Source organism: Bacillus cereus group sp. MG4 (genome assembly GCF_040460055.1).
GTDB lineage: Bacteria > Bacillota > Bacilli > Bacillales > Bacillaceae_G > Bacillus_A > Bacillus_A wiedmannii.
This window is the reverse complement of the sequence record NZ_JARVGZ010000001.1, coordinates 5,259,953-5,445,633: the sequence shown is the minus strand read 5'-3', so window position 1 is coordinate 5,445,633 and position 185,681 is coordinate 5,259,953. Positions and strand designations below refer to the sequence as shown.

Sequence of the window (185,681 nt, the reverse complement as noted above, 5' to 3'; positions counted from 1 at the left end):
AATCATACAAACAGTTTTTCGGCTCAATTGCAGCCTTTTCTCCAAGAAGTAAAAGACCAGATCCTTCAGTCTTCTGTTGTCCATTTTGATGAAACCAGTATGCGTGTAGAAAATAAAACACAATGGTTACATACTGCCAGTACACCGGAGGTGACATTGCAACATATTCATCAAAAACGCGGAAAAGAAGCAATGGATGCTGGAGAAATCTTGCCGTCTTTTTCTGGAATCGCGATGCATGATGGTTGGAAATCATATGATGCGTATACAGATTGTCGTCACGTATTATGTAATGCCCACCTCTTACGAGATTTACAAGGAATTATAGATAGTACCGGAGAAAAATGGGCACAACAGATGCAGGAGTTTTTAACGCAAGCCTTAACGCTAAAAAAACAATACAAAGGACTCCTGCCAAAAGCAGAGCAAGAGAATCTGTCGACTGCCTATCAAGCTATATTAAAAGAAAAACAAGTATTTTCTTCAGAACCAAAAAAGAAAGGAAAACAGACGCCTGCTCAAAATTTATGGAATCGCTTCGTCAAATATGCTGACAGAATTCTAGCATTTTTAGAACATCCAGACATTCCATTTGATAACAATCAAGCAGAACGGGATATTCGAATGACGAAAGTCAAACAGAAAGTGTCTGGAACGTTTCGAAGTAAGAAAGGCGCAGAATCTTTTTGTCAGATACGAAGCTTTATAAGCACCATGAAAAAACAAAAACAATCTGTCTTACAAGCGATAGGTCAGGTTATAGAAACCGGAACGGTTCCTTGGAATTGCACGATTTCATAAGAGAAATTCTCGATTCGATCTAGATTCTTTCTCTTATGGGCATATTTTTTTTCATGTTTTCGAATTGGAAACATGTATTTAGCATGCTTTTTTGTCTGAGGAAGCTGAGTAGTTACCTTTTTTGTTTAACTAAGCTGAGTAGTTACGTCGTTTTTATATTTCGAGGGAGATATTTGTAACTATTGAGTCTATTGTTCCGTTTTACAATCCTTCTACATAGCACTATATAGACTTAGCTGATTTATTTAATTTGGGATGATATAAAAAAACACCTGATAAAGTAATACAGATAACGTAAATACATGGTGCTGTATCAAAAAGATACTGTGCAATTAGATATCCTATTTTATCATTTACTGTTATTGTACTCATACGTGCCAAGTAAACCTCATGACTTATTAAAAAAAGAGCATTAAACATAGAAATACTCCAAATAAAAAAGAATGATTGTGAAAATAATTTATATAATGAATACCCAGTAAGTCCTATACCTGCTAATACAATAGGGAAAATATTGAATGTGTTTTCAGGAAGTAAGATCACTCGCTCGGATCCTACAGGTAATTGCAAAATCAGCCATCTATACAAAGCATATATCCCTCCAACAATATTCCCAATCTTTCCAAATTTTATAGCGTATTTGTTCCACTTCAACTTTTATCACCGTCTCTTTTAGTATTAATATGCATAATATTTGGTGTTATACCCCATATAATACACCTTGGTTTTAGTATTACATATACCAATTTAAGCTATACATGTAACTAGGTAATATTTATGTATATATAAATATCTTCTGTAATTCCTCGCTAATTGTATAATGTTTTAACGTATTAAACAAGCCTGGTATCAAAAATATAAGTATTAATAGAACGAATTAAATAAATGGTTTTATTGACCAAAAACAAATAGTTAATATTTATATAAATAAAAAAACCTCTTAAAATGATATAATCCCCTTATAGTAAACAGGAAAATGAAAGCACATTAACCTGTTTACTATAAGGGGATTATTTTATGGGGAAAATTAGAGTCTCTTACGATGTAGAATTTAAGAAAAAGGCTATAGATTTATACTTAAAAGAAGGCATGAGCCATAAAACCATTGCGAAATAATTAGGTATTCATCACTCGGTTGTAAGTCGTTGGGTGAAACACTTTGAAACTGAAGGAATCAAAGGACTAGAAGAAAAACGCGGTAAAGCGAAAGGAACAGGTTTAGGTAGACCAAGGGTTAGACCCGAAGATCCTGAAGCTAAGATTCGACAATTAGAAGTGGAAAATGAAATGTTAAAATAGCGATTAACCCTAAGAACCTGTTTAGAACCTATGGTATAATCTGTACAAAAAAGGATATTTATCTATGATACATAATTATACAAGTAACGTTTCACGTGAACAGTTTGAACTCATTCGAGAAGATTTGGAACACGCACGAAAAAGGACGCGTCCACGCACAGTTGATTTATATGAGGTATTCTGCGGTGTTCTGTACGTGCTTACCAACAGGCTGCCAATGGCGCAATCTACCAAGTGACTTCCCAAACTGGCAAACGGTGTATTTCTACTATCAGATTTGGCGAAAAACAAACGAGAATGGTATAAGTCTTCTCGAAAAAGTGCATAAAAAAATTGGTTGAAACCTATCGTGAGCAAGATGGACGTAAGAATCAGACAAGATTCTGCATCGTAGATGCACAAAGCGTGAAAAACACATGGATAGCTGGTGAAAAGGGTTATGATGCTGGAAAGAAAGTGTTAGGAATCAAACGTCATATCGCTGTAGATACGAACGGTCTCATTCATACGATTGATGTAACAACTGCGAACATAACAGACCGAGAGGGTGCCATCCAAATGTGTGAAAGGCACAAGAAAACATTGAAAAAAGTGATGTTACGTCAATAAAATAGGCACAGAAAGTTTAAATTATGCAGCCTCTGATTCGTACATACATTCGTAACTACTCAGCCACCTTTTGGTGTCTTTTTTTATTTTACTTGTTTCATATGCCTCCCATTTGTAAATACTGAGTATATCAAACAGGGAGGTGAATAGGATGATCCATCGAAAAATCATTTTAGATGCATATAAAAAAGGACCTGAAGCTGTTATTTCTTTATTTGAAGAAACATTTTCTAAGTTAGAAAAACGTATACAAGAACTAGAAAATGCTTCAGAAAATGCTTCAAAAAAAACTCCAAAAATAGTCATAATCCACCTTCTACAGATGGTTTGGGTAAGCCCGTTACAAAAAGTTTGCGCAAACCGTCTCATCGTCAAACCGGTGGCCAGTTGGGCCACAAAGGACATACGCTTTATTTGACAACGACTCCGGACCATACGATTACCTATTCTCCTACACATTGTACTTGTTGTAACACTTCCTTACACCAAGAACCTGTAAAAGGATACCGCATTCGCCAAGTGTATGATTTACCACCTATCCAGATAGAAGTGACAGAACATAAAGTGTCACAAAAAGAATGCCCACATTGCCATTCTATCCAAGAATCACAATTTCCTTCTACTGTCTCTCGTCCTGTTCAATATGGTCCAAATATAAAAAGACTGATTCCCTATTTAACGCATTATCAGTGTCTTTCTTTGAAACGAACGAAAGAATTCTTTCAAGATTATTTTGGGCATTCGATTAGTGAAGGAACGTTAGTCAATCATACAAACAGTTTTTCGGCTCAATTGCAGCCCTTTCTTCAAGAAGTAAAAGACAAGATCCTTCAGTCTTCTGTTGTCCATTTTGATGAAACCGGTATGCGAGTAAAAAATAAAACACAATGGTTACATACCGCTAGTACACCGGAGGTGACCTTGCAACATATTCATCAAAAACGCGGAAAAGAAGCAATGGATGCAGGCGGAATTTTACCGTCTTTTTCTGGAATTGCGATGCATGATGGTTGGAAATCGTATGATGCGTATACAGATTGTCGACATGTATTATGCAATGCCCATCTCTTACGAGATTTGCAAGGAATTATAGATAGTACGGGGCAAAAATGGGCTCAACAGATGCAGAAATTTCTCACGCAAGCTTTAACGCTGAAAAAACAATACAAAGGAAGTCTGCCAAAAGCAAAGCAACAGAATCTGTTTACTGTCTATCAAGCCATATTGAAAGAACAACCAGTCTTTTCTGCAAAATTAAAAAAGAAAGGAAAGCAGACGCCTGCTCAAAATTTATGGAATCGCTTCGTCAAATATGCTGATAGAATTCTAGCATTCTTGGAACATCCAGACATTCCATTTGACAATAATCAAGCGGAACGGGATATTCGAATGACGAAAGTCAAACAGAAAGTGTCTGGGACTTTTCGAAGTAAGAAAGGCGCAGAATCTTTTTGTCAGATACGAAGCTTTATAACTACCATGAAAAAACAAAAACAATCTGTCTTACGAGCAATAGGCCAGGTTATAGAAACCGGAACGGTTCCTTGGAATCGCACAACTTCATAAGAGAAATTCTCTATTTGATCTAGATTCTTTCTCTTATTGGAGTATTTTCTTTTCATGTTTTCGAATCGGAAACATGTATTTGGCCTGTTTTTTTATTTGAAGAAGCTGAGTAGTTACCATTTTTCAAAGCCCAAATGCGGTTATTTCATCTAATCAAATGAACGTTCTTGTTGATGTGAATTTTCCAAGAGTCATTCAATACGATTTAAAATCTGGAAATGGAGCAGGAAAGACTTTTTACGGACAGACTGAGGCATTAGATACAATCCTTATTAATGACGTAGCAGTAAAACCGAAAGTAAAAGCAAAAGTTTTATCAGATAAAGTTGTATATGAAATGACGGTAATAGACACTAATAACAATATTTCTGCGGTTATTACTGCTGAGATGGTTGTTAAAGAGAATACATTAGCATTCAATATTACAAAGATCGTCGACAACAAAATCGTAAAAACTATTGAAATTCCAAATCATCATTTAATTTCTGTAAATAACAGTCAAAAAGATGCAGTGCTAGATGGTGTACAGATGTCAACAAATACACATATCAATGGTGACAGACAAGTAAAGGTTGATGAAAATTTAATTACGAAAGATGAAGAGCAAAAAGGATATATGTATGCTTTTCTTTCTACTGATGAATTAAGTGCAAGTATATGGTCTAATACGGAGAATAGTTTAGTAAAAAAATTAGCTCCAGATTCTTATGCTGCAAAGACTGACGCTCAAAGAATTACGGCTAGCGCTACGACTAATAGTGCTGAAAAAAAAACAATTGGTCTAAGTAGTACATTCTGGACGTATCAAAAGTCAGAAGAACATCGTAAAGAAGATGGCACTCTAGAGCTAAAGGACGGGACAGTTAATAAGGTAGATGAAATGCCGTCTGTGAAGGTTGTCATTACTGCTGACGCTAATGATGATAAAAAAATAAACTGGCAAGACGGAGCAATTGCTTATAGGAAAATTATGAACGAACCTCTAGGAGCAGAAAAAGTTCCAGACCTAGTTGGTTACCGTGTGAACATGAACTTTGGCAGTCAAGCCCAAAACCCTTTCTTAATGGCTTTAGACGGAGTGAAAAAATTTCACCTAAATACTGATGGACTAGGGCAATCTATTCTACTAAAAGGTTATGGTAGTGAAGGGCATGATTCTGGTCATTTAAACTATGCTGACATTGGAACCCGAATTGGCGGTGCAAAGGACATGAAAACATTGCTAACGAGGGGTAAAGAATATGGGGCAACTTTTGGTGTTCATGTGAATGCAAGTGAAACGTATCCAGAGTCAAAATATTTCCAAGAAGATCGTTTATTAAAAAATCCAGATGGAACTTATAAGTATGGTTGGAACTGGATCGATCAAGGAATAAACATTAATGCTGATTATGATTTAAGAAATGGCAGAGCACAACGATTCAAAGATTTATATGATGCTCTTGGTGGCAAGAAGAATGAATTAGATTTTATTTATGTAGACGTTTGGGGTAATGGACAGTCAGGTGATAATAGTACATGGCCGAGCCGTCAATTAAGTAAAGAAATAAATAGTTTAGGTTGGCGCTTAGGCAGTGAGTGGGGATATGCGAACGAGTACGATTCCACATTCCAACACTGGGCAGCCGATTTGACTTACGGCGGGTATACCTTAAAAGGTATTAATAGTACCATCACTCGTTTCATTAAAAACCATCAAAAAGATGCATGGATTGGTAACTATCCTAAGTATGGAGGCGACGCAGATGCTCCATTATTAGGTGGATACAGTATGAAAGACTTTGAAGGTTGGCAAGGTAGAAGTGACTACAAAGCGTATATTGATAACTTATTTGCGGTGAATGTTCCAAGCAAATTCATTCAACATTATAAAGTAACACAGTGGGAAAATGGAAAAGCAGTTGAAATGATAGATGATAAACAACAAACTTACAACTGGGTACCAGGTATGAAGACAGTATTAAAGGACGAATCTAGTGAAAATACACTTACAATTGAAAGAAAATCAAATGATTTTGCAAATGATAAAGATGGCTATCGAACGAGAACTATGACATTAAATGGCAAGCAAATATTTGAAGGTAAACCTGGTGACGAAAAGTATTTATTCCCATGGTCTTGGGATCAAAATGGTAAAAAATTATCAGCAGATAATGAAAAATTATATCACTGGAACACAAACGGTGGAAAAACAACGTGGACTGTCCCTACTGGTTGGCAAGGTACCGTTAAAGTGTATGAGTTAACAGAATTAGGTAAAGAGAAAATGAAAAATGTTAAAATTGAAAATGGAAAAATCACATTAGATGCAAAAAAATCTACTGCATATGTAATTTATAAAGGGCCAAAATCCAATAAAGATGTTAAATGGAGTGAAGGAATGCATCTTATAGATACTGGATTTAACAGCAATTCCCTAAAAGATTGGAAAATCAAAGGAGACTCAAAAGCAGTTAAGATTACGAAGAGTGAAGGTAATAATAATATGCTAACAATCTCCAATAATAAAAAGAAAGTAAATGTTACTCAAAAATTAACAGACCTAAAACCTAATACAAAGTATGCTGCATATGTTGGTATAGACAACCGAAGTGAAGCACAAGCAAGCATCACAATTACTTCTAACGACAAACAGTATACGAATAGTACTGGTAAATCTATCGCTAAAAACTATGTAAGAGCATACGCACATAATACACTAGGCTCTGAGCAAGCAAAAGCTGATGGTCAAATGACTTCAACTGTGGATGGAACAAGTTACTTCCAAAACATGTATGTATTTTTTGAAACTGGTAAAAAAACATCCGATGTAACAATTGATTTATCTAGAGATGCTGGAAATGGTGCAAGTTACTTTGATGATATTCGCATCGTGGAAAGTAATGCCGAAAACCAAGTAAGCAATAATAAATTCGTACAAGACTTTGAAAATGTTGTACAAGGCATCTATCCGTTTGTAATTGGTAATATTGAAGGCGTAGAAGATAATAGAACACACCTGTCTGAATTACATGCACCATATACACAAAGAGGTTGGAACCAAAAAATAGTAAATGATGTTATCGCAGGTAAATGGTCACTTAAAACAAATGGATTAACGGAAGGTGATGCTCTTGTGTACCAAACTATCCCTCAAAACTTCACATTTAAACCAGGAGTAACGTATAAAATTACTTTTGATTATGAAGCAGGTAGTGATGGAACGTATGCAGTAGTGACAGGTAATGCTCCATTTGAAGAAAAAGGAGTATTAACTAAGGAGGAATTAAAATCAACCGCAAGCAGTGATAAGAATACAAAAGCTGGCACATATTCCTTTACTTTAACAGGAGATGAATCGGGGCAAAGCTGGTTTGGGATTTATTCCACTAATAAAGCAGCTAATACTAACGGTGTGAAAGGCTCACAAGCTAACTTTAACGGTTATAAAGATATTATGCTTGATAATCTAGTTATTGAAGTAGTGTCAAATAAATAGAATCAGTTGTTATAATTTGAAAGAGGTTGTCTCAAAAGGTCATTACAAATGATCTTTTGGAGACACCTTATTTTTTATAATCTATAAAGTGAAACTTTAATCAGTGGGGGTTTTGTTCCTCCCCCACTGATTATTAGTTGAGCCAATCGGGCTTTTACGGGCAGTTGATCCCCCACCTAACTTCTTTGCTTTCGCTGCATTTTGAGGTGGGGGTCTTACTGCCTGTTAAATGCGGGATAAACATAAGAGTATCGTTCCTTTCTTTCCATCATTTAGTTGTGATGACATACTTAAATCAAAAAGAGGTTAACCCATATAGCTACTCAGCTACTTTTAGGTCACCCTCTTTTCATTCGCAATATTACTCGAACGATAAAACTACTTTTATCTTAATAGAGATTTTTACCTCTCTGTCTCTCCCCCTGAAGTCACCTTTTCAATACGTAAATTATCTAAAATAAACGTACCTGCTCCGGTATCCCCGTTTAAATTCGTTCCATCACTGAAAATCCCAACATAAGTTTGACCGTTCTCAGAACCTGTCACAGTAAACTCTGCTGTTTTTGTATCAGTAGATGCAGTAAGAGTGTTATTCACACTCAATCCCTTTGCACTCGCAATGTCTCGAACATCAATTTCTTGATCCCCTGAAATAAAGCGGAATGCATTTGCTGTCGTTTGATAGTCAAATGATACTTTATAAGTTACGCCAGGTTCGAAACGATAATTTTGAGGAATAGTACGGTACAGCAAACCTTTGTTTCCAGTGTTCACTTTAACAGACCAATTTCCACCTAATACATCATCGACTAATTTTTTGCCAGCCCATCCTTTTTGCGTATATGGAGCATGCAATTCAGACAAATGAATTCTGTTGTCTTCTACCCCTTCTGTGTTACCAATAACGAATGGGTAAATTCCTTGTACCACCGTTTCAAAATCTTGTTTAAATTCCGTCGGTGAGACATTATTTTTTAAGGACTTTTGAACGATCCGAATATCATCAAATTTTGTGTTTCCTTTTCCAGAATCACGGCTGAGAGTTAATTTAGCTTTATTTGTTACAGCTGTAAAGCTCACTTGCATGCTTTGCATTTTGCTATTGTATCCATCATTTGAGGCATGTGAATCTGCCTTAACATAGTTCTTTTGCAGGCTTCGAAGTGTGTAATTGTTAACGTCTTCTTTCCCACCTGTTACTGTAATTCCGGCCTTTACATCACTATTATTTTCAACATATACCTCTGCTACATAATCTTTACCTGGTTCCAAACCAGTAAGAACACGGGAAACAGTTGTATCTTTCGATGGACTATCAATATTCAAGTAGTAATCTCCACTACTTACATTACGGTTGCTTCCAGTTTGATTTGTTCTGACGGCGCTTACAGCTTTGTTATCCCCCTCAATAGTTGTATATGCACTTACTTTTCCTGTATTGAATCCCGCGTCATATATATGAGCACCCTTGCTCCAATCATAATCAAGAATTTCCAAACCTTTATCTCTTTTTGGTACAACAACATAAGGAGTTGCGGCACTAGCTGTCAAAGTTACCTTATTATTTACGACCTTGACTTCTTTCATATCTGCTCTACCGCGATCTGTCAGTTTGTATACATAAACAGTAGAAGCATCTTTATATTCATCTGGAAGTGTCCAAGTAGTTGTACCACCTTCCAAATTCCAGTGATATAGTTTTTCAGAATTAGAAGTTGGTTTTTTAAAGTCTTGTTTCACCCAAGGAATTAAATACGTGTGTCCATCAAGTACAACGTTTCCATTTAGTGTAATAACACGCTCCCTAGAATTGTCTTTTCTAGTTACATCGACAACATCCCCATTACTTGGGTCTTTCAATTTTATTTCCTTTTCTAAGTTTGTCTTGCTTTTATCCCCTTCTACAGCTGTCCAATTCGTTACATAATATTTTTGTAAGAATTTAGTAGGTAGATTTGTATCAAATGTCATGCGAATAAAATTATCAAAATTCTTATCAGATTGCCACCCTTCGAAACCAGCTAATTCAAATCCACCAAGCAATGGATGATCAGCAGTTCCTCCTACTTCAGGCCAATTCAACACCCAAGAATCTCTTTGGTGATTGCTAATAAAGCGTAGTACTTCTGAGTTGATACCTTTGCTTTCCGGTCCACCGTAGTTTTTATCGGTAGCCCAGTGTTGCCACGTTGAATAATTGGCCATAGAACCACCAAATTCCGTTGTTAATCTCCAGCCTCTATCTTTAAATTGTTCTGCTATTCTATTTGATTCCCATTGATTTTGATACCATACATCCAAGTAAATAAAGTCAAGATCTGAAACAGCAGCTTTCAATTCATCTAGTCTTTTCGCACGCGCACCTGAATACAAATCTTTTAATTTATTAATTGTATAAGATTGATCTAACCATCCCCATCCTAAAGAATTTGGACGGTCAATAAAATCATTGTTGAAAGCTTTCGCTTCAGGATAAACTTCTTGCGCATTGATATGGACACCAAATTGAGTATTATACTTACGCCCCTCTTTAATAAGCGTATCCAAATCTTTCACGCCCCCCATACGCTCACCTACATTACCATAATCCGGATGACCACTGTCATGTCCTTCGTTTGCATATCCTTTTAATAAAACAGCCTGCCCCAATTCATCTGTAGCAAGAGCAACCTTTTTAATATTATCTGCTGTTTTTAAGAATGGTTGTTGTGCTTGTGATCCGAAATTCATTGCAATACGCATTCCAACATTATTGTTTACATCTTGATATCCTTTAATGTCTTGCATAATATCACGGTATGCAATCGCCGCATCTTGCCAATCTGTCTTATTATCAGTATTCAAATCTTTAGCGATAGCTATTTTAATAGTTGGTTTATTTTTTTGTGGTTCTGACATAAAATCTCTTTGGTAATAGAGTGCACTAGAACTTATCCCCATTGCCTTAGAACCATTTTTATTTACATATCGATTTGCAACTAAGTTTTTATAGCCATCTACTTCTGAGCTGGACCATACACCCGCACTCAATTCGTCAGTTGACAAAAATGCAGTATAATTTTTAGTAGATGTACCTATTTCTCCCATGGAAGAATCTACGCTTACATCCACATCTCCTGATTTCCTAACATCAGTACTTATATTCGTTAATTTAGCTTTTGCACCTTTTTGCTCCGAATTTACTGAGATAACGTTCATATCAGCAAACTCAACTGTTTCAATTTTTGCACTACCATTATTTTTAATTTCATCGAAACTATAAATAACTTTATTATCATTTACTTTCAAAGATACTTTAAATATAGCATCAAGATTTTTCATTTCATCCACAACTTTTAATGTATATAGCACTTCACTATCGCTTAACTTTTCAAAGCTTACTTTAGGGTAGTATAGTGCACCATTTACTTTCAATCCGTAAACAGGTGATTCTTGTCCATTCATTACTTTATCGCCAACTTTGTATTTCACAACCCGCGGGAATACTTGGTCAATAGTGACATCCATATACTTTGACTTTAATGTATCTTCTACTGGTGGAGTATCTGGAGGTTTTGGCGCACTATATTCCTTGATTTTGATATTAGAAATCGTAATATCGGCAGCTCCTCGGCTTTTTTCAAACCCAAGTCCCCCCGCTTGATCTACATCACCTGTTAAAGTCCAAGAATCTACCTTTTTACCATCAATGTATAACGTTGCAACATCGTCCATGAATACTAAACGTAAATGGTATGTTTGTTTTGCTTTTAACGGTACATTTGAAGTCATCGACGTCCAATTGTTTATAGGTCCAAATGTTTCACCAAAATACTGGTCGTTCGTATCCCCTGTTCCCACATAAGTGTATGCAGATGCATTTTGAACACGATAGATTAATCCGAAGCGATTCATCTTATCAGTATTAGTAGTAACATCCGCTTCAAAAACGCCATTTTTAATCGCTTTCATTTGGTTATATACAATTCGATTCTTTTGGGTAGATGTAACACCAAAAGTTGCTGAACCATCTTCATTATAAGTGACTTTTCCATCGCCTGAGACAATTTTAAAGTCGCCTTCTTCTAGTTTATTATCCGTAATGTCGACAAGTTTTTCATCTCCTGGATCCGTGCCTCCATCTCCAGGTGCAGCTCCTAATTCAATGAGAACTTGACTTTTTTTATCTCCAAAAGCACCGAGTTTAACTGCTTCCTTACCTGTAAGGAGGTTATTTACATCATTAGGTAAAGTAACCGATCCAAATAAATCTTTTCCATCTAATGCAATATTCAAAGTGGTTGCGTTATAATCGATTTTTATAGAATGTGAGGTCCCAGCCTCTGGAAGTGAAACATTCGGTCTCGTTTTTAACCAATCACCTTTTCCTTGATATTTATATTCATAGAACCATCCAAGTGAGTCGTAGCCTACAAAAACGAAGTTATTATTATCAATATAGTGAGGATAGAAACCAAATCTAGTATCTTCTCCACTGGTTTCTGGAGTAAAGGTATACGCCATCGTTCCCGATTCTTTAGCGATTTTATTTTGTTCTTGAAAAATTGCAGCTTTAGCCCCATTATCATTTCCGGCACCTGCTCCAAGCCTTACATAGGACTTCCCATTTTGTTCTATTAATGCATTGATTTCGTTTCCTCCAGATGAAATTGTAACCCATGGATTAGACACATTTGCTCCTACATGTAATGGCACAATCATACTAACTAAAAATGTCGGCACAATTAGCACAAGTGCAAGAAGGGTATTAAAAGCTCTCTTGAAATGCTTACTCTCCAATTCTTCTCCCCCTTTGAAATTTAAATTTTAGTTAAAAACAATACCTGCACATTCATTTTTAAAATATACCAAAACCTGAAAGGTACCGCTTTCACTTATGTTTAGAATAGTTTTTTTTTAGTGTCCACTCAATAAAGATATTGTTTCTTTTTTTAGATATATTGTCTTTTTAAAACGCTTATAAAATAAGGGTATTGTTACCTTTTTAAGTATGTTTTTTATTGAGTCTTACTACATTCAATCGATTGGATTTTATAGGATAATTAATATTCTTCGGTTTATTTATACGTAAAGTTTGTTCCCCCTCCCCTTAGTCATGATGACTGCTCCCTTAACTGTTCTGAGCTTTCCCCCTAAAATTTGTGACCAAACTGGACGCAACTAAAAAATGAGCAGACGAATGTCTACTCATTTTTCTTCATTCCTTTTAAAAATGGAAGAAAAGATATTGTACTAACTTTGAAGCTCAGCTGTTACTTTTACTTTAGCAAACCATGAATTAGCTGTCTCTTTCAATACGAGATTCAGTTCCTCAGTATTCCTTCTACCAATATCTTTTAACCAATCACGACCTGCTTGTTCACCGCCTATAGCAAACGGTATAACACCGTCTTTCCAAGTTGCCCGACCACATAACACTCCGTTAAAGGTAGAACCGGAGTCTTTTGCAAATTTTAATGTTTCTTGAAATAATTTTGCGCTTACTCCTGCACTCAGGAAGATAAACGGCAGCTCGGTTGCTTCACTTTGTTCTTTGAAATAGGAAGCTGCTTTTTCTTTACTGTAAACACATTCTCCTTCTGTATATCCTTCCACATAGTTCATATCTACTGGAACTTCTACTTTTAATACATCTACTTTATATTGTGGTTTTGAGAACTCCTTCATGGCCTCAATCACTTTATACGGTTTTATTTTTGCATATGCTTTATTTTTTACATCATCACTGTCAGCATCATAAGTAACAATCTCTAAGAAAAATGGTATGTCTTCAGCTGCACACTCAGATCCGATACGTTCCATATAGACATGTTTATAGTTATTAATTTTTTCATCTTCATTGACATCATAGTAGAGTAAGAATTTAATAGCGTCGGCACCCGCTTCCCTTAATCGTTTCACTGACCATTCTGGTAATAAATCCGGCAACCGTCCTACTTCTGACGCATCGTATCCAGTTTTTTCATACGCTACGATTAAGCCCGATTCTTTATCACGGACCTTAGCCGCTGGTAGACCATATTCCGGGTCCAAAAGAATCGCTGTTGCAAATGGTGTTAATTCCTCAGAAACTAATTCTTTGAAACGGATAATCCCTTCATCTCCAACATGACTTGCACCGCCAGACGCAATCATTTTTTTCAATGAACCGCGTTGATCAATAGCCAATGCCCCAATTATGCCATTTTCAGCAGATAAACGTTTTAGAGCTTCCAATTTATTTTTGGTTAGTTCTAGCATCAACATTCTCCTCTATCAATCTATTTTTTCAACTTTAACGAGATCAAAGTATTGTTTAAACTTATTCACATTAATATAACCAGTTCCAACTTCCATCGTATTTAACATTCCTGTAGTCATCGCCGTTTTAAGAACAGTCTCCACTGTTTGATGTTGATGTAGTGCCACAGCTAACCCTGCAACTGTTGCATCACCTGACCCTACAGGATTGACCACTTCTACTTTCGGAATCGTAACTCTGTAATAGTCCTCACCGTGCTTAACAAATGCACCTTCACTACCCATTGACACGATAATCCACTCAATTCCAGTAAATAGTTCATGGTTTAATGCTTGCTTCAGATCTATGATTCCCGCTTCCATGTTAATGCCCAACAGCTGAGATAATTCCGCTGTATTTGGTTTAATGGCAAATGGTTTTTCTTTATGCACCATCGCTTGTTTTAAAGGTTCCCCTGACGAATCCATAATTACTGGAATTCTATTTTTATGACAGATTTCTAGCATTTGATAATAAAAGTTAGTTGGTAACCCTTTCGGCAAACTACCCGAAATTGTCACAAGTGAAGCTGTTGTAAGTAGATATTCGAATTTTTTTAGAAAATCAATTCCCTCTTCTTTAGATAATGTCGGCCCAGATTCTAAAATCTCTGTTTGCATCCCTTCATGAAGAATAGCAATACAATTTCTTGATTCTTTTTTGATTTTTAAAAAGTCATTTGGAATATTGACTTTATTCAATTCTTGAATAATGTATTCACCAATCGTACCACCAAGCACACCTGTCGCTAGAACAACTTCATCCATTTGAGCAATTACTCGTGCAACATTCAAACCTTTTCCACCAGCAGTTTTATGAACCGTTTCCACACGGTTAACTACATCTAACTTTAATTCATGCATCGGATAGGAAATATCGACCGATGGATTCATGGTGACAGATAAAATCATTGGTACTCCCTCTTTCAGAAAATTGTTTAAGCTTGAAAACGGCATACACCATCAAGATAGGTAGCAGTTACATCCATCGCTGGCGTCATCACAATAAAGTCAGCAGCATATCCCTCAGCAATCTTCCCGCATTCGCCATCGAGCTGAATACTTTTTGCTGGTGCAGTACTCGCCATGTAAATTGCTTCCTCGGGCGAGGCAATTCCCCACTGGACGACATTTTTGACAGCATCTTTTAATTGCAAAATGCTCCCGGCTAAACTTCCGCTTTCCAAACGAGCCATCCCATCTTTTACTTTCACCGTAAACTCTCCTAGTTGATAAATTCCTTCAGGCATACCTCCAGCCATCATACAATCAGACACCATTACAACCCTTTCTCTGCCGCGGACATTCATTAAAATATTTGAGGCAATAGGATGAACATGATGTCCATCACATATGATTTCGGCATAAACATCTTTTAGATTCATGGCCGCACCGACCATCCCCGGCTCACGATGGTGTAGTGGGCTCATTCCATTGAAAGTATGAATAAAAATGGAAGCTCCTTTTTCAACCGCTTGCTTTGCTTCTTCATAAGTTGCGTCACTATGGGCCAACGCCACGGCAATCCCTTCTCCTACAGCATATTCAATAAATTCCGCTGCCCCTTTCCTTTCAGGTGCAATCGCGATTTTTTTAATAGCATTATTTGATAATTCCTGCCAAACTTTCAACATATGAACTGATGGGTCACAAAAATATTTCGTGTTTTGTGCTCCTTTATGCTTTTCAGTAAAAAACGGTCCTTCTAAAAAGATTCCTTTAATTTTTGCACCTTGCACTTTTGTGTAATTGGCACCAATCATTTCAACGACGTTATTTAACGATTCTATTGAGGAAGTTAAAGTTGTCGGTAAAAAGGATGTAACGCCGCAAGAAAGGAGTCCTACCGAAATTTGGTCCAGTCCTCCAAAACTATTGTCCATAATGTCGTGATTTCTAAATCCATGAATATGTGTGTCTACTAGGCCAGGAGCGATCCAATATCCTCTATACTCAATAATGTCTGTCGTTTCCTCTGGTTTGTTTTCTGAAAAAATACCAAATTTTCCGTCTTTTATTTCTAAAAATCCAGGCCCTGTGATCATCTCCTCAAGAAAAAACTTATCTGCAAAAATAAAAATAGACATGTATGTTTCTCCTATCCTAGTTACTGATATTCGTAGATGGTAACACCTTTAACGACACGGTTCACTGTTCCTGTCGGTGAAGGTGTATCCGGTGTATTGCCTACTTTCACGGAAGCTAACAGTGAGACTGTTTGCCCAATCATGACAAAAGGTAATGTTAAGTATGCATCTGGTACAGACTGAGACTCGCTGCCGAATACAAATCTGTTCCCGGTATAATTAGTTTTTCCATCAACCTCGATGGCACAAATATAACTGGCAATGTCGTCTTGCTGCATTTCTTTTAACATATCTAAATCATATTGACGTGTATACGGATGGTTAGAAACGAACACGAAAACTAATGATTTTTCGTTTACAAATGATTTTGGACCGTGTCGGAATCCGAGTGGTGAATCAAATGCGGTAACAATTTTTCCAGCTGTCAGTTCTAATATTTTTAATTGTGATTCTTTCGCTAAGCCTTCTAAACTACCAGAACCTAAGTAAATAATTCGGTCAAAATCAAAATCTACTATCTCTTTGATGACGTCTTCTCTTTGAATGACACTTTCACCCATTTGATGAATTTTTTTCACTATCTTTGATTTTTCTTCAGTTGATATAGAATCAAAAACAAGTAATGCTGTTAACGCCATGCAAGTATAACTTCCAGTCATCGCAAATCCTTGGTCGTTTGATTTTTCAGACATCAATAGCAATAAATTATTTTCATTCCCTACTGCCCGTTTGGCTAATTTACCGTCTTTCGCACAAGTAATCGTTATTTGATACAAATCCGTTACTATTTGCTCAGCTAATTGTACGGCAGCAACACTTTCCGGACTGTTCCCGCTTCTAGCAAATGAAACGAGTAAGGTTGGATAATCCTTTTTGAAGAATTGATAAGGATTTGAAACTAACGTGGTTGTCGGAATACTTAGTACCTCCCACTGTTGTTCATCGACTTTTTCTATTAAATAAGGGGTGACTGTATCACCGACATAGGCAGACGTTCCAGCGCCCGTAAAAATAACTCGAACCCGATTGTGTTTCGTTACTATTTTTTGTAAAAACCCTTCAATCCCCTCGCTTTTCTCCATATACAAAGCAAAGGTTTCAGCCCATAAATCAGGCTGCCGCTTTATTTCCGCTGTTGTTATCGATGCACCTAACGAAACTAAGTTTTCTTGACTTAATGTAAACATATTCGTCCACTCCTCTACCTATTTACGATCATTCTCTTCATAAAAGAAAATCGGTGCCACCTCATTACATACCTTCAAACACTCGTAATCCTGCACCAGTAACTCCATTATTTTGTGCCAATGTACTAATGCTCATCTGCTCCAAAAGATGTTGTTGCTCAGGAAGCTGATACATTTTCAGCTTCGTTTTAATCAACTCCAGTAGAAATGGATTTTTCACAATGACACTACCGCCAAAAACTATTTTGTGCGGATCTAATAAGGAGGAAATCGTATAAAGTCCTTGAGTTAAGTAGTCGGTTACTTCGTTGATGATGAACTGATATTCCGGTACCTCGTTTATATAACCAGCAAAAACATCCTTTGTTGAAATTGTATCTACCTGTAAGTCCCTTTCGGCTATTCTTTGGATCCCTGGCCCAGCAGCGATTTTTTCTAATCGTTCATTGATCCCCTTTGAGAGGACAGGGATCAAGCCTAGTTCTCCAGCAAATCCTGCTCCCCTAAAAAATGAGCCGTTATGAATGATAGAACAAGATATTCCCGTACTTATAGTCACGTAGACAAAGGTTTCATTCCTTTTTACATGCGCTGCTTTCCATTCAGCATAAGCCGCCATATAGACATCATTGTCAATTGTGATTCGTTGGATACCAAATTGTTCCTGCAAACGAACTGAAATAGGAAACTGTCTCCAAGGTAAATTATTTTGAAAAACGGCAATTCCCTTCTCGTAATCCACTTTTCCCGGTACCCCAACGCCAATACCCTCGATATCAGCGATGGAAATCGATGATTTTCTGAGAACTTGTTCCACAGCTTCTACAACTCTACCAAACATTTTTTCCCGATCTGAAGGATCACTTTTTATTTCCGAACGTTCAAGCAGTTCGCCTGTATCCGAAATGACTCCAGCTGCAATCTTCGTTCCCCCAATATCAATGCCGACTGCTTTTTTCATTTGTCCGCACCCCTAGGTTTGTATTTGAAGTATTGAGTAATGTTTATAATTGTTATCGTTAAACATATATGTGCGATTCCTTGATCAATCCACGTGCCCAGGTTGATTTATACGTATTTCCGATTGTAGTCATAAAGTAGCCCTAAGAGACCAGCTAATCCAATCAACATCATACCTAGTTCGAATTTGCCAGCTGTCTTTTGGTAGATGATAATCAAAGACAGACATACGATAAACACAACAATTTTAATAATGAATAAAGCGCTAGCCTTCATTTGAAACATCCTCCCATCTGATTTCACTAGGTGCCAATGTCACTTCTTTTCTGTTTCCTTGTCCATCATATACAACTGTCTTTTGTTCGATCATCGAGTTGTTAACAATCACCATTTTTTGAATAGATGGATATGCATGAACTTCACAATAAATGTTGCTCGCATGATACTTTTGAAATTCTCCTTCTTTATGGGCGGCATAGTATAACGCGCGCATCAGCAGACGTGTATTTTCTTCGCTGTATGGCAGCCCTGCTATATAGACAGCTCTGCCTTCTCCAAACGGATGACTAGAAAGGTGAACCTCACCATTCGAATATTCAATTATTTCGGTTTTCTCTGATAACGCATAAATGTTTTTCATTCCTTCACCAAAATCAAATTGGGTACTGTCAGCAGAAATAAAATGATTTTCAACAGGATTAATAAAATATTTATCTGTGGATAAGCTAAATCCTAGTTCTTTGTCAACACCTAAGACGTTCGCCAATTGAAAATAATGTCCTTCATGCTGATAGGCTGTCGGTTCGCCAATACCTATGAAGCCTCCGCCATTATACATCCAGGCCCTGATTGTAGTGACTAACTTTTCATTAATCCAATTAGCCCCTCCTGAAAAAGCTGTGCCTACATCGCCAGCATTAATGATAACGTCAATATCCGCTGGTATCCCATCGTTAATAACATCATCAAAACTAATGAACGAAACTTCCACGGCAGCCCCACTCAAGGATTCTAAAACACCTAAATAAGAATAAATTTGTTTATACCATAGAGCATGAGCAACCATATGTGTTTGCCAAGTTCTCAACTTGCCCCAAGAGTTCAAAATTGCAACTTTAAGACTGCTATATGGTTGAACGCCTTTGATCGTGTCATGAATTTCACGAAACTCCTCCGTAACTTTTTCAATATAAGAGATAAATTCTGGGAATTGATAAGCTAGACTTAAATAACCGCCATAGCCGATACGATCAACAGGGTTCCGTAGTAAAGCTCTTCGCGCCGTTAACCAGTTTTCATTCGCTTCAATCGTCGGGTTATTACCTTCGTAAAAAGTATCTGGGAAGAAATAAGGTAAGAATCGCCCTTCCGTGTAACGAACATGTGGTATATCTGCAATCATACGTAACGTGGCTCCACCACCCACACTGCCTACAACTGCGTCCAATCCGATATTTTCAAAGTATTTCCCATATGGTTCTGTACCGATCCAGTTATCACCAAGGAACATCATTGCTTCTTTTCCACTTTCATGGACAATATCCACAAGTTTCTTTGCTTCTTCAGCAACGAACTTATGAACAAAATCTATATAATCTAAAAAAGCAGGAGTTGGTATTCGAAATGCAGTATTATAATAGCCTTGATCAACAATGTCCTCTGGCCTTAAGCGATAGCCCTTTTCTTTTTGAAAAGCATCCAAAGCAGCAACTGAAACACTAGCACCATAACCGAACCAATCGACAAATTTCTCTTTGCCAAGATTATTAAACACAAGGGTAAAATGATAGAAAAACGTTGTAAACCTAACCACATCTGTATCTGGATTTTCTGTCAGCCATTGTTTTAAATAGGTTTTCATAAATTCATTGGAATGTGGCTGCCTGACATCAAAAGGAATATCATGCGGCTTATCTCCCCAATTATTAGTAATATGATTGTACATTTGGGTTGGATCCCAAATCGCATAGACTAGGAATGAAACCGTATATTCATGCCAAGGAATCGCCTTCGTAATCAAAACACGATTTTGCTCTTCATTTACTTCCCAATCATTAACGTCAACAACTTCTCCGGTTGTCCGGTCAATAACCTCCCAGTATTTTTTAGGGTTGTGAACGTAATCCGGCTTTAACTGTTCCTCAAAGTAGCCTTTCATAAAATCAATTTCAAGGGTGTCAGTAAGCGCAGTATTGAATAAGCTCATTAAATAAAGTTGCTGGCATTCATCCATGTGCTTCTCTGCGAACTCATTGTGAGCTCGAGCAACAAAATAAGTCGTATAAATTTTTGCATCCAATTGTTTAATATCATCATCTAGTTTCGTTCCATCACTATCGCGAATCGCATCCGCACCCCATCGTTCCATCAATTCTTTTGTTTCCTTAAGAAAATTTTCTTCACTCGGTAAAGTAACACGGCCTTTTTTCTTTTTCATGTAAATCCTCCTTTAATCCTTTAAACCACCAAGGGACATTCCTTGTGTTAATTTTTTTTGAACAATGATGTATAAAATCAAAGTTGGCAGCATGACAAGAACCATTCCTGCATACATTTGACCATAGTTGGCAGCAGATTTTTGAGCTGCCATCAAGTTCATTAACCCAACAGGTAACGTTTTATTCGGTCCTGGGATTAACGTTAAGGCAATAATGTATTCGTTCCAAAAGGCAAGAAAATTAAATAAAATGACGGTAATAATACTTGGACGAGCTATCGGAATCATGACTGAAATCATTGTTTTGAAATATCCGGCACCATCGACCAACGCCGCTTCCTCATACGTGGATGGAAGTGATTGAAAAAAACTAGTCAGCAAGTAAATGGTAAATGGTAACGCCGTCGCCGCATATACCACAGCTAAAATAAATAAATTGTCTAGTAGAAATCCATCACCCAGTTGGCCTCGTAAAAAGGTATCTCCGTCCAATAACATCAAGAAAATTGGAACAACGATGTAGTTCACATTGATGAATAATCCAGCTTTAAAAAAAGTATTTATTAATTTACTTCCTCTAAAGGTATATCTTGCCAACACATAGGCTGCTGGTAAGGCTACAATTAATAAAATAAGCAGAGCCAACGCAGTTACCATGACTGAATTCAACATGTAGGTACCCATGTTTGCTTTTTGGAAAGCATCGATAAAGTTTTGAAAATAGAAACTTTTCGGCATGGTCCAAGGACTTCCGTAAAATTCTGAATTTTGCTTCACTGAAGCTAAGAAAACCCATGCAACAGGAATAATAATAGAAATTGCTAACGTAATCAGTGCAACATATATAAAACAGCGATATATTGCTTCTGTAGTCATTCCTTTTTGGGGCTTCATTGTTTTTGGGGCTTGATAAGCTGTTTCTACAATCATTTCTTTTTTGGTTTCCACCGTTTTTGGATCTCGATAAGCTGTTTCTGTATTCATTCTTTTTTGTGTTTCCATCGTTTTTGGCCCTCCTTAATACTCCAACACTTCCCTTTTAGTGACACCGCTGATAATTGCAGATAATGCGAATGAGAATAGGAAAATGACCACCCCAATAGCCATACCGTAACCGTAAGAAGAATTAGTGTAAGCCTGCTTATACATGTAGCTTAAAAACACCTCCGTCGATCCATCAGGTCCGCCGCCAGTCAGCGCTTGAACGAGTAGAAAACTTAAATTAATCGTACTAATAACGAAGAAAGTTAACGTCGTCCGAATGTTATTCCAAATTAACGGTAAAGTAATACTGAAAAATTGTCTGATTCGTCCAGCACCTTCCAAAGCAGATGCTTCATAAAAACTTTCCGGAATACTTGCCATTGCCGCCATATACATAACCATATAGTAACCAATCGCTTGCCAAATGAGTGCCCCGCCAATGCTGTAGATAGCAATTTTTTGATTGCCGAGCCACATCTTTTGAAGGTTTTCAAGGTTAAATAAAGCAAGTATATTATTTAACAATCCTGTAGTCGGATCATAAACTGCAGAAAATATTCCCGCGATAACTACAACGGATAAGATATTTGGGAGATAAAAAATAATTTGAAAGAAACTTTTACCTTTTATTTTTTCTCTCGTTAACAAAGTAGCAAACAAGATCGCCATCACCATCGTGATAAGTGTAACAATAACAATTAATACGATACTGTTCTGGAGAGATCGAAAGAAATTCATATCATTCCATAAAATCTTGAAGTTTTCTAATCCAACAAATACTTTATTATTAGAAAATCCTCCCCACTTATATAAGGACATCCTGAATACCTCAATCGTAGGAACAATCATAAAAATGGCTAACAGGATTAGTGCGGGTGCAGTACAAACAAAAATAAAAATTCTTTTTTCTGTTGTCTTATTCATGCCATCACCTCAGTTAATAAGTACAATGGTGAGACTAGCGACTCACCATTGTACTTAGTGAAAACGAATTTATTTTAATGCAGACCGTAATTGGTCGCTCACTTTTTCAACAGAGCTTTGCCAATCTTTCACCTTTTTATCACCAGAAATAACACTGTCAATCGTTCTAAATAATGTATCCGGCATACTTACACCTTCAACGGCTTTCGTTGCAGCAAATCCACCTATTCCCACTTTCACTCCATTATCATAGATACTATAGAATGATTTATTTTCACCTGTCAGTTTATTAGAAAGGCCTTTGATAGGCTGAATCGCACTCGATTCAGCAAAAATTTCAGCTGCCTTATCCGAATAAACAAACGTCATGAACTCTTTAGCAAGTTGTTTATTTTTAGCTGCCGAAGGAATCCACATTTGTTCAAAGAAAGTAAATGCATAACGGTCGCTATTAGCATCAATTGTTGGTAAAGCCATCATGCCCCATTCAAACCCTTTAGATCGAGGAGCTTCTTTCATTTCACCAACTACCCATGTACCATTTGGCATAAACAAAGCTTTGTTATCGAGAACCAATTGTTGATTTTTCTTGTAGTCTTTATCATTTGCATTCGCAACAGTAGTTGCTTCTGTGTATTTTCCTAATTTTCCGATAATTCCAAAAGATTTTGTTGCTTCAGAAGTTTCCCAAACACCATCTGCATATTTCATAGCTTTATTAAATAACTCAGGTCCACCCACCCCTAGTAGTAAAGAGTAGAAGAATGTATCAAAGTAGCCTGTTGTAGGATAAGTAAATAATGAAATTCCTTCTGCTTTCGCTTTATCTCCCAAGGCCCACATCTCGTCCCAAGTCTTCGGCACTTCCCAACCTTTTTCCTTAAATAAACTAGCATTATAAAATAATCCAGTTGGACTATAGAACATCGGTGCCATATAAATTTTACCGTCATTATAAGGATTAGTCGCAGGTGTACCCGTAAGCCCTGGTACTAACTTATCTTTCACTTTAACATCTTCACCATAAACATTTTTATCAAAAACATCGGTAATGTCTTCTAATGCTTTATCTTTAATTAAAGTTTCTGTTAGTGCCTGTTTTCTCCCGGTTGCCAACAACACAACATCTGGATATTTTCCTGCTTTCATATTTGAGCCTATGACATCCTCAAGATTTTTGTCCACCGTCAATTTAACATTAACTTTTGGATTAGCAGCTTCATATGCGTCAATGACTTTGCTCCACATCTCTTTACCATAAGCCGATTCAAGTGTTGCCACATGAAGGGTTTGTTTTTCACTGGAGCCTTTACCTTCCTTAGAGTTATCAACTTTTGTAGTATTACCTTGGCAAGCTATTAAACTAAAAGATAACAAAGCTGTCATTCCAGACAACAATAACTTTTTTTTCATCTTTATTTACCCCCATCCCCTAATCTTCCTTTCATAATTAAAGAATACAAAATAGATAACGCTTTCACAATAAACATCTTGTTCTGTTTTTTAGATATCTTGCTTTTTACTGAATATCCCACTAAAATCTTTATAACATAGATAAAAAGTCTACGAAGGAGGGATTCATTTGTCCAATGAAGTATATGAGATTCCACAAATTCAACGAAACCATCTTCCAGTAAAACTTCTTTATATAACAAAATCAAAATACGATAAAGATTGGCATAGTACCATTCATGCGCATCACTTTACAGAGCTATTGTATATTACCAAGGGCAAAGGAACTTTTATCTTTTACAAAGAAGAAATCCCTGTCCAAGAGCACAATTTGATTATCATCAATCCAAATATCGAGCACACAGAAAAATCTGATACGAATTACCCACTCGAATACATCGCACTTGGTATTCAAGGTTTGTCCTTTTCATCCATAGAAAATCCTAGTCAAGTCACTATTCACAACTATAAACAGGATCAAAAGAGCTTCCTCTTCTACCTTCAGCAATTAATTGAGGAAGTGGAAAATCATCAAGAAGATTACGATTTAATTATACAAAATATTCTGGAAATTTTACTACTTAAAATGATGAGAAAAAAATCTTTTAATGTAGAAAAAACATCTACTCAAAAAATCAATAAAGATATTGAATTTATAAAAAACTATATTAAGCAGCATTTTCACGAAAATATAAGTCTGGATACATTAGCAAGAATCAGTCATATTAATAAATATTATTTATCTCATTCCTTCAGGAAATTCGTTGGTGTTTCGCCTATTGAATACTTAATTCAAACTCGTATTAGAGAAAGCAAAATATTATTAGAAACTACCAACTATTCAATTTCTAATATTTCAACCATTACTGGTTTTTAGTTGAAGGAAACAAAGTCGGGATTCGAAAAATCCGATTACATCAAAGGGAGCATCAATTGCTTTCATCCATCTTAACGCCCATTCATACTGATGCATTTTATAAAACAGAAAAAGAAAAATCATGGTATGAAGCATTATACAAAAATAATAATATTTCTATACTATCAGTTCGTTTTTTACACTTTTTCACAACACAACCCATAATAGAGAGAGAAGAATTTCAAGATGCTTTACAGTCCATGTTTTCTTTTACTACTACAATGATATGGGAAACTTCGCAAGCCGGTGTCCTCATATTAGAAGAAAATGTACCTGAGTCTATATTGCGAGCAGCCCTTGATACACTAGAAACAGATTTTTTTATATCCCTATCCTTCTTTATTGGCAGACGCTATACGCAAACAACTGAATTTGCTTATCTGTATGAATGGGAGCGAAAATTATTTTCTGTTCTTTCTCCCTATTTATCCAAAAAAATTACACACATTGAACAACTGCTCCCTTATCAATTAATGATCTCATTATCAAAAGAAGAAAGAAAAAAGTACACGAATCAATTATTGGCACACATTTCGAATGACAAAGAACTTATAGATAGCGTTAAAGTATTCTTCCAATGTAACTTAAATGTATCTCTTGCAGCGAAACAATTATATTTACATCGTAATACTTTGCAGTATCGAATTGATAAATTCATTGAAAAAACAGGAATTAATATAAAAACTTTTGAAGGTGCAGTAGCAGTTTATATGTCGTTTCTTTCTCTAGATATCTCGTGAAGCTCTCATGAAAGACGATAAAATATTCATTTTCTCATACCATCATTGTTTTATGACTTGGAAACTCTTTTTACATATTTTTCTACAAAAAAGTAATACTTTCATCTATAGATTAAAGTACATCCTACAGGTGCTTTCTCGTTTCTTAAATCTGTAAACTTGTATAAAACCCTCTCATTCTTTTGTGCACAATGACGATTTACTTACGGTTATAAAAATCTTATAATTCAATCAATTACAAAAGGGAGTGAATATTTATGACCGAACTAGTATTAGATCATATTTTTAAAGTTTATGATAATAAAACCACTGCTGTTTCTGACTTTAATTTACATATTGAAGATAAAGAGTTTATCGTATTTGTCGGTCCTTCTGGATGCGGGAAATCAACAACGCTACGTATGATTGCAGGTCTAGAAGACATTTCTGATGGTTCGTTTTATATTGATGGAGAGCGTATGAATGATGTCGCTCCAAAAGATCGCAACATTGCGATGGTATTTCAAAATTATGCACTATACCCGCATATGACTGTTTATGATAATATCGCGTTTGGCTTAAAACTACGCAAACTTCCAAAAGATGAAATTAATCGCCGAGTAACGGAGGCAGCGAAAATCTTAGGGCTTGAAGATTACTTACAACGAAAACCAAAGGCATTATCAGGTGGGCAACGCCAACGGGTTGCGCTAGGAAGAGCTATCGTCCGTGACGCAAAAGTATTTTTAATGGACGAGCCTCTATCGAATTTAGACGCAAAATTACGCGTCAGTATGCGTTCAGAAATCTCCAAATTGCATCGTCGTTTAAATACGACCACTATATATGTAACACATGATCAAACAGAAGCCATGACAATGGCTTCACGCCTTGTTGTTATGAAAGATGGGCTCATCCAGCAAGTTGGTACTCCAAAAGAAGTATATGATACTCCTGAAAACATATTTGTTGGTGGATTCATTGGTTCTCCAGCTATGAATTTCTTTACCGGGACATTACAAGAGAACTATTTCTATATAGAAAATATTCGCTTCAAAGTACCAGATGGCCAACTAAAAACATTAAAGCAAAAAGGATATAATGGACAAAAAATCATACTCGGCATTCGTCCTGAAGACATTCATGATGAACCAATCGTTCTTCAATCTTCACCTGAATCCACAGTCGAAATTACAGTAGAAGTTGCTGAATTATTAGGTGCTGAAACGATGATTCATGGAAAACTTTCGAATCAAAACTTTGTTGCGCGAATTAATGCTCGTTCCGAGATTAAAGCTAACGATACACTTCCATTAGCTTTTAGTTTAGCTAAAGCACACTTTTTCGATATCGCCACCGAACAACGTATTCGTAATATTTAATGGATGCATAGCCTCTATTTCAGAAAAAATAGATATAGTTGTGTCAACCATTTCGTGAAAAAGAATTAAATACTAGATTCCCCTGTATATGCGACAGAACCATACGAAAAAACATCTCATATGAATATGAGATGTTTTTTCGTATTTGCTATTCTTTTAATAAATCTATTAATCCATTCCCTTCAGATGTACGTTCATACCCTAAAGGTACAGTTCTTTTAATAAGTTGTGCATATATTTCTGGCTCTGATAACTTTCTACCATATTCTCTCTCACACTGCTTAATGAGCAATGCCAGCGCTCCAGCGACATGCGGTGTCGCCATAGAAGTTCCACTTAATACCGCATATTTCCCCTCAGGATAAGTAGATAAAATTTCATCACCTGGCGCCACTAAATCAATTTCTTGATTCGAATTACTAAAACATGCGATTTTCCGTTCTAAATTGACAGCACCGACTTCAATTACTTCTGAGTACGCACCTGGGAAGTCCAGTTCCTCCGTGTTATCATTACAATCTCCATTATTCCCAGCAGCACATACGACGAGAACATCTTGCCTTACCGCATTTTGAATTGCTTCATGTAATTCTGGAACGTCTTGCGGGCCACCAAGTGACATTGAAATGACTCTAACTCTTTCTTCATTAGGTCCTCTCCAATTTACAGCATAATGAATCGCCTCAATAATTTGCTCATAACTTCCAGAACCATCTCCCGCTAAAACCTTTAATACTAACATTTTAGCAAGTGGTGCGACTCCTAAAACACCGACACCATTTTCATTCGCTGCAATTGTCCCCGCTACATGAGTACCGTGTCCGTTATTATCAAGATAAATATTTGGATCCCCTTCGTAGTCTTTCGTGAAATTTCTTCCACCGATAATACGATCCTTTAAATCAATATGATTCACATCACAACCTGTATCTAATACGGCAACAACAATATCTTTTCCTTTCGCACTCTTCTCCCATACTTGTGGAGCATGAATGAGTTGTACACCTGGCGGGATTTCATTTACTTGTTCAACCACCTTATCTACTGTAAAAGGAATCAATTGTATACCTTTTTGTTTATTCGCTGTACTACTATTCATCGTAATCCCTCCTGAAAATATATTATTTTCATTTCAGACCACTTTTGAAAACGTTTAAATGTAACATTCGTTTTATTCGTTTCGTTTTCCTTCCTTAAAAATATTTCTCAATAAAGCTTACTAATTTTATACTACTCTTTTATTAATCTCGTAATTTTTAGGGACCAAACATCCGATTGGTACAACCAATAACAAAAATAAAAGGACCAATTTAATGGTCCTTTTATAGTTTTTAAAGGATGATATGAAATTTTAAAAATAAAATAAATTAAGACTAAGCCTCACTCTTATTTAAAAACTTCTCTATTTCTTTTATTAAATGTTTCGCTCCATCTATACTAACAGTAATGTTTCCATTTGCTAATGATATGTTTTGATCTGAAACATCACCTGTTATTTGACAAGCATTGTAAGGTTGATATTTTTGTAAAATGACTTTATCTGCTTCTACGAAAATTTCAAGTGGTGATTTGATTTGGATTCCTAATACTTCTCTTAACTCTTTAGGAATAACAATTCGTCCTAATTCGTCTACTTTTCGAATAATTCCTGTTGCTTTCATAATACTCCCCCCTTACTTTCTATTATTTTTTCCACCTCGCTCTTTCCATTTTATCACTTTTTGGTAATACTTGTCTCTTTTTAGAAAATTTTGTACTCGAGTTAAAAAAACACATTTATCGAATACGTAATCTCTCTTTCAATTGTTTTAAATAACGAGATCTTATCAGTAAAAAGTAACCAACTTGAATTCCTACGAAAATACTTAATACAATCGCATTTTCTTTAAATAGTGAGTACTCAAACATCTGTCCCAGAGCAGTTAGCGCTACTGCTCCATGTAATGTTGCAACACCTATTGGAACAAAGAATAAAAGTGCCAATCGGATTGTAACTACTTTCGATAACTCTCCACTCGTTAAGCCTACTTTTCGAATCATTTCAAACAAACGAGTATCACCCTCCAAATCAGAAAACAAACGGAAGTAAAGGAAACTTCCTGCACATACGAAAAATACTATACCAATAAAGAAACCTACAAATAGAATTGGTCCTGCGATTTGTAAACTTTGGTTTTGTTCATACTCTTCTGCACTAAACGTTGCATATTCTTCATAAGGCTTCATTTGATACGTGAGCTCTTTACCAGCCTCTATTTCATGTTTCGTTCCTTCTGTTTTGTACACATAATCTTTTTCCTCTTTAAACCCTTCTTGTAATGCATCATATTGATTTTTAGAGATTACATAAACGTTACCTCTTAGTATTTTACTTAATGAAGAAGTATTAATTTTTTTCACTTTTAAAGATTCATTTAAATGTGGTAAAGTAATTTCTTTTCTTTCTTTCATCGGTGGGCCTGGTATATCGACTGATAAAAATAAAGCTTCTTTTTTGGATACCGCATTAAAGGGTTCTCCTGTTAACTTCGCGTATTCCTTATAGTCGGATTCCTTTATAAAGGTGGCGCTTTTTAACGACTGCTCCTCCGTTTTCTTCGTCGAAATATTAGTTTTTGAAGCTGCTATACTATGTTTCTTTAATCCTTCGTCAATCATCTTCAAATGCTGTGATTCATTACTATTTCCTTGCTTAGAATGATAGTGAAACGCAATTGGTCTCTCCATAATCGCCTTTGTCATTGATGTAAAGCCAACTAATGTACCTATTGCTGAAAATGCTACAGTTGAAATGATGGTTACAATAAAAAACATTCTTGCATTATCTCTCATACGGTAAGCTAAATCTGACAACGTAATAATATTTGTCTGTGTCCAATAGAAACGTTTACTTTTTTTACATAGTCTAATAATAAAGACACTCAACTGCTTGTACAGCAAATACGTACCAATAATGACTACCGTTGTAACAGGAATCATCATGACAAATACCATTGCGCCGTGTGACAGAAGCGCTCCTGCATATCCCGCACAAAGCAATATGACTGCTAATATAGAAGAAATAATGGATGCTTTCGGTTCTGGCTTCGCTTCTGCTGATCCTCTAAACAATTTCATAATTTTATTTTTTCGAATCATTCCTGCACTAAACAATGAAATAATCATAAATAATACGAAAAACATAATACTCGTTACAACAATGGCTTTCATTGGAATGTAGTAGGGTAAGGAAATATCTAACTTTAATATCATGGGCGCTACAAATATTAATATTCCGGAAAATACCATTCCAGAAAGTATCCCAAAAATAATTGCCCCTATTCCAATCATAATATTTTCAAAAAAGATAAGACGCTTTAATTGATATTTTGTCATACCTAACATCATTAAAATTCCTAATTCACGCTTTCTCGTTTTTAAAAACATTCCCATCGAATATAAAATAAAGAAAAATGTAAATAAGTAAATAATAGACTGTGCAAAAGACATACTTACGAACACGTATCGTCCCAATTCTCCAACACTTAATGCCGGATGAAACGCAAAAAACGAATATACAAAAAAGGCCATAATGGCAAATGCACTACTTAAAAAATATGCTGAATATGTTCGTCTATTTCTCGTTACATTCCGATAAGCAAGTTCTCTAATGTTCATATTCCTTCTCCGCCCTTCTACTAACTATGTTCTTATATTAGTAAAGTCCGGAAATACCTTCCATCGATTCAAATGACAAAAACCTTACATTATTGAAAGGTTTCAAAAAAATTGCTTAAACGAAACAGTTTCATTATAATGACTACATTCATATTCATACACGCATCCTATTGTATATTCGTTAGTTTTGCGAAATAATAAAGGATAGAAGTATGTACCAATATACATATAAACTTAATTACCGCTTTAATATGAATAGGAGGAAACATAATGACATTACAAGAACAGATTATGAAAGCATTACATGTTCAGCCTGTAATTGATCCGAAAGCAGAAATCCGTAAACGTGTAGATTTCTTAAAAGATTATGTAAAAAAAACAGGTGCAAAAGGATTTGTACTTGGCATTAGTGGCGGACAAGACTCTACATTAGCTGGACGTTTAGCTCAGCTTGCAGTGGAGGAAATTCGTAATGAAGGTGGTAACGCAACATTTATCGCCGTGCGCCTTCCTTATAAAGTGCAAAAAGATGAAGATGATGCGCAATTAGCATTACAATTTATTCAAGCTGATCAATCTGTTGCATTTGATATCGCTTCAACAGTTGATGCTTTCTCAAATCAATACGAAAACTTATTGGGTGAATCATTAACAGATTTCAATAAAGGTAACGTGAAAGCGCGTATCCGTATGGTTACGCAGTATGCAATCGGCGGCCAACATGGATTACTTGTGATTGGAACTGATCACGCTGCAGAAGCTGTTACAGGATTCTTTACAAAATTCGGAGATGGTGGTGCAGACCTATTACCATTAACGGGTTTAACGAAACGTCAAGGACGTGCTCTTTTACAAGAATTAGGTGCGGATGAGCGACTTTACTTAAAAATGCCAACTGCTGATTTATTAGATGAAAAACCAGGTCAAGCTGATGAAACGGAGTTAGGTATTTCGTATGATCAACTAGATGATTATTTAGAAGGTAAAGCAGTTCCAACTGACGTTGCAGAAAAAATTGAAAAACGTTACACAGTGAGCGAACATAAAAGACAAGTTCCAGCATCAATGTTTGATGATTGGTGGAAATAACTAAAACATAAAAAAGAAGCTAATCTCATTAGCTTCTTTTTTATGTTAACGATACACCCCTACTCTTTTCTCTAGTAAGTCCTGTAAACAATCCTCATGTTGTTGATTAAACAATGGTGGCATTTTGTTTAGCGGGAAAAACTTCAATTCCAACGTTTCATCACCGTCTACTTTTTGCTCTCCACCGGCAATTGAGCATGAAAAGAATATTAAAATTGACTAGGCATTATCTCCATTTGGATATGCTTGAAAATATTTTGTATACACCCCGATAAGCTCATTTATTTCCATGTCATAACCTGTTTCTTCTTTTATTTCTCGAATCGCAGTCTCTGCGGCAGATTCTCCAATTTCCATTGCACCGCCAGGAAATCCCCAAGCGTTAAAATCACCTCTTTTTTGCAGTAATACTTCTCCATGTTCATTCAACACACAACCACCCGCAAAGTTTATGAGAACACAGTCGTGACCTACTTTTTCACGTAATTCTTTTATATAATTAGCCATCCTCTTCTTCTTTTCATACATCTTCTATCGCTATTTTTTATCTTTTTCAAGCAATTCAATCATTCGGTCTAACTTCTCGTTCATATGCATCACTTGTTGTTTTTTTGCAACACTGTTTTGAAATACTCTTCTAATAAACAAAGTAAATGATAGGAAAAACAAAACGATAAGTCCAATTACTAAACAAGTATATATCAATGTAAATATGTTATTTTCGAACAAATTCATTCAGATTCCACATCCTTCCTTTTTAATTTTATCACACAATTCTGTTTTTTAAAGTGATACATAATAAAAAGAGCACCCTTTACAGATGCTCTTCTTCATTAATTAATACGTAAATGTAATTGTCGCTAATGAATAATCTGCCATTGCACTATACGGTGCTACTTGATAAGATACACGTTTTGCACCTTTTGGCCAATTTATTTCATTTAACACTTTCTTTATATCCTGCATTGTTCCATCCATGGATTGCTTATATCGTACTTCTACCTTCTCTGGCTTAGAAGCGAATTGTTGCTGTAATTTTTTCTTAAATTCACTGTAATTGTCTGCCCCGTATTGTGCAGACAAATATTTTAAATTTGTTTCTTTTAACATTTGTTCATATGCAGCAGTCTTTGAACTACCCGCTTTTATTTTGTTTGTTAATTCATTAAAGTAACTTGTAGATGCCGCTGGATATTTACTACGATCCCATTCATGATCTTTACTTAATTGCTCGTCAGACATATTAAAATACGAATATGTTACACGTCCAGCTTTATCTGGTACTGGATCATCGAATGTCGTATCAAGGTGATACCATTTGTTTTCAATGTTTACTAAATTCCATGCGTGAGCTTGTCCATTTCCTGTACCTGTTACAATATGGTTTTCGATCCCCGCTTCTTTTAGCAATTCATATGTTAATAACGTATATCCTTGGCAAACGGCAGAACGATTCGCTAATGCTTCATATGCTGTATACGCTTCATAAGACGTATCATAAGATACATGCTTTACAACGTAATCATGAATAGCTTTTACTTTTTCATGCTCATCCATTCCAGGTTTTATAATTGAACTGATAATTGCTTTTGCCTGAGATTTTACATATTGTGTTTGCTCTTTTGATTCACGGTATTTCACTTGCAGTGTAAACGTATAGTTTCCTGGTAGCCCTTTAATAGAATATTTAGTAGAGGCTACATTATATTTTACATACTCATCTGCATCTACAATTTTATTAAACTCACCATACAATTGATCCATAACATTTCTGGCATTTCTATCTTTCGTTTTATAAGTGATTGTCATATTTTCTTCTCGATTATCAACCTGTTTTTTTAATTCTTTTCTGAAATCATTTAATAGCTTTGCATCTGTTTGTGTTGTCGCTACAGTCGGATTCGTAGCTGCATAAGATACCGTTGACGCGTGTAAGCCTCCCATTACTATAGTTGAACAAAGCAGGGTAGCTGTCACATACTTACTTGTCTTTCCCATCTCGTCACTCCTTACATTCTATAACTATACGAAAAAAGTATCGTATAGTTTCAGAGTATACAATACTTTTTCGTATAGGTCATATGAGATTATGCATATTTAACATTGTAAAAAGGTTGTTCTTTTTACAAGAACAACCTTCTTCATTAACAAGTTTGTAATACACAACATGTATTTTCAAAACGTCGATTTTCCAAGTCTTCATTTCCAATACAGAAATAAAGCATTCCTAAATCTCCCCACATCATATTACAATTTTTAGTATCTGAATCAATTTGGAATAAAAGCGTCATTTGCTGCGGGTCTATCCCCATATATTCTCCTGTCTCATATAATACTTCCTCTTGTACAGAGAATGGCTCTCCAAACATTTGATGGCTATCGTAGTTGTCTGGAATTAACTCTTCAAGCAATTGTAAGAATCGATCTGAATCAGCCTCATCTTCAATGAAGAGCTCTGGCAATTTATATGTCAATTCAAAAGTAGTTGCACACTGGTTATAATTCGTTTGCAATTCATCTGCTCTTCTTAATTGCTCTACAGGAACATCATAATAAAGCACACGCCCCGCTTCAGTTGGCTTCACATCTTCTTCAAAATAATTTTCAACGCTAAAGAAATATAACATTCCTGTCTTAGGGAGATTGTGAGCTATACCAACATTTTGTAAATCATTTAAATTAAATTGAGCGAGAAACTGTAACGGATTTCCTTTATGCGTTGGGTATTCAAATGTAGCTGGCAAATCAGGAGCTCCTCCCATTTTCGAACTACCTACCGCAACTGTTGCCTCCTGCTTTGGCACAACTTTCACACAAGGAAATACAGTATTAATAAGTTCCTCTTTTAAATGTGTCAGCCCATATTTATCAATTAATACTTCAATTTGTTTATTCATAAATTCTCCTTATATTTACATACTTATTTGTATCATTGTACAAAAATTATACTCCATTCTTTGTAAAAACAACAAGCCTCCAAAAAAACGGGCTCTTCCTACATACGCGAACAAGTTTAAAAAAGCATAGTATACATTGTTCCTACAAACACGATAGTTCATTATTTCTTCCAGTACATTTTTCCCTCGTTCATTTTTATTTTTAATATAAGGAGGAATTCCACATGGGTTACGGATATAGTTGCGGCGGTTACGGTGGTAGTTGCGGTGGATGTGGTTATGGAGGTTTCGCTTTATTAATCGTTTTATTTATCCTTCTAATCATCATCGGAGCTAGCTGTTGGGGCGGCTTTGTAGGCTGCTAGTTAATTTAAAAACTATTGTAAAAAAGCACGTACAATACGTGCTTTTTTGCCATTTTCAAATTTTTTATGTGAAAGGAAGTATGATTGATGAAGATTGATGGTGTTTTTGAAGGGGGCGGTGTACGCGGAATTGCGCATGTAGGGGCAATTTGCGCGTTAGCTGAAAACGGCTATGAATGGGAACGTGTAGCTGGAACATCAGCTGGTTCCATTATCGCTGCGCTCCTAGCAGCAGGATACTCTTGCTCAGAGTTAAAAACGATTATAACTGATATCGATTATAATAAATTTACGAAAAGAACCTTTATTGACAGAATCCCGTTTATCGGAAAAGGATTAAGCGCATGGACTACTCTTGGTATTTACTCTAATATTTTCATAGAAGAATGGATTGAGGAATTACTTCGAAAAAAAGGAGTTCACTTATTTACAGATTTACCTGATTTAAATAAGCTTAAAATTATCGCTTCTGATATAAGTAATGGCAAAATGGTTATCTTTCCCGATGACTTACCGAACTACGGATTTTTAAATTATCGCTTCTCTATTGCTAAAGCTGTAAGAATGAGTAGTACAATCCCCTTCTTTTTTGAACCCGTAAAATGGAGAACCCCCAAATGGAAGCAACCTTGTTATATGGTTGATGGAGGGATTTTAAGCAATTACCCAATTTGGATTTTCGACTCACCTACCTCTCCTCGCTGGCCGACTTTTGGATTTCATTTCGTAAAAGATGAGATTCAAGCTGATCCCGCTCACTATAACGAGCCTATCTCCATGTTCAAAGGACTATTTAAAACAATGATGCAAGCCCATGATTTACGTCATTTAGATAAGGAATCAAAAGCAAGAACGATTATAATTCCAACAGGAGCCATTACTAGTACAAACTTTGACTTAACAAAGGAAGAAAAAGAGTGGCTTTACAATTCTGGTTATAACGCCGCAAATAAGTTTTTACAATCGTGGAATTTCAGACAATATATTGATGCATATAGAAACGGAAATCAGGACCGAAAAACAAATCGGTATTTCCGTCAACTTGACTCATAATACTATTATTTTTCATACGAGAACACGTAACGCTTTCAAAAAAATAAGCCTAGTAATATCATATATTACTAGGCTTATTTACTTCTTGTATCATTATGATACGTAGCTTAAGGATAAGTTAACCCTTCAGCTTCCTCCGCAGTAATAACTGTATATCGATTTCCTGTTCGTAATCCTAACAATTCTGCTTTTTCAATTGCATCCTGCTTCGTATCCGCATAAGCAGCTAAATATTTATCTCCATTGATAATTTGGCAAATTACATATTGTTTCATTATTTTCTCCTCTTACTTTTTCATTAGTTGTGCAAGCTTTTTTATACCTATTTCAATTTCTTCTAACGTTGCGTATGAATATGATAGACGCAAAAATTGGTTTGCACTTCTATCATATAAAGTACCTGGATTTAATAAAATCTTTTCTTTCAAAGCTTTGTCAAATAAGTTACGGTTCGAAACGGGTACATTCATATGTAACCAAATATAAAAACCACCTGTCGGTTCATACCATGTTGCTATATCACGACAATATTTCTCTAACATTTGTAACATAAAATCTCTGCGTTTTTTCAACTTAGTTCTTACAACCTGTAAATGTTCATCATACAATCCATTTGTAAACCATTCCGCTGCAATTTGTTGGGATATAGAACTTGAACCATAATCTGTTTGCATTTTTATGTCTGCCAATCTTTGAATGACAGGCTCAGATCCAACAATCCATCCAATTCTTAATCCTGGACTAATAACTTTAGACATACTCCCGATATGTAGTACAATTCCGTTTTTATCATATGCTTTTAATGGCTTTGAAACAGGCTCATCAAACCATAAGTCTTGATATACCGCGTCCTCTATAATAGGTAATCCAATTTCGTTACATATTTCCATCACTTCTATTCGCTTCTTCGTATTCATACTAAAGTTCGTCGGATTATGAAAAGATGGAATTGTATATAAAATAGATGCATTAAATTGCATCTTATATTTTGTAATATATGATGCATGTATACCATTCTCATCCATTGGTATTCCAATTAAACGCATTCCTGCAGATTGAAAAACATTAAGCGAATATAAATAAGATGGTTTTTCTAATAAGATGGATGCCCCTTTTGGAAGAAGCCCCATAGAAATAAGTTGCAACGCTTGAATTGCTCCTGAAACAATTAATATAGAATCAGGAGTTACATATACACCATGTCCTTTTAAGTAGTCCGCAATCTTTTCCCTTAAAGAGAGACTTCCTTTCGGCTCTTCATAGCCAAGTGTCACCTTTGATGCTAAAAGCTTATTCATAATCTCTTTCATCTTTTTTTCAGGTAAAAGACTTGGCGCGAGCTCACCTGTTCCTAAACGAATTACATGCGGATAAAATTCAGCTTGATTAATCTCTTGAATAGCAGGCAGATTCGGGTAATGAAGTCCTGTTTCTACATAAGACTGCCAATTAGGTGGGGGTGCGTACGTTGAAGTATTCTCATTATTATTTACAACAATTGTTCCTTTCCTGCCATTTCCTTCAATGTATCCCTTTGCCACTAGCTCATCGAAAGCCATTACAATTGTACTCCGGTTCACACCAAATGTATGTGCCAAATCTCTTTGTGAAGGTAATTTCGTTCCAACAGTCCATTCTCCATTAACGATTCTTTCTTTTATATACGTTTCTATTTGTTTATACAGAGGAGTCGCTAGAGACATATTCGGTTTCCAAACGGATCTTTCCATCATATCACCTTATATTCTTTTTGGTTGGTAACCTCTCCAACCATATGGATGGATACAAATTTTCATTTCTTCTATACAATATACACTATCATAATGAATTAAAATAGGAGGTAATATGATGAGTGAAGCAATTATTCATGGTATCATTCTTGCATTTGGTCTTATCATTCCATTAGGCGTCCAAAATGTTTTCGTCTTTAATCAAGGTGCGAGCCAACCAAACATTTGGAGGGCAGCCCCTGTAGTATTAACTGCCTCTATATGTGATACGTTACTCATATTGATTGCGGTGCAAGGTGTCTCCCTTGTACTCCTTACTTTTTCTTGGCTAACTAACACGTTATATATAATTGGATTTTTCTTTCTCCTATATATGGGCTTTGTTATTTGGAGAAGTAACCCTTCCAACGATATTAAACAAGAAAACATCATGCCATTAAAAAAGCAAATCCTTTTTGCTGCATCGGTTTCGTTATTAAATCCACATGCAATTTTAGATACAATCGGTGTAATCGGAACAAATTCTATTCAATACATAGGAAGTGAAAAATGGGCTTTCACACTTGCAACTATTATCGTTTCTTGGATTTGGTTTATAAGCTTAGCTTTAGCGGGGAAATTTCTAAAAAGAATAGACTCAACTGGAAAGACAATCGTATTATTAAATAAGTTTTCGGGCCTCATCATATGGGGTGTTGCGCTTTATATGTTAAAACAAGTTATGTATTCTTAATGAACGAAAGAGAATTGCATGTTATCTAAAACATCATGCAATTCTCTTACAAATTATGAAGTAGGTTCCGATTTCTCTTTTACGTTCTTTGCATCTTTTGCTGGTTTAATCCAAATCATTGCTATAACGGCACCAATACCAGCGAAAATACTTGTTACATAAAACACTTCATGGTCAGCACCTTTCATGAAAAAAGAATATAGAGGTGGGCCAGCTGCTACACCGATAAATCGCATGGAACTATAAAAAGATGTAACCGTTCCCCTTTGCTCCTTTTCAATTCCTTGTGTAATTAGGGAGTCTAAACATGGGAGTGCCATACCAATTCCTATCCCCATGATAACGAGACAAAGAAGTAGTAAATAAATCCCTTTTATAAATAAAGGAATGATGACTGATGCAGCTGCCATTAAAAAACCAATATAAATACACTTCTTCATAACATTTTGATTATCTCCAATTTTTTTACCGGCCATATATGAACTAAGTGACAGTACAAGTAGCGGGATAGCAAGTACACACCCTTTCCATACACCATGAATGTCATACTTTGATTCCAGTATCGTCGACAAATAAAAGAGAATTCCGAATAAAATAAGCATAATAATTGCACCTAATGCAAAAATGGCAATTAACCATCTTCCCTTTTCTCGAAACGTAGAGATAATCGATTTTATAAACTCTTTAAGTGGTGGTACTTCTCCTTCTTGTTTCTTTGCCTTTACTAGAACAAGTAACAAAACAATTGATACTACGCATAAAACTGGAATCGCCCAAAATGGTAAGAACCATACAATGGCAGCAAGAGCAGATCCTAAAATAGGGCTCAGCACTTTTCCAAATGTATTGGATGTTTCAATGATTCCTAAACCTGTACTAACTTGTTTTTCATCTTTATATAAATCACCAACACAAGGTATAACAACTGGCATTGCACCAGCTGCACCAATACCTTGAATCGCTCTACCAATCAGTATCCAAGTGTAGGGATTATCAACTTTCCATGATACCCAACCTGTTACCGCTCCGCCTATAGCCGCAATCAGCAAACTCGGAACCATTATCATCTTTCGTCCCCATCTATCTGATAAATAACCAGCAATCGGTATAAGTAAAATGGCTACAATAGAGTAAATTGTAATAATCATGGATACTTGAAACGATGAAATATGTAATTTCTTTTCGATAGTCGGTAGGATTGGAATAAGCATTGAATTCCCTAATGTCATAACAAGTGGAACTGATGCAAGCGCAATTAAACAACAGTTTTCTTTTTTTAACATGTTGGCTTCGGAACCCTTTCATCGTATATTTCTGACCATATAATAGCCCTGCTGGAACGTAATTTTTCATTCCACCAGGGCTATTACATCTTTACTACTTCCCATTCACAACAAAAGAAATTGGGGAAAATATAGTATTATTCCTATTCTTTGAATCCAGTTCGCAATATATTCATACCAATTAATTGAAAAAAAAAGAAAGGAAGAATCCTTCCTTTCTCCTATAACCTTCTACAATTAGCGAGTATATCCGCCACCAAGTTGTTGTTCTGCCATCGCTACTAGACGTTTTGTAATTTCACCGCCTACAGAACCGTTTGCACGTGAAGAAGTATCAGCGCCAAGTTGTACACCAAATTCTTGTGCAATTTCATATTTCATTTGATCTAAAGCTGCTTGTGCTCCATGTGATGCTAATTGATTAGAGTTACGATTTCTAGCCATTACCAATCACCTCCTTATTTATATATAAATTGTGTTAAATTTTAATTTAAATACATGGTAATTTTTGGTTATTTATATTTTAAAAAAAGAGTCTCTACAATGAGAGACTCTTACATCATTTTATATTAAGAAGTTACTACTTCTAAATTTCTATTTGTTAATACTTTCATTTCTTCTTTTAATATATCTTTCGCATTATGTCCAAACCATTCGAGTGAAGCAAAATGGTCAGTATTTCTCACTTCCTGAATAATATCATCATAATTTACCACACCTTCAAATAATGGAACCATACCAATTCGACTTCCCGCTGCTGCATATACATTATTTGGTTCAAACACATGCAAATAATCTGCTGACGATATATTCTTAAAATGGTAATGTTGTATCCACGGCTTTAGTCGATGGAAGCTGTCTATTGGATCTGCACCAGACTCCCATATATGAAGAAAATCAAGGTTTATTTTCAAATTCGGATGATCTACTTCTCCTAATAATTCCAAAGTAGAAGGCAGCGTATCCGTTAACGTATTTGGATGTGTTTCTAAAAGTACATACATATTATGCTGAGCAAATACTTCACAAATCATGCGAATACGATTCACATACTCTTTTCTCTCCTTTTCCGAGAAATCTTCGCTACCTTTTTGTCCAGCAAACGTACGAATTTTGTTTGTTTTAAACCAATTAGCTAATATTGTAAGTTGTTCACATTTCTCTATCGTTTTTTCAAAATCTGCCGATAATGATATGTCTAAGTAATCACTTATCATCGTAACTTCCAAGCTTTTATCCTTTAAACAATTCAATTCTCGTTCTGTCGTTTCATACTCTTGCATATACAAATTTTGTGCATGCGTCCCCCACAATTCAATTCCTTCAAAACCGTTTTCATATGCAAATTGAACAATATCAGTAAATGAAATTAATTGATGACGAAAGGAAATAGTACATAATGAATATTTCATAGGTTTGAACTCCCTTATCTTAAATTCAGTTAGGTTTTTAAAACGCTAAGACAGACTCGTTTGTTTTCATTTCTTTCCATGATAAAAACTGTCTCTCTAATTCAGCCTTAATTTGCAGTTCAATTGCATTCATTTCATCCAACTTTTCAACAATTGATAATAACATGCCTTTATTATTCGTCATCGCCATTTTAATTGCTCGATACTGTACATTTGTAAATCCTTGTACAATATCCTCTACCCGATCACACCAATAATCAAACTCTTGCTCCGAATATTGCAACGTTTCACGGAAGTATGCAAAGGCATGTTCATAACTATATTTACGAATTGCAAGTACTGGTATTTGCTTCGCTGCCGCTACAAGACCCGAAAGCGAATAACCTTCTTCTTCATTTGCCATTTTTATAATTAAATTTTTCAATTCCATAGTCAGTTCATTGTCATTTCTTTTGAAAGTTTCTATGAAATAACTCGCTACCATTTCTTCTGTTGGCTCCTGAATTTCTTCTACATCAATGAAATACCCTCCACCAAATGGGTTATCTTGAACAGAGTGAAGCACTTTTTCTCTTTCCATATTCCCTTCCCAGCGAAAATCAGGATCTAGCATGAACCATTCTTCTTCTTTCTCTGTCTTCGATATCATTAAATAATGCGGAAACGGTTTTTGATGAAATTTATTTTCCCTCTCTGGCAATAGAGACATATCAACCATTACAATGACATAGCGATTTTCTGGCTTGTTTTCTACTAATTGTAAAAACGTTTCTACATTGCTATCTTTACCTTTTGCATGATCATACCATTCGTTCACTTTCATACCGTACAATTTTTCATACCATAATAAATAATTATCATGGTTAATATTTTCGGAGTGATACGAAATAATGCCGCCTTCTGTTATATCAAAATCTCCGTCCCATAATCCAAAATAAAATGGACGGAAATCTATATCGCTACGCCTTTTTATAATTTCACAAAAACAACTCACTAAACAGTGAACTTTAATTGAAGTCATATTCTCATCCACTTTCCTAAAGGTTAATTATTCACATTTACTTCTTATACCGGCTGTAACTCCTCCATAAAATCAAGCAAAGATCCTACAGTAAGAAACGCTTTTGGGTCTACCTCATCCTCCGGAACGCATAACTTTACATCCATTTCTATGTATACAATGAGCTGTAACATCATTACCGAATCTATATATAAATCTTGATTTAAGCGCATCGTTTCTTCTAAATGCGTAACGTTTTTGAGTTCCATTTTCCCTGTCATAATTTTCAAAACTTCATTTTTTAATGTTTCACGTTTCATGCTGTAACCTCTCCCATCTCTAGTAACTTTCTACTTACTTTTCCAGTTTTATTTTTCGGAATTTCAGTTACACTTTCAATCTCATGCGGAACTTTATAAGATGGTAAATGCTGCATACACCATTCTCTTATTCGCACTGGATCAACATGAGAGATTACTTTCGCTTTAACAACTTCGCCCATGACAGGATGTTTCCCTCGATATACAATGGCCTCTTGAACACCTTCTAATCGAAGTATTGTTTCTTCTACCTCTATCGGAAAGACTTTCAATCCTGAAACGTTAATCACATCGTCCATGCGTCCCATAAAATGAAGGCCACGCTCAGATTTATATCCCAAATCTTTTGTGAAAATTTTCTTATCATTCATTTTCACTACGATTTCTTCAGGCATATTTTCATCTGAACCTATGCTTATACTCGCATGAGGTAGCGGATTTCCTAAATCTAAATGGCTTTTCATATCATGACATATACTAATACAACCCGCTTCAGAACAACCGTATTGCTGCATCATATATGTTGTCGTTTCTTTTAGTTTATAAAACAATGCTTCTGGCAAAGGCGCTCCGGATGTCATAATTTTATGAAACTGAAACGTTCCTTGTGGGAAACTCCCCATAATATGTAACATAAGTGGTACTGCATATATGATATGTTTTTCTGTATTGCGAACTATATTTAATGCGAATTTAGGATTTTTATTCGTAATGATGATAGGTTTGCTTCCCCGCGTAATTGCGGATAACGTACCACATATTAATCCGTATGAATGTGAAACAGGAGCCATAACGACCGGCACTTCATCTACTTCACAGTTTAAAGCTTCATTATAAGCAGTAATTTCTGTGTCCACTTCCGTCCATGCTCTACGAATCAGTTTCGGTTCTCCTGTTGTACCAGAACTATATTGCAATAAAGAGGGCTCTTCTAGTAAAGCTTTCACTACTTCTAATTTCGTAAAATCGCCATATTCTCCATATAAAATCCCGATACAATTTGCACGCTTTGCCATTTCAATAGCCGTTTCTTTTGGCGTATCTTCATGTATAAGCAATACTGAGGATTTCTTTTCTTTTAAGAAAAACACAAGCGTAATAATATCGAATGGATCTTTCAGACAAAGAGCAAATCTATTTCCTTCTGCTTCTTGAAATTGTTCCATTTCCTCATAAACTTGTAATCTCAAATCAAAATCACTTTTGCTATACTCTTGTTTATTAACGATTAGCATAATTTCCCCCTGTAACAACTGATTTTTGTTTGATAAGTTGCCTTGCTCTATACAATGGATTTGGAACTTCATGAACAAGCGATTCCACATCCATATATAATCGACGCTTCGTTAATTGCTCAGCATAGAATGTAGGAGTATATAGCTGAATACTTTCAAATCTATCTTTCAAGTGTGGATATTTTCTAAAATGATTTTCAATTTCTTCGACCACTATTATCCAAAAACTTTCTTCTTTACAATCATATTCATCCGCAAATACGAAAGCTAATTCTCCTACATTAAATAAGAACAGTGCATCTAGTACCATCTCTTGTAAACATTCAATACGATCCATTTCAAAGAAATCATTCATTTTTCCATTCGCATACGTTTTATGCATTTTAGTAAAGTCTGGACATTTATTCATTTCTTTTAAGAATGGACGATAAAACTCAAGTCCTTCATGGAAATCCTTTAATGCAATACGGACAGGTAGCCCTTCTTTATGAACTAAAATCATATTTTGTCCGTGTGATTCTAATGCGATTCCATGCTCTACAACAAGATGTACAACTGGTATGATCGCTTTTTGAATCAGTAATCGTAGCCAATTTTCTATCCCATATTTGTTTAACCATGCATCAATAACTGGTATCCCGTCTTTCTCTTTTGCATATAAGCCGTTAAAGGGAACCGCATCCTCTTGCTCATCTAAATGGTTATGAACACTTTCACGCCAAATGCACCCTAATGAACCATATGTGGCTTTCTTATTCGTATCATACGTTACACTCGAAAATTCCTTTAACAAAATAATGCGCGATTCATCCCTTAAATAAGAATCCTGACTTACGACATCACTTAACCAATTCGATATAGCTGGTGCACTCACAACTGAATATGGTTTCAGCGTACGGAGTGTTGAAGTGTTAAGTATGTTCAGCGATAACTTTACATATGGTCTCTTTGGATTCGTAACATTTCTTAACGTCCTCATCGATTGTTGCGCGCAATAATCATCCGCTGATTTTCCTAAATAAATTATATTTTTATCCTGTATATGATCAGCGTAATTTGGAATGATGAAATTCTCCCACTGCCAAGGATGAACAGGTATAAACACGTACTGTTTTGGATTACATCCCGCACTGTGAATTCGTTCCATATACGTTTCTAATGTATGCGCGCCTATCTCACCTTTTAAAATATTGTCATAGATCATTTCATTTTCATAACCTACAGTCACATACTTCTTATGAGCTGCAATCCATATAATTTTTATTGGTCTCATAAATTCATATCCATATTGAAAATTGTCACGATATTGAAACCCAATGCGTGCTTTATAGCTAGGATGATATGGATGACCGTCTATTAAATGGCTTTCAAAGTCATCGTACGATTTTTGGGTATATTTCACCTTATTATGTCTTTCATATTGTGCAATCGTGTCTTTAAATATCGTTTGTTCTAATTCGTGAATAAAAGAATCTAATTTCGTTTGTTCTACGTTAACAACCCGAAAAACTTCTTCTAAAAATTGTGAAACTGATTGTATTTCTTGTTTTTCCTCTTGAACTCTTACTATTAATGAATCTATAGAGATGCGTCCAAATGTCATTCGTTCTCTTCCGTAACATTCGTACGTGACAATTCTGTTGTCCTCATCAAGTCCTTGTATAAGAAAAAGAATTTGTTCTTCGTTTTCTATGCGAATTGGCGTAATAATCCCTTCATAAATTAACGACTCTACTAATTGACGTAACACTCTTCTTCGTACTGAAATGTAATCTTTTGATTCAAGCGCTTTCAATATTCTCGTATGATATATGTCCACTCTCATAACTCCTCCACCTTATGAAAAATACCATTATTTGTATTACGTGAAATTTTAACGTTATTTATGAACGGACAGCCACTTCTCTAACGAGAGGATTCTGTACCTGTACGTAAATTGCTTGTTCTAAAGGATTACTTAACTCATCGACATCGAAAAATCTCGTTAATAAATTTGCTTTACATGCCAACTTATCCTCTTCCAACAATTCTCTTAAAAAGGTCGAAGGTTCACGGTTATAAGGAAGGAACGATTCAAGTACAGATCTTAATTCCGAGAGAAGAATTTCCTCCTTAATTAATCCAGCTGTACCAAATCCATTAATGAGTCCAAACATATGATTAAAAATTAAGTAATAACGAAATCTCTCATCTACAATATAGTCGTCATATAAATTTCCAGTACGTTCTCCAATACCAGCTAACTCATTATTAAGCATCTCTTTCATTGAGTTACAGAAATAAAAACCTTGATTATCACGGAAATAATATTTGACCGGGTAACCGTCCTTTAGCTGAACAACGCTATTTTGCTGATGCGCTTCTAATGCAACACCATAATGTAAGTACATCCATACCATCGGCTTTAAAGAAATATTCATATATCGTCTAAACCACTCTAAACTTACTTCTTCACAGCTTTTACCTTCTAAATCTGCTAGTCGATGAATAATATTCGATAAACGAGTACGTTCCCCAGGTATAGCATCTTGAACTAATCCAGCAATTAAAGTAGCGTCATTTGCATGTTCACTGTAAAAAGGATTCTCTCGTATAATTACTTCAAATCCAGATTCTTTTGCCCCGTAATTTAATGTAATAAATGCTGGATCACAAATAAAATCAAAACCTGGAAACTTGTCTAACACTTCACCAATTGCTGTATTTAGCATTTCCTTTCCTTCAAGACCACTCTCTAGTTCTTTCAATTTATTAATGCGCATTGAATTTGTTACTTTTACTGGAAATGAAAACTTAAGCATATATTTTGATTTAGGATGATATAACGTTCTGAGTGATGATGTTGCCATATAATACTTACCTGCTGGACCGATATATTCAAGTACTCCTTGATCTATCCAATCCTGTACGTAAGGTTGGTGTAATAGCCATTCTGCCTGAAGCGGATGAATTGGAAGTAATGAATATTCATCTTCATTACAATACTTCGATATAAATTCTTTACAAACCATCTCATCATTACGTAACTCTTCTTTTAGAATTATTGTTGTAGAATCTAATAGTAATGATTTTTCATTTACTATACTTTTATGTGCCCTAAAATAATGAAGCTGACATTCTCCTTTTAATTCTGGAGAATACATGGCACTTTTCCACTCCAAAATACCTTGTCTACTCTTTGGAGTTGGATGAGTTAAATGTCCAAATAATAAAGATTGCTCCGCTTCTATAAAGGATGTATGGAAACCGTATAATGCAGATGTATCTTCTATTCTCTCCTTTGTAAATTCTTCAATATTTTGACAACTACAAATAACTCGAAGCATAAGTTCAGCAGGATTCGTCCCTTCTCCGTAGTTGATAGACATCTCTTTTATTAAGAACGTAATCACTGTAACGTAATCAGCTTTAATAACAGAATTACTTTCTCCAATTTGATAGTAAAACTGTTCTCCAAATAAATGGCGATCTGTTGCTGAATTATATATAACTTCTCCATACAAAGTAACGTTCTGTGCCGATAGCCGACAACATAAATATGTGGGGACTGTATCTCTATTCAACGTATTACTGAAGATGCTTTCTATTCTTTCATCCTCTGTAATCCATTCTCCACTCCCTGTTTCTCTTAAATAACAGTTTAAAAAACTTTGTAATGTTGCATGTTCTGCGATTTGTTTCGCATGCTGCATGTTGGTCCTCCTCTTTATATTAAAGCAATCGAGATTTTATATAATTAACAACAATTGAATATCGTTATCAACTATGATTCTAATTGATAATGATATTCAATTCAATAGTATATTTCAGAATTTTTTTATGAAATACAATTTTTATTTTTTTCTTTTTTTTCTTTAATCTAGTTAAAAATACACTAAAAAAAATTCTTATTTTCAAACTAATTAGCTACTATTTTTTATAAATCCATCAAAAAGTGAAGAAAGGTATACCTGATTTGGTATATTTTTCTTCGCTTTTTGTTTACATAATATTATTATTTATACAAAGATATATAACTGTTTGTATAACAAATTCAAATCTCTCCAACAATAGGCTGTCTCTTCTACCTGTACTCGCTCTAAAAATTTCGTATCAATTTTTTCTGGATTAAATTTTTCATAAAAATTTTTAGAAGGATTATTCGTAACAACCCATACTAAAAGTGATTGCATATCATTGTTTATACATTCCGATAATAAAGCTTGAAATAACTTTTGTCCTATTTTCATTCCTTGATATTCTTCTAAAAGGTAGATTGCATATAATTCCCCATCACAATTATATGCACCACTTCTTTCCACTCCCCCGTCAATGAATCCGATTATTGTTTCATCTGACGTCTCTGCTACAAATCTATATTGGTATGTATCTTCTTGTTGAAAAATGTTTTCCCATTGTTTTTCTCGTTGCTCATATGTTATATTTTCTAAAAATTCGTCAGCAAATATCCCTTTATATGTTGTTTTCCAGCTATCAACATGCACCTTTGCTATACCTCGTATATCATCTTTTATCGCTCTTCTAATATGTATTTCCATCATTTCTCCCCCCTTGTTATTCATCATTATATCAATTTTTTTCCTTAAAAATCCAAATAAAAAAAGAGTGAATGCACTTCACTCTTTTTTATCACAATTATCTACTTTCCACTTCAACTGAAACAACACGATCAATCTCTTTCAGGGAACTATATAACTCTGTTGTATATAAATCTTCTGGAGCTAAAATAACCATTTCCAATTGCTGAAATGCTCCACCATCTATATCTTTAATTTTTACGCGTTTCACATGCATACCTAAATTTTTAATTTGCTTAAATATACCATCTAACTCATGATGCTCTTTTACAGTAATTTTTATAGATAAATCTTTTTGTCTTAATGAATACGGGCCTGCAATTTTCACAAGTTGTGGAAGTACGTTAATTGCTAAAATAATTAAAATCATTGCAACCGTCGCTTGTAAATAAAAGCCTGCCCCAATTGCTATACCTAAAGCTGAAGCAGCCCACACCATAGAAGCTGTCGTTAATCCAGAAATAACATCATTACTTCTTCGTAAAATAACACCTGCCCCAAGAAAACCAATCCCACTCACAATTTGAGCAGCTAGACGCATTGGATCCATATTTGTATGCCCTGGAACAGAATATACATGTACGGCTTCAATTGAAACCATCGTAATTAAACAACTTGCTACAGAAATAACCATACTTGTTTTCACACCAAGCGGTTTATTCTTTAGCTGCCTATCTATCCCGATGAATAATCCTAAAAAGAGTGCTAAACCTAATTTGAGTAAAAATTCATATGACATATTTCCATTCTCCTTACTTTACAATGTTTCCCTTGGAATAATTCACTATAACTCTTTTATGATATCAATTCCAGTCTTTTCTATTCATTTAACGTAAAAAGCCGAAAAAACATTTGTAACGATGTTTCTCCGGCTTTTTATTATGCTTAAGATTCTTCTTTATTTCTGATCTTTAATCTTAATCTCTGCATCTTTGTAGAATGCTAATTTACTGTCATTATACTCATTTGTAAAATTGTTAAATTGCTCTTTTGATTTTTGTGCTTCCACAGTTAATTCGTTAACAGCCTTAACTTTTTCACCAATCTCTTTTAATTTCGTTTCTTTTACTTTTAATTTTTCATACAGTTCTTTTTCAGTCGCTAACGCCTTCGTATAATTTTCATTCATCTTTTGGAATGCATCATAACGGTTTTTATACGACTCTTCTACTGCTTTCGCTTGTTTTTGTAACTTCTTATCTTCAAGCTTCTCTATATTTCCTTGAACAGATTTTGTTTCTTGCTGAGCTTTTTCTAGCATTTCTTTCTCATTTTTCAATACTTTTTCACGGTCATCTACATTTGCAGTAGCTTGCTCTATTTTCTTCATAACAGCGTCATTATGATCTTTACCTTCTTGTAAAATTTGAGAATATAGCTCTTGACCTTCATTCTCTAATTTCTCTAATTTCTTCGCTTCATCAACTAATGATTTTTCTTGTGTCGCTGCTGTTTCAAAAGCTGTGTATAGATTTTCTTCTGGTTTTTCACCGAAACAACCTGTTAATAGTCCTACTGATAGTGCTCCAACTACTGCTACTTTTCCATACTTCAACGTTCATTCCTCCATTACATACGGTTATCATGCCAGAAATTCACTGAGAAGTGACTCTCTTCATGATAAGCTTCAAACTCATAACCCTTTTCTTTTAACCCTTTTAAAATTGCTGGCACAGCAGCAACTGATTGTGGGTGAATGTCATGCATTAAAATGACTTCCTGTGGTTTTGTTGCATTTGTTATTACATTTTGAGCAATTTGTGCTGCCGCTGCATCAACTTGCATTTTGTTATATTTCCAATCTAATGAATCAATTGTCCAATCCCATACTTTAAAACCGCCCTCTACCACTTTATTTCGAAGACCTTCATTTAATCCAGGCATCGAACCGTATGGTGGACGTGTTAATTTAGGTGATTTTCCAATAATATTTGCGATTAAGCTTTGATCTTCTTTCATTTCATTTACATACTCGCCATTTTTATATAACTTTGCAAAATTATGTGTCATACTATGCATACCTACATAATGACCCTCTGCATTTTCACGTTTCACTAAATCCGGAAATTCTTTTACATTCGCTCCAATTAAAAAGAACGTCGCCTTCGCATCATGCTGTTTTAACATATTTAACAATTCAGCCGTATATTTCCCTGGGCCATCATCAAATGTAAGATAAGCAACTTTTCTTTCTTTTCCATTAAAACGACTTGGTGCCGTTTTATTCATTTCTACTTTCGGTTGTTCACTTGCAAGCTGTACTACATTTTCTTGTTTTGCAACAGCCTTTGCTGGTGAAGTAATGGATTGAAACATGAAATACCCAATAGCTACTGCTGCAATCGCTATTAAAACGACTACTACTCGTTTAATTTTAAAAGCTTTTTCCATTCTATCGAATTCCTCTCCCTATTAATCTTATATATAAATCACCCAATATAATTATACATCTATTTATTTTATTACACTATATAAACAGACTTTTTATGTATTATAATGGGAGTTTTATTAAAATGGTTGTTCCTATTCCTTCTTTACTTATAATACTAAGTGTACCTCCATGAAGCTCCACCATTTTTTTAACGATAGCTAAACCGAGACCAGCACCTGTAGCATGGTTATTAATCTGGTAAAATGACTGTTCTATATATGGTAAATGCTCTTTAGCAATTCCAATCCCTTCGTCTTTCACCTTGATCACTGCTTGTCCTTCATTGTTAGTCGCTTCAATGTGTATTGTACCTTTATCATGTGAATATTTAATAGCATTTTGAACAATATTCAAGAAAATTTGCTTTAGCCTATTTCGATCTCCCATCAATTCAATTCCTTCTATCGTATTAATAAATTGAATTTCTTTCTCTTCAGCGTTAGGAGTTAATTGCCAAATCGTCTCCTCTAGTATATCGTATATTTGCACCTTTTGTTTATATAAATTGAAATGATTTGATTGTAATCTTGAAAAATCTAGCAATTCTTCTACTAAATGAATCAATCGGTCTGTCTCACCTGATATAATTCCCATACCTTGCTTTATCTCTTCTTCTGTTAAATGATCTACCGTTTTTAACGTCTCACTCCAACCTTTAATTCCAGTTAAAGGCGTTCGTATTTCATGAGAAATAGAAGCAATGAATTCATTTTTCATCTGTTCCGCTTTTTCTATTTTATTAGACATATGATTTAAACTATGTGCCAACTCACCTAATTCCCCTGGATAATCCTCTTTAATTTTCTTCTTTAATGTACCTTCTGCAATTTGTGAAGAAGCATGAATAATAGATTCGATAGGTTTAACAAACGAATTCGCTAATCGTCTACTGATTAAGAATACGATACCAGAAATGACAATTCCAACTGAAATAGTAAACATAATAATTTCAATAATCTTTGCATTTACATTCGTTAAAACAGTTGTATATTTCAAAGCACCGATCGTTTGTCCTTGATGAATAAGTGGACTAATCACTTCCAATTGTTTCACATTGTCCTTCGTAGCAGTCACTTGATGATACATTTCTCCTTCTAGTAACGAATATGGAATAACTACTTTACCTTCTACCTTTTGTCCACTTGACGATTGTATAATCGTACCATGCCGATCAATTAATTGTAATTCGGTTCCTTCTAACTGAAAGCTCTCAATTATATCCCCGCTGTATTCTTGCAATCGAATAAAGTATAGTGAATTGTATTCAGAGAAAAATCGCGTACTTGTCTTCGCATGAGATTCTATATATTGCACAATACCATTATAATAATATCGATAAATTGAGACTGAAAATACGACTTCAAATAATACAAGCATAAGTATAATGACCGTCATAAAATATAAAGTCACTTTTCTTTTCATCTTATACTTTCCTTCCACACATATCCTTTTCCCCACACAGTAAGAATAAATTCAGGTTCTGATGGATTACATTCTATTTTTTGGCGTAACCGCCTCATATTTACATCTACTACTTTCGTCTCACCTACATAATTCGTTCCCCAAATCATATTTAAAATTTCATCACGTGAAACCGGCTTTGAAGCCTGATTCATCAAATACTGTAATATCATATACTCTGTAGGGGTTAAATCGACTAATTGTCCACCTTTATATAGTCTTTCCTCTATTACATTTAACGAAAATGGGCCAGATATGATGATATTCGCTTTTTCATCATGTACTTCTATTCTCCTTAGTAACGATTGTATACGTGCAGTTAATTCCACTGGACTAAACGGCTTTGCGATATAATCATCTGCACCAATTCCTAGTCCTTGTACTTTATCTTCATTTTGTACGCGTGCGGTTAACATAATAATACCTATTTTTTTATTTTCTTCCCGGATGGATTTACAAACTTGAAAACCATCAATTCCTGGTAACATTACATCAAGTAATGCTACATCAACAGTATGTTCACATAAAATCTGTAACGCCTCTTCTCCCGTACTAGCTTCTAACACATAAAATCCAGCACGTTTCAAATTCAAGACGATAAAACTACGAATAGGCATTTCATCTTCTAAAACTAAAATTGTTGGCATAATTTCCACCTCCCTACTCTTGTTGATAATCGGCTAGCGGTTTTACATATGCTTTCACTTTTTCAAAATGTGGTTGTTTCGGTACAGCATATACGTGAGAAGCTGTTTTAACTGCTGCTTCGTATCCTTTTATTTTGAACCATTCTTTCCGCTTAAATATATGGACTTCAAGCCATAATTCTTTTGTACTTGTCTCCAAAAACTTTTGAGAATTTGATTCCTTTTGCTCATCTGTTATCGTAATTTTTCCAATTAACTCTTCAGGAATTTTCACATAATATCCTTTTTCTATATCGATATATCTTTCTTCAATTGGTTTAATTCCAGATTCACTCCACTGTATGTAACGTTCGAAAAGCGGACTATCACCATGTGATTTATCTTCCCAACCTTGTGGACGCACTGTACGAACAAATTCAATAATGCCGTCTTCATTAACATCTTTACTTTCTACAACATATTCATTGAACAAATCTTCTTTCCCATCTATAGGTAATACCTCATAATGACCCTTATCAAATTTTGCTACATAAGTTACACCTGAATGAGCCCCAATTCCCGCATCAATTACAAGCGCCTTTATTGATTTAGAAATACGGCCCATTTGTATTCTTTGAATACTATTTATAAATGGATCGAATGACGCTTCAGATAACGTCTTAAATTGTTCAATGAACTCAACTGTCAACTTTTCATCTTTTTCATACGTAACAAGACTTAAATCTTTCAATCCATTTTTATTTAGATCGTCTATGAATAACTTCGTATAACTTCGATTATATATTTCCTTCATATCTTCATTTTCTTCCGAAAAAACATACATAACATGTTCTAACGATTCACGATTTACAGAAATTCCGATTAATAACTCTCGCTTCCCGTTCCCTGTAAAATCACCGACTTCAACGATATCTACATCTCCACCATCAAATCTGTGCGTGGACTTTACTTTCCATCCATTTCCGACTTCTTCATATACAGCTAAATATACGCTATGATCTTCATTCGGCAATTTATAAAATAAGATGGCTTCTTTCTTATTATCTTGTTTAAAATCCATTGACCAAATCATCTGTTTATCTTTATTAGACATTGGAGTAAGCAATCGATAATTTACAGGCAAATCTTTATCTATTTGCTCTTTTAGTTCATTAATCCATTTTTCATTGGTAGGAGCTTCCATTAAACTTATTGGAGCTTCAGACATTTTACATCCAGTCAACATAAAAATGATTCCCATAATGCCTATCCATTTCTGCATATAATATCTTTCCTTATTACAGATTTTCATTATTTCTCTTTACTTTTTGCTTCTCCAATATTCTCATACATATGAGTATAATTTTTCTACAATAAAAAATCGTTACAGAAAAGTTACAAATGTATCCCCATAAAAAAAGATTGGCAAAGGCCAATCTTTTTTTATTATTCATTTCGAACTGATTTTGGTGTTACACCTAAATGATTATTTAATTTTTGCGAAATATCTTTCACATTTTTTTCGTTTGGAATGTAATAATAAATACCACCGATACGTTTATCCGTACCTTCAATTTGCATTTTTTCCATTTCCAAATTAGATCCTGCCATATTTTTCGTAATAGCAAGCATATCATCGAAAGTTAAGTTCGTTTTCATATTTTTATCAACCGCATCAAGTAAAGAACCCATTTTGCTAATTGATTGGACAGACATCGCTTTTTTTGCAATTGCTTCTATTACAAGTTGTTGTCTTTGACCACGCATAGCATCACTGTCAATTTTACGCGTTCTTGCAAGTGCAAGTGCTTGTTCTCCATTTAAATGTTGATAACCTTTTTCTAAATGGATCATACCAGCTTGGTCTTTACTATCTTGTTCTGTGAAAGTAACTGGTACATCAATATCAATACCACCAAGTGAATCGACAATTTGTACGAATGATTCAAAGTTAAACTTCACATAATAATCAACAGGAACATTTAAAAATCTTTCCACCGTATCTCGTGTACTTTCCACACCACCAAATACGTGTGCATGTGTAATTTTATCTAATTTCTTCCTAGATGGAATATATACACGTGAATCACGCGGAATACTTACTAATTTAACTGATTTATCATCTTTATTAATTGTTGCTAATAAAAGTGCATCTGTTCGAACAGCTTCTCCGTATTGACTTTTTCTCATTTCACTACCATCTACACCCATAATTAAAATTGAAATGTTATCCTTTAAAGGTTCAACTTCTTTATCACGCTTCGATGACTTATCAATTTGTGCATATGCATCACTTACCACTGCTTTTGCTTTATTATATATTAACGATCCATATCCTACTCCTCCAAAAATAAGTAGGAAAAATGGAATTAAAATGAACCATTTTATTGACTTTCTTTTAGAACGTTTTTTATTACTTCTCGTATTTTGTTCTAATTCAGAGCTCATCTTCATTCGCCTCTCTTTCTCTTTCCCTAGTATAATGTATGTCTAGTATTCTTCATATTGAATTTCCTTTCAAATACCTTACATTTTTGTAAGGTTACATGATGAATCCAATATGTATTCCATTTCACATTATACTCTCGTGCTTATTTTTGGCAAGTCACTATTTATATAAAAATATAATAAAATCTATATATTGTAATTAAATTAGTTTGGTTTATACATAGTTTGCTTTCCATTATTAATAATGAAAGCTGATTTTGCTTTTATTTTCGTCTTTTCTATTTCCATATCTTCATTTGAGAAATTTACAATAATTTTAATATTTTTTCCATACGAAGCAGATTGTACTAACTTATCCTCTGACAAATATGCAAAGTTCGTCATTTCTTCTCGTACTGCCTTTTCATGAACTTCATTCCAAACTTTCAGATGCTTCGTAATTTCTTGTTTATGCTTATTCCACTCTACTTCATCTAAATGGTACAATGGAGGAACGTTATACAATAACTCATATAACATACGGTTTCCTACCTCATCTTTTACCTTCAAACTTCCCCATTCCCAGTGGTGCGTTGTAATTACTGAATCATTGTATACTAATTTATATAACGGTACTGAATATACAGGATTTAAATACACTTGTTTATATTCTTCTTTTAACGGTACTTGTTTTGCATATTTTTCTGGAACATTTTGATTCGGTGACCAATATCCGCCCACATAATACGGACTTGTTTTATTTTTCCTCATATCTTCATCGTCCCATTTAATAACCGGCGTTTCAATACCATGAGCAAATGCAATCGTGCTACTTGCAAAGTCATTTCCGCCTTCTGAGCCAACTACCATACCTTTTTCTTGCGCAATATAATCCATTCGTTGCAATCTTGCTTTTAAATCTTGTTCTTGTGTCGTTATATGTTTGGCTGAATAGTCATCATAAATTTCACCTGTTGCATCACAATCAATAAACCATGAATTATATTTAGGTCCATTTTTTAATATCTCGTTCATTCGCTCTTTTACACTAGGAAGAGATAAAGTTGGATTTAACTTTCGCCCTTTACCTAAAAATCCTTGCACTTTTTCTCCATTTTTCTTCGTCACAGTTGCCTCTTCATATAACGATGGATCCTGAAAAGAAGCTGTATTCCAATTTTTATCAGCTTTTTCGTGAATAGAATGATAAGAATCATACGGACCAACTAAATATCCTATTTTCTTAGCTTCTGTCACGAAATCAGGCTGCATATACCCTTGTTCCCAGTTCGGTAACCCAATCCACGCTTTGTCTATTCCTGATTCTTTCATTTCCTTTATAATATCCGTTCCATCTGCGTTACCCCATTTACTTACTTCTTCAATCGCATCACCGAGCGCCGACTTTAATACATGCTTATTTAAGTTATATAACTCCATCTTCGATAAGTGATCTACCCCTTTGTTTAATAACTCACTAGCGTTCTGATCAACCTTTTGAAAAATATCATCTTTATACAATTCCTTCATTGATAATACTTCATTTACATAACGCAAAATAACATTTTTTTGGTACTTATCAATGAAATCTTGTTTACTTACTTGCTCAAACACACTCAGTTCTCCAGGCTCCGAACTATTCTTTTGAATAAGCCCTTTTATATGACTAAATACAGGACTATTTATTTGCTCTCTTATTTTAGGCCAATTTACGTTACTGTCAGACAAACCATTTTGATTCCAAAAATAAAAATGAGCAGCACCATAAAGTTTTTCAATCTCTTTATTTTTTCTAGCCTTTTCTTGTAATGTTTTAAATTCACCTTTTCGAGCAATATTACCCTTATACAGTTTAGCAATACTGACTGCATCATTATTTGTCACATATAATTGAAATCCATATGTTTTATTTTTATTTATACTCGGGAATTCATGTATAAAATCAAATCCTATTTTCGGATCCGAATGAAATTTCAATTCATTATTAAACATATTGTTCGCAATATATACAATGGAATATTTTGAACCATTTAACGCAAAAAACTTCATAGAAAATGATTCAGCAAATGAATATGCATCATCCTTTAAAAACTTCTTCCAATTTTCATCATTACTCGGAATTTGTTTTCCTTCCCATAACGGAAGTGTATAATTTTCAGCTTGTACTTTCGGCCACGTAAAGCTTTCTGCACCAGTCGATTCGACTTCAATATTTAAGTGATCTTTTTTCTTTTCTAGATTCACTTTTACTTTTTGATCTGGATATTCCCAAGATGTGCGATCCTTGTCTTTTTTTACATTCGACACCTTCATTTTCGGTAACGGCTGTGACGCCTGTTCCTTTACACCATCATGTTCTACAGTTAACATGAAAGTCTCTGGATTTACATCGTAAGTAAACTCTTTATACGTCGCTTTCTTTACTTTAGACTCTTGTACAGCCTTGTTACCTTTTACATCACACCCGACTAAAGTCGAAAATGACATCGTTGTAAGAAGACATATTGCTATCATTTTTTTCATCTTCTGCACCTCCACCACTGAATATACAGGGGCTTTGTTACAGGAATGTGGCAAAAAGAATCCGACTTTGAAATAGAATCACGTTCTGTTTGAGTAAAGTTGCAACAATACATGAAATTATGCTGAAACAGAATTCTATTTTTATCGACGTTTTGATAAAGAATATCGACTTAGCTGCAAAATATGAAATTAATATCCTACCTATTAATAAAAAGCCGTCCCAAAAACCTTTGGGAACAGCTCTCTTAAAAGTATAATATTAAGTTCATTTTCACCAATTATAACTTCAAATAACTCCAGATTTCTTCACCTAAAAAAGTAACTGTATATAATATAACCTAAAACTAGCACTAAAATTACTAGCGCTGTACCCTTCCAATTCATACCACCCGTCATATCAACTGGACTACCTGATTCAGCTCTGTTGAATCCATCATGTAAAGAACCGGTAGGATTATTTTTCAATTCACTTTGCCTTATACGTTCTCTGTTTTCTTCTGGTGACTCTTTTTTCATACGATCACCTCTAAATTAATACATACTTTACTAAATTATACATTATTACTTTTCTTTTATATGCCAATTGAAAAGATATTTACAACAAAAAAAGCTAGCAATGCTAGCTTTTTTATAGCCCTATATGTTCTTCTTTATTTACAATAATTCCTCTATGATCGATTTCTAGCTCACACACTTTCATAGACGTAAATACTCTCGCTAATTGGTCAGCAATTTCTTGACGCTTCTCATACGGAGTTAAAATAAAAATGGATGGTCCCGCACCACTAAGCGCTGTGCCGTATGCTCCAAACTCTTTCGCACATTTACGAATTGAGGGTAATAGCGGTACGAGTTCTAAACGATACGGCTCGTGAAAATGATCTCTTTCCATCATTTCACCTACAACTTCCCACTTCTTTTGACAAAACGCAGCTACTAATACGTTGCTGATTGCACTAGCCTTAACTGCTTCATGAAATGGAAACACATCTGGTAATACAGATCGGCTTTCCTCTGTATTTAACTCTTCATTTGGAATAAGAGAAATTACACCTAATTCCTTACTTTCAATTCTTACAACCGAAACATTCTTTCTATCAAGTGCTCCGATTACAGTTCCACCTAATATAGAAGCCGCAACATTATCTGGATGCCCTTCAAAATTTGTTGCAATTTGAACTTTTTGATCAGTCGTTAAGTTCAAATTGCCAAGTTGATTCGCAAGCTCTATCCCTGCTACAATTGCTGATGCACTACTTCCTAGTCCTCTTGTTAGTGGAATATTACTAGTAACTTCTATTATGTGAGGTGATAAAGAAGGACATACTTTACATGCCGTGCTAACGATTAAATTTTTATCATCTGTCGGAATTGATTCTTCAAAGGAATGGATTACTTGCCATTTATCAGCTTTTTCTTTTACCACCACATCTAAATATAATGACAAAGCTATTCCTACTGAATCAAATCCAGGTCCAACATTCGCTGTACTAGCAGGAACATGAATACTTAATGGTATCACGACATAATCACCCCTTTAATATGTTCTTTAATTTGTTCTATATTATTTGAAACACTTGCAATGTCTAATGTATTAGAAGAAATTGCGATATCAGGATCTTTCAAGCCGTTTCCAGTTAAAACTGCAACAACTGTCTCTCCTTTTTTGATTTTTCCAGATTGAACATGTTTAATTACACCTGCTAATGAAGCATTTGATCCCGGCTCAGCGAAAACCCCTTCCGTTTTTGCTAATAATCTATACGCATGTAAAATTTCTTCATCTGATACCATATCTATTTCACCGTGTGACTGTTCAGCAGCCTCTACTGCATATGACCAACTTGCGGGGTTACCGATACGAATCGCTGTTGCAATTGTTTCAGGTTCTTCAATGACATGTCCTTTTACAATTGCTGCTGCTCCTTCTGCTTCAAATCCGTGAATTCTTGGCTTCTTATAGCCTTTTTCTTTCTCATATTCACAGAAACCTTTCCAGTACGCTGTAATATTTCCGGCATTCCCAACAGGAATCGCTAAAACATCTGGTGCACTTTGCAACTGGTCACAAATTTCAAATGCTGCTGTCTTTTGCCCTTCAATTCGATAAGGATTCACTGAATTTACTAATGTAATCGGCTCTTCCGCAGCAATATTTCTTACAGCCTTAAGTGCATCATCAAAATTTCCTTCTATTGAAATGATTTCAGCTCCATAGGCGACTGCTTGCGCTAATTTTCCATGTGCAATCTTTCCTTCAGGGATTACGATTATACATTTCATTCCAAGGCGTGCCGCGTATGCTGCGGCCGATGCCGAAGTATTACCTGTTGATGCACAAATAATTGCCTCCGAACCTTCTTCTTTCGCCTTCGCAACAGCCATTACCATACCACGATCTTTAAAAGAACCTGTCGGATTCGCTCCTTCATACTTACCGTATAACTGAATTCCTAATTGTTTTGATATATTTAATAACGGAATAAGCGGTGTATTTCCTTCCATTAAGCTCACATCAGGTGTATTTTCATTCACCGGTAAATAAGAAGCATACTGTTTTAATAATCCTTTATACATATTGTTTTTCCTCCTCAATAATGTAATAACTGTTTATTTCACTTGCGACATTTTCTATCGCTCCTAGTACTCGTTCAAATTGATACTTTGAAGTTTGATGTGTCACAACAACGACTTCTGCAAGTTCACGATTTAAAGGTAATTGAATAACTTCTTTTAAACTTACAGAATAATTAACGAAACATTCTGTTATTTTTTGTAACATCCCAGGTTCATCTCGTAATGAAATACGTAAGAAATATTTCGAAACGACTTCTTCATCTCCTTGTAATTCATACGGTTCTGGTTCTTTTAACGCACTTTTATTTTTCGGAACTTGATTCATACTTTTAACGATTGAAATAATATCACTTACTACAGCAGAACCAGTCGGTAACTTCCCAGCTCCAGGGCCGTAAAACATTACTTCTCCTACCGCTTGACCGTGAACATATACTGCATTAAATTCATTATTTACATTCGATAATGGATGATGGCTTGGTAAAAGTGTCGGTTCTACACTTAAATGAATGGCTGACCCTTGTTTCTCTGCTTTACCAATTAATTTCATAGTAAATCCTAACTTTTCAGCCATTTGTAAATCTTCTTTTTCGACCTTTCGAATCCCTCTTACTTGCACATCATCTAAAGAAACATTCATCGAAAAACCTAAGTTTGCAAGAATGGCTACCTTTCTCGCCGCATCTAACCCATCTACATCCGCTGTTGGATCCGATTCTGCGAAACCTAATTTTTGTGCTTCCTGTAAAGCCTCTTCATACGACCATCCCTTTTGACTCATCTTTGTTAACATATAATTTGTTGTGCCATTTACAATTCCCATTATTTTTTCAATTTGATCTGAAGCTAATCCGTCTGTTAATCCCCTTAACACCGGAATACCGCCCGCTACACTTGCTTCATAACATAGATCACAATCATTTTCGTTCGCCAGGTGGAGAAGTTCCGCACCGTATACAGCCATTAAATCTTTATTTGCTGTTACGACATGTTTTTTATTTCGTAAAGCCTTAACAATATGTTGCTTTGCTTCTTCAATTCCGCCCATTACCTCTACTACAATATCAATATTTGGATCATTTAGAACTTCATCGACATGACTTGTTACTACGATTCCATCAATGCAAACATCACGTTCTTTTTCTAAGTCACGTACAACGACTGTCTTTACCTTCACTTCATACCCTGTATCAAGTGCAATTTTTTTATAATGTTCTTTCAAAATATGGACAACACCACTTCCGACCGTACCTAATCCTAACACCCCAACATTAATAACGTTATTCATCTTCTAATCTCCTCCTACAATTTTATTATTTATCTCTATCAATCACCTTGCTCTGCTTTTTAATCATGCAGGTGGTGGTTGTTTCCGTACGTACAAATCGTTTCATTTTACTGCACCTCCTTTCAAAGTAAAAAAACACACTCATCCCTAGGAAAGGGACGAATGTGTTTTCGTGGTTCCACCCTTGTTCCAATCCAGACTTATTTCCTTCTAGATTGCTCAAGCTCAGATAACGGCTGATTCCGTCAATAATTACTAGATTACTCGTTCACTATTGAAGTTCAAAGGTGGTAAAACCATTTCTCGTGTTAGGAAGCTCACACCCTTGGCTTCCCTCTCTGTAAACCGTAAAAATGATTTCATGTCCTTATCGTTACTTTTTCGTTCATATATATTTGTTAACTCATTATACTCGCATAAAAAACAAAATCAATATATTTTTTAATTATTTTAAATTTTCAATTTCATAATCCATAAAAAAACACACTCATCCCTAGGAAAGGGACGAATGTGTTTTCGTGGTTCCACCCTTGTTCCAATCCAGACTTATTTCCTCCTAGATTGCTCAAGCTCAGATAACGGCTGATTCCGTCAATAATTACTAGATTGCTCGTTCACTATTGAAGTTCAAAGGTGGTAAAATCATTTCTCGTGTTAGGAAGCTCACACCCTTGGCTTCCCTCTCTGTAAACCGTAAAAATGATTCCGTGTCCTTATCGTTACTTTTTCGTTCATGTCTATTTGTTAATTTATTATAGTTATGAAGTTTTTAAAAAGCAAGCCTATTTTTACTAACTATTATCAAAATTACTTTTTATTATATTTCACAATAACATTTTACAACCACCGCTTGATTTACCTATTTTGTAATTTTCCCAGTTTGTAAATCAACGGTTTATATATAAATACTCCATTCTAAAACAAGTAGAAATCCGCCTTAAAAAATATATTAATAAAGCTTTTTTAATACAATCTTTTCGTATAACTTTCTTCTAAAGAACGTGCAACATCTTCTTCTGAACCATTCACTTTCGCATGCTCCAGCAACATTTTTGCTGCTGAAGGTAACTCTTTTTTATTTAGCCATGACTCTGAATCCCACATTTTTGAACGAATAAAAGCTTTCGCGCAATGAATATAGCATTCCTCTATTTCAACAACAATTCCAAGTAACGGATTCCGTCCATTTGCCTGCATTTCTTGCAAAATTCCTTCATCGTTTGTTATATACGCTCGACCATTTATTCTGAGTGTCTCCCCAAGACCTGGAATAAAAAAGATTAATCCTACACGTGGATTGGAAATAATATTCAAAATGGAGTCTATACGACGATTGCCTGGTCTTTCTGGAATGATGATTTTATTATTATTTAATACGTATACAAATCCAGGTGCATCTCCTCTCGGCGAAGCATCACACTCTCCCAATTTATTTGCAGTAGATAATACTAGAAAAGGAGATTTAGACAGAAAGTCTACGCAATGGTGGTCTAATGATGAAATAACTTTTTTTAAAGCTCGTTCACTTGGTTGCCCTAATAATTCTCGCAATTCCTTCTCTGTTGAAATTATCGATTTGATTTCCTTACCCTCTATTCCCACTAATAACGACCCCTTTTTTCTTTATTTTCCCAAAATTCAATACAAATATTGTATAATATAATTTGCAGAAAGGGGAATTTAAATGACAGAGTGGTTAACAATATTTGATACTGAAAGAAACATACTTGGGAAAAAATTACGTGATGAAGTGCATCGTGACGGTGATTGGCACGAAACATTTCATTGTTGGTTTGTAGAAAAAGATGATGAAGATATGTTTTTATATTTCCAATTACGCTCTAAAAATAAGAAAGAAGCTCCACTTATATGGGATATTACTTCAGCTGGACATCTTATGCATGATGAAGAAGTAGAAATTGGCGGTCTTCGTGAAATTGAAGAAGAATTAGGACTTTCCTTTCAAACTACTGATTTAGCATACAAAGGAATCTTTACAATAGATTATGAAATTTCAAATCTTACGGATCGCGAGTTTTGCCATATGTATTTTCACAATGTCATCCAGTCACTTCCATTCGCACCAGGTGAAGAAGTAGACGACGTGATGAAAATACATGCAACTTCTTTTCTACAACTTTTAAAAAGAGAAATTTCATCTTTAACGATTATTTCTGTTTTGAACAATAAACCAATTACAATAACGTTTGAAGATATTTATCCATATGATCTTGCATACTATGAGTTTGTTATAGAGAAAGGAAAAGAATTATTAAAAAATAATAGTTTGTAAATAAAATAGGACTCCCATTTTAAAGTACTTGGGAGTCCTATTCTTTATAGTGGATGATTGACAATACCCGACTGATTTAAATTCCAGTTTATTTATTTTCTTTCTTTTGATGTCTGGAACATACTTGGCAGCGTTACAAAGCGTGCCCCTTTCGTTTTCAACTGCGGAATAATTTTGTCTAGCGCCTCTACAGATCCTTGCAAATGCCCGCCTGGAGTCGAATGCTGAAGTATAACACTGCCAGGAAATGAATTCCCTAACACATTATTTGTAATCGTATCAGTGCTTACTCCTTTCCAATCAACCGTATCAACACTCCATTGTACAATCATAAAATTTTGCTCTGTCGCCCACTTCAATTGATTTTCAAGTATTTCACCGTACGGCGGACGAATAAACTTTGGTGCATAACCAGCTAAACGATTTAATATTTCTTCTGTTTTTATTATTTGATTACGGTACTCCGCCTCATTTACTTTCGCTAAGTTCGGATGGCTATACGTATGATTACCAATTACATGCCCTTCATTCGCAATACGCTTTACTACATTCGGAAACTTTTCTGCATTTTCACCAAGCAAGAAGAAGGTCGCCTTCACATTATGTTGTTTTAACTTATCTAAAATTTTCGGCGTAAATTCTAAATCTGGTCCATCATCAAATGTAAGAGCTACTTCCGCTTTATTGTACGGTCCTGAAAATGCATACGCATATTTTTCGACCCACGAAAATGGTGTCCACGATCCACGCTCGTATGCTTTCATTTGTACTGTATAGTTTTGAGGGATATATGCGTATGGCAATGAGCTTATATAGTCTCCATAATAAAATGAGTTATATGGCATATATGCGTACGAATCATCTCGTTCTAGTCCCCATTCATATGGGGCAAACATTTCTGGTGAATAAAAATAATACATGATAAAAACCTCCCTAAAATTTCATATGTGATTCCTCTTCACTTTGTTAGAGAAATTATTATTCATTAACAAAAATAAGACTGTCCATAATTAGGACAGTCTTACTGCTTTATATTATTAATAAATCGATGTACTATCTTTCGTCAAAGCTTTCACATGTTTTAAATAGCGTGTCACTCTGTCATCATCACCTTGCGGGTATTGATATCCATATGTGTTAGCAATTTCGTTCGCAACTTCTCTAAATAAATCGCCCATCACAAAGAATGACTCCCATATGTTTTCATATTCAGCATTCGAATAGGTCCGTTTAAAATGTTCCCACATATCTTTTTCAATATATTGCTCGAAATGCTTTCCAAACTTACCTGTATTAACTGTTAAGTCTGTATTCATACCAATATGCCATTCTAACATTACGATAAACATATCTCGTACCGGACCATCAAGCATGCCTTTCGCATAAGAAAGCTCTTCCCTCCATAGTCCTTTTGCAACATTCGTACTACACCACCAAAATTCATTGCAACAATCTAAAAACTCTTTTTCTGTAGGCTTTTTTATTAAGTAGTCCCTATCGCTTGCTGGTGGAAATTCAACAATACAATCATCTTTATCCAGAAGCAGTTGACTTAAACTATCTTGTCCAACGAACTTATTTAGCAAATCAAACGGAACGAGCGTTAAATCAATTCGATTTCCATCCATAAACTGCATTAAATACGGAAATTTCCCGTCCTTATCTGCTGGAACTAATGACATTTCTTCCGGCATTTGTACAATCATTATTTCTCCAAATCTATGAATCCAATTATGATTAGACGTAAAAGATTGTATATCATTTACAACAAACATAATATCATAGTCTTGAAAACAATCTCTTTTCACATGTGGATTTACACGTGACCCATTCATGATGACAGCTCGAATTCTTTCATCCTCTTTTGCTGTATTAATAATTAAGTCTAACATTTCTTTTTCAGTTCTCATCTATTCCTAACCTCCAATTATTAATATAAACTTATCTTTTCAAGTATGTTGGAGGTCCACGAGCTAGCTGTGTTGCACACGATACATGTTATAATTTTTGAAACATCTTTTTCATTGTCTCTCGTCCTATTTTTTTATATCTATTCTTCTAAATCGTTCACATACAAGCAATATATCATCAGAAAAATCATGACCCACTTCATTCAATTTACTTCTGAAATATCTTTCATGAATCTCCTTCCAATTTTTATAGCTTTCATCCCCTTCAGCAATTGCAAACTCTTCTGTAATTTCATTCATAGGTACAATTGTTACTTCAATCGTTTTTACAATTGCTACCGGATTTTCATCGTGATCCAAAACAACAGAGTAGTCCTCTGTAGTTGGTAACGGTATATTCTTTAATTCATAGAAGAGATATGCAGAACAAGTTGCCGTTTTCGTTCCGTCAACTACTTGCTTAGCAAGACGATTTGGGGTATCACCAAATTTCCATGCACTCACCGATTTTGGTATCTCAGCATCTTTCCAATACTCCGCCCAGTATTGTTGCGCTGCTTCATTCATTATCTCTCACTCCCCTAAACTCTACTATAAGTGTAATAGACTTTCGATCCGTATCACTCTTTTACAACTGCCATTACAAACCCATCGTAGCCTTTACTTCCTACAGTTTGAAGCGCAGTAGCACTTACACGTGGCTCTGCAGCTATTAATTCATAGAAGCGACGTATCCCTTGTACACGAGGATCGTTACTCGTATTGTCAATAACTTCTCCTTCCCGTACTACGTTATCACCAATAATTACAGTACCAGGGCGTGATAGTTTCAGTGCCCATTCAAAATAGGTAGGGTTATTTTGTTTATCAGCGTCTATAAAAATAAAATCAAATGGTTCATACTTCTCATCTTCTATTTGCTGTAAAGAATCTAAAGCTAATCCTACTCGTATTTCAATTTTATCAGTCAATTTAGCACGTTCAATATTGCTACGTGCAATTTCTGCGTGTTTTTCACTCGATTCCAATGTAACAACTCGTCCTTCAGATGGCAATGCTCTTGCAAGCCATATCGTGCTATATCCGCCTAGAGTACCAATTTCTAAAATGTTCCGAGCTCCTTGAATTTGTACTAATAGTTGCAAAAACTTCCCTTGCGATGGTGATACATCATGTGCTGGTAAATTAGCTGCAGCATTTGCTTGAAGAACTTCTTCTAATGTAGAATCTTTCGGTATTAATACATCACTCACATATCGATCAACAGCCGTCCATTTCTCAATCGTACTCATGTAAATACCATCCCTTTCAATACTTTTCTACCATTCACATTTGATTATACCGAAAATTCTGTCTCGTGAACAAAAATAAAAAAGGACATCTATTCCATTACAGAATAGATGTCCTTTTACATATAAATTTAATTCCTATGGATTAGTAGACCAAAGTCCAGCTGATTTAATAAATGTACGTTTATTTAATTTCAGCTGCGCTACGATAAACTCTGCAATATCTTCTGCTTGCATTACTTTATCTGGGTTTCCATCAGTTAATCCTAAATCTACAGCCATATCAGTTGCTACTGTACTTGGCGTTAAAGCTGTTACACGAATGTTATGCTTACGAACTTCCATCGCTAACGATTCTGTTAAACCAAGAACACCAAATTTAGAAGCACTATATGCACTCGTTACAGGTGCACCTTTTTGTCCTGCTGTAGATGAAATGTTAATAATATCGCCAGATTGTTGTTCAATCATGCTTGGTAAAGCGGCACGAGTTGCATAGTATACACCCATTAAGTTTACTTGAATGATTTTTTCCCAATCAGCAACGTCTAATTCTAAAAACTTACCAAATTTAGAAATACCAGCGTTATTAATTAAAATATCGATAGAGCCTAAACCATTTTTTAACGTTTCAATTGCAGTCGTTACCTCTTCATATGAAGATACATCAGCAGTCGCAATAACAGCTTTTACGCCTTCTGCTTCTACTTCTTTCGCTACAGCTTTTAAGTTTTCTTCTGAACGAGCTAAAAGACCGACATTTACGCCCTCTTTCGCTAATGCGATTGCTACAGCGCGACCAATTCCTCTACCTGCTCCTGTAATTAAAGCATTTTTGCCTTGTAATAATTCTGCCAAGTATAACACTCCTTAATCATCTCAGTTATGTATTATATTAAAATTGTATCTATGTTTATGTAAAAAGGCAATGATGCACTTTCATGTGCGTAGGTTACTTATAGGTAACTATGGAAGTTTTTTATTTATAAGTCTCATATTTTTATCATTATTCATGTAAAATAAAAACAAATCCAGCGTAGGAGAGTGTATGTGTATGAAAAGAAAAAAATGGTTTTTGTCACTAACCGCAATCGGGCTATGTATCATACTTTTTGCGATGTACTTTATATTTGGCAATCCACTAAATTATAAAGTAATAGAAAAAGATACTAGCGATTATCTCCATACTATAAAAAACTATAAGCAAGAAGACATACAAAGCATAACTGGAAAATATACTCCCATTTATAATATCGGCTATTATGCAACAGTAGTATATAAAGACGAACCTTATTTTACATACTCTTATACATACGATAATAATAAAAAAATAATACAAGACGACGGCATTTTAGGAAGACATACTGAGTCATTTGAACATCTTAATTTAAATTGGTCGTTGTTTGACCAGTTAGTAGATGGTATTCATACAAACTTGCAAGGAAGAGGTTTAAGAGAAAAGAAAGATTATTCTATACGCAGCGTTCAATTCATTGATGTAGATGATGATAAAAACTGTGCAGAAGCATACGTTGACTTTAAGAAAGATAAAAAATCAGATTATTCATACCGTATGAACAATGAAGGAAAAGCTTATCAATATAGTTGCAATAACGGTACATGTATTTTTAAAGAGAAATAGTGTTAGAAGATATCCCCCTAACACTATCTCTCTTTATACTTAGGAATACACACAATAAATTCCGTACCACTCCCTTCCTCACTCTCAACTTTTATTTCTCCTTGATGAAGATCGAGTACTTTTTTCACAATCGCTAAACCTAAGCCACTTCCTCCATAAGCACGATTTCGTGAAGAGTCCGCTTTATAAAAACGTTCAAAAATATGTTGTTTCTGTTCTTCAGATATCCCAATTCCCGAATCACGAATACGCACTTCCACTAATGTCTCGTATTCTTTTAACTGGATTGTAATCGTGCCACCACTTGGAGTAAATTTAATACTATTATGAATTAAATTAATCCACACTTGACTCATACTTTCTTGATCGGCAGTTATATGCACTTTTTCTAAATCAAGGTCTAATTCAATTTCTTTTTCATCCCAAAGCGGTTCACTATTTAACACAATTTGCTTCAATTGTTGATCTAATCGATAGTTCACTTTTTCAGGTGTATACTCTTCTGATTCTAAAAGAGTTAGCTTCAGTAAATTTTGACTTAGTTTAGATAATCTCGTCGTTTCCGTTTCAATAATGGTAAGGTAATGCTTTCTTTTTTCCTCTGAAAGATTATCATCTTGTAGCGCTCTAGCAAATCCTTTTATAGAAGTTAATGGTGACTGTATTTCATGAGAAACATTCGATACAAATTCCTGGCGCATTTTTTCCATCGCATTCAGTTCATCTGTCATATCATTTATACTTTTTACGAGCACACCAATTTCTCCATCATATTTCTCTTCATTTCGTATTTTTACGGAAAAGTCTCCTTTTGCAATTTTTTGTATCGGTTCAATAATAGTCCAGATCATTGCCTCTCGTTTTGGTCTCATTAATATCCCAATCAATGTCCAAATAAGAACAATAAATACAAAACCGACCATATCGCTAATTAGAAAGGCCACAAACGACGATACGTTTACTTCAAAAGCATTCAATATACTAGTTGCTACATAAAATGCGATAGACCAAATTATAGTGAGAAAAGTAAAGAGCGCTATTATCGCTCCCGTTACTTTCAATATCTTCAACTTGCTCATTCGTTCTCTTTTTCTCATTTACTTACCTCTAAGCGATACCCTAAACCTCTTATCGTTTTAATACTGAACTTCGACTTCTCTACTTGGAACTTCTCACGTAGCCGATTAATATGAACATCTAGTGTACGTTCATTCCCTTCAAAATCATATCCCCATACATCTTCAATTAATTGCTCTCTCGAACAAGTTCTTCCTGCTTTAGAACCTAAAGTAAAGAGCAATTCGAATTCTTTTAGAGGTAACGTAACTGTTTGTTCTCCAGCTGTAACTTCAAATGTTTTACGATTTAACAGTACATTTCCAACTTGAATCGATTGCGATACTGTAATTTGGTAACGTTTCAGTAATGCCTTTACTCTCACTACCAGTTCTATCGGATCAAATGGTTTTACAAGATAATCATCTGTGCCAAGGTGAAATCCTTTTACTTTTTGAGACGTTTCTCCTTTAGCGGTTAGCATCAAAATCGGGATATCATAGTATTTTCTTAATTCAAAACATACATCAAATCCATCCATATTTGGCATCATGATATCAAGAATAACCATATCGACTTTCACTTCGTCTATTTTCTGAAGTGCATCTAGTCCATCAATTGCTTCATATGTTTGAAAGCCTTCCCGCTCTAAAAACACAGAAACAAGTTCTCTAATATGCGGGTCGTCGTCTACTATTAAAATTTTAGGTATCAAAGGAACCATTTCCTTTCTAAATAAAACTTTTAAAAATGAATAATCAGCGGAGTATAAGCCCCACTGATTATTCATTTTATAATGCCCCCTCTTTAATTTTCAATTGTTGTGTTGCAAATTCACGATACATGTCATGTGTGCGTAACAATTCATCATGTGTACCACTTCCTGTAAGGTTCCCTTTTTCTATAAAGATAATTTTATCTGCATCTACAACAGTAGAAAGTCTATGTGCAATAACTAACGTTGTTCTACCTTTCATTAAGTTATTTAATGCCCTTTGAACGACAGACTCGGATTTACTATCTAGACTGGAAGTTGCTTCATCTAACATAAGAATTTGTGGGTTTCGAAGTAACGCTCTAGCAATCGCAATTCGCTGTCTTTGTCCTCCAGAAAGCTTTACACCACGCTCTCCAACTTCTGTTGCATATCCGTTTGGCAAATCTTGAATAAATGCATCAACATATGCCATCGCTGCTACTTTTTCAACTTCTTCATCTGTCACTTCACCCTCAACACCGTAGCAAATATTATCACGAATCGTTCCATCAATTAACGGACTATCTTGTGATACGTAACCGATTTGACGTCGCCATGACTGTAATGAATAATTCTTAATTGAGTCTTTTCCTAATTTAATAACACCGCTAGTTGGCTCATAAAAACGTTCTAATAATGAGAATAACGTCGTTTTCCCGCTACCACTTGGTCCTACAATCGCTGTTACTTTTCCTGATTCAATTGTGAAATCAATATTCTTTAAAACTTGCTCTTCTTCGTTATACTCGAAATGTACATTTTCAAGAACGATTGGCTGCTTAGCATTTGTGACTTTCACACCAGTTTCATGATCTTCTACTTCATATTCTAAAATTGTATTAATTCTTTCCGTTGCACCAATTGCCTTTTGGAATTGTGTAAAGAACATAGATAATTGACTCATCGGCATTATAATTTGAACTAAATATAAAATAAATGCTACTAGTTCTCCTGTTGTTAATGCACCGCTAGAAACTCGCATTCCACCATATCCTACGATAATAACAAGTAATGCCATTAAAACAAACGACATAACTGGTGAAATTAACGCTTGCACTTTTCCCTCTTTCAAACCAAATCGTAATAGCTTTTCAATACCTTTATTTCCAGTTTCATATTCCTTTTTTTCTGTGTTCGAAGATTTCACTAAACGAATTTCTGATAACACTTGTGTTAATACACTAGTAAAAGATGCTGTTTCATCTTGAAGTGCTTTTGAAATCTTATACATTTTTCGTCCAAGTGGAACTAAAATGAGTACTGATAACGGAATAACCGTTAAAAGTAAAAGTGTCATTTTCCAATCTAAAACAAATAATACAATTAATGATCCAACAATTGAAATACCGCCTGTTAATAAATTTGACAAATGCTCAGAAATTAACGTTTTCACAACTCCTGTATCATTTGTCATACGGCTAATTGTATCGCCTGTTCTATTTTGATCATAATAAGTTACCGGTAAAATAAGCACCTTTTTCCACAAACGTTCTCTCAGTCCAGCTACAATCTTCTGTCCTATATAATTTAGTAAATATATAGACAATCCCGCGGCTATAGTTTGCATAATAAAGAATGCAATTAGCCCAACAATTTGTCCTGTACTAATTGACGAAAGTGAAAAATTATCTACTAAGCCCTTCGTTAACATCGGTATAAATAAACTTGCTCCAGTAGAAAGTAAACTCATTAATAACGCAAAAGCAAGAATCCCCTTTGGAGGATTTGTATCTTGAATAAGGCGTAAAAACTGCCTCCAGCTCCCTTTTTTCTCCATCTCATTTCTAACTTCCATTTTTGTTCATCTCCTCGTGTTCACCCAAACTGTTCTTTCTAAAAGTAGAATACAATACAAATGTAAACTGAATGTAAACACCCTTTTTCTGTTTTTACAAAATATACATACAAACGCATCTTTACAACATATATAAACATCTGATATTATTACCTGGTACTTAATATTATTCTATGTGAATTATAGATAACTAATTTACAATACTGTATAAATCTCCCGTTATTGAAAGGAGTATCCTTTTTGCAAACAAATATACATTCCGAAAAGGAAACAATCATTTTTATTCATGGATTAGTCGGCAATCGTCGTGCCTTTAAAAAAGAGCATAAGCGATTTTCCGCCTCTTACAACATTATTACTTATGACTTATTAGGTCACGGCGACGATAAAGGAGAAGCTATCGAATTTTCATTACAGCGCCTCGTAGATCAACTATTGAAATTATATGAAAAAGAAGGTATTACAAAAGCTCATATTTGCGCTCTAAGTTATGGCTGTTATATCTCTACAATTTTTGCACAAATGCACCCAGAAAAAGTATTAAGCATTTGTCATATTGGTGGACATTATAATAATCCATCCCTTTTATATAACGTATTTCAAAAATTTTGGGAGAAGCGCGGAGACGAATACTCTAAATGGCTCTCTCAATATGCAAATACCATTTTTCCAAGTGGCATACTAAAGGCAAATCCGTTCGCAGTCATTTCAAGAAATATTTATTACCGTTTCGGATTGCAATTACATTCATCAATTATTTCCCAATCATTACGGCATCGTTTAGAATTCGATTTAAAATCTAAATTAAAATCACTTCCCCACCCTATATTATGGGTAATGGGTGAACATGATCATCTCTATAAATCTTGTCTTTTTGATTTAAAGTCCATTCTTCCTAACGTTTTATATAAAGAAATACCGTTAGCAGGACATGCAGCAAACTTATTTCGTCCCAACTACTTTCATGACCTATACGCTCGATTTTTAACTGGGAAGTTACAGTAAAAACTACTACATTCCCAATTTACTCAACTATAAAAAGGCTTCCCAAGTTTCCCTGGAAAGCCTTTTCTCTATACGAAAAGTATATAAACTACTTTTTCTTAGTATGCTTTTGTGTAACCTAACATGTGCTTGCTCCAGTAAGAGTTACTTACAGAACTAATACGTACACCAGTTGCATCAGTTTCTGCACTAATGAACTGACCGTTTCCTAAGTAAACGCCCATGTGAGAAGGACCTGATTTATAAGTATTTTGGAAGTATACTAAATCACCTGGTTGTGGATTGCTAGTTTTTGTTTTAGAGCTCCAGTATCCTGCAACTGTTTGACGAGCGCCTTTATGGCCAGTTTGATTTAATACGTAGTGAATGAATCCACTGCAGTCAAAACCAGCAGGTGTTGTACCAGCAGTTCTGTATGGTGAACCATTTAAAGATCTAGCGAATCCAGCGATTGAAGATGTATCTCCACCTGTTGTTGGTTTTTGTACGTCTTTACCTGGTTGTTGAACGTTATTTGTAACGTTATTGTTATTGTTATTTGTAACGTTGTTTACTCCGCCTTTTACAAACTTAACGAAGTCTGCACTTACGTAACCTGTACGGCCGTTATGGTTAATTTTGTACCAACCATTTTCAGCGCCAGTAACGTTTAATACTTTACCTTGTGTTACGCCACCGATTACAGCATTGTATGTAGCTGGGCCTGTACGTACTTTTAAAGCACCAGTGTTAACAACATAAGAACCACCAGTTTGAACTGTAGTAGTATTGTTGTTTGTAGTTGGTTGTTTTGTTTCGTTAGATACAGCAGAACCACCTTTTGTTACGAAGTCTTTGCTTACGTATCCAGTTCCACCATTGAAGTTGATTTTAAACCAATCTTGTACTTCTCCAACAACTTGTACTGTTTTACCTTTATTTACAGAGCCTAATACTGTATGAGATGTACTTGGGCCTGTACGTACGTTTAGTGAAGAAACGTTTACTGTGTAAGTACCAGTTCCTTGTTGAACAGTAGTTCCTGTTTTACCACCAGTCGTTACGAAGTCACCACTTACATAACCAGTTTGACCGTTTACAGTTACTTTGAACCAACCGTTTTCTTGTCCAATTACTTGTAGTACTTGACCTGATTTCACTTTAGAAATAACGTTATGTCCTGTACCAGCACCTGAACGTACATTTAATACATCAGCTGTTACCGTGTATTTTAATTCAGAAGTTGTTTCTACCTTTTTTGTTTCAGTTACAGTCGTTTGAGTTTGAGTTTGTCCATTAATTTCTTTTAACGCCTCATTTGAAACTTGTGCTTGAGCAGAATCCATACCTGGAACTGCAACACCTACTACTGAAGCTGCTGCTAAACCTGCAATTACTTTTTTCATAAGTTGTCTTTACTTCCTTTCCCTACTATCCTCTTTAAAAAACTTATAAACTTAATACTTTACAATATTATTAAAGTAAAATATTCATTAAGTTCCATTTTTTAACAAGAGTTTTATTTTTCACACAGAGTTCATTTTAAATGAATGAAGTGAATTCCGTGTGAACTTCATGTGAACTTTACCATTAAACTTATTATTTTTGCAATGCTTTTTTCAATTCTCTTATGTATTTCATTGAAAATTCGACATTTCATTCATTATCTTAATATACATTGTCTATCCACTTTGAAAAACCCTATTCATCTAATCCAATGCAAAGAATGTATTTCCTAGTAAAGCTCCTCCCATGAAGCATACTCTTATCATGACAAAAAATACTTTTTTTATCAATAGTATAATATTTTTAGAAAACTATTTTTGATACTATCTATCACTTATAAAAGATTTGACGATTTGTAAGATTTAACTTCAAAAATTCTGTTCTAATTTGGCGAAAACACACACACCACTACCTACTTTTCACTAACTATGGAATTTATAGGATATTTATATTATCATATATATAGTGGTATTTTAACCAATACAAATTTTATTTACCCTACACTGAAACCTATCGAACTTTTACAGGGCGGTACATTGAATTTTAAGATGGAAGTCTTATTGCCTGCAAATATTGGGATTAAAGAAGGAGGTATATTTATGAAAAACATAATAGATGATCCTATAAATAAAAATATAGAATTATACTATGCTTTTTTTCAATTCGTTTCAATTATTACCTTACAAAAAATATCAACTATTGAAACACGTAAAAACGAATTAAAAGATCAGATGAAAAATTCCTATCAAAAAAACCCTTATTACTTATAAAAGGTGAACAGGTTGTATCCCTGTTCACCTTTTATCTCGCATTATTTATAAATTTTCACACGATTTTCTAAAGGTTGGTATTCTTTTTCACCTGCAGTTACCACCGGTTTACCAAACGGCATTTGCGCAGTAAGTTTCCAGCTTTCTGGAACTTCCCATTCTTTTCTCACTTCTTCATCAATTAATGGATTGTAATGCTGCAATGTAGCACCAAATCCTTCAATTTCTAAAGCTGTCCAAATTGCAAATTGTAACATTCCTGAGGATTGCTGTGACCACGTTGGGAAATTCTCTTTGTATAATGCAAAGTTTTCTTGCAGTTCTTCCACTACTTGACTGTCTTCAAAGTATAAAACCGTTCCATAACCACTTTTAAATGCATTCATTTTTTCTTCAGTAGATGCAAAGTTATTTTCAGGTACAATTTTTCGTAACGTTTCTTTCGTAATATCCCATAACTTATCATGTTGTTCTCCTAGCAAGACGACAACGCGGGCACTCTGAGAGTTAAAAGCTGAAGGTGTATGTTTTACAGCATGATAAATCACTTCTTGAATTTTTTCATCAGAAACTACTTGCTCTTTACTAATCGCATAAATAGATCTTCTGTCTTCAATTGCTGTGTAAAAATCTTTTGCCATCATAATTCCCTCCAATTTTCATTTGAGGCTTTTTCATATGTATACATCATGTTCCGCCTCTTAAAACTTATCATTAATAAGCTTCTAACTTTATACTATCAACAAACAATAATAAACTCAAATAATAACACTCACATTTTTTACCTTTTTACTTCCTAATACTAACAATAAAAAGGCAATTTATTGTTACCGATAATAAGTAACAACAAATTGCCTTGCTTATATGATGATCCAACTCAGTATTTCACTTAATTAACTAAGCCAAATGCATAAGACATTAGCTTGTTCGTCTCTGCAAAACGATTCGTTTTACCTTTCGTTCCCATTACAACAGTAATAATACGAGTATCACCTTGTTTTGCTGTACCCGTAAAACAATACCCCGCGCTATCTGTAAATCCTGTTTTTAATCCGTCTATTCCTTCTATATATATAGCTTTATTATTTTTGTTTAACATATCATTTGTACTTACAACATTAATATTATTAAATGCTAACTGACTTTGACGTAAGTGAGTCACTTCTAATATTTCTGGATAGTCTTTTATTAGATGATACGCCAAGTTTGCTACATCAGCAGCCGTCATCTTCGTCTCACTTCCATCAGGTTCTTGTAGTCCTGATGCATTTGCGAATTTAGCATAATTCGACATTTTTAACTCCTTCGCTTTTGCATTCATAAGCTGAACGAAATCTTTCTCCGTCTTAGCCATATGTTCTGCTAAAGCCACAGCCGAATTATTTGCCGATTCAATCATTAATGCATGGTACAAATCTTTAACAGTCAATGTGTCATTCACTTGGACTGGGATTCTCGCACCCTCTGTTTGTGCCGCTTTCGCACTCATTTTCACCGGATCTTCCCAGCGAACTTTTCCATTATGTACATTTTCTAATAGAAGATACGCTGTCATCATCTTAGACATGCTTGCTGGCGCAAAAGCTTCTTTTTCATTATGTTGATAAATAACATCTCCATTACTCGCATCAATAATCATAGCTGCTTTTGCATCAATTTCCGGTGGTATGTACTTTGGTGGCACTACTTTTTCAGCTAATCCTGTTTTAGATAGTTCTGCCACCTGTAAAGGTTGTCCCTCTATATTTGTTGCACTCTTTTGAGTTCCTTGGAATAAGAACCAACATATCCCTAAAATAATGAATACTAGGATCGTCAGCCTTCCCCATTTTAACCGCTTCATTTCAAAACTCCTTTAGCAAACCTTTTATACACTCACGTTTAACCATAACAATAATTACTTTATATCGTCAAGGTAAAAAGCATATTTATTCATCTAATACATTTATGTTACAATTAAAATACCGAAATATAAGAATATTCAATGTTACATTGTCGTAATTTAACTACTTAATAGAAAGGATTCTTACGATGCTACTTCCAAAATCATTAAAATACGGAGACACAATCGGCATTTATTCGCCCTCTTCACCAGCAACCTACACTTCTCCAAAAAGATTTGAACGAGCGAAATCTTACTTACAACAGAAAGGATTTCACATATTAGAAGGTTCACTAACAGGTCGATATGATTATTATCGTTCTGGCAGTATACAAGAGCGTGCTGAGGAACTGAATGCTTTAATAAGAAACCCTAATGTACCTTGTATTATGTCAACAATTGGCGGTATGAATTCCAATTCCTTATTACCTTATATTGATTATGATGCTTTTCAAAATAACCCTAAAATAATGATTGGCTATTCAGATGCAACAGCTTTATTGCTAGGGATTTATGCCAAAACAGGAATCCCTACATTTTACGGTCCGGCACTCGTCCCCTCCTTTGGAGAATTTGAGCCGTTTGTAGATTATACATACAAATATTTTTTAGAAACATTACTACATGATCAGATGCTTCCTTACAACATAAAACAACCTTTATTTTGGTCAGATGAATTTATGAATTGGGAAGAGAAGACGATAGAAAAAGAACTTAGACCAAACAATTGGATTTCTGTAACAAATGGACAAGCTACTGGACGTATTATTGGAGGGAACTTAAATACAATAGAAGGAATTTGGGGTAGTCCTTATATGCCATGTATTCAAAATGGGGATATTTTATTTATTGAGGATAGTTCAAAAGATGCAGCTACTATTGAAAGAAGCTTTTCATTACTTAAAGTTAACGGCGTATTTGATAAAGTTTCAGGCATTATTCTTGGAAAACATGAGCAGTTTGATGATTGTGGTACAAATCGCAAACCTTATGAAATATTATTAGAAGTACTGCAAAATCAAAGAATTCCTTTATTAGCTGACTTTGATTGTTGTCATACCCATCCGATGATCACTATGCCGATAGGTGCTCAAGTGAACATGGATGCAACTAATAAAACAATACATATTTTAGAACAATGGAAGATATAAAAAAACACTTATATTATAGGAAGAAAATATTATAAACTTTTCCATTAGAAAACATAAAAAAGCTCCGTTCATCACAAAACGGAGCTTTTTATTATTGTCCTAAATTTTGAACCTTCTCTTTCAAATCACGAACTTGATCAATCGTCTGCATAAGCTCAGAGTTTTTAAATTGCTCTACATCCACTTTTCCTTCTTCTATCTTCGTCATTGCCGTATCAATTAATGTATTTAACTTTTCGTTATATCCGACGATTTGCTGATGAAGATCCTTTGCTACATCAGGTGGTGTTAATTCATTGAAAGCGGGTATATCTTGTTTAATTTCACTAAGCTTCGTTTCTAACTCTTTTCGAGCTTCGCTATCATTAACAGCCTTTTCAGCTAATGCTGGTGCATCATTTGCAAATGCACTTATTTCATTTACATAGTCTGTCGCTTTTTGAGCATAATCTATGGAGTTCTTTCCTTCCTCTACTAGTGAACATCCCATTAAACCAATTGAAACTATAAACACTAATAAAATTGATTTGATTTTCATTTTAGACTCCCTTCGCCTTTATAATTGTCTGCAATTTTCTCTATGCATAACTTCTAGCTAAATTACTTATAACCTTTTTCAAATAGCTATTTACCCTCTTACATGCCCTATTATCGTTACAACATCTATTTCTATATGTACGCTAATAATATCTTCAATTATATCCATATATCCTTGTCCTATAGCTGTTCCATAGTGTAATGTAAGCCCCTTCTTTTCATACACTGACTTTGGCACCGAAAAAATAAACCTCCTCAAGTTACTTTCATCAGCTGGTTCCATAATTAAAACAATCCCATCCTCATCAAACATATACGCTCGCCCTCCAACTTTACATTCACTATGGCTCAGTATTGCCTTTGTCAGCTAAATTTAAAACATAATAAGTTAAGATACAACTTTGCTGTATCATAAAAATAAAAAACATTAATTCTTTTTTGTTAAGAATTAATGCTTTTTAAAAAATCATTTTCTGACTCTAGCATCTTTTTTTGACGAGGTTTTATTTTTCTTACGGGAACTCCAGCATAAATATACCAATCATCTAAACTCTCTTTTACCATACTCATCGCACCAACTGCTGTGCCTTCTCCTACAGTTACATTTGGAAAAATAATAGAATCCGCACCAATAATCGCATGTTTTTTTAAAATAACTTTTCCTGTTTTCACATTCCTATATTGATTCGGGACAGTTGGCCCCATTAATGTATTTCCACTGAAATCATCTAGTACTGCATATACGATTGTTTTAGCTGAGATATTTGCAAAGTCATACATTTCAATCCCAACTTCCCCTCCATATAACGCTGTATACGCTGATATATGCGAATAACTTCCAATTGTGATTTTACCACTTAAAATACAAAAATCATCAATTCTTACATTATTACCGACTGATATAACACCTGGATTATATATACTTGCTTTTTTACTAATCAATACATTTTTCCCAACAGATAAAAATCCAATTTTCTTTAGCTCTTCTTGACTATAAAAACTATTCATCTGCCGACACCACCTTCTGTCCTAAACAGATTACAATTTGTTCTACTATTTCTTTCGTCATTCCTTCCCATAAAGGTAAACTTACTATTCGTTTGGCTATTTTATTCGTTTCTATTAAATCTGTAGACTTATAATTTCTAAAAAAAACTTGTTGGTGGCATGATGGTGAAAAGTATAATCTAGCTTCTATTTTCTGTTTTTTCAGTTCTTCTATTACTTGTATGTTGTGAACTTCTTCCGGACAAAGAATAGGCATAAATTGTTGAATAACTGCTTCTGTCTTTTGGAGTTTCCATCCTTTTTTCATTAATCCATTACTTTGTAACAATTGTTTATACCATTCAGAAATACGGGTGCGTTCTTTTAATTTTTGATTCCATTTTTTCATAGTCGCAATCCCAACAGCTGCCGCATATTCAGACATTTTACAATTAAACCCCATCATCGTACATTCACAATTTTTATCAAATCCGAAATTACCCATTCTTTTAATACGTTGTATATCTTCTTCCTTTTTACTATATATGAGCCCTCCTTCACCAATTCCGAACGGCTTTGTTGCATGAAAGCTATATACGATCATACCACTAAAATCCTGACCGTAATGCATACTTCCATTCATTAACCCAAATCCCGGTGCCGCATCTACGACAACCGGAATACCCTTTTTCTCTAATTCTTCATATTTTTCTAAGTCCATCCATGATCCAAAAGTTGCGTACGGGACAACAATCGCAACCTCTTCTTTTAATTCTTCAATCTTATCCCAAAGTACTGTTTTATCCATATACCAATCATCTATTGAAATATCAATAAAATAAGGTTCCAATCCACACCAAATAGCCGCTAATGGAGTCGCAGGGAATGTAAAACTAGGCATGAGGGCATATTTTCCTTTTCTTCTTTTCTTAAGTTGAATAGCAGCCATTAACCCTAACGTTGCGTTTGCCACTGTTGTAACAGCGCCCCTGTTCTGAAAAAATTCCGACATAATTGTTTCTTCAAAACGTTGATTTATAGGTCCATAATTCGTATATATGTGAGATGTATCAATTTCCTTCAATTCGTCCAAATACTCAATTACAGGTACAGTTGAAGCACGCAAAAAAGGAATATTCTCCATATCTATCTATTCCTTCCTATCATTTTCGGACAATATAAAGCGTATCTGTTTCAGATAATCCAAATTTCCTAGCACTTTTCATTCCTTTTCTTTCAGCTATGTTATATAATTCCACCTTAAATCCTGCATTCATTAATCGTTGAATGAATCCCGATTGATTATAAATTCTCACATGATCTTCTTGACCAAAAGCTAATTTTCTCAATTGTGGTGTTACAATTAATTTATTTTCTATAATAGAATCTACATTCATTACGATTGGTACTTGAATAATTCCCCATCCATTTGGCTTTAATACTCTATATAACTCTCGCATTGCTTTGTCATCGTCAAGAACGTGTTCTAATACATGGCTACATAAAATTACATCAAAAGTATTACTATCATATGTAATGCTTGTAACGTCAATTTCCTTCATTAATGGATCCTTTGGTTCTATATCCCCACATACATACGTAATATTTTTATACTCGTTAAACCAATCTCTTAACTTCTCTTCAGGTGCAATATGAAGCATAGTGTATTCTCTACTTAACAAGTCCGTTTCCATTTCAATGTACGCACGATACAACCTTTCACGATCCATTGAACTACAAACTGGGCATATCCCTGTATCTTTATTCCACATCTCAAATTTATATTTCGGAAAATCATAATGTGCTGGCCAAGGTGAAAATTTTTCAAATTGCTGATTGCAATATTGACAATAACAACATTCTTTCTCAAACATATGAGCGACTAGCTTGTTTAACCCTTTTTTTATCTTTTCATTATAAATTTGATCTAGTTCCCCATTTCTTACCGCATCCTTAACTATAAATCCCGCATTTTCTAAACAATAAGATAAACTCTCTTTATAATCACTCTCAGAACTTAAAAATCCACTATTATATGCATCTATAATTAATTCAATCCACTCTTCAATTGTCATTAAAATAAAATGTATTTGTTTTTGATTTTGTCCACTATGTTGTCTAAAATAACTAAGAGGTTCTTGTATATAAACTACTTTTCCTTTCCTCATCATATCTAGCCAAGTTGCAATGTCATTAATAGAAGAATAAGCCTTTCCTTTAAAATACCCAAACTTCCCTTCAAACAAATCTCGATTAAACAGAACAGTTGTCGGTTCACCAACTATATTTTTTAAATTTTTTAATATGTAATTCCCTAATTCTTTTCCTTCAAAAAGTGTAGTTTCTTTCGCAATTTTCATATTCAATGTTGAGGGTGGTAATATCTCTCCATTCTCATCAATCAGTTCACGATATGACGTCACAAATGAAATATTTTCTAACGCCAAAAAGTATTTCATCATTCTCTCGATCTTTTCATGATGAAATAAGTCATCATCTAATAAAAAGTTTATATAATCCCCGTTCGCAAGTTCTATACACTTATTAAAGTTTTCAGCAACTAACGGAGTTTCATTTTTAGCATATGTAATACACTCATATTCACGTAAATACGGTTGAATCATAGCATTAACTTCATTATTTGTACTGTCGTCAGAAATAATAATTTCAATATTTTCATATGTTTGATTCAGTGCGCTATTGAGCGCTAATTCCAAGTAATAAGGTCTATTGTACGCGGGAATAAGTATACTTACTTTTGGTAAAGGAGAATTATTATTTATATGTTGTTTTTTCGTAACTACTCAGCTTCCTCACGGAGGCTTTTTTCATTTACTAGTCTGATATGTACTTTTTGTGTGAATACTAGATATATCATACAAGGAGGTGGTATTTATGTTGAAAAAACAAGAAATTCTAGCTGTCTATCAAAAGGGACCTCAAGCTATTTGCGATTTTGTTCATCAATTAGAAAGTCAAATACAGAATTTAAAAGAGCGTATAGAAGAATTAGAAAATCGTTCAAAAAAAAACTCTACAAATAGTCATAAACCACCCTCTACAGATGGTTTTCGTAAGCCTATTACAAAAAGTTTGCGAAAATCATCCCAGCGTCAAACCGGTGGCCAGTTGGGCCACAAAGGACATACTCTTGGTTTGACAGCGACTCCAGACCATACAATTACATATTCTCCTACCTATTGTACTTGTTGCTATACTTCTTTAGACCATGAGCCTGTAAAAGGATACCGCATTCGCCAAGTGTATGATTTACCACCTATCCAGATAGAAGTGACGGAACATAAAGTGGAACAAAAAGAATGCCCACATTGCCATTCTATTCAAGAATCCCAGTTTCCTTCTACTGTCTCTCGTCCTGTTCAATATGGTCCAAATATAAAAAGACTAATCCCCTATTTAACGCATTATCAGTGTCTTTCTTTAAAAAGAACAAAAGAATTCTTTCAAGATTGTTTTGGACATTCTATCAGTGAAGGAACGTTAGTCAATCATACAAACAGTTTTTCGGCTCAATTGCAGCCTTTTCTCCAAGAAGTAAAAGACCAGATCCTTCAGTCTTCTGTTGTCCATTTTGATGAAACCGGTATGCGTGTAGAAAATAAAACACAATGGTTACATACTGCCAGTACACCGGAGGTGACATTGCAACATATTCATCAAAAACGCGGAAAAGAAGCAATGGATGCTGGAGAAATCTTGCCGTCTTTTTCTGGAATCGCGATGCATGATGGTTGGAAATCATATGATGCGTATACAGATTGTCGTCACGTATTATGTAATGCCCACCTCTTACGAGATTTACAAGGAATTATAGATAGTACCGGAGAAAAATGGGCACAACAGATGCAGGAGTTTTTAACGCAAGCCTTAACGCTAAAAAAACAATACAAAGGACTCCTGCCAAAAGCAGAGCAAGAGAATCTGTCGACTGCCTATCAAGCTATATTAAAAGAAAAACAAGTATTTTCTTCAGAACCAAAAAAGAAAGGAAAACAGACGCCTGCTCAAAATTTATGGAATCGCTTCGTCAAATATGCTGACAGAATTCTAGCATTTTTAGAACATCCAGACATTCCATTTGATAACAATCAAGCAGAACGGGATATTCGAATGACGAAAGTCAAACAGAAAGTGTCTGGAACGTTTCGAAGTAAGAAAGGCGCAGAATCTTTTTGTCAGATACGAAGCTTTATAAGCACCATGAAAAAACAAAAACAATCTGTCTTACAAGCGATAGGTCAGGTTATAGAAACCGGAACGGTTCCTTGGAATTGCACGATTTCATAAGAGAAATTCTCGATTCGATCTAGATTCTTTCTCTTATGGGCATATTTTTTTTCATGTTTTCGAATTGGAAACATGTATTTAGCATGCTTTTTTGTCTGAGGAAGCTGAGTAGTTACGTTTTTTCTTTTCTATTTTTATTTTCTTTCTCCTAATTTTTTGATAATAGTCTAATGTATACAATATCGATGATGGAACTATCCTTCTTGCATAATCAAGAAAATTAGTTATCGCTTTGTCTAACTCTTTTTCGTTGGATAAGAAACCATATTTTTTTCCTGCTATAATACTATGTGAAAAATCTTCTAACCCATCCATCATTTTATTAGATTCATTTAACTGTTGATCTGGATGTAATCGAAAGTAACTAAGTGTCTCTGCTATATATACTGCTTTTCCTTTACTTAATAAAGATAACCATGAAGCTATATCTACGTTACATAGATACCGCCTCTTATCAAAAATCCCATACGGTTCTTGTAAATCATTTTTACGAAATAAAACTGTTGTCGGTTCTCCAATATAATTTTTTTGATCCACAATTACCCTATTTGCTAATTCTGTTCCCTCTATAATCGTATCCTCTTCAAATAAACGGACAGTTGAATAAATATGTCGTAGTTCTTTCCCTTTATCATCAATTACTTGGCGATGAGATGTTACAAGCTTAATTTCATTATCTAGATCATTCAAAAAATACTTCATCATTTTTTCAATTTTATTCACGTGAAATATATCATCATCCATTAAAAAGTTTACATACTCACCGTTCGTTTCATTAAATAACATTAGCGCATTTTCAAATTGTCCGAGAGTTGACCTGTTTTTTATATAAATAATATTTGAATGATTACATAAGTATTTTTGTAACACCTTTTCTGTTTCGTCATTCGTACTATCATCTCCAACTATAATTTCTATATTAGGATACGTTTGTTCTAACACACTACATAATGCCTTTTCAAAGTAGCGAGGTCGATTATACGTAGGAATTAACACACTTACCAACGGAAGTTGATCTACCACCTCTACAGTTCTTTCAATACGAGTTCTCATTTTACTCTCTCACCTCTTCGCATATTATTTGTATACGCGATGCAAAAATCACATTACTTTAACTGTATGGAGCCTATATACTTTTATGCAAATATGAATCGAAATATCATACTTTTCGTTCCTGAATAAACATATTTAATAACGCGGACATTTTATTTGCACCTTTTTTATTCATATGATCACTATCATAAAAATCTTCATCATAAAATAATGGTGAATCAAATAGATCTATGATTTGAAAAGAATATTGTGCTTGAAAATCATTTATAACTTTATAAAAATCTTCTTTTAATTTCTTACTACTACAATTGAAATAATGTGAAGTAACAGGGAAGACAACAATTAGTGGCTTTATATCATTTTTTAACAGTAATTCTAAATATGTTTTAAAAATCGTTTTATTTTCAACTAAAGTATGAGGATACGACAATTTAGCATGTGAAGCTGCTCTCATTTTCCCATGTTCTTCAAAAGGAATATGAAGGGGAGTGGTATTCCATTCAGTATTTATCCAAGGTAGTATCAATGATTCATCTTTTAGTTCGTCTAATAAAATATATTCAAAATGCAAATTAAAAATAGAAAAAAGTGGTTTCGGACTATCTAGATGTGAGAATCCATCAGTGGGTAGAGGAGAATGAACTACAGTATGATGACCGTCTTGAAACAATGGATAATATACTTTGTGAATTCTATATGCTTCAGATGATAACGACATGTCAAAGTAAAAAGAGAAATAGGCTATTCCTATCAAACAATATTGAAATGAATGATCGTTTGATAGAAGTTGTGACGCTATTAAATAATCATAGTATAGATCTTGCGATGGAAGTGTTAATTTTATTGACTTTTTTGAGAGGAGCTCCGCACTTATGCCACAATGCGGATAAGACAAACCGGTAGCAAACAATTCATATGTGGGATCACTCTTTACTTTTTTCATAGACATGTATAAAAACATAAGATCCGGATTTATTTGATATATAGAAATTAATTTATTCCTCCATTCATACATGTATTTTGTTAAATTAATAATTTTTTTACTTTGCACGCCCTTGTTTATCAATTCATTTGTAAGTTTTTCTGCGTCCACTCTCCAAATGACTATATATTGAAAAGAATTTTCTATACGAACAATAGTTGAAACGTCTACAACATGAACTATTGTTTTACATTTATTTTTGTCTAATGCATTTTGAATCCTTGCTCCTGATACTTCATCACTTAAAACAATAATTTTATACTGCTCCTTCATGTATATCCCCCTCCATTATATGTATAATATGAAATTCATTTTTCATTCATAATGATCATATACATCTGCAATCCAACATTAAAAAAGAATAGAATATTCATTTCAAAACAAAAATAGCTCCACCATTTGGCGTAGCTATTTTTACAATTATTACTTATTCAAACTATATTCCTTTATCTAACTCATAAAGCTTTCGATACTTCTCGTTTTCTTTCAGAAGTTGTTCATGACTGCCTTGCATCACAATTTGACCACGATCAAGGAATATAACTTCATCTACATGTTCAATTCCTACAAGGTGGTGTGTAATCCAAATAACAGTCTTTTCTTCTGTTGCAGAAAACATTGTTTCTATTAAAGATAGTTCTGTCTTTGGATCTAAGCCGATCGTAGGTTCATCAAGTACAATAATTGGAGCCTCTTGCATTAGCGTTCTAGCAAAAGCAACCCGTTGTCTTTCTCCACCAGAAAACCTTTTCCCCATTTCATGCATTTTTGTTTGCAATCCATCTGGAAGAGAAGCTATATGCGAAGCTAATTGTGCTTTCTCTAAAGCTGTCCATATCTCTTCATCCGTAGCCTCTGGTTTACCGATTCGCACATTATTTCCAATTGTCGTATCGAATAAATGCGGTTTTTGATTCAATACAGAAATATATTTTGATAAAAGATTCATATGAGCATGTTCACTATGCAATAAAACTTCACCACGCAACGGGCTTAACGCACCTGCTAACAATTTTAACAAAGTAGATTTTCCTGTTCCACTTCTTCCTAAAATGGCGATTTTCTTTCCTGCCTTTATTTGCAGTGATACTTCTTTCAATACAAATTCATTACTATCTGGGTAACTATACGATACATTATTTAATTCAATGTCTATATGTTTTGATGCAACATAATCTTTATCCTCATGTAATTCCTTTTCATCCTGTAAAACATCATGAGCTTCTACTTTATTTAGACGATGAGCAGATTCTACATATGATGGAATTCGATCGATAGCATCTGAAAGAGGAATAAGCGCGTTTGTGACTGATAACGTCATTAAGACGAAAGCCGCAATAACGGTAGGTGCAATCTGTTCACTTGCCGCTTCATTTCCAGTCCATATGATCATTGAAATAACTACAATCCCCACTACTAATTGAATAATACTGTCCCGAATATGATTCCAGCGCTTCATTCTTTTTTCCGTTTTTAACAACTGAGCATTTTGCTCTACATACTTATCAATGAATTCATCTTTTCTACCACTTGCTTGCCAATCAGATAACCCAAAAACAGCGTCTGTTAGTTGTTGATACAAACGGCTTCTTCCTTGCTTTAAAGTAACATGATGCTGCTTCATTAAAAGTAATGATACAAACGGAAGAAGAAAAACGATAATAGCCAACATACATGCTGCAATAAGTGCAAATACTACGTCAAATGCACCGATAACAAGTACGAATATGCTATATACAACTAATGCTAATAGACTAGGAAATATTGTACGTAAATATAGGTTTTGCAAATGCTCTATATCTTCGGATAATATACCTAACATATCGCCCGTTTGAAATCGTGAGCGGAAAAATAACGCCTGCGGTTCTACTATTCTATATAGTTTCGTTCTCATCTTTTCTAATATGCGTAGTACGACATCGTGTCCAACTAAACGCTCTAAATAATGAAATACCGCTTGTCCTATACTAAACGCACGTGTTGCAACGATAGGAACATATACAGCCATTACATTTTCTGGTCTAAGAGCAGATTTAGAGATTAAATAACCTGAAATGAAAAGTAACATCGCACCTGAACTAACTCCAAGAAGACCAAGGAAAATAGTTAAAGTCATTCTACCTTTATTTTGCTGTATATAAGGTTTAATCCAGTTACTCATCTCTATCCCCTCTCTTTCCTTTGAAAATGTAATGCCTCATTCTTTAAAAGTTCTTCATACGTGCCGCTTTCTATCATTTCCCCTTTATTTAAAATAAGAATATGATCCATCTGTTTCATCCAGTGAAGACGATGTGTTGCAAGAAATACTAGCTTACCTTCAAACAGACGTAACATCGCTTGCTTTATTTCAAATTCAGTTTCAATATCAAGATGTGCTGTAGGCTCGTCTAATAAAATAATTGGCTTTTTGCTTAAAAGTGCACGCGCCATAGCGACACGTTGTTCTTGCCCGCCACTAAACATACGTCCACCTTCTCCAATTCTTTCATACATCCCGTTCGGAAGCGATGTAACGAGTGAACGAAGACCAACTTCATTAATAACTCTTTCCACTTCTGCATCAGTTGTATTTGTTTCATAGAAACAAATGTTATCTTTTAATGAAAGCGGGAAAATATAAGGTTGCTGCGGAATATAAGCAATATTCTTTTGCCAATCTTCTCGAGTAGACCCGTCAATTTTCACACCATTTATTATCAGCTTTCCACCCGAAGGAGTTAAAAATCCTGCTAATACGTCAATTAACGTCGATTTCCCTGCCCCACTTTCACCAATTACACCTATAGCGCCGGTGCCTTTCCAAGTAAAATCAATTCCCTCTAATATAGCTTTTTCAGATTCATTATTCTTTACTTTTACATCTTGTAATTTCAAGTTACTAGAGGCATTCCATATTAAACCTACATTAGATTCTTTCGTTCCTATTTCTTTTTGTTGCTGTAAAATCTCTTCTATTTGCTCCATTGCAAGTTGTCCATCTAACGTAGCATGATAATTCGCTCCAACTTGTTTAATCGGCAGAAAATATTCTGGAGCTAAAATTAAAATCGTAAGGGCTGGCAATAGTACAATTGTCCCATCTATTAAACGTATCCCTAATCCGACTGCCACAAATGCGATTGATAAGCTCGTAAAGAAATCTAATGCAAAAGAAGAAAGAAAAGCAACTCGCAAAGTACGCATCGTTGCTTTTCTATATCTTTTACTTACTTTTTCAATCTTTCCTTCGTGCTGTTTACTTTTACCTAAATACTTTAATGTTTCTAATCCTTTTAACGTATCTACAAAATGATTAGAAAGTACACGATACGACTCATACTGACTATCCGCCATCTTTTGCGCTGCTAATCCTAGTAGGATCATAAATATAATTACGATAGGAATCGTTACAACTAAAATGATTCCAGACTCAATATCTAGCGTGAAAACATATAGTACAATTAGTCCCGGTACGATACTACTTCTAATCATTTTAGGAATTGTTAATTCAATATATGTTTTAAATTTCTCAATACCTTCAATCGATAAGGTAACCAGATGACCTGTTCCAGCAGTTTGAACATATCGTGGACCTAATGTGAAATACGCCTCTATTAATTGTTTTCGCAGTAGCGATCCTGTTTTTTCAGCGAAACGTTCCACTAATATTTGCGAAATTCGAACTAGCATATGACGTACTGCAAACGTGATTCCAAAATAAACCGTTTCATTTAACACAGATTGCACTGTTTCTCCTTGAAATAAAAACGTAATAGCCCGTGCTAAAAACACTGTTTGCCCAATAATACTTATAGCTTCTAAAATGCTAATGATTGTTAACACTACATATAAAACTCGGCTACCAGGATACGATGGAAGTCCTCTTTTTCTTTTCATTAGTACTCCAAATCTTTATCTGACTTAACAGGTTGTCTAAACACATAGAAACTCCATATTTGACTTCCCAAAACAAATGGCAATATAGCAATTGAAAAATACGTCATCAGTTTTAGTGCATAATCTCCCGATGCTGCATTATAAATTGTTAGATCGTATATTGACCCTAACGAGCTAATTAAGACACGTGGGAACATGCCGATAAACACACTCGCACTTAGTAAAATGATTGTTAAACTCGTCATAAAGAAAGCCCAACCATCTCTTCTTCTTTTATTTAATAATGTTGACGTACATAATGCTACAAAAGCTCCAATCGGAACCATAATCCACTCTGTACCATGGGCAGTGAAAATATCTGTTTTCCATAATCCTAATCCGGCAAAAATAAGGAGTGCTATAATTGAGAATGGCGCAATTTTCATTGCAGCAATACGTGCACGTTCTCTTAACTTACCAGTTGTACGAATAGTAAGGAATTGCAACCCGTGAACAATACATAACAGAAGGAACATAGCTCCTCCAAGTAATGCAAATGGATGAAGTAACGGTAAGAATCCACCTACAGCATTTTTAGTTTCATCAATTGGAATACCTACCATAAAGTTAGCAATTGCAACTCCCCAAAGAACAGGCGGTAGTAAACTTCCTAAAAACATACCCCAATCCCAAAAACCTTTCCATTTATGATTGTCTATTTTCGCACGGAATTTAAAGGAAACCCCTCTTATAATTAAAGCAAGAAGCATAAATACAAACGGAATGTAAAACCCGCTAAATAAAGTTGCATACCAGTGTGGGAATGCCGCGAACATAGCTCCACCAGCACAAACAAGCCATACTTCATTCGCGTGCCAAAATGGACCAATTGTATTTAAATATATTCTTTTCTCTAAATCGTTTTCCCCTAAAAACCTTGAAACTATACCTACACCGAAATCGAAACCTTCAAGTACAAAGAAGCCTACGAATAAAATTGCAATAATGATAAACCACAACTCATTAAGAGATAACATACTCTTCCTCCTTATCAAATGGATCATGGCTTTGAGAATCCTGTTTCGTTTTCTTATTTTCATGTCCTTTAATGACACGAACGAATAAGTAAACAGTAATTCCTCCTATAATTAAATATAGTGATGTGAATGAAACTAAAGAGAATAATACTTCTCCGAACGTAACATTTGGAGATACAGCATCTTCCGTTTTCATAACACCGAAAACTACCCAAGGCTGACGTCCCATTTCAGTCATAATCCATCCTACTGTATTACCGATAAACGGTAGTGCAATTGCATACACCATTAATTTTAAATACCAAGTTTTTTCAACTAAACGATCTTTTCTTGATAAGAACCATCCGTATGCTCCTAGAAGAAGCATAAATGTTCCACTCATTACCATCGCTCTAAAACTCCAGAACATAGTGTGTACTGGCGGTATATAATCTCCAGGCCCATATTTTTCTTCATATTGTTTTTGAATTTGATTCATTCCTTCTACTTGACCACTAAATTTATCAAATGATAATAGACTTAGCATATAAGGGATTTGAATTTCAAACGAATTTTCTTGCTTCTCTGCATCAATTTTCGCAAATACTGTAAATGGCGCTGGATCCTCACTCGTATTCCATAACGCTTCAGCTGCTGCCATTTTCATTGGATGTGTCTTAATTAATTGTTGTGCTTGCGCATGACCGAAGAATAATACTAACGCCGTTGTAAGTGTTCCAACAACGACAGAAATGCGGAACGATTTTTTAAACACTTCAGTTTCTTGAGCTTTCGTTATTTTCCATGCACTCACACCTGCAATAAAGAATGCACCAGTTGCAATCGCAGCTGTAATTGTATGCGGGAATTGTACCCATAATTGTGGGTTTTGAATAATCGCTAAGAAATCATTCATCTGTGCACGTCCATCTGCTGCCATTTCATATCCTACTGGCGATTGCATAAATGCACTTGCAGTTAAAATCCAAAATGCTGATAACATTGTTCCAATTGAAAGGAGCCAAATACATAACAAGTGAATTCGCTTCGGTAATTTGTCCTCACCGAATACCCATAAACCTAGGAATGTAGACTCTATGAAAAATGCTAATAAGCCTTCAATTGCAAGTGATGGACCAAACACATCACCTACGAAACGTGAATAGGTTGACCAGTTCATGCCAAACTGGAATTCTTGTAAAATACCAGTTACTACACCTACCGCAAAGTTAACTAGGAATATTTGTGTCCAAAACTTCGTCATCTTCTTATAAATTTCTTGTCCCTTTACCACGTATAACGTTTGCATTAATGCAATGATAAAAGCTAAACCAATAGACAGCGGAACAAAAAAGTAATGGAAAATCGTTGTTGATGCGAATTGTATTCGTGCCAATTCGAGCGTTTCCATACTACAATCACTTCCTTCATAATTTTTTATATCGTAATTTCAATTGAGTTGTATGAATAAAACAACTCAATTCTTAGAAATATAGAAAGATAAATTTGTTTATGTACTTTTAAAAAATATAAATTTTCAGTTTTCAAGATAATTACAAAAAAACTTTCTCATAAAATTTACCTTTTCACTATTTCAGTAGTGTTTTATCCGTTAATCGAATTGTATAATATACCTGCATAGTAAATTCAGCTGATTTTTGACGTATTATTGACATCATTTTGTCTGAAATATGTCTTTTGTCATTTTTTTGAATTAGATTTTTCTCATTACTAAAATGTTTTTTTTAATATAAGACTTACTTTCATATCAATAAAATAATCATTTTTCTCTTCACACACTTGACTTTCATGCGAAAAAATGTCCTCTAAACCAACGGGGAAATCAGTTAGTTTTTTGTCAAGAGAAAAATATATTTCTAAAATTCAAACACAAAATAATGTTATTCAAAAATAGAAAATACCTGCCCTCTTTCTAGACTAAAAATTCATTTTTTTGTCATTTTTTCAAACAAAATTAATACATAAAAAAATACCGAGAATCGATTAGACTCTCGGTATTTTTTAAATTATTTTGCTGTATGTTTTCTAACAGCCGGTAAAATTTCAGTAGCAATTAATTCGATGTTTTTCTCAATTTTATTAAGTGGTACGCCACCAAAATCAATTTGTGCCATAAAACGTTGTTACCCAAATAATTCATATTGGTAAAGCATTTTTTCAATAATTTGTTGCGGGCTACCAACCATTAATGCGTCACGGTAATCTACTGCATTTGTAAATTGTTGCTTTGGATACCCACCACCACGCAGTGTAAGCATACCAGCATTAATATGAGGATAGTATTCACTAAACGCATCTTGTGAATTTTTTGCTGTATAAAATAAACTCGTTGTTGCAACTGGTAAATTTGCTGGATTAAATCCACTTTGCGCCGCAGCCTCACGGTAAGCATCTACTGATCCTTTAAAGTTAATAGCTGGACCACCTAGTGTTGTTATCATCATTGGCACACCCGCACGTCCTGCTTTAATCGCACTAGCTGGCGGGCCACCAACTGCACGCCAAATTGGTAAGTTATTATTTTTCGCTCTCGGAATAACCGATGCATGTGTAAGCGGCGCTCTGAACTGTCCGTTCCATGTTACATGTTCCTCTTTATTAATTTTTAATAAAAGATCCATCTTCTCTTCAAATAATTCTTCATAATCATTCACGTCATAACCGAGTAAACTATATCCCCCAATACGAGAACCACGACCAGCCACGATTTCTGCACGTCCATTAGAAATCAAGTCAATTGTAGCAAAGTCCTCATATACTCGTACCGGATCAGATGTACTTACTATCGTTGCTGAACTTGCAATTTTTATATTTTTCGTAGCTTGTGCAATAGCTCCTAAAATAACTGTATGAGCTTGCGTTGTAAAATGCGTTTGATGACTTTCACCGACAGCAAATACATCAAGTCCAGATTCATCCGCTAACTTTGCTGTTTCAATTAATTCATGAATTCTTTGTTCTGCACTAATTTTCTCTCCGTTATGTGGATTTAAAACATGATCCCCAATTGAATATAATCCAAACTCTATTCCTTTACTTGTATCCATACGGTATTTTTCCATAGTTGCTCTCTCCTTTAATTCAGTCGTATTCATTTTCTTCAATTACTTTTCACTTGATCAGTCAATTGATAGTAAAAAAAAATTACTCTCGCGGCAATTCTTTTTTTTCACTATGCTTATGAACTTTCGTCATTAGCTCGTATAATATTTTCTGCTCTTCTTCATTTAATACATCATCAAAAAACGATGATTGAAATGCAAGTTGCTCTGGCAATGCTCTCTCTAAAGTTGCTTCTCCTTGCTCTGTAAGACTAATTGTTTTCGTTTTCCAATCTTGTTTTCGTACTATATATCCTTCTTTTTCAAGACGAGTTAACATTCGAGAAATACCGCCTTGTGTAACAGTTACCTTTTCAGCTAACTCCATTTGTGTGAGTGGTTGATACGTACGTATTTGTAAAAGCACATCAAATTGAGCTGTCGTTAAATCAAAACGTTTTAAAAACTCATTTGACATCTGATTACTTTGGTTCGTAAATCGTATTAAACGTAACCATATTAACGATCCTATCGTATTATCACGCATGTTTGATCACTTCCTATCGTGAATCTTACTATCACTTTACCACTCAAGTGATAGTAATGCAAGAAATAATTACATTTTTTATATAACTCAACTTACTTGTACTTAACTAAAGACATCAATCGTGTAGTATTAGGTCTACTTGCCATTCTCTACATCTCCATAAAAAAAGGATTAAGCTCCAACGCCAATCCTTATCATGCATTTATTTTTTGTTTTCAAAACAGTATATTTGAAATTCACACCATCTAATCTATTATTTTCTTTTATCGTACCGTAAATTCATTTGAGCATACCTTCTTCATGTAAAACCTGTATAAGTTTACATAAAAGGCCCTTGTTTACACCAATCGGACTTTTACGGGATAAATCATTTAAGCTCTACTTTTACTTCCTCTTTAGACATAACATCAGGTCTATAAATTAATTCAAGATTAGAATCACCTTTTTTCGCTTCAAATGTTATAGCTCCTGTTAACTTACCGTTTGGATCTACATCTTTAATTTTAAAAATATTTTTATTACTAGTTGAAAATGTATGGTCCACAATACTTCCATCGCCTCTTTCAAGGTAAAAATCTAATGGGTTAATTCTAACTTTTTGATTACCAATATTCTCTACTGTAACATGAACAATAACAAACTCATTCCCTTTTTCCAGCTTATCATATTCTGCCACTTGTGCTATTTGTACTTTATGGACTGTTAATTTTTGATTTCTAATTTCAGTAGTTTTTTCAACATTATATTCTCTTGTATCTTCATTCTTCGTATTTTCTTTTTTGGCACTACTTTGCTCTTCCTAATGTACCAAAAGATGAATATGGACATCCATTTACATATGTTGGATTTGTTACAGGATATTATTTTCAAGCTTATGGTGCCGATCGTATTTACTTATTCTTTAATAAAGAATTAAGAAAAGCAGTAATTTGTTTTGAATATACATAAGATAATTAAGAAAAGTCCATTTTGAACATTATTACTTGACTCAAAATGGATTTTTTATAAATAATTTATTTATATTTCAATTCCTCATCTACTGTGAAATGTGTAAAACCTCATATATTGTAATATCCTCCATCTCTTCAATTTCAGGCTTTACTTCATAAAATTCAAACTGACTATATCCCCACTTATCTGGGTTATACACTATTACATTCCCTTTACAATTTTCTGTATTCTGGACATTCTTATTAAAAATATTAAATTGAGTCCCAATCAATGAATTCTTTTGAGAGATACTTCCCACATATTCAACAACATACTTACATTTCTTAAAATCATCCTTTAGATTAACAACTAATGGAGCACCTATATTTATTTGTTGCCACCCAAAAGATTGTAAAATATTATCGTAATATCCTTCAAAGATAAATTTGTTCATTCCTTCATGGCCATTCCAAATATATAAAGGTGCATAACAATTATAGAAATTCCCTTCTTTACCTGCCTCAGTAATTAAATATGCTTTGAAATTCAATGCTTGAAAACCATCCGTTTTATGCCCATTATTCTTTACCCTTTTTTTAATAATCTCCATGTCATAATCCTTTGGCAAAATGACCTTATATTGCATTCCAATCATGTTTATCACTCACTTTCTATCTTATATACACAATGATAAACCGATGATTGACTAACGTAAAATAGGTATAAATTATGTTTGATATCATTTATAATGATACCGTATAAGGAGCTGTGATAAATGGAAATAAATGATCTTATTATATTCAAAACTGTAGCTAGCGAAGGCTCTATTAGTAAAGCTGCTAAAGAGTTAGGATATGTTCAGCCAAACGTAACTGAGCGAATCAAAAAATTAGAACAAGAATTAGAAGCTCCTTTACTACATAGAGATAACAAAGGCGTTTCCTTATTACCTTCTGGTGATATTTTATTAGACTACACGAATCAAATATTAACTCTAGTAGAAGAAGCAAAAGATAAAATTAAAACGAATGGTTCTTCTTATATAATCGCGACGTCACAATCTATTTTGACTAATTATGTAAGTAAGCGTATTAAAGAAAATTTAAGGGATTATCAAATATACGTAGAAAATAGCAGTCATTTGCAAAAATTACTGCATCAACAAAAAGTTGATATGGTTATCACTTATGAAGAGGATCCCGACGCAGCTTTTAAAAAAGTATTTACTGCTTCAATTTCTGTAGGCTTATTAAAAGCGAAAGAAACGCCTACCATTGACTATTCAAAGGAACTCTTCTTCGTTAGTAATGACAAAAGGTGCCCTTTTAGAAATAAGACAATACAATTTTTGAAAGAAAATAATTTATCTCAGCGTCAACTTCAACAATTAGATTCTTATTCGCTTATGGAAGAGTTTATTCATGATGGAAAAGGAATAGCCCTTTTGCCGATTAGAAATGATACATTGGTATCAATTGAAAATGTTCCAATTGATAAATTAGCTGTTCATTTTTTTACAAATCAAAACTCTTTAAAACAAATCCCTGATGAACTATTTGATTAATATAATAGCTATAAACTAATTACATACACCAATAAAAATCCCTCCTTTACGAATTTAAAAGAGGGATTTTCATATTCTATACAATTGATTTTTCACACATTTTGCTCCACTTCTGCACTTTTCTCCTTCTTACTCTGTTTCACATTCTTCAGTCTCTTAATCGTGCCAACTAATCCTTTCGGAAAAACTAGCAAGACGATAATGTACAATAAACCAAGAATAATTGTCCATCTTTCAAAAATCGGATACGCTGTGGCTAGTTCTGATAAATAATATTTCAGTGATTCAATAATTCCAGCTCCAGCAATTGCTCCAATTAACGTTCCAACGCCTCCAATCATTGTCATCAATAATGCATTTAATGTCATTTCAATTGAAAATACAGCTGTATTAACAAAGCGTAGTGTGATAACAAATAAACCACCGCTAATTGTAGCAACTACTCCTGCAACAATACTAGCAATAATTTTATAATGAAGAACTTTATATCCTAAGGCTTCAACACGTTGCTCATTTTGTGAAATTGCCTTTAATACTTTTCCAATAGAAGATTTTGTGAAAAGACGTAACAGAATAAAAATGACAATTAAACATATAAGTGTTACATAATAAAAGTTAAAACGATCACGGAATAAGTCTGGTACACCAAATGTAAAACCATCCCCTCCGTGAGTAAGCCCGCGCCACTTTTCAGCAAGTACGAAAAACAACTGTGAAATAGCAAGTGTTAACATTGCATAAAAATGACTTTTCAGCCGTAACGAAAGCAAACCGATTATATAACTAACAATTGCTGAAATGATAATTGCAGCTACTATCCCTATTAAAAAATTCGTTATGGATACTCCTTGCCGATCAAATAAAAGTGCTACCCCATACGCTCCTATACCAAAGAACATACAATGGCCGAACGATACAATTCCTGTATACCCAAGCAATATATCAAAACTCATTGCAAAAATAGCAAAGATGAAGATTTGAGTGAACAAAATTAACAAGCTCCGTGAATCATTTACGAATGGAAATACACTTAAACAAATGAGCATACATACTCCGAAGTATACTTTAATTCGATTTGATGTGCTGTTCACCATTTCACCCCTTCTCACTAACAAGTCCATTTGGCTTCACTATTAAGAAAAATAGTAACATTAACATATTGATTGCAAGTGATAAATCCGGTATAAAATACGCTGTAAAAGCACCCGCTAATCCGACAATTAAAGATGCGATTGCTGAACCTTGTACGCTTCCTAACCCTCCAATAATTACTACTATGAAAGCTAAAATCGCATACTGCATACCCATCTCGGCGAAAATCACGCCTGAATACGGTGCTAATAAGAAGCCTCCCAACGCTGCCATCCCTGCTCCTAATAAAAAGACGAAAGAAAATATCGCTTTTACGTTAATACCGAGCGCTTGAACCATCTCTTTATCCATTACACCTGCGCGTATCATAAGACCTATCTTTGTTTTTTTGAGCAATAATAGTAAGGCAATGTAAATGATGATCCCAATTAATATAACGAATAGACGATATTTAATTAATATAACGCCATCAAATGTAAAACTTCCTTGTAACCATAACGGTAATTTTGCACCGATTGGATTTGGTCCCCAAAATACTTTAATACATTCACTCAGTACAAGCATTCCTCCAAGCGTCACAAGAAGCTGGCGAACATGATTTCCATATACCGGTCTAATGAGAAATCTTTCTAAAATAAATCCAAGAAACATTCCCATAGCAATTGCTCCAATTAACGCTAATACATAACTACCTGTCATATTAAATATCCAAACACCTGTAAACGCTCCCCAGGCAAATAAACCACCATGTGCGAAGTTTAGAACGCTCATTAAACCGAAAATAAGCGAAAGACCTGATGCTAATAAAAAAATGAGCATCCCTGTTGAAATCCCATTTACAAATAAATTGATTAACACATCCATCCTTCTCACCCCGGATTCATGTTAAGAGATTCCTAAATATTTGTGACACATTTCCTTATCCTCTTTTAATTCATGCATAAAACCGTTATGAACAATTCTTCCGTTATCCATAATATAAAAATAATTCCCAATTTGACTAGCCATCATAAAGTTTTGTTCAACGAGTAAAACTGTTGTTTTCTCCTTCATTTTCAAAATGGCTATCATTAATTTTTCTATCATAATAGGGGACAAGCCTTTACTCGGCTCATCAATAAGTAATAAACCATCACTATTAATAAATGCTCTTGAAATTGCTAGCATTTGCTTTTGTCCTCCGCTTAAGAGTCCGCTTTTTTTATGCCAAAACTGCTTTAAATCTGGAAATAGTTCAAGCATCCACTCGATTTTCTCTTTCGCTTCTTCTCCCTTCCCCCTAGCCAGAGCGAATGTTTCTTCTACCGTCAGGTCGTGAAAAATACCTTGATTTTCTGGTACATACCCTATTCCTTTCCTTGAAATTAAGTGTGTAGATAATCCATTTACTTGTGTACTATCATAATAAATTTCACCATGTGCGATATGGTGAAATCCCATAACCGAACGTAATGTCGTAGTCTTCCCTGCCCCATTTCTTCCAAACAGTACAGTAATCGTTCCTTTCTCAACAGCAAGAGATACCCCTTGTAAAATATGAAACTGATCTAAATACGTCTCTATATTATTTACTTGTAATAGTGCCACTATATAATCCCCCTAAATAAGCACTTTGTACACGCTCATCTTTCATAATCTCTTCGGGCAAACCTTCAGCCAATAGCTCTCCATGGAATAAAACGATAAGATGGTCTGACAAACCTAGTACCATATCCATTTTGTGTTCAATAAGTACAATCGTACTCTCTGGATGTTTTTTAATATTTTCAATTACTTGTAAAATAGCCGGTACCTCCTCAACTGATATACCTGCCGTCGGCTCATCAAGTAGTAACACATCCGTTTTTAAAGCTAATAACATTGCAAGCTCTAACTTTCGTTTTTCTCCATGCGCTAAATCTTTCGCTAATACATGTTCTTTCTCCTGAAGTAATACTGTTTTTAAGAAACGTCTCGCCTCTCCAACTTGTTGCTTAAATTTTGCTGAACTTGGAAAAAAACTATAGTAATCTTGCACGAATGATTGAACACTTAAACGAACATTTTCAAGTACCGTTAACTCTGGGAATATATTTGTAAGTTGAAAAGAACGACCAATCCCTAATCGAGTTCGATCTGAAATTGATAATTTTGTAATCTCTTGTCCCTTAAAATATACTTCACCCTTTGTTGGAGAAATTTGTCCACTAAGTAAATTAAATAACGTTGTCTTTCCTGCACCGTTTGGTCCAATAATGGAAATAAGCTTTCCTTTTTGTACTGTTAAATTCACATCCTTAATAACATGATGTTCACCAAAAGATACGCTAAGATTTTTCGTTTCAAGCAAATGTGTCACGAAATCCCTCCCTTTAAAGCTTTAAGTATGAAAGAAATACGTATAAAGAGGGTATCCCCTCTTTATACAAAAACAACAGAAAATTCAGTCTATTTATTTTGAACTGGTGGTTCTGTCTCTTTCATCGTTAATTCTCGCTCTAGTACTGGCACTGGATAGTCAACACCATCTTGCTTTTTCAATGTGATAGAATAAAGTGTCTGCATCGCTTGGTGATCCTTTTCTCTAAACTTCATCTTTCCTTTCGGTGTATCAAATTCCATTCCTTCCATTTTCTTAATTAATGTATCTACATCTGTATCACCTTTTGTTTTCTTTAACGCTTCTACAATTGAAATTGCCGCTGACATTCCTCCTGCTGTAAATAAATCTGGTACCGCACCATTAAATCGTTTTTTATGTTCTTCCACTAACCAATCATTCACCTTATTTTTGGGGAGTGTATGATAATAAACAGAAAAACCTTGCATTCCTACTAATGCATCCATCGTTTTTAATGCCGGTATATCTGGTGCACCTGTAGAAATTTTAATACCTTGCGCTTCCACATTCATATCCTTCAACTGTTTCCAAGGTGAATTTGCACCTGCCCAAACGATAAATAAATAATCCGGTTTTGAGCTAATGATATTTTGAATATTAGCAGTAAAGTCAGTCGAATTTGTATCAGCATATTGCTCGTTTACAATATTCGCACCTAATTTCTTTGCTCCAACTTTAAATGCTGCAATCCCTTCACGGCCAAATGCATTATCCGGGGCAAACGTCGCAATCTTTACATCTTTTTTTGCAATTGCCGCTGCTCCTGCAATCGCATCTTGCGAAGAACTTCTTCCTGTTCTAAAAATATATTTATTCCAGTTCTTTCCGGTAATACTATCAGCAACTGCCGGTTCAACAACCATTATTTTTTCATATTCTTCTGCTAGTGGTAATACCGCTAATGTATCACTTGAACTAGACGATCCGACTAAAAAATCGACTTTCTCTTCTTCTAATAACTTCGTAGCTTTTTTAACCGCCACCTCTGCTTTCGTTTCCGTATCTTCTACAACAAACTTAATCTTCTTCCCTTCCACTTTCCCAGTTCCACCCGTTGCATAGTCTAACCCTAATTCAAATCCGTTCACTGTTTGTTTTCCATACGATTCTAATGGCCCTGTTAATGAAGCAAGAACCCCTACCTTAATCGTCTTTTCATCCTCTGTACTTGTTTTCTTTCCTGAACAAGCTGCCGTTATTAATAACGAACCTAAAACACAACCAGTAGCCACCATTCTTAGCCATTTACGTTTTTTCATCGACATTGTGATCCTCCCCATACTTTACTTTCTGATAGAGTCAAACACGCCAAAGTCCCCTGTCCGTAATCATGACTAACTATAAGATAGGTAATGGAAAACTCTTGTGGTATCCTCTACATTCGGCACAAATCTATAATCACCTTCCTATTTAATGGAAACGGACATACAATCAATATATATTCTGTTTCCCAGTTGAAAATACTGTTTCGTTACAGTATTAATCACGAAAAAAGCTACAATAATTAACTTAAGTTCTTAAGTCAATTATTGCAGCCTATCTAAAAAACACTTAATTATTTTCTACTTTCTCTAACCCTTCAGCCAATTGTTTCTTATCTAGCCCTTCTCCTATTACTACCAAGTTCGTCGGGAAACCGAAATCTTGTTCCAGTAAAGTTGGTACCCCAAATGAATATTGGAATAGGTGCGGGTATTTATCTCCATGGAATTTCACAAATCCTTTTACACGATAAATACTATCTGGTAAATTCGAAAGCCATTCGTATAATTTATCTTGATCAATCGATTTCGTAAATTGATATGTCATCGTTTGTATATGTAAATGCTGTTTTACATGTAGTGTCTCATGTTCCCCATCATTCGTAAATTCAGCTTCTTCTATGTCTTCTAAAGATATATTACAATATTTTGTTTCAAACAATTTCGCATGATTATTTATTGCTTTCACTTCTTCAATTACTTTGTTCTTATCCGCATCTGTTAGTAAATCTAATTTATTAATTAAAATGTGGCTACCAAACTTCAGTTGCTCATGCAATAATTGCTGAACGTTTGCACTTAATACACTTGGATTTAACCACCTTACTGCATCTAAAACGACGACAATTGATTTCACTTCTAAGAAAGGTGCTAAAATTGGTGATACACACGCATCTAATACTTCAATTGGATGTGCAACACCTGTCGTTTCTATATAAATGACATCTGGTCTTTCTTGCTGATATAACGAGTGTAATTGTATTTCAAGCTCTTCTTTTAGCGTACAACAAATACATCCTTTCAGAAGTTCCCTTAAAACATTCTCTTTTCCAATAATATCTGTATCTACCGAGTATTCACCAATTTCATTCATTAATACTGCAACTTTTCTATTCTTCTTTTTTTCCGCTAACAATAAATTTTGTAATAATGTTGATTTTCCACTTCCTAAAAAGCCACCTAATATATGAATTTCTACTTTTTTCATTTAATCGACCATCCATTTCTTTATTTCAAACGTATTCAAAGCGTAATAATTACGATTTATATTAATCATTTTATTAAAAGAATAGTGATTTGTAAATACATCTTCACTGTTCGTTTACTTCATAAGCAACTCGAATTCCAGACTCTATTGCTCCTTGCATCCATCCATGTGTTAATGTCGTATGCTCTCCTGCAAAGTGTACTTTGCCAGCTGGCGGCGTAATATACGGAAATAACTCTAACTCTTGACCTGGTTCGAAAGCCGTAAATGCGCCGCAAGAATACGGATTTTGGCTCCAGCTAAAAGATGTTCCAGTAACAAACTCACTATAGACGATGTCACCGTATATTTCCGCTAAATTTTTTAATGCGTAACGTATACGATCTCTTTGCGGGAGACTATCCCACGTTAACGCCTCATCTGCCCATGTATAACTCGCTAAAACGATAGCCGCCCCTGGTGTATGAATGCCATAACTCGGATAATATGTAAATCGTATAGGTAAATCTGTAATAGATTTACCGCCACGCTGCCCCACTCTTTCCCAAAATCTACTTTTAAACTCTATCGCAATTTTAGTCGAAGCTATATAGTTTAATTCACGAATTGCCCGTCTTTTAAAATAAGAGAATAAATGATATGGCTGAACTTCTACAAATCGTAACGATGAAAATGGAATTGTGATAATAGCAATGTCGCCTGTTACCATAAATGGATGTAACGTTTGTTCATTTGTTACTTGCATCATCACTTTATTATCTTCCTGTATAATTTTTTCTACTTTATACGACATAAAAATATTATCTTTTAACTCCGGTAAAAATGAATTTGGTAATGTATCCATTCCGCCCGTTATCTCATAATATTTTGTCGTTGAAGTAAAAAAGATCATTTCACGTAATACTTCAATTAAAGACATTCCCATATATGCTTCCATATCTAGAAGTACCCCAATCATATCTATTGCTCCATCTGAATAATACTCGCTTAAAAATGATCCGAGCGAATATGTTTTATACTTTTTTTCAACGATGATCCAGTTTTTATTAGAATCTTTTTTTATAAAATTAAGTATTGGTTCTAATACTACTAACATTAACTCTTCTGCTGTTTTTCCTTTTTCGTTCTCTACAATGGGATATCCAAGTATACTTGGATTTTTTTCAAACACGCTCAATCTCGTTTTAATATTATTCGTATAAATAATATCTGAAGCGGTTTTATTTACAAAAAGATTTAACGGCAATTTAAATTTACGAATGTAAGCTAAAGTTAACCCGTGTGTTTCAGGAATTCTCATTGGTCCTGCATTAAAATATAAACCAGAACTAAATGGTTCACGAATTGTATATATCCTTCCGCCTATTCGGTTATTCGCTTCTAAAATTGTTATGTTATGCCCTGCTTCTTTCAATAACGATGCTGCAACTAATCCTGAAATTCCTGCGCCAGCGATAATAATTTGCTTTGGATTCTTCGTTTTTACGAGCCCCACATTAATAATATGGAGCATTCTTTCCATCGTTAATGGCTGCATCATGCCCTTTTCCCCTTCGATAAAGGATTTTATTGCATTATATTCGGTTCACTCACTTCCTATGTTTCGTGCAAAGAATTGCACGGATACATTTTCAATTACTTGAATATCTTTTATAAAATGTAATAAACTAGATATGACTCTATAGAAGTAAGACGTATTATCTTACATAATAAAATTAATGAAATTGCGAGGAATTTTGAAATGAAAAAAGGGATTAACCGTGTTGTATTAGTAGGGACAGGAGCAGTTGGATGTAGTTATGCTTACTGTATGATTAACCAAGCTGTAGCTGAAGAATTTGTTTTAGTTGATGTAAACGAGGCAAAAGCTGAAGGAGAAGCGATGGATTTAAGTCATGCTGTTCCATTTGCTCCAGCTCCAACTAGAGTATGGAAAGGCAGCTATGAAGATTGTAAAGATGCTGATCTTGTAGTCATTACAGCTGGATTACCACAAAAACCAGGCGAAACACGTTTAGATTTAGTTGAGAAAAACGCGAAAATCTTTAAACAAATCGTTCGTAGTATTATGGATAGCGGATTTGATGGTATTTTCTTAATCGCAACAAACCCTGTAGATATTTTAACTTACGTAACTTGGAAAGAATCTGGTTTACCGAAAGAACGCGTAATTGGTTCTGGTACAACACTTGATTCTGCTCGTTTCCGCTATATGTTAGGTGAGTACTTCAATATTGGTTCACACAACATTCATGCTTATATTATCGGTGAACACGGCGATACAGAACTTCCTGTTTGGAGTCACGTATCAATTGGTATTCAAAAACTACAAACGCTTCTTGAAAAAGACAACACATACACGCAAGAAGATTTAGACAAAATTTTCATAAACGTTCGTGATGCAGCTTACCATATTATTGAGCGAAAAGGTGCGACTTACTATGGTATCGGTATGTCACTTCTACGTGTTACTAAAGCGATTTTAAACGATGAAAATAGTGTATTAACTGTTTCGGCATATTTAGAAGGTCAATACGGTCAAAAAGATGTTTATATCGGTGTACCTGCTGTTTTAAATCGCGGCGGTGTTCGTGAAATTTTAGAAGTAGAATTAAGTGAAGACGAAGAATTAAAATTCGATCACTCTGTTCAAGTGTTGAAAGAAACAATGGCTCCAGTTCTTTAATATGTATAGTAAAAAGCAATCCAATTTATTTTGGATTGCTTTTTTTGGTTGTTCGCTCATTGAAACATCTGTTATTTTCTATTTTTTAATTGATTTCTCATTATTTACATCAAGTACATCTAATAAAAAGATAAAGATTGGTATCCCGATAATAAGCCCCCATATTCCAAGGAAATGTTCTGAAAAGATGAGAATCATAAATGTATAAAAGATTGGTAAATTCGTTTTCGCAGACATGAATTTCGGGTTTAAAAAATAACTTTCAAGAGCATGGATTACTGTAATAAACACAAGTATGTATACAACGTACATTACTCCGCCTACGTTATAAGCAATAATACAAAGTGGAAACAAAGAAATGATTACACCGGCAACAGGAATTAAACCGAGTAGAAAGACCATGACAGCCAATACAAGAAGCTGTGGAAACCCTAAAATCACAAGTGCAATTACAGTGAGTACACAATTGACAACTGCAATTAAAAACTGTGCTTCAATTACTTTACCGAAAGATCTTGCAAACCTTTCACCAAAATATGCAATCTCCTCATAAAAAACCTTTAGACTACTATCTTTAAATTTCGAAGTAAATGATATTATGCGTTCTTTTTCTAACAAGAAAAATAAACTTAAAATAAGAGAGAGTAGTATTTGCAAACTGACTTTTCCTATATTTGCAATTGATTGATATATGACATCTACACCTTGTTCTATATATTTTGATACTTCCATCCCATTAATAGTTGAAAGTGCATATTTAATGATCTCATTATCAGGTGGATTTTGAAAAAACAACCTAAACTGATAAATCAATTGGGAAATTTGTATCGTTAGCACAGGTAAATATTTATATAATGTTGTGCCGATAAACGTAACTAATATTATATACAAACATGCGATAACAATTTTCCGATTCACTTTCAATTTCTTTGAAATAAAACGTTGAAACCGATCCATTAAAAATGTCAGTATGAACGTAATTAATATTAAATTGATCATACTTTTTAATCCATATAATACAAGCGCTACTATTATTAAAACGAGAAACCGTTGGAACCCTCTACTTCGAAAGAAATTTTTCACTTCATTCATTAAGATTTAACCTCCCCCTTCAATGGATGGAAATTGAATATATTACATTTTATGAACTTCTATAGACAATCTTTCTTACTAATTGAGAAGAATCCTTTTTTTCTTTTTATATTGTTAGATTCTTTTCATATTAGCCTACCAACATATTTCAGTGGAGCTCTATTTTTCGTTTACCCTTTTACAGTTTTGGTGATCTTCTATTTTTAGACTGCTGCTCATACGCATATCCCATATTGAACAGTTCCTTTTCACCAAATTGCTTCCCGACAAACACTGCACCTACTGGCTCTCCATTGTTATCATATCCTGCTGGCACCGCTAATTCTGGATAGCCAGCTACAGCTGATAGAAGAACTTCTTCGTTGTTAATCATAACTAAAGCATCCAAACCTTTTTCTACTAAATATCTATCTAGCTCTTTTCTTGCATTTTCTTGACTCGATCGCACTATTTTTTCAAACTCATCTTTCGTTATAGCAGATTTTTCAGATCCCTCGATTAATGTTTGTCCGTATTTTATTCGTCTATTACTATCCTTTTTATTAAACGCTATAATCTCTTCTAGCGATTTTACCGGTACATTTTTTTGCTGTGCAAGATAATCGTTAACATTATGTTTGAACTCATATTCTAATGTTTGTAGATTGTCTACTCCCCCATCGTTTAACTGAATATCATCAGTCAATATCGCACCTGCATCTTGAAGGTCTTTTCTAATCTTTTCTGCTACTTTTTTTCTATTCTCATCTTGTCGATCTATTGAAAAAAGAACTCCTACTTTTTCCCCTTTCAATCCGTCTATTGATAAGTCCTCCGTATAATCAATTCTTTCTTTATCTTTCATTTTTTCTGTCATAGCATCTTTTTCATCATAACTTACCATTACATTAAATAATGTTGCCGCATCCCTCACCGTTCTTGCCATCGGCCCTGCTATATCAAGTGTTTCAGCTAACGGAATAATGCCAGATCTACTCACCATACCTAGTGATGGACGTAATCCAACTACTGATTGCTGCGTCGCGGGTGCTACAATTGACCCAGTCGTCTCCGTCCCGATTGCAAGTGGTGCAAAATCTGCCGCAACTACTGTAGCAGATCCAGAACTTGATCCCGATGTATCAAACGTAATCGGACCGTATGGATTCAAATTTTGTCCTTTTTTCCCGCTATATCCGCTAGGCATTGTAAAGGATAAATAATTTGCCCACTCAGACATATTCGCTTTCCCTAAAACAAAAGCACCTTCTTCTTTCAACTTCTTCACGATCGTCGCATCTTCATCTGCAATCCAATCTTTTAACACATAAGTGCCCGCGCTTGTCGGCATCACATTTTTCGTTTGTACATTATCTTTTACGATAACCGGCATGCCGTATAAGTTCGATTTCTTATTTAAATCCCTCTCTTTGTCTAGCTTTCGCGCTTCTTCCATTGCATTTGGATTTATCTCTGTAACAGCATTTAATGTTATTCCATTTTGATCATGTTCTTGTATTCTAAAAAGATATATACTCGTTAATTCTTCATATGATAATTTCCCATCATCAATCATTTTTTGAAACTCATCTACAGTCGCATTTACGACTTCTTTTTCTTTTATCTTTACGTTTTCTATGTTAATTCCTTTCAACTGGTTATGTATCGGTTTTAACACTCTATCTTTATCGTATACGATACGCTCAGGTTCCTTTAGAAAATAGTTTTTATATACGTAATATCCTCCGGCACATGTTAATAGGACGATCCCCCCAGCAATTGACAGCGTTATCTTTATCCACTTTTTCATGCTGTTTCCTCCGCTCTAAAAGTTGCTCAATTGTATTGAAAAAGAGAGTTATCCTTATAACCCTCTCTTATTAAAATGCTAAATGAAAAAATGAAAAATTTCAATTTAATTCATTCTTTTTTTCATTTGCTTCGCTAATAATTCCTTCACTTGATTATACGTTAACCCTGAATCCTTATTTAAACGTTTTACCTCCTCAACATCAGTACCTACCACTGTATATTTTTTCTCATCATTCATTTTGCCACTTCCCTTTCTACTGCATTATTTCTAATATTTTTCCCCTAAACTCTTATAAATTAATACAAATAAGGAAACTGTACGAAATTCAATAGCCAAAAAGGATTCAGTTACATAGGAGGAAAAGATAAAAAAATGTCGAATTTATATACTGGTTGTATTTAAGGACTTGGAGGTTACATTTTGAAAACATATGAGTTTAAACATAACATTCCAACATTAGAAGAGTACAAATACTTATGTGATTCTGTTGGTTGGTCTAATTATATGAATTTTGAAGTGGCGGAAACTTCACTGAAGCATTCTATTCACTGCATCACAGTCAAAGATAATGAACAAATTATCGGCATGGGGAGAATTGTCGGTGATGGATCTATCTATTTCTATATTCAAGATATAGTAGTTCATCCAGAGTATCAGAAACATGGTATCGGGAAAGAAATCATGCATCGTTTAGTTGCATACTTACATGAGAATGCCCCTGATAAGGCGTTTGTCGGTTTGTTTGCATCACAAGATAAAGAATCATTCTATGAAAAATTTGATTTTAAGGATTACTCACCAAACATGACGGGGATGTTTACTGTCATTTCAAAATAATAAACATAATAGATTTTTAATTGTAAGGAAAGACTTCGATTCATATGAAGGAAATCGTTCTTGCAGTAAGAGTTTAACATTGCATACGAAAGGAGAGTACATATATGGCTAATATGTACTCTCCTTTTATTTAACTTTTTACATATTAAATTTCACTACATCTTCAGTAGGTAAGAAAGTTCTTTCTCCTGGTTGTTCATTTGGCTCACCAAATGGCATTTGTCCTACTAAGGTCCACTCTGCTGGAATGTTCCAAGTTTCTTTCACTTCAGCATCTACGATTGGATTGTAGTGTTGTAATGATGCACCAATTCCTTCAGCCGATAATAACATCCATACAGTATGTTGTAACATTGCATTTCCTTGATGAGACCAAAATGGGAACTGATCTTTATATAATGGTGCATTTTCTTGCATTTTTTCTACTGTTGCTTGATCTTCAAAGAATAACACAGTCCCAACACCTGTATGGAAACCTTTTAATCTTTCTACAGTCGCTTCAAAGTTTTCTGCTGGTACTCGGGCTCTTAGTGTTTCTTTAACAATATCCCAAAACTTTTCATGTTCTCCATCCATTAATACAACCATACGACCACTTTGCATATTGAAAGATGTTGGTGCGTGTAAAGCTGTTTTTAAAACTTCTTCAATTCTTTCTTTCGTAATTGCATCGTTTTTTGTTACTTTACGAATAGAACGACGGTTCACGATTGCTTCTTTTAAATTTGTTGTAGTTGCTGACATTTTAATTCCTCCAAATATTTGTTTTATAATTTATTTTGTTATTTCATAACAAGCGAATTAGCAATATCCATCTGTATTACATTGCATACCTTCAAATGAATTTGTTTTATCCTTTTCAATTTCTTTATCGATGACTCTTTGTAGCGTTTCTTTACTAGCAAGCCCTTGAATGACTTCATCTCCAATCATGACAGTTGGAACAGCCATAATATTTGCTTCATCATATGCATGCTGAATTGCTTCTTGATGCTTTTCTTTATATTTACGAGTTACTAAAGCATCTTTAAATTCAGCTTCAGGAAGACCTACTTCTACCGCTAATTTTGTTAAAACATCAATATCTTCAATGTTTTGCTCTTCTTGGAAAAATGCTGTGAATACGCGGTGATGATACTCATTTCCTAGTCCACGTTCTTTCGCAAATTGACATCCTTCGAAAGCTAAATGTGTATATGGATGCGGTGAAACACGCGGCAAACGCATATCGATTCCTAACTTCTTCGCAGTTGGAAGAATAAAAGCATCCCATGAGCCTAATTTTTCTGGCTCATTCCATGGATCTATTTTTGAATATGGACTTGGACGTAATTCAAATGGCATCCATTCAATTTCTACATCTTTCTCTTTCGCTACTTCATCTAATGGACCTTTTGCTAAAAAACAAAATGGACATATAAAATCTGAGTATACTTTCATTTTTACAGTCATACTTTTACACCTTACCTTTATAATTGTAATCAAATTAGTTACATTAATAATAAAAAAATATAAATATGATTTAAGCATTCATTTTTTCTTGCAAAGTTTCAAACAAATGCCCCATCGTAATATTTCTCAAAATTTCTTCCATCGCGGATTGCGCTTGTATTAATATTACTTCTAACACTGCTTGAATATTTGCTCCAATTGGACAATCTGGATTTGGTTGCTCGTGCATATGAAATAGTTTGTCTTCTTCGACTACATTTACTGCATGGTATACATCTAACAATGTGATTTCATGTAAATCCTTTAATAATCCCGCACCACCTGGACCGCGATTTACATATACAAAACCAGCTTGTTTCAAGTACGACATCATTTTACGAATGACTACTGGATTTGTGTTTACACTTTCAGCTATATAGTCTGAAGTACAAAGTGAAGATGGATTGTTTTTCAAAATAGATAAAATATGAACAGCTATAGAAAAGCGGCTACTAATTTTCATTGTGATCACCACCTCAATGTAATCATTATAGTTACAACGAAAAGATAAGTCAATCCTTTTCATAGATTTTTTATAAGCAAATTAAAAAGTGTCCCATTATGATATATGAGACACCTCTTTTTATTCTGTAAATAGCGCTTGAAATTCTTCAATAAATAGCTGCACAGCGATTGAGGAATCCTTTAATGAAGGAACAGCTAAAGCAATTTCTCTCCATACTTGTGGTTCCAATTCTCTCGTTTGCACATTCTGTGGTAAATTCGTTAAAGATAATTGAGCTAATATTGCAATACCTAACCCTTCTTGAATCATATTTAAAGCTGTAGTAACGGTCGATATTACATACTCAGCCCGAAGTGGTACGTTTGCTTGTTTAAACATATCAATAATGGGTGGTTCGTATCCACCCTTACATAATATGATCGGTTCATTCTCTAAATCACTTATTGCAATAGAGTCCTTCTTACAAAGAGGATGATCATCTCTTAAGATAGCAACCATTTTCCCCTTCGTTAATGGGACAATCTCCATCTCTTTATTAGGCAAAATAACAATTCCTATATCAACAACCCTCGATACTAACCAATCTTCAACTTCTTTAATCGTTCCTTCACAAAGAACGACTTCTAAGTTCGGATACTTCTCCTTAAAAAGATTTATCATTTTGGGTAAGAAATGTGCAGAAGCACTCGGAAAACTCCCAATTCGAATCGTCCCAACTTCGTGTCCTTTCTCCATCGCAACTTCTTGTTCAATCTTCTCTACACCGTTCAAAATCTCTCTAATATGCACAAGAATTCTGTTTCCTACATCCGTAACGATTAGCCCTTTTCGTTTATCACGTATAAGAATCGTAACTCCTAACTCTGACTCAATACTTGAAATGGCATGACTTACAGCTGGTTGCGTCATATTTAACACCCGAGCAGCCTTCGTAAAACTACCTAACTCAACAGTTTTTATTAATACTTGCAGTTGTGTAATGGTCATAACTAATCACTTATACTCCTTATAAAAAAGATTCATTTTATTTATTACAGTCGATATCATATCATAGTGAAATGAATAACAACAAGGAGGTCTTACCGTGACACAGCTTTCTCGAACTAAGACGGCCATAATCCTTACCTTTCTCGTTTTCATGTGGGGAATCAATTGGCCTTTATCTAAGTTTGCCCTGCATTATACACCACCCGTTTTATTTGCAGGCGTTCGAACTTTAATTGGAGGATTCATTTTACTCCTTTTCGCATTACCGAAATACAAAGAGTTACACTTAAAAGAAACTTGGCATTTATACGTTATTTCTTCTTTACTTAACATCATTATATTTTACGGATTACAAACTGTAGGCCTTCAATATATGCCCGCTGGGTTATTTTCAGCCATTGTATTTCTACAACCTGTTTTACTCGGCATTTTCTCATGGATTTGGCTTGAAGAATCTATGTACGGCTTAAAAATTTTTGGGCTTGTTCTTGGATTTATTGGCGTAGGTGTCATTAGCTCTAGTAGTTTAACTGGACATATTTCTATTTTTGGAATCCTTCTCGCGATAGGATGCGCTATTGGCTGGGCACTTGGCACAGTATTTATTAAGAAGACTGGGCACCGCGTTAATTCCATTTGGATGGTAACACTTCAGCTTATTATTGGCGGGCTTTGCTTAATTGGATTTGGTTCAGAGTTTGAAAGCTGGTCTAGTATCGCTTGGAGTATACCATTTGTTAGTGTACTACTCTTTATTTCATTCTTTGTTATTGCAATGGGATGGCTTGCATACTTTACTCTTGTTGGAGCTGGTGAAGCAAGTAAAGTTGGGGCTTATACATTTCTTATTCCATTAATCGCTATTATTGTAAGTTCAATTTTCTTACATGAGGCCATTACTATTAGCTTATTCATCGGACTATTATTTATTGTGGTGAGTATTTGTTTCGTAAATATAAAGCCGAAAACACTTGCTGTAAGGCAGCAGGTTGAAGTGAAATAAAAATGAAAAAGAGCCTGCTGTTTGTAGGCTCTTTTTCACCCTTTTATCAGTACAGTTCAGTTACGGAGAGTTGTATTAAAAGGAATTTTTTTCTTTTTTATTGCATGATTATACTTAAGTAATAAGAATATTACCTCTACTATATATGGATGGACTAACAATTCTAATCATAAGGGGGCATTATATGGTTTTACAGTATAAAGAATTTGGAGATTCAAGCTCACCACTTATGGTTTTTATTCATAGGGGTGGAGTTAGTGGTTGGATGTGGGACAAACAAATTAAACATTTTACTAACTATCACTGCCTCGTCCCTGATTTACTTGAGCAAGGAAAAAATAAAAGTAAAGATCCTTTCTCAATAAACTTTAGTGCTGAAAAAATCATAGACCTAATTGAAGAAAAAAGTCAGGGTAAAACTGTTATAGTAATTGGGTTTTCATTAGGCGCTCAAGTATTAATCTCCATGCTCAGCATGAAGCCAAACTTAATTCAATATGCCATGATAAATAGTGCCTTAGTCAAATCCATTCCTTTTGCTAACACATTTATAAAATCTATTGGGCTAACCTATCCTCTTATAAAGAGTAGGACGTTTTCGAAAATACAAGCCAAATCAATGTACATAGATAAAGAATACTTTGATCACTATTATCATGACAGTTGTCAAATAAGTAAAAATACCTTCATAAGAATACTAGAAGAAAACATGTCGTTTACAATACCAAAAAACTTTGAGAATACTAATAGTAATATATTGGTAACTGTTGGAGAAAACGAAAAAAGAATCATGAAAGACTCGTTGACTGAAATCCTTAAAAGTAATCCCCATTGCACAGGTGTTATTATTTCTAAAATCGGTCATGGAATTTCTTTAGCGAATCCTAAGTTATTTAATACTTTAATTGAAAACTGGCTAGGACATGATATCCTGCCGGAAGACTTAATAATCGTCAATTGATTTCCATACATCAATAAATTTCATTATAGAGTGGCTATAATAGTACCACTATCTTCATTCTTTCTAATCCATAGACCTAATAAAAAAGGTCTCATTATTTTCAATGAGACCTTTCAATCTTACTTACCTTTTACGACGTACTACAAAAACACACGCACCTACCGACGATACAATCGCCAAAATAGATAAAACAATCGCTATCAATTGCATATTACTAGTACCTTCATTCTTCTCTACATTAGACACTTCACCATGTTCTCCTGTTAATGACGTACCTTTTGCAATTGTAGTAAGTGAATGTGGTTTTTCAGCTTTTTCATCGCCTGTCCATTCAACAATTTCTCCGTCTTTATATTGTTGATATGCATCCCAAGCTATTTTTTGTTCTTTATCCGGATTTTTAGCGACGAAAGTAAATCGCTGAAACTGACCGGATAAAATCCCTTCTCCTGTTGCTTCCCATATTACAGTTTTCACTTTTCCATCATTATCTTTTTGCTCTTCCACTTTCCATCCTGGCACTGGTTCATATTGTTGAAACTCTACTCCAGACGGTATTTTCAGTGTAACTTTTGTCGTTGCTATATTCTTTTCAACTGGTACTTTTATTGTATAAGTCTCCCAAGAGCCAATGTCAGAAGTTGCTGGCTTCACAGTTACGTGCGCACTAACAGGTACCGAAAAAATCCCCATTGCAATTATTGTTGCGATCATTGTTGTACCTAATTTTTTTATACGTTTCATTTTCTATTAACTCCTTTTTCTCTGTAACTTCTCTTTATCCCGCTATTCGCCGGACAGCCAGGTTGGTGAGGGCTGATAATCAGCGTGGGATTCCCCCGCTGATTAAAGTTTCACTTTATCTGCCACCTACTATAAATTTATAATCCGTATCAAAACTATCAAGAGATTTTGTTAATCCGTGCACTTGTATATTCCAGTTTCCTGTCATGTTAATATACATACCTTCCGCTTCATATTCTCCTGGTGAAACGGCCGAAACTTTAAATGAACCTTTTCCCATATTCATATCTAATGATTGAGTAGTTAAAATAATTTGCTCCATATCAGTAACAGGTTGTCCGTTTTCATCCTTTAAAGTAATATGAAATGTATTTTGTCCTACTTTATTAGGACTTACATGTAAAGTAAGTTCATACCCATTATCTAGTTGCTTACTCTCTGTAAAAGGTCCAGTAGGAGGCATCTGTGGTGTTTGTACGTTTGTCATAAAAGCTACGATGACAAAAATGATAATTCCGATGATAAACTCTACTTTCACCGTAGCGCCTAATCCCTTCTGCGCTCTCATTTTCCCTTTCACATAATGTACAATTCCCAATATCCCCATGAAAATGAATAAAAGTATCTTTGCTAATAAAGCTAATCCATACTTCGTATCAAATAACGAGTGGATTGTTGGAATAAAAAATGTACTGTTAAAAAGGCCTGTTATTAAAATCACGATGACAGCACCTGTTGCCCACGGTGAAAAACGCTTAATCATATCCCAATACATACTCCATTTGTTATCCTCTTTACGTAAAAGAAGGATAATGGATGATAGACCGCCAATCCATAATGAAGCTGCAAATAAATGCAGAAAATCCATAACGACAGCAATGTCTTTAAACTTTAAACCATATGCATGACTACTAAAGGCTTTCATAACAAGTATCCCGATAAACAATACTATTGGAATACTCCATACTTTAAACGACGATAGCTTCCCACACTTCATCGCAAAATACGTAACAATTATAAGTGAACTAATAAGAACCATTTGAGTAATCCATACATATCCAAAAACAGAAAGCTGTAATGTTTCTTTTAATAATAAAGGATCGAATGCTTCTAGCCATGAAACATCAGCATTTATTTTCGCTTGCAATGGTAGATTGAATAGTAAACTAATGAATATCCCAATTAATGAGATCCATATTATTTTTTTACTCCTTGATCGAACCGAGGTTGCATTCCCTTTATACATAATCAGATTAAAGAATAGTACTCCTATAAATAATGAGAAACTTGTATATAGAATTCCACGTTCCATAATCATATCTATTTGCGGAACATACCCCATCTCTTCTACCTGTATATCGTCTGCTCCCGCTTCTACTGACCCAATTCGGAACGGAATAACTCCTTGAATTGGATGTCCATCAGCTGAAATCACTTTCCACTGAATAGAGTAGAGTCCGTTTTTCAGATTTTCTTTTAACCCTGCTTCTAATAGTTTTTTGTTTTTTTTATCAATATGAGCATCTTTCAAATCGACCCTTTTACCTGATGTATCCCTCACGTACAATGTATTAAAACTTGAAACTTGTATATCCTCATCGAATTCGATTTTCACAACAGCTGGTGCTTTCTTCAACGTTTCATTTTCAGCAGGGTTTGATTTCACAACATACGCATGAGCAGATGTACTTTTCGGTATCAATATGATAAGCACACACGCAAGTAATAGCCATGCCCCTAACCTTCTCATTACTTTCACAATCATTTCACTTCTTTCTTCCTCATCGCTATATTTTCATTACTTTAACTTCCCAAGTTAGATTATCGGGCGAAATATTAACCTGATTAAATATAATCTTCTATACAGTATAACTATTTATTTCTCTCTCACCTCTAAACTTCCAATATAATAGTAACTACCTTCATAGATACTACTTACATTTTTAAAGTCGATTGTTATTATATCATAAAATATATTTACGTAAGTTCCTGAAGAAGAAAAGTTATCGTGAATCATTTGTGAAGAAAGTGTGAAATACATAAATAAAAAGGTATTACGTTATTACGTAACACCTTTTTAAAAATATCTTTCTTCTATTTCTCTTCCGGATAATCACAATACTCTATGATTGTTCCCTCTGTATCCGCTGGGTTAAGATAGATTAATCTTCTGCCGTGTTTATTAATTCGAAGTGTATGCTCTAACGTTCGAATACCTTGTTCTTTTAACTCTTCTAAAGCTACATCTAAATCATCTACACGATATGCAACGTGATGTACACCTTTACCTTTTTGTTTTATAAATCGGGCAATTGGTGATGTCGTATTATTCGTAGGTGCAAGTAATTCAATTCTATCTCCGTCCACTTCAAGAATGGCTACTTCACTTTCCACACCCGGTGCTTCACTTACGTAACGATCTATTAACGTTCCTAACAATACCTTTTCATAAAAACGTATTGTACTATCTATATCTCGAACTGCAATGCCAATATGATCAATTGTTTTTTTCATTTTATTTCCCCTACTACTTTATTTTCTTTCATTATTAATAGTAACAAAAAAAGCTATAGAAACAAGTTCTATAGCTTTTTTATTTAACCTATTTTCTTATTCGTATTTGCTGCTGGTTGAATTTGATTTTTTGGTTTTAAAACGCTAATGCCATATCCGATAAATCCACCGATAATCGCTGGGAAGATCCAGCCTAATCCTACTTCCTGCATCGGAAGGAATTTAGTGAACACTTGGCTTACACCTTCAATGTTAACTCCAGCTGCACTTAATCCGTCGAATAAGCTGATGATAAATGTTACGATTAAGCTCACTTGATAAACTTCAGCTCTTCCTTTGAATAATGAATGGAAGAATGTTAAGAAAATCAATACGATTGCTAGTGGATAAATTGCTGTTAATACTGGAACAGAAACTGCGATTAATTGTGTTAATCCTACGTTTGCAACAATTGCACTAAATACACATAGCGTAATTGCAATTGCTTTGTAAGGAACATTTGGAAATAACTTATGGAAGAATGAAGAACATGCTGATACAAGTCCTACACTAGTTGTTAAACACGCTACTGTAATCATTAATCCTAATAATACTCCGCCATATGATCCAAAATAGTAGTTAGAAACTTTTGCTAATACTTCTCCGCCGTTCTCTAAATGTCCAAGCTTTGCAACACTTGAAGCACCCATATAAGAAAGAGCCGTATAGATAATTGCTAAAATAGATGCTGCAATGATTGTCGCCTTTGCACAAACGACCATAATTTGCGTTTTTGTTTTCGCACCTTTTTCTTTAATTGCATTAATGATGATGATTCCGAATACGAATGATGCAAGCGTGTCCATCGTTAAGTATCCTTCTTGGAATCCTTTAAAGAATGCGTGTGATGTATAAGCTTCAACTGGTGCTTGCATTTCTCCAATCGGGTGAATAAAAGCAACGATTACTAAAATACCGATGAATGTTAATTTAATTGGCGTTAAGATTTTTCCAACAATATCGACAATTTTCGCGGGATTTAGCGAAAAAAAACAAGTGATGCTAAAGAATACAATTGTGAAAAGAATTAAAGGTGTAGAACCTAATCCCTCTGGCATAAACGGCTTAAGACCAATTTCATAAGATACATTTCCTGTTCTCGGTATTGCAAATAACGGACCGATCGCTAAGTATAAAACTGTTGTAAACACAATCCCGAACACTGGGTGAGCACGACTTGCTAATGACTGTAAATCATCTTTACCTGAAAAACCAAATGCTAGTACACCTAGTAATGGTAATCCAACACCAGTTACTAAAAATCCAGCGTTAGCAATCCATACATTTTCTCCTGCCGATTGACCAAGCATTGCTGGGAAAATTAAATTTCCTGCTCCAAAAAATAATGCAAATAACATTAATCCAATAACTACTATGAACGAAAACGGTACTTTATTCGTCATAATATAACCCCCATTCAAATTTCCTTATCTCATTTTCCAATTTTAACTAATTGAATTTTCTGAATATTTAATTCAAGTATCAACTATTCTTGAACTCATTATAGTTTGATATATAATATTTTGCAATACTATTTTCAAACTTTTCATTTATTTTATAAATATACATTTTTTAACATAGAAATAGACTAAAAAACCAACATGGTCATCCATGTTGGTTTTTTATATTTACTATCAATTAAAATTTCGCTGCTACTTTTTTAACGTTCTCTAAACCTTCTTCAACAATTTGCTGTGAGCGATCTGGATATTGATTGTGCCCTTCAATTACAACAGTCTCTGGATTTGTAATTCCCCAGAATCCAAGTACAGTTGTTACGTAATTCACTGCCATTTCCATAGGAGCCATTTGTTCTGAAGAGTAATCTGAACCACGTGCATCTAACACAACTACTTTCTTACCACCAACTAAACCTTCTGGTCCATTAGCTGTATATTTAAACGTTTTTCCAGCTTGAGATAAGTATGAAATATATGTGATTAATGGTGCTGGTACAGTAAAGTTCCATAATGGGAACGCAAATACAACTTTATCAGCTTCTAAAAACTGAGTTAAATATTGATCTACTGTAGCAACCGCCTTCTCTTCTTCAGCTGTTAACTCCATACCTTGGCTACGTTTGTACCCACCTGAAATAGCAATGTTTCCGTAATAAGGAAGATCTAATGCAAATAAATCTAACTCTGTAATTTCTGTATTCGGATTTGCTTCTTTATAAGTACTTACAAATGTCTCATACATTTTTGAACTAACTGCTTGCTCCGCTGGACGATCGTTTGCTTTTACAAATAATACTTTTGACATTTTTTTATTCCCCTCTACTTTTGTATTTTCTTCTTTTTTACCAAATAACGAGCTAAATAATCCCATTTTCTTCACCTAAACTTTCTTATCATATTCATTATTCATCATCATAAAAATTCTTATTCTAATAAAAAGTTCCAATTGATACCTTAAGTAAAGCCAATTAAAACTTTTTGTTATTTAATTACCTTATGTAAGTAATTGTGGTATAGCAACTTACTTTAGTCAAGTAATTTTTAATAGAAAATAAAATCTCAATTTAAAAATATTAACTAAAATACAATTGAACACCAAATACATCTGTATTACTTGTATAATAAAATTAGAGAGGAAAATTCATAATATAGAAAGGATTTACTCATGAGCACTATAGAAAAGATTCAAACTTTTATTATTCTTTTTGCTGTTACATGCGGCATCACACTTGGACAATTTAATGTCATACATATGTATTCAGAAAAATTTATTGTCCCCTTCTTATTTTTCATGCTATATGGATTATTCCTCAGCATCCCATTAAAAGAAATAAAAAACGGATTTCGCAATTTAAAATTTGCTGGAACTAGCCTTACCATTAATTTTTTATGGACACCTATACTCGCTTGGGGGTTAGGAGCACTATTTCTTTCCGACCATCCTGCACTTTGGGTTGGATTTATTATGTTAATGGTTACTCCATGCACAGATTGGTACTTAATTTTTACTGAAATAGCGAAAGGTAATGTAGCACTTTCTACTGCGATTTTACCGGTAAATTTAATTTTACAAGTACTACTCCTTCCCATTTATTTATTTTTATTCGCTGGTGTTATGAAGACTGTAGCGGTTTCTGTTTTAGTAGAAAGTATTATTATCGTGATCGTCTTACCATTTTTACTTGCACACGCTACAAAATTCATTATGAATAAAATAAAAAAAGCTGAAACACTCGAGAATAAACTCATTCCGTTTTTCAGCTCTGCCCAAATTGTATTTTTAAGTTTAGCAATCGTAGCGATGTTTGCATCACAAGGCAAATATTTACTACAAAATATAAATGTGGTTTTATTATTACTCATTCCGGTTCTATTGTTCTTCATTATTAATTTTGTACTAGGACAATTTATCGGACGCATGATGCGTTTATCTTATAAAGATACAGTAAGTTTAAACTTAACAACATTAGCAAGAAACTCACCCGTTGCACTTGCTATTGCTGTAACTGCTTTTCCAGACGAGCCTCTTATCGCACTTGCACTTGTTATTGGACCGTTGATTGAACTGCCAGTACTTGCTTGTGTTTCACAAGTGTTGTTATTTATTAAGAAAAAACAACAATATACATAATAAAAAACGTCCTGCTATAGGACGTTTTTTATTATTGAAAAATCTCATACAACACTTATTTCTTATTTATCATTACAAATGAAATAACCGAAACTAAAAACGTAATAATACCAATTATAATAAATAAAATAGAAGCTGAAATTGACTCTAAGAAATATCCTGTTATTGCAATTCCAACTGGAGTAGATACTAATAATAACGAACTTAAAAAACCGAAAAATCTTCCTTGCACTTTATTTGGAATTAACTTTCTATACAACACTCCAAAATATACATTACTTACCCCAAATGCAATTCCTGACAGAAAATAATAAACTGAAAATAATACCGGATTTAACGTCGTACCCATTGCAGCATTAAAAATCCCCATAATAGCAGTACATATAAAAGCAGTTGTAATCGTTTTATATGTACGGATCTTTTTAGTAATTAATGCCCCAATTAAAATTCCTATCGGTGATGCCGCAAAAACTATGCTATACCACTGCATAGAAAGATCCATTTCTCTAACAACGATTACTTGCAGTGATAGCATACACGCCGCTCCAAGCAAATTAATGATTGCAGCGCTCATAAGCAACATTTTCAATGATTGATTACTTTTTAAAAGTGAGAACCCCTCTTTAAAGTCTTCATAAAAAGGCTTTTTCTTTTCTACTTTTAATTCACGTGGAAATTTAATTTTCATTAAAATTAAAAATGATATAAAAAATGTAATTGCATCTAACATAAATACTCCATGAAAATTAAAAATACTAATTAAAAAGCTAGCCATTAAAGGAATGGCTACCGATATGATTTGTATTGAGATTTGTCTCAGCATAATCGCCTGTTGAACATGCTTTTCTTCCACATATGTTACTAATGCTGCATTTGAAGTTGGAGTAAATAAAGCACTCCCAATTGAACGTATAATAAGTAACAGTAGTAACGGAATGTACAACATTTTATTATAAAATGCTATTACCGCAACACAAATCATAACGATACATCTCATAACATCTGCAATTATCATAAGCTTCCTTCTCGACATTCGATCTGCTAACGTCCCTATTACAGGTGCAAACAAAATCGCCGCCATGGCAATTGCAACGTTTATCCCAGAAACAAGTAATGGAGAGTTCGTCAATTTCATTACCCATAACGGTAAAACGAGCGTAACCATAGAATTACCTATTAAAGAAATGCAACTTGCTAAGAAAAAATACGAAAAAATTTTATTGCTCCAAATACTATTACTAGCGCTATCCTCTTTTAAACCCCCAACTTGATTATTCACTATGCCCTCCGGTTTCTCCTTCTATATTTTCTTTGATTCTTTCTCTTCTGTATCACTACCTTTCTAATTCTCTATTTAAATGACAAAAAAACCTTCTTCAAAATAAGAAGAAGGTTTACTTATACCTATTTTCTTATCTATTAGGACTTTTAGATCCTACAGGATTTAGCACCTTTATATCACATAAGGTTGCTGAGGCTTCGAAGGGCCAGTCCCTCCACCTCTCTTAATAAGAAGTTTTTATACAATCATCTAAATTTATTATATATTACGCCAAAATATTTTCAACATATTTTTCCATATCTAAAATAAAAATAAGCTGATATTATACGTTACGGAAGATTGACTTTTCGTTACATTAACAGTTCCTTACTAATTAAAAATTAAAGGAAACGTAAACATAACGAAAGCTGCCCAAAGTCCGTAGATTGGCAAATACTTCGTAACAGCATCTTGGATAGCCGTCGGTCCTGATTTGTTTTGCAAGAAACGCATATAGGAAAACATAATCCAAATGAGATTTGCCCAAATCAATATATTTACGCCTAAAACAGCAAGTCTATTAGGTGTAATCCCGTAAGAAGAAAGTCTGAATACGATGGCTGACAAAGCCACAGTGTCAATAATAAGCGCAAGAACAATTAAGGTAAAATTTATATAATCTGAAATGCTCTTTTTCTCGTCCGAGTCACTCTCAACGATAGAAAATATGGTAACAGCCAATACACCAAGAAGTATTCCATTGAAGGCCATTAGGAAATTGCGATCCAAGAATGGATTTTTCCCGACCCAAATTACAGTTATAAGATAGATAAACAATGTAATCAGGACGAGAGGACTAAAAATTTTAGATATGTATGGTGTAATATTTTTAGCAAGTTTAAGATTCAATGATACTAAGTATGCAGCCACTACAGCGAGAGCGGCAGCTCCAAATAAAACAACATTACTAAAATAGAATTCTCCTATATCCAAGTCAACAAAGCTAAATAACTTCATAGTGAATACTGCTAGTATCATTCCGCTCACAGCCATACTCGCGTAGAGAAGACAATATTCTAAATTAAATTTAATATAAGCTAATCTTGTACTGCCTTTTGAATATTCATTTCCCGTAAACGCAAGTCCCAATAAGACCCATAACAATATAGGAAGATGTAAATACGCAAGGATACTGCTGTCTTTATAATTTAATGGCAACATATTAAGATACAATCCGGCAATTAGGAACAACGCTGCAAGGAAATACATAATACTTTTTTTCGGAGTATTGTTGTAAATAAAATAAGCAGCAATAAAGGGAATTACACCAAAAGCCAAGTTAATTGGAGCAATTGCTTCCTGCTCAACAAAGTGGAAAATGATTCTAGTGCTTAGCCCAGCTAGAATAGCTAACATACCCATGAATAAGAACCCTTTTTGAAACAACGATACTTTTTCTTTATTTGCCGTCTCCTTGAAATGTAACCTTTCATACCAAGCAGCTAGCACCTGAGAATCAGGTTTTTCATCCCATGCTTGTGAGAATGACTTTTTAAAAGCTTTCGGGTCTTTTCTATACATTCTCTCCAACTCATGAGGGTTATCCATATTTTCAATAATCAAATTGTTAATGTCCATATTTATACCTCCTCTAATTTAAAAAATAACGTTGTTACCTTCTCAATAAAAAGCATCACGCTTATTTATTCTGTTTTTGATTTTAATATAAATTTTATCGTTTTACAATAAATTTTTATTATTTAATAAAATATTTTTATTGCATTTTTTCACAAACATCAATATAAACTACTTTTAGTTGTTCTCTTAATTGCTTATTTTCCCTTTATATAAAAGAGGTAATACAGATAATATAAACGTCGTATTTAATGCAATCTATTCAAATATTTTTTATTGTAAGCACACAAAATTCTGTAATTGTAAAATAAAAAAAGCATGACATAAAATTGTCATGCTTCCTCTTTTCTATCCATCTTGTTTCAAACCTAACCTATTACAGAACCTTTTATTTCTTAAAACCAATTAATTCTCAAATACAAAATTAATCTTATTATCTTTCCACTCTAACATCGCATCAAACGTTTTCTCGCCTTTTTTAAAGCCTTTAATTAAATCGGTCTTTTCACCTTTTAAGAGCTTTGTCATATTCTTTTGCGAAATTGTTTTGCTTAGTATCTTCTTTGAGATGGTAAAATCACATTGTGTCGTGTTGTAGTTAGAACAACCGTAAAACGTTGACTTATCAATGACATCGCCATCACATTTTTTACAACTACCAACTTTTTTCCCTGTTGTAAATTTCGATCCTTTTCGCTCAATCGATTCAACATGTAATCCAGTGAAATCCCATTTCTCCGACATTTCCACTGCATCTTCAATAATTTTAGCTGATAGCTTTTTCGTTTGTTCCATAAATGTAGCTGGTGATGCTGTACCTTCCCCAATTTCCGCAAGGCGCTGCTCCCATTTCGCTGTCATTTCTGGTGAAGCCAGTATTTTATCACCGATTGCGGTAATTAATACTTTCCCTTTATCGGTTGCGTACACTTGGTTTTTCTTCACATCTATATATTTACGGTCTTTCAGCATCGTAATAATTCCAGCACGAGTTGCCTCCGTACCTAAACCTTCTGTTTTCTTTAATACTTTCTCTAGCTCTTCATTCTCTAAATACTTACCGGCCGTTTTCATTAACGTAATAAGTTGTCCTTCTGTATAACGCTTTGGCGGCTGTGTTTTTCCTTCTTTCACTTTCACCTTTACAACTTTGCCTTCTTCACCTTCAGCTACAATTGGAAGAATTGTTTCGTCATCTTTATCGTCTTGGAAAATAACTTTACGCCAACCTTCTTGAATTTGCTGCTTTCCTTTTGAAATGAATTCAGCACGTTCGTCTACAAGAGTTGTAATCGTTGTGTAGTCAAAGATTGCTACTTCATAATGCGCTGCAATCAGTCTTCTTACGATCATATCGTAAATTTTCTTTTCATCACCTGATAGTTTGCTTGGATTTGTAACTTGCTCTGTCGGTATAATTGCGTAGTGATCTGTCACTTTCTTTTCATTCACATAACGCTTATTATTCATAATCGATTCAACTGGAGCTGGTAATAAACCTTTATATTCATCAAACTGACTTAACTTCTGTAAAATATCAGGGAACGTCGCTGCCTCTCCTTGTGTAACATAGTTAGAATCCGAACGCGGATAAGAAACTATCCCTTTTTGATATAGTGCTTGTGTTATATCAAGCGTCTTTTTCGGTGAAAATTTAAAAGCTTTATTAGCTGTCGCTTGCAGTGCTGATAAATTAAATAAAAACGGTGGCTGAAACTCTTTACGCTCCGTTTTCATTTCTTTTACTACAGCCGGTTTCCCTTGGCAAAATGCTGCAATTTTATTTGCCATATCAGGGTCTTTTAAGCGGGATTCACTATCTTTCTCCCATTTCCCCTCATACTTCTTTCCTTCTATATTAAAGGTTGCGAACACTTCCCAAAACGGCTCCGACTTAAAGTTTTCTATTTCTTTTTCACGCTTTACAATTAATGCGAGTGTCGGTGTTTGTACACGTCCAGCTGAAAATACATCGTTCATTCCTTTTTTCTTTAGCAAAATACTAAAGACACGCGATGCATTCATACCAACGACCCAGTCCGCACATGACCTTGTATACGCCTCATAGTACGTATTGATAGTATCTGATTCATCAAGCAAGTTTTTAAATCCTTGATATATAGCTTGCTTCGTTAAAGATGAAATCCAAAGACGTTTCATCGGCTTTTGTACGTTACAAAGATTAATAATGTTTCGTACAATCAATTCCCCTTCACGCCCGGCATCGCCCGCGTGAATAATTTCTGTTACCTGTGGATTATGTAACAGCTGTTTCACAACGTTAAATTGCTTATACTTTGACTTTGTTACTTCAAATTGAAAACGCTCTGGAATCATAGGTAACGTCTTAAGTGACCATTTTTTCCACTCCGCGTGATAATGCTCTGGATTACATAACTGCGTCAAATGACCAATTGCCCATGTACAGTACGCTCCATTTGGAAATAACTCATTCGCTTCTACTTCTAAATACCCATCTTTCCGGCGATATTTAAATTGTGAAACAAGAGCCAAACCTTGATCTGGTTTCTCGGCAATAATTAATTTCATTTTATAACTCCCTATCTGTATTCCAGTGTTACTTTCATTGTATATCTGTTTAGAGGCGATGATAAAAGAACAATCTTATTTATCATTCGCGGGTTACTTCCCATAATGGGATAACTATAATATTATACGCTTATTCTTTATGGCTTCACAATAGAAACTCATTATATAACAATTTCTTTCACATGCTCATAAATAAAAAAGACGCTCAAAAAATCAAGCGCCTCCTTGCTTACATTTATTAAATTGTGCAGATAATTTGCAGATATAAATAAGCATAAGTATTCTCCATTTGAACATATGATGAAATAAACGATAGGACAGGGAGGTATCATGATGCTTGCTTATACGTTAACTGCCTTAACACTTTGTTGTATCTCGATTATTATTACATCATATATTTCTAAACGTAACGGTACCCTGATGGAGTATATGGTATTTATTATGTCTTTTAGTATGAGTACGGGTTTAAGTATCGGTTTTTATTTAGGGATTCTTTTTAAAGGAGAGTTACTATATTCTACTTTACTTGCTATTTTAATTAGTGGCTTTATTGGTTTTATAGTCGGCCTACGTTTCCACCTGTATACTGCTTTAGAAGGAATGTTCTCTGGGTTAATGGCAAGTATGATGGGGGCAATGATTACAGAAATGCTAAATGCGCAACAAGCTCATAGCATATTGTTCATTAGCCTTTTACTTACTATAACGATTACTATGTCATGTATAATTCAAATTTTATCAGAAAGGTTTTCTACCATTATCCACCGACGCTTTTTATTATTGCTTTCAATTAGTGTTGTCATCATTGTTTCGGTATTCATAACATTCCCCGATTATACTCCTTCAACTCCGCTCGAGCATGAGCAACATATACATTAACACTAACGACTATAATTCATAAAGCTTTTCTAACACATGGCTGCTTTTAAATAAAAAGTAACTAAAATGCTCTTCACAAGAAAACGTAGGATTGTGTATAATGAGAACTGATGTTCCTTGCGAAAATTCACTAAACCTGAATTACACTTATATATCAAAAAGAAGAGGATTGATATGCTATGAAAATTGATAGACCCAAAATTTCACCAGAGTTATCTTCAAAGAATTTTCAAGATATTTTTTATGAAGAAGATCCAACATTAGAAATGTGTGAAATTATCGATTCCACTTTCGAAAATGAATCGGTGGATAGAGTGCGATTATATGATGCGGTGATAAAAAATTGTAAGTTCACTAATACAGACTTTAGCAATATTGATATTACAGATGTTTGTTTTGAAAACTGCGATTTATCAAATGTTAATTTAAGCAATTCTTCTGTTCACAGAGTCGAATTTAAAAACAGTAAATTAATCGGGGTTAATTTTACAGAATCTAGCTTAGGAAATGTTACATTTGAGAATTCCATTTTGAACTTAGCTGCATTTGGAAATTCTAAACTAGAAAAAATCATCTTCAATGAAACTTCATTAAATAATGCAGATTTTTTTGACTGTAAACTAAAAAAAGTTGAATTCCAATTTTGCAGCCTTGACGAAGCTAATTTTGATCAGACATCACTGAAGGGGATAGATATTAGTTCTTCTAATTTTGATACACTGACAGTTTCAGTGAACGATTTAAGGGGATGTAAAGTATCTACATATCAAGCTGTTCAGTTTGCAACTTTATTGGGGTTAATAATTAAAGATTAGTATTTCAAAGGTAAACAGAACCCTATCCCGAATCATGGACTTTTTTAAGTGTCCACGATTCGAGATAAAGTTCAAATCAATTAGTGATGACTTTTTTATTATTTAACTACAGCTGGATTTCCTTTTACATGTTCATTATTTTCACTCATAAACGCTTCAATCTCTTCAACTTCTCTAATGATGTCTTTTGACAAGTTTTCATGTCCGTCTTTCGTTACAAGAATATCATCTTCAATACGAATACCAATTGATTCTTCTGCAATATAAAGACCAGGTTCAATTGTTATAACCATACCTTCTTCTAACACTCTCTCTTTATATGTTCCTACATCATGCGTATCTAAACCAAGGAAATGGCTAACACCGTGATAATAGTAGTTTGATAACTCTTCATCTTCTTGAATTAAACCAATTGCTTTACACTCTTCTGCTAGTACCTTTTTTGTATGCGCATTTAATGCAGCAAACTTTACTCCTGGCTTAATGAGTTCCGTTGTTTCTTTCAACGCTTTTAATACGATATTATACATTTGTTTTTGGCGACTAGAGAATGTTCCATTTGCCGGGAATGTATAACTAATATCAGCGTTATAGTAGTCTTTTTGAGCACCTAAATCTAACAGTATTAAATCACCATTTTGAATTTGTGCATCATTATCTTCATAATGAAGAACTGTAGCATTTTTTCCACTTGCCAAAATTGTATTGAACGCATGATGCTTAATGCCAGATGATTTCAGTGTGAAATCAAATTGAGCTTCTAATTCATACTCCATCATGTCTGCTTTTGCATGCTTAAGTACGTTGTAAATACCCTCTTTCGTTACAGCAATCGCTTCTTTAATAATTTCAACTTCTTCTTCTGTTTTAAACAATCGTAATTCACAAATATTCGGATATACATTACCAATTAAAACGTGTGGATACTGTTCTCTTACATGTTTAGCAAATGCTAGCGTTTTTGTCTCTGTACCTTTCCACTCACGACGCTCTAAATCTAAATATAGATGCTTCACATTTTCTGTAAAAAGTATATTTGACATTGTCTTTTCGAAGCTTTCTAAATATACAACTTTCTTTATACCTGAAATGCTCTCTGCTTCTTCGTTAGATACTGTTTTACCGACCCATCTTTCCATTACTGGATCTGATTTTTCAATGAAAAGAGTCTCTTCTACACTATCCCCAAACTTTTTTAACATGAAAATAACATTTGGCTCATCGATTCCCGTTAAGTAGTAAAAATTTCGATTCGGCACAAATTTATAATGTGCATCGGCTGACATATGAGGTGCTTGTCCAGCAAATAAAATAGTAACAGATTCCTCCGGTAATGTTTTTACTAATCGTTCTCTATTTTGAGCAAAAAATGTTGACTTCATAATAATCCCCCTTGCGTTCTATGTATGATTAAAAAACTAATTATCCAATACAATTCATTCTATTATTGTTACAATTTTTCGTCAATTTTTAACCTTTTTAGATTGTGTTGACATACTTAAAATTACACGCTACAATAACTATACATTAGTAAGTAACTAATGTAATCAATTCTAACTAGAGGTGAAAACAAGTGAAAAACATTTTATTCCGTATTAACGAATTATCAAAAAAAGAAAAATCATCTGGATTAACAGTTGATGAAAAACAAGAACAACAAACGTTGCGTCAAAACTATACAAAAACATTTCGTGGAAGCTTAGATTCCATTTTATTGAACACAAAAATTGTCGATCAACATGGTCTTAACGTTACACCAGCCGCATTACAAGATGCTCAAATACGTTTAAAATTAAGCAAATGAAATCAAAGCTAAAAAAACAATTGTATAAAACATAAAAAGAGCCGGAATTCCTATTTAGAAATTCCAGCTCTTTTTATTGTCTTTTCTAATTTAGTAAACGAGCGATACATCGCAATTCTCCACGATACAATCATCGCAAATGCGAGTAAGAAAAACATTCCGCTTAACTCTGCTAAATCAATTGATTGACTTAAATATGATTTTAACGCTACTCGTACAGCCAATAACCCGACTAAAATAAATATGAATGCTTTTGACGGTTTCATATATACATGTTCGCTTCTTATTTCAAACTTAGTTGTTTTAATAAGAAGTAGAGAGAAAATAAGTCCTAGGCTAATTGCCTCTACTATTTCTAACGATGTTAATCGAAACTCTGGTAAGAAGTACATCATTGCGCCAGTACTCATAAAAATTGGCGGTAATATAATTTTCTTTTTCGTTACCGGTTTTTTCGCTGCTTTAAAGCGAAGAAACATGACCCCAACAGCCATACAAACTGCTACAATACTTGATAAAAGTGCTATCATACTCTCCCCCACTCCTATCTATTTAAAAGACTTTTTGAGCAAAATCATAAACCAAACGAGCCCGATACTTATAATAACATGACCTAATCCAGCCATATGGCTTAAACCATTAAAGTCAGTTCCATTTACTTGTAGAAGCCCTCTCCATAGCATTGTAGCGCCAGTAAAAATTACTCCTACATTATAAACAACAAACCACGCATGAAAACTCTTTGTTTCATGGACATGAAATACTTTAAATAGAGCCAAAGCGATTAAAAAGAAGACGAAGCCGAGCACTAATACGTGTGTATGCAATAATTGCAACATTGTGGATCCTTTAATTCCTTGTGCTTTCGAATACTCTCTTGCAAATACTCCTGATAATAAACCTATAATTAAGTAAATAAATGCTGCATTATATAATTTCTTCATTCTATTCCTCCTGCTGTAAACTTTCCATATTCGCTGCAATCATTTTACGGAAAGTTTATGAACGGAATATGAACAAAATATTACATCCAACTTTTGAAAATAAAAAAGCCATTCCACAATTAATATTTGCGGAATGACTTTTCAACTTATTTTAAATCTTCTATTGAGAAAGCACCTGGAAGTAATTGCTCAACAGTCACTTCTTTTTCATCACCTTTTACATTCGTTAGTAAAACTGGCATTTTCGGTTCACAGAATTCAGCAATTACTTGTCTACAAGCACCACATGGTGAAATCGGTCCGTCCGTTTCGCCTGTAATAACTAAGTAACTAAAGTCGCGCTCTCCTTCTGATACTGCTTTAAAGATCGCTGTTCTTTCTGCACAGTTACATAAACCGTAAGAAGCATTTTCTATATTACAACCAGTATATATTTTACCTTCTTTCGTAACTAATGCTGCGCCAACAGGAAATTTCGAATACGGAATATATGCTTTTGCTAACATCTTATTTGCTTCTTCGATATATTTTTTCTTATCCATATTATTTCCCCCTTAAAGTATGTGTAATTATGATTAGTCAGTAATAACTGTATGAACTAATTTAGGAGCTACTGCTGTTTCAGCGATAGAAATATTTTCGTAAATTTTTGCTTTTACATCTTCTACATTTTCACGATTTGCATAGATTGTTACGAATGGCTCGCCTTCTTTTACTGCATCGCCAACTTTTTTACGTAACATTAATCCTACTGCTAAATCGATTTCATCTTCTTTTGTCGCACGGCCAGCACCAAGTAGCATAGCTGCGATACCAATTTCATCTGCAACAATGTTAGAAATAACACCTGAAGTTTTTGCAGGTACATCAATTACATACTTCGCCTGTGGCATTTTTTCTGGATTGTCCACAATTGAGCTATCTCCGCCTTGATTGCTTAAGAACTCTTTAAACTTCTCAGTTGCTTTTCCGTTTTTCATAACTTCAATTAGCATTTCACGAGCTTCTTCTAACGTATTTGCTTTTTTCGCAAGTACGACCATTTGACTTCCTAATACAAGTACTAATTCCGTTAAATCTTCTGGGCCTTCACCTTTTAACGTATCAATCGCTTCTTTCACTTCTAGAGCGTTACCAATTGCAAATCCAAGAGGTTGTGACATGTCTGAAATAACAGCCATAGTTTGACGTCCTACATTATTTCCGATACGCACCATTGCATGAGCTAATTCTTTTGCATCTTCTTCTGTTTTCATAAATGCGCCAGCACCTGTTTTTACATCAAGTACGATTGCGTCAGCACCAGCTGCAATTTTTTTACTCATAATTGAACTTGCGATTAAAGGAATTGAGTTAACCGTTCCTGTTACATCGCGTAATGCATAAATCTTTTTATCTGCAGGTGTTAAGTTTCCTGTTTGTCCAATAACAGCTACTTTGTCACGGTTTACAATATCAATGAACTGCTCTTTCGTAATTTCAACGTGGAATCCTTCTACCGCTTCTAATTTATCAATTGTTCCGCCTGTATGTCCTAAACCACGACCAGACATTTTTGCTACCGGTACATCTAAAGCAGCTACTAACGGTCCTAATACTAATGTTGTCGTATCACCAACACCGCCAGTTGAATGTTTGTCTACTTTAATTCCTTCAATTGCTGATAAGTCGATCGTTTCTCCAGACTCAACCATCGCCATCGTTAAATCTGCACGTTCACGATCTGTCATATCTTTAAAGAAGATTGCCATTGCAAGTGCACTCACTTGATAATCAGGAATACTTCCGTCTGTATATCCATTAATAAAGAATTTGATTTCTTCAGTCGTTAATTCTTTGCCGTCACGTTTTTTTGCAATAATATCTACCATTCTCATTACAATCACCATTCCTTTTTATATGATATGAATCTATTAAAATAATAAGCCAACGATCGTTGCTGATAAGAAACTTACTAATGTTGCACCGAAAAGTAATTTCAAACCAAATCTTGCGACTACATTCCCTTGCTTTTCATTTAAGCTCTTAACTGCCCCTGCAATAATTCCAATTGAAGAGAAGTTTGCAAATGAAACTAAGAATACAGATATAATCGCTGTCGTTCTATCTGAGAAATTAAAGTTTCCTTGTGCTAAATCTGTCATAGCGACAAATTCATTTGATACTAATTTTGTTGCCATAATATTTCCGGCATTAACTGCTTCATGCCAAGGTACACCCATAATAAATGCAAATGGTGCAAATACATAACCAAGAATTTCTTGGAATGAAATACCGATTACACCTTTAAATACTGCATTAATGAATGCGATTAAAGCAACGAAACCGACTAACATAGCTGCTACTGTAATTGCAACTTTAAATCCATCTATAATGTATTCCCCTAATACTTCAAAGAAAGTCTTTTTCTCTTCTTCTTGTACTTCTAACATATCTTCTTCTTCAGTAACTTCATAAGGGTTAATGATAGAAGCGATAATAAAACCACCGAATAAGTTAAGCACTAAAGCGGTTACAACATATTGTGGTTTTAATAACACCATATACGATCCAACGATAGACATTGAAACGGTAGACATTGCAGATGCACATAATGTATACATTCTTTTCTCTGGCAATAATCCTAGTTGTTTCTTAACTGAAATAAACACTTCAGATTGTCCTAAAATCGCAGAAGCAACAGCGTTATATGATTCTAGTTTCCCCATTCCATTTACTTTACTTAATGCTAGACCGATAGATTTCACAATAATAGGTAATACTTTAATGTGTTGCAAAATACCTATTAAAGCTGAGATAAATACGATTGGCATTAATACACTTAAAAAGAACGAAAACTCTTTTTGATTTACTAATCCACCAAATACGAAATTCACACCGTCAGCTGCATATTTTAATAGCTCTCCAAAACCATCTGCTATTCCGCTAATTAATATATTCCCTACACTTGTATTTAATAATAAAAACCCCAAAATGAATTGTAATATAACCATCGTTATGATTGGGCGATATTTGACTTTCTTTCTATCATTACTAGCAAGCCAAGCGATACCTAAAATCAATACGAGGCCAAAAATACCGATTAAATATTTCATAAGCCGTCTCCTCCCATTCGTATCCGCTTACATTCTTTTCAATTGTTAAAGCAATAGATACACTTTACTTTGTGTATCTATTGCTCTTAACTTCATTAATGATTAGTAGTTATCTGTAGCACCTTTTGCATCATTTAATACGATTGCAACACTAGCACTTGCTCCAACGCGAGAAGCTCCAGCAGCTACCATTTTGTCTGCATCTTCACGTGTACGAACGCCACCAGATGCTTTTACACCAACGTTTGGTCCAACTGTTTTGCGCATTAATGCGATGTCTTCAGCAGTTGCTCCGCCAGTTGAGAATCCAGTTGAAGTTTTTACGAAGTCAGCACCAGCTTTTACTGATAATTCACAAGCGCGTACTTTCTCTTCATCTGTTAATAGGCAAGTTTCAATGATTACTTTTACAAGCGCTTTTCCTTTTGCTGCTTGTACTACTTCATAAATATCTTTTTCAACGAACTCGTTGTCGCCATCTTTTAAAGCGCCTACGTTGATTACCATATCAACTTCAGTTGCACCTTTTGCGATAGCATCTTTTGTTTCAAATGCTTTTGTTTCAGTAGTGCTTGCTCCTAATGGAAAACCGATTACAGTACAAACATCTACATCATGTCCAGCTAACTCATCAGCAGCTAGCTTTACCCATGTAGGATTAATACAAACAGAAGCGAATTTATATTCCTTTGCTTCTTCGATTACTTTCATAACATCTTCTTTTGTAGTATTAGCTTTTAAAATTGTATGGTCAATTAACTTTGCAATGTTCATTATCTTCACTCCTCATATCTTTTAACAACTTCATTCTAACTCTTAGTTGAACAAATGTAAATACACTTTTGAAATTTTGTTCATTCTTTTCAAAAAGGAATTTTCTTGTAGTAAATAAAGCGCATTCTAACTAAGAAACAATTCATATTTAAAATCAAAACTTTTATATTAACAATGGTAGTATGTATCTCAATATCCATAATTATTTTTAAAAAGGCAATTTGTATTCAAAAAACACTCCCATAATTCATACATAACAAAATAAAAGGCTTTCTCAAAATTAGCATCTTGAGAAAGCCTTTTATTTCTAACCTTTTTGATAATGTAACAATTCTTTTGCTGTATGCTGATCGATAATTAATACATTTGCATACCCGCCACGTAACGCACCATCAATTGCTTTTATTTTTCTATTACCACCAGCAACTAAAATAGAACGTTTCTTTAATTTCAGTTCTTCTAACTCAATTCCAATTGTACGCTGATTAATCTCTTCGCTACTAATCTTTCCGTCTCCATCAAAGAAACGTGAACAAATGTCACCGACCGATTGTTTTTTGAGCAAATTCGTTTCATCCTTATCGAAATAACCTAATCGGAATAATAGTGCTTCGTCTCTCACTGTTCCTACAGTGAAAATTGCAACATTCGCTTGTTTCCCCATTTCGATAATGTGATGAATATGTCGATCCTGCTCTACTAATTCTTTTGTCACTGCATTATCAAATATAACTGGAAGGGGTAGATTTCTTGGTGTCGTTTGAAAAGCATCTGCAAATAAAGCAATCGTTTCATTCGCATATGTATTTACACTCGAATGACTAATACCACCTTTTAACTGAACAACTTCTACACCTTTTACATGTTGTGGTACAATTTTTCTAGCGATTTCATACATCGTCATTCCCCAGCTTACACCAACGATATCACCAGTTTTAACCGTCTTTTCCATATACTCAGCTGCATATTTACTAATATACTCTGTAATCGTTGCATATTCTGGCACTGGAGAAAATACGACATGTGCCTCTAACAAGTTGTACTTTTCTTTCAGTAAATTTCCAACGTTATCTAAATCAGCAAATGGATCGGCTATGCTAATTTGAACAAATCCTTTTTCTTTCGCGTACTTTAATAGTCTAGAGATAGTCGGCCTTGAAATATTTAATTTGTTAGCAATTTCTTGTTGACTATAATCTGATTGATAATATAATCTTGCAACTTCAACGCTTAATTGTTGTTTATCTTTATCCATAGTAACTCGTTACATATCCTTTCCTGTATTTCCTTTTCGTTACAAGCATTATACAGCTTTATGCAAAAAAATTCGACTACCGAATTTTATCTAACTGAACTTCTACTACACTTATTATATATAATGAAAACTTATTGTGTAGATTTACAAACTCAATATAGATACGCTTGAAACATGTAAATCAAGTAATATTTAATTCATACTTTTTCTGCAGTAACGATAACAAATCCGTTCAAAATGTACGAATCAAGTTATTTAACATAGAAAAGTTGTATATGAGGCCTAGGATATTAAAGACTGTTTTTTCTCATACCTATGGAATTTCCGTCCGTTTTTCTGTAAGAGATTGAACTGATGAAGCAATAATTTTATTATCTAAAATACAAAAGCTCTACAGAACAAAGAATATAGATTATGTATCCATGGAGATGCAATCCCAATCTTCATTTTTATAATTGATTAACCAAAACAAGCCCCTTCGTCTTTCAATAACAATACTTTCCTGCATACCTGCAGTTGCTTCTCTCTCATTAATTCTATCATGTACACAAGCCCAATGAAGCCGATAAATGAGGTCGGCCTCATCCAAAATCTCTTCTGCACTTCGCAATCTTGTTTGTTGATAAAATTCATTAAAAGAACTACAACCAGAAACAAGTTTAATTGCATAATGACAGTCACAGATTTCTTTCGGAAATTTCAGTGTATTCACGAGACCAATTGACCAAAGTAAAACCCATTGGGCTTCATACTGCCATGCAATCTGTATCGCTTCTTTCACATCAGGTTGCTCTGAATTTAGGAAATTTCTTTCCTGCCTCGTTAATGATTCAATCACATCAAATTTGTTCAGCAGCCCCATGACAAACTCTTTGGAATTTTTCAAATCTCCTTCTTGGGCAACATCACAAGCATATTGTATGACAATCAACAAAGCTACCGCTCTCTTCGTAATCTCTTCTCGATTTCTTAACTGAATACTTGTCAAAGGAGGCAATTGAGGCAATCCTTCGATATATGGAATCCCTTTATCTTGCAAGTAGCTTATCGATTTCTGTTTTCTTTTCTCCCCATCGGTAGAAGTATTATTCTGTCCCATTATTTTGTTCGTACATGCTTGAGGAGTAAATTCTGAAGGACCAGAGGATCCATCCGGAAATACAATTACTTTTCCATCATTCCCGATGAGAGTTCGATCAGGGATAAAACCAATACCGTTTACCTGATTAAGTAATTTAAGAAACAACTCCACGTATTCATCACTATAATCCTTCTTCGTCTCTATAGCAATTATGGTATTAATTACAGAAATTTGTGCCAAAACCATCCTCTTAAGATGTTCTTCTTGAAATTCAATTTGATCGTACATGTGCATCATTCCAGGAATATTATTGGAAAAATAATCAGGAGTTGATTCTTCAGAATCCACCCGAATAATAATTTTATTTTTGCCAAATAGTCTTTTCGATTGAATGGTATATTCATTTTTATTTCGTTCAACCTTGAATCCATTTTGGAAAACTTGAGTAATGAAACCTTCTACATCACTTGTATCATTCCTTGATGCAAATATCGTAAAAAACCTCAATTTTCTCCCTCCTCTAATTCTTATATTCTTCTTAGCTAGTGAACTACTCACCACTTAACGTCCTTACGGGCTGTTTGAAGTGGGAGCTTCTTGGGAAGTAGATACTTTTATTAGCTATCTATATTTACCAAGCTATAAGGGTAGTACCTACCCCTAAAGAGAATACAAATTACGTGGCTAATTTTAGTAAGTTTATACTTGCGTTTACATCTCTATCATGATGGCTATTGCATTCAGGGCAAGTCCACTCTCTAAGGCTTAGATTCTTGACTTCCTTATTTTTATAACCACAGCAAGAACACAATGGAAACGGAAGAAAGTTATTTTTCCGTATATTGGTTTACAACGGCTTAATAATCGTTTTTATAACAAATCAACAGATTTCTTATCCGAAAGGACTTTCGATAAATACTGATTAGGTGTTTAGAAAGTTTCTTCAAAGTCAGGGTGTCTAGGCTTGGGTATTCCTATTACTTGTTCTCCACTGCTAATATGATGAATAAAGCGAAACTGTAATGAGTGGGGGATTCTTCATTCCCCACTCATTATTAGTTGAAACATTCAGGCTTTTACGGACAGTTCCTCTCCTACCTATCTTCCTTGCGCTTCTCTAAATCTTGAGGTGGGAATTTTATTGCCCGTTAATACGGGATAAATTAAATTCCTATTCAATCACATCTTTATAAATGTAGCATTTCAGCCTTTACAACTTGAATATATTCCTGCAGCTTGCAAAACGCTTCCGTCAATTTCCCTGTTTCTTCTTTATGAAGAAAGCGGGCCTTGTTTCGTTCTTCCTCTATGACAAGTATTTGCGCGGCTGCATAAGAAAGACCATACTTTTCACATTTTCGTTTTATATCTTGAAAAAAAGAAGGAGGTACCGTCCCTGCTCCTGAGACAAGCATCTCATCTAGAGCTTGTTCCAATTCATCGATTATGCGCACTAACTCTATCATACAATGTTTCCCCTTCATTAAGTGTAATATTTATAATTTCTCCTACTTCTGTATATAAAATAACAGGTGTAACTACGAGCTTTGTTCCTTCCTGATAAGGATGAACTAGCATTCTCTTTACATGTAATGAGTCCAAATATATTTTTACAAGTCGAATCGTCCGCTCATTGTCTCGTTGTTTCATCATTTGCATTTGTAATACTTTCCCCTTTTTATCAATAAGAGGTATAATCCATTTTTGCTCTTGCTTCTGAAACTCCCATTCTTCCATCTCAGCAAATTCGATACAAAAGACTCCTTGTTTACTTGCCTCTAACCTGTTCGCTTTTACTTTTTTTAGTAGTTCTTCCCATGAGGTTATAAAGAGCGATTGCCACTCTGTTACATTTGTTTTTCCGTCTACTTCCCCTACTGTCTGTGAGCTAGATGACAATTGAAAATCGGTGTTAAGCTTTGCATGTTTCAATCCTAGAGATGAACGAGACAGTTCGTATCCCTTCCCTGCAATCCCCCATGGAACTTGCTTTTCATGGAGGTCCTCAGAAGTTGTGTTGCTCCCTTCATAAAACATGGGACGTGACTGTGTGTATGTGATCCAATTTTCCTGTTCTCGATTATAGAAATAATATGTCACACCAACATAACCGGACTTCGTTTGCCAGCCGGATGCGCCAAAGGCATGCAAAGTAAGCGGTGGAACTTCATAATATTCCGAACGAAACGGACTCTCTTGCAGACGGTGACGTTCTAACAACACAATGTATTCATAAATCGCGGACAGCGTTTGCCGATAGGATGCCATTTGAAAAGATGCATGTTTCATTCGGTATAGCCTAATATCAGTCCCTAGCTTACGAAATAAATTTTCTAACTTTGCTAGTTTCAAAGAACGCGCTTTTACAGAAAGTTGTTCTATTTCATAGATTGTTTTTTCTGTAAGACGTGTTAATCCAAAGTGAACAATTTGCTCAATCATCTCTTTGAAAATAGATAGCTTATCCGACTCAATAATAAGAAACTGTACCTGTTTCGTTTCATGCGAAATTCCTCTCTCTTTTTGATACCAATATATTGCTTCCGCCTTATGCCGGCATATTCCCTCTGCTTTACATGTACAAATCGCATCAGCTACCGATTCAGCTGTCAGAAAGCGAACCGTTATATCCTCTTCTGGAAAGGAGGCGATTAAAGCACCCTCTTCTTCCAAAACAAACTTTTGCTGAAATGTTTCGCGGAACATCATTTCAGCCCACATTTTTTCGGAGACAATATTGCGAACGTCCACATTCAAAAGGGCAGAGAAATCAACTTTTATGTTCTCCTCACCTTCGTACATCTTCTTTGCTTCTAATAAAGCCATAATGACATGCTTACAAATCGAGCGTGCTTCACAAGTGCAGGAGTAACTGCGTATATCTCCCGTAAACGTTACAGTAGTTTCATCATCAAGATGTATTTGCGCTGCACCCTCTTCTACGTTCATTTTGATATTTGTTGCAGCAGCCAAATCCTTTATTGCTCTCTTATATGTTCCTTTGTTGGACATGGCAATTAAATATGTTTCATCAATAGAGGAAAGAACATTTAAGAAATGATTGTTGCGATCCACTGTGCCAACCTCCCTGGTGTTAACGCGGCTACATGAGCACCGAGCTCCGCCATTTTTTTAGCTGCCTGTTTATCATAAAAAGGCTGTGCAGTCGGATCAAGAGAAGTAAGCACAATCAGTTTTGCTCCTGATTCTACAATCTTCATCGCTTCTCGATACATTTCAGCGTAACTGCCACCTTCATATAAATCCGTTACAAGCACGACAATTGTTTTATGAGGCATCTCGATTTTATTCGTTGCGTAGCGCAGCGCCTGAGCAATATATGTTCCTCCACCAAGCTGTACACTCATAAGCGTTTCCACCGGATCATCAATACGATCCGTTAAATCAACAACAGCTGTATCAAAGATGAACAAATCTGTCTTAATCGTCGGTAAGCTTGCGAAAATACCCGCCATAACTGCGCTATGGATAACAGAATCAATCATACTTCCACTCTCGTCTACTGCGAGGATTACACGCCATGTGCTAACATGTTTAGTAGCAGCGTAAAAGTACGGTTTTTCAATATGAATGGCGTTTGTTTCCTTGTCAAAATGCTTTAAGTTCTTTCGAATCGTTTTCTTAAAATCAAAGTTACGCATCGTGCGCACGCGGCTAGAACGATTTCGATCCGGTCTACCGCTTAATGCGTGCTTCACTTCTTGCTCTAAATTACGACGCAACTCCTCAGTGACTTTCGCTACAATACGTTTAGCTGTGTCTAATACATCCGGTTTTACATAATCTTTAAATTGTAAAATGCATTTTAATAAATTCATATTCGGTTCCATTTTTTCAAGCGTTTGCTTATCCTGTAATAGAGCTGTTAATTCATATTTCTCTAACGCATGATTTTCCATAATTTCAATGGTTTCTTTCGGAAATAACTCCCGCACTTTCGAAACCCAAGTTGGCACTGTTAGCTGAGAGGGATCTAAGGATCCACCGCGCTCTTCTCCGCGTTCTCTCTCGTACAAAAAGTCCAGCATCTCGTCCATTTCTCTGTATACAGGTTCTTCTTCCTGAAATGTAATTTGATCATCCGCATGTTTCCCAAGAACAAGACGCCAGCGATTTAAAGAAATGTTATTCTCCATCTTCTAGCCCCCGTCTCATTAAAATCCCCTTCACTTTCCGATCTAACTGCATTACATACATCAGCATCTCTTCGGAAATTGGTTCTTCTTTTATCGCTTCTTCTGTAGCGCCATATAACTTGGAAATCTGTCTAGCAATCGTATCCACTTCAAGCGGCGTGAATTGACTGAATAAGAGGCGTAAATGTGGCAACACTTGTAGAAATATCTCTTCATCAAGTTCTTCTAGAACATGAGACATTCCGTTAAGCAACGATTCGTTATATAAAAAGATATCTTTGGCGCCAGCAAACAAACCATTCAAAAATATCGGAGCTTGCTTTTGCATATCACCGCTTCCATAAAAATACCCTTCTGCCACTTGCATTACCTCATCGATTTCCCGCTTTCCTAAAGTAGTTAACAGCCCAAATACTGCTCCCTCTACTTGACTTTCTCTTTTTTCCTTTTGCAAATAAAGCTCCAATGCGTCAATAAATTGCTGATCTGTAGGCTTCATTGTATACAAATCGATAAGCTTTTCTGCAATAATTGCTGGTTCGCCCCCATCTAAAACAGAAAATAACGAAAGTGCTTTATTCCTAGCGTAATCCGCTTGCTGATTTGCTTTTTCTATTTGTGATAAATAATAAGCACAATTTGCCATAGAAGCAAAATCTCCATCCTTTTGCACAGCTTCATCTATAAATTGGGTGTACATGGAAAAGTCGGAAAACAAACCACTTAAATAGGCTTCTAGCAATAAAAGGGCCACCTCTCCAGCCCGTCCCTTTGCCTTGTGTAGCTTTGCTCTTAGCATTTCCTGCGCCGCTTCTTTCACCGTTCCGCCATACACAGATATATCTATCAGAGCACTTTCTACTTGTGCTGAAAAACGATATTTCCAAGTTTCACGCATAAGATTAATATTCTGTTTTCTAGCTAAGTTTGGACCGCGTAGCTTCTCGCAAAATGGAACTCCTAAAAAAGCGAGGCAATGAAAAAATTGACTTAAGCGCAAGTGCCTTTCTTTCTTGTATATGTCAAGAATCGTCTCCTGCGGTACAGTTGAACGGGCCGGTAGACGAAACGACCGAACGGAAGCACGAAAATCATGCACGAGCGGCGGCACATCTGCTTCTTTTGACAATTCCCCACGCTTTGTCCCTTGCAAACTCTTCTGAAGCAATGCTAAAGGCTTATTGGCCGAGAATATCTCACCTTTCACAAATGTACTGCGCACTGCGTCCATTAATTCATACAATCCGGGTTGCATCTTTCCACGAAGCAGTGCAAGTTCACGTATCATTCGTGCAGCCTCAATCTCATCTGCCATTGATATTCCTTCTACCTTTAGCTGTCTAGCAATTCGTATCATAAATTGCTCAGCTACCGATTCATCGCTGTTCTCCCAAATATGTTGGTAAAAAGCAGGTGCAGGCATTCCGCTCTCATAGCCACGCATCTGATCACTTTCCAAAAAGGAATACGGCATAAGATAGTTTTTAGCATACAATTTAGGTAACGGGCTTTTCGGCAACCTTTTCTTTTTTCCTTCCAATTCAAGAAGCCCTTTCACATGAAAGCCTCCAGTAATAACGAGCACCTTGTCATACACTTTACGCGCTTTTTCAATTTCTTTTGCCATATGTATTTCCCTGGCTTCACAACCGTCTTCTGTCAACATCCCCTGCGTATAGTCCGCGCGTGTATAATAACAATAATGAAATAACTGACGGACAAACTCCTCGCTCGTCATATGAAAGCCTTGCAACTCAAAGTATTTCTCCCAAAACTCATGGAAATTTCGGCACCCGGTTTTTTCCGAAAGCATACGGACATATTGGCTATGCCAGAAATATTGCTCATCATGTTTCCCATTCTCTTCCTCATTTTTTGTTAAAAACACATATTCTTTATAAGGAAGATCAATAAATGAAACAGGAATGTTCTGTGCAGCGCCTTTTCGTAGCGCGACAAGTTCTGGCGAATAGTCGAGAAAGGGATAGTACGCGCGGTACTTTCCACTTTCTCCTCTTTCAAGCACATTCGTTTTATCATCATAACTGCAATATATAGAAATCGGAGCTTTACTATCTGCACTCACAATATGCGGAATAAGTGGGTTACAGTCTATCGGGCCTTCTATAAGAATTGCATCTGGTTTATAGCATTTAACAATCTTTTGTATATGAAAAGAGCACGCGGGACTATGATGGCGAATTGGCACGTATACGACGTTCCGATCTAAATTGTAAGCTCTTTGAAACAATGCATTTACTTCAGCTGATTGCGAGCTTCGAAAAACGACTTCCATACCTCTCCTCCTATTTGGCCTCGCGCCTTAACAATGCTTGTAAAATAACTGCGTAACTTTTCTAAATCATCCTTGTTTTCTTTCGCAATCGTCCCTGACAAATATCGAACAAGCGCATCCATTTTCACTTCTCCACTTCCATAATAGTACGCATCCATTGCACTTTGATAATATACAGATACCGCTTCTGCAGTACTCATAACAGAAGATGGCTGATCAATTCGTTTTCCTTCAGCAGTTACCCCTTCCCGAAGTTCATGAAAAACAGTCGCTAACAGCTGAACAACCGTTTGATCCACTTTTGGTTTGATGCCTGATGCCCTTAATAACCGCGTTACTTGTGACTCTATTATTTTTGCTTCAAGCTTTACATCTTGAATTGGATGTACCGTTTCAAAATTAAAACGACGTTTCAATGCACTACTCATCTCATTCACACCGCGATCGCGTGTGTTAGCCGTCGCAATAATATTGAAGCCAGGCTTTGCTGTAAGAATTCCTTGTTCTCCAAATTCCGGAATATTGAGCACCTTATCGCTCAGAACGCTGATCAATGAATCTTGCACTTCCTGTGGGCAACGCGTTAACTCTTCAAATCTAGTTAATATCCCTTTTTCCATCCCAACGAAGAGAGGCCCTGGCACAAGCGCCTCCCTTACAGGTCCTTTCGCAAGAAGAAGTGCATAGTTCCACGAATACTTAATTGTATCTTCCATCGTAGCAGCGGTTCCTTGCACAGTGTTACGGCTATTTCTGCATATTGCGGCAGTAAGTAGCTCACTCAGCATCGTCTTTGCAGTCCCAGGCTCCCCAATTAACATAAGTCCGCGATTCCCTGCTAATGTAACAATCGCTCGTTCCACAAGTGCATCATTCCCATAAAACTTACGGCTAATTTCCACTTCTTTTCCTTCCAAAAGAAGCGGTTCTTCTTGTCCGATAATAAACGTACGAACAGCACGCGGTGACAATCGCCAGTTAGGTGGTTTTGGAAACGAATCATTCGCTTCTAACGCATTCAATTCTATTTCATACAATTCTTCCATTAATGGTTTAATAGACTGCATATGTCATTTCCTTTCTTATCGCTTACTGCGCCAGTTTTCATCATGGCCAAGGTTCGATTCTGTCGTCCGTTTTATATCATATAAAATTTCGCTAAAAAATCGTTTAGGTACTTGATTTGGCACAATGCGTCTCGCATCATCAACTTCGTCATAGGAGTATGAACCGCGGCTCACTGTGCCTGCTTTATAAAATTGAATTTCAAATAAGCATACATCGTCCTCTTCTTCATATCCAACAGGTGCACCTTCAAATGCAAGCTCCGCCCCTAATCCTGTGCGAGCGTCTTCTTTATAGAAAGAATAATACACACCAGCGTCTTCAACTGATCCGCGATTCCAACCGTACTTCGTTAACTTACCAAACAGCGACCGACCATTGATTTGAATGCCCCCAAACCTTTCCACAGTTACTTTCTCATCTTCCGCCGCCAGAAATACTTCGCGAACAATTTGCGGGAATGGTTGGATAACCTCATAATCTTCTAATTGTTCCTTCCATAATTCCCTTTCCTCTTTGGAAAATTCTAGCGGATGGATTAGACCGATAACAGTGTCTGGCGCAAGTTCATGCTCTTCTTCGTCAACCGTATTGAATGTGCCGTCTTCCATATAACGAAAAGTCGCAAGCAACTTTCCTTCCTTATACTCGCCCCAAATAAGTGAGATAGCAAATTGCTGCATAATTGGATTTTCCACAAACAAAGACTTCCATGTATGTTGCGACCAATAACGATTAAGAGAAAGTGCCATTTCAAGACGTTGCGTTTGCATACTAATGATACTTCGAAGCTGTTTCTTTATAGATGATAACTCCACCTTAGCCTCTTCTGCTTTTTCCACATGATCTTTTGCATTTGGTTTCGGAAGCGACTTTATTCGTTTTCCTTCTTCTGTTTTTAACTCGATTTTCAGGTTGGGCGTTAAATAGGCAGTAAACATCCTACTTCCGTAATCAATTGTCTTTTCACCGCGTTTATTAAAACCAAGGTCCGGAACAAGCTGATCCTCTAGTTCTTCTTCTGTTATACCACGTGTTTTAGCAGCGAGACTCAACGCTTCTTTCGCAGCATTACGCACCTGTTTATGTTTATATTTGAATGCTATAGTATTAATCGTCATAAGTGCAAGATGCGACGAAGACAACGCCAACGCCTGAACAGCTGCTGCAGCGATAGCTCCGCGCATGCCAACAGCCCACTCATCAATCTGCTTTTTGAGCAGTAGCGCCATTTCATCATCACTATGAACGCTATACATCGAAAGAATACCGCGCTTTTTCGCCTCCGCTCCTTGAGAAATCCACAGCTGATAGATTGCTTGTATATTTCCTTTCAAATCTTGTTCATTTAAAGCTGCACCTATCACTTCCACCGCTTCCTTTTTCTCAATTACAGACTCCGATACATACTGCTGAAAATAAGCAAGCGGAAGCGTTGCATCCGCAATTACATCGGAATCACGAAGACGAATTTGTGGTTCAAATCCGAGCCACTGCACGAGTGCGTTTCTTTTTTGTGGTGTTAAAATACGTGTACAAAAAGCTTCGATACTTCCTGATACTCCTTCTAGGTCTCCATCGCCAAGCAGCGGAGCAAACTTCTCCATCAAGGAAGCATTTTTCTTTTCTTGCAAAGCTTCTTGCACAAGTTGTGTATATTTTTCAGATTTATAGTTTAAAAGTGTTTGCATTACATTTTCGCGTACGACTTTCTTTCTACTATTCAATTCCTTCGCTACATCATCTGCAGCTTCCACATCTTTTGTAAGAAACTCGACTGCGGCAGTACGTACTTTTTTAGAGGAATCTCCAAGACTTTGAATAAGAAGAGCACGCGTTTTAACCCCATCATACTTTGCTAGCTCATCCAAAATGAAAATCCGTTCATCTACAGGATACTCAGTAAATACTCCTGTCACATATGCCTGTTCTTTTACAAATAAACGAACGAGTGCTTCTTTTGCCTTACTTTCCTCCTCACTGTGCCGAGCAGCTTGTTTAACTGAATAATAAACAAGTTTCTCCTTCGATAAACCGTAGGATAGAAGATCTTCCAACATTCGTTCAAGCGAACCTTCCTTATGAGAATACTGTTGCAGAAGTTCATATAATTTATAATTATAGTCATTTCCAAATTGAAGTTTGAGTGCTGCTTCCCTCTTTACCGCTTCCTCTATATCCCAAAGGAGTGCAATTGCTAAAACAGACATTCCTCGGTAATTATTTTGCTGCTTTGAACTCTCAAGCACTTGCTTCATATCTTCAAATGATAATTTGCCAACTAAATAGTCACGATATGTATCGCGTATGTCAGATGATTCGGACTCAAGGGCAATCGTTAAAAATTCTTCACGTAATCTGTTTCGATTAAATTCGTATCCTTTTTCCGCCAAAAGCATCACCACGAAAAGATAATGACTTTGACTTAAATATTGCAGCGTACACTGAACAAATTCTGGCTGTTCTTCCACCATACGAAGCAATAATTGATATTCATATACTTTGTCGGAGTTAAAGACGCCTAAATGACGCCATGTAAGACGATATGCAAAAAACCTTTCCTCTGAAACACCGAATTGTTCGCACAAGTTTAGACTGGTTTCATACGCTTGTTTATCAAAACCCCTTGTTCTTACATGATTTCCAAACTGATCAAGAACATGACACACATGATCCGTTGCATAATCCATAAAATTTTTAACAGAACGTTTCGCTAACAAGTCAATATATCGTCTTGCCACATTTGAATGCTGATAAACACGAAATAATAGGTGCCAGGTTACATCAGGTAAAGATGAACCAACAGAAACTTCACTATCAGATTCACCTTGAACGTATCTTTTCGCCAATTCTATCTTCTCTTGTGCCCCATCCAGTTTCAATATAAACTCCGCATGCTCTTGCAGCTCTTCCTCCAATAAAGAACTGTACGTAAGAAATCTCTCATAATCTGCATCTAGCATATGCAGAAGCAAAACCATCTTTGGTCGACCTGTTATAACTTGCAACTTCTCTTCTATGTACTTTGGATTCTCCCTTATTAATTCCCTAAGAAAAACATCCGCTTCATTTACAGAACGGGAAAGATTTGTTAAATACTTACACGCCAATTCTACAAGACTATCAAATGCAAGACCGCTTTTTTCAAAATAAACTTTTATATCTAGAAAACTCATATGTGAAAAGCGTACGAGAAGAACGTTCAACAGTTGATCTTCAAGCAAGTAATAAAATAACCGAAAAAAACATGCGTCTTGCTTATACGTTTCCCTAAAATCACTCATAAACTGCCAAGCAAAATCACTACGTTTATTGTCACGAATCGTCGTTTGTTCTATATGCTTTAAAATTTCTTCATCTCTCGTCTGCAAGTAACGTAACGCTAATTCTTCTTGTTCCCCTGTTATATTAAGATGTTGAAACAACTGATATGTACTGACTGCCATCTTCTCTGCCTCCCTAGTTCTTTTATAAATTCATCGTTATATCATTTATATATGATAATAACCATTCTCTCGTATGTCTGAAATTTCAGATACAGAAATACGGAATATATTTACATTATTAGTATATCATATCAACCTAAATAAGAACGTACGTTTCTTTTAAAAACTTCATATTTATTTAAAACAATCATTGAAAATTTGGTTTAGAGATAAACAAAATAAGTACTGAATGTTTTTATGATATGTATTAGACTTAAGATTTTGGCAAAAAATTCGAGCACTGCATTCAAACGTAAGTTAATGAATAAAAAAGACGCCAATTATAGCGTCTTGAACTGTACCCCGGGGATATGCAACGCTATCTTAAATAGATTTTCTGGTTATAATACAGGCCCATAAAGGAGCTGTTTTATCCCACTTTTATTTTTATTTGTAATTCCATGCTATTTCTACTACTTCTTCGGGAGTCAATTCTTCATCATTCCAAAAAATCAAATCACTTGGAGCAGGGTGAGGTACACCAGAGTTATTAAATTGATGAACATAGTTACTGTGTTCATCCTCAGGTAAATCAAGATCATAAATTTTTTTTACAAGCTCAAGCAGTTCTGTTTTCATCAATTTACATATCAAATTTTTCATCCTTTCATTTAATTTATAACCCTTTGTTCCCGAAATGGTATGCGGGATCTAAAACATTTTGATGTATTTTAGGAGATACAATCATTAGATTATAGACATCTCCACCTTTATCAATATACAGTTTATGATGCAATATATATTTATTATGGTTACCATAATGTTCCGTTCTTGGTGAGTAAGGAGCCTTACCGTTTTTCATAAGCTTTTTTATATCCATAGGACTAAATTCTCCAGCATAACTTGAATCAGCAAGTGTTTTCCAAAATCCCTCTCTAAAATCATCAAATGATTTAAATTCTTTTCCGACTAATTTGTCTCTAACTTCTTGCGGAATAATACCAATATCACCATCATTATACATTAACTTCTGTGATGTATAACCTTCTAATGAATTAAGCTAATTCTCCTGTTTCGGAGGTTTGGGTAAAAATATCCTCCTTGAACATAGGCATTTTTTTATTCATGAAGTAATATTACCGCAAAGCTACATTGATAAAACACACGGCAAATTTATTTATCAAATTACAAATCCACCTCTCACAAAAAACAGGATAAAAAAATAAACAGCAGAACTAGTCCACTGTTTACTTCGCCACGCCTTCATGTAATTTTTCTGTATAATCTTTTACATCTTTCCAGCTATCTTTCGCTGTATGTAAATCTTCTTTTATAAACGTAAATTCTTCAGGGCTGATTCCTTTTACGTTTTGCAGTAAATTATTATATTTTGCCCCTACTGTATACCATTGATTTGATATATTTTGCAGTGCTGTAATTGCTGCATCAATTGTTTCAGTCATATTTGTTGTTTTATTTTTTACATCTGTCAATATTGCCACTTCTGCTTGTGCGCCAGAAATTCTATCTTTTAAATTGGAGATTTCTCTTTCTGCATTTGCGATATCTTTTTTCGCAATCGCAATCATCGGTCCGCCAGCAAGACATGTTATTAGTGCTACGCAAAGTACGCCACCAGCAATGACCATATCATTACTCTTTTTGATTGAATCGTTATATGTATTTATTTGTTGCTCTAGAGCTGGAATGCCAGCATTCGTACTTGCTAAAATTGCTGTTAATTGATTTGTATCCTCTTTAAAACTATTTGTGTCTTTCGCCATTCTATCGCGAAAAGCTTTCAAATCCCCTAACAATACATCTACCTCATTTTGATTTTTTACAATATCCGCATACAACTTTTCTAAATCCGCTTTTAATTTTCCACTATCCTTTTGTTCAATCGCTACTAGCATGCTATTATAATACGCTTGAAAAGTATTATTGTAATTAATAATATTTTGATCTGTTTTCATAATTTGAGGCTTCATATAATTTAACCAATACGCTGCGTTAATTTTTGCATCTCTTTGGTGCTGAATCATATTTCCTTTAAACTCACTATTAATGGAACTTATTTTACTCAAATCAGTCTCTTGCTGATTTTGAATTAATTTTGCATATGAATCCATTGCAAATATGCTCGATGTCGTTTGCGCCATAACATCTTGGAATCCAGCTGGCCCTAGCGAATAATTTTCCGCACTTTCTTGCAATGTTTTTACGTTTTGTTCTGCTGCAAAAGGATGTAAAGGAAATGCGTTACTCGTTGCCACTCCAGCAATCATTAACGTTAAAAGACATTTTTTATAAAATCGTTTCTGCATACTTTTCACCTATTTTCTTTATAAGGGTATAAAAAGCTCCTGCTCACAACTGAACAGGAGCTTCAAATCATTCATCAATACTTAACGCTCTAACGGTTCGTATCCAATTATGCTTTTTTCGTATCTACTACTTTAATATCTTCAGCATAAATCTTTTCTGCATAGTCTTTAATGTTTTTCCAGCTATCTTTCGCAATGTTTAAATCTTCTTTAATGAAAACAAGGTCGTTTGGACTAATTGAATCTACATTTTGAAGTAAAGAATTGTATTTTGATCCCATTGTGTACCATTGATTTGAAATGTTTTGTAACGCTGTAATTGCAGTATCAATTGTATTTGTTAAATACTCCGTTTGTGTTTTAATGTTCGTTAACCCAGCTACTTCTAATTGAGCAGTTGTAACTTGTCCTGTTATTTTTTGAATTTCAGCTTGTGCATTATCAAGCTCTTTCTTCGCTAATACGATTCCAGCTGTACCACCGCCTACAGCTGCTGCACCACCGATAATTGCAATTGGGCCTAGTGCTGTCGCAACAGATGAGCCGATAATTATTGCATTATATTTACTAATTGCTTCATTGTACGTTGTAATTTGATTTTGCAGAAGCGGAATTCCAGCATCTTGACTAGCTAATATAGATGTAATTTGATTTGCATCACCCTTGAAGTTTTGCGTATCGGACGTCATTTTGTTTCGGAATTTCTTCAAGTCTTCTACTAACTGATCTACTTGCGCTTTATTTTCATTAATACTACTTGATAATCTAGTTAAACCTTTCGTAAGAGTCGCTTTATCTTTTGCATCTACCGCAGCAACTAACGTATCATAATAGTTTTGGAATTTCGTATTGTAATTAATAATATTTTGATTCGTTGAAATAAGCTGTGGTTTTAATACATCTAACCATTGCTTCGCATTTCCTCTAGCTGTATCCTGGTGCTGAATTACTTTCCCTTTTAAAGCCGCATCAACAGACGATACATTACCAAAGTTAACATTACCTTGTTTAATAATTGTTAAAGCGTACAGATCCATTACTAAAGCGTTTGAACCTGTTCTTTCCATTGCATCTTTTAGGCCTTCTGGTCCTAATGAGTATTCTTCATAGTCATTATAAGCTTTTGCTACCGCATGAATTGGAGCTTGTTTCACTGTACTTTCAGCTGCATACGTATGAGCTGGCATAATGTTTCCTGCTGCAAATACTGCCATAAGTGCTGATAGAGCCATTACTTTATAAGGTTTTTTTGTCATTTTTCTTCTCTCCCTATATCGCTAATTATTTTTCTGCTTAATGTACTTCAACGTTTGTAACGTAATCTTCAAATTGATTCGTTTGTTTATTCATTTCATCACTTACTTTTTTAATTTGATTGAAATGTTTTTGCAGTAAACTACTATCTGTATATGCGCCTTCTTCAACATTCTTTTGAATTTGGATCATATTATTGTTTAGAACTTTCCAATCCGTTAATAACGTTTCTAAAGTTGTAATTTGACGATCGATTAGTTCTGTAAAGCTACTTACTTGATCTTCAACGAATGTAATTTGTGTCGCCTCTGCTTCAGTTTGTGATAACTTTTGAATAAGTGGTAATAACTCTTTTTGCTTTTGCTGAATGCGAAGAGCTGCTTCCCTCGTTTGACTATCAGCAGCATTTACAATTTCATTACTTAAAGTACCGATAGAAACAAAATCAATTGTTTTCGTTTGCGCAGTTTGATTTGTAATTGTAAATACTTGTTTACCGATATTAATAGAACCTTTAATAATTTCTTGAGGTCTATTCAAAATAGTCGTTAATTCCGCTTGAATTTCCCCTTGAATTCTTTTAATATCTTCTCTTAATTTCACAATATCTCCACTTGATCCTTGTAGTGTTTTTATTGCTTCATCAGCTTTAATTGATAAGTTGCTACTATCTTTGTCTAATACCGTTTTAAATCGATTTAACTCTAATAAATCTTGCTCCATACTCTCTTGGATGCTTTGTACTTGCAATTGTAATTTTCCATATGCATTTGTAAAATCTGCTTTTGCTTGTTCATCTTCATTTACGTTTCCTGCTAGTTCATAGAGCTTACTATAATAACTATTAAATCTAGTACTATATCTCATCATCTCTTGATTTAAGTCGATTAGCTTCGGATTATATTCATCGATCCACTCTCGTACATTTGCCTTTGCAAACTTTTGATGATTCGTCAAACTACTCATCGCATTCACCTTAATGTCTGGCTGTTGTAAAATAACTAATCCGTATGCTTGTATAAGTGGTGACTGTGACCCTAACATTCTAATTGAATTGGATAATGTATTTGGAGCAATTACATTTTGTGCATATACTGTTTTCACTTCTGTTTTCCCCTCTTTAGCGTAAGCGCTTACAGGAACAAAACAACTCGTAGATACTGCTGTAACCAATAACCCTGTAATTAAAGTCTTTTTCACTTTAACTCCTCCTATGTATTAGCAACTATTACTATCGCATTTTATTATTCTGTTTTCTTGCATATAGTTTGAGATGGTTAAAATAGAGAACGTTCTCATCGTGACTCACGTATGAACCATCTCTCCCAACTTTTATTGCTACAGTACTTACTTATTGTTATAAAACATTTCATAACTTTTCATATGTGGTTAGTATGAATAAGGTTGTATAATTTTTCTATCTCAACACCATTCCCACATTTGTACAGTGAATATATTACACGGAAATACTATTCATTTTAAAATAATTTTCGTACAGAATTATGAAATTTCGTTTTGTTTTCATGTAAGTTTTGTACTGTAAGGTCATTTAAACACAGCTATTTATCTATCGTAAAGAAGTATTTTCATTCCCTTTATTTTCAAGCTTTCCTGTCCTTATTTCAAAATATAATCCGCTTCACTTTTTCAATTGAAATATCCATATATCACAACAAAAACCTCTACTTATTCATAGACGAAAAAATTATATCAATATAACTTCCAGACCCATATGCAATTATGCATAGTGTATACACAAAAAGGATAGCTTCACTTTCGTAAAGCTATCCTTAAAAAATCTTCTTACTTTTTCAAATGATATGGAACTGTCGTAATAACAACATTTCTTTTATAGAGTAAATACGCACGAATGAGTAAACTAGACTGATTATGAAGAATGTTATGCCAACCTTTTTTCGGAATGAACTGTGGTATAACTACAGTAACTCGGTAATTTGACTCACTCGCTTTATATTGTACTGTATCAATAAACTTTGTTAGTGGCTGAATAATACTTCTATAATGAGAATGTAAGGTAACAAGCCTTACTTCAGGTTGCCACTTCTTCCATTTCTCTTCAAATTTCTTTTCCTCTTCTCTGTCAAAAGCAACATATACAGCAATAACTTGATCTGCCGAAAGAGCCTTCGCATAGTTCAATGAATTTTCTACTACATGCGTCATACCAGCTACAGGAACAACAATTACATTTCCCTCAATTGGAACAAGTGGCTCACAAGTTTTTAAACTTAATTGATCACCCACTGCATCGTAATGCGTCTTAATTCTATGGAACAAGAAGATGATGGCAGGTAAGAAAATAAGGATTGACCAAACTTGTGCGAACTTAGTTAAAAAGAACATACTCATTACAATAAAACTAATGACTGCACCAATTAAATTGACCGTTAATCTCAAAGCCCATCCTTCAGGTTTTTCACGAAGCCATTTTAATACCATCCCCGTTTGAGAGAGTGTAAACGGAATAAATACACCTACTGCATATAACGGAATTAAATGTTCTGTTTGCCCTTGGAAAGCTACAATTAAAATAATCGAAGCAATTCCAAGTATAATAATACCGTTTGAGTAACCTAGGCGGTCTCCTCTAATCGTAAACATTCTCGGTATAAATTTGTCTTTTGCAAGGTTAACTGCTAATAGCGGGAATGCAGAATACCCTGTGTTAGCAGCAAGGATTAATATTAAAGCTGTTGTACCTTGTATGAAATAGTACATGAAATTACGTCCAAATGTTTGTTCAGCAATTTGAGAAACAACTGTTACTTCTTTACTTGGAGTAATTCCGTAATAATAAGCTAAGAAAACAATCCCTGAAAATAACACTGCAAGTAATGCTCCCATTGCAAGCAATGTTTTCGCTGCATTGTTAGGTGCAGGATCCTTAAAGTTTGGAATTGCGTTAGAGATCGCCTCTACACCTGTTAAAGCCGAACTACCCGATGCAAATGCTCGTAACAGTAAAAACAAACTAATTCCTGCAACTGGCGTTCCAATTGGCGTGTGTAAAGTCGGTGAAACGTGTCCCGTTAAAATATTATATATCCCTACACCAATTAATATAAATAGTGCTAAAACGAATAAATAAACAGGATATGCTAAAACGGAAGCTGATTCCGTTACCCCTCTTAAATTTAAAATAGTAATAAATATAACAAATATAATCGCAATGATTACATTATGTGCATGTAAACTAGGAAAAGCAGATGTTAGCGCATCTGTACCTGCAGACACACTTACCGCAACCGTTAAAATATAATCGACTAATAAAGATCCTCCAGCAATTAAGCCTGGATTCATCCCTAAATTTTCTTTTGATACAACATATGCGCCCCCGCCATGCGGATAAGCAAAAATAATTTGGCGATAAGATAAAATAAGGGCTGTCAATAATACTAATACCCCAACAGCGATCGGAATAGAATACCAATAAGCTATTGCTCCAAGACCTGCTAATGCGATTAATATTTGCTCTGGTCCGTATGCGACCGATGACAATGCGTCAGAAGATAAAATGGCTAGCGCCTTCGTTTTATTAAGCTTTTGTTCTCCAAGCTCAGTTGATTTTAACGGTCTTCCAATTAAAAATCTTTTAATAGATGAAACCACTGCTGTCCACTCTCCAATAATTTTGTACGAACTTTTCTGCTAGTTACAGCGGATAAACTATTTCTTCAGAAAACAAAAAATGTCTACAAGCCATAACGAAATAGACTTGTAGACATTATATTTTTTGTCGCACAAGCTCCACCTTCCTTCTCAATATAACGCTTACGAGGTTAGCTGTCGGATTCGGGCCTATGAGTAGCCCTACCTTTTTCAAGGATTCACCCCATTGGATTAAGTATTAATCCATAAGAACGGGTCCCCCGCACCATGCGGTTTCAGCGATTTAGAAAATTGAAACTGTGGATTATAATACTCCTTTATTTTCAAAATGTAAACAAAAATTTTGAAAAAGAAAAAATTTAAAATGATTGCGCATAATCCGCCAGTAAATATACATAATGAATACTAAAAAATCGATAAAGGAGACCCATATGTCTAAAGAAAAGAAGCCTATTTTTTCCGATTCCTATTTAGATGCGTTAGCAAATGAAATTAATCAATTATACGGTAAACGTGAACAGGAAATAAATTTGACAGATAGAACGAAAAGAAATAAATAATTTGTCATAAAAAAGAAAGCAATATACTTATATATTGCTTTCTTTTTTATTTTTTCATACATCCAATTCTATTGCTGACCTGTTAAAGGTCATTTCTTCATACACTTTCAAATTTTGATATACTGCCCCTAATAATGGTGCTTCTATAGAAAATTGTTCTGCTAAATCTAGTAAGTATCCTTGTAAGTGCTCGCCTTCAATGGACGAACCTTTTTCCATATCACGTTGCATCGATGACTTCATATCATACGAAATTTTATCAATTGTTTTCATGTGTTCCTGAGCAATATCATCCTTAACTGGTGCTTCTATAGATCTCATGATTTGCACACATTCTTCAAATAAGTTTTGGATAAAATCGCGTCCACCTTCACTTTCGCGAATCGGTCCTATCGGTGCACGCATTAATGTTGTCACACCTGACATTACAGTAATAAATAAATATTTATGCCACATATCTTGCGTAATATTTTCACTTAAAACAAAACTAGATTTCGTACCTGCAAATGCTTTAGCAATATGCTGTATTCTCTCTGAATCTTGAAACTTCATTTCTCCAAACAGAAGTCTGTTGGCAGCGCTAGTTTGTACAATTTCTCCTTGATCGTTTAACGTCGTCTCGATAAAGCATAGACCGCCAATCACTTTCTCTTCACCAAATTCTTTTTGTAATAGTGATACAGGAGCAATACCATTTAACAATGGAATGATGACAGTATTTTCACCTACAAACGGCTTCAAATCTTGAATTGCCTCGTTTAAGTGATACGCTTTTGTTGAAAATAAAATGACATCAAATGGAGAAGTTCGATCTTCTTTCGTTATTAATTTCGGTTGGAAGGAAAAATCCCCATTGACACTACGAATAACAAGTCCCCTTTCCTCTAATTGCTGTTTTCTTTTACTACGAACAAGAAACGTAACATCTTCTCCCTTTTCTACTAATCGCCCTCCAAAAAAGCCTCCGACGCCACCAGCTCCTAATACTAAAATACGCATACAACATCCCCCTTTTCAAAATACAATTTTATAACTTTTCGTATACATAACATTATACCTGTCCCCCCACTAAATAAGCTGAATTTTCATTCTTAATAGAGTGTTAAACAGTGGTTATTTTCATATAAATTTGGGTATGTTGTTTTTATAGCATATATGGAAAGGAAACAATGTAAATGGAGGCAATACAAACAATCGAGGAAAAAGATGTAGCAACAGCTATATTTCAATTTATATTCCCGTTTTCTTTTAAAACTGGATATGAACAAAATATGTTCCCTTTCTTACAGAAAAATGATTTCCGCCCTTTTCGACTCGATCATCTTGAAAATGAAAATACATACTACGGAAAGTTTCAAGTTTCACATCAAAATATGGAAGCATACTATCTTTCATTTACAAATAAAATTCTATTTCCTCACTCAGAGCATCAAAAAGGATTACAACGCTATTCTAAAGACCTTAACTTAACTGGACATTTAACAACAAATCTTATTTCCGTTCCCTTCAAGATTCATTCTATTGATGTAACACTTTGCCCTTATGAGCTTGGCTTCTTAACAATTCGGACAGAAGTAGAAACCGCTCCAAACATGACATTATCAGAAGCAATCGAATTCGCCGCCCGCTTCCGTGTACTTGAAACTAAAAATGATACAAACGAGACTATTTGTATTGAATGTAACGGAAAACAATACTCACAAGTGGAAAAACTTATATTCGGTGATTTATTTCACGGTGTAACAGACTTCTTTGAGAAAAAGAGATTGCGGAGCTCTTACTTTCAAACCTTTCCTTTCTTTGAAGACCAAAGAATGTATGTACAAACGTTATTATCTATAAAAGAAGATATGGACCTGAATGAAGTGGATGTTTATCGTACTTCCAGCCTTTCCGGATTAACAGACGATGGTAAGCCCTATATTAGCGCAAATAATGTTCCTTATATTCAAGATTATTTAATAAAACATTCTTATCAAAGATGGGCTCCTAATCGCTACTTTGTTATGGAAGAACATATTTTTACATGTATAACAAATGAAGGTGAGCAAGCAATCGCTAAACTCGCTGGTCAAATGTACGGGGAGTTTTATTACGCTTTATTATTAAACTTATTTCATAAAGTTGTTTTATTAAAGATGGCCAACGCTTATGCCGAGTTAAATATTGAACAAGATACAAATGAAATAGAGAAATTAATTTATTCAATCAATTCATTTACAGCAAATTACTTTTCTTTAGAGTTAGTATCCCAATCACAGAGTGAAGATATTTTCTTCCGCTTAAGAAAACTATTTAATATTCAAGTACTATACTCGAATGCAAAACAAAATCTTGACAGTTTGTTTAAATATCAAGAAAATGTCGCCTCTAAAAAAGATAGTCTTTTATTATTAATTTTAACGCTCTACTCTGTAGTAGGCCAAATGTTAGGGTTTACTATGATCGATCTTTTAAGAAACACCGATTCAAACAAAATCTCGTCGCCACTTGAATTTTTCGCACTTTTAATAGCAATCAGCGGCATCGTCATTTCACTTATTTTAGGCGCGCAAAGTTTATATCAATGGAGTCTACAACATAAACGAAGAAAATCATGGGTAAAACAAACTGTACTTTCTGCTGTGAAAGAGAAAGATGATACTAAATAAAAAACAGATGGTAGCATGATGCTACCATCTGTTTTCAAATATATAAATTCCGCTTATTTCCCTGCTTCGATTTTCTCTAATGTAGCAGCTACTTGTTCTTCAGTTAATTCATTTTGTATTACATAGCGATTACGTGGGCTTACACGACATTCATGAGAACATGCACGTAAATATTTCGCTTCATTTTCTTCAGAACATAAAATCTTCTTATTACATTCTGGATTTGAACAGTTTACATAGCGCTCACAAGGTTCACCTGTAAAGTGGTCTTTACCAACGATAACATGTTCTTTTTGGTTTACTGGTACAGCGATACGCTCATCGAACACGTAACATTGTCCATCCCAAAGCTCACCTTGTACTTCTGGGTCTTTTCCGTACGTTACAATACCGCCGTGAAGCTGACTTACATCCTCATAACCTTCACGAACTAACCAACCAGAAAACTTCTCACAACGAATTCCGCCTGTGCAATATGTTAAAATCTTTTTACCTTCAAGTGTTTCTTTGTTTTCTCTAATCCAATCTGGTAATTCACGGAATGATTCAATATCAGGTTTAATCGCACCTTTAAAGTGTCCTAAATCAAACTCATAATCATTTCGTGCATCAATGATAACTGTATCTTCTTGTTTCATTGCCTCATAGAATTCTGTTGGCTCTAAATATTTACCAGTTATTTCTTTCGGATTAATGTCGTCTTCTAGACGAAGTGTAACTAACTCTGGACGAGGGCGTACGTGCATTTTCTTAAATGCATGTTCATCTGCCTCATCAATTTTAAAAACGATTCCAGCAAAACGTGGATCATTGTTCATTGCTTCCATGTATTTCTCTGTTTGCTCAACAGTTCCAGAACAAGTTCCATTAATTCCTTCTGTCGCTACAAGAATTCTTCCTTTTAACTCAAGTGATTTACAAAATTCTAAATGCTCTGCCGCGAATTCTTCTGGGTTTTCAATTGTTGTGTACATGTAATATAGTAATACTCTATATGGTTTTGTAGTTGCCAATGTATTTCTACCACCTATCTAATTTTTAAAATCATGTATAAGTTAACGTTCATATCAAAACATATATAATAAGAAAATGAATCCCATTTTCTTTTCTTTATACTATTTTCTATCAGTTAACAAAAATAAAAAACAAGATTACACACCAAAACACTATGGTTATGTTGCAATCCCAATATATTATATATCATACAAATGCAATTCCATCAATTAATATGCTATATTATCGGCTTTATGTTCACATAAATTTCAAAAATAGCCCTTTAATTCATTATGTTTCCCCACGTCATCACACCATAAACTCCCAATTTTTTATAACACCACACCATCCATTGCATTAAGGCATATAATTTGCACTAAGGAAACATTTATGTTCAAATATAAATATCATCCAATACATTTAAATGTATTGAAATAAACAATAAGAATACTTACAATAATTTCATCAAGTTAACATTTCAAAGGGGAAAACTACTATGAATAAAGATATAACAAAAGATGAACAAGTCCCTTCACAAAGTACAACTGTTCAATCAGCACACTTAGCTTTAAGTGGAGAAACGAAAGGTTGGAAAAGACTATTACCGTTTTTAGGACCCGCTTTTATCGCGTCAGTTGCTTATATTGACCCTGGTAACTTTGCTACAAATATCGCAGCTGGTTCACAATATGGATATTTACTATTATGGGTTATATTCGCTTCTAACTTAATGGCAGTATTAATTCAAACTTTATCAGCTAAATTAGGAATAGCTACGGGAAATAATTTACCTGAAATAGCTCGCGAACACTTTCCAAAGCCTGTGTCTATTGGTTTATGGATTCAAGGTGAACTCGTTATTATGGCTACAGATTTAGCTGAATTTATCGGGGCAGCACTCGGATTGTATTTATTATTTGGAATTCCGATGTTACCAGCTGCTTTAATTACAGCAGTCGGATCATTTATTATTCTCGAGTTTCAACGCAGAGGATTTCGCCCACTAGAAGCTATTATTACAGGGATGATTTTTATCGTAGTAATAGCATTTGGGATTCAAGTTTTTTATGCAAAACCAGAATTAAGTCCTCTTCTTTCAGGACTATTTATTCCAAAATTCCAAGGTGTCGACAGTATATTACTTGCAGCAGGTATATTAGGTGCAACAGTTATGCCACATGCAATCTATTTACATTCTGCATTAACACAACGCCGCGTAGTCGGAACAACTGATGAACAAAAGAAAAAGATTTTCCGTTTCGAGTTTATCGATATTATTATTGCAATGGTTATCGCTGGAGCAATTAATGCGAGTATGTTAATTGTTGCTGCTGCACTATTCTTTAAAAATGGCTTACATGTCGAAGACCTTGATGTTGCTTTTAACCAGTTCAGTACTTTAGTCGGTCCTGTATCAGCTGCGTTATTTGGGATTGGGCTCTTATCAGCAGGACTATCTAGCTCTTCTGTCGGTACAATGTCAGGGGACATTATTATGCAAGGTTTCATTCGAATGCATATTCCGTTATACTTACGCCGCTTTATTACAATGATTCCACCATTAGTTATTATCGCTTTAGGTGTAAATCCAACTTACGCTTTAGTCATGAGCCAAGTCGTCTTATCATTCGGTATTGCTTTTGCATTAGTACCACTTATCATGTTTACAAGCAGTAAAAAAATTATGGGTGCACTCGTTAACCACCGCATAACAACCTTTATCGCTTGGATTATCGCTGCACTTGTTATCATTTTAAATATTTTCTTACTGTATCAAACATTTGTAGGGTAATGAGAAAAGGTATTCCAATAAAACTGGAATACCTTTTTTCATTACCACTTATGTATGTACCTCTTTCTGGCATTATCGTACCTTTTTCAGTTCGAAAGTAAAGTGGTAATCCTTCCGAAAGAAATATGCTCACCTTGGATGGATCCTGCCTTTGATGATGAATATGTAAATGCGGCTCACTTGAACTTCCTGAGTTACCAACTTGAGCAAGTACCTCTCCTTCATTTACATGTTGGCCTTCCCTCACTTTAATTGATCCTTTTTTTAAATGGGCAAGAATCAAAAATGTCCCTGATTCATCTAGTCGCAAATAAATATGATTCCCCGCCATTGACTCAAAATTATCCGATCCTGGAACTACATCTTTTTCATCGTTATTGATTGATACAACTGTTCCAGAAGCTGGTGCCATTACTTTCGCTCCATATATTCCATAATCCTCTAACTTACTACTTTTCACTTCAGCAGGCGGAATAAGAATATCATATGCCCATCGTTCATTTGGTTTTATAACATGATAGTTCGTTTCTAATCGATCACCACCCCAGCCCACTAGTGCTCTTTCATTTAAGGGAAAACGAACGACTATTTTAGGGCTCATAGACTGTACATCTGCTGGATAAGCAACTCTCCCTATGTTAGCAAACCACCCTAAAGGCCAAGCTCCGATTATAGAGAAAAGAACGATGGAGAGTAGTATTCTATCTATTTGCTTTCTGAAAATGCCTTCCCACACAAATAGTAATACTGCCCCTATCAAAATAACGATTGATACTAAACTAAAAGCTTGTATACTCCACCAAACAATAACTGATATAACACCATTAGCTAAATAAACTACACTCCAACTTGCAATTAGCAAAGCAATTAAAATTACTAATACATATTTCTTCCACATGTTGTATCCCCACTCTCCTATCCTTGTACTACATAATAAGAAGTGAAAATTACGACATACAAAAGAAATACTTACGACTTTCTTACATTTCTTTATAATGCGGTAAAACGATAGTAAAAACAGTTTCTTTCTCGTTACTGCACACAGTGATATCCCCTTTATGAAGCTCTGCTATACTTCTCGCAATTGCAAGTCCCATTCCTTTTCCACCCGTATGAGAGCTACGTGATTTTTCACCGCGATAAAACTTCTCAAAAACGTAAGGAAGGTTCTCATCCGGAATACATTGTCCAAAATTTTTAATTTCTATTTCAGCATTCATGTCTCTTTTAGAAACTTGAATTAAAATATCCTTTCCGTCTTTCCCGTACATAATACTATTACTAATTACATTTTCGAATAGCCTCACCATAAGCGCTACATCTATTTCCACATGTAACTCCTTATCACCATTAATACAAAAGCTCATATCGGCATCATCTAGTTGTGGTACAAAATCAATCATGATTTGTTCAATGAACGCTTTCATATTTACTACACTTTTATGTAATTCAATCTCCCTATAATTTATTTGACAATATTCTAATAAATCATCTACTTGATTTTTTAATTCATAACTTTTTCGCTTTAATATACTTACATACTGTTCACATTCTTCTCTATTTGAATGAAGCTGATTTCCTAACAGGTCCGCGTAACCGATTAGAGATGTTACAGGTGTTCGTAAGTCATGAGAAATATTACTAATCATTTCATTTTTCATTTCCTGCGATTTTTTTTCATTTTCAATAGACTCTTTTAGACTTTTCGCCATTCTATTAACATTCGTTGCTAATTCACCAATCTCGTCATTTTTTGAAATAGGTATATGTATTTCCAAATTACCATTACTTATTTCTTTCACGTTCTTATTTATTTCAGATAACCTTTTCATCATTGTCTTTGTCATGAATGCAAAGTATATTGTAGTAAAAATTAAAAAAGCTATTAAATATAAAAATGAATATTTTTCCTCTAATGCAGTAACATGACTATATATATTTCCAATTAATATTTGAAACATTATTATACTTACCGTTGCTAGTAAGATGCTACATACGAATGCGATAAAAAACTTAGCTCTAATGCCTTGTAATGATTTAATCTTCAATTTTATATCCGACTCCCCAAACATTTTGAATAAACTTCGGCTCTTTTGGACTCTCTTCAATTTTATTTCTTAATCTTGCAATATGAACCATTACTGTATTATTACTTTCATAGGCTCTTTCTTTCCAAACGCTCTCATATATTTCTTCAATAGTGAACACACGATTCTTTGCAGCGGCCATTAAGTACAAAATATCATATTCAGTTTTCGTAAGATTAATCGTTTCCCCATATAACACTACTGTTCTAGACACTTCATCTATTTCTAAACCTCTAATATTTATTTTCTTTTCTATTACTTGGACAGCATTTTGATTGAAATATGTATACCTTCTTAATTGAGCTTTCACTCTTGCTATAAATTCAATTGTACTAAACGGCTTCACAATATAATCATCTGCCCCGGTACTAAATCCAATTACTTTATCTACATCTGATGATTTCGCGCTTAAGAACATAATTGGTAAACTATGTTTCTCTCTAATCCTTCTACACAATTCTATTCCATCCATTTGTGGCATCATAATATCCAAAATAGCAAGTTGAATACTGTTATTATTTATTATTTCTAAAGCCTCTTCCCCATTATGAGCACTAAAAACTTTAAAACCTTCTTGCATTAAATTTGCGTTAACAAATCGAACAATATCTTGATCATCATCTACCATTAAAATTGAGTTTTTCACCATATACAACCCTCTTTTTGAAATATATTCCACAATCAATTTTATCACAAATCAAAACCATACTTCTCTCTTGAATAATCTTTATTTTCAGATTAAATTATATAATAACAACACATTCTAGTTTCAGAAGAAATGGAGTGAAAGCATGTTTCCTATATTAAAAACCGCCCGACTCATTTTACGAGAACTTACTGAAGAAGATGCACCGAGTATACTACAATGCTTTTCTAATACTAAGGTACTGCGCTATTATGGCCAAAAACCATTACAAGATGTTGATCAAGTAAAACAAATCATTCATAACTTTAAGCTCAGTTACAATGCAAGAAGCGGTATAAAATGGGGAATCGAATTAAAAGACAAGAAAGAACTCATTGGAACAATCGGGTTTCATGATTGGTCTTCTGAGCATAAACGAGCCAATATAAGTTATGCCTTTCTTCCTGAACACTGGGGAAATGGGTATGCTACTGAAGCTGTTTCTGAGGTTATATCATACGGTTTCCATACCATTCATTTAAAGCGTATCGGGGCAATTGTATTTCTTGAAAATGAGGCTTCCAATAAAGTGCTATTAAAATTAGGTTTTGAAAAAGAAGGAATTCTAAAAAATTATATGTATCAAGATGATATTCCATATGACACGAATTTTTATGCTTTATTAAAATGAGTTTAATAGAAATTATACGTAAAAACTCGTTTCAGCATAATGAATCAAGATAGTGGATTTTTAACGAAAGATGGGAAACCGAGCGTTTTTCATTTCTTAGATCATCATACGACTGATGCGAAGTACAATAAATTATATAATCTAAAAAGGGGCATGGGCATATTCCTACTCATGTCCCTTTTTTTACGTTCTTTTTCTGTTTTCGCAATACTTTTGGAATGTATAAACAGAAAGGTTTGCTTTCCATGTAATCTCCCATCATTGCATATGCTCTAGAACGAGGTCCCCACAAACATATCGAAACCCACAAACTAAACTTTTTAAAAGTTTTCAATATCATTACTTCTTTTCTAAAACCATAAAGAACGTACTATCCGGTAGCACAACCGCATTCCCAGACTCATCTGTAAACTCGATTTTCTCGCTAAGATGTTGTGTATATCCATCCTGTAAATAATTCATAGCTTGAACGATGTTTACTTTATCTCCAAAGATACCCTTTACGAAATCCTTATAGTCGTTTGGCGTAAAGATTCCAAACTGCTCTTGCACCTCGTGAACGAAGGAATCCTCGCCCCATGTATACGTATATAAGAACTCCATCGCATCATTAACAGGCATTTTGACTGTATTGTCTGCAAGTACCTCATACTGGATTATACGCCCCTTAAATTCATGAACATACTGCTCTAAGAACTTCATTCCGCCTGCATCTTTAAAACGAATCAACCGCATTAACCTTTTATCTTCGGTCATGATGCCATCACGAATGATAATACGGCCTCCTGGCTTTAACACCTCGTAAGCACTCTGTAGCCCCTTTTTAATTACTTCATGATTGAATTTCTTACCTTCATACTCGATATAAGAGAACAGTTCATGAAGGATAGAAGAATATACAATCGTATCAACCGATTCTTTATCAAACGAGCTACCTAAGTTGATTGCATCCCCTTTAATGACGTCCCAAGAACGACCTTCGTCCTGTTTCTTCTTTTTTAACGTATCAATCACATTTTCGGAAATATCGATACCGTAGATTCGTTTATCCTCAGTCTCTTCTTCAATCATGTCTAGCATGACACCACCACCGGCTCCGACATCTACAATCGTATCTCCCTTTATATAATCAAGAATAATTCGTTTATCGTCAGCCGAACTATTCATATGCTCCAGATACACTTCTTCGTTATGGAATCTATCATATGCATCCTTTCGTAACCCGAAGAAATCAAAGAGCAGTACATTTGCCCGAGCATGCATCATGTCTATCTTTTCTGCCTCTACACAGAAGGTAATTAACGCCTCACCTACAGCAGAAAACTGAAACGACACATACGCAGTTTTCATATCTTCATCAACTTTAACCTCAAAAGAAACATGCGTTGTATTCGGCTTCTCATTCTCACGGTACTCCCGTAGGTACTTCTCAATAACCCGCTTACGATATACGTTGTCCTTTTTCTCGCCTTTGAAATCATAGTGCAACTGCTGCATCAATTTCTCGAAATGTATATGCTGAACTTTTCTAGTGCCTATCTCATTCTTTAACATAACAAAAACTGTCCAAATATCCTCGAAGCTAAGAGCGTGCATAGACGGTTCTACATACCACAAATCCTTATCAGATAAGAATGTTTGAACGTCTCTCTTCTCGCTCCCCATAATTATATCTTTTTCAAATGCTGACTCCTTATGTTTTGGCGTGAGTCTATGCATACGAGAAGTAAATGGCTCCATATAACCATCAAACAGACCATCAATTGTAATCTTCACATCGTTCTTCACTTCATTCCACAAAGCTTTTGATACGCCCTCAATAATGCATTGGTTAAGATAGTATAGAATCTCCTTTAACCTAACGTCTCCGTATTCTTCTTTATATGTGTTAATTAAATCAACATGAGAGTCCAAACGAGCCTCCCCGCGTATATACTGCCCGATTAATCCATGTGTTCTAATTAAATCTTGAATAAACAAATACTCAGTAGAGTTTAAGTTTGTCTCTACACGTTCAATAAACTGAATATCACTAAAGATATAAGCAGAACCCTCGTTATGTACCAATAGATTAATCCCTTTTTTCTTCCATTGCTCCCGCTGTTTTAAAGATCCTACCTTTGCAAGCTCACTATACGTTAGTACCTTTTCAATAATACGATATGCTTCTTCATCTAAAGACAGTCCATCTAACACTTGCAGCGTACGGTGTACATAGTACAACACTGCATCTGTTTTTAATGCACCAAGTACTTGTACATTCTCATAGTTTTGATGTATCTCCTCTGCCTCAATTAGATGCTTTAACCACATAGGGATTGCAACAGAAATCCCTTCAATGTATGTATTTAGAACTTCAATGCTTTTCAACGTGTTTCCCCCTATATATAATCAATATCTGTAGTAAGGTCTAGGACACCTTCTCCAATAAGAGCATCACCCTATGTTCCTCCCCCTAAATACTATTACTTGCTTTTTACCACCTACATCTCTTTCGAATAAAAATGCATAAAACCCAGTCTTTTTATCATGTAAAAGAGAGGTATAAATTCCGTTACTAACATGCCAAAGTTATAACATTTTCTTTTGTTCATCTCTTATTTTAACTTCATGAGGGATTTCGGAAGATCACCTCTTAAATTGATAAACATATGTTGTGACAGAATCAACTGAAAACGGAAACGGCAAGCGGGTGCATTCCCCTTGCCGTTTTTTCATAGCTTAGTATGTATTTGAATTTCTTTTGCTTTCTCTTTTTCACCCTTCACGCGTACAATTAAATCATATGATCCGGATTTTGGAGCTTCAAAAGAAAGCAAACCTTCTTTTTGAGAAGTGATTTCTTCTTCATAAATAACCTTATCATCTTTTGTAACTTGCAATAAAATCGTACCTTCTTCAACGGCTGCTTCATAAGGGATTTCCACATTTCCTTTTTCAGCTTTTAGCGTTTGTACATCGTAATACCCTTGCAGGGAACCAATTTTCAAAGTCGTTTCGCCATTTTTTTGAACCTTTGTAACTTGTGTTGCTGTATTGCACGCGCTTAACAATACAACAAGAGTGAGGATCATAAATAAACGTAGTGATTTCATAGAAATTCTCCTTTTTTATGTATATGAATTAAAATTCTAACTCTAAATTTTGTAACATCTTATTTCCCACCCCTTAAAATAGCTGTTTTTATAATAAAATAAGTAATAGAAAATAATAAACAAGTACCCATTGTACCAAAAACTGCAACTGAGATGTTACCTGCTAATGTTTCATTTGGATCTAATGCATTAGGTAAAATTGTACCAAAAATTGCAATGCAGGCTAATACAACCATAAAATATTTAAATCTTTTTACTTTCTTATTCATACTAATTATCCCCTTTATTCCTTAACATTAACTTCTAAACCACATCCCCATAAACCTACACCAGGACCTAATTAATGGTACATGGAATTTGACTCTGCTTTTTCTAGCTTCAAAAGATCCCCTGAGATTCCCAAATTAATATCCCCCAAGTATTATACATACCAATTCATTCATATAGAAAAAGCCCCGTTCAAATCAAACACTTAAGCCCCCTATTTTTTATAATACTCAAATAATTATAAACAAACATCTCTATCAATTCATCTCAATACCTCAATTACCTTTTAAGTATATCAATGACAAAATATATAATCTAATAATATTTTTTATATAATTAAAAACAAACATAGTTACAACAAGAGATTGTTTGTATGCTGATTTGTACTGTATTCCCTTATTCCATGCACTCTTAAAAAAACCTTACTTTTTAAAAAAGTAAGGTTTTTTGTATTTATTCATTAGCGATATAAGCATTCTTATAAGTATAAACACCACCAAATTGATGCTTTTCAATTCCCTTTACGTAATCCTTTTGTACATATGCTGAACCAATATGATACAGCGGTGCTACAGCTGCATCTTCTAATAATACCTGCTCAGCTTCTAGCAATGCTCCCCATCGTTTCTCTGGTTCTAGTACAAAATCAGTTTTCGCTTTCTTTATTAATTCATCGAAACGAGAATTAGAGTAATTCATTTTATTATTCTGATTATCCGTCGTAAATAGCTCTAAGTAACTAATTGGGTCTTTATAGTCAGGTCCCCAATTTGCCATAGTTATATCGTAATCACCTGTTTGTTCTAACTGTAATTTTTGCTTAAATGGCTGTTGTTTAATTTGTATCGTTAATCCATGCAAATTCTTTTCTAAATCACCTTTTATATATTCTGCCATACGTTTTGCATTATCTTGTTCAAACGTTAAAAACTCGAAGTTTATTTGCTCTACTCCAAGCTCTTTTTTCGCTTCTTCCCAAATCTTTTTCGCATTTTGCAAATCATATGAAGAAAGATCTCCGTTTTCTTTTCTAAAATCTTTGCCAGTCTCTTCATTTATATGACCAACTGGTACAAGTCCGCTTGCAGGTTTTGCCCCGTTATTAATAAAGTGAGCAACGAAATCTTCTTTATTTAACGCTAATGAAATAGATTGACGCACTTTCTTATTTGCTAACGCATTATTTTTTTCATTAAAACGTAGCATAGCAATTCCAGGATCGCTCGACATATGTAATTCCTTATTCCCTTTATACTTGTCTACAAATTGAGAATTAATAGGCACTCGATCCAAATTACCAGCTTCGTATAAATTAACAGCCGTCATTGTATCCTTTACAATTTGAAAGTTTATCTCGTCTAATTTCACTTTCTTTTCATCCCAATATGTAGCATTCTTCTTTAATTGAAACTCTTGTTCATGCTTCCATTTTTCTAATACAAATGGGCCATTATATATGAGATTACTAGATTCCAATGCATAATTCTTTCCTTGTTCTTTCAAAAATGATTCATGCTGTGGTAAGTATATAGGTAGTGCTAACAACTGTAAAAAATAAGGAATTGGCTGTTCTAGTTCAACCTCTAACTTATAATCATTTATAACCGTAACCCCAAGTTCATCAAGAGGCATCGTTCCCTTATTGATCTCTTTCGCATTTTTCACATAAAAGAGCATGGACGCATATTGAGACGCTGTTTCAGGGGTAATTGCACGTTTCCATGCAAACATAAAATCATTTGCTGTTACATTGTCACCATTTGACCATTTTGCATCTTTACGCAAATCAAATGTATATTTTTTACCATCTTCACTTCTTTTAAACGATTTTGCTACCGCTGGAATAGGCTGATCTTGATCATCTAATACATACAACCCTTCAAATATGTTTTGCATAATGTGTGCTGATGTACCATCCATCGTTTTCGCAGTATCAAGAGAAGGAATTTCTTCTGATACCGTTACATTTAATACTTGTTTTTTTGCCTCTGTGTCACTTTTATTCGCTTTATTATTACAAGCTGTTAATAATAAAGATGTAACAAGTGCCATTACCATTAAATGGCTCTTTTTTCGCTTCATGAGTTGTTCTCCTTAAAAATATAATATTGTAAAACGTTATATATTATAGCAGAAATACTACCAGAAAGATGCGACATTCTTTTGAATATTTATTCGTTCAAGCGAAAAGCTAACATTTTAAAAAGGATAGCTAAAGATTGAATGTATACTCTGCACTATTCGCTCAATTGTTTATAAAAAATCTCCTATTGTATACCTCCCTTTTCGCTTTAACTTTTCTTCTGTTTCATATAAATTCCCATAATTAACTTAATAGGTGTATAGGGTACAGTTTGGTTGGGATATCTTCGTATCTCCATTCAGCAATGCCGCTTTGTTTTTTGGAATCCAGGTCAAGTTATACACTTAAGGATTTTGTAAGAATCAAGTAAGAAAAACGAGAACTTTGTTTCGTATAGTCAAAATATAAATTGAAGGAAGAAAGAGAGGTTAGGAGTTGCTAGAGCGATTACGACGAAACCAGAACTGTTGGTTTTACATGAACATATCAATGGTTTAGACGTTTTTACAACAGAACCTGAATTATCATACCTGTTTTTTACCATCACATTTTGGAGGTTAAAACATGAATAAAAAAAAGAAAATACAAAAATCAGTACTTTCCTTTACCCTACTCTTTTCTTTAGGTATTTCATCTTTTCCGCTTACAACAACAGCTATTCACGCAGATACACGTGAGAAACAACCTGTAGAAAAGAAACGAGTCTCTTTAACGGAGCGTACATCATTATTTCTTGAATATCTCCAGCAAGGCAAGTATGCAGAAGCACTTCAGTTAACGTCTGCTGCTTTTCAATCCAAGTTTACAGCAAACACATTACAAAACTGGTGGAAACAAAGTGGTTGGAGTGGGATAAAAAGCATGGGAACCCCCGTGATAAAAGAACGAAACTTAGTCCATCAGACGGTGGAAATTCCAGGAACTACCCAAGGAACTACCATACCGTTACTCCTTAAATTCACACCTGGCGGGAAAGTAGATGAAGTTGTGGTAAGGACGCCCTCGGAATCTTATATTATCCCGCATCCTAGCTATGATCAACCTGCTTCCTATCAAGAACGTGAAATCGTCATTGGAAGTTCTACCTATCCGTTACCAGCCACATTAACGGTTCCGAAACATAAGCCTGGTGAAAAGGTGCCCGTAGTGGTTCTTGTTCATGGTGCTGGCATCCATGATCGCGATAGTACATATCTGGGGACAAAAATCTTACGAGACCTTGCGGTGGGCCTTTCGTCCAACGGAATTGCAGTGTTGCGCTATGAAAAACGCACCTTAGAACACGCGTTAAAGATGAGTGCAGAACCTGTTACGTTAGACCGTGATACTACAGATGATGCCATATATGCAGCAAAATCAGCAGCGCAGCAGGAAGGCATTGATTCAAATAATATTTTCATTCTTGGACATAGCCTAGGAGCTGGCACAATGCCACGTATACTGAGCAAAGCGCCTTCCTCACTTGTCCGAGGAAGTATCTTACTCGCACCACCTGCACGCTCATTGACTGACATTGCCATTGATCAGAATCAATACCTTGGAGCGCCAATGGAAGTAATCGATGAACTAAAAAGACAGATCGCTTTTATCCAGGATCCTGCTTTCAATCCTGACAATCCTCCAGCTGACTACAATTTTGGATCGCCTCATTTTATGTATGATGTTTCTAGGTGGCGTCCAGTTGAAGTGGCAAAATCACGAAAGGAGCCTTTACTGATTCTACAAGGGGCACGCGACTATCAAGTAACAGTAAAAAATGAATATACAAAATGGCAGGAAGGACTTTCAAACCGCAAGAATGTTCAGTTCAAAAAATACCCGAAATTGAATCATTTCTTCACGGAGGGTGATGGGGAATTAAGTCTTCCTAGTGAATACGAAATCCCTGCTAATGTTCCCGAGTACGTCATCCAGGACATTATTACATGGGTCAATGAGACAAAAAAATAAGAAAACATCAAAACCCTTCATGCAATCATTATTGCTTGAAGGGTTTTTTGAAACTAGTGATTTTATCTAAACCATTCTCTTCTGTTTTATTAATCAACACTGATAAAAAAAGTTCAGACACAAAAATAAGCTGTGGAGAAGATTTTCTCCACAGCCCAAAAATACCTATCTTTGTAAACCTCGTTTAAAACGACTTGCTTCAAATATAATACGCTCTTCATCTAATGTTTTACATTCGCCATTCCAAACGACACGTTTTCCGTTAATAATTACATCGCTTATATCTTTTCCACTAGCAGCATATACAAGGTGTGATAACACTTCATCTGCTGGTTGTAAATGCGGCTTATTAGATGGATCAATTGTAATAAAATCAGCACACTTTCCAATCTCAAGTGATCCTGTTTGTTTCATCCCGATTACTTCGGCAGCTCCTTTAGTCGCAAGTGTAAGAGCTGTTTCAACTGGTAACGCAGTTGCATCTTGATGAATACCTTTTTGTAATAATGTTGCTATACGCATTTCTTCAAACATATCTAAATTGTTGTTAGATGCCACACTATCTGTTGCAATTCCTACTTTCATTCCTGCTTCTAACATCGCTTTTACATTCGCTATACCAGATCCTAGTTTTAAATTACTATTCGGATTATGTGCTACTCGAACATCATGTTCTGCTAAAAATGCACGCTCATTTTCATTTAATACTACACCGTGTGCAATAACTGTTGGGCGTTTAAACAACCCACAGCTTGCCGCATATTCTACTGGACGTTTTCCGTACTGTGCTTCAATATCACGTACTTCACGCTCTGTTTCCGAAAGGTGAATATGAACCATCGTTTGGTTTTCTACTGCAATACGTGCACACTCTTCTAACAGTTCAGTAGAACATGTATATGGACTATGCGGTGCAACCATCGTAGTTAACATACCACTTTCGCTATAGTAACGCTTCACATATTTCTCAGCTTCTTCGATTGCTTTCTTTTCATCCTCTTTCGTTCCGAAGCTAAATAAAGTTCTTGAAACAGCAGCTCGCATCCCGCTCCTTGATACCGTTTCCATAATTGCATCTTGATCTACTCCAATTGGATTAAACATATCAGAGAATGATGTTGTACCACTTTTCACCATCTCAAGTAATCCTAATTCCGTACTAGCGACCGCAAGTTCTGGAGTAAACTGACTTTCAAGTGGCCAAATTCTCGTCTCCAGCCATGGTTGTAATAACATATCATCGCCAATACCTCTTAAGAGACTCATTACAACGTGTGTATGTGTATTTACAAGCCCTGGTAAAACCCACTTTCCTTTCATGTCAATTACTTCATCTACTTCAGAATCATTAGCGAACTCTCCGCTCTTTACATCTATAATTTGATCATTTTCTACAATGATATATCCATTTTCAATCACTTCGTTTTGTTCATTCATCGTTACGATTGTAGCGTTTACATAAGTTGTTTTCAAAAGTATTTCCCCTTTCAACTCTATGAAGTTCCCTTTAATAAGTTACCACCATTATAGTAACTTATTAAAGATTAAGAGTCAAAAGATAATTTAAATTCTTTCATTTTTCAGCTTCTCCTACTATTAATTGTTTTACACATCATATTGCAAAAGAGGTAATAAACGATCCTTTAAAACCGTTGATGGTGTCTCTCCTATTAACTTTGCTCCCATCTTCATATAATATCCTTTTGCATTCGGATCACTATCAATCGTAAAGCTTTTTAGACCTAATTCATTTGCTTTTTCTATTACATACTCCCAAAGTATTTTCCCGTAGCCTTTCCCTTTGTAAAGAGGATGAATGTATAGGAAATCGAGAGCTTTATCATTTCGTAAAAATGAGAAAAATCCAATCTTCGTATTATCGTTCTCTAAAACATATACAAAATTATTTTTTATGTACTCTTCTGTAATTGTTAAATCTTCCTTACAAGCAAGTATGAATTCTTCACTATAGTTCCACGTTGCTTTTGAATATAGTGCGAGTTCACTTAATTCATTTGCTTCACTTAATAACGCTTCTCTTATCTTCATGATTCTTTCTCCTCACCTTCGATATGTAGACTATTAAAATGATTCGAAAAGTAATTAAAAAAACCTTTTATTTTCATAAATTAGAAATTACTTTTATAAATCTTTATTATAATCAGTACGTTTTGTAACAATTTATATAAAGATAAAGAACGCCATCCCTGAAAGGTGGCGTTCTCTTTTTTTAAATTTAATCTTGAAACTCAATCATCCTTTTTACTATTTCTTGCAATACACATCTATACCGTTTCTACTACCGTTTCAAGCATTGTTCCCTTTTTAGCATAATTCGTATGCCAAGAAAAAGCTTTCTCTAAAATATGAGGAGTTTGTCCACCTCTTGTTTTCGCTTCCTCATAATAAGATCGTAGTTGATCACGATACATTGGATGTGCACAATTCTCAATAATGAGTTCCACTCTTTCACTTGGCGCAAGTCCTCTTAAGTCAGCATACCCTTGTTCAGTAACGATAACATCTACATCGTGTTCCGTATGGTCTACATGGGAAACGAAAGGAACGATACTTGAAATGTTACCACCTTTCGCAATCGATTTAGTAACAAAGATAGCTAAGCGGGCGTTTCTTGCAAAATCACCAGAACCACCAATACCGTTCATCATTTTTGTACCTAAAACGTGAGTAGAGTTAACATTTCCGTATATATCTAATTCTAGTGCAGTATTAATTGAGATTAACCCAAGGCGACGAATAATTTCAGGATGATTAGAAATCTCTTGTGGGCGCATCATTAATTTGTCACGATATTTTTCAAAGTTGGAAAAGACTTGTTGCATTTTCTCTTCAGAAAGCGTAATTGAGCAGCAAGAAGCAAAATTAACTTTCCCAGCATCCATTAGATCAAAGACCGCATCTTGTAAAACTTCAGAATACACTTCTAAATCTTCAAACTCAGAATCTAGCATGCCGTGCAATACTGCATTAGCAACTGAACCAATTCCCGATTGTAACGGCGCTAAACGATTTGTTAATCGGCCTACTTTTACTTCTTTTCGAAGGAACTCTATTAAATGCTGTGCCATAATAACAGTTTCTTCATCCGGAGGAACAATTGTCGATGGTGAGTCTAGTTGGTTCGTAAACACAATCCCTTTCACTTTTTCAACATCAATCGGAATGCCGATCGTTCCAATTCGATCATCCGTTTTCACAATCGGAATTGGAAGCCTTTCTCCTTGTTTACCTGGTTCATATAAATCATGTAGCCCTTCTAGCTGCGCGGATTGAGCCATATTCATTTCAATAATGATGGACTTAGCATTTAAAGAAAACGCTAAAGAATTTCCTATTGAAGTCGTTGGAATAATCATGCCATCCTCAGTAATCGCAACCGCTTCCAAAATGGCAAAATCTATATCCATAACATCAGCGCGAAGTAACTCTGCTGTATGAGACAAGTGCTGATCCACAAATAAAAAGTCTCCATTATTAATCCCTTTTCGCATAGTCGCATCAGCTTGGAAAGGCAATCTTTTCCTTAAAATTCCTGCTTCTGCAAATAATTTATCTACATCAGAACCTAAAGAGGCACCAGTATAAACATTTACTTTAAAAGATTTATCATTCTTAACTCGGTTTACAAGCGCAAATGGGACTGCTTTCACATCACCTGCACGTGTAAACCCACTTAAGCCTAAAGTCATTCCACTTTCAATCCATGAAGCTGCTTTTTCAGGTGTAACTACGCGATTTTTCAGACGTTGATCCCTAATTCTATCTAAATTATTCTCCATATGTAATCCCTCTCCCTGTGAATATTCATAATTATTTTACACTTTAACAGTATCCGAATAGGGATTTCAGTATACAATGCCGAAAATTCAGATAAAACAGCGAATCTAGGTTCTAAAGCAGAATAATTTAGAATCCTAGAAGCTTACGAAAATAACTGGCGTATGATTGACTAACTGGTACCCTCTCTCCGTTATCCATCGAAAGTACAAAAGTAGAATGCGTATCAGGATATATCGCTTTAATATGATTTGTATTTACAATAAAGGAACGATGGCATCTAATAAATGAATCTTTCGGAAGTAAGTATTCGAATTCTTGCAGAGAGTATTTATGTGTTCCTGTTAACTCTTCTGAATTCACATACGTCTTTTTATCTTTCGCCTCTAAATACATCACCTTTGAAAAAGGAACCGGAATCCAGCCGTCCGTTGTTTTTAAAGTAACGACTGACTTTCCATCCGTTAAAGCGGGATAAATAGCTGTCACGCAACCTTCAAGCTTTCCATTATTGGAGAATGGCACGGCCATACCATGATAAGGAATACCAAAAACATCTCGATTAATAAACTCAGAGGTTTTTTGGTTCGTCACCATTGCTTTATGAGCAATCGTCCCTTCCTTTATAGGATCACCGGCGCTAATCTTTAAATCAATTCGTTTACTTGGCCGATAGTATATATATTCTTTCGTATTCGATACAGCAATTGAAATTTCATCTGAAAATAATTCCCCAACAACATCTAATAGTAAACCTAATGTTTTATCTTCCATTCTATTAACACCTCATTCACTATTATACTACTATTACGAATAGGTATCTGTTGCTTAATAAAAAGTTTGATTTTAAGTTACTTTTAAAATTAGTTTTATTCACTATTACTTCGTTACTACAAAAAACCTCACTTCAGAAAAGTGAGGCTTCCTCTCATACAATATTTCTTTACTTTTTTAACGACTTTAGTAACTTTTTAACAAAATAAATTGAATGATGCGAAGCAGATACACAATTATCTTCAAACACTTCAATACCAGACGCTTCTTCTGTATCTGTTATTGATCTCACTGCTAAAAACGGAATCGTATTTGCATAACAGACGTGAGCTATACTTGCAGTTTCCATATCTACACAAAGTGGATTGTATTTAGCGATTATTTCTGTACGACCACTTTCACTTATAAATGCCTCTCCAGTAACAATTTTTCCAAAGTAAATATTTTGAACGAATTGATTTTTCTCGACCACTTTTTGGCTTAATTCAAGAAGTGAACGATCCGTTTTAAAATAGACACTTTCCATCCACGGATGATATTCAGTTAATATTCCTTCATCAACATCGTGATATGCTATTTCTGTTGAAATTACTGTATCCCCAATTTTCAATACTTTGTCGATTGCTCCCGCAACACCTGTTACAATAATATGCGTTACATGAAACTTATCTACTAATATTTGAGCTGCAATAGCTGCATTAACTTTACATACACCACAATACAATGCAACAACTTCCACATTTTCATATGTCCCACTATGAAACGTTAACATCGCAAGGTTCGTTATTTCCTTATTAGTCATCTCTTCAATAAATGGCATAATTTCATCTTCGGATGGGCCAATAATTCCAAATCTCATATATTCATCTCCTTGAAACTGTTTCTATATTTTTTTGAAGCAAATTTTTAAAAATTCTTTGTCTTTATCTCTAACAAATTTATAAATACAAGCCCAAACTACAAACGGTTTGGGCTTAGCTTTTTCATCTATTATGCGCATTTAACCACGAAATCAAATCTTTAAATACTTCATCTCTATTCACTTCATGGAACATTTCATGTCTTCCATTTTCATATAAACGTAGTGTCACATCTTTCACACCACATTTTTTATAGTTTTCGTATACTTCTTTTACACCTTTCCCCATATCTCCAACAGGATCACGGTCTCCAGAGAATATATGTATCGGAAGGTTTTTTGGCGTTTTCTTGTATTCTTCTAGTTTATTTACTTCTAATACACCAGAAAATAGTTCTCGATAAAAACTCGTCGTACAAATGAATCCACATAACGGATCTGCAATATACTTATCAACTTGATTCGTATCTGAAGATAACCAATCAAAACTTGTACGATTTGGCTTGAAGTTCGAATTAAAATTTCCGAAAGATAAAAAGTTTAACATCGGACTTTTCGTCTTTGCCCCGCGTAATTTCATTTCAATTGTTGCTACTTTATGCCCAACAACTCCTAAAAACCCTGGATTGCCACCAGTTCCTGAAATAAGAAATCCATCATATAACTCGCCTCTAAGCTGCACAGCTCGTCTTGATAGGAAAGATCCCATACTATGACCTAGTAAAAACAATGGACATGATTGCTCTTCTTTTATCATTTCCGAGACAAAGATGACATCAGACACAACATGACTCCATCCTATATCCGGTTCAAAATGACCATAATCTTCTTCTCTTTTCACTGTTTTCCCATGACCTTTATGATCATGCGCATAAACACCATACCCTGCTTCTAATAACGCAGCAATAAAGTCTGTATAAACACCTGCATGTTCTGTCATACCATGTGCAATTTGAATAATCCCTCGCGGATCTCTTTCTGGTAGCCACTTACGTAAATAAATTTCCGATCCATCCAATGCCGTAACGAAACTTTCCTGTACGTTCATTTCGTCAGCCCCCAACTCTATTATGTATATCAAAAAATGAATATCCATTCATTATACTTATTATGTATTATATGCAATTGCCTTCATTATGACAAATGACCCACTTTTCCAATTAGCTCTTAAACTAATATATTGACGAACAGAAAATAAAATTATATAGTTACTTACATAAAGTAATTATTATATTTTTGGGAGGTTTCTATTATGATGCCATCATTATTTTTAGCACACGGATCACCGATGCTTGCTATTCAAGATACAGACTATACAAGGTTTTTAAAAACACTTGGCGAAACATACAAACCGAAAGCAATTGTTATTTTCACCGCTCACTGGGAAAGCGAAGTATTAACGATTTCTTCATCAGATAACGAATATGAAACAATTTATGATTTTGGAGGTTTTCCTCCTGAGTTATACGAAATCAAATATCGTGCGAAAGGCTCTTCTAACATTGCATCTATGTTAGAAAAAAAATTTAAAAACAAAGGTATTCCAGTCCATCATAATATGACGAGAGGTTTAGATCATGGCTCATGGACACTCTTGCACCGTATGTATCCAGAAGCAACTATTCCTGTCGTCCAAATATCAGTCAATCCATTCCTTCCTGCAAAAGAACAATTTGAAATTGGTGAAGCACTAAAAGGACTTGGACAAGAAGATATTTTAGTAATCGGTAGCGGTGTTACCGTTCATAACTTACGAGCTTTAAAATGGAATCAGACTACACCCGAACAATGGGCAATTGAATTTGATGATTGGATTATTAAACATATGCAGACTACTGATAAAGATGCATTATTTAATTGGGAGAACAATGCCCCTCATGCACAATTAGCAGTACCAAGAGCAGAGCATTTCGTTCCTTTATTTATCGCTATGGGAAGTGGCGATAATAACGGTGAAGTCATTCACCGTAGTTACGAGCTTGGTACATTAAGTTATCTATGTTTCCAATTTTAAAGAAAAGGATGAAGCAATCGTTGCTTCATCCTTTTTCTTTTTCATTCACTTAGTTAACTAACTTCCAAATGTCGTTTCTCTGATACCTCTTCGTTCTTATTGTGAAAATAAACCCAAATGCACGCAATAAATAATAATGATGAAGTAGAAAAGAAAACATATTGGAAGCCCGCATGTGCTGCAATTTGTCCACCAAGTACTGGTCCAATCATATTTCCTAAAAACTGAAACGATTGATTATACCCAAATATTCTTCCCGTTACATGGGTTGGTGTATGTTGTTTTAGTAGAGTTTGTACGGAAGGTAATAGTCCTGCTTGTGCGATACCTAATAAAAAGCGAAGAATTAATAGTTGCCAAGCTGAGGTTACAAATGCTTGCGGAATAAAAATAATTCCTGCAGCAAACAACGCCACAACTAACGTTTTTTGAGGACCAATTTGATCTGATAATCTACCTAGCTTAGGAGCTGCCATAATAATAGCTAAACCCGTCGCAGACATGACTGCGCCTGCAATCATTTCAATATGAGCTGTTCCTGGACCTTCTAAATTCTTTACATACAATGTAATAATAGGTTGAATTGACATATTCGCAAGTTGAATAATAAATGTTGTTACAAATAAACTAATAATTAAATGCTTTGCTGGAACCATCGTCCATACTTTTTTCGGTTGTACTTTTTTTGCTTGAGCGAAGTGATTCTCTTCATGTAGGAAGAAAAAAACGATGAGAAAAGAAAGGAATAAAAAAGCTCCTGTAACAAGAAAAACATGGCGCATTCCAATTAACTCAGACAAATATCCTCCAAGTAACGGGCCAAGTAAAGAACCGCTCACGCCCCCAGTTGAAATTGTGGAAATTGCCCAACCTGAATGCTCTTTCGGCGTTTCTGCTGCAATAAATGTCATCGCTGTTGAAAGGAAACCAGATACTGCTCCCATCAAAAATCTTAGTGCGACTAGTTGATACACATCCGTTACAAACCCCATAAGCGTCATAATAATCGCCATACCAAGGCTCGCACGAATTAGCATCAATTTCCGTCCATGTATATCACCAAGCTTTCCCCATATTGGTGATACGATCGCACCCATTAAAAATGTTACACCAAATGCAAGTCCCGACCACTGTGCAATACTAGAAGTGCCAGTCACACCTAATTCCTCAATATAAAAAGATAAAAAAGGAATTACTAAACTCATACCGGCTGCAGTGGTAAAACAACCTAGCCAACAAATCATTAAATTTCGTTTCCAGCTGGCCATTTTCACACCTTCTTTCTTTAAATACCCATTCTACACCCTTTCTTGTAAAAAGTTTAGTAATTTGCTTTATTTGTAAAATTCACTACAAAACCCGCTATTTTCCAGTAAAAAGCACTATATCTCTACATTATTTTCATAATAAAACCAACTCTCATATATGGAGTTGGTTACTTATCCATTATTGGTATTAAACGAGCATTACAATTTCTTTCATAAAACTCAATCGGACCTGCTTGTCCAATAATCGCGTATTCATATCCATCCTGCTTCATACTATATAAACAACGATGTAACAATTGCCTCCCTATACCTTTCACACGATTTTGTTTCGCTGTGCCCATTGGACCAAACAATCCTTTCTTTCCTCTCACTACATCATAACAAGCGAAACCTACTATTACTTCTTCTTGTTCTGCTATATAAATGGGTAAATTTTCTTTATATGTACGAAATCCATATTCTAGTGAACGTAACCAACGTTCACCAAATTCCTCATTAACAAAGCTTGCTAATTTTTCAAAATCAGAAGGGTTAGCTCTTCTAACATGACAAGTTAAATTATTATGAATTGGAATAAAGCTTTTTAAATCAACAGCTAAATCTCTTGGTTCAGCTGTAATACGTAATATATCTTCTTGCATTTGTTTATGTATATATTCATCAACATCTGTATCTACACGAAATAATGCATATATAATATGTCCTTCGTTGATTAATACTTGTTGAAATCTTTCCATACGTTTCTTCGCTATTTGTAGAATTTCTATCGTCTTATAAGAGAATTTATATTGCCCTATTTTTATATACTCTTGATCATTTAAATCGAATTGTTTTCTTAACGATAATTTTTCTAAAAAATCCGTTCCTACTTTACGAAACAAATACATATATAACTCGCCGCAAACCCCTGTACCTTCTTTACACATACCTATAAACAGATGGACCGGGTGAATTATGTTACATTCACTCTCTTCCGCTGCAATCTCCAATATTTTATGAACACGTTTTGTAAATTGAAATTCCTCCATATGTATCTCCATCCCCTACTACTTTACTATTAAACCGTAACCATAAATAAGTGAAACTATTATTTCGACTACCAATATACCTGGCAGTAAATTTGCCACCTTAATTTTAATAACACTAAGTAAGTTCAATCCAATAGCGGCTATCATAATACCACCTGTTGCTGTCATTTCCACTATAAATTGATTCATTAATTCTTTCGGGACCAAACTATTAATTTGTGTTGCAAAAACTGCGATACCTCCTTCGTATAAAATAACTGGAATCGCCGAAAATACTACGCCAATTCCTAAAGTTGTCGTTAATATAATAGAAATAAATCCATCGATAATCGCCTTTGTAAATAAAATATCATGATTTCCGCGAATCCCGCTGTCGAGTGCACCAAGTATGCCCATCGCACCAATTGCAAAAATTAAAGTAGCTGTTACAAACCCTTCTGATATGCTCCCTTTTCCTTTCGATCCAACTTTATTTTCTAGCCAATCTCCTAACAGCTTTAACTTTTCCTCTAGTTGTAGCCATTCCCCGATGACGGTACCAATAACTAAACTTAAAATGACAACAAGAAAGTTTTCACTTTTCAATGCCATTTGAAGTCCAAGCACAGTAACCGCTAAACCGATTGCATGCATAATTGTTCCCTTCATACTTGCTGGAATTCTACTAAATAATTTGCCAAGTAAAGTACCAAATATAATACAAATCCCATTTACAACTGCTCCTAATATAACCATCTCTCGTTCTTCACCCTTCGAATTCTTTATTTCTATATTTTGGTTTATACATTGATTTACAGGTTATCTATATGTTAACTTAATATTGAGAATATTAACAAATGTTTTTCGCTACATAAACCGCAATTTTTTGTAGCAATACATAAAGTGAAACTTTAATCAACGGAAATTTTGCTGCCCACAAATAGCGGGATAAACTCAAAAGGGACGGTATTTATGAAAACTTTACTAAAACGATTTTTGTTAATAGCCTTTTGCATTACACCAATTGTTGTATTAATTAACCACTCTTTTACTTCAAAAGCGAAAGACAAATCCGATTTCCAAAACAAATCTAGCAAAACTGCTTCAACAAGCGACAAGAAAATAGAAGACCCGGAAATTACACTCACCTTCTCTGGTGATACGATGTTCGATTGGCAATTACGTCCGGTAATCGAAAAAAACGGGGCTGACTACCCATTCCAACATGTAAAAGAAGAAATAACAAAAGCTGATATTTCTTTCGTTAATTTAGAGTCAGCATTTACAACGAAAGAAAAGAAAGCACCTGGACAACTGTTTTGGATTAAAAGTGATCCATCGACGCTTCAAGCTATAAAAAACACCGGATATGACATCGTAAATATTGGGAATAATCATACACTTGATTATGGTCAAGAGGGATTATTAAATACAATCTCTCACGTAGAAAAATTAAAGTTCCCTTACATTGGCGCCGGAAAAAATGCAAAAGATGCATATACGGCACGAGAAATGACTGTAAAAGGAAAAAAATTCAAATTTCTTTCCTTCGTCCGATTTATGCCTGATTTTACTTGGGTAGCTGACGACAATAAACCTGGCGTTGCGAATGGATATGATTTAAATCTTGTAACAAAAACAATTAAAGAGCAAAAGAAAGATGCAGACTATTTAATTGTCTATATGCATTGGGGTGTTGAAAAATCAAATCGTCCGGTAGATTATCAAAAACAATATGTAAATAAAATGGTTACAGCAGGAGCCGACGCGATTGTCGGAAGTCATCCACATTGGTTACAAGGGTTTGAATATTATAATAACGTTCCTATCGCTTACTCATTAGGAAACTTTTTATTCCCAAGTTATGTGAATGGAAAAAGCGCTGAAACTGGCGTATTAACTTTAACGTTTAAAGGAAAGGATGTCCAAATGTCATTCAATCCTTATATCATCCGCAACAACCAAATTTCCCCTGTAAATGAGGAGGAAAAGAGAAAAGCTCTACAATATTTACAAACGATTTCAACTGATGTAGAAATTGATGAGGCAGGGAAAATAAAAAATAAACGCAACTAGACAGCGCAAGATAAATTTCTCTGTAACATACATTAGAGGATAGGTGATGAATATGCTAAAAGACTTATTAGAAAATATAAACCTCTTAGAAAACATCTATAAAATGTCTATAGCAATCCTACTTTTATGTTCCTTTTATTCTGTGAAACTATTTAAAAAAATAAAGCGAGAGCGAAATCTTACTCCCTTTGAATTTACAATGTATGTAATTATTCGCATTGCGATATTTTTTTGGTTAGCTAGCTTTATTCTTCTTGAATTTAATGAGTATCTAGTTTAACTTTAAAAAAGATAGAACAAGCATTATATTTCCCCGCTTGTATCTATCTTTTTTTATTTGGATGCTAACTCTTTCCTTCTATTAAATAAGTAAATCAAACAAAACAGGATTTTTATTAAGCTCCATAAATTGAATATTATTTTCTTTAAAACGAATAATTAATTGCTCATAATCTTCTTTATGTTTTAATTCTACGCCGACTAACGCTGGACCATTTTCTTTATTATGTTTCTTAATGTATTCAAAGCGCGTAATATCATCTTCTGGACCTAATCCTTTATCAAGAAATTCTCTTAGTGCACCTGAACGCTGCGGGAATTCAATGATAAAATAATGCTTTAATCCTTCGTAAATGAGAGAACGTTCTTTCATTTCTTGCATTCTATCAATATCATTATTTCCACCACTTAATGTACACACAACTGTTTTTCCTTTTATTTCATCTCTGTATAAATCAAGCGCTGCAATAGATAGTGCACCAGCCGGCTCAGCTACAATTGCATTTTTCTTATACAGTTCTAAAATCGTCGTACAAACCTTTCCCTCTGGTACTAAAACAATGTCATCAATTACATCTTTACAAGTTTTAAATGTTAACTTTCCTACCTTTTTAACAGCTGCTCCATCAACAAAACTATCTATTTTCTCCAATGCGACATTTTCATTTTGAAGAAAAGCCTCTTTCATAGATGCAGCTCCCATTGGCTCTACACCAATGATCTTTGTAGCAGGACTAACACCTTTTACATATGTACCAACACCTGATGCTAATCCACC

155 protein-coding genes, 14 pseudogenes, 2 riboswitches and 2 other annotated features (1 of these 173 cut by a window edge) are annotated in these 185,681 nt (G+C 34.8%); of the genes and pseudogenes, 36 read left to right on the top strand and 133 right to left on the bottom strand.

All coding sequences use genetic code 11. The features are described from left to right. The coding region (gene tnpC / locus QCI41_RS28620; RefSeq protein ID WP_353839242.1) for an IS66 family transposase at positions 1 to 801 on the top strand (801 nt) is incomplete at its 5' end. 222 nt (positions 802 to 1,023) lie between these two features. On the opposite strand, the gene QCI41_RS28615 is transcribed toward tnpC (QCI41_RS28620), so the two are convergent. Further along, complete coding sequence (locus QCI41_RS28615; protein ID WP_353836037.1) at positions 1,024 to 1,455, bottom strand: hypothetical protein; 432 nt, start codon at positions 1,453 to 1,455, stop codon at positions 1,024 to 1,026. 363 nt (positions 1,456 to 1,818) lie between these two features. Between QCI41_RS28615 and QCI41_RS28610 the strand changes: the two are divergent. The 4 pseudogenes from QCI41_RS28610 to QCI41_RS28590 all read left to right on the top strand — a co-directional run. Continuing rightward, a pseudogene (locus tag QCI41_RS28610) lies at positions 1,819 to 2,100 on the top strand (transposase). 64 nt (positions 2,101 to 2,164) lie between these two features. Next, positions 2,165 to 2,694, top strand: a pseudogene (locus QCI41_RS28605) (IS5 family transposase); the annotation flags it as partial. 166 nt (positions 2,695 to 2,860) lie between these two features. Then, positions 2,861 to 4,275 (top strand): annotated as a pseudogene (gene tnpC / locus QCI41_RS28595) (IS66 family transposase). Positions 4,276 to 4,393: 118 nt separating this feature from the next. Beyond that, positions 4,394 to 7,753: pseudogene (locus QCI41_RS28590) on the top strand (endo-alpha-N-acetylgalactosaminidase family protein); the annotation flags it as partial. A gap of 402 nt (positions 7,754 to 8,155) precedes the next feature. Here QCI41_RS28590 and QCI41_RS28585 read toward each other — a convergent pair. From QCI41_RS28585 to QCI41_RS28535, 11 genes are all read right to left on the bottom strand, one after another. Continuing rightward, complete coding sequence (locus QCI41_RS28585; protein WP_353836040.1) at positions 8,156 to 12,532, bottom strand: endo-alpha-N-acetylgalactosaminidase family protein; 4,377 nt, start codon at positions 12,530 to 12,532, stop codon at positions 8,156 to 8,158. 453 nt (positions 12,533 to 12,985) lie between these two features. Then, positions 12,986 to 13,993 (bottom strand): tagatose-bisphosphate aldolase, encoded by a 1,008-nt coding sequence (gene lacD, locus QCI41_RS28580; protein ID WP_000891849.1) that lies wholly within the window; start codon positions 13,991 to 13,993, stop codon positions 12,986 to 12,988. Positions 13,994 to 14,008: 15 nt separating this feature from the next. Continuing rightward, entirely contained in the window at positions 14,009 to 14,944 is a 936-nt protein-coding gene (lacC, locus tag QCI41_RS28575) for a tagatose-6-phosphate kinase (RefSeq protein ID WP_353836041.1), read from the bottom strand. Between the two features lie 26 nt (positions 14,945 to 14,970). Further along, positions 14,971 to 16,119: an N-acetylglucosamine-6-phosphate deacetylase gene (gene nagA, locus QCI41_RS28570; RefSeq protein ID WP_353836042.1), complete on the bottom strand. Its 1,149-nt coding sequence runs from the start codon at positions 16,117 to 16,119 to the stop codon at positions 14,971 to 14,973. Positions 16,120 to 16,139: 20 nt separating this feature from the next. Next, complete coding sequence (locus tag QCI41_RS28565) at positions 16,140 to 17,306, bottom strand: SIS domain-containing protein (RefSeq protein WP_353836043.1); 1,167 nt, start codon at positions 17,304 to 17,306, stop codon at positions 16,140 to 16,142. A gap of 64 nt (positions 17,307 to 17,370) precedes the next feature. Beyond that, on the bottom strand, positions 17,371 to 18,267 hold the full coding sequence (locus QCI41_RS28560) for an ROK family protein (protein ID WP_046954980.1): 897 nt from the start codon (positions 18,265 to 18,267) through the stop codon (positions 17,371 to 17,373). A 107-nt stretch (positions 18,268 to 18,374) separates the two neighbouring features. Continuing rightward, positions 18,375 to 18,542, bottom strand: a complete 168-nt coding sequence (locus QCI41_RS28555) for a DUF6903 family protein (RefSeq protein ID WP_016129204.1) — start codon at positions 18,540 to 18,542, stop codon at positions 18,375 to 18,377. After that, on the bottom strand, positions 18,532 to 20,703 hold the full coding sequence (gnpA, locus tag QCI41_RS28550; protein WP_353836044.1) for a 1,3-beta-galactosyl-N-acetylhexosamine phosphorylase: 2,172 nt from the start codon (positions 20,701 to 20,703) through the stop codon (positions 18,532 to 18,534). The genes QCI41_RS28555 and gnpA overlap by 11 nt, the downstream gene beginning before the upstream one ends. A gap of 12 nt (positions 20,704 to 20,715) precedes the next feature. Continuing rightward, on the bottom strand, positions 20,716 to 21,705 hold the full coding sequence (locus QCI41_RS28545; protein WP_353836045.1) for a carbohydrate ABC transporter permease: 990 nt from the start codon (positions 21,703 to 21,705) through the stop codon (positions 20,716 to 20,718). Between the two features lie 15 nt (positions 21,706 to 21,720). After that, a complete protein-coding gene (locus tag QCI41_RS28540) occupies positions 21,721 to 22,611 on the bottom strand; it encodes a carbohydrate ABC transporter permease (RefSeq protein ID WP_353836046.1) in 891 nt (296 codons plus the stop codon). 69 nt (positions 22,612 to 22,680) lie between these two features. After that, positions 22,681 to 24,024 (bottom strand): carbohydrate ABC transporter substrate-binding protein, encoded by a 1,344-nt coding sequence (locus tag QCI41_RS28535; protein ID WP_353836047.1) that lies wholly within the window; start codon positions 24,022 to 24,024, stop codon positions 22,681 to 22,683. 169 nt (positions 24,025 to 24,193) lie between these two features. Here QCI41_RS28535 and QCI41_RS28530 point away from each other — a divergent pair, with 169 nt between their 5' ends. From QCI41_RS28530 to QCI41_RS28520, 3 genes and pseudogenes are all read left to right on the top strand, one after another. After that, complete coding sequence (locus tag QCI41_RS28530; RefSeq protein WP_353836048.1) at positions 24,194 to 24,940, top strand: AraC family ligand binding domain-containing protein; 747 nt, start codon at positions 24,194 to 24,196, stop codon at positions 24,938 to 24,940. Then, a pseudogene (locus tag QCI41_RS28525) lies at positions 24,931 to 25,719 on the top strand (PucR family transcriptional regulator); the annotation flags it as partial. The gene QCI41_RS28530 and the pseudogene QCI41_RS28525, both read left to right, overlap by 10 nt. A 257-nt stretch (positions 25,720 to 25,976) precedes the next feature. Next, complete coding sequence (locus QCI41_RS28520) at positions 25,977 to 27,080, top strand: ABC transporter ATP-binding protein (RefSeq protein ID WP_000138024.1); 1,104 nt, start codon at positions 25,977 to 25,979, stop codon at positions 27,078 to 27,080. Between the two features lie 148 nt (positions 27,081 to 27,228). Here QCI41_RS28520 and QCI41_RS28515 read toward each other — a convergent pair whose 3' ends face one another. The 3 genes from QCI41_RS28515 to QCI41_RS28505 form a co-directional block, all read right to left on the bottom strand. Continuing rightward, the gene (locus QCI41_RS28515; RefSeq protein WP_353836049.1) at positions 27,229 to 28,179 is read right to left on the bottom strand and encodes a serine protease; all 951 of its coding nucleotides are present in this window, start codon (positions 28,177 to 28,179) and stop codon (positions 27,229 to 27,231) included. A 274-nt stretch (positions 28,180 to 28,453) separates the two neighbouring features. Continuing rightward, on the bottom strand, positions 28,454 to 28,741 hold the full coding sequence (locus tag QCI41_RS28510) for an AbrB/MazE/SpoVT family DNA-binding domain-containing protein (protein WP_000648282.1): 288 nt from the start codon (positions 28,739 to 28,741) through the stop codon (positions 28,454 to 28,456). A 115-nt stretch (positions 28,742 to 28,856) separates the two neighbouring features. Further along, positions 28,857 to 30,737: an FtsX-like permease family protein gene (locus QCI41_RS28505; protein ID WP_353836050.1), complete on the bottom strand. Its 1,881-nt coding sequence runs from the start codon at positions 30,735 to 30,737 to the stop codon at positions 28,857 to 28,859. Between the two features lie 270 nt (positions 30,738 to 31,007). Here QCI41_RS28505 and nadE point away from each other — a divergent pair, with 270 nt between their 5' ends. After that, entirely contained in the window at positions 31,008 to 31,826 is an 819-nt protein-coding gene (gene nadE, locus QCI41_RS28500; protein ID WP_046959191.1) for an ammonia-dependent NAD(+) synthetase, read from the top strand. A 45-nt stretch (positions 31,827 to 31,871) separates the two neighbouring features. On the opposite strand, the pseudogene QCI41_RS28495 reads toward nadE, so the two are convergent. From QCI41_RS28495 to QCI41_RS28480, 4 genes and pseudogenes are all read right to left on the bottom strand, one after another. Continuing rightward, positions 31,872 to 32,333 (bottom strand): annotated as a pseudogene (locus QCI41_RS28495) (NUDIX hydrolase). Positions 32,334 to 32,363: 30 nt separating this feature from the next. Continuing rightward, positions 32,364 to 32,561, bottom strand: a complete 198-nt coding sequence (locus QCI41_RS28490) for a DUF4083 domain-containing protein (protein ID WP_060490064.1) — start codon at positions 32,559 to 32,561, stop codon at positions 32,364 to 32,366. A gap of 102 nt (positions 32,562 to 32,663) precedes the next feature. Further along, positions 32,664 to 33,824: a transglutaminase domain-containing protein gene (locus tag QCI41_RS28485; protein ID WP_046954988.1), complete on the bottom strand. Its 1,161-nt coding sequence runs from the start codon at positions 33,822 to 33,824 to the stop codon at positions 32,664 to 32,666. A 146-nt stretch (positions 33,825 to 33,970) separates the two neighbouring features. Next, positions 33,971 to 34,723 carry a YwqG family protein gene (locus tag QCI41_RS28480; protein ID WP_353836051.1) on the bottom strand — a complete coding sequence of 251 codons (753 nt, stop codon included), beginning with the start codon at positions 34,721 to 34,723 and terminating at the stop codon, positions 33,971 to 33,973. 224 nt (positions 34,724 to 34,947) lie between these two features. Here QCI41_RS28480 and QCI41_RS28475 point away from each other — a divergent pair, with 224 nt between their 5' ends. Together QCI41_RS28475 and QCI41_RS28470 are read left to right on the top strand one after the other, a co-directional pair. Next, positions 34,948 to 35,088, top strand: coding sequence for a YjcZ family sporulation protein (locus tag QCI41_RS28475; protein WP_000540423.1), 141 nt, complete (start codon positions 34,948 to 34,950; stop codon positions 35,086 to 35,088). Between the two features lie 87 nt (positions 35,089 to 35,175). Further along, positions 35,176 to 36,141, top strand: coding sequence for a patatin-like phospholipase family protein (locus QCI41_RS28470; RefSeq protein WP_353836052.1), 966 nt, complete (start codon positions 35,176 to 35,178; stop codon positions 36,139 to 36,141). A 107-nt stretch (positions 36,142 to 36,248) separates the two neighbouring features. On the opposite strand, the gene QCI41_RS28465 is transcribed toward QCI41_RS28470, so the two are convergent. Beyond that, entirely contained in the window at positions 36,249 to 36,416 is a 168-nt protein-coding gene (locus QCI41_RS28465) for a DUF3933 family protein (protein ID WP_046954990.1), read from the bottom strand. Between the two features lie 12 nt (positions 36,417 to 36,428). Then, positions 36,429 to 37,874 carry a MocR-like pyridoxine biosynthesis transcription factor PdxR gene (gene pdxR / locus QCI41_RS28460; RefSeq protein ID WP_353836053.1) on the bottom strand — a complete coding sequence of 482 codons (1,446 nt, stop codon included), beginning with the start codon at positions 37,872 to 37,874 and terminating at the stop codon, positions 36,429 to 36,431. A 115-nt stretch (positions 37,875 to 37,989) separates the two neighbouring features. On the opposite strand from pdxR, the gene QCI41_RS28455 reads away from it, so the two are divergent. Further along, positions 37,990 to 38,604: a LysE/ArgO family amino acid transporter gene (locus tag QCI41_RS28455; protein WP_353836054.1), complete on the top strand. Its 615-nt coding sequence runs from the start codon at positions 37,990 to 37,992 to the stop codon at positions 38,602 to 38,604. 53 nt (positions 38,605 to 38,657) lie between these two features. On the opposite strand, the gene bcbE is transcribed toward QCI41_RS28455, so the two are convergent. The 22 genes from bcbE to QCI41_RS28345 all read right to left on the bottom strand — a co-directional run bounded on the left by bcbE (position 38,658) and on the right by QCI41_RS28345 (position 63,366). Next, entirely contained in the window at positions 38,658 to 39,887 is a 1,230-nt protein-coding gene (gene bcbE / locus QCI41_RS28450) for a bacillibactin exporter BcbE (protein WP_000913349.1), read from the bottom strand. 237 nt (positions 39,888 to 40,124) lie between these two features. Further along, positions 40,125 to 40,331, bottom strand: coding sequence for an alpha/beta-type small acid-soluble spore protein (locus QCI41_RS28445; RefSeq protein ID WP_000113545.1), 207 nt, complete (start codon positions 40,329 to 40,331; stop codon positions 40,125 to 40,127). Positions 40,332 to 40,456: 125 nt separating this feature from the next. Then, the gene (locus tag QCI41_RS28440; protein ID WP_353836055.1) at positions 40,457 to 41,299 is read right to left on the bottom strand and encodes a sugar phosphate isomerase/epimerase family protein; all 843 of its coding nucleotides are present in this window, start codon (positions 41,297 to 41,299) and stop codon (positions 40,457 to 40,459) included. Between the two features lie 37 nt (positions 41,300 to 41,336). Then, positions 41,337 to 42,320: a petrobactin biosynthesis protein AsbE gene (gene asbE / locus QCI41_RS28435; RefSeq protein ID WP_353836056.1), complete on the bottom strand. Its 984-nt coding sequence runs from the start codon at positions 42,318 to 42,320 to the stop codon at positions 41,337 to 41,339. Positions 42,321 to 42,364: 44 nt separating this feature from the next. Further along, a complete protein-coding gene (gene asbD / locus QCI41_RS28430) occupies positions 42,365 to 42,619 on the bottom strand; it encodes a petrobactin biosynthesis protein AsbD (protein ID WP_060490056.1) in 255 nt (84 codons plus the stop codon). Continuing rightward, positions 42,616 to 43,854 (bottom strand): 3,4-dihydroxybenzoic acid-AMP ligase AsbC, encoded by a 1,239-nt coding sequence (asbC, locus tag QCI41_RS28425; RefSeq protein ID WP_088093107.1) that lies wholly within the window; start codon positions 43,852 to 43,854, stop codon positions 42,616 to 42,618. The genes asbD and asbC overlap by 4 nt, the downstream gene beginning before the upstream one ends. Then, a complete protein-coding gene (locus QCI41_RS28420) occupies positions 43,841 to 45,679 on the bottom strand; it encodes an IucA/IucC family protein (protein ID WP_353836057.1) in 1,839 nt (612 codons plus the stop codon). The genes asbC and QCI41_RS28420 overlap by 14 nt, the downstream gene beginning before the upstream one ends. A 58-nt stretch (positions 45,680 to 45,737) precedes the next feature. Then, on the bottom strand, positions 45,738 to 47,546 hold the full coding sequence (locus QCI41_RS28415) for an IucA/IucC family protein (protein WP_353836058.1): 1,809 nt from the start codon (positions 47,544 to 47,546) through the stop codon (positions 45,738 to 45,740). Positions 47,547 to 47,852: 306 nt separating this feature from the next. Next, a complete protein-coding gene (locus tag QCI41_RS28410; RefSeq protein WP_353836059.1) occupies positions 47,853 to 48,392 on the bottom strand; it encodes a GNAT family N-acetyltransferase in 540 nt (179 codons plus the stop codon). A gap of 97 nt (positions 48,393 to 48,489) precedes the next feature. Then, the gene (locus tag QCI41_RS28405) at positions 48,490 to 49,170 is read right to left on the bottom strand and encodes an MgtC/SapB family protein (RefSeq protein ID WP_000119501.1); all 681 of its coding nucleotides are present in this window, start codon (positions 49,168 to 49,170) and stop codon (positions 48,490 to 48,492) included. A 159-nt stretch (positions 49,171 to 49,329) separates the two neighbouring features. Further along, a complete protein-coding gene (locus QCI41_RS28400) occupies positions 49,330 to 49,986 on the bottom strand; it encodes a YkyA family protein (RefSeq protein ID WP_353836060.1) in 657 nt (218 codons plus the stop codon). A 14-nt stretch (positions 49,987 to 50,000) separates the two neighbouring features. Beyond that, entirely contained in the window at positions 50,001 to 50,822 is an 822-nt protein-coding gene (locus QCI41_RS28395) for a peptidoglycan-N-acetylglucosamine deacetylase (protein WP_046954997.1), read from the bottom strand. Positions 50,823 to 50,922: 100 nt separating this feature from the next. Beyond that, a complete protein-coding gene (locus tag QCI41_RS28390; protein WP_046959175.1) occupies positions 50,923 to 52,284 on the bottom strand; it encodes a sensor histidine kinase in 1,362 nt (453 codons plus the stop codon). After that, a complete protein-coding gene (locus tag QCI41_RS28385; RefSeq protein ID WP_353836061.1) occupies positions 52,281 to 52,970 on the bottom strand; it encodes a response regulator transcription factor in 690 nt (229 codons plus the stop codon). The genes QCI41_RS28390 and QCI41_RS28385 overlap by 4 nt, the downstream gene beginning before the upstream one ends. Before the next feature lie 13 nt (positions 52,971 to 52,983). Continuing rightward, on the bottom strand, positions 52,984 to 54,231 hold the full coding sequence (locus tag QCI41_RS28380) for a hypothetical protein (protein ID WP_353836062.1): 1,248 nt from the start codon (positions 54,229 to 54,231) through the stop codon (positions 52,984 to 52,986). A 164-nt stretch (positions 54,232 to 54,395) separates the two neighbouring features. Further along, on the bottom strand, positions 54,396 to 55,397 hold the full coding sequence (locus tag QCI41_RS28375) for an LCP family protein (RefSeq protein ID WP_283885367.1): 1,002 nt from the start codon (positions 55,395 to 55,397) through the stop codon (positions 54,396 to 54,398). A 204-nt stretch (positions 55,398 to 55,601) separates the two neighbouring features. Then, positions 55,602 to 57,899 carry a glycoside hydrolase gene (locus QCI41_RS28370; protein WP_353836063.1) on the bottom strand — a complete coding sequence of 766 codons (2,298 nt, stop codon included), beginning with the start codon at positions 57,897 to 57,899 and terminating at the stop codon, positions 55,602 to 55,604. A 306-nt stretch (positions 57,900 to 58,205) separates the two neighbouring features. Continuing rightward, positions 58,206 to 58,415 (bottom strand): DUF6366 family protein, encoded by a 210-nt coding sequence (locus tag QCI41_RS28365; protein WP_353836064.1) that lies wholly within the window; start codon positions 58,413 to 58,415, stop codon positions 58,206 to 58,208. A gap of 112 nt (positions 58,416 to 58,527) precedes the next feature. Next, positions 58,528 to 59,421 (bottom strand): homoserine kinase, encoded by an 894-nt coding sequence (thrB, locus tag QCI41_RS28360; RefSeq protein WP_353836065.1) that lies wholly within the window; start codon positions 59,419 to 59,421, stop codon positions 58,528 to 58,530. Continuing rightward, positions 59,418 to 60,476, bottom strand: a complete 1,059-nt coding sequence (gene thrC / locus QCI41_RS28355; protein WP_000276442.1) for a threonine synthase — start codon at positions 60,474 to 60,476, stop codon at positions 59,418 to 59,420. The genes thrB and thrC overlap by 4 nt, the downstream gene beginning before the upstream one ends. Continuing rightward, the gene (locus QCI41_RS28350; RefSeq protein ID WP_001066909.1) at positions 60,469 to 61,764 is read right to left on the bottom strand and encodes a homoserine dehydrogenase; all 1,296 of its coding nucleotides are present in this window, start codon (positions 61,762 to 61,764) and stop codon (positions 60,469 to 60,471) included. Before QCI41_RS28350 ends, thrC begins: the two co-directional genes overlap by 8 nt. Positions 61,765 to 61,915: 151 nt before the next feature. After that, positions 61,916 to 62,147: a binding site (T-box leader), on the bottom strand. 114 nt (positions 62,148 to 62,261) lie between these two features. Continuing rightward, positions 62,262 to 62,493 (bottom strand) — a binding site (T-box leader). A 234-nt stretch (positions 62,494 to 62,727) separates the two neighbouring features. After that, complete coding sequence (locus tag QCI41_RS28345; RefSeq protein ID WP_353836066.1) at positions 62,728 to 63,366, bottom strand: pyridoxamine 5'-phosphate oxidase family protein; 639 nt, start codon at positions 63,364 to 63,366, stop codon at positions 62,728 to 62,730. Positions 63,367 to 63,448: 82 nt separating this feature from the next. Between QCI41_RS28345 and QCI41_RS28340 the strand changes: the two genes are divergently transcribed. Further along, positions 63,449 to 64,057: an NUDIX hydrolase gene (locus QCI41_RS28340; RefSeq protein WP_353836067.1), complete on the top strand. Its 609-nt coding sequence runs from the start codon at positions 63,449 to 63,451 to the stop codon at positions 64,055 to 64,057. Positions 64,058 to 64,149: 92 nt separating this feature from the next. On the opposite strand, the gene QCI41_RS28335 is transcribed toward QCI41_RS28340, so the two are convergent. From QCI41_RS28335 to QCI41_RS28315, 5 genes are all read right to left on the bottom strand, one after another. Beyond that, complete coding sequence (locus QCI41_RS28335) at positions 64,150 to 64,977, bottom strand: peptidoglycan-N-acetylglucosamine deacetylase (protein WP_353836068.1); 828 nt, start codon at positions 64,975 to 64,977, stop codon at positions 64,150 to 64,152. Positions 64,978 to 65,094: 117 nt separating this feature from the next. Next, positions 65,095 to 65,967: an aminoglycoside 6-adenylyltransferase gene (locus QCI41_RS28330; protein ID WP_353836069.1), complete on the bottom strand. Its 873-nt coding sequence runs from the start codon at positions 65,965 to 65,967 to the stop codon at positions 65,095 to 65,097. A gap of 126 nt (positions 65,968 to 66,093) precedes the next feature. Further along, a complete protein-coding gene (locus QCI41_RS28325) occupies positions 66,094 to 66,534 on the bottom strand; it encodes an ASCH domain-containing protein (RefSeq protein ID WP_353836070.1) in 441 nt (146 codons plus the stop codon). Between the two features lie 53 nt (positions 66,535 to 66,587). After that, complete coding sequence (locus QCI41_RS28320; RefSeq protein WP_353836071.1) at positions 66,588 to 67,259, bottom strand: O-methyltransferase; 672 nt, start codon at positions 67,257 to 67,259, stop codon at positions 66,588 to 66,590. 135 nt (positions 67,260 to 67,394) lie between these two features. Continuing rightward, the gene (locus QCI41_RS28315) at positions 67,395 to 68,114 is read right to left on the bottom strand and encodes a 3-ketoacyl-ACP reductase (RefSeq protein ID WP_000818985.1); all 720 of its coding nucleotides are present in this window, start codon (positions 68,112 to 68,114) and stop codon (positions 67,395 to 67,397) included. Positions 68,115 to 68,304: 190 nt separating this feature from the next. On the opposite strand from QCI41_RS28315, the gene QCI41_RS28310 reads away from it, so the two are divergent. Continuing rightward, a complete protein-coding gene (locus QCI41_RS28310; RefSeq protein WP_353836072.1) occupies positions 68,305 to 68,898 on the top strand; it encodes a DUF3139 domain-containing protein in 594 nt (197 codons plus the stop codon). Between the two features lie 23 nt (positions 68,899 to 68,921). On the opposite strand, the gene hitS is transcribed toward QCI41_RS28310, so the two are convergent. The 3 genes from hitS to QCI41_RS28295 all read right to left on the bottom strand — a co-directional run bounded on the left by hitS (position 68,922) and on the right by QCI41_RS28295 (position 72,506). Beyond that, entirely contained in the window at positions 68,922 to 69,995 is a 1,074-nt protein-coding gene (gene hitS, locus QCI41_RS28305; RefSeq protein WP_353836073.1) for an envelope stress sensor histidine kinase HitS, read from the bottom strand. After that, positions 69,992 to 70,669: an envelope stress response regulator transcription factor HitR gene (gene hitR / locus QCI41_RS28300; RefSeq protein WP_046959907.1), complete on the bottom strand. Its 678-nt coding sequence runs from the start codon at positions 70,667 to 70,669 to the stop codon at positions 69,992 to 69,994. The genes hitS and hitR overlap by 4 nt, the downstream gene beginning before the upstream one ends. Positions 70,670 to 70,745: 76 nt before the next feature. Next, positions 70,746 to 72,506, bottom strand: a complete 1,761-nt coding sequence (locus tag QCI41_RS28295; RefSeq protein ID WP_353836074.1) for an ABC transporter ATP-binding protein — start codon at positions 72,504 to 72,506, stop codon at positions 70,746 to 70,748. A 240-nt stretch (positions 72,507 to 72,746) separates the two neighbouring features. Here QCI41_RS28295 and QCI41_RS28290 point away from each other — a divergent pair, with 240 nt between their 5' ends. Continuing rightward, the gene (locus tag QCI41_RS28290) at positions 72,747 to 73,511 is read left to right on the top strand and encodes an alpha/beta fold hydrolase (RefSeq protein ID WP_088082593.1); all 765 of its coding nucleotides are present in this window, start codon (positions 72,747 to 72,749) and stop codon (positions 73,509 to 73,511) included. 98 nt (positions 73,512 to 73,609) lie between these two features. Here QCI41_RS28290 and entFM read toward each other — a convergent pair whose 3' ends face one another. Continuing rightward, positions 73,610 to 74,896, bottom strand: coding sequence for an enterotoxin EntFM (gene entFM, locus QCI41_RS28285; protein ID WP_088082594.1), 1,287 nt, complete (start codon positions 74,894 to 74,896; stop codon positions 73,610 to 73,612). A gap of 699 nt (positions 74,897 to 75,595) precedes the next feature. On the opposite strand from entFM, the gene QCI41_RS28280 reads away from it, so the two are divergent. Next, positions 75,596 to 75,766 carry a hypothetical protein gene (locus QCI41_RS28280; RefSeq protein ID WP_000789341.1) on the top strand — a complete coding sequence of 57 codons (171 nt, stop codon included), beginning with the start codon at positions 75,596 to 75,598 and terminating at the stop codon, positions 75,764 to 75,766. A 41-nt stretch (positions 75,767 to 75,807) separates the two neighbouring features. Here the strand turns inward: QCI41_RS28280 and QCI41_RS28275 are convergent, their stop codons facing one another. Next, positions 75,808 to 76,410 (bottom strand): nitroreductase family protein, encoded by a 603-nt coding sequence (locus tag QCI41_RS28275; protein ID WP_176546474.1) that lies wholly within the window; start codon positions 76,408 to 76,410, stop codon positions 75,808 to 75,810. A gap of 245 nt (positions 76,411 to 76,655) precedes the next feature. Beyond that, positions 76,656 to 77,609 (bottom strand): D-alanyl-D-alanine carboxypeptidase family protein, encoded by a 954-nt coding sequence (locus QCI41_RS28270; protein WP_353836075.1) that lies wholly within the window; start codon positions 77,607 to 77,609, stop codon positions 76,656 to 76,658. 188 nt (positions 77,610 to 77,797) lie between these two features. Between QCI41_RS28270 and QCI41_RS28265 the strand changes: the two genes are divergently transcribed. Beyond that, positions 77,798 to 78,799: a S66 family peptidase gene (locus QCI41_RS28265; RefSeq protein ID WP_353836076.1), complete on the top strand. Its 1,002-nt coding sequence runs from the start codon at positions 77,798 to 77,800 to the stop codon at positions 78,797 to 78,799. A gap of 91 nt (positions 78,800 to 78,890) precedes the next feature. Here QCI41_RS28265 and QCI41_RS28260 read toward each other — a convergent pair whose 3' ends face one another. The 5 genes and pseudogenes from QCI41_RS28260 to QCI41_RS28240 form a co-directional block, all read right to left on the bottom strand. Continuing rightward, positions 78,891 to 79,337, bottom strand: a complete 447-nt coding sequence (locus tag QCI41_RS28260; RefSeq protein ID WP_097916079.1) for a DUF6376 family protein — start codon at positions 79,335 to 79,337, stop codon at positions 78,891 to 78,893. Positions 79,338 to 79,427: 90 nt separating this feature from the next. Next, complete coding sequence (locus tag QCI41_RS28255; protein ID WP_060490036.1) at positions 79,428 to 79,649, bottom strand: hypothetical protein; 222 nt, start codon at positions 79,647 to 79,649, stop codon at positions 79,428 to 79,430. 128 nt (positions 79,650 to 79,777) lie between these two features. Next, complete coding sequence (locus QCI41_RS28250; protein ID WP_060490035.1) at positions 79,778 to 80,344, bottom strand: acyltransferase; 567 nt, start codon at positions 80,342 to 80,344, stop codon at positions 79,778 to 79,780. After that, positions 80,337 to 81,467, bottom strand: coding sequence for a DegT/DnrJ/EryC1/StrS aminotransferase family protein (locus QCI41_RS28245; RefSeq protein ID WP_353836077.1), 1,131 nt, complete (start codon positions 81,465 to 81,467; stop codon positions 80,337 to 80,339). Before QCI41_RS28245 ends, QCI41_RS28250 begins: the two co-directional genes overlap by 8 nt. Before the next feature lie 19 nt (positions 81,468 to 81,486). Beyond that, positions 81,487 to 83,118 (bottom strand): annotated as a pseudogene (locus QCI41_RS28240) (glycosyltransferase); the annotation flags it as partial. Between the two features lie 100 nt (positions 83,119 to 83,218). On the opposite strand from QCI41_RS28240, the gene tnpC (QCI41_RS28235) reads away from it, so the two are divergent. After that, a complete protein-coding gene (tnpC, locus tag QCI41_RS28235; RefSeq protein WP_353836078.1) occupies positions 83,219 to 84,631 on the top strand; it encodes an IS66 family transposase in 1,413 nt (470 codons plus the stop codon). A 96-nt stretch (positions 84,632 to 84,727) separates the two neighbouring features. Here the strand turns inward: tnpC (QCI41_RS28235) and QCI41_RS28230 are convergent. The 9 genes and pseudogenes from QCI41_RS28230 to QCI41_RS28190 form a co-directional block, all read right to left on the bottom strand. Next, positions 84,728 to 85,684, bottom strand: a pseudogene (locus QCI41_RS28230) (glycosyltransferase family 2 protein); the annotation flags it as partial. Positions 85,685 to 85,790: 106 nt separating this feature from the next. Continuing rightward, on the bottom strand, positions 85,791 to 86,939 hold the full coding sequence (locus tag QCI41_RS28225) for a hypothetical protein (protein ID WP_353836079.1): 1,149 nt from the start codon (positions 86,937 to 86,939) through the stop codon (positions 85,791 to 85,793). Between the two features lie 163 nt (positions 86,940 to 87,102). Further along, the gene (cydC, locus tag QCI41_RS28220) at positions 87,103 to 88,827 is read right to left on the bottom strand and encodes a thiol reductant ABC exporter subunit CydC (RefSeq protein WP_353836080.1); all 1,725 of its coding nucleotides are present in this window, start codon (positions 88,825 to 88,827) and stop codon (positions 87,103 to 87,105) included. Between the two features lie 2 nt (positions 88,828 to 88,829). Then, positions 88,830 to 90,545: a thiol reductant ABC exporter subunit CydD gene (cydD, locus tag QCI41_RS28215; RefSeq protein WP_353836081.1), complete on the bottom strand. Its 1,716-nt coding sequence runs from the start codon at positions 90,543 to 90,545 to the stop codon at positions 88,830 to 88,832. Further along, positions 90,545 to 91,561 carry a cytochrome d ubiquinol oxidase subunit II gene (gene cydB, locus QCI41_RS28210; RefSeq protein WP_353836082.1) on the bottom strand — a complete coding sequence of 339 codons (1,017 nt, stop codon included), beginning with the start codon at positions 91,559 to 91,561 and terminating at the stop codon, positions 90,545 to 90,547. Before cydB ends, cydD begins: the two co-directional genes overlap by 1 nt. Continuing rightward, positions 91,548 to 92,951: a cytochrome ubiquinol oxidase subunit I gene (cydA, locus tag QCI41_RS28205; protein WP_060490028.1), complete on the bottom strand. Its 1,404-nt coding sequence runs from the start codon at positions 92,949 to 92,951 to the stop codon at positions 91,548 to 91,550. The genes cydB and cydA overlap by 14 nt, the downstream gene beginning before the upstream one ends. Before the next feature lie 616 nt (positions 92,952 to 93,567). Next, positions 93,568 to 94,623, bottom strand: a pseudogene (locus QCI41_RS28200) (LLM class flavin-dependent oxidoreductase). A gap of 82 nt (positions 94,624 to 94,705) precedes the next feature. Further along, positions 94,706 to 95,149, bottom strand: a complete 444-nt coding sequence (locus QCI41_RS28195) for a MarR family winged helix-turn-helix transcriptional regulator (RefSeq protein ID WP_353836083.1) — start codon at positions 95,147 to 95,149, stop codon at positions 94,706 to 94,708. A 367-nt stretch (positions 95,150 to 95,516) separates the two neighbouring features. Further along, a pseudogene (locus QCI41_RS28190) lies at positions 95,517 to 95,948 on the bottom strand (DUF4352 domain-containing protein); the annotation flags it as partial. Between the two features lie 5 nt (positions 95,949 to 95,953). Between QCI41_RS28190 and QCI41_RS28185 the strand changes: the two are divergent. Further along, positions 95,954 to 96,097 (top strand): annotated as a pseudogene (locus tag QCI41_RS28185) (siderophore biosynthesis protein); the annotation flags it as partial. Positions 96,098 to 96,185: 88 nt separating this feature from the next. On the opposite strand, the gene QCI41_RS28180 reads toward QCI41_RS28185, so the two are convergent. Beyond that, positions 96,186 to 96,734 (bottom strand): DUF4865 family protein, encoded by a 549-nt coding sequence (locus QCI41_RS28180; RefSeq protein WP_353836084.1) that lies wholly within the window; start codon positions 96,732 to 96,734, stop codon positions 96,186 to 96,188. A gap of 120 nt (positions 96,735 to 96,854) precedes the next feature. Between QCI41_RS28180 and QCI41_RS28175 the strand changes: the two genes are divergently transcribed. Continuing rightward, positions 96,855 to 97,643: a LysR family transcriptional regulator gene (locus QCI41_RS28175; protein WP_353836085.1), complete on the top strand. Its 789-nt coding sequence runs from the start codon at positions 96,855 to 96,857 to the stop codon at positions 97,641 to 97,643. Positions 97,644 to 97,735: 92 nt separating this feature from the next. Here the strand turns inward: QCI41_RS28175 and QCI41_RS28170 are convergent, their stop codons facing one another. The 7 genes from QCI41_RS28170 to QCI41_RS28140 form a co-directional block, all read right to left on the bottom strand. Further along, complete coding sequence (locus QCI41_RS28170; protein WP_060490103.1) at positions 97,736 to 98,689, bottom strand: branched-chain amino acid ABC transporter permease; 954 nt, start codon at positions 98,687 to 98,689, stop codon at positions 97,736 to 97,738. 49 nt (positions 98,690 to 98,738) lie between these two features. Continuing rightward, positions 98,739 to 99,599 carry a branched-chain amino acid ABC transporter permease gene (locus QCI41_RS28165; protein ID WP_060490022.1) on the bottom strand — a complete coding sequence of 287 codons (861 nt, stop codon included), beginning with the start codon at positions 99,597 to 99,599 and terminating at the stop codon, positions 98,739 to 98,741. 21 nt (positions 99,600 to 99,620) lie between these two features. Beyond that, on the bottom strand, positions 99,621 to 100,322 hold the full coding sequence (locus tag QCI41_RS28160; protein WP_353836086.1) for a branched-chain amino acid ABC transporter ATP-binding protein: 702 nt from the start codon (positions 100,320 to 100,322) through the stop codon (positions 99,621 to 99,623). Beyond that, entirely contained in the window at positions 100,300 to 101,073 is a 774-nt protein-coding gene (locus tag QCI41_RS28155) for an ABC transporter ATP-binding protein (protein ID WP_060490020.1), read from the bottom strand. The genes QCI41_RS28160 and QCI41_RS28155 overlap by 23 nt, the downstream gene beginning before the upstream one ends. A gap of 89 nt (positions 101,074 to 101,162) precedes the next feature. Next, positions 101,163 to 102,380 carry a substrate-binding domain-containing protein gene (locus QCI41_RS28150; protein ID WP_353836087.1) on the bottom strand — a complete coding sequence of 406 codons (1,218 nt, stop codon included), beginning with the start codon at positions 102,378 to 102,380 and terminating at the stop codon, positions 101,163 to 101,165. A gap of 286 nt (positions 102,381 to 102,666) precedes the next feature. After that, a complete protein-coding gene (locus tag QCI41_RS28145; RefSeq protein WP_353836088.1) occupies positions 102,667 to 103,584 on the bottom strand; it encodes a CobW family GTP-binding protein in 918 nt (305 codons plus the stop codon). 103 nt (positions 103,585 to 103,687) lie between these two features. Next, positions 103,688 to 105,124, bottom strand: a complete 1,437-nt coding sequence (locus QCI41_RS28140) for a flavin monoamine oxidase family protein (protein ID WP_353836089.1) — start codon at positions 105,122 to 105,124, stop codon at positions 103,688 to 103,690. A 201-nt stretch (positions 105,125 to 105,325) separates the two neighbouring features. Between QCI41_RS28140 and QCI41_RS28135 the strand changes: the two genes are divergently transcribed. Next, entirely contained in the window at positions 105,326 to 106,270 is a 945-nt protein-coding gene (locus QCI41_RS28135) for an L-lactate dehydrogenase (RefSeq protein ID WP_060490014.1), read from the top strand. A 78-nt stretch (positions 106,271 to 106,348) separates the two neighbouring features. On the opposite strand, the gene QCI41_RS28130 is transcribed toward QCI41_RS28135, so the two are convergent. From QCI41_RS28130 to QCI41_RS28120, 3 genes are all read right to left on the bottom strand, one after another. Next, positions 106,349 to 107,362 (bottom strand): AI-2E family transporter, encoded by a 1,014-nt coding sequence (locus QCI41_RS28130; protein ID WP_353836090.1) that lies wholly within the window; start codon positions 107,360 to 107,362, stop codon positions 106,349 to 106,351. Between the two features lie 178 nt (positions 107,363 to 107,540). Next, positions 107,541 to 109,151, bottom strand: a complete 1,611-nt coding sequence (locus QCI41_RS28125) for an amidase family protein (protein ID WP_353836091.1) — start codon at positions 109,149 to 109,151, stop codon at positions 107,541 to 107,543. A 105-nt stretch (positions 109,152 to 109,256) separates the two neighbouring features. Next, the gene (locus QCI41_RS28120; RefSeq protein WP_000997339.1) at positions 109,257 to 109,391 is read right to left on the bottom strand and encodes a hypothetical protein; all 135 of its coding nucleotides are present in this window, start codon (positions 109,389 to 109,391) and stop codon (positions 109,257 to 109,259) included. Between the two features lie 183 nt (positions 109,392 to 109,574). On the opposite strand from QCI41_RS28120, the gene QCI41_RS28115 reads away from it, so the two are divergent. Then, positions 109,575 to 109,991, top strand: coding sequence for a GNAT family N-acetyltransferase (locus QCI41_RS28115; RefSeq protein ID WP_046959136.1), 417 nt, complete (start codon positions 109,575 to 109,577; stop codon positions 109,989 to 109,991). Between the two features lie 138 nt (positions 109,992 to 110,129). On the opposite strand, the gene QCI41_RS28110 is transcribed toward QCI41_RS28115, so the two are convergent. From QCI41_RS28110 to QCI41_RS28095, 4 genes are all read right to left on the bottom strand, one after another. Beyond that, entirely contained in the window at positions 110,130 to 110,735 is a 606-nt protein-coding gene (locus tag QCI41_RS28110; RefSeq protein WP_353836092.1) for a nitroreductase family protein, read from the bottom strand. Between the two features lie 57 nt (positions 110,736 to 110,792). Further along, positions 110,793 to 111,443: a DsbA family oxidoreductase gene (locus tag QCI41_RS28105; RefSeq protein WP_000216675.1), complete on the bottom strand. Its 651-nt coding sequence runs from the start codon at positions 111,441 to 111,443 to the stop codon at positions 110,793 to 110,795. A 70-nt stretch (positions 111,444 to 111,513) separates the two neighbouring features. Next, positions 111,514 to 111,945 (bottom strand): Rrf2 family transcriptional regulator, encoded by a 432-nt coding sequence (locus QCI41_RS28100; protein ID WP_000704068.1) that lies wholly within the window; start codon positions 111,943 to 111,945, stop codon positions 111,514 to 111,516. Positions 111,946 to 112,065: 120 nt separating this feature from the next. Beyond that, positions 112,066 to 112,935: a LysR family transcriptional regulator gene (locus QCI41_RS28095; protein WP_000156766.1), complete on the bottom strand. Its 870-nt coding sequence runs from the start codon at positions 112,933 to 112,935 to the stop codon at positions 112,066 to 112,068. A gap of 97 nt (positions 112,936 to 113,032) precedes the next feature. Here QCI41_RS28095 and QCI41_RS28090 point away from each other — a divergent pair, with 97 nt between their 5' ends. Both QCI41_RS28090 and QCI41_RS28085 read left to right on the top strand, forming a co-directional pair. Continuing rightward, positions 113,033 to 113,938 (top strand): DMT family transporter, encoded by a 906-nt coding sequence (locus QCI41_RS28090; protein WP_046959133.1) that lies wholly within the window; start codon positions 113,033 to 113,035, stop codon positions 113,936 to 113,938. Between the two features lie 184 nt (positions 113,939 to 114,122). Next, positions 114,123 to 114,899 carry an alpha/beta fold hydrolase gene (locus QCI41_RS28085; protein WP_353836093.1) on the top strand — a complete coding sequence of 259 codons (777 nt, stop codon included), beginning with the start codon at positions 114,123 to 114,125 and terminating at the stop codon, positions 114,897 to 114,899. A gap of 123 nt (positions 114,900 to 115,022) precedes the next feature. Here the strand turns inward: QCI41_RS28085 and QCI41_RS28080 are convergent, their stop codons facing one another. From QCI41_RS28080 to QCI41_RS28060, 5 genes are all read right to left on the bottom strand, one after another. Beyond that, positions 115,023 to 115,643 (bottom strand): YcnI family copper-binding membrane protein, encoded by a 621-nt coding sequence (locus QCI41_RS28080; RefSeq protein ID WP_353836094.1) that lies wholly within the window; start codon positions 115,641 to 115,643, stop codon positions 115,023 to 115,025. 115 nt (positions 115,644 to 115,758) lie between these two features. After that, entirely contained in the window at positions 115,759 to 117,408 is a 1,650-nt protein-coding gene (locus QCI41_RS28075; RefSeq protein WP_353836095.1) for a copper resistance CopC/CopD family protein, read from the bottom strand. A gap of 329 nt (positions 117,409 to 117,737) precedes the next feature. Then, a complete protein-coding gene (locus QCI41_RS28070) occupies positions 117,738 to 118,157 on the bottom strand; it encodes a VOC family protein (protein WP_000750833.1) in 420 nt (139 codons plus the stop codon). An 83-nt stretch (positions 118,158 to 118,240) separates the two neighbouring features. Further along, entirely contained in the window at positions 118,241 to 119,599 is a 1,359-nt protein-coding gene (gene brnQ / locus QCI41_RS28065; protein WP_353836096.1) for a branched-chain amino acid transport system II carrier protein, read from the bottom strand. A 235-nt stretch (positions 119,600 to 119,834) separates the two neighbouring features. Continuing rightward, positions 119,835 to 120,527 carry an FMN-dependent NADH-azoreductase gene (locus tag QCI41_RS28060; RefSeq protein WP_353836097.1) on the bottom strand — a complete coding sequence of 231 codons (693 nt, stop codon included), beginning with the start codon at positions 120,525 to 120,527 and terminating at the stop codon, positions 119,835 to 119,837. A gap of 294 nt (positions 120,528 to 120,821) precedes the next feature. Here QCI41_RS28060 and QCI41_RS28055 point away from each other — a divergent pair, with 294 nt between their 5' ends. Continuing rightward, positions 120,822 to 121,787, top strand: a complete 966-nt coding sequence (locus tag QCI41_RS28055) for an arsenic resistance protein (RefSeq protein WP_353836098.1) — start codon at positions 120,822 to 120,824, stop codon at positions 121,785 to 121,787. 55 nt (positions 121,788 to 121,842) lie between these two features. On the opposite strand, the gene QCI41_RS28050 is transcribed toward QCI41_RS28055, so the two are convergent. The 3 genes from QCI41_RS28050 to topB form a co-directional block, all read right to left on the bottom strand. Beyond that, the gene (locus QCI41_RS28050) at positions 121,843 to 123,066 is read right to left on the bottom strand and encodes an MFS transporter (protein ID WP_353836099.1); all 1,224 of its coding nucleotides are present in this window, start codon (positions 123,064 to 123,066) and stop codon (positions 121,843 to 121,845) included. A gap of 130 nt (positions 123,067 to 123,196) precedes the next feature. Beyond that, a riboswitch (SAM riboswitch) is annotated at positions 123,197 to 123,302 on the bottom strand. 136 nt (positions 123,303 to 123,438) lie between these two features. Next, a complete protein-coding gene (locus QCI41_RS28045; protein ID WP_353836100.1) occupies positions 123,439 to 124,686 on the bottom strand; it encodes a DUF4153 domain-containing protein in 1,248 nt (415 codons plus the stop codon). Positions 124,687 to 125,088: 402 nt separating this feature from the next. Beyond that, a complete protein-coding gene (gene topB / locus QCI41_RS28040) occupies positions 125,089 to 127,233 on the bottom strand; it encodes a DNA topoisomerase III (protein WP_353836101.1) in 2,145 nt (714 codons plus the stop codon). A gap of 333 nt (positions 127,234 to 127,566) precedes the next feature. Between topB and QCI41_RS28035 the strand changes: the two genes are divergently transcribed. Continuing rightward, positions 127,567 to 128,112 (top strand): hypothetical protein, encoded by a 546-nt coding sequence (locus QCI41_RS28035; RefSeq protein WP_353836102.1) that lies wholly within the window; start codon positions 127,567 to 127,569, stop codon positions 128,110 to 128,112. A gap of 179 nt (positions 128,113 to 128,291) precedes the next feature. Continuing rightward, entirely contained in the window at positions 128,292 to 128,927 is a 636-nt protein-coding gene (locus QCI41_RS28030; protein WP_353836103.1) for a pentapeptide repeat-containing protein, read from the top strand. A gap of 98 nt (positions 128,928 to 129,025) precedes the next feature. Here the strand turns inward: QCI41_RS28030 and QCI41_RS28025 are convergent, their stop codons facing one another. Continuing rightward, on the bottom strand, positions 129,026 to 130,309 hold the full coding sequence (locus QCI41_RS28025) for an aminopeptidase P family protein (RefSeq protein ID WP_353836104.1): 1,284 nt from the start codon (positions 130,307 to 130,309) through the stop codon (positions 129,026 to 129,028). Between the two features lie 191 nt (positions 130,310 to 130,500). On the opposite strand from QCI41_RS28025, the gene QCI41_RS28020 reads away from it, so the two are divergent. Further along, positions 130,501 to 130,731, top strand: coding sequence for a DUF896 domain-containing protein (locus QCI41_RS28020; protein ID WP_353836105.1), 231 nt, complete (start codon positions 130,501 to 130,503; stop codon positions 130,729 to 130,731). A gap of 50 nt (positions 130,732 to 130,781) precedes the next feature. On the opposite strand, the gene QCI41_RS28015 is transcribed toward QCI41_RS28020, so the two are convergent. The 21 genes and pseudogenes from QCI41_RS28015 to QCI41_RS27915 form a co-directional block, all read right to left on the bottom strand. After that, positions 130,782 to 131,261 (bottom strand): CcdC family protein, encoded by a 480-nt coding sequence (locus tag QCI41_RS28015; protein WP_046959113.1) that lies wholly within the window; start codon positions 131,259 to 131,261, stop codon positions 130,782 to 130,784. An 18-nt stretch (positions 131,262 to 131,279) separates the two neighbouring features. After that, positions 131,280 to 131,675, bottom strand: coding sequence for a DUF2871 domain-containing protein (locus QCI41_RS28010; RefSeq protein WP_353836106.1), 396 nt, complete (start codon positions 131,673 to 131,675; stop codon positions 131,280 to 131,282). 146 nt (positions 131,676 to 131,821) lie between these two features. Further along, positions 131,822 to 132,217, bottom strand: coding sequence for a cytidine deaminase (locus tag QCI41_RS28005; RefSeq protein ID WP_000358522.1), 396 nt, complete (start codon positions 132,215 to 132,217; stop codon positions 131,822 to 131,824). 33 nt (positions 132,218 to 132,250) lie between these two features. Further along, positions 132,251 to 133,552 (bottom strand): pyrimidine-nucleoside phosphorylase, encoded by a 1,302-nt coding sequence (locus QCI41_RS28000; RefSeq protein WP_001983022.1) that lies wholly within the window; start codon positions 133,550 to 133,552, stop codon positions 132,251 to 132,253. A 36-nt stretch (positions 133,553 to 133,588) separates the two neighbouring features. Further along, positions 133,589 to 134,770, bottom strand: coding sequence for a NupC/NupG family nucleoside CNT transporter (locus tag QCI41_RS27995; protein ID WP_000876170.1), 1,182 nt, complete (start codon positions 134,768 to 134,770; stop codon positions 133,589 to 133,591). A gap of 102 nt (positions 134,771 to 134,872) precedes the next feature. Next, positions 134,873 to 135,544, bottom strand: a complete 672-nt coding sequence (gene deoC / locus QCI41_RS27990) for a deoxyribose-phosphate aldolase (protein WP_001017440.1) — start codon at positions 135,542 to 135,544, stop codon at positions 134,873 to 134,875. A 307-nt stretch (positions 135,545 to 135,851) separates the two neighbouring features. Beyond that, entirely contained in the window at positions 135,852 to 136,799 is a 948-nt protein-coding gene (locus QCI41_RS27985; RefSeq protein ID WP_000356574.1) for a DNA-binding transcriptional repressor DeoR, read from the bottom strand. Between the two features lie 412 nt (positions 136,800 to 137,211). Then, positions 137,212 to 138,387: a DUF4272 domain-containing protein gene (locus QCI41_RS27980; protein ID WP_327974493.1), complete on the bottom strand. Its 1,176-nt coding sequence runs from the start codon at positions 138,385 to 138,387 to the stop codon at positions 137,212 to 137,214. Between the two features lie 169 nt (positions 138,388 to 138,556). After that, positions 138,557 to 138,706 (bottom strand): annotated as a pseudogene (locus tag QCI41_RS27975) (zinc ribbon domain-containing protein); the annotation flags it as partial. Between the two features lie 361 nt (positions 138,707 to 139,067). Continuing rightward, a complete protein-coding gene (locus QCI41_RS27970) occupies positions 139,068 to 139,346 on the bottom strand; it encodes a hypothetical protein (protein ID WP_353836107.1) in 279 nt (92 codons plus the stop codon). Further along, positions 139,318 to 140,955 carry an SWIM zinc finger family protein gene (locus QCI41_RS27965; protein WP_353836108.1) on the bottom strand — a complete coding sequence of 546 codons (1,638 nt, stop codon included), beginning with the start codon at positions 140,953 to 140,955 and terminating at the stop codon, positions 139,318 to 139,320. Before QCI41_RS27965 ends, QCI41_RS27970 begins: the two co-directional genes overlap by 29 nt. Beyond that, a complete protein-coding gene (locus QCI41_RS27960) occupies positions 140,931 to 142,037 on the bottom strand; it encodes a VWA domain-containing protein (protein ID WP_353836109.1) in 1,107 nt (368 codons plus the stop codon). Before QCI41_RS27960 ends, QCI41_RS27965 begins: the two co-directional genes overlap by 25 nt. After that, positions 142,027 to 144,333: a DUF5682 family protein gene (locus QCI41_RS27955; protein ID WP_353836110.1), complete on the bottom strand. Its 2,307-nt coding sequence runs from the start codon at positions 144,331 to 144,333 to the stop codon at positions 142,027 to 142,029. The genes QCI41_RS27960 and QCI41_RS27955 overlap by 11 nt, the downstream gene beginning before the upstream one ends. Further along, entirely contained in the window at positions 144,294 to 145,400 is a 1,107-nt protein-coding gene (locus QCI41_RS27950) for an ATP-binding protein (protein ID WP_001190692.1), read from the bottom strand. The genes QCI41_RS27955 and QCI41_RS27950 overlap by 40 nt, the downstream gene beginning before the upstream one ends. Positions 145,401 to 145,415: 15 nt before the next feature. Then, positions 145,416 to 148,844 carry a DUF4132 domain-containing protein gene (locus QCI41_RS27945; RefSeq protein WP_353836111.1) on the bottom strand — a complete coding sequence of 1,143 codons (3,429 nt, stop codon included), beginning with the start codon at positions 148,842 to 148,844 and terminating at the stop codon, positions 145,416 to 145,418. Positions 148,845 to 149,270: 426 nt separating this feature from the next. After that, on the bottom strand, positions 149,271 to 149,477 hold the full coding sequence (locus QCI41_RS27940; protein WP_353836112.1) for a bacteriocin immunity protein: 207 nt from the start codon (positions 149,475 to 149,477) through the stop codon (positions 149,271 to 149,273). A gap of 22 nt (positions 149,478 to 149,499) precedes the next feature. Then, positions 149,500 to 149,862 (bottom strand): annotated as a pseudogene (locus QCI41_RS27935) (WXG100 family type VII secretion target); the annotation flags it as partial. A gap of 208 nt (positions 149,863 to 150,070) precedes the next feature. Next, a complete protein-coding gene (nheC, locus tag QCI41_RS27930) occupies positions 150,071 to 151,150 on the bottom strand; it encodes a non-hemolytic enterotoxin NHE subunit C (RefSeq protein ID WP_061673168.1) in 1,080 nt (359 codons plus the stop codon). 107 nt (positions 151,151 to 151,257) lie between these two features. Continuing rightward, a complete protein-coding gene (nheB, locus tag QCI41_RS27925) occupies positions 151,258 to 152,406 on the bottom strand; it encodes a non-hemolytic enterotoxin NHE subunit B (RefSeq protein ID WP_353836113.1) in 1,149 nt (382 codons plus the stop codon). A 37-nt stretch (positions 152,407 to 152,443) separates the two neighbouring features. Beyond that, positions 152,444 to 153,604 carry a non-hemolytic enterotoxin NHE subunit A gene (gene nheA / locus QCI41_RS27920; protein ID WP_353836114.1) on the bottom strand — a complete coding sequence of 387 codons (1,161 nt, stop codon included), beginning with the start codon at positions 153,602 to 153,604 and terminating at the stop codon, positions 152,444 to 152,446. Between the two features lie 603 nt (positions 153,605 to 154,207). Then, positions 154,208 to 156,034: an APC family permease gene (locus QCI41_RS27915; protein ID WP_353836115.1), complete on the bottom strand. Its 1,827-nt coding sequence runs from the start codon at positions 156,032 to 156,034 to the stop codon at positions 154,208 to 154,210. 144 nt (positions 156,035 to 156,178) lie between these two features. Further along, a riboswitch (cyclic di-AMP (ydaO/yuaA leader) is annotated at positions 156,179 to 156,325 on the bottom strand. 140 nt (positions 156,326 to 156,465) lie between these two features. Here QCI41_RS27915 and QCI41_RS27910 point away from each other — a divergent pair. Beyond that, positions 156,466 to 156,594, top strand: a complete 129-nt coding sequence (locus QCI41_RS27910; RefSeq protein WP_000031869.1) for a hypothetical protein — start codon at positions 156,466 to 156,468, stop codon at positions 156,592 to 156,594. A gap of 54 nt (positions 156,595 to 156,648) precedes the next feature. Here QCI41_RS27910 and panE read toward each other — a convergent pair whose 3' ends face one another. Next, positions 156,649 to 157,593, bottom strand: coding sequence for a 2-dehydropantoate 2-reductase (gene panE, locus QCI41_RS27905; RefSeq protein WP_353836116.1), 945 nt, complete (start codon positions 157,591 to 157,593; stop codon positions 156,649 to 156,651). Between the two features lie 176 nt (positions 157,594 to 157,769). Between panE and QCI41_RS27900 the strand changes: the two genes are divergently transcribed. After that, positions 157,770 to 159,245 carry a hypothetical protein gene (locus QCI41_RS27900; protein WP_353836117.1) on the top strand — a complete coding sequence of 492 codons (1,476 nt, stop codon included), beginning with the start codon at positions 157,770 to 157,772 and terminating at the stop codon, positions 159,243 to 159,245. 53 nt (positions 159,246 to 159,298) lie between these two features. Here the strand turns inward: QCI41_RS27900 and trhO are convergent, their stop codons facing one another. After that, positions 159,299 to 160,258: an oxygen-dependent tRNA uridine(34) hydroxylase TrhO gene (trhO, locus tag QCI41_RS27895; RefSeq protein ID WP_353836118.1), complete on the bottom strand. Its 960-nt coding sequence runs from the start codon at positions 160,256 to 160,258 to the stop codon at positions 159,299 to 159,301. A gap of 476 nt (positions 160,259 to 160,734) precedes the next feature. Here trhO and QCI41_RS27890 point away from each other — a divergent pair, with 476 nt between their 5' ends. Beyond that, complete coding sequence (locus QCI41_RS27890; protein ID WP_353836119.1) at positions 160,735 to 162,030, top strand: Nramp family divalent metal transporter; 1,296 nt, start codon at positions 160,735 to 160,737, stop codon at positions 162,028 to 162,030. Here the strand turns inward: QCI41_RS27890 and QCI41_RS27885 are convergent. The 3 genes from QCI41_RS27885 to QCI41_RS27875 all read right to left on the bottom strand — a co-directional run bounded on the left by QCI41_RS27885 (position 161,987) and on the right by QCI41_RS27875 (position 164,766). Then, positions 161,987 to 162,928, bottom strand: a complete 942-nt coding sequence (locus QCI41_RS27885; RefSeq protein WP_046959099.1) for a M23 family metallopeptidase — start codon at positions 162,926 to 162,928, stop codon at positions 161,987 to 161,989. The genes QCI41_RS27890 and QCI41_RS27885 overlap by 44 nt on opposite strands. 82 nt (positions 162,929 to 163,010) lie before the next feature. Continuing rightward, positions 163,011 to 164,078, bottom strand: coding sequence for a sensor histidine kinase (locus tag QCI41_RS27880; protein ID WP_353836120.1), 1,068 nt, complete (start codon positions 164,076 to 164,078; stop codon positions 163,011 to 163,013). Continuing rightward, positions 164,068 to 164,766 (bottom strand): response regulator transcription factor, encoded by a 699-nt coding sequence (locus QCI41_RS27875; protein ID WP_353836121.1) that lies wholly within the window; start codon positions 164,764 to 164,766, stop codon positions 164,068 to 164,070. Before QCI41_RS27875 ends, QCI41_RS27880 begins: the two co-directional genes overlap by 11 nt. Positions 164,767 to 164,908: 142 nt before the next feature. On the opposite strand from QCI41_RS27875, the gene QCI41_RS27870 reads away from it, so the two are divergent. After that, positions 164,909 to 165,433 (top strand): GNAT family N-acetyltransferase, encoded by a 525-nt coding sequence (locus QCI41_RS27870; protein ID WP_353836122.1) that lies wholly within the window; start codon positions 164,909 to 164,911, stop codon positions 165,431 to 165,433. A 169-nt stretch (positions 165,434 to 165,602) separates the two neighbouring features. Here the strand turns inward: QCI41_RS27870 and QCI41_RS27865 are convergent. The 5 genes and pseudogenes from QCI41_RS27865 to QCI41_RS27845 form a co-directional block, all read right to left on the bottom strand. Further along, positions 165,603 to 165,745, bottom strand: a pseudogene (locus QCI41_RS27865) (radical SAM/SPASM domain-containing protein); the annotation flags it as partial. A gap of 27 nt (positions 165,746 to 165,772) precedes the next feature. Continuing rightward, positions 165,773 to 167,803 carry a class I SAM-dependent methyltransferase gene (locus QCI41_RS27860; protein WP_353836123.1) on the bottom strand — a complete coding sequence of 677 codons (2,031 nt, stop codon included), beginning with the start codon at positions 167,801 to 167,803 and terminating at the stop codon, positions 165,773 to 165,775. Between the two features lie 344 nt (positions 167,804 to 168,147). Then, positions 168,148 to 168,528: a BA_1872 family lipoprotein gene (locus QCI41_RS27855; protein ID WP_000838921.1), complete on the bottom strand. Its 381-nt coding sequence runs from the start codon at positions 168,526 to 168,528 to the stop codon at positions 168,148 to 168,150. Positions 168,529 to 168,587: 59 nt separating this feature from the next. Continuing rightward, the gene (locus tag QCI41_RS27850) at positions 168,588 to 168,797 is read right to left on the bottom strand and encodes a hypothetical protein (RefSeq protein WP_001036928.1); all 210 of its coding nucleotides are present in this window, start codon (positions 168,795 to 168,797) and stop codon (positions 168,588 to 168,590) included. A 451-nt stretch (positions 168,798 to 169,248) separates the two neighbouring features. Then, positions 169,249 to 170,877, bottom strand: coding sequence for a peptide ABC transporter substrate-binding protein (locus QCI41_RS27845; protein ID WP_353836124.1), 1,629 nt, complete (start codon positions 170,875 to 170,877; stop codon positions 169,249 to 169,251). Between the two features lie 565 nt (positions 170,878 to 171,442). Here QCI41_RS27845 and QCI41_RS27840 point away from each other — a divergent pair. After that, the gene (locus QCI41_RS27840) at positions 171,443 to 172,828 is read left to right on the top strand and encodes an alpha/beta hydrolase (RefSeq protein ID WP_353836125.1); all 1,386 of its coding nucleotides are present in this window, start codon (positions 171,443 to 171,445) and stop codon (positions 172,826 to 172,828) included. 165 nt (positions 172,829 to 172,993) lie between these two features. Here QCI41_RS27840 and QCI41_RS27835 read toward each other — a convergent pair whose 3' ends face one another. The 6 genes from QCI41_RS27835 to QCI41_RS27810 all read right to left on the bottom strand — a co-directional run bounded on the left by QCI41_RS27835 (position 172,994) and on the right by QCI41_RS27810 (position 179,307). Next, positions 172,994 to 174,319 carry a bifunctional S-methyl-5'-thioadenosine deaminase/S-adenosylhomocysteine deaminase gene (locus tag QCI41_RS27835; RefSeq protein ID WP_353836126.1) on the bottom strand — a complete coding sequence of 442 codons (1,326 nt, stop codon included), beginning with the start codon at positions 174,317 to 174,319 and terminating at the stop codon, positions 172,994 to 172,996. 114 nt (positions 174,320 to 174,433) lie between these two features. After that, positions 174,434 to 174,877, bottom strand: coding sequence for a GNAT family N-acetyltransferase (locus QCI41_RS27830; RefSeq protein ID WP_353836127.1), 444 nt, complete (start codon positions 174,875 to 174,877; stop codon positions 174,434 to 174,436). 236 nt (positions 174,878 to 175,113) lie between these two features. Then, a complete protein-coding gene (locus tag QCI41_RS27825; RefSeq protein WP_353836128.1) occupies positions 175,114 to 176,628 on the bottom strand; it encodes a succinyl-CoA:acetate CoA-transferase ScpC in 1,515 nt (504 codons plus the stop codon). 127 nt (positions 176,629 to 176,755) lie between these two features. After that, positions 176,756 to 177,400: a LytTR family DNA-binding domain-containing protein gene (locus QCI41_RS27820; protein ID WP_353836129.1), complete on the bottom strand. Its 645-nt coding sequence runs from the start codon at positions 177,398 to 177,400 to the stop codon at positions 176,756 to 176,758. Between the two features lie 169 nt (positions 177,401 to 177,569). Next, positions 177,570 to 178,259, bottom strand: coding sequence for a 5'-methylthioadenosine/adenosylhomocysteine nucleosidase (locus QCI41_RS27815; protein ID WP_353836130.1), 690 nt, complete (start codon positions 178,257 to 178,259; stop codon positions 177,570 to 177,572). Between the two features lie 124 nt (positions 178,260 to 178,383). After that, a complete protein-coding gene (locus QCI41_RS27810; RefSeq protein WP_353836131.1) occupies positions 178,384 to 179,307 on the bottom strand; it encodes an alpha/beta hydrolase in 924 nt (307 codons plus the stop codon). A 204-nt stretch (positions 179,308 to 179,511) separates the two neighbouring features. Between QCI41_RS27810 and QCI41_RS27805 the strand changes: the two genes are divergently transcribed. Further along, the gene (locus QCI41_RS27805; protein ID WP_353836132.1) at positions 179,512 to 180,273 is read left to right on the top strand and encodes a DODA-type extradiol aromatic ring-opening family dioxygenase; all 762 of its coding nucleotides are present in this window, start codon (positions 179,512 to 179,514) and stop codon (positions 180,271 to 180,273) included. Positions 180,274 to 180,326: 53 nt separating this feature from the next. Here the strand turns inward: QCI41_RS27805 and QCI41_RS27800 are convergent, their stop codons facing one another. The 3 genes from QCI41_RS27800 to QCI41_RS27790 form a co-directional block, all read right to left on the bottom strand. Beyond that, on the bottom strand, positions 180,327 to 181,541 hold the full coding sequence (locus tag QCI41_RS27800) for a multidrug efflux MFS transporter (RefSeq protein WP_353836133.1): 1,215 nt from the start codon (positions 181,539 to 181,541) through the stop codon (positions 180,327 to 180,329). 167 nt (positions 181,542 to 181,708) lie between these two features. After that, positions 181,709 to 182,581 carry a GNAT family N-acetyltransferase gene (locus QCI41_RS27795; RefSeq protein WP_353836134.1) on the bottom strand — a complete coding sequence of 291 codons (873 nt, stop codon included), beginning with the start codon at positions 182,579 to 182,581 and terminating at the stop codon, positions 181,709 to 181,711. A gap of 6 nt (positions 182,582 to 182,587) precedes the next feature. Then, positions 182,588 to 183,304: a DUF554 domain-containing protein gene (locus tag QCI41_RS27790; protein WP_353836135.1), complete on the bottom strand. Its 717-nt coding sequence runs from the start codon at positions 183,302 to 183,304 to the stop codon at positions 182,588 to 182,590. A 216-nt stretch (positions 183,305 to 183,520) separates the two neighbouring features. On the opposite strand from QCI41_RS27790, the gene QCI41_RS27785 reads away from it, so the two are divergent. Then, complete coding sequence (locus QCI41_RS27785; RefSeq protein ID WP_353836136.1) at positions 183,521 to 184,624, top strand: CapA family protein; 1,104 nt, start codon at positions 183,521 to 183,523, stop codon at positions 184,622 to 184,624. 52 nt (positions 184,625 to 184,676) lie between these two features. Beyond that, the gene (locus tag QCI41_RS27780; RefSeq protein ID WP_353838792.1) at positions 184,677 to 184,904 is read left to right on the top strand and encodes a hypothetical protein; all 228 of its coding nucleotides are present in this window, start codon (positions 184,677 to 184,679) and stop codon (positions 184,902 to 184,904) included. 81 nt (positions 184,905 to 184,985) lie between these two features. On the opposite strand, the gene ilvA is transcribed toward QCI41_RS27780, so the two are convergent. Then, positions 184,986 to 185,681, bottom strand: the 3' portion of a protein-coding gene (ilvA, locus tag QCI41_RS27775; protein ID WP_353836137.1) for a threonine ammonia-lyase IlvA. 567 nt of this gene lie beyond the right edge of the window; only the last 696 of its 1,263 coding nucleotides appear in the window; its start codon lies off the right edge, out of view; the stop codon is at positions 184,986 to 184,988.

Bases quoted from the DNA above. Each gene is read 5' to 3' on its own strand.
- QCI41_RS27995 (WP_000876170.1), bottom strand. From the start codon at position 134,770: ATGAAATATTTAATCGGTATTTTTGGCCTCGTATTGATTTTAGGTATC.
- QCI41_RS28405 (WP_000119501.1), bottom strand. From the start codon at position 49,170: ATGTCATATGAATTTTTACTCAAATTAGGTTTAGCACTCTTTTTAGGA.
- QCI41_RS28415 (WP_353836058.1), bottom strand. From the start codon at position 47,546: ATGCAGCATGCGAAACAAATCGCAGAACATGCAACATTACAAAGTTTT.
- QCI41_RS28095 (WP_000156766.1), bottom strand. From the start codon at position 112,935: ATGACCATTACACAACTGCAAGTATTAATAAAAACTGTTGAGTTAGGT.
- QCI41_RS28410 (WP_353836059.1), bottom strand. From the start codon at position 48,392: ATGGAAATACATATTAGAAGAGCGATAAAAGATGATATACGAGGTATA.
- QCI41_RS28490 (WP_060490064.1), bottom strand. From the start codon at position 32,561: ATGAATTTGTTCGAAAATAACATATTTACATTGATATATACTTGTTTA.
- QCI41_RS28015 (WP_046959113.1), bottom strand. From the start codon at position 131,261: ATGATAGCACTTTTATCAAGTATTGTAGCAGTTTGTATGGCTGTTGGG.
- QCI41_RS28265 (WP_353836076.1), top strand. From the start codon at position 77,798: ATGCTACTTCCAAAATCATTAAAATACGGAGACACAATCGGCATTTAT.
- QCI41_RS27820 (WP_353836129.1), bottom strand. From the start codon at position 177,400: ATGGAAGATAAAACATTAGGTTTACTATTAGATGTTGTTGGGGAATTA.
- QCI41_RS28045 (WP_353836100.1), bottom strand. From the start codon at position 124,686: ATGGACATTAACAATTTGATTATTGAAAATATGGATAACCCTCATGAG.
- QCI41_RS28025 (WP_353836104.1), bottom strand. From the start codon at position 130,309: ATGAAGTCAACATTTTTTGCTCAAAATAGAGAACGATTAGTAAAAACA.
- QCI41_RS28340 (WP_353836067.1), top strand. From the start codon at position 63,449: ATGACAGAGTGGTTAACAATATTTGATACTGAAAGAAACATACTTGGG.
- QCI41_RS27885 (WP_046959099.1), bottom strand. From the start codon at position 162,928: ATGTGGAAGAAATATGTATTAGTAATTTTAATTGCTTTGCTAATTGCA.
- QCI41_RS28055 (WP_353836098.1), top strand. From the start codon at position 120,822: ATGAGCACTATAGAAAAGATTCAAACTTTTATTATTCTTTTTGCTGTT.
- QCI41_RS28150 (WP_353836087.1), bottom strand. From the start codon at position 102,380: ATGTCGATGAAAAAACGTAAATGGCTAAGAATGGTGGCTACTGGTTGT.
- QCI41_RS28175 (WP_353836085.1), top strand. From the start codon at position 96,855: ATGGAAATAAATGATCTTATTATATTCAAAACTGTAGCTAGCGAAGGC.
- QCI41_RS28545 (WP_353836045.1), bottom strand. From the start codon at position 21,705: ATGGAAACACAAAAAAGAATGAATACAGAAACAGCTTATCGAGATCCA.
- QCI41_RS28395 (WP_046954997.1), bottom strand. From the start codon at position 50,822: ATGGAAAAAGCTTTTAAAATTAAACGAGTAGTAGTCGTTTTAATAGCG.
- QCI41_RS28385 (WP_353836061.1), bottom strand. From the start codon at position 52,970: ATGCCAACAATTTTAGTTTTAGAAGATGAAATGCCTATTCGTAGTTTT.
- QCI41_RS28295 (WP_353836074.1), bottom strand. From the start codon at position 72,506: ATGGAAGTTAGAAATGAGATGGAGAAAAAAGGGAGCTGGAGGCAGTTT.
- tnpC (WP_353836078.1), top strand. From the start codon at position 83,219: ATGTTGAAAAAACAAGAAATTCTAGCTGTCTATCAAAAGGGACCTCAA.
- QCI41_RS27950 (WP_001190692.1), bottom strand. From the start codon at position 145,400: ATGCAGTCTATTAAACCATTAATGGAAGAATTGTATGAAATAGAATTG.
- asbD (WP_060490056.1), bottom strand. From the start codon at position 42,619: ATGAAACGTGAAACATTAAAAAATGAAGTTTTGAAAATTATGACAGGG.
- QCI41_RS28135 (WP_060490014.1), top strand. From the start codon at position 105,326: ATGAAAAAAGGGATTAACCGTGTTGTATTAGTAGGGACAGGAGCAGTT.
- QCI41_RS28565 (WP_353836043.1), bottom strand. From the start codon at position 17,306: ATGTTTACATTAAGTCAAGAAAACTTAGTTTCGTTAGGTGCATCGATA.
- QCI41_RS28100 (WP_000704068.1), bottom strand. From the start codon at position 111,945: ATGAAAATTAGTAGCCGCTTTTCTATAGCTGTTCATATTTTATCTATT.
- QCI41_RS28250 (WP_060490035.1), bottom strand. From the start codon at position 80,344: ATGAATAGTTTTTATAGTCAAGAAGAGCTAAAGAAAATTGGATTTTTA.
- QCI41_RS27955 (WP_353836110.1), bottom strand. From the start codon at position 144,333: ATGGAAGTCGTTTTTCGAAGCTCGCAATCAGCTGAAGTAAATGCATTG.
- topB (WP_353836101.1), bottom strand. From the start codon at position 127,233: ATGAAATTAATTATTGCCGAGAAACCAGATCAAGGTTTGGCTCTTGTT.
- QCI41_RS28540 (WP_353836046.1), bottom strand. From the start codon at position 22,611: ATGAATAAGACAACAGAAAAAAGAATTTTTATTTTTGTTTGTACTGCA.
- QCI41_RS28280 (WP_000789341.1), top strand. From the start codon at position 75,596: ATGAAAAACATAATAGATGATCCTATAAATAAAAATATAGAATTATAC.
- QCI41_RS28375 (WP_283885367.1), bottom strand. From the start codon at position 55,397: ATGAGCTCTGAATTAGAACAAAATACGAGAAGTAATAAAAAACGTTCT.
- gnpA (WP_353836044.1), bottom strand. From the start codon at position 20,703: ATGAAAAAGAAAAAAGGCCGTGTTACTTTACCGAGTGAAGAAAATTTT.
- QCI41_RS28325 (WP_353836070.1), bottom strand. From the start codon at position 66,534: ATGAATGAAGCAGCGCAACAATACTGGGCGGAGTATTGGAAAGATGCT.
- QCI41_RS28195 (WP_353836083.1), bottom strand. From the start codon at position 95,149: ATGCGTGATAATACGATAGGATCGTTAATATGGTTACGTTTAATACGA.
- asbC (WP_088093107.1), bottom strand. From the start codon at position 43,854: ATGCTAATCGTTAATAAACAAGAGTATAGCAAAAGTGATTTTGATTTG.
- QCI41_RS28070 (WP_000750833.1), bottom strand. From the start codon at position 118,157: ATGAAAAAAACAATTGATCATATTGGCATTGCAGTTCGAGATATAGAT.
- QCI41_RS28005 (WP_000358522.1), bottom strand. From the start codon at position 132,217: ATGGATAAGAAAAAATATATCGAAGAAGCAAATAAGATGTTAGCAAAA.
- QCI41_RS28465 (WP_046954990.1), bottom strand. From the start codon at position 36,416: ATGAAACAATATGTAATTTGCCAAATTATCAATGGAGATAAATATTTA.
- QCI41_RS27785 (WP_353836136.1), top strand. From the start codon at position 183,521: ATGAAAACTTTACTAAAACGATTTTTGTTAATAGCCTTTTGCATTACA.
- QCI41_RS28225 (WP_353836079.1), bottom strand. From the start codon at position 86,939: ATGAAGGAGCAGTATAAAATTATTGTTTTAAGTGATGAAGTATCAGGA.
- QCI41_RS28260 (WP_097916079.1), bottom strand. From the start codon at position 79,337: ATGAAAATCAAATCAATTTTATTAGTGTTTATAGTTTCAATTGGTTTA.
- QCI41_RS27815 (WP_353836130.1), bottom strand. From the start codon at position 178,259: ATGAGATTTGGAATTATTGGCCCATCCGAAGATGAAATTATGCCATTT.
- QCI41_RS28270 (WP_353836075.1), bottom strand. From the start codon at position 77,609: ATGAAGCGGTTAAAATGGGGAAGGCTGACGATCCTAGTATTCATTATT.
- QCI41_RS28455 (WP_353836054.1), top strand. From the start codon at position 37,990: ATGAGTGAAGCAATTATTCATGGTATCATTCTTGCATTTGGTCTTATC.
- deoC (WP_001017440.1), bottom strand. From the start codon at position 135,544: ATGAACATTGCAAAGTTAATTGACCATACAATTTTAAAAGCTAATACT.
- thrC (WP_000276442.1), bottom strand. From the start codon at position 60,476: ATGTATAAAGGATTATTAAAACAGTATGCTTCTTATTTACCGGTGAAT.
- panE (WP_353836116.1), bottom strand. From the start codon at position 157,593: ATGCGTATTTTAGTATTAGGAGCTGGTGGCGTCGGAGGCTTTTTTGGA.
- QCI41_RS28520 (WP_000138024.1), top strand. From the start codon at position 25,977: ATGACCGAACTAGTATTAGATCATATTTTTAAAGTTTATGATAATAAA.
- QCI41_RS28275 (WP_176546474.1), bottom strand. From the start codon at position 76,410: ATGATGGCAAAAGATTTTTACACAGCAATTGAAGACAGAAGATCTATT.
- QCI41_RS28255 (WP_060490036.1), bottom strand. From the start codon at position 79,649: ATGTTTGATGAGGATGGGATTGTTTTAATTATGGAACCAGCTGATGAA.
- QCI41_RS28440 (WP_353836055.1), bottom strand. From the start codon at position 41,299: ATGAAATATTCATTATGTACTATTTCCTTTCGTCATCAATTAATTTCA.
- QCI41_RS28165 (WP_060490022.1), bottom strand. From the start codon at position 99,599: ATGGATGTGTTAATCAATTTATTTGTAAATGGGATTTCAACAGGGATG.
- pdxR (WP_353836053.1), bottom strand. From the start codon at position 37,874: ATGATGGAAAGATCCGTTTGGAAACCGAATATGTCTCTAGCGACTCCT.
- hitS (WP_353836073.1), bottom strand. From the start codon at position 69,995: ATGAGAAAAAGAGAACGAATGAGCAAGTTGAAGATATTGAAAGTAACG.
- QCI41_RS28060 (WP_353836097.1), bottom strand. From the start codon at position 120,527: ATGGGATTATTTAGCTCGTTATTTGGTAAAAAAGAAGAAAATACAAAA.
- QCI41_RS27890 (WP_353836119.1), top strand. From the start codon at position 160,735: ATGAATAAAGATATAACAAAAGATGAACAAGTCCCTTCACAAAGTACA.
- brnQ (WP_353836096.1), bottom strand. From the start codon at position 119,599: ATGACGAATAAAGTACCGTTTTCGTTCATAGTAGTTATTGGATTAATG.
- QCI41_RS28130 (WP_353836090.1), bottom strand. From the start codon at position 107,362: ATGAATGAAGTGAAAAATTTCTTTCGAAGTAGAGGGTTCCAACGGTTT.
- QCI41_RS27830 (WP_353836127.1), bottom strand. From the start codon at position 174,877: ATGAAGATAAGAGAAGCGTTATTAAGTGAAGCAAATGAATTAAGTGAA.
- QCI41_RS28420 (WP_353836057.1), bottom strand. From the start codon at position 45,679: ATGAGAGTGGACATATATCATACGAGAATATTGAAAGCGCTTGAATCA.
- QCI41_RS28335 (WP_353836068.1), bottom strand. From the start codon at position 64,977: ATGTATTATTTTTATTCACCAGAAATGTTTGCCCCATATGAATGGGGA.
- QCI41_RS28350 (WP_001066909.1), bottom strand. From the start codon at position 61,764: ATGAATAACGTTATTAATGTTGGGGTGTTAGGATTAGGTACGGTCGGA.
- nheC (WP_061673168.1), bottom strand. From the start codon at position 151,150: ATGCAGAAACGATTTTATAAAAAATGTCTTTTAACGTTAATGATTGCT.
- bcbE (WP_000913349.1), bottom strand. From the start codon at position 39,887: ATGTTAAAAAAAGAAAACTGTTGTTTAATTGCGCTTGCATCAGTTCCA.
- QCI41_RS28125 (WP_353836091.1), bottom strand. From the start codon at position 109,151: ATGAAAAAGTGGATAAAGATAACGCTGTCAATTGCTGGGGGGATCGTC.
- QCI41_RS27790 (WP_353836135.1), bottom strand. From the start codon at position 183,304: ATGGTTATATTAGGAGCAGTTGTAAATGGGATTTGTATTATATTTGGT.
- QCI41_RS28080 (WP_353836094.1), bottom strand. From the start codon at position 115,643: ATGAAACGTATAAAAAAATTAGGTACAACAATGATCGCAACAATAATT.
- QCI41_RS27855 (WP_000838921.1), bottom strand. From the start codon at position 168,528: ATGAAATCACTACGTTTATTTATGATCCTCACTCTTGTTGTATTGTTA.
- QCI41_RS28390 (WP_046959175.1), bottom strand. From the start codon at position 52,284: ATGAAAAGAAAAGTGACTTTATATTTTATGACGGTCATTATACTTATG.
- asbE (WP_353836056.1), bottom strand. From the start codon at position 42,320: ATGACTTCAATTAAAGTTCACTGTTTAGTGAGTTGTTTTTGTGAAATT.
- QCI41_RS28110 (WP_353836092.1), bottom strand. From the start codon at position 110,735: ATGTCAGCAACTACAACAAATTTAAAAGAAGCAATCGTGAACCGTCGT.
- QCI41_RS28320 (WP_353836071.1), bottom strand. From the start codon at position 67,259: ATGAGTACGATTGAGAAATGGACGGCTGTTGATCGATATGTGAGTGAT.
- QCI41_RS27850 (WP_001036928.1), bottom strand. From the start codon at position 168,797: ATGAATAAGAAAGTAAAAAGATTTAAATATTTTATGGTTGTATTAGCC.
- nheB (WP_353836113.1), bottom strand. From the start codon at position 152,406: ATGACAAAAAAACCTTATAAAGTAATGGCTCTATCAGCACTTATGGCA.
- QCI41_RS27870 (WP_353836122.1), top strand. From the start codon at position 164,909: ATGTTTCCTATATTAAAAACCGCCCGACTCATTTTACGAGAACTTACT.
- QCI41_RS28365 (WP_353836064.1), bottom strand. From the start codon at position 58,415: ATGAAAAAAGAGTCACCAGAAGAAAACAGAGAACGTATAAGGCAAAGT.
- QCI41_RS28555 (WP_016129204.1), bottom strand. From the start codon at position 18,542: ATGAAGGCTAGCGCTTTATTCATTATTAAAATTGTTGTGTTTATCGTA.
- QCI41_RS28310 (WP_353836072.1), top strand. From the start codon at position 68,305: ATGTGTATGAAAAGAAAAAAATGGTTTTTGTCACTAACCGCAATCGGG.
- QCI41_RS28170 (WP_060490103.1), bottom strand. From the start codon at position 98,689: ATGCTCATTTGTTTAAGTGTATTTCCATTCGTAAATGATTCACGGAGC.
- QCI41_RS28030 (WP_353836103.1), top strand. From the start codon at position 128,292: ATGAAAATTGATAGACCCAAAATTTCACCAGAGTTATCTTCAAAGAAT.
- nagA (WP_353836042.1), bottom strand. From the start codon at position 16,119: ATGTCTATTTTTATTTTTGCAGATAAGTTTTTTCTTGAGGAGATGATC.
- QCI41_RS27780 (WP_353838792.1), top strand. From the start codon at position 184,677: ATGCTAAAAGACTTATTAGAAAATATAAACCTCTTAGAAAACATCTAT.
- QCI41_RS27945 (WP_353836111.1), bottom strand. From the start codon at position 148,844: ATGGCAGTCAGTACATATCAGTTGTTTCAACATCTTAATATAACAGGG.
- QCI41_RS27910 (WP_000031869.1), top strand. From the start codon at position 156,466: ATGTCTAAAGAAAAGAAGCCTATTTTTTCCGATTCCTATTTAGATGCG.
- QCI41_RS27985 (WP_000356574.1), bottom strand. From the start codon at position 136,799: ATGGATAAAGATAAACAACAATTAAGCGTTGAAGTTGCAAGATTATAT.
- QCI41_RS28245 (WP_353836077.1), bottom strand. From the start codon at position 81,467: ATGGAGAATATTCCTTTTTTGCGTGCTTCAACTGTACCTGTAATTGAG.
- QCI41_RS27800 (WP_353836133.1), bottom strand. From the start codon at position 181,541: ATGGCCAGCTGGAAACGAAATTTAATGATTTGTTGGCTAGGTTGTTTT.
- cydB (WP_353836082.1), bottom strand. From the start codon at position 91,561: ATGTTATCTCTTAATGAGTTGTGGTTTATCATTATTGCAATTTTATTC.
- QCI41_RS27825 (WP_353836128.1), bottom strand. From the start codon at position 176,628: ATGGAGAATAATTTAGATAGAATTAGGGATCAACGTCTGAAAAATCGC.
- cydD (WP_353836081.1), bottom strand. From the start codon at position 90,545: ATGAAAAGAAAAAGAGGACTTCCATCGTATCCTGGTAGCCGAGTTTTA.
- QCI41_RS27970 (WP_353836107.1), bottom strand. From the start codon at position 139,346: ATGATAGAGTTAGTGCGCATAATCGATGAATTGGAACAAGCTCTAGAT.
- cydA (WP_060490028.1), bottom strand. From the start codon at position 92,951: ATGGAAACGCTCGAATTGGCACGAATACAATTCGCATCAACAACGATT.
- QCI41_RS27875 (WP_353836121.1), bottom strand. From the start codon at position 164,766: ATGGTGAAAAACTCAATTTTAATGGTAGATGATGATCAAGATATTGTT.
- nadE (WP_046959191.1), top strand. From the start codon at position 31,008: ATGACATTACAAGAACAGATTATGAAAGCATTACATGTTCAGCCTGTA.
- QCI41_RS27840 (WP_353836125.1), top strand. From the start codon at position 171,443: ATGAATAAAAAAAAGAAAATACAAAAATCAGTACTTTCCTTTACCCTA.
- QCI41_RS28470 (WP_353836052.1), top strand. From the start codon at position 35,176: ATGAAGATTGATGGTGTTTTTGAAGGGGGCGGTGTACGCGGAATTGCG.
- QCI41_RS28085 (WP_353836093.1), top strand. From the start codon at position 114,123: ATGGTTTTACAGTATAAAGAATTTGGAGATTCAAGCTCACCACTTATG.
- QCI41_RS27900 (WP_353836117.1), top strand. From the start codon at position 157,770: ATGGAGGCAATACAAACAATCGAGGAAAAAGATGTAGCAACAGCTATA.
- QCI41_RS27845 (WP_353836124.1), bottom strand. From the start codon at position 170,877: ATGAAGCGAAAAAAGAGCCATTTAATGGTAATGGCACTTGTTACATCT.
- QCI41_RS27805 (WP_353836132.1), top strand. From the start codon at position 179,512: ATGATGCCATCATTATTTTTAGCACACGGATCACCGATGCTTGCTATT.
- QCI41_RS28145 (WP_353836088.1), bottom strand. From the start codon at position 103,584: ATGAAAAAAGTAGAAATTCATATATTAGGTGGCTTTTTAGGAAGTGGA.
- QCI41_RS28560 (WP_046954980.1), bottom strand. From the start codon at position 18,267: ATGAAAAAAGCAGTCGGCATTGATATTGGGGGAACGAAGATTGCAGCT.
- QCI41_RS28105 (WP_000216675.1), bottom strand. From the start codon at position 111,443: ATGACTGTAAAAATGAAAGTATACTCAGATTTTATATGTCCATTTTGT.
- QCI41_RS28035 (WP_353836102.1), top strand. From the start codon at position 127,567: ATGCTTGCTTATACGTTAACTGCCTTAACACTTTGTTGTATCTCGATT.
- QCI41_RS28515 (WP_353836049.1), bottom strand. From the start codon at position 28,179: ATGAATAGTAGTACAGCGAATAAACAAAAAGGTATACAATTGATTCCT.
- lacC (WP_353836041.1), bottom strand. From the start codon at position 14,944: ATGATTTTATCTGTCACCATGAATCCATCGGTCGATATTTCCTATCCG.
- QCI41_RS28180 (WP_353836084.1), bottom strand. From the start codon at position 96,734: ATGATTGGAATGCAATATAAGGTCATTTTGCCAAAGGATTATGACATG.
- QCI41_RS28485 (WP_046954988.1), bottom strand. From the start codon at position 33,824: ATGGGAAAGACAAGTAAGTATGTGACAGCTACCCTGCTTTGTTCAACT.
- QCI41_RS28370 (WP_353836063.1), bottom strand. From the start codon at position 57,899: ATGAAAAAAATGATAGCAATATGTCTTCTTACAACGATGTCATTTTCG.
- QCI41_RS28140 (WP_353836089.1), bottom strand. From the start codon at position 105,124: ATGATGCAGCCATTAACGATGGAAAGAATGCTCCATATTATTAATGTG.
- QCI41_RS28330 (WP_353836069.1), bottom strand. From the start codon at position 65,967: ATGAGAACTGAAAAAGAAATGTTAGACTTAATTATTAATACAGCAAAA.
- QCI41_RS28010 (WP_353836106.1), bottom strand. From the start codon at position 131,675: ATGAAGAAATTATATAATGCAGCATTTATTTACTTAATTATAGGTTTA.
- QCI41_RS28000 (WP_001983022.1), bottom strand. From the start codon at position 133,552: ATGAGAATGGTAGATATTATTGCAAAAAAACGTGACGGCAAAGAATTA.
- QCI41_RS27960 (WP_353836109.1), bottom strand. From the start codon at position 142,037: ATGGAGAATAACATTTCTTTAAATCGCTGGCGTCTTGTTCTTGGGAAA.
- entFM (WP_088082594.1), bottom strand. From the start codon at position 74,896: ATGAAAAAAGTAATTGCAGGTTTAGCAGCAGCTTCAGTAGTAGGTGTT.
- QCI41_RS28475 (WP_000540423.1), top strand. From the start codon at position 34,948: ATGGGTTACGGATATAGTTGCGGCGGTTACGGTGGTAGTTGCGGTGGA.
- QCI41_RS27810 (WP_353836131.1), bottom strand. From the start codon at position 179,307: ATGAACGTACAGGAAAGTTTCGTTACGGCATTGGATGGATCGGAAATT.
- QCI41_RS28535 (WP_353836047.1), bottom strand. From the start codon at position 24,024: ATGAAAAAAAAGTTATTGTTGTCTGGAATGACAGCTTTGTTATCTTTT.
- QCI41_RS27795 (WP_353836134.1), bottom strand. From the start codon at position 182,581: ATGGAGATACATATGGAGGAATTTCAATTTACAAAACGTGTTCATAAA.
- QCI41_RS28510 (WP_000648282.1), bottom strand. From the start codon at position 28,741: ATGAAAGCAACAGGAATTATTCGAAAAGTAGACGAATTAGGACGAATT.
- QCI41_RS28445 (WP_000113545.1), bottom strand. From the start codon at position 40,331: ATGGCTAGAAATCGTAACTCTAATCAATTAGCATCACATGGAGCACAA.
- QCI41_RS28120 (WP_000997339.1), bottom strand. From the start codon at position 109,391: ATGAATGATGAGAAAAAATATACAGTGGTAGGTACTGATGTTGAGGAG.
- QCI41_RS28505 (WP_353836050.1), bottom strand. From the start codon at position 30,737: ATGAACATTAGAGAACTTGCTTATCGGAATGTAACGAGAAATAGACGA.
- QCI41_RS28480 (WP_353836051.1), bottom strand. From the start codon at position 34,723: ATGAATAAACAAATTGAAGTATTAATTGATAAATATGGGCTGACACAT.
- QCI41_RS28075 (WP_353836095.1), bottom strand. From the start codon at position 117,408: ATGATTGTGAAAGTAATGAGAAGGTTAGGGGCATGGCTATTACTTGCG.
- cydC (WP_353836080.1), bottom strand. From the start codon at position 88,827: ATGAGTAACTGGATTAAACCTTATATACAGCAAAATAAAGGTAGAATG.
- lacD (WP_000891849.1), bottom strand. From the start codon at position 13,993: ATGCTAGAACTAACCAAAAATAAATTGGAAGCTCTAAAACGTTTATCT.
- QCI41_RS28380 (WP_353836062.1), bottom strand. From the start codon at position 54,231: ATGCAGAAATGGATAGGCATTATGGGAATCATTTTTATGTTGACTGGA.